Source organism: Bartonella grahamii subsp. shimonis (genome assembly GCF_036327415.1).
Taxonomy (GTDB): domain Bacteria; phylum Pseudomonadota; class Alphaproteobacteria; order Rhizobiales; family Rhizobiaceae; genus Bartonella; species Bartonella shimonis.
This window is the reverse complement of sequence record NZ_CP123961.1, coordinates 114469-345154: the sequence shown is the minus strand read 5'-3', so window position 1 is coordinate 345154 and position 230686 is coordinate 114469. Positions and strand designations below refer to the sequence as shown.

At 38.6% G+C, this 230686-nt stretch carries 188 protein-coding genes, 1 tRNA gene and 18 pseudogenes (1 of these 207 cut by a window edge); 121 read left to right on the top strand and 86 right to left on the bottom strand.

The window, feature by feature from the left end; genetic code table 11:
- Nucleotides 1-472 carry the 5' portion of a lysophospholipid acyltransferase family protein gene (locus QHG57_RS01725; protein WP_330169341.1) on the bottom strand. Its footprint begins 335 nt before the window's first position, so 472 of the gene's 807 nt are visible here — the first part of the coding sequence; the start codon lies at nt 470-472; its stop codon lies off the left edge, out of view.
- A 129-nt stretch (nt 473-601) separates the two neighbouring features.
- Between QHG57_RS01725 and thiD the strand changes: the two genes are divergently transcribed.
- Nucleotides 602-1456: a bifunctional hydroxymethylpyrimidine kinase/phosphomethylpyrimidine kinase gene (gene thiD / locus QHG57_RS01720; protein ID WP_330168371.1), complete on the top strand. Its 855-nt coding sequence runs from the start codon at nt 602-604 to the stop codon at nt 1454-1456.
- Nucleotides 1457-1741: 285 nt separating this feature from the next.
- On the top strand, nt 1742-1954 hold the full coding sequence (locus tag QHG57_RS01715) for a hypothetical protein (RefSeq protein ID WP_330169340.1): 213 nt from the start codon (nt 1742-1744) through the stop codon (nt 1952-1954).
- Between the two features lie 2121 nt (nt 1955-4075).
- Here the strand turns inward: QHG57_RS01715 and QHG57_RS01710 are convergent.
- The 3 genes from QHG57_RS01710 to QHG57_RS01700 form a co-directional block, all read right to left on the bottom strand.
- Entirely contained in the window at nt 4076-4585 is a 510-nt protein-coding gene (locus tag QHG57_RS01710; RefSeq protein ID WP_330168369.1) for a GNAT family N-acetyltransferase, read from the bottom strand.
- Nucleotides 4566-4802: a hypothetical protein gene (locus QHG57_RS01705; RefSeq protein WP_330169339.1), complete on the bottom strand. Its 237-nt coding sequence runs from the start codon at nt 4800-4802 to the stop codon at nt 4566-4568. Before QHG57_RS01705 ends, QHG57_RS01710 begins: the two co-directional genes overlap by 20 nt.
- Nucleotides 4803-5332: 530 nt before the next feature.
- Nucleotides 5333-5407: transfer RNA gene (locus tag QHG57_RS01700), tRNA-Gly, on the bottom strand.
- Nucleotides 5408-5592: 185 nt separating this feature from the next.
- Between QHG57_RS01700 and QHG57_RS01695 the strand changes: the two genes are divergently transcribed.
- From QHG57_RS01695 to QHG57_RS01665, 7 genes and pseudogenes are all read left to right on the top strand, one after another.
- On the top strand, nt 5593-6570 hold the full coding sequence (locus tag QHG57_RS01695; protein WP_330169338.1) for an ABC transporter substrate-binding protein: 978 nt from the start codon (nt 5593-5595) through the stop codon (nt 6568-6570).
- A 62-nt stretch (nt 6571-6632) separates the two neighbouring features.
- The gene (locus tag QHG57_RS01690; protein ID WP_330168367.1) at nt 6633-7529 is read left to right on the top strand and encodes an ABC transporter permease; all 897 of its coding nucleotides are present in this window, start codon (nt 6633-6635) and stop codon (nt 7527-7529) included.
- A complete protein-coding gene (locus QHG57_RS01685) occupies nt 7522-8316 on the top strand; it encodes an ABC transporter ATP-binding protein (protein ID WP_330168366.1) in 795 nt (264 codons plus the stop codon). Before QHG57_RS01690 ends, QHG57_RS01685 begins: the two co-directional genes overlap by 8 nt.
- Nucleotides 8317-8320: 4 nt before the next feature.
- Complete coding sequence (holA, locus tag QHG57_RS01680) at nt 8321-9361, top strand: DNA polymerase III subunit delta (protein ID WP_330168365.1); 1041 nt, start codon at nt 8321-8323, stop codon at nt 9359-9361.
- 1947 nt (nt 9362-11308) lie between these two features.
- Entirely contained in the window at nt 11309-12241 is a 933-nt protein-coding gene (locus tag QHG57_RS01675; RefSeq protein ID WP_330169337.1) for a prephenate/arogenate dehydrogenase family protein, read from the top strand.
- Nucleotides 12242-12647: 406 nt separating this feature from the next.
- Nucleotides 12648-13502, top strand: a complete 855-nt coding sequence (locus QHG57_RS01670) for a YihY/virulence factor BrkB family protein (RefSeq protein ID WP_330168363.1) — start codon at nt 12648-12650, stop codon at nt 13500-13502.
- 31 nt (nt 13503-13533) lie between these two features.
- A pseudogene (locus QHG57_RS01665) lies at nt 13534-13984 on the top strand (YaiI/YqxD family protein).
- A 41-nt stretch (nt 13985-14025) separates the two neighbouring features.
- Here QHG57_RS01665 and QHG57_RS01660 read toward each other — a convergent pair.
- A complete protein-coding gene (locus tag QHG57_RS01660) occupies nt 14026-14721 on the bottom strand; it encodes a TlpA disulfide reductase family protein (RefSeq protein ID WP_330168362.1) in 696 nt (231 codons plus the stop codon).
- A gap of 32 nt (nt 14722-14753) precedes the next feature.
- Between QHG57_RS01660 and argH the strand changes: the two genes are divergently transcribed.
- From argH to QHG57_RS01635, 5 genes are all read left to right on the top strand, one after another.
- Nucleotides 14754-16154 (top strand): argininosuccinate lyase, encoded by a 1401-nt coding sequence (gene argH / locus QHG57_RS01655; protein ID WP_330168361.1) that lies wholly within the window; start codon nt 14754-14756, stop codon nt 16152-16154.
- Nucleotides 16155-16213: 59 nt separating this feature from the next.
- Nucleotides 16214-16393, top strand: a complete 180-nt coding sequence (lptM, locus tag QHG57_RS01650; protein WP_330168360.1) for an LPS translocon maturation chaperone LptM — start codon at nt 16214-16216, stop codon at nt 16391-16393.
- A gap of 8 nt (nt 16394-16401) precedes the next feature.
- Nucleotides 16402-17682, top strand: coding sequence for a diaminopimelate decarboxylase (lysA, locus tag QHG57_RS01645; RefSeq protein ID WP_330168359.1), 1281 nt, complete (start codon nt 16402-16404; stop codon nt 17680-17682).
- Nucleotides 17683-18090: 408 nt separating this feature from the next.
- A complete protein-coding gene (locus tag QHG57_RS01640; protein WP_330168358.1) occupies nt 18091-20523 on the top strand; it encodes a TIGR02302 family protein in 2433 nt (810 codons plus the stop codon).
- 224 nt (nt 20524-20747) lie between these two features.
- A complete protein-coding gene (locus tag QHG57_RS01635; protein ID WP_330168357.1) occupies nt 20748-21518 on the top strand; it encodes a class I SAM-dependent methyltransferase in 771 nt (256 codons plus the stop codon).
- Nucleotides 21519-21657: 139 nt separating this feature from the next.
- On the opposite strand, the gene QHG57_RS01630 is transcribed toward QHG57_RS01635, so the two are convergent.
- The 3 genes from QHG57_RS01630 to tsaD form a co-directional block, all read right to left on the bottom strand.
- Nucleotides 21658-22338, bottom strand: coding sequence for a response regulator transcription factor (locus QHG57_RS01630; RefSeq protein WP_330168356.1), 681 nt, complete (start codon nt 22336-22338; stop codon nt 21658-21660).
- A 907-nt stretch (nt 22339-23245) separates the two neighbouring features.
- The gene (locus tag QHG57_RS01625; protein WP_330169600.1) at nt 23246-23680 is read right to left on the bottom strand and encodes an EVE domain-containing protein; all 435 of its coding nucleotides are present in this window, start codon (nt 23678-23680) and stop codon (nt 23246-23248) included.
- Between the two features lie 614 nt (nt 23681-24294).
- A complete protein-coding gene (gene tsaD / locus QHG57_RS01620; RefSeq protein WP_330168355.1) occupies nt 24295-25389 on the bottom strand; it encodes a tRNA (adenosine(37)-N6)-threonylcarbamoyltransferase complex transferase subunit TsaD in 1095 nt (364 codons plus the stop codon).
- 383 nt (nt 25390-25772) lie between these two features.
- On the opposite strand from tsaD, the gene QHG57_RS01615 reads away from it, so the two are divergent.
- The 4 genes from QHG57_RS01615 (at nt 25773) to QHG57_RS01600 (ending at nt 30898) form a co-directional block, all read left to right on the top strand.
- Nucleotides 25773-26957 carry a COG4223 family protein gene (locus QHG57_RS01615; protein WP_330168354.1) on the top strand — a complete coding sequence of 395 codons (1185 nt, stop codon included), beginning with the start codon at nt 25773-25775 and terminating at the stop codon, nt 26955-26957.
- Nucleotides 26958-26968: 11 nt separating this feature from the next.
- A complete protein-coding gene (locus tag QHG57_RS01610) occupies nt 26969-28528 on the top strand; it encodes a heme biosynthesis protein HemY (RefSeq protein ID WP_330168353.1) in 1560 nt (519 codons plus the stop codon).
- Between the two features lie 144 nt (nt 28529-28672).
- Nucleotides 28673-29419 (top strand): glutamine amidotransferase, encoded by a 747-nt coding sequence (locus QHG57_RS01605; RefSeq protein WP_330168352.1) that lies wholly within the window; start codon nt 28673-28675, stop codon nt 29417-29419.
- 315 nt (nt 29420-29734) lie between these two features.
- Nucleotides 29735-30898 carry a DUF2125 domain-containing protein gene (locus QHG57_RS01600; protein WP_330169336.1) on the top strand — a complete coding sequence of 388 codons (1164 nt, stop codon included), beginning with the start codon at nt 29735-29737 and terminating at the stop codon, nt 30896-30898.
- Between the two features lie 1614 nt (nt 30899-32512).
- Here QHG57_RS01600 and QHG57_RS01595 read toward each other — a convergent pair.
- Entirely contained in the window at nt 32513-37222 is a 4710-nt protein-coding gene (locus tag QHG57_RS01595; RefSeq protein WP_330169335.1) for an NAD-glutamate dehydrogenase, read from the bottom strand.
- 278 nt (nt 37223-37500) lie between these two features.
- On the opposite strand from QHG57_RS01595, the gene QHG57_RS01590 reads away from it, so the two are divergent.
- The 4 genes and pseudogenes from QHG57_RS01590 (at nt 37501) to rpsP (ending at nt 40700) form a co-directional block, all read left to right on the top strand.
- Complete coding sequence (locus tag QHG57_RS01590) at nt 37501-38157, top strand: carbonic anhydrase (protein WP_330168776.1); 657 nt, start codon at nt 37501-37503, stop codon at nt 38155-38157.
- 230 nt (nt 38158-38387) lie between these two features.
- On the top strand, nt 38388-39956 hold the full coding sequence (gene ffh, locus QHG57_RS01585) for a signal recognition particle protein (protein ID WP_330168775.1): 1569 nt from the start codon (nt 38388-38390) through the stop codon (nt 39954-39956).
- Between the two features lie 24 nt (nt 39957-39980).
- Nucleotides 39981-40309: pseudogene (locus tag QHG57_RS01580) on the top strand (chorismate mutase).
- A gap of 16 nt (nt 40310-40325) precedes the next feature.
- Complete coding sequence (gene rpsP, locus QHG57_RS01575) at nt 40326-40700, top strand: 30S ribosomal protein S16 (RefSeq protein ID WP_330168349.1); 375 nt, start codon at nt 40326-40328, stop codon at nt 40698-40700.
- 135 nt (nt 40701-40835) lie between these two features.
- On the opposite strand, the gene QHG57_RS01570 is transcribed toward rpsP, so the two are convergent.
- On the bottom strand, nt 40836-41051 hold the full coding sequence (locus QHG57_RS01570; protein ID WP_330168348.1) for a DUF1674 domain-containing protein: 216 nt from the start codon (nt 41049-41051) through the stop codon (nt 40836-40838).
- Between the two features lie 83 nt (nt 41052-41134).
- Between QHG57_RS01570 and htpX the strand changes: the two genes are divergently transcribed.
- The 3 genes from htpX to QHG57_RS01555 all read left to right on the top strand — a co-directional run bounded on the left by htpX (nt 41135) and on the right by QHG57_RS01555 (nt 45403).
- Nucleotides 41135-42181, top strand: a complete 1047-nt coding sequence (htpX, locus tag QHG57_RS01565) for a zinc metalloprotease HtpX (RefSeq protein WP_330168347.1) — start codon at nt 41135-41137, stop codon at nt 42179-42181.
- A gap of 47 nt (nt 42182-42228) precedes the next feature.
- Nucleotides 42229-43593, top strand: coding sequence for an RsmB/NOP family class I SAM-dependent RNA methyltransferase (locus QHG57_RS01560; RefSeq protein ID WP_330168346.1), 1365 nt, complete (start codon nt 42229-42231; stop codon nt 43591-43593).
- Nucleotides 43594-43657: 64 nt separating this feature from the next.
- Nucleotides 43658-45403 carry a heparinase II/III family protein gene (locus tag QHG57_RS01555; protein ID WP_330168345.1) on the top strand — a complete coding sequence of 582 codons (1746 nt, stop codon included), beginning with the start codon at nt 43658-43660 and terminating at the stop codon, nt 45401-45403.
- An 874-nt stretch (nt 45404-46277) separates the two neighbouring features.
- Here QHG57_RS01555 and QHG57_RS01550 read toward each other — a convergent pair.
- From QHG57_RS01550 to QHG57_RS01540, 3 genes are all read right to left on the bottom strand, one after another.
- A complete protein-coding gene (locus tag QHG57_RS01550; protein WP_330168344.1) occupies nt 46278-46430 on the bottom strand; it encodes a DUF1127 domain-containing protein in 153 nt (50 codons plus the stop codon).
- A 343-nt stretch (nt 46431-46773) separates the two neighbouring features.
- A complete protein-coding gene (purH, locus tag QHG57_RS01545) occupies nt 46774-48393 on the bottom strand; it encodes a bifunctional phosphoribosylaminoimidazolecarboxamide formyltransferase/IMP cyclohydrolase (RefSeq protein ID WP_330168343.1) in 1620 nt (539 codons plus the stop codon).
- Nucleotides 48394-49103: 710 nt separating this feature from the next.
- Nucleotides 49104-49886, bottom strand: a complete 783-nt coding sequence (locus QHG57_RS01540; protein ID WP_330168342.1) for an SURF1 family protein — start codon at nt 49884-49886, stop codon at nt 49104-49106.
- Nucleotides 49887-50183: 297 nt separating this feature from the next.
- On the opposite strand from QHG57_RS01540, the gene rpmB reads away from it, so the two are divergent.
- The 6 genes from rpmB (at nt 50184) to QHG57_RS01515 (ending at nt 53599) form a co-directional block, all read left to right on the top strand.
- A complete protein-coding gene (gene rpmB / locus QHG57_RS01535) occupies nt 50184-50501 on the top strand; it encodes a 50S ribosomal protein L28 (RefSeq protein ID WP_273787609.1) in 318 nt (105 codons plus the stop codon).
- Between the two features lie 118 nt (nt 50502-50619).
- Nucleotides 50620-51303: a VUT family protein gene (locus tag QHG57_RS01530; RefSeq protein WP_330168341.1), complete on the top strand. Its 684-nt coding sequence runs from the start codon at nt 50620-50622 to the stop codon at nt 51301-51303.
- Nucleotides 51304-52076: 773 nt separating this feature from the next.
- Nucleotides 52077-52268 (top strand): hypothetical protein, encoded by a 192-nt coding sequence (locus tag QHG57_RS09735; RefSeq protein ID WP_419196700.1) that lies wholly within the window; start codon nt 52077-52079, stop codon nt 52266-52268.
- Nucleotides 52253-52648: a DNA adenine methylase gene (locus QHG57_RS01520; protein WP_330169599.1), complete on the top strand. Its 396-nt coding sequence runs from the start codon at nt 52253-52255 to the stop codon at nt 52646-52648. The genes QHG57_RS09735 and QHG57_RS01520 overlap by 16 nt, the downstream gene beginning before the upstream one ends.
- A 145-nt stretch (nt 52649-52793) precedes the next feature.
- Nucleotides 52794-53108: a HaeIII family restriction endonuclease gene (locus tag QHG57_RS09730; RefSeq protein WP_419196699.1), complete on the top strand. Its 315-nt coding sequence runs from the start codon at nt 52794-52796 to the stop codon at nt 53106-53108.
- The gene (locus tag QHG57_RS01515) at nt 53105-53599 is read left to right on the top strand and encodes a HaeIII family restriction endonuclease (protein ID WP_330169334.1); all 495 of its coding nucleotides are present in this window, start codon (nt 53105-53107) and stop codon (nt 53597-53599) included. The genes QHG57_RS09730 and QHG57_RS01515 overlap by 4 nt, the downstream gene beginning before the upstream one ends.
- 65 nt (nt 53600-53664) lie before the next feature.
- Here QHG57_RS01515 and cobT read toward each other — a convergent pair.
- From cobT to QHG57_RS01500, 3 genes and pseudogenes are all read right to left on the bottom strand, one after another.
- Nucleotides 53665-55559: pseudogene (cobT, locus tag QHG57_RS01510) on the bottom strand (cobaltochelatase subunit CobT).
- Nucleotides 55560-55573: 14 nt separating this feature from the next.
- A complete protein-coding gene (cobS, locus tag QHG57_RS01505) occupies nt 55574-56554 on the bottom strand; it encodes a cobaltochelatase subunit CobS (RefSeq protein ID WP_330168338.1) in 981 nt (326 codons plus the stop codon).
- Between the two features lie 198 nt (nt 56555-56752).
- Nucleotides 56753-57373, bottom strand: a complete 621-nt coding sequence (locus QHG57_RS01500) for a J domain-containing protein (protein ID WP_330168337.1) — start codon at nt 57371-57373, stop codon at nt 56753-56755.
- 126 nt (nt 57374-57499) lie between these two features.
- Between QHG57_RS01500 and QHG57_RS01495 the strand changes: the two genes are divergently transcribed.
- The gene (locus QHG57_RS01495) at nt 57500-57772 is read left to right on the top strand and encodes a BolA family protein (protein ID WP_330168336.1); all 273 of its coding nucleotides are present in this window, start codon (nt 57500-57502) and stop codon (nt 57770-57772) included.
- Nucleotides 57773-58322: 550 nt separating this feature from the next.
- Here QHG57_RS01495 and QHG57_RS01490 read toward each other — a convergent pair.
- Complete coding sequence (locus QHG57_RS01490) at nt 58323-59291, bottom strand: tyrosine recombinase XerC (protein WP_330168335.1); 969 nt, start codon at nt 59289-59291, stop codon at nt 58323-58325.
- A 3-nt stretch (nt 59292-59294) separates the two neighbouring features.
- Entirely contained in the window at nt 59295-60116 is an 822-nt protein-coding gene (locus QHG57_RS01485) for a SapC family protein (RefSeq protein WP_330168334.1), read from the bottom strand.
- Nucleotides 60117-60259: 143 nt separating this feature from the next.
- On the opposite strand from QHG57_RS01485, the gene rimM reads away from it, so the two are divergent.
- The 7 genes from rimM (at nt 60260) to QHG57_RS01450 (ending at nt 66398) form a co-directional block, all read left to right on the top strand.
- Nucleotides 60260-60817: a ribosome maturation factor RimM gene (gene rimM, locus QHG57_RS01480; protein ID WP_330168333.1), complete on the top strand. Its 558-nt coding sequence runs from the start codon at nt 60260-60262 to the stop codon at nt 60815-60817.
- A gap of 285 nt (nt 60818-61102) precedes the next feature.
- The gene (gene trmD / locus QHG57_RS01475; RefSeq protein ID WP_330168773.1) at nt 61103-61801 is read left to right on the top strand and encodes a tRNA (guanosine(37)-N1)-methyltransferase TrmD; all 699 of its coding nucleotides are present in this window, start codon (nt 61103-61105) and stop codon (nt 61799-61801) included.
- A gap of 209 nt (nt 61802-62010) precedes the next feature.
- Complete coding sequence (rplS, locus tag QHG57_RS01470; RefSeq protein ID WP_330168332.1) at nt 62011-62451, top strand: 50S ribosomal protein L19; 441 nt, start codon at nt 62011-62013, stop codon at nt 62449-62451.
- 494 nt (nt 62452-62945) lie between these two features.
- On the top strand, nt 62946-63347 hold the full coding sequence (gene sdhC / locus QHG57_RS01465; protein WP_330168331.1) for a succinate dehydrogenase, cytochrome b556 subunit: 402 nt from the start codon (nt 62946-62948) through the stop codon (nt 63345-63347).
- A gap of 18 nt (nt 63348-63365) precedes the next feature.
- Entirely contained in the window at nt 63366-63752 is a 387-nt protein-coding gene (sdhD, locus tag QHG57_RS01460) for a succinate dehydrogenase, hydrophobic membrane anchor protein (protein WP_330168330.1), read from the top strand.
- 6 nt (nt 63753-63758) lie between these two features.
- Nucleotides 63759-65603, top strand: coding sequence for a succinate dehydrogenase flavoprotein subunit (gene sdhA / locus QHG57_RS01455; RefSeq protein WP_330168329.1), 1845 nt, complete (start codon nt 63759-63761; stop codon nt 65601-65603).
- A 15-nt stretch (nt 65604-65618) separates the two neighbouring features.
- Entirely contained in the window at nt 65619-66398 is a 780-nt protein-coding gene (locus QHG57_RS01450; RefSeq protein ID WP_330169333.1) for a succinate dehydrogenase iron-sulfur subunit, read from the top strand.
- 3272 nt (nt 66399-69670) lie between these two features.
- Here the strand turns inward: QHG57_RS01450 and virB11 (QHG57_RS01440) are convergent.
- The 23 genes and pseudogenes from virB11 (QHG57_RS01440) to QHG57_RS01330 all read right to left on the bottom strand — a co-directional run bounded on the left by virB11 (QHG57_RS01440) (nt 69671) and on the right by QHG57_RS01330 (nt 86176).
- The gene (virB11, locus tag QHG57_RS01440; protein ID WP_330169332.1) at nt 69671-70732 is read right to left on the bottom strand and encodes a P-type DNA transfer ATPase VirB11; all 1062 of its coding nucleotides are present in this window, start codon (nt 70730-70732) and stop codon (nt 69671-69673) included.
- The gene (gene virB10 / locus QHG57_RS01435) at nt 70707-71861 is read right to left on the bottom strand and encodes a type IV secretion system protein VirB10 (protein WP_330169598.1); all 1155 of its coding nucleotides are present in this window, start codon (nt 71859-71861) and stop codon (nt 70707-70709) included. Before virB10 (QHG57_RS01435) ends, virB11 (QHG57_RS01440) begins: the two co-directional genes overlap by 26 nt.
- Entirely contained in the window at nt 71861-72667 is an 807-nt protein-coding gene (gene virB9 / locus QHG57_RS01430; RefSeq protein WP_330168326.1) for a P-type conjugative transfer protein VirB9, read from the bottom strand. Before virB9 (QHG57_RS01430) ends, virB10 (QHG57_RS01435) begins: the two co-directional genes overlap by 1 nt.
- Before the next feature lie 13 nt (nt 72668-72680).
- Nucleotides 72681-73382, bottom strand: a complete 702-nt coding sequence (locus QHG57_RS01425; protein ID WP_330168325.1) for a VirB8 family type IV secretion system protein — start codon at nt 73380-73382, stop codon at nt 72681-72683.
- Nucleotides 73379-73522 (bottom strand): membrane lipoprotein lipid attachment site-containing protein, encoded by a 144-nt coding sequence (locus QHG57_RS01420; RefSeq protein WP_330168321.1) that lies wholly within the window; start codon nt 73520-73522, stop codon nt 73379-73381. The genes QHG57_RS01425 and QHG57_RS01420 overlap by 4 nt, the downstream gene beginning before the upstream one ends.
- A gap of 224 nt (nt 73523-73746) precedes the next feature.
- Nucleotides 73747-74589, bottom strand: coding sequence for a TrbL/VirB6 family protein (locus QHG57_RS01415; protein WP_330168320.1), 843 nt, complete (start codon nt 74587-74589; stop codon nt 73747-73749).
- Between the two features lie 218 nt (nt 74590-74807).
- The gene (locus QHG57_RS01410) at nt 74808-75572 is read right to left on the bottom strand and encodes a TrbJ/VirB5 family protein (RefSeq protein WP_330169331.1); all 765 of its coding nucleotides are present in this window, start codon (nt 75570-75572) and stop codon (nt 74808-74810) included.
- Nucleotides 75569-75712, bottom strand: coding sequence for a membrane lipoprotein lipid attachment site-containing protein (locus QHG57_RS01405; RefSeq protein WP_330168323.1), 144 nt, complete (start codon nt 75710-75712; stop codon nt 75569-75571). The genes QHG57_RS01410 and QHG57_RS01405 overlap by 4 nt, the downstream gene beginning before the upstream one ends.
- A gap of 224 nt (nt 75713-75936) precedes the next feature.
- Nucleotides 75937-76779 carry a TrbL/VirB6 family protein gene (locus QHG57_RS01400; protein WP_330169330.1) on the bottom strand — a complete coding sequence of 281 codons (843 nt, stop codon included), beginning with the start codon at nt 76777-76779 and terminating at the stop codon, nt 75937-75939.
- Between the two features lie 218 nt (nt 76780-76997).
- The gene (locus tag QHG57_RS01395) at nt 76998-77732 is read right to left on the bottom strand and encodes a TrbJ/VirB5 family protein (protein ID WP_330169329.1); all 735 of its coding nucleotides are present in this window, start codon (nt 77730-77732) and stop codon (nt 76998-77000) included.
- Nucleotides 77729-77872 carry a membrane lipoprotein lipid attachment site-containing protein gene (locus tag QHG57_RS01390; protein ID WP_330168321.1) on the bottom strand — a complete coding sequence of 48 codons (144 nt, stop codon included), beginning with the start codon at nt 77870-77872 and terminating at the stop codon, nt 77729-77731. The genes QHG57_RS01395 and QHG57_RS01390 overlap by 4 nt, the downstream gene beginning before the upstream one ends.
- Before the next feature lie 224 nt (nt 77873-78096).
- Nucleotides 78097-78939 (bottom strand): TrbL/VirB6 family protein, encoded by an 843-nt coding sequence (locus tag QHG57_RS01385; protein ID WP_330168320.1) that lies wholly within the window; start codon nt 78937-78939, stop codon nt 78097-78099.
- Between the two features lie 189 nt (nt 78940-79128).
- Nucleotides 79129-79884 (bottom strand): TrbJ/VirB5 family protein, encoded by a 756-nt coding sequence (locus tag QHG57_RS01380; RefSeq protein WP_330169328.1) that lies wholly within the window; start codon nt 79882-79884, stop codon nt 79129-79131.
- A complete protein-coding gene (locus tag QHG57_RS01375) occupies nt 79881-82352 on the bottom strand; it encodes a VirB4 family type IV secretion/conjugal transfer ATPase (RefSeq protein ID WP_330169327.1) in 2472 nt (823 codons plus the stop codon). Before QHG57_RS01375 ends, QHG57_RS01380 begins: the two co-directional genes overlap by 4 nt.
- A 2-nt stretch (nt 82353-82354) precedes the next feature.
- Nucleotides 82355-82663 carry a VirB3 family type IV secretion system protein gene (locus tag QHG57_RS01370; protein WP_330168317.1) on the bottom strand — a complete coding sequence of 103 codons (309 nt, stop codon included), beginning with the start codon at nt 82661-82663 and terminating at the stop codon, nt 82355-82357.
- 12 nt (nt 82664-82675) lie between these two features.
- The gene (locus QHG57_RS01365) at nt 82676-82984 is read right to left on the bottom strand and encodes a conjugal transfer protein (protein ID WP_330169326.1); all 309 of its coding nucleotides are present in this window, start codon (nt 82982-82984) and stop codon (nt 82676-82678) included.
- 122 nt (nt 82985-83106) lie between these two features.
- A complete protein-coding gene (gene trwL, locus QHG57_RS01360) occupies nt 83107-83427 on the bottom strand; it encodes a VirB2 family type IV secretion system major pilin TrwL (protein WP_330169325.1) in 321 nt (106 codons plus the stop codon).
- A 113-nt stretch (nt 83428-83540) separates the two neighbouring features.
- Nucleotides 83541-83860: pseudogene (gene trwL, locus QHG57_RS01355) on the bottom strand (VirB2 family type IV secretion system major pilin TrwL).
- 121 nt (nt 83861-83981) lie between these two features.
- A complete protein-coding gene (trwL, locus tag QHG57_RS01350; RefSeq protein WP_330169324.1) occupies nt 83982-84299 on the bottom strand; it encodes a VirB2 family type IV secretion system major pilin TrwL in 318 nt (105 codons plus the stop codon).
- A 73-nt stretch (nt 84300-84372) separates the two neighbouring features.
- On the bottom strand, nt 84373-84684 hold the full coding sequence (trwL, locus tag QHG57_RS01345) for a VirB2 family type IV secretion system major pilin TrwL (protein ID WP_330169323.1): 312 nt from the start codon (nt 84682-84684) through the stop codon (nt 84373-84375).
- A 155-nt stretch (nt 84685-84839) separates the two neighbouring features.
- A complete protein-coding gene (gene trwL, locus QHG57_RS01340) occupies nt 84840-85157 on the bottom strand; it encodes a VirB2 family type IV secretion system major pilin TrwL (protein WP_330169322.1) in 318 nt (105 codons plus the stop codon).
- Nucleotides 85120-85419, bottom strand: coding sequence for a KorA family transcriptional regulator (korA, locus tag QHG57_RS01335; RefSeq protein ID WP_330168310.1), 300 nt, complete (start codon nt 85417-85419; stop codon nt 85120-85122). Before korA ends, trwL (QHG57_RS01340) begins: the two co-directional genes overlap by 38 nt.
- Nucleotides 85420-85543: 124 nt before the next feature.
- Nucleotides 85544-86176, bottom strand: a complete 633-nt coding sequence (locus QHG57_RS01330) for a lysozyme family protein (RefSeq protein ID WP_330169321.1) — start codon at nt 86174-86176, stop codon at nt 85544-85546.
- A gap of 742 nt (nt 86177-86918) precedes the next feature.
- On the opposite strand from QHG57_RS01330, the gene QHG57_RS01325 reads away from it, so the two are divergent.
- Nucleotides 86919-87206, top strand: a complete 288-nt coding sequence (locus QHG57_RS01325; RefSeq protein ID WP_330168308.1) for an H-NS histone family protein — start codon at nt 86919-86921, stop codon at nt 87204-87206.
- Nucleotides 87207-88754: 1548 nt separating this feature from the next.
- Here QHG57_RS01325 and QHG57_RS01320 read toward each other — a convergent pair.
- Nucleotides 88755-90032 (bottom strand): ubiquinone biosynthesis hydroxylase, encoded by a 1278-nt coding sequence (locus tag QHG57_RS01320; protein WP_330169320.1) that lies wholly within the window; start codon nt 90030-90032, stop codon nt 88755-88757.
- A gap of 725 nt (nt 90033-90757) precedes the next feature.
- Here QHG57_RS01320 and QHG57_RS01315 point away from each other — a divergent pair.
- From QHG57_RS01315 to QHG57_RS01280, 8 genes and pseudogenes are all read left to right on the top strand, one after another.
- On the top strand, nt 90758-93199 hold the full coding sequence (locus QHG57_RS01315; RefSeq protein WP_330168306.1) for an FtsK/SpoIIIE family DNA translocase: 2442 nt from the start codon (nt 90758-90760) through the stop codon (nt 93197-93199).
- A 765-nt stretch (nt 93200-93964) separates the two neighbouring features.
- A pseudogene (locus tag QHG57_RS01310) lies at nt 93965-94178 on the top strand (DNA translocase FtsK); the annotation flags it as partial.
- A gap of 121 nt (nt 94179-94299) precedes the next feature.
- Nucleotides 94300-94908, top strand: a complete 609-nt coding sequence (locus QHG57_RS01305; RefSeq protein ID WP_330168305.1) for a LolA family protein — start codon at nt 94300-94302, stop codon at nt 94906-94908.
- Nucleotides 94909-94938: 30 nt separating this feature from the next.
- A complete protein-coding gene (locus tag QHG57_RS01300; protein WP_330168304.1) occupies nt 94939-95754 on the top strand; it encodes an exodeoxyribonuclease III in 816 nt (271 codons plus the stop codon).
- Between the two features lie 61 nt (nt 95755-95815).
- Nucleotides 95816-97297 (top strand): efflux transporter outer membrane subunit, encoded by a 1482-nt coding sequence (locus tag QHG57_RS01295; protein WP_330168303.1) that lies wholly within the window; start codon nt 95816-95818, stop codon nt 97295-97297.
- Nucleotides 97294-98520 (top strand): efflux RND transporter periplasmic adaptor subunit, encoded by a 1227-nt coding sequence (locus QHG57_RS01290; RefSeq protein WP_330168302.1) that lies wholly within the window; start codon nt 97294-97296, stop codon nt 98518-98520. Before QHG57_RS01295 ends, QHG57_RS01290 begins: the two co-directional genes overlap by 4 nt.
- A gap of 3 nt (nt 98521-98523) precedes the next feature.
- The gene (locus QHG57_RS01285) at nt 98524-100533 is read left to right on the top strand and encodes a MacB family efflux pump subunit (protein WP_330169319.1); all 2010 of its coding nucleotides are present in this window, start codon (nt 98524-98526) and stop codon (nt 100531-100533) included.
- A 973-nt stretch (nt 100534-101506) separates the two neighbouring features.
- Nucleotides 101507-106465: a DEAD/DEAH box helicase gene (locus QHG57_RS01280; RefSeq protein ID WP_330169318.1), complete on the top strand. Its 4959-nt coding sequence runs from the start codon at nt 101507-101509 to the stop codon at nt 106463-106465.
- A 1364-nt stretch (nt 106466-107829) separates the two neighbouring features.
- Here the strand turns inward: QHG57_RS01280 and QHG57_RS01275 are convergent.
- From QHG57_RS01275 to QHG57_RS01255, 5 genes are all read right to left on the bottom strand, one after another.
- Nucleotides 107830-108501 carry a YdcF family protein gene (locus QHG57_RS01275; protein WP_330169317.1) on the bottom strand — a complete coding sequence of 224 codons (672 nt, stop codon included), beginning with the start codon at nt 108499-108501 and terminating at the stop codon, nt 107830-107832.
- Between the two features lie 4 nt (nt 108502-108505).
- The gene (locus QHG57_RS01270; protein ID WP_330168298.1) at nt 108506-109459 is read right to left on the bottom strand and encodes a cell division protein FtsX; all 954 of its coding nucleotides are present in this window, start codon (nt 109457-109459) and stop codon (nt 108506-108508) included.
- The gene (ftsE, locus tag QHG57_RS01265; protein ID WP_330168297.1) at nt 109452-110111 is read right to left on the bottom strand and encodes a cell division ATP-binding protein FtsE; all 660 of its coding nucleotides are present in this window, start codon (nt 110109-110111) and stop codon (nt 109452-109454) included. Before ftsE ends, QHG57_RS01270 begins: the two co-directional genes overlap by 8 nt.
- Nucleotides 110112-110662: 551 nt before the next feature.
- On the bottom strand, nt 110663-112606 hold the full coding sequence (gene acs / locus QHG57_RS01260; RefSeq protein WP_330169316.1) for an acetate--CoA ligase: 1944 nt from the start codon (nt 112604-112606) through the stop codon (nt 110663-110665).
- Nucleotides 112607-114761: 2155 nt separating this feature from the next.
- Nucleotides 114762-115451, bottom strand: coding sequence for a YggS family pyridoxal phosphate-dependent enzyme (locus tag QHG57_RS01255; protein ID WP_330169315.1), 690 nt, complete (start codon nt 115449-115451; stop codon nt 114762-114764).
- A gap of 164 nt (nt 115452-115615) precedes the next feature.
- On the opposite strand from QHG57_RS01255, the gene leuS reads away from it, so the two are divergent.
- The gene (gene leuS / locus QHG57_RS01250) at nt 115616-118276 is read left to right on the top strand and encodes a leucine--tRNA ligase (protein ID WP_330169597.1); all 2661 of its coding nucleotides are present in this window, start codon (nt 115616-115618) and stop codon (nt 118274-118276) included.
- Entirely contained in the window at nt 118263-118871 is a 609-nt protein-coding gene (locus tag QHG57_RS01245; RefSeq protein ID WP_330168293.1) for an LPS assembly lipoprotein LptE, read from the top strand. Before leuS ends, QHG57_RS01245 begins: the two co-directional genes overlap by 14 nt.
- Here QHG57_RS01245 and fsa read toward each other — a convergent pair.
- Complete coding sequence (gene fsa / locus QHG57_RS01240; protein WP_330169314.1) at nt 118868-119521, bottom strand: fructose-6-phosphate aldolase; 654 nt, start codon at nt 119519-119521, stop codon at nt 118868-118870. The two genes, QHG57_RS01245 and fsa, sit on opposite strands and share 4 nt — an antisense overlap.
- A gap of 1156 nt (nt 119522-120677) precedes the next feature.
- On the opposite strand from fsa, the gene QHG57_RS01235 reads away from it, so the two are divergent.
- On the top strand, nt 120678-122885 hold the full coding sequence (locus QHG57_RS01235) for a primosomal protein N' (protein WP_330169313.1): 2208 nt from the start codon (nt 120678-120680) through the stop codon (nt 122883-122885).
- A 29-nt stretch (nt 122886-122914) separates the two neighbouring features.
- Nucleotides 122915-123163, top strand: coding sequence for a hypothetical protein (locus QHG57_RS01230; RefSeq protein ID WP_330169312.1), 249 nt, complete (start codon nt 122915-122917; stop codon nt 123161-123163).
- Nucleotides 123164-123630: 467 nt separating this feature from the next.
- Here the strand turns inward: QHG57_RS01230 and QHG57_RS01225 are convergent, their stop codons facing one another.
- A complete protein-coding gene (locus QHG57_RS01225; protein WP_330169311.1) occupies nt 123631-123777 on the bottom strand; it encodes a hypothetical protein in 147 nt (48 codons plus the stop codon).
- A gap of 954 nt (nt 123778-124731) precedes the next feature.
- Here QHG57_RS01225 and atpH point away from each other — a divergent pair.
- The 7 genes from atpH to QHG57_RS01190 all read left to right on the top strand — a co-directional run bounded on the left by atpH (nt 124732) and on the right by QHG57_RS01190 (nt 132663).
- Nucleotides 124732-125316, top strand: a complete 585-nt coding sequence (gene atpH, locus QHG57_RS01220) for an ATP synthase F1 subunit delta (protein WP_330169310.1) — start codon at nt 124732-124734, stop codon at nt 125314-125316.
- Nucleotides 125316-126851 carry a F0F1 ATP synthase subunit alpha gene (atpA, locus tag QHG57_RS01215; protein ID WP_330168288.1) on the top strand — a complete coding sequence of 512 codons (1536 nt, stop codon included), beginning with the start codon at nt 125316-125318 and terminating at the stop codon, nt 126849-126851. The genes atpH and atpA overlap by 1 nt, the downstream gene beginning before the upstream one ends.
- Nucleotides 126852-126871: 20 nt before the next feature.
- Nucleotides 126872-127783 (top strand): F0F1 ATP synthase subunit gamma, encoded by a 912-nt coding sequence (locus tag QHG57_RS01210; RefSeq protein WP_330169309.1) that lies wholly within the window; start codon nt 126872-126874, stop codon nt 127781-127783.
- A 19-nt stretch (nt 127784-127802) separates the two neighbouring features.
- Complete coding sequence (gene atpD, locus QHG57_RS01205; protein ID WP_330168286.1) at nt 127803-129428, top strand: F0F1 ATP synthase subunit beta; 1626 nt, start codon at nt 127803-127805, stop codon at nt 129426-129428.
- 128 nt (nt 129429-129556) lie between these two features.
- Nucleotides 129557-129973 (top strand): ATP synthase F1 subunit epsilon, encoded by a 417-nt coding sequence (atpC, locus tag QHG57_RS01200; protein WP_330169308.1) that lies wholly within the window; start codon nt 129557-129559, stop codon nt 129971-129973.
- 24 nt (nt 129974-129997) lie between these two features.
- Nucleotides 129998-131626, top strand: a complete 1629-nt coding sequence (locus tag QHG57_RS01195; protein ID WP_330169307.1) for an MFS transporter — start codon at nt 129998-130000, stop codon at nt 131624-131626.
- A gap of 29 nt (nt 131627-131655) precedes the next feature.
- On the top strand, nt 131656-132663 hold the full coding sequence (locus QHG57_RS01190; protein ID WP_330168284.1) for an HlyD family secretion protein: 1008 nt from the start codon (nt 131656-131658) through the stop codon (nt 132661-132663).
- Nucleotides 132664-133135: 472 nt separating this feature from the next.
- On the opposite strand, the gene QHG57_RS01185 is transcribed toward QHG57_RS01190, so the two are convergent.
- Entirely contained in the window at nt 133136-133420 is a 285-nt protein-coding gene (locus tag QHG57_RS01185; RefSeq protein WP_330168283.1) for a hypothetical protein, read from the bottom strand.
- An 891-nt stretch (nt 133421-134311) separates the two neighbouring features.
- On the opposite strand from QHG57_RS01185, the gene ispG reads away from it, so the two are divergent.
- Nucleotides 134312-135547: a flavodoxin-dependent (E)-4-hydroxy-3-methylbut-2-enyl-diphosphate synthase gene (gene ispG, locus QHG57_RS01180; protein ID WP_330169306.1), complete on the top strand. Its 1236-nt coding sequence runs from the start codon at nt 134312-134314 to the stop codon at nt 135545-135547.
- Between the two features lie 1079 nt (nt 135548-136626).
- On the opposite strand, the gene QHG57_RS01175 is transcribed toward ispG, so the two are convergent.
- Complete coding sequence (locus QHG57_RS01175; protein ID WP_330169305.1) at nt 136627-136824, bottom strand: hypothetical protein; 198 nt, start codon at nt 136822-136824, stop codon at nt 136627-136629.
- 630 nt (nt 136825-137454) lie between these two features.
- On the opposite strand from QHG57_RS01175, the gene QHG57_RS01170 reads away from it, so the two are divergent.
- The 3 genes and pseudogenes from QHG57_RS01170 to QHG57_RS01160 all read left to right on the top strand — a co-directional run bounded on the left by QHG57_RS01170 (nt 137455) and on the right by QHG57_RS01160 (nt 140378).
- The gene (locus QHG57_RS01170) at nt 137455-137940 is read left to right on the top strand and encodes an AAA family ATPase (RefSeq protein WP_330169304.1); all 486 of its coding nucleotides are present in this window, start codon (nt 137455-137457) and stop codon (nt 137938-137940) included.
- Nucleotides 137941-138299: 359 nt separating this feature from the next.
- Nucleotides 138300-138985: pseudogene (locus QHG57_RS09725) on the top strand (HesA/MoeB/ThiF family protein).
- Nucleotides 138986-139214: 229 nt separating this feature from the next.
- A complete protein-coding gene (locus QHG57_RS01160) occupies nt 139215-140378 on the top strand; it encodes an MFS transporter (protein WP_330169302.1) in 1164 nt (387 codons plus the stop codon).
- A 3032-nt stretch (nt 140379-143410) separates the two neighbouring features.
- Here the strand turns inward: QHG57_RS01160 and QHG57_RS01155 are convergent.
- The gene (locus QHG57_RS01155) at nt 143411-144313 is read right to left on the bottom strand and encodes a polyprenyl synthetase family protein (protein WP_330168276.1); all 903 of its coding nucleotides are present in this window, start codon (nt 144311-144313) and stop codon (nt 143411-143413) included.
- 425 nt (nt 144314-144738) lie between these two features.
- Between QHG57_RS01155 and rpmF the strand changes: the two genes are divergently transcribed.
- A complete protein-coding gene (rpmF, locus tag QHG57_RS01150; RefSeq protein WP_005774555.1) occupies nt 144739-144918 on the top strand; it encodes a 50S ribosomal protein L32 in 180 nt (59 codons plus the stop codon).
- Nucleotides 144919-147779: 2861 nt separating this feature from the next.
- On the opposite strand, the gene QHG57_RS01145 is transcribed toward rpmF, so the two are convergent.
- The 3 genes from QHG57_RS01145 to QHG57_RS01135 form a co-directional block, all read right to left on the bottom strand.
- Nucleotides 147780-148364, bottom strand: a complete 585-nt coding sequence (locus QHG57_RS01145) for a CarD family transcriptional regulator (protein ID WP_330168275.1) — start codon at nt 148362-148364, stop codon at nt 147780-147782.
- Between the two features lie 302 nt (nt 148365-148666).
- Nucleotides 148667-149008 carry a ferredoxin FdxA gene (gene fdxA / locus QHG57_RS01140; protein ID WP_330168274.1) on the bottom strand — a complete coding sequence of 114 codons (342 nt, stop codon included), beginning with the start codon at nt 149006-149008 and terminating at the stop codon, nt 148667-148669.
- A 21-nt stretch (nt 149009-149029) separates the two neighbouring features.
- The gene (locus tag QHG57_RS01135) at nt 149030-150610 is read right to left on the bottom strand and encodes a hypothetical protein (RefSeq protein ID WP_330169301.1); all 1581 of its coding nucleotides are present in this window, start codon (nt 150608-150610) and stop codon (nt 149030-149032) included.
- Between the two features lie 566 nt (nt 150611-151176).
- Here QHG57_RS01135 and QHG57_RS01130 point away from each other — a divergent pair.
- The gene (locus QHG57_RS01130; protein WP_330168272.1) at nt 151177-152088 is read left to right on the top strand and encodes an RNA polymerase factor sigma-32; all 912 of its coding nucleotides are present in this window, start codon (nt 151177-151179) and stop codon (nt 152086-152088) included.
- A gap of 307 nt (nt 152089-152395) precedes the next feature.
- On the opposite strand, the gene QHG57_RS01125 is transcribed toward QHG57_RS01130, so the two are convergent.
- Entirely contained in the window at nt 152396-153973 is a 1578-nt protein-coding gene (locus tag QHG57_RS01125) for a M48 family metalloprotease (RefSeq protein WP_330168271.1), read from the bottom strand.
- A 147-nt stretch (nt 153974-154120) separates the two neighbouring features.
- Between QHG57_RS01125 and QHG57_RS01120 the strand changes: the two genes are divergently transcribed.
- The 6 genes and pseudogenes from QHG57_RS01120 to rimJ all read left to right on the top strand — a co-directional run bounded on the left by QHG57_RS01120 (nt 154121) and on the right by rimJ (nt 159390).
- The gene (locus QHG57_RS01120; protein ID WP_330168270.1) at nt 154121-154756 is read left to right on the top strand and encodes a thiamine diphosphokinase; all 636 of its coding nucleotides are present in this window, start codon (nt 154121-154123) and stop codon (nt 154754-154756) included.
- A gap of 115 nt (nt 154757-154871) precedes the next feature.
- Nucleotides 154872-155258 carry a YMGG-like glycine zipper-containing protein gene (locus QHG57_RS01115; protein WP_330169300.1) on the top strand — a complete coding sequence of 129 codons (387 nt, stop codon included), beginning with the start codon at nt 154872-154874 and terminating at the stop codon, nt 155256-155258.
- Nucleotides 155258-157114 carry an ABC-F family ATP-binding cassette domain-containing protein gene (locus QHG57_RS01110; RefSeq protein ID WP_330169596.1) on the top strand — a complete coding sequence of 619 codons (1857 nt, stop codon included), beginning with the start codon at nt 155258-155260 and terminating at the stop codon, nt 157112-157114. The genes QHG57_RS01115 and QHG57_RS01110 overlap by 1 nt, the downstream gene beginning before the upstream one ends.
- A 603-nt stretch (nt 157115-157717) precedes the next feature.
- A pseudogene (locus QHG57_RS01105) lies at nt 157718-157978 on the top strand (ABC transporter C-terminal domain-containing protein); the annotation flags it as partial.
- Nucleotides 157979-158025: 47 nt separating this feature from the next.
- Nucleotides 158026-158221: pseudogene (locus QHG57_RS01100) on the top strand (ABC transporter ATP-binding protein); the annotation flags it as partial.
- A gap of 605 nt (nt 158222-158826) precedes the next feature.
- Nucleotides 158827-159390, top strand: coding sequence for a ribosomal protein S5-alanine N-acetyltransferase (gene rimJ, locus QHG57_RS01095; RefSeq protein WP_330168769.1), 564 nt, complete (start codon nt 158827-158829; stop codon nt 159388-159390).
- A gap of 535 nt (nt 159391-159925) precedes the next feature.
- Here the strand turns inward: rimJ and QHG57_RS01090 are convergent.
- Nucleotides 159926-160186, bottom strand: a complete 261-nt coding sequence (locus QHG57_RS01090) for a DUF2312 domain-containing protein (protein ID WP_005774567.1) — start codon at nt 160184-160186, stop codon at nt 159926-159928.
- Nucleotides 160187-160450: 264 nt separating this feature from the next.
- Here QHG57_RS01090 and QHG57_RS01085 point away from each other — a divergent pair, with 264 nt between their 5' ends.
- From QHG57_RS01085 to QHG57_RS01075, 3 genes and pseudogenes are all read left to right on the top strand, one after another.
- On the top strand, nt 160451-160939 hold the full coding sequence (locus QHG57_RS01085; protein WP_330169299.1) for a DUF1036 domain-containing protein: 489 nt from the start codon (nt 160451-160453) through the stop codon (nt 160937-160939).
- Complete coding sequence (gene pyk, locus QHG57_RS01080) at nt 160936-162372, top strand: pyruvate kinase (RefSeq protein WP_330169298.1); 1437 nt, start codon at nt 160936-160938, stop codon at nt 162370-162372. The genes QHG57_RS01085 and pyk overlap by 4 nt, the downstream gene beginning before the upstream one ends.
- Before the next feature lie 43 nt (nt 162373-162415).
- Nucleotides 162416-162778: pseudogene (locus tag QHG57_RS01075) on the top strand (pyruvate kinase alpha/beta domain-containing protein); the annotation flags it as partial.
- 1358 nt (nt 162779-164136) lie between these two features.
- Here the strand turns inward: QHG57_RS01075 and QHG57_RS01070 are convergent.
- Nucleotides 164137-164520 carry a cell division protein ZapA gene (locus QHG57_RS01070; RefSeq protein ID WP_330168265.1) on the bottom strand — a complete coding sequence of 128 codons (384 nt, stop codon included), beginning with the start codon at nt 164518-164520 and terminating at the stop codon, nt 164137-164139.
- 12 nt (nt 164521-164532) lie between these two features.
- On the bottom strand, nt 164533-164808 hold the full coding sequence (locus QHG57_RS01065) for a DUF4164 domain-containing protein (RefSeq protein WP_330168264.1): 276 nt from the start codon (nt 164806-164808) through the stop codon (nt 164533-164535).
- A 325-nt stretch (nt 164809-165133) separates the two neighbouring features.
- Between QHG57_RS01065 and tkt the strand changes: the two genes are divergently transcribed.
- The 11 genes and pseudogenes from tkt (at nt 165134) to QHG57_RS01010 (ending at nt 176189) form a co-directional block, all read left to right on the top strand.
- The gene (tkt, locus tag QHG57_RS01060; protein ID WP_330169297.1) at nt 165134-167140 is read left to right on the top strand and encodes a transketolase; all 2007 of its coding nucleotides are present in this window, start codon (nt 165134-165136) and stop codon (nt 167138-167140) included.
- Between the two features lie 199 nt (nt 167141-167339).
- The gene (gap, locus tag QHG57_RS01055) at nt 167340-168347 is read left to right on the top strand and encodes a type I glyceraldehyde-3-phosphate dehydrogenase (RefSeq protein ID WP_330168262.1); all 1008 of its coding nucleotides are present in this window, start codon (nt 167340-167342) and stop codon (nt 168345-168347) included.
- 509 nt (nt 168348-168856) lie between these two features.
- A complete protein-coding gene (locus QHG57_RS01050) occupies nt 168857-170050 on the top strand; it encodes a phosphoglycerate kinase (RefSeq protein ID WP_330169595.1) in 1194 nt (397 codons plus the stop codon).
- Between the two features lie 108 nt (nt 170051-170158).
- Nucleotides 170159-171190: a class I fructose-bisphosphate aldolase gene (locus tag QHG57_RS01045; RefSeq protein ID WP_330168261.1), complete on the top strand. Its 1032-nt coding sequence runs from the start codon at nt 170159-170161 to the stop codon at nt 171188-171190.
- A gap of 16 nt (nt 171191-171206) precedes the next feature.
- Nucleotides 171207-171821: pseudogene (locus tag QHG57_RS01040) on the top strand (class I fructose-bisphosphate aldolase); the annotation flags it as partial.
- A 16-nt stretch (nt 171822-171837) separates the two neighbouring features.
- Nucleotides 171838-172452, top strand: a pseudogene (locus QHG57_RS01035) (class I fructose-bisphosphate aldolase); the annotation flags it as partial.
- A 913-nt stretch (nt 172453-173365) separates the two neighbouring features.
- Complete coding sequence (locus tag QHG57_RS01030; protein WP_330169296.1) at nt 173366-173569, top strand: hypothetical protein; 204 nt, start codon at nt 173366-173368, stop codon at nt 173567-173569.
- Nucleotides 173570-174144: 575 nt separating this feature from the next.
- A pseudogene (locus tag QHG57_RS01025) lies at nt 174145-174795 on the top strand (IS607 family transposase).
- A complete protein-coding gene (locus QHG57_RS01020; RefSeq protein WP_330169295.1) occupies nt 174792-175094 on the top strand; it encodes a helix-turn-helix domain-containing protein in 303 nt (100 codons plus the stop codon). The pseudogene QHG57_RS01025 and the gene QHG57_RS01020 overlap by 4 nt, the downstream one beginning before the upstream one ends.
- 24 nt (nt 175095-175118) lie before the next feature.
- Nucleotides 175119-175892 (top strand): RNA-guided endonuclease InsQ/TnpB family protein, encoded by a 774-nt coding sequence (locus tag QHG57_RS01015; protein WP_330169294.1) that lies wholly within the window; start codon nt 175119-175121, stop codon nt 175890-175892.
- A 165-nt stretch (nt 175893-176057) separates the two neighbouring features.
- Complete coding sequence (locus tag QHG57_RS01010) at nt 176058-176189, top strand: helix-turn-helix domain-containing protein (RefSeq protein WP_330168257.1); 132 nt, start codon at nt 176058-176060, stop codon at nt 176187-176189.
- A gap of 1224 nt (nt 176190-177413) precedes the next feature.
- Here the strand turns inward: QHG57_RS01010 and QHG57_RS01005 are convergent.
- Nucleotides 177414-177848 (bottom strand): annotated as a pseudogene (locus QHG57_RS01005) (ATP-binding cassette domain-containing protein); the annotation flags it as partial.
- Nucleotides 177849-178110: 262 nt separating this feature from the next.
- Nucleotides 178111-178332, bottom strand: coding sequence for a 50S ribosomal protein L31 (gene rpmE, locus QHG57_RS01000; protein ID WP_330168255.1), 222 nt, complete (start codon nt 178330-178332; stop codon nt 178111-178113).
- A 188-nt stretch (nt 178333-178520) separates the two neighbouring features.
- Here rpmE and QHG57_RS00995 point away from each other — a divergent pair, with 188 nt between their 5' ends.
- The 4 genes from QHG57_RS00995 (at nt 178521) to QHG57_RS00980 (ending at nt 182566) form a co-directional block, all read left to right on the top strand.
- The gene (locus QHG57_RS00995) at nt 178521-180311 is read left to right on the top strand and encodes an ABC transporter transmembrane domain-containing protein (RefSeq protein WP_330169293.1); all 1791 of its coding nucleotides are present in this window, start codon (nt 178521-178523) and stop codon (nt 180309-180311) included.
- Between the two features lie 1081 nt (nt 180312-181392).
- Nucleotides 181393-181632, top strand: coding sequence for a hypothetical protein (locus QHG57_RS00990; protein WP_330169292.1), 240 nt, complete (start codon nt 181393-181395; stop codon nt 181630-181632).
- Nucleotides 181633-181799: 167 nt separating this feature from the next.
- The gene (locus QHG57_RS00985) at nt 181800-182180 is read left to right on the top strand and encodes a hypothetical protein (protein WP_330169291.1); all 381 of its coding nucleotides are present in this window, start codon (nt 181800-181802) and stop codon (nt 182178-182180) included.
- Complete coding sequence (locus QHG57_RS00980; RefSeq protein WP_330168252.1) at nt 182177-182566, top strand: hypothetical protein; 390 nt, start codon at nt 182177-182179, stop codon at nt 182564-182566. Before QHG57_RS00985 ends, QHG57_RS00980 begins: the two co-directional genes overlap by 4 nt.
- A 427-nt stretch (nt 182567-182993) precedes the next feature.
- Here QHG57_RS00980 and QHG57_RS00975 read toward each other — a convergent pair.
- The 13 genes and pseudogenes from QHG57_RS00975 to QHG57_RS00915 all read right to left on the bottom strand — a co-directional run.
- Nucleotides 182994-183344 (bottom strand): annotated as a pseudogene (locus QHG57_RS00975) (inositol monophosphatase family protein); the annotation flags it as partial.
- Between the two features lie 69 nt (nt 183345-183413).
- Nucleotides 183414-184205 (bottom strand): inositol monophosphatase family protein, encoded by a 792-nt coding sequence (locus QHG57_RS00970; RefSeq protein WP_330168251.1) that lies wholly within the window; start codon nt 184203-184205, stop codon nt 183414-183416.
- A gap of 11 nt (nt 184206-184216) precedes the next feature.
- Nucleotides 184217-184792, bottom strand: coding sequence for an elongation factor P (efp, locus tag QHG57_RS00965; protein ID WP_330168250.1), 576 nt, complete (start codon nt 184790-184792; stop codon nt 184217-184219).
- A 488-nt stretch (nt 184793-185280) separates the two neighbouring features.
- The gene (locus QHG57_RS00960) at nt 185281-185646 is read right to left on the bottom strand and encodes a helix-turn-helix domain-containing protein (RefSeq protein ID WP_330169290.1); all 366 of its coding nucleotides are present in this window, start codon (nt 185644-185646) and stop codon (nt 185281-185283) included.
- 385 nt (nt 185647-186031) lie between these two features.
- On the bottom strand, nt 186032-186406 hold the full coding sequence (locus QHG57_RS00955) for a helix-turn-helix domain-containing protein (RefSeq protein ID WP_419196698.1): 375 nt from the start codon (nt 186404-186406) through the stop codon (nt 186032-186034).
- Nucleotides 186407-186721: 315 nt separating this feature from the next.
- Entirely contained in the window at nt 186722-187120 is a 399-nt protein-coding gene (locus tag QHG57_RS00950) for a conjugal transfer lipoprotein TrbH (protein WP_273787684.1), read from the bottom strand.
- Between the two features lie 178 nt (nt 187121-187298).
- Nucleotides 187299-187436, bottom strand: coding sequence for a hypothetical protein (locus QHG57_RS00945; RefSeq protein WP_330169289.1), 138 nt, complete (start codon nt 187434-187436; stop codon nt 187299-187301).
- A 315-nt stretch (nt 187437-187751) separates the two neighbouring features.
- Nucleotides 187752-188120, bottom strand: coding sequence for a helix-turn-helix domain-containing protein (locus QHG57_RS00940; RefSeq protein WP_330169593.1), 369 nt, complete (start codon nt 188118-188120; stop codon nt 187752-187754).
- A 393-nt stretch (nt 188121-188513) separates the two neighbouring features.
- Entirely contained in the window at nt 188514-188879 is a 366-nt protein-coding gene (locus QHG57_RS00935) for a helix-turn-helix domain-containing protein (RefSeq protein WP_419196697.1), read from the bottom strand.
- Between the two features lie 398 nt (nt 188880-189277).
- The gene (locus QHG57_RS00930) at nt 189278-189643 is read right to left on the bottom strand and encodes a helix-turn-helix domain-containing protein (protein WP_330169287.1); all 366 of its coding nucleotides are present in this window, start codon (nt 189641-189643) and stop codon (nt 189278-189280) included.
- 607 nt (nt 189644-190250) lie between these two features.
- On the bottom strand, nt 190251-191294 hold the full coding sequence (locus tag QHG57_RS00925) for a tetratricopeptide repeat protein (protein WP_330168247.1): 1044 nt from the start codon (nt 191292-191294) through the stop codon (nt 190251-190253).
- A 345-nt stretch (nt 191295-191639) separates the two neighbouring features.
- Nucleotides 191640-192017 (bottom strand): helix-turn-helix domain-containing protein, encoded by a 378-nt coding sequence (locus QHG57_RS00920; protein WP_330169286.1) that lies wholly within the window; start codon nt 192015-192017, stop codon nt 191640-191642.
- A gap of 384 nt (nt 192018-192401) precedes the next feature.
- Nucleotides 192402-192767, bottom strand: coding sequence for a helix-turn-helix domain-containing protein (locus tag QHG57_RS00915; protein ID WP_330169285.1), 366 nt, complete (start codon nt 192765-192767; stop codon nt 192402-192404).
- Between the two features lie 563 nt (nt 192768-193330).
- Between QHG57_RS00915 and QHG57_RS00910 the strand changes: the two genes are divergently transcribed.
- Nucleotides 193331-193447 (top strand): antitoxin PaaA2 family protein, encoded by a 117-nt coding sequence (locus QHG57_RS00910; protein ID WP_330168245.1) that lies wholly within the window; start codon nt 193331-193333, stop codon nt 193445-193447.
- Between the two features lie 118 nt (nt 193448-193565).
- On the top strand, nt 193566-193748 hold the full coding sequence (locus QHG57_RS09720) for a hypothetical protein (protein ID WP_419196692.1): 183 nt from the start codon (nt 193566-193568) through the stop codon (nt 193746-193748).
- A 303-nt stretch (nt 193749-194051) separates the two neighbouring features.
- Here the strand turns inward: QHG57_RS09720 and QHG57_RS00905 are convergent, their stop codons facing one another.
- Together QHG57_RS00905 and QHG57_RS00900 are read right to left on the bottom strand one after the other, a co-directional pair.
- Nucleotides 194052-194792, bottom strand: a complete 741-nt coding sequence (locus QHG57_RS00905) for a TIR domain-containing protein (RefSeq protein ID WP_330168244.1) — start codon at nt 194790-194792, stop codon at nt 194052-194054.
- Nucleotides 194793-195153: 361 nt separating this feature from the next.
- Entirely contained in the window at nt 195154-195816 is a 663-nt protein-coding gene (locus QHG57_RS00900; protein WP_330169284.1) for a thiamine phosphate synthase, read from the bottom strand.
- Nucleotides 195817-196179: 363 nt separating this feature from the next.
- Here QHG57_RS00900 and QHG57_RS00895 point away from each other — a divergent pair, with 363 nt between their 5' ends.
- The 12 genes and pseudogenes from QHG57_RS00895 (at nt 196180) to tolB (ending at nt 207501) form a co-directional block, all read left to right on the top strand.
- Nucleotides 196180-197322 (top strand): OpgC family protein, encoded by a 1143-nt coding sequence (locus QHG57_RS00895; protein WP_330168242.1) that lies wholly within the window; start codon nt 196180-196182, stop codon nt 197320-197322.
- A 183-nt stretch (nt 197323-197505) separates the two neighbouring features.
- Nucleotides 197506-198024 carry a DUF1465 family protein gene (locus QHG57_RS00890; RefSeq protein ID WP_330168241.1) on the top strand — a complete coding sequence of 173 codons (519 nt, stop codon included), beginning with the start codon at nt 197506-197508 and terminating at the stop codon, nt 198022-198024.
- Between the two features lie 30 nt (nt 198025-198054).
- A complete protein-coding gene (locus tag QHG57_RS09715; RefSeq protein WP_419196334.1) occupies nt 198055-198228 on the top strand; it encodes a hypothetical protein in 174 nt (57 codons plus the stop codon).
- Nucleotides 198229-198379: 151 nt separating this feature from the next.
- Nucleotides 198380-198637 (top strand): annotated as a pseudogene (locus tag QHG57_RS00880) (DUF1465 family protein); the annotation flags it as partial.
- A 1250-nt stretch (nt 198638-199887) separates the two neighbouring features.
- Nucleotides 199888-200403: a crossover junction endodeoxyribonuclease RuvC gene (gene ruvC, locus QHG57_RS00875; RefSeq protein ID WP_330169283.1), complete on the top strand. Its 516-nt coding sequence runs from the start codon at nt 199888-199890 to the stop codon at nt 200401-200403.
- Nucleotides 200400-201014 (top strand): Holliday junction branch migration protein RuvA, encoded by a 615-nt coding sequence (ruvA, locus tag QHG57_RS00870; protein ID WP_330168239.1) that lies wholly within the window; start codon nt 200400-200402, stop codon nt 201012-201014. The genes ruvC and ruvA overlap by 4 nt, the downstream gene beginning before the upstream one ends.
- Nucleotides 201015-201027: 13 nt before the next feature.
- Nucleotides 201028-202119: a Holliday junction branch migration DNA helicase RuvB gene (gene ruvB / locus QHG57_RS00865; RefSeq protein WP_330168238.1), complete on the top strand. Its 1092-nt coding sequence runs from the start codon at nt 201028-201030 to the stop codon at nt 202117-202119.
- A gap of 211 nt (nt 202120-202330) precedes the next feature.
- Nucleotides 202331-202771: a tol-pal system-associated acyl-CoA thioesterase gene (gene ybgC / locus QHG57_RS00860; protein ID WP_330168767.1), complete on the top strand. Its 441-nt coding sequence runs from the start codon at nt 202331-202333 to the stop codon at nt 202769-202771.
- A gap of 575 nt (nt 202772-203346) precedes the next feature.
- On the top strand, nt 203347-204060 hold the full coding sequence (gene tolQ / locus QHG57_RS00855) for a protein TolQ (protein WP_330168237.1): 714 nt from the start codon (nt 203347-203349) through the stop codon (nt 204058-204060).
- A gap of 15 nt (nt 204061-204075) precedes the next feature.
- Nucleotides 204076-204528, top strand: coding sequence for a protein TolR (gene tolR / locus QHG57_RS00850; protein ID WP_330168236.1), 453 nt, complete (start codon nt 204076-204078; stop codon nt 204526-204528).
- A 107-nt stretch (nt 204529-204635) separates the two neighbouring features.
- Nucleotides 204636-206132, top strand: a complete 1497-nt coding sequence (locus tag QHG57_RS00845; RefSeq protein ID WP_330169282.1) for a cell envelope integrity protein TolA — start codon at nt 204636-204638, stop codon at nt 206130-206132.
- Nucleotides 206133-206175: 43 nt separating this feature from the next.
- Nucleotides 206176-207501: a Tol-Pal system beta propeller repeat protein TolB gene (tolB, locus tag QHG57_RS00840; RefSeq protein WP_419196333.1), complete on the top strand. Its 1326-nt coding sequence runs from the start codon at nt 206176-206178 to the stop codon at nt 207499-207501.
- A gap of 1070 nt (nt 207502-208571) precedes the next feature.
- Here tolB and QHG57_RS00835 read toward each other — a convergent pair.
- Nucleotides 208572-209318, bottom strand: coding sequence for a YebC/PmpR family DNA-binding transcriptional regulator (locus tag QHG57_RS00835; RefSeq protein ID WP_005774608.1), 747 nt, complete (start codon nt 209316-209318; stop codon nt 208572-208574).
- Between the two features lie 366 nt (nt 209319-209684).
- Between QHG57_RS00835 and QHG57_RS00830 the strand changes: the two genes are divergently transcribed.
- From QHG57_RS00830 to QHG57_RS00745, 18 genes and pseudogenes are all read left to right on the top strand, one after another.
- Nucleotides 209685-210380, top strand: a complete 696-nt coding sequence (locus QHG57_RS00830; RefSeq protein ID WP_330168234.1) for a DUF1013 domain-containing protein — start codon at nt 209685-209687, stop codon at nt 210378-210380.
- A gap of 196 nt (nt 210381-210576) precedes the next feature.
- Nucleotides 210577-211098, top strand: a complete 522-nt coding sequence (gene pal, locus QHG57_RS00825; RefSeq protein WP_330168233.1) for a peptidoglycan-associated lipoprotein Pal — start codon at nt 210577-210579, stop codon at nt 211096-211098.
- Between the two features lie 52 nt (nt 211099-211150).
- Nucleotides 211151-213358 (top strand): tol-pal system protein, encoded by a 2208-nt coding sequence (locus QHG57_RS00820; RefSeq protein ID WP_330169281.1) that lies wholly within the window; start codon nt 211151-211153, stop codon nt 213356-213358.
- Nucleotides 213359-213376: 18 nt separating this feature from the next.
- Nucleotides 213377-213892, top strand: a pseudogene (tilS, locus tag QHG57_RS00815) (tRNA lysidine(34) synthetase TilS); the annotation flags it as partial.
- A gap of 336 nt (nt 213893-214228) precedes the next feature.
- Nucleotides 214229-215284: pseudogene (locus tag QHG57_RS00810) on the top strand (PP-loop family protein); the annotation flags it as partial.
- A 114-nt stretch (nt 215285-215398) separates the two neighbouring features.
- Nucleotides 215399-217555 (top strand): ATP-dependent zinc metalloprotease FtsH, encoded by a 2157-nt coding sequence (gene ftsH / locus QHG57_RS00805; RefSeq protein WP_330169280.1) that lies wholly within the window; start codon nt 215399-215401, stop codon nt 217553-217555.
- Between the two features lie 546 nt (nt 217556-218101).
- Nucleotides 218102-219475: a phosphoglucosamine mutase gene (gene glmM / locus QHG57_RS00800; protein ID WP_330168230.1), complete on the top strand. Its 1374-nt coding sequence runs from the start codon at nt 218102-218104 to the stop codon at nt 219473-219475.
- 317 nt (nt 219476-219792) lie between these two features.
- Nucleotides 219793-219969, top strand: coding sequence for a hypothetical protein (locus QHG57_RS00795; protein ID WP_330169279.1), 177 nt, complete (start codon nt 219793-219795; stop codon nt 219967-219969).
- Between the two features lie 275 nt (nt 219970-220244).
- Entirely contained in the window at nt 220245-220406 is a 162-nt protein-coding gene (locus QHG57_RS00790; RefSeq protein WP_330169278.1) for a type II toxin-antitoxin system RelE/ParE family toxin, read from the top strand.
- A pseudogene (locus QHG57_RS00785) lies at nt 220378-220624 on the top strand (HigA family addiction module antitoxin). Before QHG57_RS00790 ends, QHG57_RS00785 begins: the two are co-directional and overlap by 29 nt.
- Nucleotides 220625-220796: 172 nt before the next feature.
- The gene (locus tag QHG57_RS00780) at nt 220797-221147 is read left to right on the top strand and encodes a type II toxin-antitoxin system RelE/ParE family toxin (protein ID WP_330169277.1); all 351 of its coding nucleotides are present in this window, start codon (nt 220797-220799) and stop codon (nt 221145-221147) included.
- Complete coding sequence (locus QHG57_RS00775; protein WP_330169276.1) at nt 221144-221461, top strand: helix-turn-helix domain-containing protein; 318 nt, start codon at nt 221144-221146, stop codon at nt 221459-221461. Before QHG57_RS00780 ends, QHG57_RS00775 begins: the two co-directional genes overlap by 4 nt.
- 13 nt (nt 221462-221474) lie before the next feature.
- Nucleotides 221475-221663 carry an antitoxin VbhA family protein gene (locus QHG57_RS00770; protein ID WP_330168228.1) on the top strand — a complete coding sequence of 63 codons (189 nt, stop codon included), beginning with the start codon at nt 221475-221477 and terminating at the stop codon, nt 221661-221663.
- Entirely contained in the window at nt 221653-222237 is a 585-nt protein-coding gene (locus QHG57_RS00765) for a Fic/DOC family protein (RefSeq protein ID WP_330169275.1), read from the top strand. Before QHG57_RS00770 ends, QHG57_RS00765 begins: the two co-directional genes overlap by 11 nt.
- 81 nt (nt 222238-222318) lie before the next feature.
- A complete protein-coding gene (locus tag QHG57_RS00760) occupies nt 222319-223122 on the top strand; it encodes a hypothetical protein (RefSeq protein WP_330169274.1) in 804 nt (267 codons plus the stop codon).
- A gap of 129 nt (nt 223123-223251) precedes the next feature.
- The gene (locus QHG57_RS00755; protein ID WP_330169273.1) at nt 223252-223542 is read left to right on the top strand and encodes a type II toxin-antitoxin system RelB/DinJ family antitoxin; all 291 of its coding nucleotides are present in this window, start codon (nt 223252-223254) and stop codon (nt 223540-223542) included.
- A 52-nt stretch (nt 223543-223594) separates the two neighbouring features.
- Nucleotides 223595-223936 (top strand): type II toxin-antitoxin system RelE/ParE family toxin, encoded by a 342-nt coding sequence (locus tag QHG57_RS00750; RefSeq protein WP_330169272.1) that lies wholly within the window; start codon nt 223595-223597, stop codon nt 223934-223936.
- A complete protein-coding gene (locus tag QHG57_RS00745; RefSeq protein WP_254492457.1) occupies nt 223936-224250 on the top strand; it encodes a helix-turn-helix domain-containing protein in 315 nt (104 codons plus the stop codon). The genes QHG57_RS00750 and QHG57_RS00745 overlap by 1 nt, the downstream gene beginning before the upstream one ends.
- Before the next feature lie 18 nt (nt 224251-224268).
- Here QHG57_RS00745 and virB11 (QHG57_RS00740) read toward each other — a convergent pair whose 3' ends face one another.
- The 9 genes from virB11 (QHG57_RS00740) to QHG57_RS00700 all read right to left on the bottom strand — a co-directional run bounded on the left by virB11 (QHG57_RS00740) (nt 224269) and on the right by QHG57_RS00700 (nt 230672).
- Complete coding sequence (gene virB11, locus QHG57_RS00740; RefSeq protein WP_330168224.1) at nt 224269-225321, bottom strand: P-type DNA transfer ATPase VirB11; 1053 nt, start codon at nt 225319-225321, stop codon at nt 224269-224271.
- 17 nt (nt 225322-225338) lie between these two features.
- On the bottom strand, nt 225339-226511 hold the full coding sequence (gene virB10 / locus QHG57_RS00735; protein WP_330168223.1) for a type IV secretion system protein VirB10: 1173 nt from the start codon (nt 226509-226511) through the stop codon (nt 225339-225341).
- A gap of 27 nt (nt 226512-226538) precedes the next feature.
- Complete coding sequence (gene virB9, locus QHG57_RS00730) at nt 226539-227390, bottom strand: P-type conjugative transfer protein VirB9 (RefSeq protein WP_330168222.1); 852 nt, start codon at nt 227388-227390, stop codon at nt 226539-226541.
- Between the two features lie 2 nt (nt 227391-227392).
- On the bottom strand, nt 227393-228064 hold the full coding sequence (locus QHG57_RS00725; RefSeq protein WP_015856929.1) for a VirB8 family type IV secretion system protein: 672 nt from the start codon (nt 228062-228064) through the stop codon (nt 227393-227395).
- The gene (locus QHG57_RS00720; protein WP_330168221.1) at nt 228061-228348 is read right to left on the bottom strand and encodes a type IV secretion protein VblB7; all 288 of its coding nucleotides are present in this window, start codon (nt 228346-228348) and stop codon (nt 228061-228063) included. Before QHG57_RS00720 ends, QHG57_RS00725 begins: the two co-directional genes overlap by 4 nt.
- Nucleotide 228349: 1 nt before the next feature.
- The gene (locus tag QHG57_RS00715) at nt 228350-229279 is read right to left on the bottom strand and encodes a TrbL/VirB6 family protein (protein WP_330169271.1); all 930 of its coding nucleotides are present in this window, start codon (nt 229277-229279) and stop codon (nt 228350-228352) included.
- 26 nt (nt 229280-229305) lie between these two features.
- Nucleotides 229306-229710 carry an EexN family lipoprotein gene (locus QHG57_RS00710; protein ID WP_330168219.1) on the bottom strand — a complete coding sequence of 135 codons (405 nt, stop codon included), beginning with the start codon at nt 229708-229710 and terminating at the stop codon, nt 229306-229308.
- Nucleotides 229711-230003: 293 nt separating this feature from the next.
- Nucleotides 230004-230405, bottom strand: a complete 402-nt coding sequence (locus QHG57_RS00705) for an EexN family lipoprotein (RefSeq protein ID WP_330169270.1) — start codon at nt 230403-230405, stop codon at nt 230004-230006.
- 54 nt (nt 230406-230459) lie between these two features.
- A complete protein-coding gene (locus QHG57_RS00700; RefSeq protein WP_330169269.1) occupies nt 230460-230672 on the bottom strand; it encodes a hypothetical protein in 213 nt (70 codons plus the stop codon).
- Nucleotides 230673-230686: the final 14 nt, after the last annotated feature.

Sequence of the window (230686 nt, the reverse complement as noted above, 5' to 3'; positions counted from 1 at the left end):
GCGTTCCTTCAGGAAAAATAAGAATTTGACGCCCTTGTTTTGCCTTTTCTTTTGCTTTTTGTATGATGGTTTTTAAAGCTTTAATGGGGGTTGTGCGGTTAATTGGGATAATTTGTGTTTTTGCCATATACCAGCCAAAGAATGGAATCCATGTCAGTTCACGTTTTAGGATGAGAGCAGGGTCATCAAGATAAGGCACAAGGCCAAAAGTTTCCCATGCGGATTGATGTTTTGGAGCAATTATGTAGGCTCCTTTGGGAAGATTTTCTAATCCTTCAATTTCATAGTTTGTACCTGCAATGTATTTTTGCAAAAAGAGCGTAACACGCGCCCATGTTTTTGGAACAATCCACGCTTTTTTGCGTGGCATTAAAAAATAAAAGGGTGCATAAAGAATCATTTGCACAAAAGTCGTGGTATAAAAAGCGAACGTAAAAAGAAGAGAACGAAGGGTAAGCACTATATTTTCCATTTTATATCTGCAAAGAGACTGTGTATATAACGCACTTTACACGAGAAAACATCTTTCTTTAGTTTTTTCAAGCATCTATTTTTTCGGTAACTCATTTTCTGATATTTAAAAACAGAAGGAAAGAGGTTGATGGAATTACAAAAAGATAAACTTTTTATTCCACGGATTTTATCTATTGCAGGAACAGATCCTTCTGGTGGTGCTGGAATGCAGGCGGATTTGAAGGTTTTTTCAGCTATGAAAACTTATGGTATGAGTGTGGTTACAGCTGTTGTTGCACAAAATACTCAGGGTGTACGTTCTTTTCAGGCATTAGATGCTTCTTTTGTTGCAGATCAAATTGATTCTGTTTTTGAGGATATCCATGTTGATGCCGTTAAAATTGGTATGGTTGCAAATGCTCAGATTGCACAGGTTATTGCAGAACGACTTGCTTATCATAAAGCCCGTTTTATTGTTTTTGATCCGGTTATGGTCGCCAAAAGTGGTGATGTTCTTTTAAAGCCTGATGCAATTGAAATTATGCGTGATGTTCTTGTGCCCATGTCAACTTTGATTACGCCAAATTTGCCTGAAGCAGCACTGCTATTGGGAGGTGAAGTGCAATGGTCTTTAGAGGCTATGCATCAATATGCTCCACGACTTTTAGCGCTAGGGTGTCATGCAGTTTTGTTAAAAGGAGGACATTTGAATACGCTTACTAAGAATAGTACAGAAAATTACGATTGTTCTAGTCCAGATCTTTATTGTGATTGTGAAAACCTTATTATACTTGAAGCTTCTCGTCTTTCAACCACTCATGATCACGGGACAGGGTGTACCATTTCTGCCGCCATTGCTGCTCTGTTACCTACCCAATCTCTAGAATACGCGGTTAAACAAGCAAAAGATTATTTGCATGACGCTTTATCTGCCTCAAATGCTTTAGAAGTAGGGAAGGGGCGAGGGCCGCTTCATCATTTTTATGCATTATGGAAAGATTAATACAACAATTGATTGTGAAAAATCTTCACTCTATGAATTTGTTTCGTCTTTATATGCTGTTTTGGACTTATGACTGATAAGTGTTAGCGCATTGTAGTCTAACAGTTATTTTGTATTAAAAAGGATGAGAAAAATAATGTTATAATCTGTTTCTTTTATATGTTTTTTACGATTGATATATCCTGTTTCAGAGGCAATTTTGAGTATAAAAAAGAGAGCAAGGAATTGTAAAATCGGAATTTGATAGCAAAAAGGGTAGAAGGAAAGATCTTTTATAAGGCGATATTGAAGCTGGCTGATCTCACTATATTTGCTGTTTCTTATATTGGTGGTGAAGCAGGATGGGTAGGGTTTTCTAAATGGCAATTGATACGTCCTGATGGAATTATCAATGATCTTTCAGGTGATGTGGTGAGTTTTTTCAGATATTACAACGTCATTATCCTTTTTATGGAACTGCTTTATGGAATTGCTAGCGTTTCAGATGAGCAGCCGTGAGGAGTTTTAATAGACCTGTAGCGTGTGGTTTAATCTTTTCAAACTTGAATTTCTATTCTGTTATTTCGAGATTTTTTTGATATTGTCTCTAAATTCGGATTACCAAGTCAAAATGACGGTTTAATTTTATCTATTAATCTTAAAAAAACTCGTAATAGTAATAGATCATATTACGTGATGAAAATTCACGGAGTAGGTAATGAGAGTTAATGTAAAAATAGATATTAATGCTCTTTTTTTAACCCAGAGGCATAAAGAAATTTATAAATTTACTGATCTCGATATTTTAAACAAATGTTTTAATACTGAAAAGTTCATTAACATATTAAAAGAAAAAATAGGAGATATAGGAACAATTGTAACCTTATCATAAAAAACAACCCCTCTGTTGTAGCAGAGGGCTTAAATAGCGGTAAAAAAATTTTAACATTGGGGTTAACAATGTCAAAGAAACTGATCTACAAAATTTAAAACGACGTATAAATTATGCAAATTCACATCTTAGTACTCTCTTAGGTACTGAAATAATTCAAACCTTCAGAGTCCGTTACCACTAAGAATATAAGGAAAATTAGCAGAGAATTAAAGAAATGGCAAGCACAAAAAAAATTAAAACAGAAAAAAGAAATTTTTCTATAAGACTTTATAACTTTAATGAGAAAATGACTAATAATGCTTTTAATTTTAATACACTTCCACAAAATGAAAATCAATTAAAACATTTCGATAAATACTTAAAAAACTAAAAAAACATTAAATTCAATGAAAATGAGACAAGAGTAATTTTAAGTAAAAATTTCCTAAAAGCGAGAGATAAAATTGTTAGTGATATGTTAAAAAGACATTTCATTAAAAAAAGGATATGATGGTAAAATACGATACTTTATCTGAACCTGTTATGAAAAGTTTATCTGAACTCACAAAAGCTAATTTTTACATATAATGGATTTCATCATTAAGTATTTAAACTGATCTGATTTTATTTTGCGCTATGACTGTTCAACACCTTATTTTCTTTGTCTTGATTGAAGTTATGCTCCTCATGTAAAATAGTATGCTTCAAATAGAATTCACTTATATTGTTAATTCACATGTTTATTTTAAAGAGATTTCCCTAAAGGTGTGTCACATCCATTTTATAATAACGTCCGTGAATGGTTTAAAGCCTCTATGAAGTGTATAAAGCTATTATGCTTCCCATTTTTATGTTTTTAAGGTGAAAGAGGTACCTCCTATACTATTTTTAGCTCCCAATGTTGCGATAAGCTTTGGTATTTTAGAGCGTTCATGAGAAGAGTTTTTATTCCTTTCTGCAAGTGAATTTTATAGATACATCAATTCCGCTTGTGATGTGTAAGCAGATGATTGTGAGTGATTTAATATATAGAGATTTGAAATGAGAAATCCTATGATATTTGAGACGCTGGCTCAATATGAATAATGATAAATTATTTTTATGAATCAAATTATTGATTTATTTTTTTGTTGAAAATTATTTCGGATAAGAATTTGTTTAAGCAAGAGGATTATCAAATGATGTGCCAGAAATCCCAAAAATTTAATTTACTCTAGATAATAGGTGAAAACAGTTTATTTCGTGTAAAAATAATACAATTAGCGTGAGGGATTTCTCATCATCAACAGTGATATAAAAAAAGAGATAATACATATAAAGGAGCTTTAAATGATCTTTGAAAGGGTTTTGAAGCTCCTTTTGTTATTATATAAAGCGAAGATTTTTTCTATTAATTGACTAACAGACTAACCATCTAACAAAATATGATGCAACTGTAGTTTTAAATATTTGCTTTCGAGTTTTTCATAAATATCAGTGATAAACAGTAAATTATTGACCATATCAAATAAAAAATTTTCACTTGTTTAGCTTAGATCTATGATAGATATCTTTTTTGAGACAATTATCCTGAAAATCATAAAAGTAAGAAAATCTTAGCGAGTCACTTGAAACAATTATATTTGTAATAACTGATTTTAGCTTTTTACTATCAGTATTAAAGGGAATTGGCTAAAATTTCTTGGTTGTATAGATTGGTTTTCTATATTTGAGTTATGCTGAAAATAACAAATTCTCTTGTAGATTAGCAAAAAAAGAGTTCATAACTAAACCGCTATGTGTTTATTGGAATAAACTTTGAATTCACCAAACTTTATAAAACCCAATTTTTTATAAATGCCAATTCCCTCGTGAGAGGCTTGCATACCAATAACATGACATTTCTTTCTTTTTAAATGCTCAATAGCAATTTTTGTCATTAATGTCCCGACACTTCTTTTCTGAAAATCTGGATTGGTGACAATATCATACACTCCACCAACTCCATCTGCTTTAATACAAAAACATATTGCTACAGGACTATTGTTTATATAACCAACGAACATCTCTACATCAGAGTCTTTTTTATAACAACGGCCTATTGTTTCATAAAATATAACCGCTTCTTCATCAAAAGGCTCGAATACTGATGCCATAACATTTCCGTAATCTCTAAAATCTTGAAATGTTTCAACTTCTCTAATTTTGAAGTTATCCGGCATAGAAGTAACATGTGAGTCTATATTTTGTGCTAAAGCTGCTATTTCTACCTCTGTTTCAACATGCTCTAAACCCATAGATTAAGAGAACTCTATCAACTTTATAATGAGATGAATGAGGACCAATCCACCAAGCTAAAGGCAGTTTTTGTGCATTAAAGGAATCGATAATAGATTTTGCTTGGTCTACAGGTATCGTTTCTTGTAAATTTTTAGCAGAGACAATATTGAATGTGTCTGAAGCAAATGTTGAATTAACAGAAGATACTCCATTTGGAAAATCAACAACCTTCATTTTAGGGCATAATTTTGGTAAAAAACGTACCTTTGAAAAAAGTTATTCTCTAATGATAAGTCAATTTTTGATTTGTTTAACATTTGCTCTCTTTGTAATTGTTTATCATTTCTAATTAATCTTTTAATACTGGGGCTGTTACATAAGCTTCTATAACCTGCAAGGTCGTTGTAGTTTGACACTAGGTTTTGTACTAAGTGGGAAGAGGTGGGATTAGGTAGGAATACGTGATAATTTATTGTTTTTATGTATAAAATTTAGCATTAAATGCGTGTTTTGTCAAATTGGATTTTGACACCGGAAATTGCAAAAAATGGTAAAAAAGAGCGAAAATCGGAAAAAAGTGCGTTTTCATGGTAAAAATGAGAGAAGGCTTTGAAAGGTCTTTGAAAATCCTTTGAAGATTTTTAAAAAGTCTGTGAAAGCCCAGAAAACCGCCTTTGAAAAGCCTTTGAGAAAAAATAAATTGGTACAAAACCTAGTGTCAAAATATACAAAACCCGCTGGCAAGCTACAAATACAAAATCCAATGGAGCGGGCGATGGGATTCGAACCCACGACCCCAACCTTGGCAAGGTTGTGCTCTACCCCTGAGCTACACCCGCTGACCGATTCGATATATATCTTGCCTGTATGGCGTAGGCTTTGACGAATTGCAACAAAAAAATATCATTTTAGTTTGATTTATTTTGTCCATGTTTTAATAAAATGAAATAAAGATTGATTTTAGAAGATTCTTCAGTAATAAATTATTCCTTTTTTAATTTTGCATAGAGAGGGGTGGAGTATAATGTTGAAGAGAATAAATATATTAGGGATTATCATTGCAGCTGTTTTTATGATGAACAGTGTAGCAAAAGCGGATGACAAAGTTAAACACGTTAAAGTTGCACTAACACAAATTATGGTCCATCCTGCTGCGGATGCCGTTCGTAAAGGTGTGGAAGATGTTCTTGCAGAAAATGGTTATAAGCAAGGTGAAAATTTTCAACTCACCTTTTTATCAGCGCAAGGCAATATTTCAACAGCAACGCAAATTGCACGTAAATTTGTTGGTGATAAACCTGATGTTATTGTAGCGATTACCACGCCTTCAGCACAAACAATGCTTGCGGCAACAAAGACAATTCCTATCGTCTTTGCTGCGATTTCTGATCCTATCGGAGCTAAAATCGTTTCTTCGCTTACCAAACCAGGCGGTAATATGACGGGGAGTTCCGATCGTATAGATGTTGCAGAAAGTGTTAGACTTTTACAAGAAGTAAAACCAGATTTGAAAAAAATTGGTTATCTTTATAATGCTTCTGAAGCAAATTCTGTTTCAACACTTAAGGTGTTAAAGGATGTGGCAAAAAAAATTGGAATTGAAATTATTCCTTCATCGGCACCAGAACCTTCAGATGTTCAGGCAGCAACACGGGCTTTAATCGGTAAGGTAGATATCATTTTTATTCCTGCTGATAATACGGTTCTTTCTGTTTTAGAAGGTGCAGTAAAGGTCACACAGGAAGCAAATATTCCTGTTTTTACTGTGGATTCTAATTCTATTGGACGCGGTCCTTTTATGACGCAAGGTGTGAATTTCTATGATGTAGGAGTTGATGCTGGGAAGTTGGTTGTGCGTATTCTAAAGGGTGAAAAGCCTGGTGATATTGATGTTGTGCAGGCGGCTAGTAATGACATTCGAATTGATATGAAAGCAGCAGAAAAAGCGGGGATTGTTATTCCGCAGGCAGTTATTAATCGTGCGACAAAAGTGATCCAATGACTTTCATTGATAGGATGTTGATACAATAAAATACGTTAAGTTTTCATGGGGATTGTCTTTACATGAATATATTTGCGTTTTCTGGCGCTGTGGAATTAGGTCTTATTTATGCGTTTGTGGCTATAGGGGTTTATCTCTCTTTTCGCGTTTTGGACTTTCCTGATTTAACAGTTGATGGCTCATTTCTTCTTGGGTCTTGTGTCTGCGGCGTCTTGATTCTTTTAGGTTTTAATGCTTGGACAGCTATGGCATGTGCTTTTTGTGCAGGCATGATAGCTGGTTTATTAACAGCTATGTTGAATTTGCATTTTGGTATTTTGAATCTTTTGGCTTCTATTTTAACAATGTCAGCGCTCTATACGGTTAATCTTCGGATTATGGGAATTATGGGGGGATCTAATGTTAATTTAGCGCTTGCTGATACAGCGCTAACGCCCTTTTATAATCTGTTTGGTTTGTCTGATATTTTTGTGCGTCCTCTTTTCATTGCTACTGTATTGCTGGTTGTGGCGTTTTTGATTTGGCGTTTTTTGGAAAGTGAAATAGGTCTTGCTATGCGTGCAATGGGAGCTAATCCACGGATGGCTACAGCTCAAGGGGTTCATACGTCGGCGTTAATTTATTTTGGTATGGGGCTTTCTAATGCCTGCGTTGCACTTGGTGGTTCTCTTTATATTCAAACTGCGATCGCAACGGATATTACAGGCGGAATTGGAACAATTGTTTTTGGGTTGGCAGCTGTGATTATCGGTGAAACTCTCTTTCGTACGCGTAATATTTTTTGGATTATAATTAGCTGTATTGTGGGGTCTGTGCTTTATCGTGTGGCGGTGCAATTTGCATTTGAGGCAAATGGAATTGGTATTGATACGTCGACAGATCTTCAGTTGATTACTTCACTGTTGGTTATTTTAACCCTTATTGTGCCACGCTATTGGAGGAGGCGTAAACGTGATTGAGTTTTTTCATGTTGGGGTTACATTTAAACCGCAAACACCTCTGGAAAAACAGGCTTTAATTGATATTAACCTTAAAATTGATCAGGGTAGTTTTGTTACGATTATCGGTTCAAATGGCGCTGGTAAATCAACCTTGCTCAGTGTTTTAGCGGGTGCAACGCTTCCCTCAACAGGGAAAGTGGTTATCAATGGGCAAAATGTTTCTAGGCAATCAATCAGTGAACGCGCTGGAAAGGTTGCTTGTGTTTTTCAAGATTCTTTAGAGGGAAGTTGTGGTTCTTTAACAATTGAAGAAAATTTAGCTCTTGCTGCTCTTCGAGGAAGTCGTCGTGGTTTGCGTTCGGCTTTAAACCGTGAGAAACGGCAATTTTTTCGAGAGAAAATTGCTCAATTAGGCATTGGTCTTGAAGCATATATTCATAATCCTATGGATAGTTTATCAGGTGGGCAACGCCAAGCTGTTTGTCTTGTGATGGCAACATTAGCCCATGCGGATGTTTTATTGCTTGATGAACATACCTCAGCGCTTGATCCTGGAATGGCTGATTTTGTGATGCGGTTGACTGAAAAAATCGTTGAAGAGAAAAAATTAACGACTATCATGGTGACTCATTCTATGCGTCAGGCTCTTGATTATGGTGATCGCACCTTAATGTTGCATGGTGGAAAAGTGATTTTGGATGTCTGTCATGAAGAACGTAAGGGCTTGGATGTCAATGATTTAATTGGCATGTTTCAGAAAGTTCGCGGGGAAGTTCTTGATGATGATGAACTGTTAATGGATTAATAATGTGGCTCAGAAAAAAGCACATGAAGTTGATCAGTTTTTAACGCGTCTTTCACGTGCTTTTCCTATTGTTCTCATTTATGGGCCAGATCGTGGTCTTATTTGTGAGCGTGCACAATGTTTTGCAAAACTTACACAAGTAGCAATAGAAGATCCATTTTCGACAATTCGTTTGGATGCAGCTGAAATTGATAAAGATCCTGCACGTTTGGAAAATGAAGCGCGTACGTTATCGCTTTTTGGGGGAGATCGTTTGATATGGATCTCTAATGCTGCTAACCAAAAAGGTTTTCTTGCTGCCTTGAAACTTTTAATTGAGAAGCCACCAGAAGCCTGTTTTATTCTCATTGAATCAGGGGATTTAAAAAAAGGAACAGGGTTGCGCAATGCTGTTGAAACGGCGTCAAAAGCAATGGCTTTGCCCTGTTTTGCAGATGATATGCGTTCTCTTGACGGCTTGATTGATGAGGTTTTAGGGCAGTTTAAGAAGACTCTTTCTTTGGATGCACGTAGATGGTTGCATGAAAGTTTAGGGGCGGATCGCCTTGTATCACGAGGTGAATTAGAAAAGCTTTGTCTTTACGCTGCAAATGTTCATATTACTCTTGAAGATGTGAAAGCTGTTGTAAGCGATGTCAGTGCTCTTTCTCAAGATGAAGTCATTGATGCTCTTTTATTGGGCGATATATCAGGCTTTGAAGTGCATTTTAACCAACATGCAGCATTGCATGGGGCGCTTTTTTTTATTTTGAGTACAGCACAAAGGCATTTTCAGCAATTACAGCTATTGCGTTACCAAGTAGAGGTTGAAGGAAAATCGCCTTTTACGGTGATTTCTCAAGCACGCCCTCCCATTTTTTTTCAACGGAAAAAAACAGTTGAACAAGCTTTAAAATATTGGAAGTTAGAACAGATTTCCTATGCAATGGAAAGAATTCAGAGTGCTGTTTTAGACAGTCGTAAAAATCCACTTTTGGGTGAAGCTATCATTCGTCAAGTTTTGTTAGGGCTTACAATTATTGCACGACGCCAGATAGTAGCTTAACAGTTTAGAAATATGATGATTTTTTATTTTTAGTACGGCAAATTTTCAGTAATTAAAACTGTTGTGTTATCAAGTAGAGGTTAATTATAGTTTTGAAGATGTGTTTGAAGAGTTTGAAAGTTTTATAGAAACTTTTCTTCAAAAAAATATTTATCTTCGAAAGACAGTTTTTACACGGTTTTATTATCTTGTTGTGTCGTAAAACACTGTTGGTTCGTGATATAGGGCTCAGGTAAAATTTTACGCATTCGGTATTTTTTGTGTGAGTGTGTGGTGAATATTAGGCTGGTTCATAGAGTTTTAATGGGGTAACACCTCTCATGCAAAACAGAGTATCTCACACAACAGAAGACACTTGTATGGTAAATTCATGCGCTTTCTTAGAAATATTTTTCAATGCGCGTCATATCTATTTCGCGACGGCGTTTGTGAATGGTATAATGGTAAAGTTCTCTGTGAAGAATATAAAATCCAAAGAGCATCACTATCTTTACGCTTAATAAAAGTGCAAGCCAGAGCACCATCATATATTTGTCTAGTCTCTAATGTACTAAAGTTTTTAGTATTAGAGAACGTTTTTCATCATTTTTTACTCACATGTCTTTTTGTGACGTGCAGATAAGGGGTTTTAATTGATTCAATATTAAGAGGGGTTGTGATGGAAGAATTTTACAGTATTCGAAGTTATGATTCAAATTGAAAAACAATTATTATATTTATAAATCAATATATTATATATTAATTGAATCACTTAAAATAGTGAGCCAGCGGAATTTTTTAGACAAGAAAATTAATTGTTTGCAGATCGGTATAAATTAAGAATCTTCGTGGGATGAGGAGAAAGTCAAAATAGATTATGATGAAAACGACAATACCTATGGGGAGACTTTTATGTTTAATACAGAGATGGTTATCTTAGCAATGAATGTGTCTCATAAACAGAGCAAGCCATTGTTTATTATTTAATAATTCATTATTTTTCATATTGAATCAATCAAAACAATGTCTTTTGCACGTCATAAGTGAAGAAGAGGCGTGTGGATAAAAACTGTATAAGAAAGCACTAAAAATGCCTCTTATGAATGCTCGCAAATTTCAAGAGCTTTCGCAACATTAGGGGTAGGCAAATATAATGATAGTGTTTTATTAAGTGTAAAGAGGGGGCGTGCTTAATGGATTTATTGTTATAATATTTACAAACAGTGTTGTGAGATAGGCTAGGGAGCGAGATGTCTTTTTAAAACAAACACATGAATTTGTAATCCAAATCTATTCTGTTTAGGGCGTTCTATTTTACGTGAGGGTTGTGACTCCATTAAAAGGATGTTCGGTGTTTTTGTTATCAAATATTTTCTTTATTGAGAGGGCGTGTTTTGCTCATATTTGTTTGATTTATGGTATCAGGAATCGAGAGAGGAAAATATTTTTAATAATATCTTTTTGTATGCGTTGTTTTACGGTGTTTTTAATATCCGAAAAACTTATGTTAATATTGTAGGTGGAGGCGTAATACTCTCTTATATAGGTCTAATGTACAAATTAATAAGCGTATCGGGATAATTAGGAAAGAGTTGGTGTCTGCTTACGCTTTTGATGTGTTTTTTTGTGAGTAAATTAGTGAGATAAAGTAAACTGATGAGATTTTATGTAGAGTCGTTATTATCTTAATTGAGAGTGCATTTATATTTTGTTTCAGTGATGTGCTTTGATCAGTAATTAAGTGGGAATTTTAGAGCGTAATGTTAGATTTCTCGTCATTTATTTTTTATGTGTTTTCTAGGTTACATGATCTGTTGTCAGTTTGTGCAGGTGATGATTGATAACTGCGTTATTCTTTAGTTGCCGTTTTTTAATGTTTTACGCATAACTCTTGAACAAGTAGACAGGAAAATTATGATTTTACAATTGTCTTTATTGCCATTTGCAAAGAATCTTTGAAGGTGAAAGATGCCCCATATTCAGTTTGAAAAAATAGCACTCATTGGAATCGGTCTGATTGGGTCTTCTTTAGCAAGAGTTATTAAAAAGAAGAATCTTGCGATTCAGATTTCTATTGCAACACGTCGTTCAGAAACCCTGAAAAGAGCGCGCGAATTGGAGCTTGGGGACTTTTATACGACAGATAATGCAAAAGCTGTTGAAGGAGCAGATTTGGTTATTATTTCTGTGCCTGTTGGGGCTAGTGCAGAAGTAGCAAAAAACATTCGTGATCATTTAAAACCTGGAGCGATTGTGAGTGATGTTGGTTCTACGAAAGCGTTGGTTATTGCAGAAATGGCACCTTTATTACCAAAAACGGTTCATTTTATTCCAGGGCATCCAATTGCCGGAACGGAATATTCAGGTCCAGATGCTGGTTTTGCTGATTTGTTTATGAATCGTTGGTGTATTTTAACGCCTTTTACTGAGAGTGATGCTGCTGCTGTCGCACAATTAACAGCGTTTTGGGAAGCTTGTGGTGCGCGTGTCGAAAAGATGGATTCTAAACATCATGATCTCGTTTTGGCTATTGTTTCACATTTGCCGCATTTAATTGCTTATAATACTGTCGGGACGGCTAGTGACTTAGAAAAGGTGACAAATTCAGAAGTCATTGCTTATTCTGCTTCAGGTTTTCGTGATTTTACCCGTTTGGCATCTTCTGATCCCGTTATGTGGCGTGATATTTGTTTGCATAATAAGGATGCTATTTTAGAAATGTTGAGCCGTTTTAGTGAGGGGCTTGCTTTTTTAGAACGGGCAATTCATTTAGGAGATGGTGAGACACTGTTTAACTTTTTTACACGCACGCGTGCTGTACGTCGCAATATTATTGATGCTGGACAGGAAATTGATGCTCCTGATTTTGGGCGTCAGAGTGTTTCTAAAGAACTCACGTAAAAACTGAAGAGTTTTGTTGAATTTCATTGGTTTTTTCTAGAAATCGATAAGAAGTTTTTTCTCTATTCAGTCATAGATTGCAATAAAAAAGAGTGGCGATTGCTTCGATACAGATAACCATGACTTCAAAAGGTTTTATGTGTGTAAGATTATAGTGCTTAGCTCTCTATAGGGCATATGATGTACAGAAGAGGTTGTTGATCTATAGAAGAAACAAAAAAATGAAATCGTTGTAGAACTTCATATAGTGGGTTGTTGTTTTTGTTTTGGTATAAAGTCAGGCTTGACCGTATTAATTATTGCCCTTTATATTGCAACATCGGAAAATGTTTGTTTGCAGAGTTTTGATGATTTTTATAAAGCTTGAAATAGACTGAGGAAGAATTTTACCAGAAAGTATTGAGATTTGTTAAGAAATATCTTTTGGTATAGCTATCGTATCCTTGTTGATGCAGTGAGCCATTATTGGCGTGATAACGGGAGTGCTTTTGCAAGTCATGTCGCGCTCTCTGGGCTTTTAGCATTTTTCCCTTTTTTTATTTTTGGAACTTCTCTTGCTAGTTTTCTCGGCGCTTTTACATATACACCGCAAAAAATAAAAGCTTTGGTGCAGTTATTACCAGATGTCATTGCAGAGCCTTTATCTCAGGAAATTATCAATGTTTTAACCATACAGCGGGGAGGAGTGTTGACAGTTTCTGTCATTGGAGCGGCTTATTTTGCCTCTAATGGGATAGAGGCGTTACGTACAGCTTTAAATAGAGCTTATCGTGTTGTTGATCGGCGTAGCTTGTTGTTTTGTCGTTTTCAAAGTTTGTTTTTTGTGATTCTTGGAGCTGTTGGCCTTATTGTGATCAGCGTTTTGTTGATTTTAACACCTCTGCTGATCAAGATTATGCAAAATCATTCTTTTTTCATTACAGAGTATATCGGTGTCATTCGTCTATGGCGTTACATAATCGCAGCGGTTGTTCTCTTTGTAAGTCTTTTGATTGTTCATAAGTGGCTACCAGCAGAGCGTCGGAAGTTTATAGATATTTTACCAGGAATTGTACTGACAATGTTTGTATGGTTTATGGCTTCAATTGCTTTTGCTCAATATTTAACAATGTTTGATTATATTTCTACCTATGCAGGGTTAGCATCTATTATGGTTGCTATTATTTTTCTTTACATATTGAGTGCAATTTTTATTTTGGGAGGAGAAATAAACGCGGCGATAATGTTTTATCGCAAGCATTTGCAACATTCAGATGAATGAAAGAACTTAATTATTGCGTGAAAGCTAAGGCATGAATATCCCAATAAAGCCTGCTATCACTTTGTTGATTGGTGCGGATGCTTGTTCTGTAAAAGATGAAGTTTATCGTATAATGCATCGTTATCAGCTTAAGACATTTGTTGTGGCAAATTGTTGTGGCAAATCGTTTTTTGTCCCTTCCAGATGAAGCACTCATTGAAGGAGTGGTCGTTGCTGGTGAATTCAATTATGCTGATGATTGGATCGTAGAACATGTGCATGAGGCAAGTATCGTTATTACCAGTGATATTCCTTTAGCAGCGCGGGTTTTGCAAGTTAGGGGTTTTTATCTTTCGCCAACGGGGCGTATTTTTGGTGTAACTTCTATTGGTCAGGTTTGGGCGATGCGCAATTTGATGGAAGATTTGCGTGGACAGGGCAGTATAACAGGTGGTTCCCGTCCTTTTTGTCGTAAAGATCGTTCTGCTTTTTTGTCAGCATAGGATCTCGTTATACAACATTTAAAAAGGCACGGTTATTAAAGTTATAATGCTTCTTTAATGACTGCTTTTATAAGTGCTTTAGCATCGTCATTGGCCCATGGAGCTGCGCCATTGAAGGAAGCAATGAGATATCCCTCTTTATCGATGAGAAATGTAATGGGGAGTCCTAAAGCGAGTCCCTGTTTTCTAACATTGTTGAAAATATCCATTGTTTCATCGCGATAGTAAAGCAAATTATCTGCATGAATATTCTGTAAAAATTGCTGAATTTTTTCAGAAGAAGCAGTTTTATCGATATTAATAGCTATGACATCAAAGTTTTCCCCACGTAATTCACGTTTTAATTGCGCAAGTTCGGGCATTTCTGTGCGGCAAGGTGCACACCAAATAGCCCATAGATTGACCAGCATCGGTTTTCCAGTAAATTCGCTAAGTGTGTGCTCTTTTCCTTGAATATCCTTGAAAGAGAGTTTATTCATATTTGAGGGCGTATCAGCAAATCGTATGTGGCTAAAAAAGCCTTTTGCTGCTTTTCTGATCGCCATCGTTTTTTCTGCTCGTGCTTTATCAGTGTTTATTTTTTGTGCTTTTGCTGCTGAAATGAAATTGAAAAGGAAAGACCCTTTTTTGTTATCGTAGTTTATGGTTGCGTATAAACTCAATGCAATGATAAAGAATGCAAGGGAAAATTGCCTTTTTTTATTGTTTTTTTCGCTGATGAAAATTTGAGAAATCATAATTTTGTCCTTTGTATGGGTGTTTTCAGAATATGACAGATGAGAAGTTAAAGAACCAAATGTGGGGTGGTCGGTTTGCGGCAGGTCCTTCTGCAATTATGGAAGAAATTAATGCCTCAATTGATTTTGATCAAAAACTTTATCGACAAGATATAGAAGGTTCCCTTTCTCATGCGGCTATGTTAGCGCAAACGAAAATCATTTCACAATCAGATTATGAAAAAATTGTTCATGGTTTGAAACTTATTCGCCAAGAAATTGAAGACGGTAAATTTGTTTTTTCACGAAAGCTTGAAGATATTCATATGAATATTGAAGCGCGGCTGAGCGAATTGATTGGTCCTGTAGCAGGGCGTTTGCATACGGCTCGCTCCCGCAACGATCAAGTTGCCGTTGATTTTCGCTTATGGGTGCGTGAAGCAACGCAAAAGATAGCACAAGCTTTAAAAGGATTGATAGAGCAATTGCTTATTCGAGCAGAACAACATGTTGATACCTTTATGCCAGGCTTTACGCATTTACAATCAGCACAACCAGTAACATTTGGTCATTATATGATGGCTTATGTTGAAATGTTTGGTCGCGATTTATCGCGGATGCGTGATGCGGTTGAGCGCATGAATGAATCGCCTTTAGGATCGGCTGCTTTAGCGGGGACAGGCTTTCCAATTGACCGTTTTATGACAGCAAAAGCGCTAGGCTTTCGAGAACCAACACGCAATTCGATCGATAGTGTTTCGGATCGTGATTTTGCCTTAGAATTTTTAAGTGCTGGTGCTCTTTGTGCAACGCATCTTTCACGTTTAGCAGAAGAAATCGTCCTTTGGTCAAGTGCACAATTTCATTTTATTCGTTTATCAGATGCTTTTTCAACAGGGTCCTCTATTATGCCGCAAAAGCGAAATCCTGATGCTGCAGAACTTGTGCGGGCTAAAGTGGGACGGTTGAATGGCGCATTAATGGGGCTGTTAACGGTGATGAAAGGGTTACCCCTTGCTTATTCGAAGGATATGCAAGAAGATAAGGAATATGTCTTTGATGGGGCTATGAGTTTAGAATTATCCTTAGCGGCAATGACAGAGATTATTGGTGATTTGCAAGTTAATAAAGAAGCTATGAAACAAGCCGCTGATTCTGGCTATGCAACCGCAACCGATTTTGCCGATTGGCTTGTGCGGGAATTAGAGCTTCCTTTTCGTGAAGCGCATCATATTACAGGGCGTGCTGTGGCATTAGCAGAAAAAAAACAGTGTCGCCTTCAGGATTTATCATTAGATGAACTTCAAGCAATTTGTCCAGATATCAATGCGACACTTTTTGATGTTTTGACGGTTGAAAAATCTGTTGAAAGTCGCAAAAGTTTTGGGGGCACTGCGCCTTCAGGAGTGCTCCACCAAATTGCTTATTGGAAAAAACGTCTTATAACCGCCTGAGTGATTTTATTTTAAGCGCAAGCATAAAGAAGAGATATTAGTAGGAAAGAAAAGGGCGTATGAAGATTATTTTAAAGAGTTTAACAATTGTTCTTTTGGGGAGCGTTATTATCGTTGGATGTGGGCGTAAGGGAGCATTAGAATTGCCTCCTTCAGCAGTGGTGGATTCTTCACAAGGAACATTTGTTTCTCAAGGTAAAACAGATGAACCTTTTATTCTTGATCGGTTGATACAATAGGGATTTTTATGCGTTTTTTTTCTTATCATCAGGGTGTGCTCCACGCTGAAGGTCTTTCGCTTTTAGAACCTGTGCGGGAAGTTGGAACACCTTTTTATTGTTATTCAGCTAGCGCAATTGTTGCACATTTTAAAGATTATCAGAATGCATTTCGCGATATGCCGAGTTTAATTGCTTATGCGGTTAAAGCGAATTCCAACCAAGCGGTGTTACAACTTTTAGCGAACAGTGGTGCGGGAGTTGATGTGGTCTCAGAAGGGGAATTACGGCGCGTACTTGCTGTTGGTATTCCTGCGCAGCGTATTATTTATTCTGGTGTTGGTAAAACAGTGAGAGAAATAGATTTTGCTCTTGCAAAGGATATTTATTGTTTTAACGTTGAATCAGAGTCAGAACTTGAACAATTATCGGCACGGGCTATTGCGCTTTCAAAAACAGCTCGTATTGCTTTGCGCATTAATCCTGATGTTGATGCTAAGACTCACAAGAAAATTACAACAGGAAAATCTGAGAATAAATTTGGTATTCCGCTATCGTTGGCGGGTGATGCCTATAAAAAAGCAGCCCAATTGCCCGGTCTTCATGTGTGTGGTGTTGATCTCCATATTGGTAGTCAAATTTGTGATTTAAAACCGTTTGAAGATGCATTTATTATTGCTGCAGATTTTGTGCGTCAATTATGGAATAATGGTTATGCGATAACCCATATTGATATTGGGGGCGGGCTTGGTATTTCTTATGGTCATGAGCAATATCCTGTACCCTCTCCTTTTGAGTATGCAGCGCTGGTAAAGAAGCATATTGCGCCTTTAGGGATCGATATTATTTTAGAGCCTGGGCGTAGTATTGTTGGTGAAGCTGGTGTTTTGGTGACATCGGTTGTGTATTTAAAAAAGGGGGAAGGGCGGAATTTTGTTATTGTTGATGCGGCAATGAATGATTTCATGCGTCCGACGCTTTATGACGCGTGGCAAAATGTGATACCAGTGAAAAAAGCACCAGTAGATGCCCCACTGATTAGTGCCGATATTGTTGGTCCTGTTTGTGAGACCGGTGATTATTTAGGCTTGGAACGCTCTTTGCCGGTATTGCAGGCAGGTGATGTTTTGGCAATAACAGGAGCGGGGGCTTATGGTGCGGTAATGGCAAGCACTTATAATAGCCGGCTTTTGGTGCCGGAGGTTCTTATTCAGGATACACGTTTTGCGATTATTCGTCCACGTCTTGATTATGCGCAATTGATAGACTGCGATCATATTCCAGATTGGATTAAACCTGAATTGAATTGAGCATTGTTAAATATTTTTGGTCTTATTTTTACTAAACTTTGATGAAATAATTTATCTTTTGGGAATTGTTTTGTGTAGGATTTCTTTATAGTGCTATAAAATATTTCCCTTTAATATGCTAATATAAGGTACATTTATGCATATTAAAAGTACAATGTCATTTTTAGCTGATTTCAGTTTTCTTTTGTATCAACCAAGTGTAGAAGTATAAAGTCAAATGGGATATCTAGGATAGAACTTACCCGTCGGGACTATTAGGTGAATCACATAGGTGATCAGCAAGTGGTGCTTATCTCAAGAAAACCAGTCTGATTACAGATTGGGGGTGGTTAAGAATCTTAATCCTTTAGGGTGGAGAGAAAATCAAGATCTCAATTAACCGTTGTAAAAGGGGACAAATACTTGTCTATGGGAAATGAAAACATCAAAAGTTTTGCAAAAATAAAGCTTTTGTGTGTGCGCATTTTGATGTGGGGAATCCTTTCATTTGAACGGATGTGGGTACGGTTGTTGCCATTTTTCCTTGTTCTTACTCTCTTTTGTTCGTTTAGCTGGTTGGGACTTTTTGGCATTTTGGGCTATTGGTCACATTTGCTCTTACTTGGGGTTATGCTTGTTTGTGCTGGGGCAAGTTTATTTTTTCTTATTCGTTTTCGGTTTCCCACAATACGGGAAGTGAATTGCCGTCTTGAACGCGTCAATGATCTTAGACATCAGCCTTTGAATATTCAGACAGATCGTGTATGTTCTGAAAATGATGAAAATTTTAGTGCTGTTATTTGGCGTGAACATCAACGCCGAATGGCAGAGAAATTGTGCCACTTAAAAACTGGATTTATCTCTCTTAATAGTGCGGATTATGATCCTTTGGCTTTGAGGGCTTTGTGTATTCTTCTTTTTGTGTGTGCTTTTAGTTTTTCTTTTGGTTCACGAGGGGGGCGTTTGGTTGATGCCTTTGATTTTCGTCCTGTTATTGATGAAAAACTCATGCGGATTGATGCTTGGGTAACACCACCTGCTTACACCGGTGTGGCACCAATTTATTTGACAAAAGATGAGAAAACACAACTAGAAATTCCTGAAGGGAGTGATGTTGTTGTGCGTGTTGTCAATGGGGCTGGCGTTACAGTAAAAGCAAAGTCTGTAGAAGATGGGAGGGAAGTTTCGTTTTCAGAGAAAACGGAACAAACAGCTTTGAATGATCAAATCGTTCATTTTGAAACACATTTAAAGCATTCAATGAATTTATTTGTATCATCACGTCGTAAAAAACAGCAGTGGCATTTGCAGATGGTTAAGGACATGCTTCCGACAATTCATTGGCTGGAAAAACCAGGGCGGATTTTAACGGGATCGTTAGAGTTACGATATGTGGTGGATGATGATTATGGTGTGACAAAGGCTTTTGTTGAAATAGAGCCTTTTCTTCCTCAGAATAAAAGTGCTTCTTCTCTTTATAATGCTCCGGAAATAGAGCTTCTTCTTCCGCGTGGTGGAAAGGGGAAAATGCGGATGGTGCAAAATATATCAGCGCATCCATGGGCGGGTTCGCAAGTCAAAATTACTTTGGTGGCAGAAGATGGTGCGGGGCAGAAAGGGCGTAGCAAAACTTTTGTTATGACATTACCGCAACAAGTTTTTTCAAATCCTGTTGCGCGTGCGGTGAGTGAATTGCGTCGTTTATTAGCGCTTGATGCTTCTGCGAGAGAGCGTTTATTGGATATGCTTTCTGCTTTGCTTGTGCGTCCAGAAAAGGGTCTGCAAAATGTAATGCATTTTCTTGTTCTACAAAGTGCGTGGACCAGACTTTCTTTGGCACAAACAGAAGAGGATTTACGCGGTGTGGTGGATTATTTATGGCAAATTGCTCTGGGTATTGAAGATAATCAGTTTGAACCCGTGCAAAAAAAGTTAAAACAAGCACAAGCTGCTTTACGTGATGCATTACGTTACGGTGCGCCAGCGGCAGAAATTGAACGGCTTATGGCAGATTTACGCCAAGCTATGGATGAGTATATTCATGCTTTGGCTGAAAAAGCGCCAGATAGTCAAGTTTCTAAAAATTTTAAAAACTCAAAAAGTTCCAATCTTTCTGAAGCTACATTACAAGAAAAGCTAAATTTAATTGAGGAAATGGCTAAAACAGGCTCTTCTTTAGCAGCTGAACAACTCTTGGCGGAAGTTGAACAGACGCTTGATCATTTGCATGTGCAAAAAGGCAATCAAAATGAGGGGGAAAAAAGCCAATCTGCACAAATGAAAGAAAAGATGGATCAGCTTGGAGATTTAATGCGTCGTCAGCAAGAAATTCTCAATGAAACACATCAGTTCGAGATGAAACAAAAACGCGGAGAAAATGTTCCAGAGACACAAAAAAAATCTTTAAAAAAACGTCAAACTGAATTGCAGTCTGAATTATCAACATTAGAAAAAGAATTATCAGAACAAGGATTTGAATCAGGGGGTGCATTGAAAAGGGCAGAAGAAAAAATGAATTCTGCGGAAAATGCTCTTGATAATGGAAATCATCAGGTATCTATACAAAATCAGTCTGATGCTTTGGAATCTTTGCGGCAAGGTGCACAAAATGTTTTGAAAAAAATGCGCGAAACACTCAAAGAAACAGGAAATGAACAAAATGCTGATTCTGATCCTAAAGATCCGTTAGGACGCCCACTTTCTTCAAAAACAGATGAAGGACAGGAAGGTGAGGCACTACCACAAGAAAGTGATCAAATGCGTACGCGGCAGATTTTGGATGAAATTCGCAAACGTCTTGGTAAAGAGCATATTCCAGAAGAAGAAAAAAACTATCTTGAAAGATTGCTTCATTTTAATTAACCAGTGTTGGCTTTTTTCTTAATTGATGTCAGAAACAGTGTATGAAGAACCTCTATGGGGTTCGTTTCCACAGAAAATGATTAAAGCGCTTGTAACGCAGTAAGCATCCTGCTGTACTGATTTTTTTGATCATTTAAGTTTAAAATATGAAATATTGAAATGTTCGCTATTGCGGAGAAAGAGCAGAAATCCATATAAGTTGGGTATATGAAAGTCTGTAATGTTTGAAATTTGTTTCTACATGGTATGTTGAGTTGGATATCGTTACGCTGAAAGATTTTTATGCTTCTACACTTGGACTGCGTGTACAAAAGACGCTGTGTGACCAATTGAATTTATGGTGGCCTGATCTTACGGATAAACGGATTATGGGGTTGGGTTATGCACTTCCTTATCTTTCTACATTACGTGAACGTACCCAACAATGTTTTGCTTTTATGCCAGCTGCTCAGGGTGCTTCGCCTTGGCCTTGTGCTGAGAAAGTTGCTACAGCGCTTGTTTTTGAAGAAGATTTGCCGCTTCCGGATGCGTCAGTTGATTGTATTTTATTGGTACATGCATTAGAATATACAGAAAATTCATTTGAAACGTTGAATGAAATATGGCGTGTTTTAGCACCCAATGGTCATTTGATCGTTATTGTACCTAATCGCTCTGGCTTTTGGGCGCGCAATATTACTACGCCCTTTGGTTATGGCGAACCCTATAGTCGGCAACAAATTACCCGTTTGTTCGAAAAAACAAATTTTGTTTCTGGGCCAATACAAGAAATTGTATATTATATGCCTTCTACGGGTTATGTTTCGCGGTTGTTCTCATTTTTTTATGAGCCATTTGCACGCTATCTTTTGCCTTATTTTGGTGGACTCTTAATGTGTCAGGCACAAAAACGTGTTTATCAAGGCTTGCTGGTACAGCGTCGTCAATCGCGACGTGTTTTTGTTCCTTCTTTATCACCACAAGTGCGAAATATTTTAATTTATAAAGATAATTAATTATTTTGCCATTGGCATGAGAACCGCAAATATAGAAGGATTCTCTTATTTCAATTTTTTGCACATTATATGTGAAGGTTTTTTCGTTTTTGTTTTCATTTAGAATATTAAAATTGTTTTTGAAACAGTAAATCTCAAATTAAAGATTTAAACGATAACCATTTTGATCTGTCATGAGAATTTGTGCATTGGAGGGATCTTTTTCGATTTTTTGTCGCAAACGATAGATATGGGTTTCTAAAGTATGGGTGACAATATTTTCATTATAACCCCAAACTTGTTCTAACAATGTTTCACGGCTGACAACTTTATCATTGGCATAATAGAGACATTTAAGAATCGCTGCTTCTTTTTCTGTGAGACAGATTTTATTGTTGTATTGATCAAGAAGAAGTTTTTGTCTTAGTTTAAAAGTATAGAGGCCAATATGAAAGGTTGCGTCTTCATTTTGTTCATATTGGCGCAACAGTGCTCGAATTCTCGCTAATAACACCGCAAAGCGAAAAGGCTTTGTCACATAATCATTGGCGCCTGTTTCAAGATCTAAAATATTATCGCAGTCTGTATCATAATTTGTTATCATGATAATGGGGGCACGAAATCCTTTGGTGCGTAATTGTGTAACGGCTTTGCAACCATCAAGATCAGGAAGTTCAAGTCCCAAAATAGCGAGATCAATATTTTTTTCTTGGATTATTTTTATTCCCGCTTCTGCTGTTTTTTCTTGGAAAATTTCAAACTCTTGATGCATTTGCAATTGTTCTACTAAAATGGGGCGTAGATCATCGTCTTCAACAATTAAAAGAGTATAGTGGTTCATGTTTTTCCTTATAGGCAGGTTGATGCGCTAGTTGGTAAAGAGTAGTTTCATGAAAAATGAGATTTCATGCAAGAAAAATTAAAAGAGGAAAATTAAAAAAGAGCAACTCTAAAAAATAAACTTTTATAATTTCTATGATTGCTTGCCGAAAAGAAGGTATTTCCGTCTGCAGAGTATTTTACGTATTGGTTGGAAGTGTTTTTTATGCTCTAGAACGTGTTTTAGCCATTGAGTGTTATCATCTTTATGCTTATGGAGAAATAAGCCGGCACTATCATACACTTTGCCAGCTCGTGGGTGTTGCGGACAGTCCTTGGCACTTGAGACGATTCATAAAAGGAATTTTTAGTTCTTTCTTTCACGTTTTTTATTCCATACGGGATTTTCTCCGTTTGTGATGTGCACGAAAATAGCTTTTGATTGATTCAATATAAATAGGCTGGGAATGAGAGAATCCTGCGGTATGAGAGACTCTCATCCAACATGCAAAACAAAACAATGAACACTCAATATGATGCGTTTTTTAAGCGTGAAGAGAACTGTGCAACATCTAGCATATGCGCATTTCATGGTCATTTTTATTGTTTTTTATCCACATTCAGTTTTGTTTTTCGTTGCATTTGTGTGCGAAGGGGGCTGTGTGTGATTTCATGGTGTTGCCTATTATAATTGTTGAGTAAGCCTTATCTTTAGCAATGCCGAAAAGATGCGTTATATTATGAAGAGCTTTTTTGTGCAATTTGGGAGGAGACTGTATTGAGAAAGAGTGCAGGATAAAAAATGACAAAGAAAAATATCATATTTATGCATTTAGCATGAGAATATCTCAACAGAGAGATGTGTTGTGCTTGTTCTTTTGCGCTATGAAGCATCTTTTTATATGAGTTAATAAATAAAAATTATTGTTTTAAGATAAAAGCATTTCACTTTTAAGGTTGCCCATCAAACAAACTTCTTTCCATTCATCTTCTGTCACGGGTTGCACTGATAAGCGGCTGGCATTAACCAGCACCATATTTGCTAGTTTGGGATTGGCTTTAATTTGTTTTAATGAAACAGGTGTTGGCATGTCACAAAGTGCGCGGATATCCACACATTCCCAGCGTGGATCAGAGCTTGTCGGATCAGGGTGTGCTTCAGCACATATTTCTACAATGCCTACAATTTCTAAACCTTTATTTGAGTGATAAAAAAAACCTTTATCACCATATTTCATGGCACGCATATTATTACGGGCTTGATAATTGCGTACACCATCCCATTGTTCGCCATCAATTCCTTTTTTCTTTTGCATCTCCCATGACCATTTATGGGGTTCAGATTTAAAAAGCCAATAAGCCATGAGTTCTCCTTTTTCATAGACTGCTATGCATTCATCATGTGCATTTTTATAAGCATCTTTGTAACACCATAAACGATGATTTTTAAAATGGGGTAAAGAACAGGCATTATCTGCTTTTTCTTGTTTCAAAATAACGTATAGTAGAGAAACGCAATCTATTGATATTTCATGTTGTATAAAGGTATTTTGTTCTTTGCTTATCTTTTAAGCTATGGTTTGAAATGCAGTCACTATAAGAGTTTGTTAGAGAAAATTAAGAAAATTGATTCTAAAAAGCTTTAAGATCACAATGGCAATGAAACGAACAGAGAGTCAAAGATGATGAGGTCAAAGAATGGCATTCATATCTATGCTTCGTGGGAGAGGGTAGATCTTATTATGCCATAAAATACCGTCATTTGAAGTGTAATGATGTAAGGCAGTTTTTTGAAATATGAAGTTTTTTAGAATGTGTGGTGAATATTTAGGTTTGCGTATCGAGCTTTGGGTTAAGTGAATTGCGTGAGTGAGAAGCAGGCGGAATCCGCTCGATAGAGAATTCGGGCTATCCACAGACCGGATTGAGTAGGAATCTTCGTTCTTTAAGATGTGTGTGTGGGGGGGCGTCAATTTTATTATGCTTTTGTTCCACGGCGTCCCATTCCGATCAAGGGTGTGGCTTTTTCATCTAATGGCCAACGTGAGCGGGGTGCAATGTCAAGAGAGCTTGTTTCTCCTCGTGCGAGTTTTTGTGCACCGGCAAAAGCAATCATTGCAGCATTATCGGTACACAAGGAAAGAGGAGGGGCTATAAATTCAAAACCATGTTGATGGGCAAGTTCTTGTAACGTAGAGCGAATGGCTTGGTTTGCGGCAACGCCACCTGCTACAACCAAAGCAGGAGAACGCTTTCCTTGATCATGAGAGAGAGGATATTGGTGGATAAAGTGTTGTAGGGCTAGGTGAATACGATCATGTATTGTATCGGTCACGGCGGCTTGAAAACTTGCTGCAATGTCAGCAATATCATTTTCTGTAAGAGGAGCTATGGCTGTTGCGGCTTGTCGAACAGCAGTTTTGAGTCCTGAAAAAGAAAAATCTAACCGTTTTTCACCTTTTAAAGGTCGTGGAAGAGGGATGCGATTTTTATCACCAAATAAAGCTGCTTTTTCAAGTGCTGGTCCACCAGGATAAGGAAGACCTAAAAGTTTTGCTGTTTTATCAAAAGCTTCTCCTAAGGCATCATCAATGGTGGTTCCTAAACGTTGGTAGTTGCCTACTCCATGAACAAGGATTGTTTGTGTATGCCCTCCTGAAACTAAAAGTAATAAATAAGGAAAGCTGACGTTGTGCGTTAACACAGCTGTTAAAGCATGTCCCTCTAAGTGATTTACCGCAATAAATGGTTTGCCAGTGGCAAGAGAGAGTGCTTTTGCACTCATGACGCCTACCAACAGTCCTCCTATCAAACCAGGTCCACTGGTGGCTGCGATGCCATCAATATCTTTTAATTTTGTGTTTGCTTCTGTTAGTGCTTGCAGAATTAAATGATCAAGAACTTCAACATGGGCACGAGCTGCAATTTCAGGAACAACACCGCCGTAAGGTGCATGGTGATCAATTTGGCTCCAAACAACATTGGAAAGAATTCGGCTGTTTGATTTATTGTTATATTCAATGACAGCCGCTGCCGTTTCATCACAACTTGTTTCTATTCCCAGCAGACGCATTTTAAACAAAACCTTATATTGAAGCTTCTTTCCTGCGTGCGTACCATGAACAGAAAAAGATGCAAAGTATTTCTCTTAGAATTAAGTTTTCTATGAAAAATATGTGTTTTAGCATTTGCTTTGAATTTCATGATATTGTTGATTAAAAAATAAAGCTGTATTTTGAGTATAAAATGCAAATATGTTTTTAAAAACTTGTCTATTAAAGCCTATAATTGTAAATATTGTTGAGAAAAATAAGATTTGAAAAATTTCTATAAAGTTATACTCTTTATAAAAATAATGTAAATCAAACGAAGATATTTTAGAAAAGCTTCATTTTTAAAACTTTTTTCATTTTATTATTTTATCATTAAAAAGAGTGTGCACAAAAAGTGACAGAGATGGTCGATTCTTCAAAACCAAAAGTTAAACCACATTATACTGGTACGCGCCGTAAGAAACCAGTTATAGAACATGAAGCTGTTTCCCATGATTCAGAGGAAGAAATCTACAATTCTGTAGAATCTCATGCGCGAGAAAAACAGAATATACAAAGTCAGGATAAAAGTACCTCTAGTACAACTTGGCTTTTCTTGTCCCTTTCTGGGATTTTAGGGGGATTCATTGCTTTGGGAATTTTTATGGGGCTTCAGTGGGCTGGTTTTTTTCCTTCTCCTTTTGTGGAAAATTCTACTGGGGGGGAAAAAGCTTTGCAAATTGCTGAAGCCGCAAAAAGTCAAGGTGAAGACACAAAGGAACAATTGAGGTGGGTCCTTCAAGAAATCGATGCGTTAAAAAAAGAGTTTTCTTCTTTTTCATCACAACAGTTTAAAACAACGGAAAACGATGAACTATCGAAAGAAGAAAGCAAAAAATCTTTTGTGATTTTAGAGGAAAAAGTAAAAGCTCTTGAAGCAATTGTACAAACTTTTGTTAGAGAGTCGAAAGAGATAGAGACGGCTTTGTCTGTCGGGCAGAGCAATGCAAATGATCTTGCTGCGTTAAAACAACAGTTAGAAGCACTACAGGAAGAAACTGCTGTTAAAAATATTGAGAAAAGAGAAATAGATACCGCGCTCTTTACAGCGATTAGTTCATTAAAAAATGCTGTAGAGCGTGGTGGATCTTATAATAATGAATTAAAGCTGTTACAGCAATTATCGCCTTCGATTGATGGACTTGATGTGTTGCAAAAAACAGCTACTGTGGGTCTTCCAAGTTCAGCACAACTTTCGGTTGATTTTGCTCATGTTGCCGATGCAATTGTTGGTACGCAAAATATTGTTGCGTCAGATGCTGGTTTTTTTGACCGAATTTTAGCGTGGATAAAAGGGCTCATTGTTTCGCGACCAATTGGAAATGTTAAAGGGACAACGCTGGGAGCTGTTGCGGCACGCATGGAAGTTGCCATTCAAGCTGGTGATTACGAAAAGGCTTTGAGCGAATGGCAATCATTGCCCCAAAGTGCAAAAGATATTTCAATGGATTTTGTTAAGCAGCTTGAAAGACATATTGCTATTCAGCAGTTGTTGCAGCAATTGTTATTGTCTGTGCAACAAGGATCTTTTAAGGCAACAAAGATGTAAATAGGCCCAAGATGATACGTGTTTTTATTTATACTTTTGTTGTTTGTATCCTCGGTTTAGCTTTCGCGTGGGTTGCTAATCACAATGGTATTTTTGTTCTCACATTTTTGCATTTCAGATTTTCTGCTTCATTGCTTACAGTGTTAAGTGTGCTTATTTTATTTTTTGTAACGCTGGTGCTTTTATGGTGGCTATTGTCTTTCTTTTTTTCCATACCGAGTGCTCTTTCCAATTATTTTTATAAACGCCATCAAAAGCGTGGTTATGAAGCTCTTTCAAAGGGGATTCTTGCGACTTTTGCTGGTGATAGTATGGTTGCACAAAAAATGGAAGCACGGGTTGCTAAATATCTTGCAGAAAAACAAGAGCCATTGGTAAAACTCTTACAAGCGCAAACCTTGTCTTTACAAAATAACTCTGTTCGCGCCATCGGCCTTTATGAGGAGATGAGAAAGGAAGATCCGACAAAATTGGCTGGACTTTATGGTTTATTTTGTGAAGCGATGAAGAGTAAAGCTTATGAGGCAGCGCAACAATATGCCGAAGAGGCGCTGATTTTATCGCCAGCACTTTTATGGGCGCATCAGGCGGTGCTTGATCGGTTAAGTGCTGAAGGTAAATGGGATAAGGCACTTACTATTTTTGAAAGAGCGCAAAAAGCTCTTCCGCATTCTGTTCGCGCGACTCCAGAGCGGCAACATATACAGGTTTTATTATTAAGTGGGCAGGCACTTTCTTTGTTTGATACACATCCTGTACAAGCACGTGAAGTCATTTTGAAAGCCCATAAATTGGCACCTGATTTTGTTCCAGTAATAGTTATTGCTGGTGATATTCTTTATAAGTTAAATGAAACGCGTAAAGCAGATAAAATGATTATAGCGGCTTGGCAAAAGAATCCTCATCCTGATTTGGGGACGCTTTATCTTGAAAGAGAAGAAGGAGCCGTTGGGCGATTGAAAAGGGCTAAGACACTTGCTTCTTATAATAAAGATGCATTTGAATCGGCTTTCCTTATTGCTAAAGCAGCTTTGGATGCTGGTGAAACAGCATTAGCAAGAGAGAAGGCACAAAAAGCATTAGAGTATCATCCACGGGAAAGTGTTTATTTATTGCTGGCAGATATTGAAGAGGCACAGGGAAACAATCAAGGTGTTGTGCGTCAATGGCTTTCTTTAGCACTTCGTGCTGAACGTGATCCAGTATGGATGTGTGATGGGTCCATTTTTTCTTCTTGGTCAGCGGTTTCTCCAATCAGTGGACGTTTGGGCTGTTTTGAATGGAAGGCGCCTCCTTGTATGCCTTCTCTCACATTAGAGGCGGACAATATTATGCCGAAAAAGCAACACAAAGAGTATATTATGGAAAAAAGTGATGGTGTTGAAGATAAGAAGCTTGAAAAATTAACACCTATAGACGATTCTTTTTTGCATAATGCGCAGGTGGAGAAACAAGATATAAAAGAACAAGATATAAAAATGTTCAGTCAAACACACTTAAATGTTGATAATCCAGGGGTTAAAACAGAAGAAGAAACATCTTTATCGAGGAAAAAGTTTCGTTTATTTTAAATTGCACCAATGTGATAATACGAGTGTTTTCTCAGAAGAAACAATTAACCTAGAAAAAAACATCGTTAGTCTTGTCCAATAAAATTATTCTCTTATGCTTTAAAAATGAAGTTTTGCTTGGTTGCAGAGGTGATTGGTTAAAAAATGTTTTTAAATCAGAGATGTCTTGATAAAAAACAAAAAAATAACAAACCAAGGATTGCTGTTGTTATTCATCGGCGGTCTACCTATACTGGTCGTTTGGGAAAATTTTTACAACAAAATGGTTTTGTTCTTGATATTTATCGTCCTATTTTTGGACAAAAACTCCCTGATACATTAGAGCATTATGCCGGTGTTGTTATTTTGGGGGGACCGATGAGTGTGAATGACAGCGAAGCCTATATTGGTGAGGAAATTGATTGGATTTCGTTATCACTAAAGGAAAATAAGCCTTTTTTGGGTATTTGTCTTGGAGCACAAATGTTAGCGCGAAATCTAGGGGGGCGCGTTGGTACAAGAAGTGATGGGACTGTTGAAGTCGGCTGGTATCCACTAGAAGCAACTCCTCATGGGAAGGAATTAATGAATTGGCCAGAAATGGTCTATCATTTCCATGATGAAGGTATTTATGATTTACCGAAAGAGGCAATGCTTTTGGCAACAGGGCATACATATCCTACACAAGCTTTTCGTTATGGAAACAATGCATGGGGTTTGCAATTTCATGCTGAGTTTACACGTGCTATGATGCGGCGGTTGGTCGTGCGTTCGGCACATAAATTGACTGAAAAAGGTGCTCAACCTGCTTGTGCACATTTGAAAGGTCGTTTAATTTATGATCAAGCTTTAAGCCAATGGTTTGAAGGTGCATTACGACAGATTTTTTGTGTACCGACCGCATTTGTGTGAGTGTTGGAAACACTATTCATTATCGTTCTTGTTGTGCTGTAAAACAGTATCGTTTAAGGTGGAGATAGAAAACTCATGTAAAACTTTACACACGAGGTATTTTTTGTTAGAGAGTGTAACGGATTTTCTTAAAAAGATCTTGGTGGGTAGACTTATGAGATACTGTACTTTAGAACGATGTATAGGGACTCCTTGAAGTGATCAGTAGATAAAATCCGGTCGATTAAGAAGTTGGATTGTTTATAAACTGACTGTGGTTAAGAATCTTTGTCCTTTTTAGGGTGGGGAGGAAGTTAAGAGATAAAGAAAGTTTTAATGTTGTCTAAATCCTTTCAAATATCGTCATCACAAAAAAGTTTTTCTTTGAGCTATTTAATTTGTGGGCTCGTTTGTCTTGCTCTGATATTTATTTATAGCGCACTCTGGGTTTTTTTTTCACGTAAAATAGAAGACCAAGTTTCTGATATATTTGCAAAAGCGTCTTCCTATAATATGGCGGCGGTATGTGGTAATGTGCGTAAAGATGGTTATCCTTTACGTATCGGTGTTGTTTGCGACAATTTCCAATTTTCTTGGCCTTTACATGGGGTTTCCTTATCGACAGGGCGTTTGACAGCTGGTGCACCAATTTATGCACCTCATTTGGTTGAGTTTAATGTTCATTCTCCTGCATCAATTGTTTTTTCCGGACAAACTTCCATAGTATCGCGTTGGCGCAATTTGGTTATTGAAACAGAACCTTATTGGAAAACGGGTAAAACATTGAAGTTTATAGCTGAAGGGCTTGAAATTTCACCTCTTTCCTCTTCCCTTGAAGATCAAAAGCCCCAAGAAGCATTAGGAGCACAAAGAACAGATAAAAAAACGACACAGGAAAATGTAGAAGATCAAGCATCTTTGCAAAATACGCATGACATGATTACTCAGCCGTTAGAGACAAAAGATACGCCTCAAAAAATAACGGCAGAATTTTTGCGCTTTGATCTGAAACATGAAAAGAATGATTTATTGGGAAATATAACTTTTGACGGTTTTGATGTTTCTCTAATTTTTACATCTTCTTTTGTTGATGTCCCAAAAATTGATGGTAACTTGAAAGTGATTTTAAATGACATCTCTTTTTTGTCTGAAGATGAAGGAAAAAATTGGCAACAGCGACTGTATGGAAAAAGTGGGCTTTTAAAGCAAGGTGAATTGACTTTTCATACAGGTGGTGGGTTACGTATTAGTGGACCTTTTTCTTTTGATGAAGAAGGATATTTGACAGCAGAATTCGAACTTGTCCATATTCAGCCCATGAAGTTTCTTAACACTTTGCAGCGTTTATTTCCCGCGCAGGACAATAATCTTCAAGCGTTATTTTTTATTTTGGGTGCACTGCCTAAAAATGCCGATGGCGCTCCCGTTCTCCCCTTGCTCATTAACAATGGGTGGGTAAAATTAGGTTTTTTAAAACTTGGTCGTCTTGCTCCGCTTTAGGTTTTGTACCAATTCACTTTTTTCAAAGGATTTTTCAAGCGTCTTCAAAGACCTTTCAAGGACTTTTTTCATTTTTACCACCAAATTGCGATTTTTTCAGATTTTCACACTTTTTTCGTAATTTTAGGTATCAAAATCTATTTTGACAAAACACGTATTTAATGGTAAAAAAAATAGCTATAAAAATAAAAAATTACCACCTGCTCCTCACTACGCCTTCCTTTTTAACTTAGTGCAAAATTTTATGTCAAACTACATATAGCAACAGTGTTTGTGGAAAAAGTGACATTTTAAAGTATGCTGAATTGCCTTTTTATACAGGTGGTGTAGCGCCGTGTTAGGAACCTTTTTTCTTTATGTATGGAATTTGAGTATATTGCATGTGTCTGTTTAGGGTAACCTCTGAAATAAATAAAACAGGCTAGCTGGAGGAGAATATGAAGTTCTAAAGGAGAAAATGGACATCCATCTTTACTGTCATTTTTTATTCGATTTTACGCTTTTCAAAAGTAGTTACAGTCACATCTTTTAAAATAATGATTAAGCATATTTTTTGTTTCTTATGTTTTTTAATGAAGCCATATGTTTTCCACGTAAAATAGAATATATTTGTATTGCATATTTACGCATTTGTTAAAAGATATTTCTCAGTACTTCCTATTTCACGATATTGCCTATGAATGGTATAGTGATTGTAGTTTGACAGTAGGTTTTATACTAAGTGGGAAAAGGTGGGATTAGGTAAGAAGATGTGGTAATTTGTTGTTTTTATGGTTATTTTTTACCATTAAATGCGCGTTTTGTAAAAAATAGATTTTGACACCTAAAATTACGAAAATCAGAAAAAAGAGCGTTTTTATCGTAAAAATGAGAGAAGGCTTTGAAAGGTCTTTGAAAAAAATAAATTGGTATAAAACCTGCTGTCAAATTATACAAAACCCGCCGACAAGCTACAGCGATAAAGCCATTAAGCAACACCATCTTTTTGCTTATGGAGTAAGAAGCCGGGGGCGCAACTATTTATATTTGCTTGCTCTCAATCTTGCTACAGCTCTTGGCACTTGAGGAGGTCTATGAGAGGCATTTTTAGTTCTTTCTTTAATGTTTTTTATCTATACAGCTTTCCCATTTGCAAGATGCGAGGGACAATGAGTTTAATTGATTGAATATAAACAGATTTGAAATAAGACAAACTTAGGATATCAGATTCTCCTTCAACATAAAAATGATGAAATTATTATTGTAAATCAATATATTATATTTTTATGTTAAAGGAAATTTGACAGTAAAATTTGAATTTATTTTTGAATGTTCTGTCTAAAAATGAGGGATAGTGCTCTCATTCTTTCTTCTCTTGCTGATTAGTCATGGATGGATAGTATGGGAGCAAAAGCTTAGCTGTTTTGTACTGCTTTTAAGTCTGAAAGTTTATGTTTTTAAATTGAAAAATCAATCCTATGGTCGTTTTGAAATTGTTGCAAACAATTCTATTGTGATAAATAGCGAGATTCTCATTTTAGGTGCTATGTCTAAAATGCAAACTTCCACTCCATCTTGGCTGGTTTGCTGTGCTAGGATAGAACGGGAGATTGAATGGGACGTTGTGTATTTGCTTTAGGTTTCAAAGCCAGTATTTTGAAGTTGAGAAATCAATCCTGCTGCAAAAGTAAAACGAGAAATATTGAGATCATTTTCAATAAGGGCACTAATGCGGTTTGTAATGTTATGAATATGATCTTCTTCTGTTTTTTTCCAAGTATCAAAAGGATCTTTTTTCTTTCCGTAATTTTTGAGGATTTTCATAACGATTTGCCGTAAGCTTTCAGAAACATTTTCTTTGGCTTGGTTTAAAGCCATACTATCATAATAATCTACTACAGGAATTATACGACTTGCTTCGTTAATTCGGTTTATACGAATGATTTGCGCAAGTGAAAAATAGATTTCTGCGGTTTTAATAAGATCACTGTTGCTTTTTTTTGCAATTAAAGAAATATCACAAATTGTTGAAGCAGCTTCCAAGAGAGCTAATTGTTTCGCTAATGCTTTTGATGCTCCTTCTTCGCTATAGTGTAGTGCTTTTTCTTCAATCTTTTGCTTAATGTCGTTGTCATGAGAATGCATAAGCTCTTTTTCAATAACGCTACGGGCTTGCTTTATTGTTTTTACAATTTCTGCTAATGGACGTGAGAGATCTATGTTGTGCAAACCCCAATTGGTTGTTTCAAAGAGCATTGGGGTCATTGCTGCGTAGAATTTGTTTTGGACAAGACCGGGTATTTTATTATCAAGCTTATCAATTTGCTCAGACAATTGAGGAATTTCAAAACCATCGCGGATGGCAATGAAAACGCGAATAATATTTTCAGCCTTTTGTTCTGTTGCATCGTGTAGTCTATTAACGAAAGTAGGGCCTCCACGATTTACAATATCGTTGGCAATCAGCGTTGCGATAATATTACGGCGCAATTGATGATTAATGACTTCCTTCTTAAAATTTTCTTGAATTTGGGTTGGAAAATAGTTCAGCAAGGTTGTATTGAAATAGTGATCATCAACAATGGAGCTATTAGCAATTTCTTCTTTTAAGGTCAATTTAGCATATGCAAAAATAACGGCGAGTTCTGGACGGAGAAGACCTTTGCCTTGGGTTGTTCTTTGTCGTAAAATTTGTTCATCAGGGAGTATTTCAACTCTGCGATCTAGAAGCTTTTTTTGTTCCAAATCGTGCATAAAGCGTATTTGATAAGGCAAATCAGTAGCGCTTTGGTTTTCCGCCAAAGAAAGAGCAAGGGGTTGTAGATAATTGTTGCGTAAGACGAGTTGCTCGACTTGAGGCGTCATTTTCTTTAAGAGTTTATTGCGTTCTTCGTGGGTTAACGTTTTGGCACGTAGTGCTGATGCAAGAACAATTTTGAGATTGACCTCAATATCAGAACAATTTACACCAGCAGAATTGTCAATGGCATCCGTATTACATCGACCACCATGTGAGACATATTCAATCCGTCCACGTTGTGTAACACCAAGATTAGCCCCTTCGCCAATAATTTTTGCACGCACTTGCTCTCCGGTAATGCGTATTGCATCATTTGCACGATCACCTACTTGGGCATCATTTTCTGTTGCAGCACGGATATAAGTACCAATGCCGCCGAACCATAAAAGATCAACAGGGGCTTTGAGAAGAGCAGAGATAATTTCAAAGGGTGTTCCTGTTTGTTTTTCAAAACCAATAGCTTGTGCTGCTTCAGGTGAGAGAGTAATCGTTTTTTCTTTTCGTGAGAAGATACCACCGCCCTTTGATAATTTGCTTTGATCGTAATCTTGCCAGCTGGAGCGAGGAAGTTTAAAAAGGCGCATACGCTCTGCATAGCTTTCGTCTATGTTTGGATCTGGATCAATAAAGATATCGCGGTGATCAAAAGCGGCAATCAATTTTGTTTGTTTGGAAAGCAGCATTCCATTGCCAAAAACATCACCAGACATATCGCCAACACCGACACAGGTGAAGGGCGTTGTTTGAATATCGTGATTAAATAATTCTCTAAAATGTCTCTTGACGGCTTCCCATGCACCTTTAGCTGTAATACCAATGGCTTTGTGGTCGTAACCTGCTGAGCCTCCAGAGGCAAAAGCATCATCGAGCCAAAAGTGATTTGCTTGGCTGATAGCGTTGGCTGTGTCAGAAAAGGTTGCTGTCCCTTTGTCTGCTGCGACAACAAAATAAGGATCAGAGTCATCGTGACAGATGACATTGTGGGGAGAACTTATTTTGCCATTAATCAGATTGTCTGTGATGGAAAGCAAAGCCGTGATAAAGTCTGTATAAGCTTGTCGTGCTGCTTCTATGATGACAGCACGATCATTTGTTTGGGGAAGCCGATGGGGATAGAATCCACCTTTTGCACCCGCAGGAACAATAACCGCATTTTTAACTTGTTGGGCTTTGACTAAGCTGAGGACTTCGGTGCGATAATCTAATGCGCGGTCAGACCAACGAATTCCGCCACGAGCGATAGGTCCAAAACGCAAATGGACTCCTTCAACTTCTGGTCCATAAACAAAAATTTCTCGGTAAGGGCGTGGTTCAGGCAAACCCTCAATTTGGCGCGGATTTAATTTAGTGGCTAAAATACGCCGTGGACTTCCATCGTCAAGAGGCGTAAAGGCATTTGTTCGTAAACTCGCATCGATAAGGTTGAAATAACGGCGTAAGATCAGATCATCATCTAAACCAGATACTTTCTGTAATTTTTCTCCAATACGCTTTTGAATAATCTGTTGGCTTTTTTCCCGTTCTTTTTCTGTATGGCTTTGATGAAATTTTAAATGAAATAAAGCATAGAGATCTTGGGTAATGTCAGGATAAGCATTTAAAGTTTGGGCAACGCGATCTTGCGAATAAGGAATACCAGCTTGCTGGAGATAGCGCCCATAATGGCGCAAAATAACAATTTCATACCAATCAAGTTCAGCTGTTTGGGTGAGAGCATTAAAGGCGTCATTATCAGCATTTTGTGCCCAAATGGCCTCAAAGGTTTCGGCGTGTTTTTGACCATTTTTTTCAAAATCGATACAGAGCTGGAAAGTGCTTTCTAGCTGCATATCATGAAGATACACAGAGTGCCCATAGCCATCTGGTAATTCAAGGGTTTGTTCAGCAATAACGCGAAACCCCATATTTTCAAGGAGTGGTACACGTTTGGAAAGGGCAAGAACTTCATGGCGGTGAAAAAGCCGAAGAGAAATGGTACGTTTTTCTTTGTTTTGTGCGTGATAAAAGTTCACGAAAAGGGGTTTCTTATCATGAAGATTTAAAATATGTCCGGCATCGTTAATAGCGTTTTCAGCTGAAAATAAATCACGATAGCTGTTGGGAAATTCACTGGCTAGACGTGTTTGTTGCTCTGTTGTTTTCTGGGCAAGAGCGATGGCTTGAACGCTGTCTTCCCAACTTTGGGCAATCGAACGTACATGTTGTTCAAGTGTAGAGCGCTCGTGAAGGGGAACAGTTTTGTTTCCTTTGCGATGGATAATATAATAGACACGTATTAGAGTGCTTTCCAAAAATAGCGGATAAGATTCAAAAAAGTCGCCTTTATAGAGCTCGACAAAATGTTCGCCAACTTTTTCACGTAGGCTGCCACTATATTGGTCACGCGGTACGTAGACAAGGATAGAAACAAAGCGCCCAAAAGAATCAGTGTGGGCAAGAACCCGTAAACGTGGGCGCTCATCTAATTGTAGAATAAGTTTAGTATTTTCTGTCAATGTATCAACATCAGAGCGAAACATCTCATCTCTTGGATAGGTTTCTAAAGCACTGATGAGTGCTTTTCCTGAATAATCGGCGTGATTGTGTCCAAGACGTTGAATAATAGCTTGAGCTTTTTCTTTTAAAAAAGGAATTTGTAAAATAGAACGTGTATAAGCTGAGGAGGTAAAAAGCCCTACAATGCGTAATTCTCCACAGAGTTGGTTTTCTTTATCAAAGATTTTAAGGCCAATATAATCGAGCCAAACAGAACGGTGAATTTTGGAGCGGCTATTAGCTTTTGTCACGATAAACAGATTATCACTTTCCATGAAGGATAAAACTTCTTGAGGAGGTTCTTTCATACTTTCATTGTCAACAATATGAATAGAAGCATCCGTGAGTATACCAAGTTCAATATTACTCGCTGTAAAGGATTTTAGGGGTTTTTGGTCTTTGATGAAGTTGTAGGTGCGCATACCAAGGAAAATGAAATTATTGTCCATTAGCCAGTGAAGAAATTCAATAGCTTTTTCGCCTTCTTGTTTGTAGTGCGGGGGAAGACTTGTTTGGTAGGCATGAATATGCTTTTTAACTTCTTCAAGCATAGGTTTCCAGTCTTGTACAGCAGCATTAACCTGTTCAAGAACTAAGGTGAGTTCATTTTCCAGTTTTTGTATTTGCTGTTTGTTTAATGACTCGATGTGAATTTGCATCAGACTGATGCGTTGTCCAGAAGCACAATCAAGAATAGGGTGTGCAATCAAATAGATATGGTTTTTATGTTGATTGAAAACATTTAAAATAGAATCGAGAAGGAAGGGTTTGTTATCATTGACAAGCGTGATAGCGGTTATAGGCTTGTTATTACGGGTCAAATTTTGTTCAAAGTAGATAGTATTTTTTCCCGTTTGATGGAGATTAAAAGCTTTTACTGCGACGGCTGCGGCTTTTTGAAGTTCTTTATTTTCGTAATAAACAATATCTTCTTCATCGGTTTGAGCAAAAAGGATTTGTTCTATTTTATCTTGGGTGTTTTTTGTTTCTGTTTTTTTTTGTTGTAACACACTCACTCTCCCTCTTTGCTCTTAGAGGCCTTTTCTTCTTTTCTTAAAGGCAGGCTATTATATTTTTTATACTGTAACACTTTCTTCCTAAAGAAAATAGTTCTTTATTTGGAAAGAATGATTTTGTTTTTGCTATTTTTAGCAATAGTTTGTACTTTAAAGAAATATTTTGCGTCAAGGAAAGGGCATTTTTAGTATTTTTGTATATTAATAGTTTGTTTTTTAAAATATACAAAATGAAAGTAAAAAAAGAAGCAGAAGTAAGAAGTAAAGAGAGAATGGCGCGCTTACCAGAAAGACTTTTAAGTGGTTACCAAAATTTTATAAACAATCATTTTTCATATAAAATAGCACATTATCAGCAATTGGCGATTGAAGGGCAAAAACCTGAAGTTTTGGTTATTGCTTGTTGTGATTCGCGTGCAGTACCAGAAATGATTTTTGATGCTAAGCCAGGGGAAATTTTCACCTTGCGCAATGTGGCGAATGTGGTTCCTCCTTTTTCTCCTGATGACCAATATCATGCAACATCAGCAGCTCTTGAATATGCTGTGCAATTGCTTGAGGTGAAACACATTGTTGTTTTTGGTCATGCCCATTGTGGAGGCGTTCGTACTGCTCTTAAGGAGACATGTAAATCTTTATCGTCAAATGATTTTATTGGTCAGTGGATAAGTCTTTTAGCACCAGCAGCAGAAATTGTTTTGAATAATAAGTCGCTTTCTTGTCCAGAAAAACAGACGGCATTAGAGCAGCTTTCTATTCGTCATTCGTTGAAAAATTTAGAGACGTTTCCGTGGATAAAGCTTCGCAAAGATCAAGGTTTTTTGACATTGCATGGGGTTTGGTTTGATATCTCTAGCGGAAAATTATGGAGTATGGAACAGGAAACAGGTTGTTTTATGCGTGTTGAAGTTGATAGTTTTGAAGTATAGTATTTGCTGTTTTTATTTCTTCGTATAAAAAGACATTTTATGATAAAACTTGACAAAGATGGGGTTTTATTGTTTGAAGGAGCAAGCTTTCAGTGACAAAATTAACTTGGAGCCACCGACTGAGACCCCAGTTTAAGGGTATAAAGAGATCTCAGAGGTCAACATTCGACGGCGCGATGCGTTCTCGGATGCTATTTTGGTTTGTTTGTGATGCAACAATGAGGTAAATGATGTTTGAATCCTTGCAAGAGCGACTTGGTTCTATCCTGTCTCATTTGACGGGACGTGGTGCTTTGTCGGATCAGGATGTTGCAGAGGCGCTGCGTGAAATTCGTCGCGCTTTATTGGAAGCTGATGTTGCTCTTGATGTTGTACGCTCTTTTACCGATAGAGTTCGGGAAAAAGCTGTTGGAGCCGAAATCGTTAAATCAATTAAACCAGGCCAAATGGTGGTTAAAATTGTTCATGATGAATTGGTTCATATCCTTGGAAATGAAAGCGTTCTGAGTGATTTAAATGCACCAGCTCCAGTTGTGATCATGATGATTGGTTTGCAAGGTTCCGGAAAAACAACCACAACAGCAAAGCTTGCGAAACGTTTCACTGATAAGCATAATAAAAAAGTTCTCATGGCGTCATTAGATACACGTCGTCCCGCTGCACAGGAGCAATTGCGCCAATTGGGAGAACAGGCAAAACTTGCAAACTTGCCTATTATTGCGGGACAGCTGCCCGTTGATATTGCATCACGTGCCGTGCAGGCTGCTAAATTGGGTGGTTATGACGTACTTCTTCTTGACACAGCAGGACGTAATCATATTGATGAAGCTTTGATGCTTGAATTGACTGAAATTAAAGCTTGTTCTCTTCCTCATGAGATTATGTTGGTGGCTGATAGTTTGACGGGGCAAGATGCTGTTCATCTTGCTCGTTCTTTTGATGAACGTGTAGGGATTACAGGGATTATTTTAACACGGATGGATAGCGATGGGCGTGGTGGCGCTGCTCTTTCTATGCGTGCTGTTACAGGGAAACCAATTAAAGCAATTGGAACTGGTGAAAAAATAGATGCTTTAGAAGAATTTCATCCTAGTCGTATTGCTGATCGTATTCTCGGAATGGGAGATATTGTTTCTTTGGTTGAAAAAGCTGCTGAAACAATGGATCATGAGAAAGCTGCTGCTTTTGCAAAAAAAATGCAAGCCGGAAAATTTGATCTGAATGATCTCGCAGAACAGTTGCAGAAAATGAAAAAACTGGGTGGAATGGGTGGTATTATGGGCATGTTGCCAGGAATGGGGAAGGTCAAAGAGCAGATTGCGGCTGCGGGGCTTGATGATCGTTTGTTTGATTGTCAATTGGCCATTATTTCATCTATGACACCGCAAGAGCGGGCAAATCCAGAGCTTTTAAAACATAGCCGCAAACAACGAATTGCTAAGGGATCTGGTACAACGGCAGCTGATATTAATAAACTTTTGAAGATGTATCGCCAAATGGCTGATATGATGAAAGCCATGGGTGGTAAAGGAAAAAGTGGTTTGATGGGAAAAATGTTGGGAGGACTTGGTTCCAAAATGGGTTTTGGTGGTATGGGAAATTTGGGTGGAAATTCTCCAGCTATGCCTGATTTGTCGGGATTGGATCCAAAGCAATTCTCAACGCTTCAAAAGCAAATTGAAAATGGTAATGGAGGGAAGCTCTTGCCCGGACTCCCCAAGCGTGGACCTACATTTCCTGGTCTTTCCAATGGCATTGCCGATAGGGAAAAATTTCCTCAGCATCCTAAGAAAAAATAAGATGTAAAGAGGGAAAGGAATATGATGCAGGAAACAGTATTAAACGAATTGGCACATTTACGAGCATCTATTGATAATTTTGATGCAACTTTGATTCATATCTTAGCAGAGCGTTTTCGTTGTACGAAAGCTGTTGGGCGCTTAAAAGCGCGTTATGATTTGCCTAAAGTAGATCCTCTGCGTGAGCAATATCAGGTAGCGCGTTTGCGGCAATTGGCTATGGATAGTCATCTTGATCCTGATTTTGCTGAAAGATTTTTAAAATTTATTATTAAAGAAGTTGTGCGTCATCATGAAGTTATTGCTGAAGAACAAAAAACAAAAAAGTCAATTTAAACGAAAGTCAGAGCTGACAATAGGAGATAAAATATGGCATTGAAAATTCGTTTGTCCCGTGGAGGTTCAAAAAAACGTCCTTACTATCATATCGTCGTTGCAGATGTTCGTAGTCCGCGCGATGGGCGGTTTCTTGAACGTGTTGGTGCATGGGATCCAATGTTGCCTAAAGATGGACCGAGGGTAAAACTTAATGAAGAACGTATCCAATATTGGCTTGGGCAAGGGGCTCAACCAACAGATCGCGTTTTACGGTTTTTAGATGCAGCTGGCTTGAAAAAGCGTCCAACCCGTAATAATCCACATAAAGGTGAACCGGGTAAAAAAGCACAAGAACGTATAGCAGCAGCAAAGCAAGCGGCAGAAGAAGCAGCGGCAGCAGCTGAAGCAGATTCTGCTTCAGCATAAGAAGCATGATTGTTTAATCAATGTGTTTTTAAAAGCTTTAGAAAAATAAATATTATCCGTTTCTGTCTATCAAAAACGAATTTTCTTTAAAAGCTGCTTGTTTAAACAGCGCTGGTTTTTTTTAAATCAATGGTTTTAAAAATCAATGGCGCGGCCTTTAATTTCCCAATCTCCATAGCGGGAAGGGTCTTTGCCGCCGCGTCCGCCGTTTTCTAAAGGTTGTTCTTTTTTTTCTGCGCTTTTTCGCCTTTCTTCAGCTTCTTTAAGGGCGCGTTGTGCTGCGGGAGAAAGAGATTGCTGTTTAACGACGGTTGTATTTTTTTTGCTTGTTTTCTCTTCTTTTTTATTCATTTTACACCTATTCCATTGAAGAAGCAGAAAGAAAACACCATCATATAGTATTGATTGACTTTTATCATGGAGTTTTTTGAGTAATGAATATAATGCGTACAGCCATGCTTTTGGCTTTTTTAACGGCTCTCTTTATGGGGGTTGGTTATCTTGTTGGAGGGGGCAATGGCATGGTTATTGCTCTTTTGATGGCAAGTGGTTTAAACTTTTTTTCTTATTGGAATTCAGATAAAATCGTTTTACGCATGTACGGGGCGCGTGAAGTTGATCAGCATTCAGCACCGGTTTACTATAAGATTGTAAGCGATTTAGCACAAAGAGCTTCTCTTCCTCAACCAAAAGTTTATGTGATTGAGAGCGCACAGCCGAATGCTTTTGCGACGGGACGTAATCCGCAAAATGCCGCTGTTGCTGCAAGTCGCGGCTTGTTAGAGCGGTTGAGTTCAGAGGAAATTGCCGGCGTTATGGCACACGAGCTCGCACACATTGAGCATCGTGATACCTTAACCATGACTCTAACCGCAACGATTGCAGGAGCAATTTCAATGCTTGGTAATTTTGCTTTCTTTATGGGAGGACAGCGCAGCTCTTCAGAAGATTCTCATGGCGCTGGAGCAATTGGAGGATTTATTGCATTGCTCGTGGCACCTTTTGCGGCGATGCTGGTGCAAATGGCGATTAGTCGTACGCGGGAATATGCTGCGGATCGGAGAGGGGCTGAAATATGTGGTAATCCTTTATGGTTGGCTTCGGCATTGCGTAAGATTGCTGATGGGGGACATGGGGTGTATAATGAAGAAGCAGAGCATAATCCGGCAACCGCGCATCTGTTTATTATTAATCCTTTGAGCGGTGAGGGAGCAGATAGTCTTTTTTCTACACATCCAGCAACTGCAAATCGTATTGCTGCTCTTTATCAGCAAGCAGAAGAGATGAAAGGGGCTCTTGTTAAAAGTGTGGGATGGAATAAAGAAGACAGTATACATGAAAAAAGCAGGGGGATGAACTATGGAGATTTTCATAGTGGCCAGGCTCATGCATTAGGTGAGCAAGAAAACAGTCCTTTTCAACGTGTTACAAAACGTCCTTCTTGGCTTCGTTATGAAAATTCAAAAAGATCTCGTTTATAAAGTTATTGAGGGAGTTTTTAAGGAAACAGTGATATAAAGGTGGTGTTTTGAAACACAAAAAAGCGGGGCATGTGTCTGAAAAAAATGTTCCAGGATTAGCTGTTCGACAGGTATGTGTGCGTCTTTTAGGGGCGGTCGTTGATAAGCACACGCCTTTGTCTGGTTTGACGGATAATGAACACGGACATCCACAGTATTTAAGACTTTCACAACGAGATCGTTTGTTGTGCCGGGCTATTTTAACAGCTTCATTGCGTCATCGAGGGCAGATTACGGCAGCTCTCTCACGCCTTTTGGCGCGTCCTTTACCTTCACAAGCATTTTCACTCCAGCATCTTTTGCATATCAGTGTTGCACAAATTCTTTATCTTGATATTCCTGATCATGCTGCTATTGATTTAGCAGTGCGTGTGGCGAAACTTGACCCTCGAATGCGTCGTTTTTCAGGGGTGGTGAATGCTCTTTTGCGCAATATTGCACGTGAAGCGATGTCTTTACGCCAACAAGTTCCTACCATTGAAGGTGTGCCAGCGTGGTTCGGACAGCTTTTAATGTCAGCCTATGGAACAGAAAAGGCACTTCAGATTATAGCAATTCAAAGTGTGGAACCCCCTTTCGATTTGACAGTGAAATCTGACAGTGTTGGATGGGCTAAAAGGCTTGGCGGTGTGGTGTTGCCCAATGGTTCTGTTCGATTGAATCGTCTGGAGTGTTCTGTTTCTGATTTAGAAGGCTATAGTGAAGGAACTTGGTGGGTTCAAGATTTCGCTGCAGCGTTGCCTGCTTGTTTACTAGGAGAACTTCGGGGTAAACGAGTTGTTGACCTTTGTGCGAGCCCTGGGGGAAAAACAGCACAATTGGCTTTGCAAGGGGCGCAGGTGACAGCAATTGAGCTTTCTGCTAACCGCGTGAAGCGTTTAAAAGAAAATATGGAACGGCTTCATTTTTCAGTTAACATTTGGCAGGGCGATGTGAGAAATTTCCATCCCACACAGCTTTTTGATGCGGTTCTTCTTGACGCTCCTTGTTCTTCTACAGGAACGATCCGTCGTCATCCAGATGTTTTATGGACTAAATCGAGGGATGATATCGTCAAGTTAGCGGCGTTACAACATGATTTGCTTGTCGCAGCCATTGCTTTGGTAAAGGTGGGGGGGCGGATTGTTTTTTCTAATTGTTCATTGGCAAGAGAAGAAGGTGAAGATCTTATTGAGAAAATTTTATCGACATGCAATGACATTGTTTTAGAACCTATTTATCCAGAAGAAATGGGAGCACTGGCACATTTGCTTTGTGGAGGGATGTTACGTACAACGCCTGCGGATTTTTGTCATAAAAATTTTGATGCTGAGAACACCGCATTTTTAGGAATGGATGGTTTTTTCGCTGCACGCTTACGAAAAATTGCTTAATTAACGCTTCATTTACAAAAATGGTCGAAATTGTATTTGATTCAGCATAAATGGAGATGAAATTTTGGCGGTTGCGGTAAAAGCTCCTCAGGTAAAAGTGGCAACATGTATTGATACGATACAGAATGTTATGCGGCGTTTATGGGTTGGACCATTGTTTCGTTGGCGGTTTTCAGGGTTTCGTCCTCATAAAATTTTAGCGCATCCCATGGATTTGCATGTAGCTGACCCTATGATGGCGCATGAGTTTTATCATGGTCGTTTTGCTTTTGCTGGTCACATTGTTCATTCTGGTGCTGTTTCGCCGTTTTCATTGGTTCCACCAACGCTAGAATGGGAAGCGGCTCTACATGATTTTCATTGGTTACGCCATATGGAGGCAGCAGGAAGTGATTTAGCTTCTGCACACGCACGCTCTCTTTTAGAAGATTGGTTTGACCATGTTGGCAAGAAGGTAAAAGGCCTTGCTTGGAGTGGTCCTGTTGTGGCACGGCGCTTGATTTCGTGGATTTGTCATTCGAAAATGTTGTTAGAAGGAGCAAGTGAGCGGTTTGAAAAACGCTTTTTACGTGCGCTTGGTTTGCAATTTCGTTATTTGCGCGTAACAATTTGTAGTATGGAGCACAATGATCAACGTTTACAAGCAGCAGTGGCTTTGACGTTCGCATCTCTTGCTTTGCCTGTTTCTGCGGCAGTGAAAAAAAAGGTACAAACCACACTTATAGAGGAGCTTTCACGTCAAATCCTTGTTGATGGTGGGCATATTTCCCGTAGTCCTGTTATTTTGCTGAATTTGTTATCGGATTTATTGTCGTTACGGCATCTTTTTATGTGTAGCAATGAAACGGCACCACGTATTTTGATTGATTCTGTTGAGCGTATGCTGCCAGCTTTACGATTCTTTATTCATGAGGATCAAACATTGGCGCATTTTAATGGGGTTGGTCCTCTTGTGTCGGAACGGTTATCGACACTTTTGGAGCTTGATGAAACAGGAGGGCACCCTTTTAGTTGTGCTCGTTATTCAGGATTTCAGCGCTTAAAAGCCAATCAAACAACAGTGCTTGCAGATACAGGAAAGTTTCCACCCCGCTCTGTAGCACAGCAGGCTTGTTCGGGGTGTTTGTCTTTTGAAATGTCTTCACAAGGGCACCGTTTTATTATCAATACTGGTGTTAATCCTGATGGGCGCGAAGACTGTCGACATTTAGGGCGTGTTACTGCAGCACATTCAACAGCTACGCTTAATGATTGTTCAGTGGGTGCTTTTTATCAGAAAAAGAAAAATGGCGCACCATTTTTGTTTGATGGACCAACAGATGTTCAAGTGCGCCGTATAGAGGATGCAGAGAAGACGGGTTTTATTGCGAGTCATAATGGTTATGTACGCCCCTTTAATTTTATTCATGAGCGTGGTCTTATTTTGGCGACAAATGGAGATATGATCGAAGGTTTTGATCGCTTTTTTATGCCAAAGAAAGGGGGAAAGAGACACAAGAGTGTGCAAAATGAACAAGATCATGTTGCTGTTCGGTTTCATCTTCATCCACAAGTTGAAGTTAACTATGATGGCAAACGTGTGTGTTTAGCTGTAAAGAACGAGAATGTGAAGAGCGAACAAGTATGGTATTTTATATCGCCTGATGCAGATATTTGTCTTGAAGATTCAATTGATTTTGCAGAATTAACAGGTCCACAACGGACACAACAGATTGTTTTATATTTTCGCCCTGCATTTCAGGAAAAAGTTCGTTGGCGTTTTATCCGCAAAGCGTTTGATAAAAAATTAGAACATTGTTCCAACCCATGATATATTGCGTTTTATCTTGCGTGTCGCAAAACATCATCGTTTATTGTGGTAATATTCTCAAAATTTGAAGGTCATATAAATTTTATACATGAAGCATTTTGTTAGAGTATAGGTTGGATGTTTTAGGCAGGTTGGCTCATAGAATCTCATGAGGTGATGCTAAGAGGAATTGGCTCCAGAAAAAAAGTTTTTTGACAGGCCATTGTTGACAGATGAGTGCTGGTTAAGGATCTTCATCTTTTAAAGATGCGAAGAGAAAATTAAGCTATTGCTTATATTCGAAAGTTCTTAAGTATGCTGTTGGGATCAATATTTATTTCTGAGGGAGTTGCATTAATAGGGGTACGCTTCTCATGAAAAACAGAGCACTCTTGTATTGCATATTCATAGGCTTATTTTAAAGAAAAATTTCTTAACGCTTCCAAGTCTATTTCGCGACGATGCCCGTGATGGGAATAATGGTAAATCTATTAAGCACCCCCAAATCTTTACGCTTATGAAGGAGCAAGCTGGCACCATCACGCTATTTATCAGCGCCCAATATTTGCAACAGCTCTTGCTATTCGAAATGGTTCATAAGAGGCATTTTTTTAGCTCTTTCTTAATAGCTCGTTTCACACGAAAACTTCGTTTTGATGTGAAGCAAATGATTATTGATTTAAGCGGAAAACAACCAATACCCTTTATCGACTGAAAGTTACCCATCATAAAAACATTGAGAATTCAAGAAGGAATACATAGCAGTAGCCACGGAAAAAATTAAATATACCTTTTGCTTTTTATTATTATACTAAAATGAAGTTATAATAATCAGCCACAAAACAGCTCATTTTCCCATACCAAAGTATTCTCTCAAATATTCTTCAAACAACTTTTAGGAAGATTTACGCGAATAGCGCCGCGCAACTGAATCAATATTCCCTCGACAAATGCCAAGATCATTGAGTTCATATACTGAAAGACGACTCAATGCATTAACGGTTCGACGATAACGGCGCCAATTACTATAAGAACGTAGAATATTCATATCTGTACTCAAATTTTATTACACTCTCTAATTTAAGAATAGAGCATATTACTAAAAAGAGTTGTGTTATAATCTCATAACAGGTATGCATATACATACAAAAAAACCCCCTTTTAACATTTCTTTCATGTAAAAAGGTAACCATTAAACTTATAACAATGGTATTTTATCCTTAAACAAGGGCTAAATTATGTGCATTTTCTGCAGTGATAAACTTCTTCATCACATGTAGATTCTTTGGATTGAATAACTGCTTCCATTTCAACAGTTATCAATAGCCGTATGATAATTATAAAATTCCTTGAAACATTTGTCTCATATGAAAAGACAATCAGCAAAATTATTAATGTCGGAAGTGTCGTGTTCCTGTAAAAACCATTGCTAAACCCTGCGCATCAGCAGCAGTGATAACTTCTTCATCACGCATGGAGCCTCCTGGTTGAATGACTGCTGTTGCCCCTGCTTCAGCTACTGCTAATAAACCATCTGCAAAAGGAAAAAATGCATCTGATGCAACAACTGATCCTTTTGTGAGAGTTTCTGTTAAACCCGCTCTTTGTGCACTTTCTGCTGCCTTACTTGCAGCAATTTTTGCTGAATCGATGCGACTCATTTGTCCGGCTCCAATTCCAACTGTTGCGCTATTTTTCGCGTACACAATAGCATTTGATTTAACGTGTTTTGCTACACGAAAAGCAAATTGAAGATCACGCATTTCATCTTGAGTTGGTGCTCGCTTTGTCACTACTTGTAATTTAAGATCATCAACCACCACATTATCACGTGATTGCACTAAAATGCCTCCTGCAAGTGTTTTCGCAAGAAGTCCTCCACAGCGTGGATTAGGAACTCCACCCGTAATGAGCAAACGAAGATTTTTTTTCTTGGCAATAATTTCACGTGCCGCCATTGTGGCATCAGGAGCAATAATCACTTCTGTGAAAATTTTAATAATCTCTTCAGCACATTCCTCATCAAGGGTTTGATTTAGAGCAACAATTCCACCAAATGCCGATACATTATCACACATAAGAGCTTTCAAATAAGCTTCTTTCAAATTTTTTCCTTCTGCAACACCACAAGGATTGGCATGTTTAATAAGAGCGACAGCAGCGGTTTTTTGCGGATCAAATTCTGCCACAAGCTCAAAGGCTGCATCTGTATCATTCAGATTGTTATAAGAAAGCGCTTTGCCTTGTAAAAGTTTTGCTGTTGCAATACCAAAACGTTTTTCATTATTGCGATAAAATGCCGCCTGTTGATGTGGATTTTCTCCATAGCGCATAACACTTTCAAGATGACCAGAAAAACTCTGCCATGATGGTGTTTCAATTTTTAAATCCTGTGCAAACCACGACGCTATTGCCGTGTCATAAGCTGCGGTGTGTGCATAAGCACGCATTGCTAACTGATGACGCATGGATAAGCTTAAACATCCATTATGCTGCTTTAATTCAGCTAGAATCAAATCATAGTCGTTTATCGCTGTGACAACACCGGTATAAGCATAATTTTTTGCTGCGGCGCGAATCATTGCTGGTCCACCGATATCAATATTTTCAAGAATCGTTTGATTATCAGCTCTCGATTGGAGAGTCTCTTCAAAAGGATAAAGATTCACTACTAAAAGATCAATTCCATGAATATTGTTCTTTTCCATAGCTTCCCTATGGCTAGGATCTTCTCTTACCCCTAACAAAGCACCATGAATCAAAGGATGGAGTGTTTTTACACGCCCATCCATTATCTCAGGAAATCCGGTAATTTCAGCAACATCTTTTACGGGTAAACCAGCAGCTATGAGGGTTTTGGCTGTTCCTCCTGTTGAAAGCAATTCAACATTGTAAGTAGCATGAAGGGCTTGTGCAAAAGCAACCACACCCGTTTTATCAGACACAGAAAAGAGAACACGACGTACCCGATGAAGATCAGGTATGGGAAAATTTTTGGCAACAACACCCATAACAGAAGCCTTAAAAATGAAAGAGTTAAAATTCTAGCAAAACAAGCTTATACGTTTATAGCATAAGCCTTTAGCAAAATACACTGAAAGGATAAACTGTCTTTTTAGAATATAGGATGATTCACCTTTTTCTATTATCCTGTAAAAACACTCTCAATTGAGGGGTGGTGATAGGTATAAAGGTCTCATTGAGACATTAAATGTTTTTTTTGTTGCTTATAACTTAACATCTCATCTTCATAGCAGTTTTAAAACAAAAAATGCATTCGTATGTTCTCTGCTATATTAGCTTTTATAATAGATGAAGGCGAAAATATTGCGTATATCAATTGGAGTAATCTCTGAAATGGGAAACAACCTAATGAAGCAAAAATATAAAATTATAAAGGCAAAAATGAGTACCTATCTTTCCTATCATTTTTAAATTTGACTTTATGTTTTTCAAAAGCGTTTATGACAATGTTGTTTAAGAGTGAATTTTTTATAAGAATGGAGATAATGCATTGATTCACATTTTTGGGCGTTACATTTTTAATGAATCACCCTTATTTTATGATGGTTTTTTGAAGAATGTCGCGTAAATCCTTTGTGAATGGTATAAAAGATCTATGATCTTTACTTAACAAAGGTGTAGGTTGGTGCTTTTATTCTCTTTATCAGTTTTCAAGATTTTAAAAATTTTTGTCACTTGAGATGGAAAAGGTCTTTATTTAGTTTTTTTGCCGTCGCAGAAAAAGAAAAGCTCCTAACACACCAGCAGCTAAAATAAACCACGTAATTGCATAAACAAGATGATTATTTCGAAAATGGATAATTGTAAGACCAACGACGGGAAGGTTTGCTTGTGGAGATGTTTTTTTAGCATCAATGAAATAAGGGGCAACAGTGGATAGACCAAGTTTTTGGGCCATAGCGGGGAGATCGCGCGTATACCATAAATTTTTGTCAGGATTATTTTTACGCGGGAAAAATCCATTTTTTTCACTCATGCGTAATAAACCTATAATCGTTGTTTGTTCTGTGTCCGTGGTAGAATTTTGTTGAGATGAGGCATTTGTATGCGATTGCTCTGAGTTTTGAAAATTGTTACGTTCATCCATGGGAATAAAGCCACGATTGATAAAGATCAGTGTATTATCAGCAGTTTGTAAAGGAGTCAAAACCCAATAGCCTGTAGTATCTTGAGCAGCAGCAGTGACTAAAATATTTTTATCTGTTAAAAATTTTCCTGTGATAACAACAGGTTGATATTCATATTTTTCAAAAGTAACATCTGCCCATTGATTTTTTGGGGGGGCTTTTATGGGGGGCAAATGAATGCGCTGATTGGCACTTGTGATGAGATTTGTTTTCCAGTTTAACCGTTGTACTTGCCATATACCTAATGCGCTGAAGAGAAGAAAAAAACAAATACATAAAGTTCCAAACAAAAGAGAAGAAAAACAGCAAGAATTTCCCTGAAGCTTTGTCATGGGGGGCTCTTTTTTGCTCATGATTTATACTTCCTTTCGGGACAATAGGTTTTTATTCTAACATGGTATGTATTTAAAAAAAACATTTTGTATGCTTTTTAGTGGAATTTGCACGCCTTATTGAGGAAAAAGATGAAGAATGAGCTCGTAAGAGATGAAAAAGGTTTTATAAAAGACTTGACCTTTTGTTGTCGACCCCCTATTAGAAAGAAACTTCCCGATGATGCCCGTTCAAGGTTGCGTTGTGCGTGTTTTACGTTCATTGTGTCTTTTGGGTATGGGGATTTGAAAGTTTCTTAGAGTTTAAGGGTGAAGTTTATGTCTCGTGCATGTGAATTGACAGGGAAGACGGTTCTGTATGGTAATAATGTTAGCCATGCAAATAATAAGACTCGGCGTCGTTTTTTACCAAATCTTTGCAATGTGACATTGATTTCAGAAGTGTTACAGCAAAGTTATCGCTTGCGCATTTCAGCAAGTGCGTTGCGCTCTGTTGAGCATCGTGGTGGCCTTGATGGTTTTTTGGTCAAAGCAGACGATAAAGAGTTGTCTCAACGTGCGCGTTTGCTAAAACGACAAATCATTAAGAAAAAAGCTGAGCAAGAAGGTGAGCAAAAGGCTGAACAAGCAGCGTAATTGTTAGCGCCATTCTTTTTGATTTATGGACGTTTTTATTCCGGTTTTCTGTTCTAGAAATTAAGTTTTTTGCAGGTTGATCGTTTTATTTTATTGGTTCCATACCCCAGGTTAAAAAATGCCTTCAAGCAGCCCTTTACGAGAACAGAAAAAGAAAAGGTATATTGTTTTTTCTATTTTAGCAATGTGCCTTGCTGTCACGGCTTCTAATATTTTGGTTCAATATCCTGTCTACTGGTTTGATTTGAATGAGCTGTTGACTTATGGGGCTTTTACCTATCCATTTGCTTTTCTGATCAATGATTTGACCAATCGTTTTTATGGTCCATCTGCTGCGCGGCGTGTGGTTTATGCTGGTTTTTTTGCGGGTGTCTTTGTTTCTTGGATATTGGCGACACCACGGCTTGCACTTGCTTCTAGTTTTGCATTTTTATTTGGGCAACTCCTTGATATTGTTGTTTTTACTCCTTTGCGACGTAAAACATGGTGGAAAGCACCTTTAGCAGCAGCATTGGTTGGTTCGGCTTTGGATACAGTACTGTTTTTTTCTCTTGCTTTTTCTAGCTCTTTTGCTGTTCTTGATAAGATAACAGGCTATGCTGATAGTTCACTGGTAGAGAGTACTGTTTTAGGGGGGATAGGTATTCCAGTTTGGCTATCGCTTGCTTTTGGCGATTTTTCGGTAAAAATTGTTATGAGCCTGTTTATGTTGATTCCTTATGGAACAATTCTTAACATTGTAAAGCTTCCTATTTATCAAAGTCATTCAAAGGATGATTCCTCTTTTGTTTGTAACAAATAATGATCTTTGTCCTTTTGTTTTGCTAAAGATAGAGAAGGTTGTGTGTTATGTCTTCTAAGGGAAGAATTTGAGTGGATTCATAAGAGATATTTTGATTCTTTTCTCAAGTGGGGTTTATCCATACATCATCTATGCTTATATGTGTAAGGAAGTGGTTTTGACTGATGCAATATGAGATAAAAGCATCTTATCAGTATTAAAAACAGATAATAAAGCTCTTATAAAGGGTCCAAAATGTCTTGTTAAGAATTATGATTTCTTCCTTATGATTATTTGAGTTACAAGAAGCTTGGTTCTTATAAAGGAAAAAACATTTCAATATACATTTGGATAGTATATAAATAGTAAAATAAATACCAATGGTATCAAGTCCTTTTGATAGTTTTAAAATTTGGTTATAGCGGTATTTATCATTATTTTAGTAAAAAATGTTTGTGCAGATATGTTAATGAATTTACAATTCGTTATAGTGTGGTCTCTGTAGAATTTGGCAAATGCTTCGAGTGTTTATTTTAGATAATTGTAGGTTAGAAAATGCGATACTTCGAGCTGATAGTATGAACAAAATGATAAATCAAAGCGATCATACAGAGGCTTTATTTGATAATTTGGTATTAACTTCCTTGAAAAAACAAAGAGAGACTAGGGAGTTGCCTATTGTAAAATCACCTCTTCGTTATCCGGGAGGGAAAAGTCGTGCTGTTCCTATGATTATTAATAACTACATAAGGAAATAAAAAACTTTATGTTCTCCTTTTGTAGGAGAAGGTTCAATTGAATTAACCTTAGCAAAAAGAGGAACAGAGGTTTATGCTTATGATGCTTTTAAGCCGCTTGTTATTTTTTGGCAGATGCTTTTGAAAGATGCTTCAGCTCTTGCAGAAAAAGTGAGAGAATATGAAGATATGACTCCCGTAATGTTTTATAATCTCCAAAAACTTTTAGGAATATTAAAAATCAATTAGAGATTGCTGCCGTTTTTTTTGCTCTTAATCGCTCTTCTTTTTCCGGAATAACACTTTCTGGCGGTATGTCTCCAGGACATCCCCGATTCAATTATCGTTCTATTGAACTGCTTAAAGATTTTAAAATTGAAAATTTCACAGTGGAACATAGAGATTTTACAGACAGTATTCCTAAACACTTTAACGATTTTCTTTATTGTGATCCTCCGTATCTTATTAATCAAAAACTTTACGGTCACAAAGGCGATAAACATCGTTCTTTTGATCATCAAGCTCTTGCTGAACTTTTGAGAAAGCATCACAGATGGATTTTATCTTATAATGATTGTGTGGAAGTTAGAGAACTTTATAAAGGATATATAATACTTAATCCTGAATAGACTTACGGTATGGGAAACAATAAAAAATCAAATGAACGCGTAATTTTGAGTAAGGATCTTTAGGAAATTGCATGAATCAGGTAGAAAATGGAAAAGCCTTTGATATGCTTTGGTCATGGGTTTTTAAAAAGCAAAAAAGGCTTCTATAGGATTTAACACGTTCTTTCAAATAGCGGAGTCTTTTTATAATTTATTTAATGATACTGAAAAAAGGCTTTTAAATCTTGCTTCTATTGAAGCAGCTGTTTTCTTACAGTTACATGATAAAAATATTAGAAACACGAAAACTATTATTCTTCAGGAAGATTCTGTTGGGATCAAAGGAGATGTCCGTGATATTATTTTAAAAGTTCCTGAAAATCCTATTGGTATTTCTGCAAAACATAATCATAGCGCTATCAAACATCCTCGCCTTTCCGGTAAAATAGATTTTGGTAAAGAATGGACAGGTTATTCTTGAGCAGCGTTTATTTTAATGAAATTAGACCTATTTTTGATTATTTAGCAGAGCTTAGAGATAAGAAAATGTTCTTTAGAGATATAGAGGATAAAGACAGCAGAGTTTATCTTCCAATCCTAGAAGCTTTGTCTAAAGAACTTCAAAGGCTTTGTTTAGATTATCAAGATAAATTTGTGAAGCTATTGCTTCAGTATGTTATAGGTTCTTATGATTTTTATAAGATTATGATAGATACAAGATCTAAACAAAAACGGGTTATTATTCAGTCTTTTAATTTGAATGGTACTTTGGGATATGGTCGTAAATGGAAAATTCCAAGTAAAATTTTATCAGTTGCAATAAAACCAGAAAGTAAAAACAAACTCATTATAATTTTTGAAGATGGTTGGAGCATTTCTTTTAGGATTCATAATGCATCCAGTAAAGTAGAGGCTTCCTTAAAGTTTGATATTCAATTTGTGGGATTATTTTCTCAGGTTGTTAGTCATTAAATTCGGATGGTTTAATGATGAAGATAATTTTTTAAAATGTAACTGTTGATTGTTTCAAGGTAGGTTTATTTCTTATGAATATGAGGTATTTTATCACTAAAAAGTATTTCTAATTGTTTTGTTATGGCGTCGGCTAGTTCTTCAGCATTCATAATTGTTACAGCACGCTGATAATAACGTGTGACGTCATGACCAATTCCAATGGCAATGAGTTCGATGGGGGAATGTGTTTGGATTTCTTGAATCACTGCGCGTAAATGTTTTTCTAGATAATTGCTGGAGTTGACCGATAATGTCGAATCATCAACAGGAGCACCATCAGAAATGACCATGAGGATGCGACGTTGTTCACGCCGCGATAAAAGGCGTTGATGAGCCCAAATTAAAGCTTCTCCGTCGATATTTTCTTTTAATAATCCTTCTTGCATCATCAAACCTAAATTGCGTCGTGCGCGACGCCATGGGGTGTCAGCACTTTTATAGATGATATGGCATAAATCATTGAGGCGTCCAGGATTATGGAGTTTGTTTTGGGTAAGCCATTGTTCGCGCGATTTTCCTCCTTTCCAAGTTTTAGTGGTAAAACCTAAAATTTCAACTTTGACACCACAACGTTCAAGAGTTTGTGCCAAAATATCAGCACAACTTGCGGCAACGCTAATGGGGCGTCCGCGCATTGAGCCAGAATTATCAATGAGGAGTGAAACAACTGTGTCTCGAAATTGGGTGTTGCTTTCCATTTTAAAAGAAAGGGGTTGCATGGGGTCAATAATTAGACGTGGAAGCCGTGCTGTATCAAGATATCCTTCTTCAAGGTCAAAGTTCCAGTTGCGATTTTGTTGCGCCATCAAGCGGCGCTGGAGACGGTTTGCTAAACGTCCAACAATATTTTGAAGATGATTGATTTGCTTATCAAGATAACGGCGTAAGTGATCTAACTCGTTTTCAGAACAAAAATCTGTTGCTTCCAAAATTTCATCAAATTGACGGGTGAAGATTTTATAATTGCCAAGTCTTTCCATTTGTTCCGAATCGGAAAAAAGGCGTTCGGGGCTGCTCGGCTTTTTTTGCCAAGGTCCATTTTTTTGCTCGCCGTCGGTTTGATCATTGTTGTTTGATTGTGTCGCTTGCGTTTTCCGTCGTCTTGTACATCACTTTCTTGTTCAGTGCTGGTTTGTTCTTTACTTTGAGCGTGTTTTTTGTTTTTACTCTCTTCTTCTGCTTGGTCTCGAGGTTCACATTCGTTTTTTAATTTTTTATTGTTTTCACTGTTAGAAGCTTTAGCTTGTTGCACTGTCATTTTGAGTGTAGCGAGCATTTGGCGAACAATCTGTGCAAAAGCTTGTTGGTTGTAAATATGATGTGTGAGTTCATTGAGCTCTGCTGCTGCTTTTTGTTCGAGTTCTTGACGCCACAATTCTAAGACAGGACCCGCTTCTCTTGGAGCTGTGCGCTTTGTTATTTTTTCACGCAATAAAAGTGCAATCGCTTCTTGGATGGGGGCTTCACTTTGGTTGCTAATTTTATGATAATGAGCTCTTTTGTATTTATCAGCGAGCATGATATCAAGATTTTTTGCAAGCCCCTCCATGGCTAAAGTGCCAATTGCTTCAACACGTGTTTGTTCGAGGGCATCAAAGACAGCACGTGCTTCTGATTCTAGTGGAGCAAATTGCATGTGAATGCGGTTATCATGCCATGCTTTGCGCAGAGCCATGGAATCACCTAATCCGCGGGTAATGGCGATGTCTTTATTCGTTGCGTGTTGAGGTAATTCTGGTAAACGCGCACAACTTTCGCTTAAAGATGGTTGGTTATGACTAAAGGAAATTTCAAGGTTGCTTGTGCCTGCAATTGCACGCATACAGGTGGAAAGTGCTTTTTTAAAAGCTTCAGCATTAAGAGTGTTGTTAGAAGAGTCCTTTACCGGATTTTTGTTGTCGCCAATATCGGTGGCCATGAGTGACAGATTCCTTAAGGCGAAACACCATGAATGAGTGATTCGGGAAGCTCTTGTCCAAAGGCGCGTTGATAAAATTCTGCAACAGTGGCACGTTCGAGTTCATCACATTTATTGAGAAAGGTTAATCGGAAGGCAAAGCCGACATCTTGAAAAATTGTTGTATTTTCTGCCCAAGTAATGACGGTACGTGGACTCATGACAGTTGAAAGATCTCCATTGATAAAAGATTGACGTACCATATCAGCAACATGAACCATTTGTGAAATTGTCTTTTTTCCTTCAGCCGTTTGAAAAGATTTGACCTTTGAACAAATGATATTAACCTCTTTATCATGGGGTAAATAATTGAGTATCGTAACAATAGACCAGCGGTCCATTTGAGCTTGATTGATTTGTTGGGTACCATGATAGAGACCGGTTGTATCACCAAGACCAATGGTGTTTGCTGTTGCAAAAAGACGAAAGGCTGGATGTGGAGAGATGACACGGCTTTGATCAAGTAAGCTTAGTTTTCCAGAGGTTTCAAGAACGCGTTGGATGACAAACATAACATCCGGACGCCCTGCGTCATATTCGTCGAAAACAAGAGCAATATTATTTTGATAAGCCCATGGCAAAATGCCTTCTTTAAATTCAGTGATTTGTAAGCCATCTTTTAAAACGATAGCGTCTTTTCCTACAAGATCGATACGACTTACATGACTATCGAGATTAATGCGAAGACAAGGCCAGTTGAGACGCGCAGCAACTTGTTCAATATGCGTTGATTTCCCTGTACCGTGATAGCCAGAAACCATTACACGACGGTTAAAGGTAAAGCCTGCGAGAATCGCTAAAGTTGTTTGCTGATCAAAAAGATAATCAGGATCTATATCAGGAACATGGGAACTTTTTGTGCTAAAAGCAGGGATTTCCATATCTGTTTCAATATGAAACAAATCGCGAGCACAAAGTGTAATATCGGGCAAATTTTCAACGGTAAGATTTGTCATTGTGTTTTTGGAAGGGAGGGGACGCTATTTATTCATTAAAAAATGATACAAGAGTTAGAGCATTTATGCAATGCTCTACAATGAGAGCCTTAGATATGAAGGAAGATTTTTACGTATTCTATAATGTTTTGCAAAAAAGATACCTTGCGCAAATAATGATGGTTTAAATGAAAATGGGCTCATAATAAACGCGTGTTTTTAGCACAAACCAGATTTTTTTAGCAAATTGTAAGCATGTAAAACATCACGAAAGCGCTCTTCTGAAGCACGATTACCACCATTGGAATCAGGATGATGCTTTTTTACCAACTCTTTATATTTCATTTTTATATCTTCTACTGAAGCGTTTGCTTGTAGACCCAATGTATCAAAAGCTTTTGCTTCTAAGGGTTTTAATTTGCGTGAGAAATTATTGCTTGAATGCCGCTCAGTAAAAAGTGTGAAGGGATCGCGCATACGATTTTGATAGGCAGCTGTTCCAGAGCGAATCTTTGCATAATTAGCAGCTGTTTTTTTCGATGTACCATTGCTCAGATCTGTAGTCCATGTCGGACGATGTCCTGTGAGAGCATCCTTTTGAAATTTTGCTATATCTTGATTGCTAAGACCGGAGAAGTAATTAAAATTTTTATTATAGGCGCGTACGTGTTCAATACAAAAATATAAATATTGTCCTTCGTGATTTCGACCTGCCGGTGCTTTATGGGACCCTGTTTTTTCACAACCTTCCCACTGACACTGTCGCGCTTCTGGCTCAGCCTTTTGTTTTTTATTTGAGCTTATGCGAATTGAATCGAATAATTTAGATGTTATTGTCATACTCTTAAGTTTATGCAAAATTGATTAATTTTACAAGAATTGACTTTTGAAAAATTTGTTTTCACACTTAATTTTATTATGAAAAAAGCATATTTTTGCACGTTCATTTTGTTTGGGGAAGGAAAAATGTTTATAGAAACAATAATCAAGAGAAAGCTTCAGGACGCTTTTCATCCGCAAAAGCTTGAAGTGATTAACGAAAGTCATCTTCATGAGGGGCATCCTCATAATGAACATGCTTTTGATGGTAAAGGAGAAACACATTTTCGAGTGAAAATTTTATCTTCTTCTTTTTCCAATATGACACGCGTAGAAATACATCGAGCGATTTATAAAGTTTTAAAAGAAGAATTAGCTACTTGTGTCCATGCTTTGGCACTTGAGATTGAAGCCCTTTAATTTTTTCTTAAAAAGTTTTTTAAGAGCGGGTTTTGTTTTTAAAGAAACATCTCTCAACGCTCCAAAGTCCATTTCGTGATGGTGTTCGTGAATGATATAATGATAAAGCTCCCATGAAGTGTATAAAATCATTGAGCAGCATCATCTTTATGCTTAATAAAAGAGCAAGTCGCTTATTATACACTTTGCTAGCTCCCAATGTTGTGCAGTCCTTAGTACCTAAAACTTTTTATAAGAGGCATGTCTTTCTTGTACAGTTTTCTATTCACGTGTAAGTTCCGTTTATGACGCGCAAGCAAGATTTTGATTGATTCAACATGAGAAAGATTTGAAATAAGAGAATCTTATGGTACTCAAGGTTCTTATTCAATATCAAGAACGATTAGTAAGCTAAACTATCATTATAAATTAATGTATTATAATTTTTCAGACATGATGCGCGTAGAAATATATCGAGCAATTGTGTTTTCGTTTGGCAAAAAAATTGGCTACTCGTATCATGCTTTGGCATTTGAGGTTGAAACACTCTAATTTTTTTGATGAGACGTTTTTAGGAACGGGGATGGGCCTTTTGATAAATTTTTAATAAATGGTCTGTATCGACATGGGTATAGATTTGTGTTGTGGAAAGACTAGCATGCCCAAGAAGTTCTTGAATCGTGCGCAAATCTCCCCCCCGTGATAAAAGATGGGTGGCAAAAGAATGGCGTAGTGTATGGGGGGTGGCCGTTTCTGGTAAACCAAGGCTTGCTCGTAAGTTGCGTACAGTTTTCTGAATAATGGCGGGTTGTAGGGGACCGCCTCGTGCCCCGCGAAATATGGGTTGGTTATCCACTAAAGGATATGGGCAACATTTGAGATAATTTTGTACAGCTTCGTAAACAATTTTGATGAGAGGAACAAGGCGTGTTTTGCCGCCTTTCCCTGTGATAAATAAACTTGTTTTTTCAGGATCAGAAAATTGTTCTGGTGTGAGGCTTAAGGCTTCTGATATTCGCATTCCACAGCCATAGAGAAGTATGAGGACAGCCGCATTACGAGCGCTAATCCAAGGTTCATTTTCTAGCTGGTTTTCTTGTTTGACTATGTGAAGTGCTGATTTGATCGCTAAAGGTTTTGGGAGCGATTTTGGGTGTTTGGGGCTTCGGATAAGTTGAGCCGCGGGAACATTGACGATTCCTTCGCGTGATAGGTACTTGAAAAAAGAGCGTATGCCTGCCACTCCGCGGCTTAAAGAGCGAGCACTGACATTGTTTGTACGCCGATAAGCAAGATAAGCACGCAAGTCACTGATGCGTAAATGAGCAAGATCTGTAAGGATTGGTGTATGGCTTAAGTGTTGACAGAGAAAAGACAAAAATTGCCGCGTATCACGTTCATAGGCTTGCACTGTTTGTGCCGACATACGACGTGTTTGGGTGAGACACTCTAACCAATTTTTCCTTGCGTTTAAGATTGCATGATCTGCTGGAATGAGAGGAATATTTTTATCTTTTCTCTTGTCGTTTTTGATAGGCATTATCTAGTTGAGGGTTTCTTTCTTTTTAAATTTTTCATCGTTAGAATGACCATTCTTGTTTTGGGGTTGCTCTTCACGATTGATAAGTTGCTTTTCACCTTTGAGAGAGAGTATTTTTAAGAGATTGTGCGTTGACATCAAATGCGCAAAAATTAATCCTAAAAAGCCATTTTTATGAAGTTTGGCGAGTTGGCTTGCTGATAATTTATTCAATTTTTCTTCATCAACAACCCAAAAATGTTCCAATTGTGCTGAGAGACCTTTATCGTTTTTCACATTGATGGATTTTTGGCTTAGAAGATCTATTTCTACAAGAGCATCAATAAACTCAGAGGTTTTTTCCATAGCAATTTTAAAACTTTCAAGAAAACGAATACGTTCTTCCATAAAAGGAGAAATAGAGCCGTCGGAATTAAAAAGTTCTGTTCCTGCAACTTCATTAAACATACCTGACTGTTGATCAAAGCAAACAGAAAGTTCTTTTTCATTGCTAATTTGTGCCAGAACAAAAGGATAGCGACGGACAAAAGCAGGGACATAAGTATTGGTTTTCCAACTTTTATCAGAGGCGATATAGTCATTTTCGTCGTTAGAAAGACCGACAAGAGCAGCGGATGTGTAATGCCGTTTTTTTTGTTCATCTTCCGCGCACATAAACAAAATAGGATAGTCTAGTGCTGCTTGAAAATATTCAGTACTTGCTAAAGGAACCCAGTGAGTATCTTTAGCAAAAGACATATCACTTGGAGGAGCAAATTTCAGATTTTTATGGGAAACTTTGTTGATTGGCGTGATGTCTTTGTAAAATAGCATAATATTTGCCATAAGACTTTCTCCTTTATTAATTTGTTGTTGTTACCAAGAAAGGTCTTTTAAAAGGTCTTTTAGAAGATAGTCTCATATGGCAACAAGATTGAATAGAAAACTATAAGATTGAAGGGTTCATTTTTGAGAGATAATATTTTTGCATGAAATATAATAAAGAAAAGCTTAAAAATAAAGTCTATCTTGCCATTATTGGTATGCCTCATGGTATAAAAGGAGATGTTTTTGTTAAAATTCTAAGTGCTGAGCCACAACGTTTCAAGTCTTACAGCACTCTTTATGATGATATGGGGCGTTCTTATGAAATTGTAACTCTTCGCATACAAAAAAATAAGGCGATTGTACGTTTTAAAGGGGTAGAAAATCGTAATGTTGCTGAGTCTTTAAAAGGTATTCGCCTTTATGTGATGCGTGATCAATTAATTGATGATTTAAGGGAGGATGAGTTTTATCAAGTTGATTTAATAGGCTTGCGTGTTCAAGATTGCGGGGGAAAAGTTTTGGGTAAAGTGTGTGGTTTCTTTAATTTTGGAGCTGGTGATTTGCTTGAAATACGTTTGAATACGGGTAAAAGAGTTCTTATTCCCTTTAGTAAAGCGGCGGTACCAGAAATTTGTATGGATTCTGGTTTTCTTGTTGTTAATCCCATGGCCGCTGGTTTAAGTGATGGGAGAGACAATGATAAAAAGGAAATAGCTTGAATCTAAAAATAAAGATGAAGGTAAAAATAACCGATGAATTTCGTCAATAAAAAGTGGAAAGTGTGGAAATATTAAAAATGCACTTTTGAGCAGATATTGTAAGCACTTTATCTCGAGACAGTTCTGAGTTTTTAAAGTCTTTTTTTAGTGCAAGTATTTAGAAGGATCGTATTGAATATGGCGCAGATCAAGGAGACTTAGATTAACGCTATAGCGTTAAATATCTTGTTTGTGCTATTTTCGCTATCTAAGAGTCTGTTTAAGAAAATAAGGATGAGAAATAAAATGAAGTTTCAGGCGCGCGTTTTAACCCTTTATCCTGAAATGTTTCCTGGTTTTTTAGGGTATTCTTTAGCAGGGCAAGCTTTAGAGCGCGGAATTTGGTCATTGGAGACGGTACAGATTAGGGATTTTGCTTTGGATAAACACCATAGCGTTGATGATACACCTGCTGGTGGGGGGGCTGGTATGGTAATGCGGGCGGATGTATTGGCAGCTGCTCTTGATTGTTGTCCACAGGATTCGCCAAGATTGTTGATGAGTCCACGTGGGCGCCCTTTTGACCAAGCTTACGCGCATAGCTTGGCTCGTGATACGGGTGTAACGTTAATTTGTGGACGTTTTGAAGGGGTTGATGAGCGAGTCATAGAAGCACGAGAATTAGAAGAAGTCTCTATTGGTGATTATATTCTTTCAGGGGGTGAAACGGCCGCATTGGTTATCTTAGATGCTATTATACGTCTTTTGCCTGGAGTGATGGGGAATGCGGTTTCTGCAAAGTGTGAAAGTTTTGAAAATGGCTTGCTGGAACATCCACAATACACGCGCCCTTCTCTTTTCGAAGGACGGGGTATTCCGCCCGTGTTGCTCTCAGGTCATCACAAAGCGATCGCAGATTGGCGTCAAAGCCAAGCCGAATTGTTAACACGTCAACGTCGCCCTGATCTTTATGCGCGTTATGATAAAAATCATCAGAAAACTTGATTCATATGATAAGGTGGTGTATTGCATGGCTCTCTTTTTGGAGAGTTTTTTATAAAAGGTTTTCTGTAGTTCCAAAATTAAAATGAAGGAATGGTGTATTCGCTCCTGTGTAAGGCATAGCCTAAAGAGCTTCTTATTTTTAATAAAGGCTTTTTTGGTAAGAGTTGAGCGCTCTGACTGCTCGATAAAGAACATGAAGGATAAAAGAAATGAATATTATCGCACAACTTGAAGCTGAACAATGTGCAAGAATTGAAGAAAAACGCCAATTTCCAGCTTTTCAGCCAGGAGACACAGTTCGTGTCATGGTGCGAGTGACGGAAGGTACGCGGACGCGTGTCCAGGCTTATGAAGGTGTTTGTATTGCGCGTTCAGGCGGTGGGTTGAATGAGACCTTTACAGTACGCAAGATTTCTTATGGTGAAGGAGTGGAGCGGGTGTTTCCTGTTTATTCTCCGTTGATTGAAGGTGTTGAGCTGGTGCGTCGTGGTAAAGTGCGTCGTGCAAAACTCTATTATCTTCGTGGTTTGAGAGGTAAGGCTGCGCGTATTACTGAAAAAAGAGATTATAGGAAAAAAGCTGAAAAGGTTGTTGAGAAAGTAGAGACAGCAGCTGTAAGCACAGATGTTGAAAAGCAAGTTGCTGAGTAAAGATTATATCGGCTAAGCTTTATGCAAAAGCAGCTTTTATGCCGCTTATGTGTGCCTTTCGTGATTCGTTTTGTCTTTTAAAAGGCTTGAAGGGGACATAAAAATGTTTAATCTATCAATTTTTGTCTCTTTTTATTCTTAATTATGGGTGAAATTAGATATTATTGCATATATCGTTGATACTCAAAAGGATGAGTTTAATCTGAAAAATGCCTGTTTATATTTGATAAAAGATGTTAGAATATTTGATAAAAGATGTTAGACCTTTGACGTGAAGATAAAATTGTATTAGATTAAAGCAAGTTTTGCGGATTATATCCGTGGAGTAATCGGTTTTTTTATGCGTGACCTTTAATCCGTTATTTGAGACAACCGACCTGTAATATTGGTATGTTGAGATGCCAAACAAGTAAAAACGAGATAATATATGTGGTCGTTTTATACGAACTTTCTCGTTCATTACGGTTGCAGTAAAAACCAGGTCAGGATATTTTATGACAGAGACAACTAGGATAAAAGAGCGCCCTCGTTCCCCTCATATAAGTATTTATCGTTGGACAATTACTATGGCTATGTCCATTGCGCATCGCGTTACGGGTATGGCACTTTATGTTGGAATGGTTTTTTTTGCCGTTTGGTTAATTGCTATTGCGTGTGGGGAGGAGGCATTCAGAACAGTTCACGAGGTTTATAGTTCTTGGTTTGGATTGGGTATCTTATTTCTTTATACTTTGGCAGGGGTTCATCACATGGTTGGTGGACTTCGCCACATTGTTTGGGATATGATGCCTTGTCTTTTAGCAAAAAAAAAGGCAACAGTCACTGCTTGGGCGACAGTGTTTATTTCTCTTATTGTTACTTTTGTAATTTGGATTATTGGATATAGCGTTGTTTAGCTGGGGGTGAAAAAAGATATGAAAAAAGACTTTCGAACGGAACTTGGAAAAGTACGGGGGCACGGGAGTGCTCATGAAGGAACAGAGCATTTTTGGCTACAGCGTTTGACAGGGCTTGTTAATCTGCCGCTTTTGATATTTTTTATTGTTCTTATTCTTTCGCTTGTGGGCAAGGATTATAGTATTGTGCGTGCACGGCTTGCACATCCTGTTGTGGCTATTTTGATGGGATTAATGTCTTTTTCAGTCCTTTATCATATGAAACTTGGTATGCAGGTGGTGATTGAAGATTATATTCCACGTGAAGGTTTCCGGATATTCTTTTTGACGTTAAATATTTCATTTTGTTTTCTCATAGGTGGCGTCATTATTTTTTCTCTTTTGAAAATTGCATTAGGGGGTTAAACAAATATGGCGGGTACAGGATCATCTCTGGGCGCTAAAGCAGGTAACGCCCCTTATCGCACTGTAGATCATAAATTTGATGTTGTCGTTGTTGGGGCAGGTGGTGCAGGATTACGTGCAACACTTGGTATGGCGGAACAAGGATTAAAGACTGCTTGTATCACGAAGGTTTTTCCAACTCGCTCACACACGGTTGCAGCGCAAGGGGGGATTGCTGCATCGCTTTCAAATATGGGGCCTGACAATTGGCAGTGGCATTTATATGATACTGTGAAAGGTTCTGATTGGTTAGGTGATACCGATGCAATGGAGTATTTGGTGCGTAATGCACCTGCTGCTGTTTACGAATTAGAACATTATGGCGTTCCTTTTTCGCGGACGCAAGAAGGCAAAATTTATCAACGTCCCTTTGGCGGACATACGACACAGTTTGGTGAAGGTCCACCTGTTCAACGTACTTGTGCAGCAGCTGATCGTACAGGTCATGCCATTTTGCATACGCTTTATGGACAAAGCTTAAAGCATAATGCGCAATTTTTTATTGAATATTTTGCACTGGATCTCATCATGACGGATGGGGTTTGTACAGGGGTTGTGGCGTGGAATCTCGATGATGGTACAATACATCGTTTTTCGGCTAAAATGGTTGTTCTTGCAACCGGTGGTTATGGACGGGCTTATTTTTCCGCGACATCGGCGCATACCTGTACTGGTGATGGTGGTGGAATGATCGCACGTGCTGGATTGCCACTTCAGGATATGGAGTTTGTGCAATTCCATCCTACAGGGATTTACGGTTCTGGCTGCTTAATTACAGAAGGAGCTCGTGGTGAAGGAGGCTATTTAATCAATTCTGAAGGTGAACGCTTTATGGAGCGCTATGCACCTTCCTTTAAGGATTTGGCTTCACGTGACTTGGTTTCGCGTTGTATCACACTTGAAATTCGTGAAGGACGTGGCGTTGGACCTAAGAAGGACCATATTCATTTGGTTCTCAACCATATTGATCCTGCAATCTTGCACGAGCGTTTACCGGGAATTTCGGAATCAGCACGGATTTTTGCAGGTGTGGATGTAACAAAAGAGCCTATCCCCATCTTGCCAACGGTTCATTATAATATGGGTGGGATTCCTACCAATTACTATGGGGAAGTTCTCAACCCAACGCCTGATTCGCCTGATCGTATTCAACCTGGGTTGATGGCGGTAGGAGAAGCGGGATGTGCTTCTGTTCATGGGGCTAATCGCTTGGGGTCAAATTCATTAATTGATCTTGTGGTATTTGGTCGTGCTGCTGCCATTCGCGCAGGTGAAGTTATTGATCGGAATGCAGAAATTCCACCCCTCAATGAAGAAGCTGTTGATGAAATTATAGCGCGTTTTGATCGTTTACGTTTTGCACAAGGGGCGATACCGACAGCTCTATTGCGTGAAAAAATGCAACGCACGATGCAAGAAGATGCGGCAGTATTCCGTACAGAGGATTCTTTGCAACAAGGATGTCAACGGATGAATAAAATCTGGGGGGAATTGTCTGACCTCAAAGTTACAGATCGTTCATTGATATGGAATTCTGATTTGGTTGAAACGTTAGAGCTTGAAAATCTCATGGTGAATGCAATCATGACTGTTCATTCTGCACTAGCCCGTTTAGAAAGCCGTGGCGCTCATGCTCGTGAAGATTATCCAGAGCGTGATGATAAAAACTGGCGTAAACATACGCTTTCACATTTGTCAAAAGAGGGTAAGGTGACATTATCATATCGACCTGTCCATGTGGACCCGTTAACATCTGAAGCTGATGGTGGGATCGATTTAAAGCGCATTGCACCTAAAAAACGGGTTTATTAAGGGGAGACACGAATTATGGTACAAATTAAGCTTCCCAAAAACTCTCAAGTAAAACCGGGGAAGGTTTGGCCTAAACCTGAAGGTGCGATAAAGCTGACAGAATTTCATGTTTACCGTTGGTCGCCTGATGATGAGAATAATCCTCATCTAGATACTTATTACGTAGATCGTTCTGCTTGTGGTCCAATGATTCTTGATGGGCTTTTGTTTATTAAAAACCACATTGATCCAACTTTGACACTTCGTCGATCTTGTCGTGAAGGCATCTGTGGTTCATGTGCGATGAATATTGATGGAACCAATACATTGGCTTGTACCAAAGGGATGGATGATGTAAAACACCCCATTAAAGTCTATCCTTTGCCTTCCATGCCGGTTGTTAAAGATTTGGTTCCTGACTTGAAGCGCTTTTATGCGCAACACCGAGTCATTGAGCCTTGGTTGCAAACAGTTTCTCCTGAACCTGCAAAAGAATGGTTACAAAGTCACTCCGATCGCCAAAAAATCGATGGCCTTTATGAGTGTATTTTGTGTGCGTGTTGTCAGACTTCATGTCCAAGTTATTGGTGGAACGGTGATCGTTATTTGGGTCCCGCTGTTTTGCTCCAAGCTTATCGCTGGATTGCGGATTCACGTGATGAGATGTGTGGTGAACGTCTTGATAATTTAGAAGATCCTTTCCGCCTTTATCGTTGCCATACGATTATGAATTGTGCGCAAACTTGTCCAAAGGGATTAAATCCAGCAAAAGCGATTGCTGAAATTAAAAAACTCATGGTTGAACGCCGCCTTTGAAAATTTACTGATTGATGAAAATAAAGCGCAAGGTAGAAAATTGTATCTTCTTTTAGCAATTAAATCTCTAAAAGAGGATCGGCTGCTTATAAGGGCGCAATAGCTATAATCATTCTAAAGGCGAAGTAATCCCTAAAAATTAAGCAATTCTTGTAGAAGCGATTCTTGCAATGGCTGAGCAGAAAACTCATAGTTGAATACTATCTTTGAAAATTGACCGATTAACGAACAGTAGAAGAAAAAAAGAAAATTGTACGCGTTTTTTGGGCCTCTTGAGGTTTAATCTCTAAAATTTATTGGCTTTTATGAGGCGGTTACCATAGTTATTATTGCCTTTAAAAAGGCATTAGTCTTTCGGGTAAACTACACTTTAAATAGCGTTCTGTGTAAAAACAATAAAATTAATATGCTATGTGTTTTTATTTTTATTAAATTCGTATCAGAATTTCCATTTTAATGCAGATTCAATTAATCATTTTTTATAAAAAGATAACTCTGTATAAATATAGCACAAAAATAAATGTTGATACAAATATTATAACGTATGTAAATTATTCAAATGAAATACAAAGGAGTGGCCATTATAACAGTTCGTCATTTTACGATACGTTTATTATAATATCAAAAACATTGCTAATATTCAGGGATTAGGAATTTTTGATAAAATCATGATATATATTTAAAGATTATATTTTTTATTTTAAAGATTGAATTATTAAGCGCATTAAAAAACAAAAGGTGTAGTTCTCAAAAATGGAGAACGTAAAGTTGCTATCTATTGTAGAGATAGATCATACAGTCAAGGCGGTCGTAATTTAAAACTATTGTAACGTTATAGGTTTAAATTCATTAAAGAGCAGATAAGACGTTTGAAAAAATATCAAATTTATAGGTTTTTCTAGAAATTTAGAAAACGGTAGTAAAAATTCTAAGAACATGCGTTGCGAATGTGGAATGGGGAATGTTATAGGTTCGTTTGAGTTGAATGAATTCAATCATCAAAGAAAACATGTTGTATTTTGGTGAGTTTCGTGGGTTTTGATTTTATATGTTTTTATCTATAAAAAATAGAGATTTCTAGGTTTAGATCTTATTTATTATATTAGGGTATTTCATTTTTTCTTGTATATATGCTTAAGAAAGTTGTTTAAGCAGTATAAAGTATTTTTTATTTTTCAGCATACAAGATATTTTTAACATGAAAGAGAGGTTTCCAAGTATTAACGGTATAATCAGTCATTGTTTTGTTATTTATTCTGTTGTGCCGTAAAACACTATCGTATTTAGGATGTGGTAATTAAAGTGGTTAGAAGGTGAAGCTAAGCGAGGAAGCGGATTGTTTGCAGATCAGTGCGTTTTAAGAGGCTTCGTCCTTTGAGGTGTGATAGGTGGAGTCTGTTAGCCAGTTACGTAAACTAGAGCGAAATCTAGGTGGACAGCTTTTTAGTTTAATCTCTCTTAATATATTGTGATAGGAAATACACCTTAATAAGAACCACGACCGGTTGCAGAAAAAAATCATTGCGAAAAACAAGCGTGCTTGTTTTAAAATTTTTAATGCCTCTAATCATAAGGGCACGTGAAAATCTCCTGTAGTATCACGCAGACTTTTCATATTCTTGAGTCAAGAATTGTCTATATATTCCCCTCAATCTGATCTTCACGAATTGATGCAAGAGATGGGTACAAATACCTGTAAGAATAAGCAGACGCAAAGCCAGTTGTATCGTTATTGTTGCTTTGCAGAGTATTTAATAAAAATCTAGAACATTTCTCCAATTCATTGCCGGTTATTAATGATTTTATGGCGTTGTTTTTCTAAAAGAGCTTTTGCTGTTGCAGCTTTTACCTACCGGGAGTTAAGAGTATTACGTATCATCTGTTGGCGTAATCTCTGAAATCGGTATACAGCCTCTTAATTTTGGGGGGAATATGAAGCTGTAAAGGTGTAAACCAGTTTCCATTTTTGCCGTTATTTTTTAGTTCAGTTTTATGACTTTCAAAAGCGTCTAGAGTAATGTCTTTTAAATAATAGAGATTACGCATTGCTTCACGCTTTTGTTTCTCTCGTTCTTTAATAAGATCACAAATAAGATTACAACCCTTATGCAAAAACAGAACGCTCCAAACAAAATACACTTGGCTTGTCAATTTACGCGCTTGTTTTTAAGAAACCTTTCTTTAAGGTGCCCAAGCTCATTTCGCGATAGAGCTCGTGGATGGTATAATGGTAAAGCCCTGATGAATAATATAAAAATTTATAGAGCATCTCCATTTTACACTTCATAAAAGAGCAAGCTGGGTGCCATTAGATACTTTGTTAACTCCCAATGTTGCGACAATTTTTGGCATTTGGGATGGTTTATAAGAGGCATTTTTAGTGCTTTTTTGTACAGTTTTATTCTACATGGCTTTATTCGCTTGTAATGTGCAAGAAATATGGTTTTGGTTAATAAACAGCCTTGGAATGAGGGAATCCTACGGTACTAAGATCTTTTATCCAACACGCAAATTATAAATCAATGTGACGCATCTTAAGAAGTGGGATTTTAGATCTGTGCTTTTAGGAATTTTCGCTTTTTGAGGTTCAGAGAAGAGAGCAGGAATATTCAGAGTAGGGCTTACCTGTGTAGTCTACGGATATTGTTTTTAGGGTGGGGACATAAGCTACGTGATAGGTTAGCAAAGTTTGCTTAAGAGAAATTTGGTTGTTTACGAACAGCCGGAGGTTAAGAATCTTTCTTCGTCCGAAGAAGACGTCGATATGCCACTATACTTTTTATTACCAAATAGAATGTGGTTTATAGATGCTAAATCGAAATGATAGTTTATTTCATATGAGGTTTTCCGTATCTGGAGATTGTTTGGTTAAAAAACATATTTATTAATCACTTGAAAATAGCACTTAGAATTTTTAAACGATAAGTTTTGGTTTTGATGATTATAATTATTTGTGATGATCGAAAGTACCTATTTTACGAAGCTTTTTTATTGAAATATTTATTTTGTAGCTATTTTTTTTGCATCAAACATACCTTTTCAAAAGATAAATGGAAAGAATGATCAAAGGCAAGAGAATAGAGAGAGCCTTATGTATAATTTGGTTTTCTCGTACAGTTGTTGCCTATTAACTTTTTTCTTCTTTTATCCATGAAGAGTGTAGAAAATGCATTGGAGAAGCAAAGAGAATAGAAAAATTTAAATAAATAGCCGTAACAATTAGTTACGGCTATTTTTTGTTTGCATCATATTACCGAGAGAGGAAGCTCCCCTTAAACGATTTTTGATTTAGCAAAAATCGGGTCGTAAAAGACTTCAGAGAGTTTTCTATCTTTAAAGAACAACACTACGTCAACTGTCGTATAGAGAACGATTTTTATCATTTCTAACTCGAGTTGTCGGCCAACTTCTGATCTTTTAATCAAGGTGGCACATCGTTCAAATGTATGCAAAGCGCTGTTGGCATGCGTTGTTGTAATCGATCCGGGATGGCCAGTGTTGAGTGAATTGAGATATTCCCACGCTTCATTACCTCGCAATTCAGCGAGAAAAATTCGGTCGGGCGACTGACGCATACACGCATCTAGGCATTCTTCAGCTGAAACACGGCCTACATTGTTACCATAAATCATATGTACATGATTGGGATGATTGGGTAGAAAAAGCTCATGAACATCTTCAATTGTGATAATACGCTCCTCTGCAGAGACCTTTTCAATTAAAGAGCGAGCAAATGTTGTTTTACCAGATCCTGTCTTGCCTGCAATAATAATGTTGCGTTTGTAGAAGACGCATTCTTGTAAAAATTCAAGAATTTTTCCATCACGTTTATGTTGCAAAAGTTGAACTTCAAATGGCTCCAACCGTGTGAAGTCCTGCTTCAATAACAAGTTATTTGCTTCTTCTTCCGAAGGTTTGTTAAAACTTACGTCGGAGAAATCATCAAATGCACCTTCTTCTTTGAGTTCTTCTAACGTCTTAACTATAAGAGAATGTTTACGAATTACAAAGGAAAGAGCACCATCGATGACAGCTGGTGTTTGTACAATTGTACCACGTTGTCCACCAGGCAATAGCACATAATTAATACTTTTGGGAGCCATACCGTTATAAACGATAAGCGCTGTAATGAGCGTTTGCAAAAAAGTGGTTGTTAACTCTGGTACGCTATGTACTTGCCAACCCTTCAAGCTTTTCGTCCATACTTCACAGGGGCGGCAAATCGATAATTCAGTGATCGTGGGATCTTCTAAGAAACAATCAAGCGGTTGTAAAAGCTGAAAAACTGCTTGATCTTTCTGTATCGGGTTAACGTGTGACGAGACTGTAGACATCGCTGAAATCCAGATCACGAGCAACAAAAATATTTACTCGTTCGCCTTGGTTTTTGTAAAGTGTTGGTGTGATATTGATGGAATTTTGAATAACATCGGTTAGTATCGATTCGGCATCCTGAGTATCTTTATTTTGTGAGCTCTCTTTATTTTCTTTATTGCTTTTATTAACTTTTCCTCTTACCCATTCTCCTAAATCACCGATTATGCTTACCATAATTGCACTACCAAGTCTCTCCCAAAAGTGTCTGTCAACCCAGCCACCAATACCAGCTTCACCCAGAGGACCTGTGCCAGGTGAGTCAAGATTGACGACAACACCAGAAGGCGTTTCAATACGCGACCATTGCACAAACACACGTGTTTGTCCTTGTTGTATGCCACTTTGGTAAAAACCAACGACTTTAGAACCACGGTCAAGCAGAACAACACGACCACTTGTGGAATAAATATCGCGTGTTAAATGACACGTTGTCATTCCGGGTTGTGATGTAATGATCTTTGTTTCTAACGTGCAATCTATTTGCGTTCCTTGCGTAATCAAAAAGTCACGATTACGAAATTGCATCGCACGTGATTGACCTAAACGTACGGGCTGAAGGTTATCAAATAATACACCATTGTTTCCATCATCATTAGATGCCGTTTTTGTCTCTGTAGATCCTTCGCTACCGCCATTGTTAAGGCCAGAACTAAGCATACGTTTGCGTGCTAATTCTTCAGAATCTCGGAGCAAATGTGGAGGAATGGTTGTTTGAAGAAGCTTACTCAAAGCCGGTGAAATATCTAGGTTTGAATCTTCTGTTTGTATTGATTTTTCCGCATCTTCTACAATCGTTGGCTCCTCTATAACTCGAGGGACATAGTTTGGTATAATTTGCTGTACTGTTTGTTGTTCTTTTTCTTCTTCAACTTTCACGGTATTGCGCATTTTAAAAGCTTTCAAAGTCAAGGCAATTGGTATCGCTATTATGACAATAAGTCCTACCATTAGCAATGCACGGGTGCCTGGAATTGTCGGACGACGTTCAGAACCTAATTCAGAACTACCATAGGCACCTTCAATATATTTTTGCTCGACGTTGTCTAATTTTGTACCTTTCCCCTCTCCTTCCTTATTGTCAAACATCATTTTCCTCCTTTATTGATACGATAAACTACCGAAGATACTGTCCCTGTTGTGTTTGGTACGCCATTGGGGTCGTAGGCTTCATTAAAAACAGCTAGCGCGCGTTTACCAAGCCGTATGAGCCATTTAGGATTGACCTTATGAACGGCGATAATATCATTAGAACTGCCGATAACAGTGCGTGGTATTAAGCTTTCATTTCCTTCAGCATCTACAATATAAATCGATGGCATATCCATGTTAGCGGGAAATTTGAAGTAAGTAATACGCCCATTGTCCCAAGCATTTATCGGAGCAATATCTTGGTGACCGCTCATGGTATAACTGAGATTATAGCCTTTGACGCTTTGGTGAAAACCACGTTCAATCGCAAGGCGTTGGTTGTTTTCTTCTGACTTTCCATCATTTGAATGGGGATAATGGAAAGCCAATTCATATGTTGATCCCGCACGGTCATTTCGAAATTGTAGTCGGAATTTGTAACTCCGCTTGTCAGTTACAACGATAAGATTTGTATTGGCAAATTCTGCTTTTGGTTTAATAAAAATATGCCGCCCTTTATGAGCAAAGGCATAGGCTTCTGAATCGCCAAAGGCATGAGTGATATACTGTTCACCTTCTTCAAGAATAATATGTGTTGCCACACCAAGAACTGTTTCAATTTGAACCACATCGGCTTCGTTATACGTTATATAACGAATGCGGTGATCATATTGTGAATTTGATGGACTTTTGAGCGCCTGCACAGGTACCGTATAAAGAGAAGAAAATGAAGACAATAGAACAACGAAAGCAAGTTTTTTCATAATAATCAATTCCTTAATCATTCAACAGTATTTCTGGGTCAGAACGGTAACTTGTTACTTGAAAACCAAGTGGGTTAAGCAATCGATCAGATGATTTCATGGGTGCACCGACATAGGTGTAACCAATTGTTGCAATCTGGTGCTGTTTTGGTCCAGTAGCAGCACCGCTGCTGTCAAGTTGTTGAGTTGTAAAACGCACAGTTGCTTGACCGAGTCCATTAGGCTGGATTGATCGTATTTTAACTGTGATACGTGCTCTGTTGGAAAGCACTTTATCCCGTGCATTTTCCCCATTGTAGATTTTATAATATTCTTGTTGAACAGCTGCCGCACTTAAAAGTGCTGTTGTGTCATAGTTCAGTTGAATGGTATCATAGTCGTAATTTTCGCGGTTAAGGACATATTGGTTTAGCCAATATTTATCTACAACTTCACCATAGCTTTCTTCATGTTCGCGCATAATTGAGATAACATCAACTGCACCCGTCGTATTATCAACGCGCAACACTAAGGGAATTGGAGCTGGTTGAGAAAATCCAACGACTCCACATATCATACCGAATAAGCCAAAAAGACCAACAGCACTCGCTACACGCCATGCCGTTCTGCGCGATCTTATAAATTCATTGATAAGATCACGTTCTAAGCCCCGGCTTTCTTCATAATAACTGTTAAGCTGTTGTGCTTTTACTGGTTTAGCTTGTTGTTTTCTCATATGGTTCCTCGCTTGATTTCGGCAGGGATTGTTTTATTAATAGGCACGCGGTTCCTATCATTTGGTTGCTTTGGCTTTGGCGCTAACGCGCAAGCCGATAAGATATTTGCAATTAAAATTGCAAAAATGATTTTCTTCATTTTAACACTCCTGTTTTATAACCGCAATATATGCCTCTAACATTTTTTTATCATTATTTCAATTTTGATTGAGAAATATATTGATTATCTATTGTTTTAATTTTTTTCATTTAGTGATCTCATTTTTGTTTAGGGAGATGTTCATCGGCAATGCAGATATTTTTACGGGCTGTTGGTTTCGGCATTTTCCTGTATTGCTATTATGAAGAGTCGTACTATCTGTTTTACCTAATTTTCCATAGATGCCCAAATGTAACGCCTTTTGCGAGAGCATTGGCAATGCTTGCCAGTTTAAGCAACAGCATAATGGATATAATGGACAGGATAAGAACTCCCCCAAACATGTATCCCATATTCTGTCCGTAATCGAATTTCATATCGCCCAAATAGTTTGCAAAGATATTCATCATTAGATTAAATATGGTTGCTAAGAGTACAAAGAGGATTGTATAGCTTAAGACTTGTGCTATCCATTGCTCAAAGAAGCGATAGGTTGGTTGCCAGAGTAGAGCAATAATGAAGATTGGTCCCCATCCTACGAGGAGTGCAATAGCGATTTTTGTTAGTAAGACGAGACCACCGCCGATTGCAACTACGAGGCTTGTTGCTAGCAAGATGAGGATACCTAAGAGACTGTAAAGCAGACCGTTGGCATCGAAGAAGATAGTTTCTTCGAAAAGGCGGCTTGCATATAGAAATCCTTTGCCTGCTGCATTGTCAAGTAAGCCCATTAATTGCTTATCATTGAGTGGATTTGTTATGAGTGCTTTTGATAAATCATGAGGCATTTGAGTTATCATATTTGTGATTTCTGGCTGATACAGTCCTGCGGTAAGAGCTATTGAAGTAATAATGCTTATCCGTATGAAACGGTTTACAAATCCGGAGAGAGGCATATCTATAGCACCGCGAATGATGAGCCATCCATAGATGATAAAAGCGATGGTGATCCCGATTGAGATGAAGGGTGTAATTGTAGCAATTGCTTTTGAGGAAATATCTGTGACATATGTCTTTGTTATCTGATCAATTTTATCGAAAAGTTGCGTGAATATCGTGAAGTTCATGGCATACCTCTTTGACGAATTTTCAATTTTTCATCCTCTCAAAACACAGATACATGCTATGCGCTTCATTTGGATTTACACAATTCATTAAGTTCATTAAGTATTTTCATCGGGATTGTTTTGGAATTTGATGAAACTTTTGTGTTCTTCAAGATTGTTGAGACATTTACAATAGGATCATTTTCATAAAAGAGAGAAAATAAATGTTATAAAGAGCTTTATTGAAATCTTATGGCAGGCATTGTTTGGTTTGATTTAAGAGCTGGTAGATAGATCCTAACTCTTTGTGTGTCGATAATAGCTTTTTCACTATTGATTAAATTTTTGACCATTTGAATCTTTATAGATTCATTTTGAATCATGGCTAACATGTATTTTAGCTCTGCTTGCAACTTAGCAGCTTCTTTCAAATCCTGCGTTTTGTTTGTAGTATTTAATAAATTAGTGATTCTTTCAAAACGCTTCTCTGCATGCTGAAGAGCTTGCAAACTTATAGCTTTAGCGATAGCCCCTCTATATTTGAGACGTGTATTAATTTCTGTATTCATCTGCTTTAGTGGTGTAGGAATATGGTACTTCTCATTCACAAGAATGCTGTAAATATAATGTTTATAGAAGAGTGGCATAGAGCTGCTATGCATCCCGTAGGTGAGAACGTTGTAGATAGGTTGTGGTTTTGGGTAGATTGACTGCGGATTTTGAAGAAAATATAGTATGTCATCTTTTGGCAATATTTTCTTAGTTACTCTATTACCCGTTATAGAATCATATATCTTTAGCGTTTCATCGAGTTGCTTTTTACTCAATTCAGTTTTTTTTTCTAACAATTTAAAAAGTTGTAGATATTCTTCTTTTAAAACAGATACAGGAATTTGAACAGTTGAATCTTGAGTCCCAGAACCCCAACTAAAGTTAGACGTTAGAGTTAAATTTATCATTCCCAAAAGGGTAATCATTCCTGTTATAATAAGAATCTTTCTCATATATCTGCTCGCTTGATTTCGGCAGGGATTGTTTTATTAATAGGCACGCGGTTCCTATCATTTGGTTGCTTTGGCTTTGGCGCTAACGCGCAAGCCGATAAGATATTTGCAATTAAAATTGCAAAAATGATTTTCTTCATTTTAACACTCCTGTTTTATAACCGCAATATATGCCTCTAACATTTTTTTATCATTATTTCAATTTTGATTGAGAAATATATTGATTATCTATTGTTTTAATTTTTTTCATTTAGTGATCTCATTTTTGTTTAGGGAGATGTTCATCGGCAATGCAGATATTTTTACGGGCTGTTGGTTTCGGCATTTTCCTGTATTGCTATTATGAAGAGTCGTACTATCTGTTTTACCTAATTTTCCATAGATGCCCAAATGTAACGCCTTTTGCGAGAGCATTGGCAATGCTTGCCAGTTTAAGTAACAGCATAATGGATATAATGGACAGGATAAGAACTCCCCCAAACATGTATCCCATATTCTGTCCGTAATCGAATTTCATATCGCCCAAATAGTTTGCAAAGATATTCATCATTAGATTAAATATGGTTGCTAAGAGTACAAAGAGGATTGTATAGCTTAAGACTTGTGCTATCCATTGCTCAAAGAAGCGATAGGTTGGTTGCCAGAGTAGAGCAATAATGAAGATTGGTCCCCATCCTACGAGGAGTGCAATAGCGATTTTTGTTAGTAAGACGAGACCACCGCCGATTGCAACTACGAGGCTTGTTGCTAGCAAGATGAGGATACCTAAGAGACTGTAAAGCAGACCGTTGGCATCGAAGAAGATAGTTTCTTCGAAAAGGCGGCTTGCATATAGAAATCCTTTGCCTGCTGCATTGTCAAGTAAGCCCATTAATTGCTTATCATTGAGTGGATTTGTTATGAGTGCTTTTGATAAATCATGAGGCATTTGAGTTATCATATTTGTGATTTCTGGCTGATACAGTCCTGCGGTAAGAGCTATTGAAGTAATAATGCTTATCCGTGTGAAACGGTTTACAAATCCGGAGAGAGGCATATCTATAGCACCGCGAATGATGAGCCATCCATAGATGATAAAAGCGATGGTGATCCCGATTGAGATGAAGGGTGTAATTGTAGCAATTGCTTTTGAGGAAATATCTGTGACATATGTCTTTGTTATCTGATCAATTTTATCGAAAAGTTGCGTGAATATCGTGAAGTTCATGGCATACCTCTTTGACGAATTTTCAATTTTTCATCCTCTCAAAACACAGATACATGCTATGCGCTTCATTTGGATTTACACAATTCATTAAGTTCATTAAGTATTTTCATCGGGATTGTTTTGGAATTTGATGAAACTTTTGTGTTCTTCAAGATTGTTGAGACATTTACAATAGGATCATTTTCATAAAAGAGAGAAAATAAATGTTATAAAGAGCTTTATTGAAATCTTATGGCAGGCATTGTTTGGTTTGTACTGTTAAAAACCTTTAGATCAAGTTCGCGTCTTTTTGTTTTGATAAGCGCGTACTCAGCATCACGTAACTGCGCAACCATTTGCAGCTTTATAGATTCATTTTCGATCATAGCTAATATACCGTCTACATTTGCTTGAAAATCGACAATATCTTTTAGATTTTTTGCTTTCTTAAATTCGTCTAACAGGGATAAGATATGCTCAAGGCGTTTTTCTGATGCTTTCAAAGCTTGTAGAGCTATAGCTTTATCCATAACTGACGTAAACTGTACACGTCCCAAAAAATTCCTATTCACGTGATCCGAAGGCTCAGAAACATTTTTTTGTTCCTCCAGAATCTGTTGATATGATGCATCTGAACGTCTATCTTTATTATAGATCGAACTGGAATTTTTTAAAAAAAGACTGTCATATGTTTCCTTCTTAGTTTTAACCTCCTGATCCTCAATTATAGAATCATAAGTTATAGCGTTATAAGCTTCTTCTGTTGCTGAAAGTTGTTTTTCTTTCAAATCAATCTGTTTTTTTAATAACTCAATAATTGTCAGATATTCTTCTGGTAGACGAAATTGTGGAGGTGTTTTCTTTTTTAATACTTTTGGGTTTGGAGACCAACCCCAACTAAACTCAAATCCCTTAGCTAAATTTGGCATTCCAAAGAACATAGCCATTCCTGTTATAATAAGAATCTTTCTCATATGGTTCCTCGCTTGATTTCGGCAGGGATTGTTTTATTAATAGGCACGCGGTTCCTATCATTTGGTTGCTTTGGCTTTGGCGCTAACGCGCAAGCCGATAAGATATTTGCAATTAAAATTGCAAAAATGATTTTCTTCATTTTAACACTCCTGTTTTATAACCGCAATATATGCCTCTAACATTTTTTTATCATTATTTCAATTTTGATTGAGAAATATATTGATTATCTATTGTTTTAATTTTTTTCATTTAGTGATCTCATTTTTGTTTAGGGAGATGTTCATCGGCAATGCAGATATTTTTACGGGCTGTTGGTTTCGGCATTTTCCTGTATTGCTATTATGAAGAGTCGTACTATCTGTTTTACCTAATTTTCCATAGATGCCCAAATGTAACGCCTTTTGCGAGAGCATTGGCAATGCTTGCCAGTTTAAGTAACAGCATAATGGATATAATGGACAGGATAAGAACTCCCCCAAACATGTATCCCATATTCTGTCCGTAATCGAATTTCATATCGCCCAAATAGTTTGCAAAGATATTCATCATTAGATTAAATATGGTTGCTAAGAGTACAAAGAGGATTGTATAGCTTAAGACTTGTGCTATCCATTGCTCAAAGAAGCGATAGGTTGGTTGCCAGAGTAGAGCAATAATGAAGATTGGTCCCCATCCTACGAGGAGTGCAATAGCGATTTTTGTTAGTAAGACGAGACCACCGCCGATTGCAACTACGAGGCTTGTTGCTAGCAAGATGAGGATACCTAAGAGACTGTAAAGCAGACCGTTGGCATCGAAGAAGATAGTTTCTTCGAAAAGGCGGCTTGCATATAGAAATCCTTTGCCTGCTGCATTGTCAAGTAAGCCCATTAATTGCTTATCATTGAGTGGATTTGTTATGAGTGCTTTTGATAAATCATGAGGCATTTGAGTTATCATATTTGTGATTTCTGGCTGATACAGTCCTGCGGTAAGAGCTATTGAAGTAATAATGCTTATCCGTATGAAACGGTTTACAAATCCGGAGAGAGGCATATCTATAGCACCGCGAATGATGAGCCATCCATAGATGATAAAAGCGATGGTGATCCCGATTGAGATGAAGGGTGTAATTGTAGCAATTGCTTTTGAGGAAATATCTGTGACATATGTCTTTGTTATCTGATCAATTTTATCGAAAAGTTGCGTGAATATCGTGAAGTTCATGGCATACCTCTTTGACGAATTTTCAACTTTTTATATGATTTTTAAGCATTTTTCGTTGAGTTTTTTAGGATAAAATTAAACTTTGTAGACCTTTTCAGTCTATGAGAGAGAACTGAATATTATGCATTAACTTTTGCTTTTTACGAGCGTACAGGAAAAATAATACACGAAATATTGTTATAAAAAGCCCTATCTAATAAATTTTATGGTAGGCATTTGCGTGTTTTTACTATTCAAAATTTTTATGTTATGTTTGTCCTTCTGCTGTTTGATAAGTGCATATTCAGCGTTGCGTAAATGTGTGACCATTTGTAATTTTGCTGTTTCATTTTGTAGCATAGCAAGCATTCCAATTATATGTGCTTGTAACTCAGCAATACTTTTTAGATCTTTTGTTGTTTTGATTTCGTTTAATAGTTCTTCAATTTGCCGATAACGATTGTCTGCTTCTTCAAAAGTCTTTAGACTTACAGCTTTATCAGTGATGGCTGCATATTGGATACGATTGTTGATAAAACGGCTAGATTCATTGATAGAGATAGGAATTTCTTCTTCTTTTAAAATATTTGCAAGTGATGCAGATAGAGCAGAAGATTTATTTTTATTGTAGAGTGTCTCTGGATTTTTGAGAAAAAAACTGCTGTGATCTGTTTGTGCATTTTTAAGTTTTTTAGTGTCGAATTTTTGGCTTCCCGTTATAGATTCATGTATTTTTTTTGTCTCCTCAAGTTGTTTTTTTAAGAGGTCGAGGAGAGGCATAGTAGGTGGCGTTTTCTTTTGTTGTGGAGGTTTTTTAGATGAAGGGAAAATCCATTTTAAACCGGGAAACTTCTTTGGAACTGATGCTGACAAATCCGCCGCTCCAGCACCAAAAACCCAAGCCTTTGCTGGATTTGAAATCCCTAAAGTTATTGCTACTGCCATTAAAATGGTCTGCTTTTTCATGTTTCCCTCCTGTCATTTTTTGCGTGCTGTAAGAAAATTGGTAACCATATTGCTGGATCTTCACCAACTTCCGCGATAATGCTTTCGACTAATTCTGCATTATCAGGTGTACCTGATAAAACTAAGAGCTCGTCATTAAAGTTGTGTTCAGTAGTTTTTCCATCGATTGTCATATGGAATTTGCCAAGATTTAACTCTGCGAGAGCAGATTGGTCGCCTTGCTTGATGAGAAACTGGCGACTAAACTCACCAAGTCCTTTAATTAATTTAAACTCAGTATCTGTTAGCTTAAAGCCTTGGGTATAATCTTCATAGCTTGCTTTAGGATTGGCTAAGAAAATGTAGGTTGCACATTGTTGAATAAGCGTTTTGGCTATATTGCTTTCTAAAGCATCGCTAGGTTCTTGTGTTGCGTAAACAAAAATACCATTTTGTTTACGGATAGTTTTTTGTTTATTTTTTGCTAAATCTTCAAAATATGGATCTTGTAATGGTTTCCAAAACTCATCAAAGATATACATAAACCGTTGTCCGCTAATCATCCCTTCTGTACGGTAAAGCAAATACATCATCACTGGAGTCCGCGTTTCTGGGTTATCTAAGAATTCAGTGATATCAAAGCCGTAAATTTGATGTGTTGAGAGATCAAGAGCATCATTGGGATTATCAAATAACCATCCATAATCACCACCTTCGCACCATTTTATCAAGCGAGCATGAACAGATGGGCGAGCATTATAATCACTTACATGCGGATTTGGTAAGAATTGCACAAGAAAAGACAAACGACGAAGTGATGGATCAATGTTGCTACTCATAACAGACATAACAGCTTGATTAATTTCCTTTTCATCGTGATGTGTGATTTCACCACCAGCTTCTGCCAATTTTTTAACAAATTGTTTCAGAAAAATCAGATTTTCTTGTGTGGGTGGGAGTTGGAAAGGATTGAAACCACTTTTCCTGCCTGGCTTGAATGTTAAATATTTTCCACCCATCGCTCGAATAGCAATTTCCATGCCACGATCTTTATCAAAAACAACAGTTGTAGGCTTAAATTTTTGTGCTTGTGCTAACAAAAAGCTGAGTAACACAGTTTTACCGGAACCAGATTGTCCGATAAGTGCGGTATTACCAAGCAAACGTTTATCTGTCGAGTCCTCTTCAAGTTTGGAGGCATGAAAATTGAAATAAAGCGGTGTTTTACTGGTTGTTTTAAGAATTGTGACGGCCGGTCCCCATGGGTTGCCAGTAGGTTTTCCTGACATAAAATTATGAAAAGATGAAAATGATAAAAAGTTCAATGATGTAATCGGAGCAGGACGTGGTCTCCATTTCCAATTGCCAGGAAGTTGTGCCCAATAGCCAGCCTCTATCGCTAAGTCTACAGGTTTGGGCAATACCGCAACGTCTAGTAATGCTGCACTTGCTTTGGCCATATGGTCGCGAACTTGTTGAACTGTATCACCATAGATAGTCAATGTGCAGTGATGTTCTCCCATGACAAAATGCCCACTGATAAGCTGGTTTAGTGCTTCGTCAATTTGTTCAATTTGGCTCGTTGCCACATCTCGTGCATCAATAAGATTACGCTGATGCCGTTGTAAATAGTCTTTAGCGGCATGTCTGGAGAGCACCGAAAAGCTCTGTGTCAATATGAACTCGAAGTCACTTTCCAACAAAACATTTAATTGTCCTGGTTTGGTTGTTGCATCGTATTCTTTAATTTCCAGCATTCCAAATCGACGCATTCCACTGGTTGTCCGCAGTTCACCGAGAGCGCCCCATTTTGAGAAAAAAGGTCGATTGATAGACATGTAGTCAGAAAAACGGTCCTGGCAAATTGGCATGGGGCGATATTCACCATTGACAAGCATTCCAAGGAATTCAAGTGCAGAAGAATAAGCGTGTCCATTTTTTTCATAAGCACCAAGAAGTTCTGCACCGTAACGGTTTAAAGATTGGCCTAAAGTACGATTGATGTCACTGAGTTCTTTGATACATGAGTCTTGTCGCATCTTTTTTTGATCAAGCGTTTCACGTTCATGTTGAGAAAAGAACGACATAATTTTATCCGCTATCGGTTGAAAAATAACAGTCAAATATAAATCATTGACCATCAAATTATAACCAGTAAAGCTTTGCTGATATTTTTCATCAAGTTGATAGCAAAACATTTGATCAAATGTTGAATCAGGATATTCATAAACACGGCGGCGCACGATATGTGTCCAAAATGATAAGTTGGCTGATGCAATACCTCGTAGAGTATTATTAAGCTCTTTTATCCATTGAAAAATATCTTCTTCTGAAGCACTTTGATGCGAGCGTCCGTCAATCTTCCAAATCGACAAATACTCCGCATTTTTAGTAGAAATAATCGTATCTGTAATGTGATGTGAATAAGGCAGGAATAGACTTACAGGTGTCTCTGATATAAGACGCTTGCTGCTTTCAACAGCTGTCATGCTTATCTCCTTTTATTATAATTAGAGGGACTATAACTTGATGCACCCCAAAAACCTTTATTGCGATTACGAAATTTGGTATCGATCCATAACCACCAGATACGAAATGCTTTATCATCGTTTTTGGTAATTTGCACCATAATAAACCATAATGGCGGTGCTATAACCCACAAAAAGATATTTATTGTCATAGCAATAACAGCAACCACCATAAGCATAACAATAAACGGCATCATGGGGACACCCCATATAGTTGGAACACGTGTTGCTCCCTTGAATAAGGGGAATTCTTTTTTTTCGTATGATTTCATGGGATATTCTCGTCACTGGAGGTGAAATAATATGTGGCTAATATAGAAAGCTGCACCAGCGATAATGACACTGACTGCCCATCGCATAAATGTAGCTCTTGCGATGATGCGAAATATATAAATAAGCAAAAGTAATAAAAGAATGATAGCAGCAACGGCAGGAATAATTATACTTAATCCATATTGCATCCCTATGAAAACATCTAAACTCTTTGTTTCCATCTGAGCATATGCAGATTGAGTTATTAATAACATAACTGAAGTGATAACAATAGCACTAATCTTACATATTTTTGATTGAAGCGTATTTAATTGTTTCATATCTTTTATCCCTTTTTAATTAAGTTTCTATAGAGAATATTCCTTTTTTCTAGTATTAGCGATATTATTACCAGTATATGTCTATAATTGAAAATGTTTAAACCATTATGTATTATACCAACTTATGAATTACCTGTAAACAACAGTTTAGCAAGTTGGGTTGCAGAGCCCGCGATGACAACGCCGATTGCCCAGCGTATAAATGTGTCTCTTTCTATGTAGCGTCCTGCGTAACCAATTGCTAAGCACAAAAGTATAACAGCAGCAGCAACAGGGATAATGTGATCAACAAGATCGCTTTTCAGAGCTTTTAGAGCATTTTCAGCAGGAGCTAATTTTGCATTTGCATATGCAGGATGCCTCATAAAAAAGGTGCTTATGGCTGCAGAAATTACGATAATTTTGTTATTATTTTTTAATTGGAAATTAAGTAATTTTTTCATATTTTACTCTTTAATACTTTGTATTATATCACTATAAAGCATATAAGATTCTTATATATTTATAATGACTAGATATAAAACCTTATGATAAAAACATTATGTATTATACAAACTTATGAATTACCTGTAAACAACAGTGTAGCAAGTTGGGTTGCAGAGCCCGCGATGACAACGCCGATTGCCCAGCGTATAAATGTGTCTCTTTCTATGTAGCGTCCTGCGTAACCAATTGCTAAGCACAAAAGTATAACAGCAGCAGCAACAGGGATAATGTGATCAACAAGATCGCTTTTCAGAGCTTTTAGAGCATTTTTGCAGTTATTAATTTTGGTTGAGCATATACAGAATTGTTCATAAAAAATACTGTTATAGCTACGAAAACTGCTGCGACTTTGTTTTTATTTTTTGATTGGAGATTAATTAACTTTCTCATATTGTTATTCCAATTTAGATTACAATTAGTATAAATAATAGTTTTATTGTATTAAATAAAAACACAGAAACATAAGCTTCCTATTTTCATAAAATAGACATTTTGTATTTAAATAGGTTTATCAGTTAGGTTTAAACAACAGTGTAGCAAGTTGGGTTGCTGAGCCAGCGATAACGACACCGATTGCCCACCGTATAAATGTGTCTTTTTCTATGTAGCGCCCTGCATAACCAATTGCTAAGCACAATAGTATAACGGCAGCAGCGATAGGGATAAGCGTTTTTAAGTCTGTTTGGAGAGCATTTAAAGCTTTGTTTGCAGGATCCAAAACTACCGCTTGTGCTAACACAGGATTGGCCATAAAAAATACAGTTAAAGCTGCAGAGATTTCAGTAGTTTTATTCCGAATTATTTTTTGAAGAATTTTTGATTGTTTCATATTGCTTATCTCAATTTAGATTTCTCTTTAGAATAAAATATTTTATACTGCATGACTTTAATAGTTATTCTCATTACGGGTTTTTGAATAACATATTTGCAAGTTCAGCTGCTGAACCAGCGATGACAACACCAATTGCCCAGCGTACGAATGTATCTTTTCCAATGTAGCGCCCTGCGTAACCAATTGCTAAACATAGAAGTATGACGGCAGCAGCAATAGGAATAAGCGTTTTTAAGTCTGTCTGTAACTCTGTTAGAGCATTTTTTGCATTTGTTAATTTTTGAGCATACACAGAATTGCTCATAAAAAATATAGTTAGAGCTGCAGAAATTTTAGTAGTTTTATTTCTAATTATTTTTTGAAGTGTATTTAATTGTTTCATATTGTTTATTCCAATTTAGATTATAGTTTGTTTATTCTTTAGATTACAGTTGGTATAAATAACCCCTTTTTCGATATAGTTTTTTATACTAAATAAAAACAGAAATTTAAGTTTATTATTTGTCGAAAGAAACATTTTGTGTTTAAATAGATTTATCAGCTAGGTTTAAAAAATAAAGCAGCAAGTTCGGCTGCTGAACCAGCGATGACAACGCCGATCGCCCACCGTATAAATGTATCTTTTTCTATGTAGCGTCCTGCATAACCAATTGCTAAGCACAAAAGTATCACAGCAGCAGCGATAGGAATAATCTCCTTTAAGTCCTTTTGAAGTGCTTTTAAAGCTGTATCTGCGTTTTTCAATTTTTGTGCTTGGGCGCATACAGAATTGGTCATAAAAAACACAGTTAAAGCTGCGGAAAATGCAGCAATTTTATTACGAGCTGTTGTGTGAAGAATATTTAATTGTTTCATGTTCTTTATCCTGATTAAGATTAAAACTCCCACAAATGACTCCTCTTTCGTGAAGAAACTTAAAAAGATATTTTGGATCAGCCCAAGTTCTTAGTTTTCCTCTTTGTGTAAGTAATGTATATTTATTTGGCTTTCCAGTGATTGGATCATCGGAAATAAACGTAAAATACCACTCTCTTTCTGAAAGCATCACGACTGTAATGTCACGTGCTGCTTTTTGACTAAATGCTATATCAACGCTGTTTTGTTCTATCATTTTCATTATCTTTGCCCTCAATTAGAAGAGATTTTGTCCAATCTTACTAATTAGAGCTTTAACATTTTCTTATCTACCTTTCATTATAACATCCTATCAAAATTCTAGGGTTTCATGAAAATATCAGTCATCACTCTAGCGATTCTCTCGATGAAGAAGAATCTTCAACTGAAAAAGCATCGCAGGCACTACTTTCTTTATGTGTAAATGCGTCTTCCTCTCCTTTTGAAGAGAGAGAAAGAGAATCTACGTTAGTTATCTGTTCTGGTTCTTCTTTTTTAAGCTTTACAGGCCCCTGCAAATCCTCATTTTCTCGCACAGCAGCCTTTGCTCCAATATATGAAGCAACCTTCTGTATAGAGGTGTTGCTTGAGTTTTCTGTATTGTAAAAATTCAACACAGACTGCAAAGTCGCTTTTTCGAAGATGCACTTTGATGCTGTTTGTTCATAGCGGTAAGTTAAAGCGCTTTGTACAGCTGTAAGATCTCTACAAAAATCAAATGCATCAAAAAGAGAAAACAATTTCACATCTCTAACACCAATTTGCCCTAAAATTATGTTAAAATTGCGTTCGCTCTGTTTAAACTGTTCAGTTGTTGCGATTTTTTCTTCAAGCTGAGATGATTGATAGAACAAGTTATCTTTATTATCTGTTACATAAACATTGCTCTGCGCTTCTTGCTCGGCGATAACTGAAAATGTTATGGGGGGTGTATTGGATATGTATGTAGCAACAAACATTGTGAAATCTGGAACAATCATTAGCAATACACCTTATTATGAAGAATTTTATTAATACAAATGCTAATTCTTTGCGGTGCTTTTTCTCGTTGTCTTTTGATTTTATAAATTTGCAGAACGAGATTGTTTAGCTTAGAATATTCCTTGCAATTATTACGTTGTTCTCTTCTAAGAATATTTCTAATATATGCGAATATCCAACCAAAAAGATAAAAGTGTGGAATAAAATAGAGCACATTACGCCAACCAATATTATTGGAATCACGAAAAAAGACGCTGCGTTTAAAAAATAATAATCTTTGATACCGTATTGAAGTTGCTTGTTTTATATAATTCTCTAGTTGCAAAAATCTTTTCAAAAAAAATTTACACGAAGTAAAAAGCCGTTGTGTGTGAGGGGAGGTTTTATTGTTATAATAAACTACGCTATCATTATACAGAGAGGGCTTGTTCTTTGTTGCATATTGCCATAATTTATAGAGTGATGATTTATATTTACTTTTGACTACTGATTCATGAGAGTCAGAGAGGTGTGATGGTGTTTGAGCACTGCATTTAAGAGTTCCAGCGATTGAACTGAAAAAAGACGCAGTGGTGGTAATTGATATACCAATAAACAGTTCTTTTGGGTTCAAAGCACATCTCCGTCAAAGTGATATATGTATCGTAATTTTAATTTCGATAATAAATAGGCAAAAATCGTCTATAATTATGTTTAAAATATGGCAAGAAAAAATTCTTTTTTGCAAGGGGAGTAATTAAGGTGAACGATCTAAAGAATTTGAATTTTGATGAACTACAAGAGATGCGTACACAAATCGATGTGGAATTAAAAAAACGGCAAGCAAAAGAAAAGCAAAATGCGCGACGAAAAATTCTTGAAATTGCTAATGCCCATGGAATTGATATCGCTGATCTTGTGAGCAAAGAGCGCTATTATAGAAATCCCAATAACCAATGGGAATTATGGAATGGGCGTGGACGTAGACCTAAGTGGATTAAAGAGTGGTTGGAGAATGGGTATACACTTGATGAGCTTGAAGTAACATAACACGTGTACGATATTTACAAGATAAGAGAATACCAAGGAATGTAAATGCAAGAAGTATGCTTTTTGGGTAATTTGATTGTATAAGCATACTGAACGAATATATTAAAGTATTGAGTGATCAAATAAAATGATAGGGAACATGAACAAATGTATTTAAATGCAAAAGATCTTGTTGTTATAATCTGGCAAGCATAATGATGATGCCATATTAAAATATTGTAATTGCTTTTGGCATTTGAGAGAGGGGGATACTTTACTTCTTTTTATAGTTTTATTGATTCTTTACAAAAATGGTTGAAGTGAGAATAATTTATTACCTAGAAGTTCTAACTCAATATGTAAAATGATAATTTTATTAATTAATATGTTAATAAATTAGCATACTTATATTTTTGAAATACTGTTCTATAGAACAAGCCTGATGTTATAGATTTTGTTTGGTCTTTTTTCAGTAAGATTATATATGAGGCATTTACTTTATTTATCGTTCGTTTAGTTGAGATGAGTGAGTGTGTAGAATGTGTAGAAAATGAAAAATTTCTATGGTTGTTATGGATTTTATAGAATTTATGGCATATTTCTGAGCGCTTGTGATTAAAATTCATTTATGAGTATTTATGAATAATGAATAAAGAGCGTATTTGAAAATAAAAGGATTGGGTCATTTCTATTGCGGTTTATCTTCTTTTATGGTGTGAAATAGGGGGGGTGATATGCAAGCTTACAATTGTGTGTGATGATATAAAGTGCGGAACACTTTGTTATATATCAGAATAGTTATATATCAGAATATTTTTTTCTAAAACCGTGTGGTATTTCACAATAAGTTAAAGGGTTTTCCTGAGAAACGGAATGCATTTGTGTTGCCAATTTACGCGTTTTTTTTAAGAAAAATTTTTCAATGCAACTAAGTTTATTTTATGGCACTTCTCGTAAATAGTATAATGTAAAAGTCCCTATGATCACATAAAATCCATTGTACACCACCATTTTTACTTCAATAAAAAGTGTAAGCCGACGCCATTATACACTTTACTCGCCTCCAATGTTGCTAAAGCCCCCTTAGTACTTGAGAGGGTGAGGCTTTTAATTGCTTTGTTTAATTGCTTTTATTTATACGACAGTCTCGCTTGTGATATGCAAGCGAACAATTTTGATTGCTTCAACATGAGAAAGATTTGAAATAGGAGTATTTTATAATCTTTAGATTTCTCATTCAGTATGAGAACAATGATTATAAATAAAAATGTTGTGTGCTAAAAAAGTCTTGTTTATTTTGTTATGCTGTGAAACGGCTTCTTTTAAGGTTTATGATATAAGGCAATCTCTTTGAGGCATTAAATGTTTTTTTTCAGTGTGTGGCGAATATTCTTAGAATGTAGCTTGTTTGTCGAGTCTTATGTTAAGTGAAATATGAGAGGAGGAAGACAAGAGAAAATTACTCTACAGGAATCCGGTTTGTAAGCAAATTGGATGAGATAGGGATTTTTTGTTCTTTGGAGAAGGGAGGCAAAGGTTGTAACAAAGTGAAATAGTATGAATTTTTGCTTAAAGTGGGAAGCCGTGTAGAAGACGTGGGGCATTTGGAGTGAGTCCGGCAGCTTCTTGAATGAAGTATTTTTTTATTTTTGGCGCTTGATTAACGATTCCAAGGCCGGTATCGCGGAGCATCCGTAAAAGAAGGCTATCATTAGAAAAGAGTTTATTAAGCCAATCATTGCTTAAAGCCATACGGACAATTTCAAAACGTCTCCAGCTTTGATAGCGCTCTAAAGCAGTGAGGGAGCCAATGTCAAGACCTAGTCGTGCTGTTTCAATAATCACTTCAGCGAGGGCAGCGCTATCGCGTAATCCTAAATTGAGTCCTTGTCCTGCAATGGGGTGGATGGTATGGGCGGCATCGCCAACGAGAGCAAAACGTGGTTTAACGCATTGACGTGTTAAAGAAAGACTTAAAGGAAAAGCTTGACGTTCGCCATTCCAAGAGAGTTTGCCTAATCGATGACCAATGCGTCTTTCGAGTTCTGTTTCAAACACAAGTGTATCAGCTTTGAGATAATATTGCGCAGTTTTATGATCTTCATTCCACACAATGGCGGATCGGTTGCCTTTGAGAGGGAGAAGAGCAAAAGGACCGGCAGGTAAAAAATGTTGAATTGCTTGACCATTATGGGGTTTTTCATGTTCAACTGTGCAGATGATTGCTGTTTGTTTATAGGGATGAGAAAAGTTTTTAAGACCTGCTTTTTGTCGTAATTTTGAATGGGCTCCGTCAGCTGCAATAAGCAATTTTGTTTGCCAAACCTCTTCATTATTTAAAGCGATGGTTGTATGTTGGCCTTCTTGATGAAAATCAATGACACGCGTGTTTGCAATAACAGGGATATTGAGATCTTTGATACGTTTTTTTAAAGTGTTGATGAGTTCTCTATGTTCTACCATAGCAGCAAAGGGCTCACCGGGGTTAATATCGCCTTCAAAGGTTAAAAGGGTGGGTTTGACAGGGTCACTTGTGCTTGTATCTGTGATGATCATTGAATGGATGGGTTGCGCACAGGGTTTTATAGGTTCCCAACATTGTAATTGTTTTAACATACGAATAGAAGCAGCAGCAAGGGCAATGGTTCGTATGTTAGAAGCAGGAGTATCTCCTTGTGGAGCAGCATCAACGATTTCTATTTTCAGATTAGGAGCGGTTTGTTTGAGTGCTATCGCTAGGGTTAAACCGACAGCTGCTCCCCCTGCAATGAGCAGATCACATTGTTTAGTTTTATGAGATTTTATTTTTTTATTGGGTTGTACGTCTTTATTGCGATTAGAACACACAATACTTCTTCCATTGTTTATAGTTTGCTTTCTTTTAAAAAGAATATCTTTTTAAATTGCCTAAAATATCTTAACTTCTACTTTTCTCTCTGCTTTACAAAAACGAGGTTGCTTTTTGGCACCAATCTGATAACAGATTGGTTTTTAAGAGTTCTTCTGCTTAATCATTTATGTGATTCATTTTACAAATTTATCGGATAAGCTTTTTTTGAATGTCTTCTTTAATTCTTTTTACACTTGGTTGATAAAAAAGAAAACTAAAAATAAATAAAGATGGTTGTGTATTTTTTAAGTTGTATGAGTTATTTTAGTATGTCTGTCCTGAAGGGGGGCATTTAGTTGGTATGATAGATAAAAAACTGTGTTCATTCGTGATGGTTAAAACAGTATTCATATTTTGCCGTTATCGTGATGTAGCGTAAAAAACATCATCTGTTTAGGAAGGTGTATAGGACCCATGTAAAACTTTACACATGAGGTGTTTTTGGGTTGATCGTGTGATAAATATTCAGGGAGAGCTTTTTGTGCGTCTTATGAAGGACTGTCTCTTAGGGTGGTGATATATGAATGATATGAAGTGGTTAGAAGGTAGAACGCGCTAGATAAGAAGTCGGATTATTTACAGGCTATTTGTTTACAGATCGGCATAGAGTTTAAGCTTCATCCTTTTTAAGAGAGAGTTGTAACTCTTTAAAATATGAAAGTTTTGTATTTGGAATTGATAGATGCACCGAAGTTCTTCTCCTTATGATTCATTAGAAGTGCGAAATTCTCAAGGTTCGCGTCTTATTGAGATGTTTTTACGTCAGATAGGGGTATTTATTGGGCTTGGGCTTTTGGGCTTTATTATTTTTTGTGTGTTTGCTTTGGCGACGTGGAATGTTGCGGACCCATCTTTAACCCATGCAAGTACAAATGAGGTTACAAACCTTATGGGGTGGATGGGGGCAATTTTTTCAGATTTTATTATGCAGTTTTTTGGTTTGGCAAGTCTTGCTGTTTTGTTGCCGCCATTATTTTGGTCTTTTCTCTTGTTGGCGCAAAAGAATATCTACAATTTGACTTTGCGCTTTTTTTTATGGGCGCTATCAACGATTTGTTTTTTAATTGCTTTTGCCCTTATGTCACCTGTTGCTTCTTTTACTTATTGGCCATTACCAATGGGATTGGGAGGGGTTTTAGGAGATAAAGCTTTAAGTGTTACTTCTTCAGTTTTTCCTTTTTTTCTTTCTCCTCTTTACACGGTGTTTTTTAGTGTTGTTTTTATTCTTTTAGGTTTTTTCACTGCTGCTTTTGCTGGCAATGTGATATGGCGGCGTCGAACAAAGAAAAGAAAAGAAAAAAGCATTCCAAAAAACGAAATCGTTAACCCAGTTTTTGAGTTGGAAGAAGATACGGAATATGCCGCAGAGGATGATCGTGAAAATCATGGTTTTTTTGCGACAACTTGCGGCGCTCTTTTGCATCTTGTTTATTTTTTACAAGCGCGTTTTTTTCGTTTATTCTGTTTCAAAAGGCGTTTTCAGAGTAAAGGGCAGGGAAAGTCATTTAATCGGATTGAGCCAACTTTTTTGGGTGAAAAAGTAAAGTGTGAGGAAAATCAGAATAAAGCCTATGTTTCTCCTGTTAAAAATCGAAAGTCTTTAACAGCTTCTTCAAATGGCGGTTTTGTTCTTCCTCTCGTAGATTATCTTTCGGTTCCACCACCGTCTGTTCGGGATGCAAAACTTTCTCCTGCTGTTTTAAGAACAAATTCTCAGGAACTTGAGGGGGTTTTGTTAGATTTTGGGGTCAAAGGAAAAATTATAGATGCTTGCCCTGGACCCGTGGTCACTTTGTATGAATTTGAACCGGCTGCTGGCATTAAGTCTTCTCGTATCATTAGTTTGGCAGATGATATTGCTCGTTCGATGCGGGCGATTTCAGCGCGTGTTGCAGTGGTTCCAGGACGTAATGTTATTGGAATAGAATTGCCTAATGCAAAGCGTGAGATGGTTTATTTACGAGAAATGTTGCAGGCGCAAGAATTTATTGACAGCAAAGCAAAGCTAGGACTTGCTTTGGGTAAGACAATCGGGGGGGACGCAGTTATTGCAGATTTAGCAAAAATGCCTCATCTTTTGGTTGCTGGTACAACAGGGTCGGGAAAGTCTGTTGCTATCAATACAATGATTTTATCATTGCTTTATCGTATGACACCAGAGCAATGCCGTCTCATTATGGTGGACCCAAAAATGCTTGAGCTTTCGGTTTATGATGGCATTCCTCATTTATTAACACCTGTGGTGACAGATCCTAAAAAAGCTGTGATTGCTTTAAAGTGGGCTGTTCGTGAAATGGAAGAGCGCTATAGTAAAATGTCAAAACTAGGCGTTCGTAATATTGATGGGTTTAATGCACGTCTCAAGGAGTCAGAAAGTCAAGGAGAGACAATGGTGCGTACAATACAAGTGGGCTTTGATCATGAAACTGGCGAGCCTCTTTATGAAACGGAAACACTTGATTTTAGTCCTATGTCTTATATTGTTGTCATTATTGATGAAATGGCTGATTTGATGATGGTTGCTGGTAAAGACATTGAAGGAGCGGTTCAACGTTTAGCACAAATGGCACGTGCTGCCGGTATCCATGTAATTATGGCGACACAGCGTCCTTCTGTCGATGTTATTACTGGGACGATCAAAGCCAATTTTCCCACACGTATTTCTTTTTCTGTGAGTTCAAAAATCGATAGCCGAACAATTTTAGGCGAACAGGGAGCCGAACAATTATTGGGACAAGGAGATATGCTCTTTATGATGGGAGGAGGGCGTATTCAGCGTGTGCATGGGCCTTTTGTGGCGGATGATGAAGTGGAGCAGGTTGTTGCGCATCTCAAAGCGCAAGCACGACCTGATTATTTGGAAACAATTACACAAGAAGTTGAAGAGGATGGTGCTGATGTTTCTTTGGCTTCTCCTTCAGAAGATGATCCCTATAGCCAAGCTGTTGCTATTGTGCTTCGTGATCGTAAGGCTTCGACTTCTTATATTCAACGCCGTTTAGGTATTGGTTATAACCGTGCTGCGACATTAATTGAGAGGATGGAAGAAGAAGGTATCATTAGTCCAGCAAATCATGCAGGGAAACGAGAAATTTTAGTGCCTGCCGAAGAAGAACGCTTTTGAAAAATCTTTATAGTTGCTTTTTATAATATCTTATAAAACAAGTGTTTATTCTACTGTATCGTAGAAAGTCTGCATTTTCATATACCAGTTCTCGATTTGCGATAGCTCCTTGACACTTGAGACTCTTTGTAAGGGGATTTTTTATCTTATATAATTTTTTCCACACCACAACCTTGCTTGTAATATGCAAGCAAATGATTCGAATTGATTCAATATGAGAGAGTAGGTGATGAGAGAATCTTACTGTATTGGGCGTTATTATTTAAGTTAAAAAGATAATTTATTATAAATCAATATCTTGGTATAAAATAATGTCGTTGCATGTGTAGGGGTATAAAAGCATGTAAGGCTTGATATTTAAGTGTCTTTTAAAGTGCGTTCTAAATATTTAAGACAAGGCTTATCTGTCGAGCCTTATATAAATGAACCATATGGGGCGGGAAGCTAAGTGAAATCTGCTAAACTTCAAACTGTTTACAGACTGGTTCGGGCGAAAATTTTTATTCTTTTGGATTGGAAGGAAGTAAAAAAAGCATTTTTGCCACTTAAAAGAGTTTTCAGGTGCGTGAGCAATATGTTTAGTACTTAATCCGTTATGTATTGACTATAATCTATGTTGCTTCACAGATTAGGGGAAAAATAATATATTATGCGTTTAGGAAATCAGCAGACAAGCAGGAAATTTGGATGCTTTCGGAAACTTAAACACAGACTGATTATTTGGAAACGGTATTGCAAGAAATAAAGAAGCATGTTTCTTTGGCTTTTTCTTTATCAGACGATCCCTATAGTTAAGCTGTTGCTATTGTGCTTCGTGATGGTAAGGCTTCAGCTTCTTATATTCAATGTCGTTTAGGTATTGGTTATAACCGTGCTGCACCTATTGATTGAAAGGATGGAAGAAGAAGGCATTATTAGTTCAGCAAATAATATGGGTAAGCGGAAAGTTTTGGGAACTGTCGAAGAAGAATACTTTTAAAAATCTTTTGATAGTTTTTTCAAACAATATCTTTATCTTATAAAGAAGGGTATTTATTCATTGTTGATCACTTAAGTTATAAATTATAAAGTCAATTAAGCATTGCTTGGGAGCATTTTTTATGAAAACGTCTTTTTTACCGCAAAGAAGAGTCTTTGGGTTGGTGGGAATTATTATCTTTTGGTGTTTAACTTTTCCTGTTGTTTCGCAAGCATCTAATAAAGTGATAAAGGCGCAAAATGTTGTAAATCACTTTGCGGCAATCAAAACAATGACAGGTGATTTTATTCAGTTTAGTCCAAAGGGGAAAATGTCTCAGGGGACATTTTACCTAGAGCGTCCAGGGAAAATTCGTTTTATTTATAAGAAAATGCCTTTACAGATTATTGCAGATGGTCAATTTGTAGGTATTAACAATCGGGCTTTGAATACTTGGAACTTTTCACAACTTTCGCAAACGCCAATGAAGTTTCTGTTGGGTGATAAAATTGATGTATCTTCTGGGCGGTTATTGGCATTTCGCGAAGATCCAGGGGCTGTGACGATTGTTCTGCGTGATAAAACGATTGGGGCAGGGCAAATAAGGATGGTTTTTGATTCTAAAGGCTCTGCTTTGCGCCAGTGGACAATTGTTGATCAACAAAATTTGGAAACTACTGTGCAGATTATGAATGTGCGGACGGACGTCCGGTTCGCTAATGGAATGTTTACACTTCCTTCGAAGAAATAGTGCGGCGTTGTTTCATTGGGATTGAAATGGATGTTCTTTCGTATTGCAACTTGGAATATTAATTCTATTCGTTTGCGTCTTGCGCAGGTTTTTCAGTATTTGAAACTCTTTTCTGCAGATGTTTTGTGTCTACAGGAAACAAAATGTCCAGATGCTTTATTCCCAGTGGAGGCTTTTGAAGCAGCAGGATATAAGCATATCGCATTGAGTGGACAAAAATCTTACAACGGGGTCGCTATTGTTTCTCGTTTGCCTTTTAAAAAGGTAGAAAAGCGTTTCTTTTGCCAAAACCAAGATTGCCGTTATATCTCAGTTATTGTGGAAGCCCATGGGAGAAGCTTGCGGATTCATAATTTTTATGTTCCTGCTGGGGGAGATATTCCTGATGCTCATGTGAATGAAAAATTTCGTCATAAGCTTGATTTTTTAGAAGAAATGTCCTCCATTCGTGCGGATCAAGGAGATGGTCTTTCTTCTCTTTTGGTGGGAGATTTAAATATTGCTCCTTTGGCAGAGGATGTTTGGTCTCATCAGCAATTGTTGAAGGTTGTAAGCCATACTCCCATTGAAACTGAACGTTTACAGGATTTGTGTTATCAAGGTGGATGGGTTGATCTGATGCGTTTGCATATTCCTGTTCCTACCAAGCTTTACACATGGTGGAGTTATCGTGCACGCGATTGGGCATTTACCGATTATGGGCGGCGGCTTGATCATGTTTGGTCTTCTCAAGATTTAGCACCTTTTGTTGTAGATCTTTCGATTTTTCGTGATGCGCGCGGATGGGAACGTCCTTCAGATCATATTCCTGTGCAAACTGTATTTGATTTTTCACGTCAAGTTTGAAATAAGAGGTAAATAAAGTATTAATATTAAATAATGATTCTGAAAGAATGCGGGAGACTAGATGTATATCAGAAATCTCAAATGGGGCGCTTCTTGTGGATTACTTTCTAGTGTCTTGTTGTGTTTGCTTTTGTCAGGATGTATGGTTGGTCCTAATTACCAGAAAACATCTTTTCGTGTTCCTGCAGTTTGGGGGGAAAAATCTGAACAGACTGCAGGGAGGCCAGTTGCGCTTGCCGGATGGTGGCGGCGTTTGAATGATCCTATTCTAGATGCATTAATGGATTATGCGATTTCTGGAAATAATAATGTTGCTGTTGCTAAAGCCCGGGTACGTGAAGCGCGTGCGGGTTTAGGACAGGTTGTGGGAACTCTTTTGCCAAATGTGTCCAATTCAGTTTCAGGAACCCGTAGTCGTTCTGGACAGTCTGATGCATTGTTAAACCAATATCATAGTGGTTTTGATGCAAGCTGGGAGCTTGATTTTTTTGGTGGGCATAAACGAGCGGTTGAAGCAGCGCGTTATGGTCTTGATGCGGCTGTGGAAGATATGCGCGCTACCATGGTGACATTGCTAGGAGATGTGGCAACAAATTATGTGCAAATGCGTGGTTGGCAACAGAAATTGTTGATTGTGCGGCAAATTGCTGTATCACAACGTAAAACCTATGAACTGATGCGTGCTAGATTAACAGCTGGTGATGTTTCTGAGCTTGATGTTTCAAATGCGCAAGCACAAATGGCAAATACAGAAGCGGATATATCACAGATGGAAGCGAATTTGGCAATGAGCATTCATCGCCTTTCTGTCTTAACTGGTTGTGTGCCTACGGCATTGAAGGATCTTTTACAAAAAAATGCTAAGCATGCAAAGATTCCACAACCACACTGGCCGATACCAGCAGGAATTCCAGCCGATATTTTGTTAACACGTCCGGATTTGCGACGGGCAGAGCGTCAATACGCGCAAGCGACAGCGCGGATTGGTCAACGTGAAGCAGATCGCTATCCATCACTTACTTTAACAGGTAATATTTCGACAGCAGCAACGGCAATTGATCAGTTATGGAAAAATTCAACGATTGGCTGGTCTTTTGGACCTGGTTTGCGTTTTCCTTTTTTTAATGGAGGTCAGGTCGAGGCTTCTATTGCGGTAGCGCGTGCACAGCGTGATCAAGCTTTTATTACTTATCGGGCTGCTGTGTTGGGAGCTTTAGAAGATGTAGAAAATGCGCTTGTAAGATTAACTAAAGAACATCAACGTTTAGAAAAGCTAATCGTTGCGAATAAAGCTTCTCTTCATTCCTTAAAACTTTCACGGAGCCTTTTTGAGAATGGAAATACTAGTTTTCTTGAATTGTTAAATGCTGATCGCTCTTATTATTCTGCACAAATGGCACTTAAAGATAGCCGTGTTTCTTTGGTTACGCAATATATCACGTTGATGAAAGCATTGGGGGGGGGCTGGGATGGCGTTGTTGATGTATCACGTCCGGAAGTCGTTGATGGTGCACCTCATTCGCGTGCAAAGGTAGGGAAATGAAAAAAAGTTTACTCAAAAATTTCATTACAAAACACAAAAAACTTTCCTTCTTTTTAACTGCTATATTCCTTCTTCTCTTGTTTTTATGGTTGCGTTCTGTTGTTTTTGGAACATCTAGCCCAACTTATATAACAGCGGTGGTAAAGCGTGGGGATATTGAGGAAAGTGTTTTAGCTTCTGGTCTTGTACGTCCTTATCGGTTGGTGGCTGTTGGTGCGCGTGCAACAGGGCGTGTGGTGTCAATGCGCGTTTCTCCTGGGAGTGTTGTGAAAGAAGGCGATCTTTTGGCAGAAATTGATCCTACAGATCAGGAAAATGATTTAAAAAGAAAAAAAGCAGCATTGTCGCATTATTATGCCAGTCTAGTAGAACAAGAAGCCTATCTTTCTCTTGCACAGAAAAATTTAGCACGTCAGAAAAAAATGATCGAGTCACGTGCGGTTTCACGAGCTAATCTCGATGATGCTGCGACACAAGTAAAAATACGTGAGGCGCAAATTGCTCAACTTCAACAGCAGATTGTGCAAGCACAAATTGATGTGGACAGTGCAGAGGTCAATTTAGGTTATACACGCATCACTGCCCCTTCAGCGGGAACGGTTTTGGCAACAGTTGTGGAAGAAGGGCAAAATGTGAATGCGGTTCAGTCGGCGCCAACAATTGTTATTTTGGGCGATTTGTCAAAGATGACGATCAAGGCGCAAATCTCAGAAGCTGATGTTCTTAAAGTTCAGGCTGGACAACCACTTTATTTTACAGTTTTAGGGAATTCGCAGCGTCGTTATGAGGGCGTTTTAGAAAAGGTAGAGCCTGCTCCTGAAGAAATTCGTGCTGATGTGAGTATTAATCCTGGGGTGGTGGGTGGTTCTAGTGCTTTAATCTCATCAGCTATTTATTATAATGGAATTCTACATGTTGATAATGCGGACAATTTTTTGCGAACCTATATGACTGCTCAAGTTCATATTATCTTAGGGCGTGCTCAAAATGTCTTGTTGGTTCCAAGTGATGCTTTACGCGATGAGACAAAAGAGCATAAAGCATGGGTTTCTGTTTTGGAGGGGGGGAACAAGGTGGTTACTAAACAGGTGAGCGTTGGGTTGAATAACAAGGTGATGGCAGAGATTGTTTCAGGGCTTAATGAGGGCGATGTCGTTATTACCGGCTCGCCTGATGGGGTGATGCCAGAACCTTCTGAAGTGCATAGTGAAGATGAGATTTAAACCATGAACACAAACCAAGCAGATGCTGTCCTTGTGTTGGAAAATATTGTACGTAAATTTCCTGCGGGCGAAACATTTGTTACTGTTTTAAAGGACATCAATCTTACCATTAAGCGCGGTGAAATGGTAGCGATTGTGGGAGCTTCTGGTTCAGGAAAATCCACATTGATGAATATCTTAGGCTGTCTTGATCGGGCAACTTCTGGTCGTTATTGGATTGCAGGGAAAGAAACAGCCTCCCTTTCAGCTGATGAATTGTCGGCTTTGCGGCGCAATCATTTTGGTTTTATTTTCCAGCGCTATCATTTGTTGAATGAATTGACCGCTCTTGGGAATGTTGAAATTCCGGCTATTTATGCAGGATGTGCCGTGGAAGCAAGGAAAAAGCGTGCACAAGATCTTTTAACGCGCTTGGGTATGGGCGATCGGGTGAATCATCGTCCAAATCAACTCTCAGGCGGTCAGCAACAACGGGTGTCTATTGCTCGTGCTCTCATGAATAATGCGGAGGTTATTCTTGCTGATGAACCAACCGGTGCATTAGATAAACACAGTGGACAAGAAGTGTTGCGTATTTTAGATGAGCTTCATAAAGAAGGGCGTACTATTATCATTGTAACCCACGATATGCAGGTGGCTAAAAGAGCTGAGCGTATTATTGAAATCAGTGATGGAGAAATTGTTGCTGACAGTATGACAAAGGTTGCAAAGAAAAAGGCAGCGGGGGCAAAAATAAAAACGGATAGTCAATCTTTTTATGAAAAACAGAAACTAAAGGTTAAACAACAGCTTGGCTCTTTTCGGTCTTTTGTTGAGCGGTTTCGTGAGGCATTTGTTATGGCGTTGTTGGCAATGAATGCACACCGGATGCGGACTTTTTTAACAATGCTTGGGGTGATTATCGGTATTGGAGCAATTATTGCCATGGTCGCTTTGGGAAATGGTACACGAGAGAAAATTTTGGAAAATTTTAAAAGCTTGGGTGCTAATACATTAACAATTTTACCTGGCAAAAGTTTTTCTGATCCACAAGCAGAGAAAATAACAAGTCTTGTTGAAGCTGATGCAGAAGCCTTGTCTGGGTTACCTTACGTTTCTGGTGTAACACCTCAGATTTCAGCAAGCTCGAAAGTGCGTTTTGGCGCAGTTGAAGTCAATGCCGTCATTGTGGGGGTGGGAGAGCAATTCTTTCAGACACAGGGGCTTAAAGTTTTCAAAGGACAGTTTTTTGATCAAAAAAGTGTGCGTGATCGGGCAGTTGATCTCGTGATTGAGAAAGAAGCATTGTCTGTTCTGTTTCCCCATAGCCATGAAAGTCCCCTTGGCAAAGTGGTGCATGTGGGTAATGTTCCAGCGCGTATTATTGGTGTTGTTGATTCGCAAAATCAGGCAAATGGAAACACATCAAATACATTACGGCTTTATTTGCCCTATACAACAGTGCAAACGCGTTTTCTTGGCACAACAGAAGTTCGTGCGATTACCGTTAGGATTGCTGATAATGTCGATTCACATTTAGCGGAAAACATGGTGAAACGTTTTCTCATTATGCGGCATGGTGGAGAAGATTTTTTCATTAGAAATTCAGAATTTTTTCGTGAACGTATCATGGAGAGTACACATATCTTAACACTTTTAATTTCTTCAATTGCAGCTATTTCGTTGATTGTGGGGGGTATTGGTGTGATGAATATTATGCTAGTCACCGTTTCTGAGCGGATCAATGAAATTGGTGTGCGTATGGCAGTTGGTGCGCGTCAGAGTGATATTTTGCAGCAATTTTTAATTGAAGCGATTTTGGTTTGTGTCATTGGTGGTGGTTTGGGGATTCTGTTTGGACTTTCTATCGGTGGTTTGTTTCTTTTGTTTAAAGCGCCTATCCACTTGGTTTATACGATTGAGTCGATGATCCTTTCTCTTACTTTTTCCACTCTCATTGGAATATGTTTTGGCTTTTCACCAGCACGGCAAGCTTCACGGCTTGATCCTGTTGTTGCTCTCTCACGCGATTAGGCTTCAACCATTGTAGTGGGCATGTTTGTTGTGATGCTTTCCACTTGTATGAAGTATTTATGAAGCGAAATATGGATGGGAAAAGTTTAGTATTATTTGCTGTTCTATTTTAGAAAACGCTTCGTTCATTAAGTGGAGCGTGCTTTATATAACGTTAAAGGATGAAGTTTTATAGCACAACGTATCATGAATAAATTTCCCTTGTATTGTTATAGCTATACAAAATACCAGGCGCGATAATTTTAGGATTTTTAATCTAAAAATAGGAGGGGTAGGGGCGTGTAATATCTGTTAATAAACAAGGTAACAAAGAAGAGAGTTTAAACGAAAAGCAGCTTATATCCAAAAAACGAACGGGTATACGAGGCATGTTGGTCTATACACTTTTTCCTTTTTCTTTTTTTATTCGTGCACCTGTTTGTTTCTCACAAGTTGTATGGCAAAAGGAGGAGCGTTGGTATTGGTAACGTTTTGTTTTGGATTGCTTATAGCTTGATGCGACGGAGATATAGGCTTTCATGAAGCTCCAGTTTTGTAGGGAGAACGAGATGAACACACTTATGGGCTCATGCTGCTGGGAATGTTAATTGCTGTATTTATTATTACGTGTATCCATATAGCTGGTTATTGGTTTTAAGATATGCTTTTATTGCGTTGAGTACCTCCTGAGTATGAGCTTATACTCTTTCAATAGATAAATATCAAAAAGAAGCTGATCAAAATAGTGAGACAAATCTCCACATTCTTGTGAGTGATTACATGATGTTTATTAGGGATGAGGAGGAAGAAGATTCTACACTTTTGCTGATAAGTAAAACTTTATCAGTTTATTTTGCTGCGTGTAATATTCTATTGTAAATAGTCAGTTCATTCAGTAAAGCGAGGCATCTAAAACCTTTTGAGTGGAACAAGAGGCATTGACGAATTGGTCTAGATTCGATAGTTGAAGGTATTTTTCATTGGGGGGAAAAGCATGACGCTGCAATCGCTTTTACAGACATATCGTGACGAAGCGCGTACTGAACGGGACAAAGGTACATATTTTGAGCGTTTTGCTCTTGCTTATCTGACACATGATCCTCTTCAGTTTGGGTGTTATGAAAAGGTTCAAACCTTTAAAGATTGGGCGCATGAAAATGATTGGGATGGTCGTGATACCGGTATTGATCTGGTTGCAAAGCTTCGTGATGAAGAGGGTTTTGCGGCAATCCAATGTAAATTTTATGATGCAGCCTACCGGATTAGAAAAGCAGATATTGATAGTTTTATTTCGGCATCAGGAAAAGCTCCGTTCAAGCGGCGTGTGATTATAGATAGTACTCAAAGTGCTTGGAGTGATAACGCTGAAACAATGATACGGGGGCAGGATATTCCCGTTATACGGATTGGTCTTTCTGATCTACAAAAAAGTCCGATCCGTTGGGAAACTTTTGCAGCCAATGGTAAAGTTGTGTTGGAGGATAAAAAGAAAATCCGTCCACATCAATTGGAGGCATTGCGTTTTGTGCGTTCGGGGCTTGCTGAGGCTGATCGGGGTAAGCTTATTATGGCTTGTGGTACTGGTAAGACATTTACCAGTCTTAAGATTGCTGAGGATTTGGCTGGTGAAGGCAAGTTTGTTTTGTTTCTTGTGCCCTCCTTGGCTTTGATGTCACAGACGGTCCGTGAATGGACAACGGATGCAGAAATCGGATTGCGCTCCTTTGCTGTCTGTTCCGATACACAAGTGGGAAAGCGTCGTAAAAATAGTGATGATGTTGCTGAAATTGATGTGTTTGATCTTGCTTTTCCGGCGACAACCGATGCTGCTAAACTTGCAGAATGTGCGAGCGATCATGTTGCAGATAGGATGAGCGTTGTGTTTGCAACCTATCACTCGATTCAGGTTGTTGCGGATGCACAGAAAAATCATGGTTTGCCAATATTTGATCTTATCATTTGTGATGAAGCGCACCGTACAACAGGGGCAACGCTGGTTGGAGAGGATGAATCCAATTTTGTCAAGGTGCATTCTAATGATGTTATTCGTGCTAAGAAGCGCCTTTATATGACAGCGACACCACGTATTTTTGGTGATAACGCAAAAAGTCGCGCGAATGAAGCCAATGCTGTTCTTGCTTCGATGGATGATGAAAAGCTTTTTGGTAAAACACTTTTTTATCGGGGCTTTTCATGGGCAGTACAGAATGATCTTTTAACAGATTATAAGGTTATTGTCTTAGCAGTGGATGAAAAATTGATCAGTTCAGCTGTTCAAAAGCGTCTTAGTGATGACCAGTCTGAGCTTGTTCTTGATGATGCAACAAAGATTATTGGGTGTTATAAGGCGCTCACAAAACAAGATTTGAAGGCTGATGTTGGTGCGGATCCACACCCCATGCGTCGTGCTTTAGCGTTTTGTAAGACTATTAAAAGTTCTGAATTGGTGCGTGATGAATTTTCTGCCGTTGTTAGAGAATATCTTGATTATACGAAAGGGAATACCGAAAACGCGCCATTTCTGAAGTGTGAAATTGAGCATGTTGATGGCACTTTCAATGCGAAGGATCGTGGTGCATTACTTGACTGGCTGAAAGCTGAGAGTGGTGAGGATGTTTGTCGTATTTTGACTAATGCACGGTGTTTGTCTGAGGGGGTGGATGTTCCGGCTCTTGATGCGATCATGTTTTTAAATCCACGCAAGAGCCAGGTTGATGTTGTGCAAGCGGTTGGGCGGGTAATGCGGCGGTCTGAGGGCAAAAAGATGGGGTATGTCATTTTGCCAATCGGTATTCCCTTTGGGATTCCAGTGGAACAGGCTTTGAACAACAATGATAAATATCGGGTTGTTTGGCAAATTTTAAATGCTTTGCGTGCGCATGATGATCGTTTTGATGCGACGATTAATAAGGCATCATTAGGGCAAAATATCAGTAATGTGGTTGAAATTATTGGTGTCACACAGAGCACGGAGTTACAAGCTGTTACTACGATTATAGACAATCTTCCGGTTCGCTCACAACCCGCAAGATCGGGCATTGGAACGCTGGAGCGTGATTTCCTTTTTACAGATCAGATAAACGAGGAGCTTTCTTTCTCGGTGGATGAACTTTCTCGTGCGATTTTGGCAAAGATCGTTAAGAAATGTGGGACACGTGATTATTGGGAAGATTGGGCGAGCAACATTGCTGAAATTGCTAAGAATCATATCACGCGCTTAACCGGTATTCTGGTAGAGCCAGAGACTAAAGCGCGTCAAGCCTTTGACAGGTTTGTGGCAGAATTGCGTGATGATTTAAATAATGCGGTTACAGAGGCTGATGCGATTGAGATGTTGGCACAACATATTATCACGCGTCCTGTTTTTCAGGTGTTGTTTGAGGGATATCAGTTTACACGTGAGAATCCGGTATCGCGTGCTATGCAGCGTATGCTTGATGTGCTTGATGAGGCGAACCTTGATAAAGAATCCAAAGATCTTGAGAAATTTTACGCTAGCGTAAAATTACGCGCCAGTGGCATTACGGATCCAAAAGCAAAGCAGAGGTTGATTATAGAGCTTTACGATAAGTTTTTTCGCTATGCTTTTCCACGCACTGTAGAAAAACTAGGTATTGTTTATACTCCCGTTGAGGTTGTGGATTTTATCATTCACTCTGTTAATGATGTCTTAGAGCAAGAATTTGGGCAAACGCTTGGCTCATCTGGTATACACATCTTGGATCCGTTTACAGGAACGGGGACCTTTATCACGCGGCTTTTACAATCGGGTTTGATAAAACCAGAGGAGATGAAACACAAATTTTGTCATGAAATTCATGCCAATGAAATCGTACTTTTAGCCTATTATATTGCAGCCATTAATATTGAGACAACCTATCATGGTCTGATGGGGGGCGATTATGTTCCGTTTGAGGGAATTTGTTTAACCGATACATTCCAGCGTTATGAGCAAGAAAAAGACTTGATCAGTGATTTGCTGGTGGATAACAGCACACGTCGGGTGCACCAGAAGGAACAGGATATTCGCGTTATTGTTGGCAATCCTCCTTATTCTTTTGGGCAAAAAAGTGAAAACGATAATGCGAAGAATATTGGTTATCCTAAATTGGACGTTCGCATTCGTGAAACTTATGCTTCTCAATCTAATGCGAGCAATTTTAATAGACTTTATGACAGTTATATTCGTGCTATTCGCTGGGCAAGTGATCGCATAAAAGACTGTGGTGTTATTGGTTTTGTGACTGGTTCTGGTTATGTTGAAAAATTATCAATGGATGGTCTCAGAAAAAATTTGAATGAAGAATTCTCGAGCATTTATGTTCTCAATTTGCGGGGTGATATTCGCAAAAATATGTTGAGCAAAGGGCGTGCTCAAGAAGGGCAAAATGTTTTCGGCAGTGGAAGCATGACAGGAATTGCTGTGACATTGTTTATCAAAAATCCCAATGTCACGGAGCATTGCAAAATTCACTATTACGATATTGGTGATAATCTCACGACAAAAGAGAAACTCCGTGAACTTCAGCAGTTGGGTAGTGTTGGTGGTATCAAGCGTGAACATGGTTGGCAGATGATTACACCAGATGAGCATGGCGATTGGCTGGATCAGCGCAACAGTGATTTTGAAAAGTTTCTAGCCTTAGGAGACAAGAAGAGCTGTGATAAAAAGCTCTTTAAAAACTTTTCTTGTGGTGTAAAAACTAGTCGTGACGCTTGGGCATATAATTCAAGCCGTGAAGCTTTAGAAAAGAGTATGAGCAATATGATTGCTTTTTATAATAGTGAAATCCAGCGTTTTAATAATACTTATGCACATTCTGATCGCAAGGCACGTGCGAATGCCGTGAACGATTTTATTAACGCAGATTCTAAAAAGATCAGTTGGAATTATTCTCTCAAACAAGATTTCGTAAGAGGAAGGTCTTTTAACTTTAAGGGAGATTGCCTTACGCAAAGTCTTTATCGCCCTTTTACACGACAATGGCTCTATTATAATCGAGCTCTTAATGATAGCGTTTACCAAATGCCGCGTATCTTTCCGATGGGGAAAGCGGTTGAAAATAAAGTGATACAAGTTACAGGAACTGGAGCAAGAAGTGGTTTTTCTGTTTTGATGACTAAAAGCCTACCAGATTACTGTACAATAGATAATGGGCAATTTTTTCCACGATATGTTTATGAGGATGCATCATCCTTAGGAGGTAAAGAGGAAGATCAGGTTCATTTATTTGCAAATTTTGCAGGGGAAAGCAAAGAAATTGGTTTGCAGCGGCGTGATGCACTCACGGATGAAGGGTTGGCCTATTTTAAGGCAGCATATCCTGGTGAAATGATAACAAAGGATGATTTGTTTTATTATGTTTATGGGATTTTGCATTCTGAGGATTATCGTGCGCGGTATGTCCATAATCTGTCTAAAGAATTGCCACGTATTCCGACAGTTAAAAAGGTAGAGGATTTTTGGGCTTTTGTGACAGCGGGGCGAAAGCTTGGTGACTTGCATATGAATTATGAAGAAGTTGAACCATATCCTGTTACCTATAAACAGGGTGATCCAAGAACTTGGATGATTTCTGATGAGAAAAGTTTCTATCGTATTGAAGCAATGAAATTTGCTGGTAAGCGCGGTGCTATTGATAAAAGCACAGTGATTTATAATGCGCATATCACGATACAGAATATTCCTCTTGAAGCTTATGAGTATGTGGTCAATGGTAGGCCTGCTCTTGAATGGGTTATGGAGCGCCAGATTGTCAAAACCGATAAAGCGAGTGGGATTGTGAATGATGCTAATCGCTATGCTGTTGAGACGGTGGGTAATCCTGCCTATCCTTTGGAATTGTTTCAACGGGTTATTACGGTAAGCTTAGAAACAATGAAAATTGTGCGCAATCTTCCAAAATTGGAAGTGCGAGAAACTGAAAAGGTTAAGTTATCCATTGTGACGTAAAAAAGTATCGAATCGTCACAAGTTGGCACTATCATACACTTTGCCAGCTCGTGGGTATTGTGACAACTCTTGTCACTTGAGACAAGTCCATAAGAGGCATGCCTTTTTTGTACAGTTTTAAGCCACGCAGGCTCTCTCCCCTTGTGATGTGCAAGTCCTTTATTATGTGCAAGAAGATGGTTTTGATTGATTCAACATGAGAGAGATTTAAAATGAGAGAATCTGATGATATTGAGAGCTCTCATTCAAGTTGTAGTGTATAAACTTTCCTTATAAATTAATATGTTGCATGCGATAAAACATCCTAGGTAGTAGACGGGTAAAATGATGATGTATGCGCTTTAGCGACAGGGGTGAATATTTTCAGGTGGGGCTTGTTTGTCGAGCATTATGGGAGTGAACTCTATAAATGGGGAAGCTGAGATGAACCTGCCCAGAGAAGTAGGATTGTTTACAAACCGTTGCTGATAGAAATCATCGTCCTTTGAGGTGTTGTGAGGAAATCACAGCTCTCATGAAATCTGTCTTTTGAGCGCGGGTGATCGGAAGTGAGTAGGGAGAACGCGTTAGACAAGAAGCTGGATTTTTATTGTTTACAGATTGATAGAGTTTAAAAAATTTCGTTCTTTTTTGGGGAGGCTGCCAAACAAAAAGTGTTTTTAGAGGGAAATGATTTCAAAAAAGATTGCGATAAAGAACGTGGGATGTTTGTGGCGGTGTGCATTTCGAGCTTATTCCTATCTGTGATCTAAAATGCTCTTATGAAGATGTTTTGTAGAATGAAGAGCTTGTTATTAATCTATTGATTTATAATGATCGTTTAACGTTCTCTCTGTTAAATGAGAAATCTAAGGATCATAAATTTTCTCATTTTAAATTTATTAAAATTACTTCTTTGCATGTCATACGAGGTTGGTATGTTCGTGTTGAAGAAAAGCGTAAAGCATGCCTCTTACCAATCATCCCAAGTGCTTAAGAGTTATCGTAATATTGGGGGGCGGCAAAATATAGGATGAGGCGGTTTGCATTTTTTATGAAGCGTAAAGACGGTGGTATACATAGATCTCTATAACAAGTCTGGAGATTTTATAGTTGTCTGGGCGGCTTTATTTACAAGAGCTTAATATAGAGCTTAATATATTGGGATGGTATGTACAAATCCGTGTTGTGAGATATGTTTTGGCTGTAAAAGATGTTTTGGGTGAATGTGCAATACAGTGAGACGTGTATTGTGGGGGCTGCTTTGTGTGAGGGTAAGCTCTGTCGAGCTTTTATAGAGGCAACTTATGTGAAAGGGTATGGAAAAAACGGTATGAAGTGGTCAGAAAATAGCAAGGTTGTTAAAAAAGTCAGAAGGAGAAGGATCAGAAGGTGGTTCTGATATAGACTTGGAGCGTTTTAATATATTGGAATAGAAGAATGCGGATTTGATTGATCTGTTGTATTGCGCTTTCAGCATCGCTCTTTTTAACAGGATAAGCAATGAAATGGATATCAGGCATTAAATATTTAAGTTCTCGCATCGAGCGCCACATATGGTAATCATGGGTGACGATATAAAGGGTTTTATAGTGGTGTTTTTTGATCCAAGCAGCACTTTCTTTGGCATTCCCTCTGGTGTTAATTGCTTGATGCCCGATATCAATGCAACAGGAGATAAGATGTGGGGTAATATGCATGTTATGCATGAAACCTTTCAGATTGGTTGTGGTGTTTACGCCACTGATAAGGAGTCGTGAACCAAGCCCCCTTTGTAAGAGATTAAGTCCTGTCTCTATTCGGTTTTCTCCGCCTGTCAGCACAATGATGGCATCAGCTTTGGGGAGAGGCTTTGGGGGAGAAAGTCTTTCAGTTTTTTCAGAAAAAACAATAAAACCGCCCCAGAAAATGAAAACAATGATTGCAAGAGTAAGTGTTGTCGGCGGAAAATAGCGAAATAAAAAGGACACGGACCAACTATAGTGGGGCCGTTTTAGAAGAGGACGTTCTAAATTGTTTTGCGTTAATGAGTTGGAATGGCAGGAGTGGTGAGTCATAAAATTAAAATAAACCGTTTTCACATTGATCGATTTTTTTCAGTTGCGCTAAAATAGTCATGCGGTTTGTAAGGGTGGTGAGAAAAGAAACAAAAATAATAAGAAGAATGATTTTTCCGTAAGGGATAGAACTTATCGAAATATGCCCAAATAAAGCGGTTACTTGGCTGGCTTCTGCTCTTCCTAAGTTATAATTTGTCCAGAGGCAAAAGGCTGAAAACAAAAATATGCTTGCGAGACCACCATATAAAGCACCACGCAGTGCAGTTTTAAAAAAATGCCAATCAAATTGACGCGCAATAAAAAGAGTTTCTGTGCCAAGGAAATATAACACATTGATAATATGAGCATTTTCTGCCAATGCATTGCGGGTGGCAAAAATGATGGTAAGAATAAGAGAGCCTAGAACCAATGCTAAAATTGAAAAACCAATGAAAACAGTGGTGTGTGCCATGGTCACAAAACGATGGACCCAAACACGGTGATCATCAAATTGACCTCCTGGAATTTGGGTTTTAATGGCGTGATTAATGGCTGCAAAATTGATTTTTTTATCTCCATTCAGGGTTACAATGATAAGGCGGGGAAGAGGCAGTTCATTGAAATTGAAGCCTGTTCCAAGCCATGGCTCCAGTAACTTTTCGGTAGCTTTTTGGTCAACAATTTTTGCATCTTGTACACCAGAAAATGTTTTAACCAATTGTACGGCATCATGGAGTGCTTTGTTGATATCAACATTGTCAATGGGGCGTATTTGTATTGTTGCTTCATAGCTAATCTGATTACTCCAATTTTGGGCGGCACGTTGGACTAAATCAACACCGATTAAGGTGAGGCTTGAAAGGAATGTCATAATAGCAATCACGGCAACCAATGCTTTTCCAGAAATATTATCACTGGGAATAATCGCTGTTGTATTTTTTTTATTGCTTATAAAAATGGGGAAAGACTTATTCATGAATTGTCATCCGTCCGTTATGGAGAAGCATACGTCGTGCTGCAACTTGTTCCATTAAGGCAATATCATGGGTAGCAATGATAACAGCTGTTCCAAAACGATTTAATTCAATAAACAAACGGAGTAGGCGTTTTGCCAAGGGCGGATCGACATTTCCAGTGGGTTCATCGGCAAGTAGAATTTCAGGTTGATCAATGAGCGCGCGTGCAATGGCTACCCTTTGTTTTTCTCCGCCGGAAAGAACTGGTGGTAAAACATGAATATGATCTCCCAGGCCTACCCAACAGAGAAGATCTTCTACTTCACTGCGATAGGTTGCTTCTTCTTGTCCTTTAATGCGTAAAGGTAAGGAGACATTTTCATAAGTGGTCATGTGGTCGAGTAAACGAAAATCTTGAAAAACCACACCGATACGTTGTCGCAGCGCAGGGAGCTCTTGACGTTTGAGTAATGCTGTGTCTGTTCCAAAGAGATCAATATGACCGCGGGTGGGTCTGAGTGCCAAAAACATAAGACGCATCAACGACGTTTTCCCTGCTCCAGAGGCGCCAGTGAGAAATTGAAATGATCCAGGAGGAATATGAAAGCTAATATCACGAAGGACCTCAGGTCCCATTCCATAGCGTAGACCGACATTTTCAAAATGAATCACTTTTTATTATTACTCCTGATTTTATATTGCATCATCTATTCTAAAAATTTTTGCTTTCTCATCGCGTTAGGCTTTTGTTGTAAGCTTGTTTATTTTAGATTTCATGGTTTTCAATATTTGTTATATACCCTTGTTATAGATAAATATTTTTGCTCAAGAATATTATCACTTATACTTTCTCTTTTTAACTTTATTTATGATTTTAGCAGGAATTTCAAAGTGATTCTAGCATAAACATCGGAACTATTTTTCCTTCTTTCTCAAAGGCTTTTTTGTATTGAGTGGGTATTGGGCGATTTTAAAAAGCTATGTTGCTCTTTTTATCTTACTTTCTTATTTTTATCCGCATTCATATTCCAATCTTGGCATATTTCAATCGTGAAGTTTTTTCTTCAATTATTTCTTATTTGTTATGAAGAAAAGCGTTTGTTGTTAGGGAGAGCATATGCGTTGTTTAGTTTTTTATTCTCATGGGTGGTTTTCGTAACAATGCTAGAATAATTTTAGCAAAAACACAAAAACCACCGTATGTTGTATTTCGTCGTGTTTTTTTAGCTTTGTCGGTTGGCAATCAGATCTTCAACAACTTGTGGTTCGGCAAGGGTTGAAATATCTCCAAGAGTATCAAAATCGTTTTCGGCTATTTTTCGTAAAATACGTCTCATAATTTTTCCTGATCGCGTTTTGGGAAGCTGTGGAGCAAACTGAATTTTATCCAATATGGCAATAGAACCTATTTCTTGTCTTACATGTTTAATAAGGCCTTTTTGCAATTCTTCACTTGGCGCTGTCCCTTCCATGAGGGTCACAAAACTATAAATTCCTTGTCCTTTAATGGGATGCGGATAACCCACAATAGCTGCTTCTGATACAGCGGGATGAGAAACAAGGGCTGATTCAATTTCAGCAGTTCCTAACCTGTGCCCCGAGACATTGAGAATGTCATCAACTCGCCCTGTAATCCAATAATAGCCGTCACTATCGCGCCTACAGCCATCACCTGAAAAATATTTTCCGTTATAAGTAGAAAAATACGTTTGAATAAAGCGCTCATGATCTTTATAAAGCGTGCGCATTTGTCCGGGCCATGAATCACTGATACAAAGATTGCCTTCTGCTTCACCTTCTAAAACATTGCCTTGGGCATCAACAATTTGGGGTTGAATACCAAAAAAAGGACGTGTGGCTGACCCTGCTTTGAGAGGTATTGCACCAGGCAAAGGCGTGATCATATGTCCTCCTGTTTCAGTTTGCCACCATGTATCGAGAATCGGACAACGGTCATTTCCAACTGTATGATAAAACCATTCCCATGCTTCGGGGTTAATCGGTTCTCCTACCGTGCCTAAAAGACGCAACGATGTTCTTTTTGAGTGTTCAACAAACGAATTACCTGCTCCCATTAAGGCGCGGATAGCTGTTGGTGCGGTATAGAGTGTATTGACTTGATGCTTGTCAACAATTTCCCAAAATCTTCCTTTGTCAGGAAAGGTTGGTGTGCCTTCAAACATTAAAGTGGTCGCACCATTGCATAAAGGTCCATAAACCAAGTAAGAATGACCGGTAATCCAACCAATATCAGCTGTACACCAGTAAATTTCATCAGGGTGGTAATCAAAAACATATTGATGTGTCATCGCGGCATAAACAAGATAGCCCGCTGTGGTATGTAAAACACCTTTGGGTTTGCCGGTGGAGCCGGAAGTATAAAGTATAAAAAGCGGATCTTCAGCATTCATTGGTTCTGGTGGGCAGTCTATTTTGGCATGAGCGATCTCTTTGTGGTACCAAAAATCACGCCCCTCTATCCATTGAATGGGTCCACAAGTCCGCCGTATAACCATGACTTGGTCTACATGCACGTTTTGGCGCGCTGCTATCTCAATAGCATGGTCAACATTGTCTTTTAAGTTGATTCGTTTGCCGCCACGCAAGCCGTGATCAGCGGTAATGATGAAGGTTGATTCGCAGTCAACAAGGCGCCCTGCTATTGCCTCAGCAGAAAAGCCTGCAAAAATAACCGAATGAACAGCACCAATGCGGGCACACGCGAGCATAGCATAGGCTGCTTCGGGAATCATGGGGAGATAAATGGTTACTTTATCGCCTTTCTTAATGCCACGACTTTTCAAAAGATTGGCAAAACGACAAACATGTTCATAAAGCTCATTATAGGTTATTTTTTTATCATGATAAGGATTATCTCCCTCCCAAATGAGCGCAATGTGATTTCCATGGGCTTTCAGGTGGCGATCAATACAATTATAGGCAACATTTGTTATCCCATCTTCGTACCATTTAATTGATACATCTCCGTTAAAAGAAGTGTTTTTTACTTTTGTAAAAGGTTTAAACCATTCAATGCGTTGACCATGCTTGGCCCAGAAGCTTTCTGGATCATTGATGCTTTCTCGATACCACTGTTGATAAGTTTTCTCATCGAGTAAAGTATTTTTTTTGATCTCTTCTGATATTGGATAGATTTTTTCAGTCATGCTTCCCTCTTTTTATTTTTTAGAAAAATCAGCCATTGTATTTTTATATTTGTGGCAGAGTTTTCCCAAAAGCTTTTCATTGTGAGGTTAGACTAAATGACAAAGATTGGTATAGTCAATTTTTAAATCTGATGTGATGATATTTAAGAGAGTATTCTATGCTTTTAGGATACTCAAATGTGGCAAAACCTATTGCGATATAGAGCTTTTTGTAAACGCATAAAGACATTAAAAAATGTCTATTATAAAAGATATAAACCAATATAGTTAAATAAAAGACTAACAAGAAAGAATATTGAGCTTATTAATAATGATTTTTAGAGAATCTTTCCAACTATAAGAAATAAAATTATAATAAAAAATATATATTAAACCAAAAAAAAATGTTGCTATAAGCGATTCAATAATTTTAGAGATAAAATCTGTCATTATAAATCATGATCACTCATTAATAGTATCGTTGCTACTTTATTCAGCGTGCTCGCAACTCATCCAATAAAGATTAATATAAACCAAAATATCTACATAAACTATCAGAAATAAAAAATAGAATTCCCACAAATAATCCTGTTATTATAGATAGTTTCTAACTCCAACCACCGAATGTTTTAACAAAAGTAGCATATATAGGGATAAATACAACAAGTATTAAGAACAATCTTGTAACTTTATAAAGAATATCCATTATAGAAAAAATAATATTTTATATAGTAGATATCTCTGAAAATTATTTTGTCCATAGATATTTGGTATATTCTTTCGAATATATTTACAAAAATACTAATTTCAGAGATATCTTTGTCGCTATTCTCTATAAATTAGAACCAACACTCCCAAGCTTTTTCTCCAAAAGCCCAAAGACCACCTGCTAAGAATCCACCTGCGGCGCCTAAGAGGTCACCTGAAAGCGCCTCCGCTGGTCCTCCAGACATACCACCAAATGTGCTCCGCCTACTCCTCCATCAAAAGCTCCATGCAACCCCCTTGCACCTATGTGAGACATAAAAGCATTAGGACTACATGCATTTCCATAAATGATAGGTGTTGAATCATTTATCGTATAAGTTAAACCTGAAGCAAAATTTCTCATTTTAATCTTCCTTGAATTATCTATACTAAAATATTATCACAATGATACATTTCAAATGGCTATCACGTATTTTAGATCAGTATCAAAGGTAAACTTTAAAAATAACAATAAAAATACTGTATAAATAATATATACATTGTGTATATATGAAATTTTCTTAAAAAATAATAGTATTATTTTTTAATTAGTTTAAAATTAGAAAAATGTGCATCTGAAAAATTGGTATTTTTCTCTTTGTTTACGAGAAAGACAAAGGAATAACGATAAAGGAATATCGTTATTGAGATCAGTTTCATTGCCATTGTTTTGTATGCATATACTATGCGTATATACATGGGATTCATTTTTTTATTTTTCAGGCGAATATTGACCGTATGTTACGCTTTGTAGAGCATGGAAAGCCTCTATGCTATCGTTGTGATCTTATAGATTTCTGTCATGTTGGTTAGCGTGGCTCTTGGTGCTCTAGTGGGCATTTGAGATGTTTATTTTGCTCAAGTGACTTACATGAAAGAGTTTTGTTACTGTATTATACAGCCATAAGCCTTTTTTGCCTGCTTTACACCATTGGCATGCGGGGAAATTGTTTACGCGTGTTGGAGAAGTTTAAGAGAATTCGTGGTTTTTAATAAGGGCCTTTGTGAAGCTGAGGCTAAATATTCTTTTGCTATTAGTGATTTTGCAATAGTTTTTTCATGAATGCGCAACGCCTCTCTTATCATTTTGCCTTTGTATAAGGATTTATTTTTATGTTGCTTTTGGTGGAGAGGCGGTCAGAGGGGAGGGGAAGTAGAGCCAATATGCGAGAATATGAGAGCCTAAGTAGGGCTGTTTTGAAGCTATTGTACGTGTTGTGGATGTGCTGGTGAGAAATTTGAGAAGACCAGCTTTTTTGCTTATTTTGCTAACAGGATGAAAGAGGGACGGGAATTTTTTTGCTAGAGTTGCTCTTTTATTGAGCTTTAGGGGGATATTTTTTTCATTTCTGTTGTTTTTGGCTTATTCGTAGGGGGCTCAATGGAAATTTATATGGAGAGGAATGAATTTATATTAGGGAAAATTGCTTTACACAGGGCGGTTTCCAAATAAAGCAGAGCCAATGCGAAGGACGTTAGAGCCAAACTGTAGAGCGGTTTTGAAGTCACTGGACATGCCCATGGAAAGCTTTGGAAGACCGGCTTGTTTTGCTAATTTTGCTAATAGCGCGAAATAGGGGCCGGGGTTTTCGTCGACAGGGGGAATGCCCATAAGACCGATGATATCAAGTCCATAGTTGTTTTTGCATTGGTCGACAAAAGATGTCGCTTCTTGTGGTGCTACCCCACTTTTTTGCGGTTCTAAGCCAATGTTGACCTGAACATAGCAGGGGAGATGCCTTTTTTGTTTTTGCATTTCTTTCGCCAAAATTTTGGCTATTTTTTCGCGATCAACCGTTTGAATGACATCAAAAAGTTTCACTGCTTCAGCGGCTTTATTTGATTGTAGAGGACCGATAAGATGAAGTTTAATATTTTCAAATTGTCGACGTAACTCGAGCCATTTTTGTGCTGCTTCTTGCACGCGGTTTTCTGCAAATTGAGAGTGACCGGCTTGCAAAAGGGGACGTATATCAGCGGCAGAAACAGTTTTTGAAACAGCAATAAGTTCAATTTCTTCTACGGAGCGTTGTAGCTCTTGACATGTTTCAGCAATGTCTTTTTGAAGGTTTTGCCATGCTTCAATGGAAGGGGCATCGGGGGACGTTTGTGTATTCATATTTTTGTACTTTACCGTTTTTGTTCAAGAGTTGGTCGTTTTTTAAAAGTTTTATAAAATACTTAGGGAAATATTTCACGAAAATGTTGACGATGAGGTTAATCCATGGTCAAGCATAATAAAACAAGTTTTTGGTTCTGTCTTATTAGAAGAGTATAATGGGAATGACGATTGAACATTATAATATAGGTGAACGCTATAATCCACGTGCCCGCGAGAAAAAATGGCAAGAAATTTGGGATGAAAAGAAAATTTTTCAGACTTCTCAAGAAGATGCTCGTGAAAAATATTATGTTTTAGAGATGTTTCCTTATCCGTCAGGCCGTATTCACATGGGACATGTGCGCAATTATGCCATGGGGGATGTGGTGGCACGCTATAAAAGGGCAAAGGGTTTTAATGTGCTTCATCCTATGGGCTGGGATGCTTTTGGTATGCCGGCTGAAAACGCTGCTCTGCAAAGTAAAGTGCATCCTAAAACTTGGACCTATCAAAATATTGCTGTGATGCGCGGGCAATTAAAGCAATTAGGGCTTTCACTCGATTGGTCACGTGAATTTGCAACGTGTGATGTAGAATATTACCACCGCCAACAAATGCTGTTCCTTGATTTTTATCAAAAGGGGTTGGTGGCGCGTAAAGTGGCTAAGGTGAATTGGGACCCCGTTGATCATACTGTTTTGGCAAATGAACAGGTTGTTGATGGGCAGGGATGGCGTTCTGGTGCGTTGGTGGAACAGCGTGAATTGACGCAGTGGTTTTTTAAAATTAGCGACTTTAGTGAAGATCTCTTGGCTGGGCTTGAAGAGCTGAAGCAGTGGCCGGAAAAAGTTCGCACGATGCAAAAAAATTGGATTGGAAAATCACAAGGTTTGCTGATTCGTTGGGCTTTAAAGTCGAGCGGGGATGCTGATGATGCAAGTGGTGTTGATAATGTTTGTGAGACATTTGATGAGGTTGTTTGTTATTCAACACGTCCTGATACTCTTTTTGGCGCCTCCTTTTTGGCTCTGTCTGTTGACCATCCCATTACACAAGCTTTGGCAAAAAAAGACAAAGAGTTGAGTGCTTTTATCGAAAGTTGTCGGTGTGGTGGAACGACAATGGCAGCACTTGAAACAGCTGAAAAACAAGGGTTTCTTACGCCCCTTTTGGCAGTTCATCCTTTTGATTCAACAGTGTATATTCCTGTTTATATCGCGAATTTTGTGCTTATGGATTATGGAACAGGGGTTGTTTTTGGTTGTCCTGCTCATGATCAGAGAGATTTCGATTTTGCGCGTAAATATGATCTTCCAATAAAACCGGTGGTTTTACCAAAAGGAAAGCAGGCAGAAGATTTTGTTATTGCTGAAACCGCTTATACGGGTGATGGGGTGATGATCAACTCCAGCTTTTTGGATGGTTTGACACCTCAACAAGCTTTTGAAGAAGCAGCCAAAAGGCTTGAAGAACAAATGCTCAATGGGAAACCTCAGGGGCAAAAAACAGTGCAATTTCGTTTGCGTGATTGGGGGATTTCACGTCAACGTTATTGGGGATGTCCCATTCCGATGATCCATTGTACATCTTGCGGAGTGGTTCCAGTACCGCGCGCCGATTTACCGGTTGTGTTGCCTGATGATGTTACTTTTGATCAACCGGGCAATCCTCTTGCGCGGCATGAAACATGGCAGAATGTTACTTGTCCTTCCTGTGGACAATCTGCCAAACGTGAAACCGATACCATGGATACATTTGTGGACTCTTCTTGGTATTATGCACGCTTTACGGCTCCTTTTGCGCAAGAACCTGTTGACAAACAAGCAACAGCTGAATGGTTGCCTGTGCAACAATATATTGGTGGAATTGAGCATGCCATTTTGCATCTTCTTTATGCGCGCTTTTTTATGCGTGCTATGAAATTGGTTGGTCATGTGACAGTAGATGAGCCTTTTAAGGGGCTTTTTACCCAAGGGATGGTGGTGCATGAAACCTATCGGGATGATCAAGGGTGGGTTTCTCCAGCAGAAATTTCGATTGTTGAAAAAGATGGAAAGCGACAGGCTTATAAATTAACTGATCAAAGTGAAGTGACGATTGGTTTGATTGAGAAAATGTCAAAATCAAAAAAGAATGTCGTTGATCCTGATGATATTATTGCATCCTATGGCGCTGATACTGTGCGCTGGTTTGTGTTGTCAGATTCCCCCCCAGAGCGGGATGTCATCTGGACAGAATCAGGTGTTGAAGGAGCCCATCGCTTTGTTCAGCGTGTTTGGCGCCATGTGGCCTTAAGTGCTTCTGTTTTAAAGGATGTGGCGCCTTGTGCAGGGCATCAGGGGGTGGCTTTGGAACTCTCAAAGGTCGCACATCGCACGCTTTGCGCTGTGGAAGATGATTTGGAAAAATTTGCTTTTAATCGGGCTATTGCACGCCTTTATGAATTCTTGAATGTTATGGCACCTTTGTTAAATAAGGTGGCAGATGTTGACGATGAAATGAAAGCTTCTTTACGTCAAGCCATGGATTTTTTTCTTGCTATGATTGCACCGATGATGCCCCATTTAGCGGAAGAATGTCATGCTGCTTTAGGGGGAAAAACTTTAATATCTGCGTTTGCTTGGCCTGTTTATGATCGCGCGTTAACTGTTGAAGAAAGCTATACTTTGCCAGTACAAATTAATGGCAAAAAACGCGGTGAGGTGACCGTTGCAGCAACAGCGAATGAAACGATGATTAAAGAAGCGGTTTTGGCTTTAGATTTTGTAAAGGCACAGCTGGTTGAAAAGCCTGTGAAAAAAATCATTATTGTTCCACAAAGGATTGTGAATGTCGTTTTTTAAAAGTTTTATTCTTGTCGTTTTAGCTGGTGTATTCACACTGTTGTGTGGATGCAAAGTTGAACCGCTTTATCGTCAAGAGTTGCAGAGTGCAATGACAATGAATTCTGCTTCTTATGGGGATCCTGTTTCTGGGGATCCTTCTGGGCAAGCTTCTTTGGGGCTTGCGCAAAAGCTCGCCTCTATTGTTGTGGAAGAGCCTTCGGATCGTTTTGGTCAAATGGTGCGCAATCATCTGCTGTTTCTTTTGTATGGAAAGGGTGGTAAACCTTCTCTCCCTGCTTATCGATTGGCATTGCAGATATCCGTCTTTACAAGAGAATCAATGCAGATAGAGGTTGATTTCGAGAAAAAACGAAAAGGACGACCTTCTGTTGGAACTGTTATGAGCAGAGCTTCTTACACTTTGCAGGATATGAAAAATACTCTTGTTGCAAAAGGAACAGCAATGATGAACGCATCTTTTGACCGACTTCGCCAAGAATATGCAACAATGCAAGCAGAAGAAGATGCAAAAAAACGTGTTGCCGAAGAGTTGGCTGAACAGATTTTTTTGTTACTTTCAAAAGATCTTTCCAATAAAAATTCTAGATATTAAGCAATATTTTGTCCTGTTTTTTTCCAGTCGTTGAGAAATATTTGCAACCCTTTCTCAGTGAGAGGATGTTTGACTAGTGCTTTTAAGATTGTTGGTGGAATTGTTGCAACGTCAGCACCACTTAGAGCTGCTTCTTTGACATGATTAACGGTGCGGATTGAAGCTGCCAAGATTTGTGTTTCAAAGTTATAGTTATCATAGATTGTGCGAATTTCATGAAGCAGTTCACTTCCATCATTTCCACAATCATCAAGTCTACCAATAAAAGGCGAAATAAATGTCGCGCCTGCTTTGGCTGCTAATAAGGCTTGATTGGCAGAAAAGCAAAGTGTGAGATTTGTTTTTAAGCCTTCTGTTGTAAGGGCTTTACAGGCTTTTAATCCATCGAGTGTTAAAGGAAGCTTGATACAAATATTGTCGGCAATCTTTGCTAAAACAGCCGCTTCTTTCATCATGCTTTCAAATTCTGTTGCTGCAACTTCAGCAGAAACAGGTCCGCTAATGAGAGCACAAATTTCTTTTGTAACATCAAGAATATTGCGCCCTGATTTTAAGATAAGAGAGGGATTGGTGGTAACACCATCAACAAGGTTTAAATTCTGTAACTCTTGGATTTCTTCAATATTGGCGCTATCCACAAAAAACTTCATATCTAACCTCTTTTTTAGCTTTTATCCTATTTTTTGTTATGCGCTATTGTTGACTGCAAAAGCAAGAGAAAGAATTATATCTGTGTAAAGAACAAGAATGCTATGATGTTAATCATGGACCTATTTTTAGTAAAGAAATATGACTTATTGTTTCCATACCCATTTTATATCGTTGCTCATGATAAGGTATAGGACTCATTGTGTACCAATATTTTTGCGTATTGGCATCTTTGCGTAGCGGTATTTTTTATACTTATGGAAATAAGCTAGCATTATTATACACTTTGCTTATTTCTTATTTGCGATTGTTTTTGATATTTGAGAGTGCATCATAAGATATTTTCCTTTTTCAGAGGGTAGGTTTAACCTCATCTTATGGAAACGAATGGATTGATTTATTTTGTCGTAAAGTACCATTAAAGAAGGCATGTGAAATTTTACACATGAAGTGTTTTTTATGGTCAATACATTGATTTATTCTGTGTTACCCATTCTTCAACAATACGCTTTTGTGCTGCTTATATTGTTGTTTGATTCCCAATCAAGCTGAAAGATGTACGCATGTATTTCCACGTTTTGGCATAAAGCCAAGGTGAATATTGTAACGGTTTCATTTGTAATATTATTCTCCCTGTAATTAAAATCATGGGATACTCTTTTATCAATAAGAACTTACAAATGTTCCTTGATGGGTTTGAAATGAGAGATGGGTTTGAAATGAGAAAAATTCATCGTATTGAGGGTTTTTATTACAATAGGTAAAATGATAATTATATCTTTATAAATCAGTTTGTTGAAGATAAATTGAGATATGAGGCGGTAAAAAATAAAAGTGTGTGTTTTGAGAAGAAGTCACACTATGGGATAGCTTTGTTGAAGAGCGCACTGACGATATCATGTTGAATGCTTAATAGTGATGAGCTTTATTTGCACAGAAGAATGGCACTGGTTTTTTTGCTGTAGAGTTTTTTGCTATAGAGGATGAGATTGGTTCTTTTTTGACATTTTGGTGATGGAATGAGTGTTAAAAAGAATTTTTGTGAGAAAAGTGTTGGGATAGCGGGAGAGATTGAATCCCGCAATAAATTTTATAAGAGTGTTTAAAGATAAGGTGTAGGCTTGTTGGTGTTCAAGAGGTCTTAGATTGGTTTAAAAGATGAATTCAAACGTGATAGAGGAAAAGATTGTGTCTGTATTGGTTCCTCTTCCTGTTGCTCATGCTTATAGTTATAAAGTTCCTTCTTCTATGGAGGTGAACGTTGGTTCTTTTGTTCGGGTTCCGGTGATGGGGCGTGAACTTTGCGGTTTTGTTGTGGATGGTGGAGAGAAGACAGTAGATGGGCAAAGGTCTGCTTCGGTGGCACGTGAAAAATTACGCTCTCTGCTTCATGTTTTTGAATGTCCCCCATTAAAGGCAGAAATGATCACATTTTTGCGTTTTGTTAGTCGCTATACAATGGCGCCTTTTGGTCTTGTAGCACGATTGGTTTTGTCTGTACCGGCTGCTTTAGAGCCGGAAGCGCAGATGATGGGTTTGCGATATTGTGGTGGAAATGTAGAACGTCTCACACCTGCGCGATCACGGGTTTTGGAATTGGTGCGTAATGAGAAGATATGGACACGTTCTGGTCTTGCGCATGCGGCTGGAACTTCGGTTTCTGTTGTTGAAGGTTTAAAAGCGCTAGGGGTTTTTGAAGATGTTATCGTTCCTGCTCCTGATCTTGTGGCAATGCCTGATCCTGACTTTTGTCCTCCTCAGTTGCAGGGAGCGCAAAATGAAGCAGCAACAGTATTGCGGGAAGGTGTTTTATCTTCTCAGTTTCAAGTTTTTTTGCTTGATGGTGTTACGGGGTCAGGAAAGACAGAGGTTTACTTTGAAGCGGTTGCTCAAGCTTTCAGAGGGGGCAAGCAGGTTTTAATTTTATTGCCGGAAATTGCTTTAACACAACAGTTTTTAGATCGTTTTTATGCACGCTTTGGAGCAGCAGCAGCAGAATGGCATTCTGATTTGACGCCACGCCGTAGAGAACGCGTTTGGCGGCAAGTTGCAGAAGGGCGGGTGCGTGTCGTTGCGGGGGCTCGTTCAGCACTTTTTCTTCCCTTTCATGAGCTTGGCTTGATCGTTGTTGATGAAGAGCATGATAGCGCTTATAAACAAGAAGAGCGCATTTTTTATCATGCGCGTGATATGGCTGTTGCACGAGGCTCTTTTGAGCATTTTTCTGTTATTTTATCTTCAGCAACACCGTCAATTGAAAGCCAAGCTAATGTTTTAAAAGGGCGTTATCAAAAGGTGCATTTACCTTCCCGTTTTAAAGAAGTTGCACTTCCACAGTTGCGGGTGGTTGATATGCGCCAAGGAGGGGTGCAAAAGGGGCGCTTTATTTCCTTTGCTCTTGAAAGGGCTTTAAAACATACTCTTGATAAGGGCGAACAGGCTCTTCTTTTTCTTAATCGTCGTGGTTATGCACCTTTAACTTTATGCCGAATTTGCGGACATCGTTTTCATTGTACTGATTGTTCAAGTTGGTTAGTCGAACATCGTGCGCAAGGGCAACTGAAATGTCATCATTGTGGATATCATCAACCACTTCCTCAAGCCTGTCCTGAATGTGGGACATTAGATCATCTCGTGGCTTGTGGTCCGGGTGTGGAAAGAATTGCAGAAGAAACACAAGTGCTTTTTCCTCAAGCGCGATCATTGATTCTTTCAACAGATCTTAAAGGGGGGATTGGGCAATTGCGAAGCGAATTGCAAGCCATTGTCAATGGCGATGTGGATATTATTATTGGAACACAGTTGGTCACTAAAGGACATCATTTTCCAAAGCTCTCTTTGGTTGGTGTTATTGATGCTGATCTTGGTCTTGCCAATGGCGATTTACGCGCAAGTGAACGTACCTACCAGCTGCTTTCTCAAGTTACCGGAAGAGCAGGGCGTGTGGGATTGGAAAGTTTAGGATTATTGCAAACTTATCAACCAGATCATCCGGTCATCAAAGCCTTACTTTCATGCCAGCCAGAAGATTTTTACACGCGTGAGATTGCAGTGCGTCAGCATTATCATTTGCCTCCCTATGGGCGGCTTGCCTCTTTGATTGTGTCTGCACAACAGCGCCAAGCAGCAGAACATTATGCGCGCGCATTGCGTCAAGCAGCGCCACGGGAAAAAAATATCTCGGTTATGGGACCAGCAGAAGCACCTTTGGCTTTGGTTCGGGGGCGTTATCGTTTTCGGCTTTTGCTGCAAGGACAGCGCTCTTTTGATATACAAGGGTTTATACGTGCAATGCTTGGCGGTACACCCAAAATGCCCAGATCTGTTCGAGTTCAAATTGATATTGATCCGCAAAGTTTTTTCTAAAACCAGTATCACATAAAGTGAAGGTCTCTTTGCTTAAGGTGCTTTACTTTAACTATTATCTTTTCAGAATAAGCATCCAAACAGCCAAATATGATACATGTGCATTGCGTCAAGCAGCGCCACGGGAAAAAAATATCTCGGTTATGGGACCAGCAGAAGCACCTTTGGCTTTGGTTCGGGGGCGTTATCGTTTTCGGCTTTTGCTACTTTTTTGTTTTAGGGACAGTATCCTTTCTGATAGAGGAATTCTTTTTATAAGGGCTGGTTATAGAGGCTGAAAATGCTTGCAAATATATCTAAAATGCTTCGTTCCGTTCGAGTTCAAATCGATATTAATCTACGTTTTTCTAAAATCAGTGCAATATTAAAGTGAAGCTATGTGAGCTTAATGAAGATGGTGTTATGTTAAATTGGGGTGAGAATATTATATATTTTATTTATCTTTAACGGGCATATATATTTGTTTTGGAGTGTAAAGATAGAAATGAGCATCTATCATTATCTTTCTTATTTATTCGGCTCTAGAGTTTTTAAAAGCGTCCGTAATAATAATTTTTATAAATAATAACATATTGATTTATAGTGATAATATGCTGTTATTCATATTAGAATCTCAACTATTGTAGGATTCTCTTATTTCAAATCTGTTTATATTGATTAATCAAAACTATTTGTTTGCCGTTACAAACAGGGAGAGCCGTGTGGAGTGAAGCTGTATAAGAAAGGATTAAAATACCTAATCATCTCAAGTATTAAGGGCTGTTGCAACATTGGGAGCTGGAAAAGTGTGGGATGGTGTTGGCTTTCTAATCAAGCGTAATGATGAGGTTCCCTGTATAGCATTTATGGGCGCTGTCGTGAAATAGAGATTATCCATTATTTCATATTTCACGCTTTTTTCTTTTCGTTCTCTAAAGGGGGCGCATTTTTCATGTAAAGTAGAACGCCCAAAACAGAATATTGCAGAACATCTATTGTATTACTAGATTTATGTACTTGTTTAAGCAAATGTTTCTCAGCATGCTCGAATTCATTTTACGATGTTTCTCGAGTGTAGAATGTAAAAGCTTTCATGAATGAAAAAACCGCGTTAAGGCTCTCCATCTTTATTTCATAAGGATATAAAATGGCGCCATTTATTATTCAGCTTTTAATATTACGAAAGCTCTTGGTACTTGAGAGCGTTTATACGAGGTATTTTTTCTTTAATCATTTCCTTTTTTGTTTGTGATGGAGCAAGGGAGTGATTTTGATAGAAAGATTTGAAATAAGAGAATCTTTCGATGTTTGGGGCTCATCTGGTATGAAAAATGATATATTATCATTATAAATCAAGGCGTTGTATGCTTAAAGAGTGTGTTTACAAAAAAATATACTTGGTGAAATTTTTTAAAAGGAGTGGGTATTTGAAGAAAAAAGATCAATGTTTCCTTTAATTTTTAGGAGGATATTCATTATTTTTCTTTCTTGTCGGTTTGAAATAATAGACTTTTTCAGTCGCATTCGCATCTTGTTAAAGGTCTTGTGGTGATAAAGGGAGTGTTTTAAGCGAAGCAAAATCAAAGAGAGTGAAAAAATCACTCAGAGAATGTCAAAAAGAGGCATAAAAAAACTGTGATGCCATCCTGTATATCTAAAAAAAATTCTTTTCAAAAATATTTTGAATATTTTATTAAAATTTTTAAAAAGCAGCGATTTGTGGTGTTGCGAGTCGGCTATGTCTATGCTAGAAACCAAGAGGTTTTTGTTCTAGGTTTTAAGAAGAAGATTCTTAAGATTGAGAATGTCTATTTCATTTCATCTGATAACTATCAGAGAGTCGCTCAAGGAAAAGAGGCGGTATTTCGTGTCGGATTCATTTTCTCTTATACCGCTGCCGTTGGTAGATCAACGCTATGCGCAAGCGCTTTTTGATTGCGTTCAAGAAGCCGGAAACGTTGAAAAGGTTGAAAAGGCAGTGGAGAATCTTTTGCTTGTTTTGGAGCAAAATAAAGATTTAAAACGCTTCGTGCTTAGTCCGTTCTTTTCAGTCAAAGAGCAAATTAAGGTGATGCAATCTGTGTGTGAAAACATCAAATTTGCTGATAAAAACGCAGGACAGGTTATTGGTGATTTTTTACGCGTTATTGCAATAAACCGTAGGCTTAGTGCCGTATTTGGTATTTTACATGCTTTTCAGCGGTGTGTTGCACGCGCTCGTAGGCAGGTTACTGCGCAAATTGTTTCTGCGCGTCCCTTAAGTTCTCAACAAAGGCAAGAGTTGTGTGAGGCTTTGGAAGGTGTCGTTGGAGGAAAAGTTTTGCTACACATCATTGTGAATCCAGCAATTCTTGGTGGATTAATCGTTCGTGTGGGGTCGTTTCAAATTGATACGTCTCTTCTCACAAAATTGTCTTCGCTTAAGCTTGCATTGAAAAAAGAGGTCAGCTGATGGATATTAGACCATCTGAAATTTCAAAAATTCTAAAAGAGCAAATCAAAAACTTTGACCAAAAGGCTGAGGTTTCAGAAATTGGTTGGGTTCTCTCTGTAGGGGATGGTATCGCTCGCGTTTATGGTTTGGATAATGTCCAAGCAGGAGAAATGGTCACTTTTCCAAACGGTGTGCGCGGTATGGCCCTCAATTTGGAAGTTGATAATGTCGGTGTGGTCATTTTTGGCTCAGATCGCGATATTCGTGAAGGGGATTGTGTAAAGCGATTGGGCGCTATTGTGGATGTTCCTGTGGGGCCCGCTTTGCTCGGGCGTGTGGTTGATGCGTTGGGAAACCCTATAGATGGTAAGGGTCCCATTAAAGCAACGGAGCGTCGTCGTGTTGATGTTAAGGCGCCAGGGATTATTCCGCGTCAGTCAGTGCATGAACCGATGTCGACCGGATTAAAAGCGATTGACGCACTCATCCCCATTGGACGGGGGCAGCGTGAATTGGTGATTGGTGATCGCCAAACAGGAAAAACAGCAATTTTGCTCGATACATTTTTAAACCAAAAGCCTTTTCATGAAAAAGGGGCTGGGCGAGAACAGGACAAAGTTTATTGTATTTATGTGGCTATCGGTCAAAAACGTTCGACGGTGGCACAATTCGTTAAAGTTTTAGAAGAACGTGGAGCACTGGAATATTCTATTATTGTTGCAGCAACCGCTTCTGATCCAGCACCGCTGCAGTTTATTGCGCCTCTTGCTGGATGTGCTATGGGTGAGTATTTCCGTGATAATGGACAGCATGCTTTGATTGGTTATGATGACTTGTCAAAGCAGGCGGTGGCGTATCGTCAAATGTCTCTTTTGTTGCGTCGTCCTCCAGGTCGTGAAGCTTATCCGGGAGACGTTTTCTATCTACATTCGCGTCTTTTAGAGCGGGCTGCGAAGTTAAATGCGGAAAATGGATCTGGGTCGTTGACAGCTTTGCCGGTTATTGAAACGCAAGCAAATGATGTTTCTGCCTATATTCCTACAAATGTGATTTCGATTACGGATGGGCAAATTTTTCTAGAGACTAATTTGTTTTATCAAGGAATTCGTCCTGCTGTAAACGTTGGTCTTTCTGTGTCACGTGTTGGTTCTGCCGCACAAATTAAGGCGATGAAGCAAGTTGCTGGCTCGATTAAAGGTGAATTGGCGCAATATCGTGAAATGGCAGCTTTTGCGCAGTTTGGCTCTGATTTGGATGCCTCAACTCAGCGTCTGTTGAATCGGGGTGCGCGCTTGACAGAGCTGTTGAAGCAGCCGCAATTTTCCCCACTCAAAACAGAAGAACAAGTGGTGGTTATTTTCGCGGGTGTGAATGGCTATCTTGATTCTCTAGCGGTTTCTGATGTTGCGCGATTTGAGCAAGGTCTTTTAGTGCTTTTGCGGAGTGATTATCAAGATCTCTTAAAGGCAATTGCTGAGCAAAAGCAAATAACAGACGAGCTGAAAGATAAGTTGATAACTGTTCTTAACACTTATGCGAAAAATTTCTCGTGATGAATTGATGGAATGCTTGAATGGCTTCACTAAAAGATCTTAGAGACCGTATTGCTTCGGTTAAAGCAACACAAAAGATTACCAAAGCTATGCAGATGGTTGCAGCAGCAAGGTTGCACCGTGCGCAAGAGGCGGCACAGTCTGCGCGTCCTTATGCAAAAAAGATGGCTGATATTTTGACCAGTGTTGCTGCTGATGTAGATGGTGTTGATGCGCCTGCTCTTATGCGTGGTACGGGGCGAGATGATGTGCATCTCTTGGTAGTGTGTACAGCTGAGCGTGGTTTGTGTGGTGCTTTTAATGTGCAAATCGCTCGTCGTGCACGTGAGCAGATTAAGGCATTGTTGGCGGTTGGTAAAATAGTGAAAATTATCACTGTGGGTAAAAAAGGTGCAGATATTTTATCGCGTGATTACAAGGGTTTGATAATTGATCATATCGATTTGCATGCTGTAAAGCGCATTGGTTTTGCAGAAGCGGTGATGATTAGTCAACGGATTGTTGATTTGTTTAATGAAGGCGCTTTCGATGTCTGTACGCTATTTTATTCTGAATTTATTTCCGTGATTAATCAGCGTCCAACAGCTTTTGGCTTGATCCCCATGATTGCTCCAAAAGCAGCTGTTGAAGCAGTAGATGTTGTGGAGCAAACCAATCATAGCAAAGATTCACAATCAATTGTTTATGAATATGAACCTGATGCTGCTTCTCTTTTAGAGGCGCTTGTGCCACGCAATCTTTCGGTGCAAATTTTTCGGGCTTTGCTAGAAAATGTTGCTGGTGAGATGGGGGCCAAGATGACAGCTATGGATAATGCATCGCGCAATGCAGGTGAAATGATTAATAAATTGACGGTAGCTTATAATCGTCAACGTCAGGCACAGATTACGACAGAATTGATCGAAATTATTGCGGGCGCTGAAGCGCTTTAAATGGAAAAGGTAAGGATTGATGGTAAAAGCAGTAACCTCAAGCAAAGGAACAGAAAAAGGTGAAAAAAAGAAACCAGCTACTCGTTCCGGCGTGAAAAAAACCGCTTCGAAATCTCAAGCGGATGTAAAGGCTTCCTCTGTAATTACACGTAGTGCGGCTAAAGATACACCTGTAAAAAAAGATACATCGGCAAAAAAAGAAGAGCGTTCAAAAGGCGCTGTTGGTGAGATCAAGCAGGTTATTGGTGCTGTCGTTGATGTGCAATTTGAAGGTGAATTGCCAAATATTCTTAACGCTTTGGAAACAGAGAATTTAGGCAATCGCTTGGTGTTGGAAGTTGCGCAGCATTTGGGTGAAAATACCGTGCGTACAATTGCTATGGATACCACTGATGGTTTGATGCGGGGACAAAAGGTTGTGGATACGGGAACGCAAATTAGCGTTCCTGTAGGAGAAGCGACGTTGGGACGTATTATGAATGTGATTGGAGAACCAGTGGATAATGTGGGACCAATTCCAGCAACCAAAACGCGTTCTATTCACCAGGAGGCACCTGAATATGTTGAACAATCAACCGTTTCAGAAATTCTCGTTACTGGTATTAAAGTCGTGGATTTGTTAGCTCCTTATTCTAAAGGAGGTAAAATTGGCCTGTTTGGTGGTGCTGGTGTTGGAAAAACCGTTCTCATTATGGAGCTTATAAATAATATTGCAAAAGCACATGGTGGATATTCCGTATTTGCTGGTGTGGGAGAACGTACACGTGAGGGAAATGATCTTTATTATGAAATGATCGAAAGCCGCGTGAATGTGAATCCAAAAGAGAATAATGGTTCAACGGAAGGGTCAAAATGTGCCCTTGTTTACGGGCAAATGAATGAACCACCGGGAGCACGTGCGCGTGTGGCTCTTTCAGGATTGACCATTGCAGAAAGTTTTCGTGATGAAGGACAAGATGTTCTCTTCTTTGTGGATAATATTTTCCGTTTCACGCAAGCAGGGGCCGAAGTATCCGCTCTTTTAGGGCGTATTCCTTCTGCTGTGGGGTATCAGCCTACCTTGGCAACAGATATGGGAGCTTTGCAAGAACGTATTACCAGTACAAAAACAGGCTCTATTACTTCCGTTCAGGCAATTTATGTTCCTGCTGATGACTTAACAGATCCTGCGCCGGCAACATCTTTTGCTCATTTGGATGCGACAACTGTTCTTTCGCGCTCTATTGCGGAAAAGGGAATTTATCCGGCGGTTGATCCGCTTGACTCTTTCTCGCGTATGTTAGATCCATTGATTGTGGGGGAAGAGCATTACACTGTTGCTTGTCAAGTGCAAACCATTTTACAACGTTATAGAGCGCTTCAGGACATTATTGCTATTCTGGGAATGGATGAACTTTCTGAAGATGATAAATTATTGGTGGGACGGGCACGTAAAATTGAACGTTTCCTTTCGCAACCTTTCCATGTGGCGGAAGCCTTTACTGGTTCGCCGGGAAAGCTCGTTCCTTTAGAAGAGACAATCAAAGGCTTTAAAGGTCTTTGTGCGGGCGATTATGATGATTTGCCAGAAGCTGCTTTTTATATGGTTGGTTCGATTGATGAAGCTCTTGAAAAAGGAAAGCGTCTCATGGCAGAGGCTTCTTAATTTAGAAGCTTCTTACTTGAGGAGAAATTTTTCATGAATATTTTTCGTTCAATAAGGACAAGTTGTTGAAAAAGATAAGTTGTTAAAGAGGGCGCAGAGTCCTTCTATCGGATATTGTGGAGACTTTTGTGGAAAACAATAGAGAAAAGCATTTTTTATTTGAGCTTGTATCGCCTGAAAAAATTGTGTTTTCAGAGCAGGTAGTGTCTGTTGTTCTTCCTTCAGCCTCAGGTTCTTTGACAGTTATGGCGCATCATGCGCCATTGGTGGCAAGCATTGTGTTGGGTAGTGTTCGTGTTCGTACCTCTTTGGGTGAGAAATTATTTGCTGTGTGCGGGGGTGTTGCAAATATTACCTTTTCGGGCTGCTCTTTATTGGTAGAGCACGTTGTGGCTGTAGAGCATCTTTCTTTTGATGTATTAGAACAGCAGATTTTGCAGGTTCAAGCGACGTTAGAAGGAGGGGTAAGCGATGAGGACAGTCATAAAATAGAGGCTTTTTTCCAGCAATTGTCAGCTGATGGTGCTGTGTTGATAGAGGCGTAGCAGAGTATACAGGAAAAAGATGACATGAGCGGAAAAAAGAGTACGGTTGTGTCTGCTAAAAGGGGCGGAAAACCTTTTCCTCATCCTGGCCGTGTTTTTGCGGGACCTTTGCCAAAATGTTTTGTTTATATTTTTGCTTCTCTCATTTTGCAATGGGCTTATGGTTTAGGGGCGAATATTGTTCAGTCTAACATTGTCCATCTTACGGGTGATTTTCACGCAACTTTGGCCGAGACAACATGGTTGGTAGCGGCCTATATGGCGCCAAATGTGAGTGTAGCGATTATGTTGATCAAAATCCGCTATCAATTTGGGTTGCGTGCTTTTGCTGAATTATCAATCCTTGGTTTCGTTTTGGTTTGTGTGTTGCAACTCTTTGTGACCGATTTGCGTTCTGCGTTGATTATTCGTTTTTTTGCTGGGATTGCTGCTGCTCCTTTGGCTTCGCTTGCACTGCTTTATATGATGGAGGCTTTTGCTCCAGCAAAGAAGTTTACTGTTGGTCTTAGTTTGAATTACATGAATGCAGCTTTAGCGGCACCTTTATCACGTTTGATTTCTCCTGATTTGCTGGAAAATGGTGGTTTTTCCAGTCTTTCTGCTCTGGAAATGGGGTTGGTTCTCATCAGCTTGGTCTGCATCTATACTTTGCCTCTAACGCCTGTTGTCCGCAGTAAGGTTATTCAAAAGTTAGATTGGATCAGTTATGGTTTGATTGCTCTTGGTCTTGGATTAAATGCCGTGATTATGTCTGTTGGCATATTGTATTGGTGGTATGAGGCGCCATGGATTGGTTGGGGGCTTGCACTTGCTATTTTCTCGTTGGCTATTGCTATTATTATTGAGCTTAATAGAGAAAAACCGTTGATTGATTTACGTTGGATTTTCAGTAAAGAAATGGTTCAATCTGTTTTTATTTTATTGATCTTTCATGTTTTTTTGTTAGAGCGGTCAAATTTGCCCGTAGGTTTTTTTAATCTTTTTGGTTTGCTTAATCGTGAAATGGCGCCCATGTATATTGCGGTGACATTGGGTACTCTGTTAGGGGGGGCTGTTTGTGTCTTTTTTTTACGGGCGGGGCGTGAAGATTATTTTTATTTGTTATCTTTAGGTTGTTTGGCGCTGGGAGCTTATTTAGACAGTCGTGTAAACTATTTAACCCGTCCGAAAGATATGATGTTGAGCCAAGGGTTGGTGAGTTTTAGTTATGCACTTTTTTTGCCTCCTGCTCTTTTCAAGGGGTTTGTGATCGCTGGTGCGCGAGGACCGCGTTATGTTTTGAGTTTTATTGCGGTTTTTTTGCTAACGCAAGTGACAGGAGGATTGATAGGGTCAGCTTTTTTTGGCAGTCTGCAGCTTTATTTTGCCCATAAGAACTTTGAGTCTTTAACACAAAATATTGTTGTTACTGATCCGCTTATTTCTGGTGAGATGAATACTTTGTTTTCGCCTTCTTATGGTGCTCCTGTTCCTCATGGCTTGGGGAGTGAACAGGGTACTTCTCTGTTGATAGAGAAATTTAAGTTAACAGCAAATATTTTTGCTTATGATGACGTTTTTCGGCTTTATTTTTATATTTCAATGATTGTATTCATTATCTTTCTTGTCACAATGGTTATTAAGTCATGCTCTTTGCGTGCGTTAGAAAAGTAGAGTGATGTTATAGAAGAGGGGTGCAAAAAATGATAAAAGCATTACGGTCAAAAGCTACGATTGTTGCATTCCTGTCAGGTATTACGGGTGTTTTGCTGATTTTGTGGGCTTGGAGGCTTCCTCCTTTTGTAAATAACATTCAAATAACGGATAATGCTTCCATTAAGGGCAATGTTACTCTGGTTAGTTCACAGATCTCTGGGGTGATTGCACGGATTTATGTGCAAGATTATCAACGTGTTGAAAAAGGAATGCTGCTCTTTGAGCTTGATGATTCTCTTTTTCGGCAGCAGCTTGCACGGGCACAGGCTGTTCTCGATTCAAAAAATGCAAAACTGGCCAGTATTGAATTGCAAGCTCAGATTTTGCAGGGAGAAGTTAATGCTGCAGAAGCAGAATTAGCGCGTTCACGAGCATTCTCTAATGTTGTTCCTGATAGTAAAAAGTTAGGCTTTGGTGATGCGGCAATTTCTGTTTCTCGCCCTCTTTCACAACTCTTGGCAGCCCTAGAAACAAAACGACAATTGCAAAAACAATTAAATCTTGAAAAACAAAGTTTACAGTCAGAAGTTTCCGGAGCAAAGGTGAGTGTTGAGTTGGCAAAACTTAATCTCGATCATACAAAGATTTTATCTCCTAGAACAGGCTATATTGGATTGGTTGGCGCTAGGGTAGGGCAATATGTTATGCCAGGTACGCAATTGGTTTCTGTTATTTCTGATGATATTTGGATTATTGCTAATTATAAGGAAACGCAACTTTCTCAGATGCGTGTGGGACAACCGGTTGTTTTTTCTGTTGATGCATTGAACAATAAAAAGTTAACAGGGCGTGTGGTTCGTTTTGCTCCAGCGACAGGTTCGGAGTTTTCATTGTTAAAAACAGATACGACAATTGGTAATTTTATCAAAATTGCGCAACGTATCTCAGTACGGATTTCTTTAGATCCTGGGCAGGAGGGGATTGAAAAGCTCATTCCTGGGATGTCCGTGGTTACGTATGTGGATACTTCGCAGCGGGTCAATTCTGGAGGATAAAATTTTGGGTTTTTTCAGTTTAATTTTTGTGCCTTTTACTTATAGCAAATGGCTATTCACATTGGAAGATTTCGTTTGGTTTGTTATGATACATCTTTTAAAGCTCTTAAAATACTTATATGTCATGATGTAAAATAATATTCCTTAGAATATTAAAGCGCATGCATCTTTACTCACTTCCATTTCTTTTAAAATAACCCAGTAAAAGGGAGATGGATGCAATGTTGAAAACTTTTTTGTAGTTTCTTGCAACATTGTTCTTTGAGATGTGGTGTTATTGTATATTTAGAAGATGGGGGTAGGGGGATGTTAGATAAAAAATTTCATGATAGATTGGCGGGATGGATGGAAAACTTATCTTTTGGGGGAGAGTGTAAAGTTAGGGGGGAAGACGTAAAGTTTATATTTTGTAAACTATAAAAAATGCCCGCTTTGAGTCGGGCATTAAAAGGGAAGGTTGTTGGTTGTATTGTTAATTTTTACGAACCAGCAAGAAGCTTGCTAAAACGACACCCGCTGCTAATGCGAAGGTTTTTTTAGGGTTTTCTTTCGCTTTTTTCTTTAATTCTGTTGCATGTTTGTTGAGGTGGTAAAGCGCGTGACGGCCTTTTTGTTTCCATGTGTTAAACAGCTCAGAAATGTTTTCAAAGCGATCATTTTGAGCACTCCAATGGTTTACGGGGACCAGCTCTCTTTTTAATTGTGCTATACGTTTTTTAATTTTAGCATTTTTGGCGTTGGTTGAAAATAGACACATTATTGACTCCTTCATGTGTTAGACTATTGTGTGACAGTTGGAATTGTGTTTGGGGTTTTGCTATAACGGCTTGAAAATTGAAAGGTTGCATTGATAATGCCGCGTGTGGGTGAGATGAGAATTAAGAGTTTGAGTTTAATGAAGGATTTCCTAGCGGGCTCGAGTTCATTTCATGATGGTGTTTGTTAAGGATGTAAGGTAAAGATTTTTACAAAATGGTGTAAGATTCATTCCACTATCTTTATTTCATAAAGATGTAAGCTGATGTCTTCATTTTTTTGTTTGTTTAAAGTATTGGGATAGCTTTTAGCACTTGAAATAGTTTATAAGGAATTCTTATTCCCTATCTGTAGTTTTTATCTACATGTTCTCTTGTGGCTGTAGGAGAGCGGTACTGATTGATTCAATTAAGAAGAGTTGAAATGAGAAAATCTTACGATATTTGGGTTTGCCATTCAAATTTGTAAAAAATAGATTATTATAAATCAACATGTTGGATTAATTGGGCAGTGTCTTTCATGCATTTTTAAAAATTGTGCTTTGATAGGCATTATCTGTTGTGTTGTAAAACACTGTTTTGCGATGACATTGATGTTGAGGTATAGGCATGCAGCTTAAAAATACAGTATTGTCTCTGTTTGATTTCAGTTTCTTTTTGAATCAACCATGTGTAGAAGTTATAAACTTGAACAAGAGTAGTAGAACTTATCCGGTGCGTCTATAGAATGAATCGCACCGATGAATTGAATTGCATCAGTGGTTAGTAGGTGGAACCTTTTGAGAGCACTCTGTTAAGATTGGTGGGCGGTGTAATTTTCCTCCTTTGAAGCGCCGGAGGAAGTCAATGTAAATGATGATTGATAGCGCAGGTTTTAAAAAATTGAGGACTTTATGAGTACGACCTATTTTTTATCTAAACCATTTGAGCGTCGTCGGTCTGTTGGTGTTGCTGTTGGTGATGTGATCGTTGGGGGGCAGAGCCCAATAGTTGTACAGTCAATGACCAATACAGATACAGCTGATGTCGATGCGACTGTTTCTCAAGTGGCTGCTCTTTGGCAAGCTGGTTCACAATTGGTTCGAATTACTGTGGATCGTGATGAAGCGGCGGCAGCTGTGCCAAAAATACGGGAGCGATTGGAGAAGTTAGGATTTTTTGTCCCATTGGTTGGGGATTTTCATTATATTGGTCATAAGCTTTTATCTGAGCATCCTGCGTGTGCTGAGGCGCTTGCAAAATATCGCATCAATCCTGGAAATGTCGGTTTTGGCGCAAAAAAAGATCGTCAATTTGCAGAAATTATTGAGATTGCTTGCCGGTATCATAAAGCTATTCGTATTGGTGTGAATTGGGGGTCTCTTGATAATGCATTGTTGACACGGCTTATGGATGAAAATGCACAGCAAGAAAATCCTTTGTCTGTTTCTGAAGTCATGCGAGAAACTATTGTTCAGTCAGCTTTGCTTTCGGCTCTTTGCGCTGAAGAGATGGGATTGGGACGTGATAAAATTATTCTTTCTGCTAAAGTGAGTGATGTCCAAGATCTTATTGCTGTTTATACCACCTTGGCGGCACGTTGTGACTATGCTCTTCATTTGGGATTAACGGAAGCTGGGATGGGAACAAAGGGGATTGTTGCTTCTTCGGTGGCTTTGGGTATTTTATTACAGCAAGGGATTGGCGATACGATACGAATTTCCTTAACGCCTGAACCGGGTGGTGATCGGACACGAGAGGTGAAGGTGGGGCAAGAACTTTTACAAGTGATGGGGTTTCGGCAGTTTTTGCCTGTGGTTGCGGCTTGTCCTGGATGTGGGCGTACGACCTCAACGGTTTTTCAGCAATTGGCGCAAAAAATTGAAGCAGATTTATACAAAAATATGCCTGTTTGGCGTGAAAAATACCCTGGCGTTGAAAGTTTGAAGGTTGCTGTGATGGGATGTATCGTCAATGGACCAGGGGAGTCAAAACATGCGGATATTGGAATCTCTTTGCCTGGAGTGGGGGAAAGTCCTGCGGCACCTGTTTTTATTGATGGACAAAAGGTGAAAACTTTGCGGGGTGATCACATTGCTGAAGAATTTGAAGGGCTTTTGAGTGATTATATTCATAAACGCTTTGGGTAGGGGGGAAATAAATTCTTGGAGTGCATTTTTTCTTCATTAAAGGTTGTGTTTTTGCTTGTAAATCAATATTCAGTCCTCATTGTGGTTGCATGTTGAGAACAAGATGATTGTTCATAAATTGAGGCGCTTCTTCACTGTTTTCAAGCATTTCTCCTTGATAATACTGTCTTCAAACAGATCCAATAGAAAACTAAACGTGACATTATTTCCATTAATTTTATGGGTTGCCATGAAAAGCTGGATAGTGCTGTTAGAATTTTTCTCAATTAATAGGATAATTTGAACTCTTTTCAAAATTTTATTGTTTAATTTTTTTACAAAAGCTTTATTGCTTGCCGATCGTGGGGTCCTGTACTTTTTTTCAAATACTTCAATACCTCAAAAAAGCTTTGTATTGCTATAACAGCCTTCTATGCAAGTTCATAAAAGTACAAAAAATCATAAACTGCGCAGATGGTTGGAAGTACTTATCTTCGAAAAATAAAAATCCATTTCGAACAAATATTACAGATTTGAGACACTATAAAAATATGGCTTGAGCAATTTTGTAATTAAATAAGCTACCAAAGTTATTAGTCGATGTAATTTAATATGAATGCCAGCTTAAAATTGGGAGAGATTATTCTTCCGAATATTATTTTAAACGAGGAGGTTAAAATGAAAGTAGAATTAAACAGTAAAGTGGTATTAGGGACGAAGATCAAGTCTTATTCTTCTACATCTGCTAAAGTAAAATCTTTGATTTGCGATTCTGTATTGTCATAATTTAAAATATTGGAAGGGGGGAGTTCCTATTATTTTTAAAAGCAATCAAGATATTGGTTTTATAACTCGTAGCCCAGGATGTGTTAGTAAACTTCTTTCAGGTTTGTATGCTTGTGGGTTGATTGTAATATGGGATTTTGGATATTTTGGTTGCCAACGTATAGATAAAGATGATCGATATACTCCCTCAACAAGGGGCATTGATTTGCGTATTTTTATCATTCGGTACTATGAACTTAAGGAAAAAGTAGATAAAAAATTGAAAAGTGTTGTGTCCTAATATGGCATATTTTCAGTGTACGATACTGATATTGTTAGTTTGAAATTACCTGTCCAATATCACGAAGATAATTGTACAAATCACTTCGCACATCATGTAATTTTTTCGCCTCCAATGTATTATTAAATTCTTGCACACATTTACGTTGTTGGTCGAAAAAATATTCTAATTTAGTTTGATATTTTTCATGTTTACTATCATTTGTATAGATTTTTGCCACTTCTTCTTCCATAGAGAAATCTTTCTTAATGAGATGTCTTCCTATGCTAACTTGGAAAATGAATCCGGATAATAGGCAAAAACTACTTGGTTTTAAAATTTACATAAAGAATAATTTATATACGAAATAAATATTTTAATTATTTATCTTAAGTACCATTAATCTTTATTTTTTAAGGCGTAAAGAAGGTCAAAAATAGTAAAAATTTTTTATTTTGAAAAAGGAAAAAGAGATAAAATGATCAACTTATCCTAGCGGGGATAATTTTCTAGAACCTCTTCTTCTAAAAAAAGATATATACAAGATATTTTTATTTAGCAATTATTTTATTAGATCCTTTATACTTTTTTAATGAGAGGCTAAAAATGTTAAATATTTTCAATTAATTATTATTTTAAAATGAGAGGCTGTCTGCCTCTCAAACTCTCCGGAACGCTCACCAAAATCATGACATCAGATCCGCGTTTAATGAGGGGTTGTATGACCCCTTCTATTTACGGTTGGGGGTGATATGTATTTACAAAATGAAGAGGCGCTCTTATTGGCTCGCGATATGAGAGCATGTAGAGTCAATTTGAATGTCCTTGGTTTAGGAAAGAGATCTTCCCTTATATTGGTCGCGAAGAAATGATAAGAACAGCGATGGTTTCTTTGTTTTGCGCTTATAAGAAAAGTATTGTTATTTCTGGTCCTGCTGGATGTGGGAAGACTTCTTTTGTGCGTGAGTTAGCTTTTAGGCTTAATCAGTTTAAGCCTATGTTGAATGGATATGTCATACTAGAGGTTAATTTAGGAAGCGTGATATCTGATACGGGATTACGGGGGGAGTTTGAACGAAAAATCGGAACTTTAATAGAAACTGTGTCTCCATATGAGAATGTCGCCCTTTTTATTGATGAAGGGCATTCAATCGCTCATACCAGAAGTGATGGAGGTATCGGTGCCATGGATTTATTCAAACCTTTTATGCTAGAACAGAATTTAAAGTTAATTATAGCGACAACTTCTGCAGAATTAGCACATATTCAAGGGGATGCAGCATTTTTTCGTAGATTTCATCATGTAAGCTTGAGTGAGCTCTCAATAGATGAAAAAATGAATGCTATAAGGCTACATATAAAATCTTGAAGAGTATCATGGGCGTAAATTTTGTTTCGATAATTTTAATTTTGATAACACAAGTGATTTGCACGATTTGTTGAGTCATGTAGATCTTCAGCTTGCTAGGGGGAGATTTGAAAATGAATTTGCTCTATAAAAACAAGTATGTTTACTCATATACCATATTAGCGAGGCAAGAAGGTGATGAGGTTTTGATAGGGGCGGATCTACAAAATGTTATAGCTCTTGATATGAGTGGTACGTCACCGAATGTTATAAAGGCTTTGGCGTGTTTTGATGTAGAGAATACTATAGGTGATATATATTGAAATGTAACCTAGATACTGCAGAAAGCGAAGATTTTTTGTATTTAGCAAAATATATGCTTGATAATAGAACCACCCTTTTCGAAGGAGGATTCTATTAGAAAAGCTGGGCTTAGTGAGAGCGAGTATAATAGATTTGATAGGCAAATTAACTTATTCAAGCCTGTATCAGGTAGTTTTGACAATGCCCTTTTAGCTAACTCCAAATTGAAAGAGGCTAAGATAACTATAGTTGGTTTGGGTGGATGTGGAAGTTATGTTTTTTATACATTATCTGCTATGGGGGCAGGACATATTAAAAGCTATGATTTTGATATTGTCGAAGAATCAAATTTATCTAGACAGATACTCTATAATTATAGTGGCTTAGGTAAAAAAAGGTTGATGTTGCTAGAGATAAAGCTCCATATATTAGTCCTTCGACTCAATATGAGTTCTATGATGAAAAAATAGATAATATAGAAAAGGCATGCCGTCTATTCGAAAGAGCTGATCTTGTTATATGCGCAGCAGATAATCCAAGGCCAGCTTTTTTCCATTTAATGAACGAAGCTGCTTTTAATATGGGTGGTGCGCTGTTATATGCTGCTTCGGCCACGGTAAATGCTATTGTTGGCCCATTGATTATTCCAGGTAAAACCAGATGTTATGCATGTGTGAATCAGAATCATATGAAGGATGTTAATGAGTTTGAGTTTGTTAAGACTATTAAGCAAAACTATATGAATACTTTGATAGATCCGTAAATGTTGTTGCTGGTTCTTTGGCTGCTCTTGAGGCAATAAAATATTTAACGGATTTTGACATTTGTCAAATTATAGAAAAGACATTATTTATTAATTTTTCCAGCTATAAAATTGATAGGACTGAAGATCCTTATAGCGGTTATTGCCTCATTTGTCGTAAAATGTAAGCTTTTATCTTTATATAAAATGATGTATAGGATGCCCTTTTTTGACATTATTGGGGGGATGGATGACAAGTATATTAGCATTTGGATTTTTATTTAACGGTATAAGAATTTTAACAGGCGCCTTTATTGTATTTTATATGCTTGAAAAAGGACTAACTCTTATCGACATAGGGATCATTAAGTCGTTTCAGGCTTTTATTATGATGGTTACAGATATTCCTCTGGGATATTTTGCCGATAGAAAAAGTTATAAAATATCGATCGTTTTGGCAGCGGCTTTTGCTGCTACATGGCTCTTTCTCATGGGAATTTCTACAAGCTTTTACGGTTTTCTTTTAGCAGAATCTTTTAATGCCTTATCGCTGACATTGATTGCTGGGGCTTACAATGCTTTACTTGTTCAATATGCAAAAGCAAAAGTGACATCGACTAAAAAAGTGCTGGGAGCGAGCTCTCAATATAATTACATCGGCATGTTTATCTTTAGTTTGATTGGTGCTTATTTTGCTGATTATTCGAGCCAATATATATGGTATATCGCGGCGTTTTTAATGTTGATGACAACACTCTTTGGTTTGTTTTTTCTTGATGACCTTAAAGGAGAGAAAAAAACAAATAAAGCAAACTCTCTTCAGGCGAATTCTCTTATTTGTGATACTAAAGAGATGTTGTCTATTTTTATTAAAGTTCCTTATATCTCTTTATGCTTTTATTTTTCACTGATCTTTTTCAATATCTTTTCGCAATATTGGCAGTGGATCTTTAAAGATCATCATATTAATGTTACTTATTTTGATCTTGGTGTGACATTTTCACTGGTATTGCTCTCTCAGCTCTTGGCTAGTTTTCTCTTTACAAAACTCAGTGAAAGAGTGAATTTTGTTTTATTGCTGTTTCTTTCAGTATCCCTGATTTTTACAGTGGCTTTCTTTGAACCAAAAAAAGAAATTGCTGTTATTATAGTCTGTATGATTTTTTATCTCATTAAGTATACCTATCTGCGTGTGGAAGTTGTCTTGCATGATTGTATTAGTGATCATTTCAGGGCTACATATGAATCTTTCTTGTCAACCGTTGGGAGATTTAGCCTCTTGGTATTTTTTTACATGAGTGCGTATATGGTCAATATATTTGGCTTTTTTTCACTCGTTTATATTTTTGGTATCTATTTATTGATTTACTTGTTGGCAGTGGTTTTTTTAGAAGGAACTCTCAAAAAAGCTTAGTGAAAATAGTAACGTATTATCACATGTGTTTCATGCAGTGTTATAGTGGGGCTAGGCTTTTATTTATTAAGGCGCATTGTTTTTTGCATGTTGAATGGGAAAGCGGAATGTTATTCGTTATTCTTATTTCAAATCTATGTATGTTGAAGCAATCAAAGTCATCTGCTTGTACGTTATAAGTAGTGGGCGTGGCATAACAATCATTAAAAAAGAAGTTGCTTCTGATAAACACTGTGCCAAGAGTTGCTGACAAGATTGGAAAAAGCAAAGAAAATGATTGTGCTGAATTATATGCTTATTAAGGAATGGTGATGGAGCAGTTTTCCCATTTTCATTGGTTACTTGCTGGTAATACTTTATCTCATTAGAGCTAATTTAAGCAGTCGGACAATTTATAGCCTGTTCAAATAGGCTTTTCTCATGACCTATTTTATTGTTGGTATATCTAACGCGTTTTATTCCTGTTTCTTTAAAGTATGAACCATCTTGTTAAGATAACGACATTTTCCATTCCCATTTTTGAGTATTTTCTCTTTGGTTGTGGCGTTAGCTCTGTATTTTCTTATGTCATAAAATATTCTGATCCAGATAATAAACTTATTTATGGAAACTTTGAATGGCTCCCCCCTTCTTTGAGAGGGAATAAAATCAAATACAGCAATATTGTTGAGTACAATTTGCTACAAGTAAGCTACAAGAAAACAACACATATTGATATATTTGATGGAAATCTGTCGAGCTATACAAATTATGGTTATTAAAAAGTAAAGTGGTTAAATTGTTATCCGTAAGGCATGTTGTAACATTTATAACTCTTTTTTCTGTATTGGTATTGCTGAGATGTGCTCGTGTGGATAGTCTAGAGCAGGACAATAAACTTTACGAAGAATACATAAATGAAAAATACGAGACTTTAGAACATTTTCAAAAACAAGAGCAAGCAAGAAACTTCGTATATAGCCGTGATTATCAGAATATGGCCCAAAATTTGATATTATATAGCATCTCATATACTTATTGTTTTATGTGGATGCTTTGTTAATTTATTGCGCGGCGATTATAATGAGGAGATGTCATGGGCAATGTTATCTAATATTATAAGAAGTTGCGTTATGACTATAATTGGAGAAAAAACAATTTTATTTGGGCATATAATATGTCTGTGAACTCTATGGATCCCATAATTGATTATGCAAAAAAATTTCTTAATTCTTCAAGTGGAAATGGTATTAGCTCAACAACACAAATTATTGACCTTGTGTCTAGTATAAGCGCTGGTTCATAATGAAAAAACTGAACAAATAGCGTGTTTTTTCATAGAGCTCAAGACGATATATGACATGATGAAACCAAGAAGAATTTACAAATGACATTAAATGGGTAATGGGCAAAATTCTTTTGAAAGATATTAAACGGTTATGATACTCTATTGATAATCGCGATATTTTATTATTCATGTTGCATATTTTTTTATTATGGCTTCAAAAGATGGACATATTTTCCAGCTTTGGCAATAGGCATAGGTTCACTTACAATGATGCTCTTCATCTTAATAAGAAAATTTCACTTGAAGGAGGAAATTTGCACTTGGCTTGAAAAAACTACTTATCATAAATGAAATTGCACTATTATATATAATAATAAGGACTTTTTTATCTTTCTGTTGCAATGATCATTCTCTGTTTAATCTTATCAATTCTCTTTTTATGCAATGAATTGAATAAACGAGATAAAGAATGTGACGAATTAAAGTTGTATAGTGATCGTGATTATTATTAAATTGAAGTTATTATACACTTTTGTAAAAATGTTTCTACTTTTGAAGAGGCACGCCGACGCTATTACTTTGCTAGCCTCCAATATTGCTACAGCCCTTGGCTCTTGAGAAAGAGATATTTTTAGCCTTTCTTTGATGTTTTTCCCCATGCGGCTTTCCCCGTTTGTGAGGTGAAAGCAAATGATTTTGATTGATTCAACATACACAGATTGAAAGAAAGAATCTTACGGTATTCAGAGTTTTAATTCAATATGTATAACGCTAATTATCATTATAGATAAATTATTTGTAGCTTTCTTGCAAAGAAAAGAGAGATCGGTAATAATACTGCTTTGGTCTTTCGTTCTATTGAAATTGATGACTTTATTTATCCTGTTATGCCGTAACACACTGTCATTTGAGGAATGGTGAAGATAGCCTGTTTGATACATTAAGTATTTTAAAAAGTGCATGGTGAATATTCTTAAGTCTTATTTATCGAGTCTTTAGTTTAAGTGAATCACATGCGTGGAAAGCTAGAGAAACCTACTCGGTTAAGAATCTAGACTGTTTACAGAGTAGATTGGGTTAAAAAACTTTGTTCTTTGAGGGGGGTATAAAAATCAAAATAGCCATTATGTTCATTTTTTCTGATATTTTAAAGATGGGCTTCAAAAAATGATGCTTGAATTAAACAACGAGCACTTTTGTAAAAGTGTTTTTAGAGAGCAAGCAATACACGAGTGAATTTACAGAATATAATCATATTTGATCTTCTACAACAAGATAGCATGGAAAGGCATAAAAATTACGACTCTCTACTTGAGTGCATTTACTGGGGGCATTGTACTTCTTTTATTGTTTTTTGCAGGTTTATAAAATGCTTTGTTTTATACTTATTCTGTTTATTTTTTGCCTTATTGTTAGAAGATTAAAGACAATGAAGGAGAAAACGAGTTTTCCTCTTTCCGGTCGTTTTTTATTCTGCTTTAAAGCATCAACGGTAATATCTTTTAAAGCATGGTGATTACGCATTGTTTCACATGTTATTTCTCATTCTTTAATGGAAGGCATTTTTCATGTAAAATAGGATACCCAGAATGCACTTGGGTTATAAATTCACGCGTTTGTTTTAATAAAATTTCTCTCAAGATTTGTCGCACCTATTTCATGATAAGGACTATAATGGAGATTAATGGTAACATTTCTTTAAAAAGTCTATTATGCATTTAACAAAGATGATGGTGTATACTATGTGCAATAGGGCGGATGAAGTTTAATTTTTGCGTATTGCACTAAAGTGTGCTGCTTGTTGGAGGGGGAGTGCTTTAGCGCCAAAAGGATGTAAGAATGCTTCTGCTTTACTGATGAGTGTATCTCGCTTTTTTTGGGTTTCTTCAATGCCATAAAGATGAATAAAAGTTGCTTTTTGTGCCGTTTCATCTTTCCCAGCAGTTTTTCCTAGGGTTTGCGTGTTGGCGGTGACATCAAGAAGGTCATCGGTTAATTGAAAGGCTAAACCAAGATAGGTACCAAAATCAGTAAGCTTTTCAGTTAATTCTTTAGATGCATTGCCAATGATGGCGCCTGCTTGGCAAGCAAAGCTTATCAGGGCTGCTGTTTTCATGTGTTGTAGAGTGATGATGTCAGTACTTTCTTGCGGTCTTTTTTCAGCTTCAAGGTCCAGCATTTGTCCACCTAACATACCGCCAAGTCCTGCCGATTGCGCAAGAGACGTGATCAGTTTGATTTTAATGTCTGTCGATAGAGTACTGGCTTTATGGGCAATGATTTCAAAGGCAAATGTTAAGAGGGCATTGCCTGCTAGAATTGCTGTTGCTTCATCAAATGCTATATGGACGGTGGGTTTTCCACGCCGGAGTATATCGTTATCCATAGCGGGAAGATCATCATGAATGAGCGAATAACAATGGATACATTCTAAGGCACATGCAACATCAAGAGAGTGTTCTACAGGGATATCAAAAAGCGCAGCACTTTGAATCACAAGAAAAGGACGCAGACGTTTTCCACCATTCAGTACACCATAGCGCATGGCTTTGATTAAGTTTTTAGGGCGTGAAATTTCACCATTTTGAATTTGATCACTTAACAGGGCATCGAGCCGCTTTTCAACGGTGCGTCCATGTTTTGCAAGAAGGGTGGTAAATTCGTGCATTCTTGCTTCCTTTATTTTTACAAAAATAAAATTACGAAGTTTAAAAAGAAAGGTTGTTGCTTTTTCTTGTTTTCATAAATTGATGTCGTTTTTTATTAAAAATCAATTTCTCTTTTTATTTGTATCTCTACTGTATGCGTAAATCCCTTTTTAAGCCAAATAAAAATTGAATGAAGGTCTTATAAACATGCTTTCATTGGTGTATAAAATTTTCAAATTTTTCGGTATTTTTGATATTCATTTGATCATTGTGATACCATTTTTGATAAAAAGAAGGTCATTTTTGGTAAGAAGAGGATCATTTTGACATTGCCTCTTCTTTTTTATCAGTGTATAATATCCTCAAATTTTATGGTGTTTTTAAATGAAGCATTGTCATTTTTGACATTGCTTTTTCTGTTTTAATGGATTTGGAGTGTCTTTTTATGGCTGTACCTAAACGAAAAACCTCTCCAGCGAAGAGGGGCATGCGCCGCTCGGCTGATGCTCTGAAGGCGCCGACTTATATCGAAGATAAAAATTCTGGTGAATTACGTCGTCCTCATCACATTGATTTGAAAACGGGAATGTATCGTGGGCGTTCCGTGTTAGTGGTTAAAGACTGAGCGTTTTATCTCTTTTCCAGTAATAAGCTTCCTTTGATTCACTCGTGAATGCACGTTTGTGGCGTGCATTTTCGCTTTAATGTGGGTGTTGAAGTGAATGTGGTTGAAGTGCCCTTGTGTCATCCTCTATTGATTTGAAAACGGGAATGTATCGTGGGCGTTCCGTGTTAGTGGTTAAAACTTTAGCGTTTTATTTCTTTTCCAGTAATAAGCTTCCTTTGATTCATGAGTGAATGCATGTTTGTGGCGTGCATTTTCGCTTTAATGTGGGTGTTGAAGTGAATGTGGTTGAAGTGCCCTTGTGTCATCCTCTATTGATTTGAAAACGGGAATGTATCGTGGGCGTTCCGTGTTAGTGGTTAAAACTTTAGCGTTTTATTTCTTTTCCAGTAATAAGCTTCCTTTGATTCATGAGTGAATGCATGTTTGTGGCGTGCATTTTCGCTTTAATGTGGGTGTTGAAGTGAATGTGGTTGAAGTGCCCTTGTGTCATCCTCTATTGATTTGAAAACGGGAATGTATCGTGGGCGTTCCGTGTTAGTGGTTAAAACTTTAGCGTTTTATTTCTTTTCCAGTAATAAGCTTCCTTTGATTCATGAGTGAATGCACGTTTGGGGCGTGCATTTTCGCTTTAATGTGGGTGTTGAAGTGAATGTGGTTGAAGTGCCCTTGTGTCATCCTCTATTGATTTGAAAACGGGAATGTATCGTGGGCGTTCCGTGTTAGTGGTTAAAACTTTAGCGTTTTATTTCTTTTCCAGTAGTAAGCCTCCTTTGATTCACTCGTGAATGCACGTTTGGGGCGTGCATTTTCGCTTTAATGTGGGTGTTGAAGTGAATGTGGTTGAGGTGCTCTTGTGTCATCCTCTATTGATGTGGGAAAGGGAATATATCGCGGGCGTTCCGTGTTAGTGGTTAAAACTTTAGCGTTTTATCTCTTTTCCAGTAGTAAGCTTCCTTTGATTCACTCGTGAATGCACGTTTGGGGCGTGCATTTTCGCTTTTTCTTGAGAATATGTGTGGGATAAGGTTTTGTCGTAGAAAAATGATTCTATTGTGGGGGATGATTTTCTTGTTTTCTTGAGAGGCTATAAAGGATACTTGTGTCAGTGTCTTTTATGGTAACTTCGTTAAGAGCTGGGGTATTGATATAAGTTAGGTCAGTAATGGAATCATTTTGTATCACACTTAATTTTTATTGACTGTAGAGGGAATCCTATTAGACCGTAAAATATCGTCGTTTAAGGTGGTTAACCCATGTAAGGCTTTAAGCATACCGGTGTTTTTTATGAGAATATTTAAGGCGATAGTTTGTCTATAGGCTTATATTGTGACATATGATTTTCGATAAAAATAGAGATCTACATCATATTGATTTATAAAGATCATTTGTTGTTTTGCGTCTTGAATGAAAGGTCTATCGTAGGATTTTCTCATTTTAAATTTCTCTCATGTTGAATCAATGATAATCACTTGCTTGTCAGTCACAAGTGGGGTTGGCATGTGGGTAAAAACTCTATAAGAAAGGAAAAATGTCTATAATGAATACGTTCAAATGTAAGGATTGTTGCAACATTGGGGGTAAGTGTATGATGATGCCAGCGTACTTTCTTATGAGCAGAAAAGAGAAAATCGTTACAAAACAGAAGGTGTACATATTCAATAATCTTTAATGCTTGTGATGATAAAGGCATATGAGATTTTTTTATGAACATCACACTTTCTTTTCATATTTTTGAACTAAGAATTGTTCATATATTTTTCTTATCTTTATGAATATAAGGGATTTGTTATGAACAGCTTGTAAAAATAAGTAAACGTAAAACTAGATGTGTTACGTATGGGGTTGGGCAAAGTATTTTATCAAAGTCAGTATGACTTTCCAGTTTATGGCTGGTTTATGAATGGTTTTATGGTGTCGCTTAACGAAGTTTGTGATTTTTTTTGTTATCTGTTCATCAATATCCAATCTTCATAGATCTGTTTAAAACAGAGATTGAGACTTTTAGAGATCTATGAATCGTTCTAGATTTTGTGTATCCGATTGGAGTAAGAATATTGCGTATATCTCGTAATCTCTGAAATGAGAATATAGCCTCATTTTGGAAAAGTATGAAGTTGCAAGAGGTAATGCCGACGTTCATTTTTATTGTTATTTTTTAAGTTAGCCTTACAGTTTTCAAAAGTATTTGGAATGTCTTTTACAGAATGGAGATGATGGTTTATTTTATGCTTTTTTCTTGTTCATTTAATGGGGGAGCACTTTTCATGCAAAATAGAATGCCCAAGACAAAATATGCTTATGTTGTATCGTCATGTGTTTTTTTAAAGAAATATTTCTCAATATTTACTGCATCCATTTTATGACAACTTGAATGTTATAATGGTTTTGTAGAACGGTAAAGTTTCGGTGTAGTGTTATAAATGGCACTATGATCTTTACGCTTAATAAAAGAGAAAGCCCGCTTCTTACACATCTTGCTAGATTCCAATGTTGGTATATCCTTTAGTACTTGAGACGGTTCTAGCTCTTTTTGTACAGTTTTTACCCACAGATCAGCCCCGCTTGTGACCGAAAAGCAAGAGATTTTGATTAATTCAACATGAGAGAAATTTGAAATGAGAAATCTTACGATATTCAAGATTCTAATTTAATATGAATAACGCTAGATTATGATGATTAATCAATTTGTTATCTATGAAGCAAGCAAATGAGGAGGAGGAATTTATCGAAAAGTTAGATTGTTTATAGATTGGTGCTGGTTAAGAAACTTTGTCCTTAAGGGCAGAGAGGATGTTAAAAAAATAAAACCAGCAAAAAGCTGGTTTTATCAAAATATCTCGTTATGATGAAAGAGTGTATTATGCAGCGTAGACAGCTTTACTGTTTTCATCTGTTTCTTCTCTCTCAGTTTTAAATTCGCGTTTCGGCTTATTGGAGAGATGCATCTCTATGAGATTGATAGCTTCTGTTTCAGAAAAACTATTAATAACCGCAATTTCACGGGCCATTCTTTCAAGAGCAGCTGTATAAAGTTGGCGCTCAGAGTAAGATTGTTCAGGCTGTAGATTAGAGCGGAAAAGATCACGGACCACTTCGGCGATACAAATAAGATCTCCTGAGTTGATTTTAGCATCATATTCTTGTGCACGACGTGACCACATGGTTCGTTTAACGCGTGCTTTTCCACGTAAAACTTTTAAGGCGCGTTCAACAGAATCACTAGCAGATAATTTACGCATTCCAACGGAAAGGGCTTTTGCAATGGGGACTTTGACATCCATCTTATCTTTCGCGAAATGAATGACAAAAAGTTTTAATTTATGTCCTGCAACTTCTTGATCTTCAATCGCTATAATTTGCCCTACTCCATGCGTAGGGTAGACGATATATTCAGAGGTTGCAAATTCTTTAGTCTTGGAGGACGTTCCATGTTGGGATGCCATATTTTAGTTTACTCCCTTATGATCAACAAATGTATCGGAAAACAGGTTATAAACCTGAGGGTTGAGTTTTCTTTAACCAAGTATATTGTACCAATTAAGTGAGCATAAAAGTCGAGTACTTTTAAATCCAAAAAAATACATCGCTTTACTATAAAAAGCAAAGAAAATACTTAGAAAGATGATCATGCTAAAATAACATTAACATCAAACTTCCAAAGAATCAATCATTTCGCTTAAGGATTTTTTTATTTTTACAAGAGAAGTCTTTCAATTGTTGAAGGAAGAGGAGATACACTGTATCATTACTCTTCGCTGCTTCCTGGATTTTCTGAAAAATACTTTTCTAATTTATTTGGAACGCCATCCATTTCTTTTGCTTGAGGAAGAGGATCTTTTTGGGTGGTTAGATTAGGCCATTTGTTTGCATAATGAAGATTAAGTTCTAACCACTTTTCTAATCCTGGTTCTGTATCAGGTACAATCGCTTCTGCCGGACATTCTGGCACACAAACACCACAATCGATGCATTCATCGGGGTGAATAACAAGCATGTTTTCTCCTTCATAAAAACAATCAACAGGACAAACTTCAACGCAATCCGTATATTTGCAGTGAATGCAGTTGTCGGTTACTACGTGGGTCAAGATCAAACTCCATTTATTACTTTAATTCTCTTTAGAGGAAAGTGTGTGCGTGTTTTTATGATTGGTGAGTTGATCGCGTAGTACAGCTAGTTTCGCAAAAGGTGAATCAGGATTAAGGCGCTTTTCTTTTTGAAAAGGCTTATAATTTGCACGCTTGCTCTGGGTTTTGTGGAATTTATGAGAGCGTTTTGTTTGTGACGGCACTTCTTGAGGAGAACTTCCATTCGTGTTTTCCTCTTTTTTTACAGCGCTCTTCGGCTTATTTTGCCACTTATTTCCAAATTTATCACGTTTTTTTTGTGTGTGGTGGTGAAATTGATGCCTATAATGCCATAATAAAACAACTTTATCTTCTTCTGTAGGGAGAGAGAATTTGGCAAAATTTCCAACAAGTTCAGCTGCTGGTAAACGATTGGTTTTATCAGGATGTTTTCCAATACCAGAGGATAAAGTGTTTTGGGATGAGGTGTTTTTTTCTTCTTGTGTTGTTTCTGAAGCACTTATTGTTTGCCATTGACTGCCAACGCATTCTGCCGCAGGAACATCTTGCATTGTCCTATTGATAGGGGAAGAGGTTTGGTGTGCAAGGAGATTTTGTTCAAAAACAGTATTGCTTATGCTGTACGATTGATAACCAAGCCCTTTGAGGATTTCTTGCATATCGTTTCCATTGGCTCCAAGAATAGACATCATGGCTGGGGTCACAAAAAAACTTTTGCCATCATAGGCGCCATCGGGTTTGGGATAACTTCCTTGTTTCCAATGAAGGGCGGGGCGGATGAGATTGGCAAGACGTTCTAAAATATCAATCCTTACGGCACGTTGCCCTAAGATTCGATAACCGGCTAATTGATAAAATTGGCGGTTATAAGTAGGGTCAACAATCAAAGAGGTTCGACCAGCAGATAATGCTGCAAAAATTTCACCCAAACCCGTTTGGTCTTGTCCCGCATTTTGAAGATTCCACAGGAGAGTAATGGCTTGAACTGGAGCAGGTTTAAGCATTCCGGCAACATAGATATGGAAAGCGCCAAAACGTACACCTAGACGCCGAAGCACGGCACGTGATTCTTGCGCAAGGTTTTTGACAATGTCTAAGACTGCGCGGCGTGGTAAAACTCCTAAAGAGTTAAAAAGTTGTAAGGCAAGACCGTTGCTTGAATCTGTTAAATTATCAGCATTGCGCAAATCAAACAGGGGTTTTAAAGTCGTTTCAAAATTAAAAGTTACAAAGCGCTCTAATCGTTTCACGACGTTATCACGGGATGCTCCGGTGAGTTGTGAATCTGCTAGAACAATTAGTTTTGGTTTGAAAAAATCTTCTGTCGCAACAAGTTGTCCCACAGGTTGACCAATCCAGCGCACAATACCATCAGAACTGAGGGTGAAATCGCTGTTTGCACAAGCACAAAAACGTGTTGCGCGTTTGGAAAAAGCAAGAATCAAATTTTCATTCTCTGGTAAGATTTGCTTCTCAGCTGTTTGATCGGTACTGTTTTTGTTCGCATAAAAACGAAAACCTTCAAATTTACCCCTTCCGTGTTTTTCAATGAGAATATCATCCTGAAGAATCTCATTCTGTTGAACAATCTTGCTATCCATGATCATTTTCTTTCTCAGTGCGACACTGGTAAAAAGCCTTTTGCGACAACTTTATAATGCTACTCTTTCTTTAACACGTTTGTTGCGCCTGCTTCAATCACTCTTGTCATTTTTTGATGTTTCTTTTTGCGTCTTTAAAACTTGAATGTTTCTTTTTTCATTCAGTTTTGGTGCTTTATATTTGTAAATTACACTTATTAGTTGTATTGTGAAGTTGAAAGCATAAATAAATTCTTCAATTTAAAAGGAAACGGAACCGGTTATCAAAAAAACAGAATTTGTTTTGCATGATCATTTTATTTTTTTGCTGTTTGTCATGAAAAGTGAAGAGAAAGTTTTTTCAAATATTTCATAGGCTAAAGGGCATATTGTAAAGGCATTTTGCGGGTGAAATTGTGTCTTATGACAAAAAGTTTTACCATGATAATAAAAAAAACAATTGCGATTATAAAATTACACGCTAAAGTAGTGGAAGCATAATCAGACAACTTTTGCGTTCTTTTTAAGAAAGAACAATGATGTGGTTGCCAAATCAATTTTGATAATTTTAATCGCAAGGGGTTATTATGGGTAATCTTTCAAATGCTGTTTATAAAAGCAGCAAAAATTATAGCGATGCAGATAAAAGCTTAGGACGTAATATGATGCGTTCTGCTATGCAAGCACCTTATCTTGAACGGCAAAAAGAGCATGATTTGGCTCTGCGGTGGAAAGACAAACGTGATGATGATGCCATGCATCAAATTGCAGCGGCTCATATGCGTTTGGTGATTGCTATTGCTAACCGCTTTAAACGTTTCAAAATGCCATTGGGGGATTTGGTACAAGAAGGGTATGTCGGATTATTGGAAGCAGCTGCACGTTTTGAACCTGATCGGGAAGTGCGTTTTTCAACGTATGCAACGTGGTGGATACGTGCTTCTATTCAAGATTATATTTTGCGAAATTGGTCAATTGTTCGAGGGGGAACGAGTTCTTCACAAAAAGCACTTTTCTTTAATCTTCGGCGTTTGCGTGCAAAATTGATACAAGATGATAGTGCTTTGTCAAAACAGGATATTTTTCGCGCAATCGCTGAAAAGCTTGGTGTTTCCGTGCGCGATGTTGAAACAATGGATTTTCGTTTTTCCAGTTCTGATAACTCCTTGAGTGTTTCTGTTTCTGAGAACAGTGATAATCCCATTGCTAAGATGGATGTTTTGGTGGATGATAGTCCTCTTCCTGATGCTTTAATTGAGCAAGTAATTGATGGTCAACGGCGTACACAATGGCTTTACGATGCGTTGCAAATTCTCAATGAACGGGAGTTGGAAATTATTCGCTTTCGTCGCTTAAATGAAGAGGGGGCGACTCTCGAAGTTTTGGGTGAAAAGTTAGGAATCTCGAAAGAGCGTGTGCGTCAAATTGAAGCTCGGGCTTTGCAAAAATTACGTTCTGCTCTCCTTACCGTTCATTCAGAAGATGCTTACGATATATAAGCCGTGAAAGGCTTTGTGGGGGGGGAGACGTATAAGTAGGGGGATATGGGAGTATGATGAAGTTGGGTTTAAGGGATTGCCAGGTTTGTCTAGGAATATGCCTCCTGGGGGATGTGTTCGGGGCTATTGATGAACAGAGGAAGATTGGGGGGGATATTAGTTCGAGGAAGTATGTATCAAACGGAGTTGTATGAAGATATGATGAAATTGGTTTTAAAGTGCCCTTTTCATTTGCAAATATGCTTTAAGGAGGAGGGCGTGATACAGATAGAAAATAATCAAAACTGTAGCAGATGAGAAAAAAGGCTTATTCTGTAATAATTTTCACTTTTGTACCTGCGTGTAAAGTTTGCGTTGGTGAGAGGGCGTTGAGGATGCGAAAGAGTTTTTCTTTCTCTGGTACGTGTTGCATTGTATTGGCTAGGCTTGCAACGTTTTCTCCTTGTTTAACACGAACAACACGAATTTTTAAGGGCTTTAGTTTTTTTAACTGTGAAGGTGAAAGAGAATGAAAGCTTTGTAGCGTTTTTTGGGCAACCTCTGCAAAATTTTGAGAATTATGTGGGGCGGCCGTCAGAAAACGAAAGATGTGGTTGTTGAATGGAATGACAACTACATCAAATTGCCATTGCTCATTGGTAGCATGGGCTCGTGCTCCAAGTAAATTTTGGCTTTGGAATCCTTGACGCGTAAATTCTTGATTGGGGAGCTCCTGAATTGTGATGGGGCGGATAGATGATTGGTCTAGCCCGATAATCCAGCCGCTTTTCAAATAGTCACTCGCAGATATTCCAGCAGGATGCGGAATAGCATCAAAACGAATCGCAATTTCATCTGGTCCACTGGCCCAAACAGTGTGTGCTGAATGTTCTATTGTAAAATTGTTTGGAACAGAAAAAGCTATGCGTAATTGCGGGTGAATAAATTGGTTGCCTCGTACAAAACCTGTATAAAAGCCTCCTCCAAAAATCATGCCATCAATGCTTTTAAGAAAAAAATCGCGATCAGTTGTTTTACTATTCCCTTTACTGATTTTGCGTGCTTTTTCTATCGCAAGCCGAATGCGTTGAGGGGTGGTTGGGTGAGAGGCTAGAAAATCTAGAGAGGCATTTTGGGCGCCGGAGATATTACGCAAAGCACTATAGGCTTCCATTGTTTGAAGAAAGCGCGGCGAAGCAAATGGATCATATCCTGCTTGTTGGAGCATTTCGAGTGCAAGGGAATCGGCTTCCAGCTCTTGATTCCGGGAAAATTGTGCGAGTTGTTGCTTGTTTTGCATAGGAGTATGAAGTTTTTTGCCAATAGAAGAAAGAAGACGTGAAGATATGTGATTTGTCATCTTTAATTGGGCTTCTTTTTGCAGGCGTAAAATGCCATGATTGGCTCTGATATGTGCTATCTCATGGGCTAAAATGGCTGCAACTTCTGAAGAATCATTGGCTAATGCCAGCATACCACGAGTGATGTAGATCGCGCCATTGGGGAGTGCAAATGCGTTAACACTTTCTGAGTTTAAAATTGTTACAGAATAGCTTTGATGAGCACTATGTGATGCAACTGTCAGTTTACGGACAATCTTTGTTAAAAAGTGTTCAAGTTTTGCATTATAATAAGCACCGCCATACATTTGCAAAATACGTGGGTGTTGCAGAGCGCTTAATGTGACATAGATATTGTGATTGTTGGTACGTTTGATCGTTTTAGAAGAAGTAGAAGGAAGCCTATCATTTTGAGAGAGAGGCGTATGACAAGCCGAAAGGAGAAACGTTAAACTTATGAAAGTTGCTTTATATAGGCGCGAGCGAAAAAGAAAATTGCGTTGAAAAATGGGGTGCATTAGACTATGGTGCACATTGTTTCTGCGGAGTAATTTGGCAAATTGCATTTGTATCTTTGTATTGTGTGTTTCTTCAAGAAAGGCATTAGGGATAAGGATTCGTTTGGCTATATCACGCTTTTTGTTTATAAAAAATGACTCTCACTTATAAAAGGATGCGCTATAAAGGAAATTTTGTGAAAGGCAAAGTATGGCATGACAACATTTACGATATTGTTAAATGGAGGTATTTGTATCACTGATCGCTTGCTTAATCAAATTCAAAACAGTCGGGTGATTGCTGCCGATGGTGGTATGCGTCATGCGGCAGCGCTTAATGTGTCGCCTGAGTTGTGGTTAGGCGATTTTGATTCATCGGATGAGAATTTAATACGCAAATATAGTTATGTTCCGCGTGAGGTTTTTCCCTCTGATAAAGATATGACAGATAGTGCTCTGGCTTGTGAAAGAGCGTTGCAAAATGGTGCTAAAAAGCTTATTTTGTGTGGTGCTTTGGGAGGTGAAAGAAGTGATCATAGCCTTTCTCATATGACGCAAGCATTGGTGATGGCTGAAAGGGGCATTTCAGTGTTGTTGACAAGCGGTTTGGAAGAAGGTTGGCCGGTTTTGTCAAAACCTTGTTCGTATGATTTGCCGGAGGGATGTTTGTTTAGTATTATCGGTTTTTCTGATTTAAAAGGCTTAACTCTTGCAGGGGTAAAATGGCCAATTTGTGATAAAAATGTGTCATTTGGCTCTTCTTTAACACTTTCTAACCGTATTTGTGGAACCTTTTCTTGCCATTTAGGTTCTGGAAAAGCTATATTGTTAGCGTCTGTGCCTATTCTATAAAGCTCTTCCAATATATTTTTGAATAAGGCAGGGGGGGGCTCTAGTGATTAAGTGCTGACATAAACGATATATAACGATATATTATGTATTGATCTTGAGAAGGAAATGTTTTGATATGTTAAAATCAATTTTTAAAGTGGCAGTTGTTTCAGCCATTGGTTTCAGTTCAGTTGCTTGTACTACAAACGATGAACGCGTTGCACGTTACGGCGTAGGAGGAGCAGCAATCGGTGCTTTGGCTGGAACTGCTATTGCTGGAAGTACTTCTGGAGCAGCACTTACCGGTGCAGCATTTGGTGCTTTGGCTGGAACAGTAACAGGTGCGGCTGCAAATCAAAGAAAACAACAAAGACAAGCATCACAATTGTGCACGTATCGTAGTCGTAGAGGGTATGTTTATCAAGCACCTTGTGCACAAAGAGTTCCTGTACGACAATTGTGTGCTTACCGTGATGCAAGAGGGGTGATGTATAAAGCACCTTGTCCGCGCCGCGTTCGTTAATGGCGGTGCCGCTCTTGCGGCTTGACCGCATTTTCTTAAATTTTGGAAAAACGCCTTTGCTCAATCAAGCTTGTTTATCGGTTGAGCAGGGCGCGCGTATTGCGCTGGTTGGCCGTAATGGTTGTGGAAAATCAACCCTGTTAAAAATTGCCGCAGGAATATTAGAGCCTCATGGAGGCGAAATTTTTCGCCACCCGCGAGTAACGCTCCGTTATGTCTCACAAAATCCGGATTGTTCAGGATTTGAAGATATTAACGCTTATATGGAAGCGGGGCTGGACGATACATCTGATGTCCAGTGGATCAATACGCTTCGCACAAATTTAGGGTTTTCGGGGGCGGAAAAATTGGAAACGCTTTCGGGAGGCGAAAAGCGGCGTGTTTCATTGTTACGGGCCATTGCTGCAAAACCCGATATTTTGTTCTTAGATGAACCAACTAATCATCTTGATTTACCAACCATTGAATGGCTGGAAGCTGTTTTGGCTTCTTTGCGTTCAGCGATTGTGGTGATTTCCCACGATCGGCGATTTTTAGAAAATGTTACGCGGTCAACGGTATGGCTTGATCGTGGCACAACCAAAAGACTGGAAAAGCGTTTTTCAGAATTTGAAAGTTGGCGTGATAAGGCGTTGCAAGAAGAAGCCATCGAGCAGCATAAATTGGGGCGCCAAATTGCCCGGGAAGAGCAATGGTTGCGTTATGGCGTGAGCGCACGGCGTAAGCGTAACGTACGGCGCTTGGGCGAATTAAAAAACTTAAGACAGCGTCATCAAACCTATAAAGGGCAGCCGGGAAATGCACTTTTGACAGTAGCGAAAAGTCATGATTCTGGGCAATTGGTGCTTGAAGCAAAGAAAATTTCAAAATCCTATGGTGATCGCATTATCGTGAAAGATTTCTCTTTACGCATTCAGCGTGGTGATCGAATTGGTTTGGTAGGACCTAATGGTATTGGAAAGACAACGCTCCTTTCCGCATTAATTGGGCAAGAAGCCGTGGATAGTGGAATGGTAAGGCATGGCTATAACCTCTCTATGGCATTGCTTGATCAGCAACGTATTTTAAATGAAGAAGAAACTTTAGCGCATTATTTAACGGGGGGAAGAGGTGATACTCTTGTGATCAATGGACAAGAGCGGCATGTCGTTTCTTATATGAAAGACTTTTTATTTTCGCCTGAACAAGCACGCACTCCTCTTAAAGAATTTTCAGGGGGGGAAAGAGCGCGCCTCATGCTTGCACGACTTCTTTCACGTCCTGCAAACTTTTTGATTCTTGATGAACCGACCAATGATTTGGATATGGAAACTTTGGATTTATTGCAAGAATTTATTGCTGATTTTTCAGGAACAGTATTGTTGGTTAGCCATGACAGAGACTTTTTGGATCGTACTGTAACGCATATGTTGGCACCTCAAGGTGATGGTCATTGGGTTTTGTATGCGGGCGGCTATAGTGATATGATGGCACAAAACCAGCATGCTTTGAGTTTACAACGCAAAAAAACAGAATTATCGCAGCGTAAAGCACCTTCAAAATCTCATGCGGGAGAGCTTTCAAAGCAGGACTCATCAACAGATCATAGCTTGATAGTGCGGGAGAAAAAAGCACGAGGCAAGTTGTCTTATAAGCAGGTTTATGCATTGGAAAGATTGCCTGAAGAAATTGCTGTTTTGCAAAATGAAATCAAAAAAATTGAACAAGAGCTCTCTGATCCAGCCCTTTATCGCAGTGATAAAGAGCGTTTCGAGCATTTATCAACAGCGTTGGAAAAAAAGAAAAATACTTGCACACAAAAAGAAGAAGAATGGTTAGAACTTGAAATTTTACGCGAAGAAATGGAAGCGTGCTAACATTAATGTTTAAGATATTTTGAGAGATTCGTATTGCCTTACATTCTTGTTCGTGTTCTTGATGATCTCATGTTCTTCCTGTACAGTAGAACGCCTTAAACAGAATATATGAGTGTTGCACATTTACGGATTTGTTTTTAAGAGACATTTTGCAATGTATCAAAGGCCATTTCACGATGGGGAGACCAATAGTGTCAATAGTATGATGTAGTAGATTTTATGGAGCGTATAAAATTCCTCATGAAGAAGTGAATCCATGATACTGTCACTTATGGATTGCTGAACGAAAAAACAAAAGCTCTTAATTTTTCAGTTTCAATGTTGTGACAACCCTTACATTTAACAGAATTCATCTAAGACATTTCTATACCTTTTTAGTTTTTATTTATACGCTGTCCATACCTTGTAAGCCAATCAAACTTATCTAGTTTGTAAGGGGCAAGAGATGTGCTTTGTGATTCAATACGGAATTGATTTAAGACAAGGCAACCCTACGATATTCGAGATTCTTATTCAATAAAATTAACAATAGATTATCGTTATAAATCAAAATATTATCATGTGTACATGATTCATCAGTTGACTATAACACCGATGGAACAGGAGAAAAAAGCACGAGGCAAGTTGTCTTATAAGCAGGTTTATGCATTGGAAAGATTGCCTGAAGAAATTACTGTTTTGCAAAATGAAATCAAAAAAATTGAACAAGAGCTCTCTGATCCATCCCTTTATCGCAGTGATAAAGAGCGTTTCGAGCATTTATCAACAGCGTTGGAAAAAAAGAAAAATACTTGCACACAAAAAGAAGAAGAATGGTTAGAACTTGAAATTTTACGCGAAGAAATGGAAGCGTGCTCACATTAATGTTTAAGATATTTTGAGAGATTCGTATTCATTATCACGGTTTCTGGGATTTGTTACAAGATCTTATGGCTGATTTTGTGGAAACAGTGTTGTTGATGAGTCATGGCAGAAACTTTTTAGATCGCGCTGTAACATATAGCACCTCAAGGTGATAGTCATTGGGTTTTGTATATGGGCGGCTATAGTGATGTGATAGCGCAAAACCAGCATGCTGTGAACTTACAACGCAAAGAAACAAAACTATCTTTGCTGTGAGTTTTTTAATTTCGTATATGGAAGTACGCCAGTTTCATCACACACTTTGCTCGTCCTCAATGTTGCTACAGACTCCTTGGCACTTGAGAGCATTTATAAGAAACATTCCCTTGTCTTTACCTTATATCATTGAGCGCTCCCATCTTTACGTTTGTGAAGTAGCAAGCCGGCGCCATCATTATATTTGCTAGCTCTCAATGTTGCGCAGCCCTTGGCACTTAAGACGGTTCATAAGAGCCATTTTTAGTCTTTTCTTATACAATTTTATCTACATGCCAGCCCCGCTTGTGATGTGCAAGCAAGTGATTTTGATTGATTCAAGATAAACAGATTTGAAATGAGAGAATCTTGCGATATTCGGAGCTCCAATTCAATATGAATAACGATAAATAGTCATTATAAATCAATGGATTGTTCCATAAATATACCAGCCACGCTTATGATGGAAAAGCAAATGATTCTGATTGATTCTAATGCGAGAAGTGTTGTGATGAGAAAAGCTTATTGTATTCGACGTTATGATTTAAGTTTAAAATGATGATTTGTTAGGATAAATCAACGTGTTATTGTAATATTTCTAGGAGGAGAAAATGATGGCAATTAAAACAAAGCGCACAATTTCCACATTGATCGGTTTAGAAGATGCAGCTGAACTGTCTTCTTATTACCTCCGTAACGCGAATCATCTGCGTCCTTTTGAACCGTTAAGATCTGATGGTTACCATAGCCTAACAGCTTGGGAAACACGCGCCAATGCATTTGCTTATGAAAGCGCACAAGGACAAGCATACCGATATGCCGTACGATTAAAAAATGAAAACACAATTATCGGTGTTGTAAATTTTACAAATGTGGTTCGGGGTGTTTTTCAAGCTTGTCATCTTGGTTTTTCTCTTGATGAAAAACAACAAGGCAAAGGTCTCATGTTTGAGAGTTTATCGGCTCTAATACGGCATATCTTTCATGTTTATCATCTGCATAGAGTGATGGCAAATTATAGACCTGAGAACATAAAAAGCGGACTTTTATTAAAGCGTCTTCATTTTGAAAAAGAAGGCTATGCCAAGGGCTATTTGATGATTTCTGGAAAATGGAGAGATCACATTCTAACCTCTCGAATCAATGATCTGTATGAGTCCGTTAATAGGTTCGAATAAAGTTTTGTTAAAAGTTCTATTAAGGGGGTTTTATCAAATATGTAAATATGCCGAATTTCTGCCTATCCTAAAAGATAAAGATCCTTAACCAGCTCTTCTTTTGTAAACAGTTCAGACTCTCATTTAGCGGATTTCAACTGCTGACCACTTTCATATGTTTCTTTTCGTAGATAATAAATTGATTTATCATCATTATTCATTCCTTCAATTTGAAGAAAGAGAGTCCTCAATATCGTAAGACTTTCTTATTTCAAATCTATAGATGTTTAATCATAAAAATTACCTCTCTTGCACATCACAAACTGGATTGGCGTACAAGTGAGGGTTTGTGTGGATAAAAATGATTGGAGGACAAGGATAAAAATGCTCTATAAATCCTTTTAAATGTGAGGGCTATTGCAATATTGTGTATTCTGTGACCGATAGTCTCGTTACAAGTTATACAAATTGCTTATTGTTGGGTGAAATTTTTATACATTCATTTGTTTTTTTGCATTTTCTTTTCTTAAGAAAATTTTCAATGTTATCAATGGTTTTAGTTCATACCAAGCGCATTTTTATAAAGCTCAATGATTGCTTCTTCTTCCATTCGTTCATGCTCTTCTTTTTTACGCAATCGTATAATGCTTCGAACAGCTTTACTATCAAAACCAGAGCCTTTAAGTTCAGTGTAAACGTCTTTAATATCATCAGAAATGGTTTTTTTCTCTTCTTCTAGTCGTTCAATACGTTCGATAAAAGAGCGTAATTGGTTTACGGATATAGCGTGTGTTTGATCGGTTACTGTATCGTTCATTGTATTTTTCTCCAAGTTATATATTTTAAGTTGTTTTTCAACGATGAATTTATGTTGAAAAAGCTTGAAAAACAAAAAGTAAATCGAGCTACACTGTTTTTTTACAAATTGACTTTAAATATTTTGTAAAATTTTTAAGATATATGCATTGATAAAAGGGCTATAAAAAGAAAAATATAAAAATATACGTTTTAGATTTGAAAAGCTTTTGAAAAACGAAATGTGTAATTTGTTTTGAGAATTTGACATTATAGAGGAAGTTTTGTGATTTTAAAAAAACGATATTGGGTGTTTCAGAAAGGATTAAAGGTTTTTCTCTTGAGCATTTTGCTCTTGTTTCCCCTTGTTATTTTTGCAAAAGCTGATTTTAGGGTTTGTAATACAACCCAACAGTCTGTAGGGGTTGCTCTTGGATATCGCACATTTTCAGGGTGGGTGAGCGAAGGCTGGTGGACGGTACCAGTGACGGAGTGTAAAACCTTAATTGAGGGGCCTCTTGCTTCACGGTTTTATTATTTTTATGCAGAAGGGGCACAAAAAAAAGGGAGCTGGGCAGGCTCTGTAACCATGTGTGTACAAGATAGCCAATTTACCATTCAAGGGGTTCATGATTGTTTCCCTCGAGGATATCAAAAGGCTGAATTTAAAGAAATTGATACCGGAAATCAAACCAGTTGGATGGTACAGTTGACGGATGAGTCTTTGTTAAATAATTCAGTTGTCCCTTCTCTTGCAGGAAATTCTCCACCGTGAAACGTGCACGTAAAGTGAAAATTATTGCGACTCTTGGTCCTTCTTCTTTTTCTCGTTTGATGATTGAGAAGCTTTTTAGGGCAGGAGCAGACGTTTTTCGTCTTAATATGAGCCATACTGATCGTGATATGATGGGTGATTTGGTCAAGTCTATACGAGAAGTTGAAAAAACAGTTCGGCGCCCCATTGGTATTTTAGTGGATCTTCAGGGGCCAAAACTGCGTGTGGGTCGTTTTACTAAGGGGCAAGAAGATTTGCGTGTTGGGCAAAGCTTTACGTTAGATAATCGCGATGTCCTTGGTGATGCACAGCGTGTTTTTTTTCCTCATGAGGATGTATTTTCAGCTGTTAAACCAGGGGATCGGTTATTGATTGATGATGGAAAACTGGAACTGTGCGCGCAAGTTTGTGATGGTCATTCTTTGCAGTGTCGCGTGGTTGCTGGAACCCGTATTTCTGATCGAAAGGGTGTCAGTTTTCCCGATACAATTTTGCCTTTTGATTCGATGACGTCAAAAGATAAGGAGGATCTTCAGGCTCTTTTACAACAGCCTGTTGATTGGGTTGCTCTTTCTTTTATTCAACGTCCAGAAGATATTATGGCGGTGCGTCGGTTGACGAAAAGCAAAGTGTCTTTGATGGCTAAAATCGAAAAGCCTCAAGCCTTAGAGCATATAGAGAAAATTATTGATGTATCTGATGGTATTATGATTGCACGGGGTGATCTCGGAGTGGAAATGCCTCTAGAAAGGGTTCCTGCGCTTCAGATGGAGCTCATAAAAGCTTGTCGTTTAGCAGGAAAACCTGTTGTGGTGGCAACACAAATGCTCGAATCAATGATCACATCTCCTGTTCCGACACGCGCAGAAGTGTCGGATGTTGCTACAGCAGTTTATGCTGGAACAGATGCGGTGATGTTGTCTGCTGAGTCTGCTTCTGGTCGTTATCCTGAAGAAGCCGTGCTTATGATGGATCGAATCGCGCGGCAAATCGAACAAGATCACACTTATGCAGCTCAGGTTGGGGCACAACATCCAGCACCAGAATCAACAGGAACAGATGCGATTTCTCTTGCTGCGCGTCAGATAGCTGAAACACTTGCGCTATCAGCTATCGTTGCCTATACGGCTTCAGGAACAACGGGGGTGCGCGCTTCTCGTGAACGTCCCAATAAACCGATTATTGCTTTATCTCCCATTGTGGAAACAGCACGGCGTTTGGCTTTAGTTTGGGGGCTTCATTGTGTGGTCACGCAAGATGCACGGAGTTTAGAGGATATGGTTGATCGTGCAGCAGCCATTGCATTTCAGGAAGGCTTTTGCAAAGGGGGAGATCGCTTCCTTGTGACAGCTGGGGTTCCTCTTGGAACGCCTGGTGCGACAAATCTCTTGCGTATTGCTTCTGTCTCCCAAGATGGAACGAAAGGGATTTGAGTCGTTTACGTATGGTGTTTTTTCATGCGCCTTTGAACAGGTTTTTACGGCTTCAGGAACAACGGGGGTGCGCGCCTCTCGTGAACGTCCCAATAGATCAATTATTGCTTTATCTCCCATTGTGGAAACAGCACGGCGTTTGGCTTTAGTTTGGGGGCTTCATTGTGTGGTCACGCAAGATGCACGGAGTTTAGAGGATATGGTTGATCGTGCAGCAGCCATTGCATTTCAGGAAGGCTTTTGCAAAGGGGGAGATCGCTTCCTTGTGACAGCTGGGGTTCCTCTTGGAACGCCTGGTGCGACAAATCTCATGCGTACTTTTACGGCTTCAGGAACAACGGGGGTACGCGCTTCTCGTGAACGTCCCAATAGACCAATTATTGCTTTATCTCCTGTCGTAAGATAACAAGGTGTTGCCTTAGGTCGTTAGGTTTGGGGATGGAAGCAGATGCGGTGATGTTGTTTGTCGATTTTGTTTTAGTTTTGAGGAAGCTGATTTTACGGTAGGGCATTTAATGGGAGCCCCCTTTGATTTCATTGAGGTATATTGGGGATTGCTTTATTGAAGTTTATACGAGTGAGATGTTTATTGATAGTGAGAGTTCATTCTTTTGCTTTTTGAATGAGAACTTTGAAATTTTTCTCATTTTAAACTTTTGCAAACAGAATTGAATAAGATTAAAATTATGTGCTTTAAAAATCATGCTGGTATGTCATGAAAAAAGTGATGGGTGTGTTTTTAAAAATATGCCTTGTCTGCGCTTTTGCAACATATTGATTTATAATGATAATACAGCGTTTTTTTATATTAAATTAGAACTCTAAATATTGCAAAATTTTCTCAGTTTAAATTAAATTTGTTCATGTTTTGTCAATCATAGCTATTCGCTTGTACGTTACAAGCAAGTGGACCATATGGTTGAAAATTATACAAGAAAGGCACGCTTCTTATGAACCGTTTCTAAAGTTTAAGGGCTGTCCAATATTGGGCGTTGACAAAGTGAGTAATGGCGTCGGTTTACTCTTTTATAAAGCGCGGAGTTTTGAGAGCTGAGGAGAGGATGGATTGTTGTGTTACCAGAATATAAAGATGGCGGTAGGGAATGTTTTTAAGAGCTATTATTGTTGTTTATGATGTTTGAAGTTGTCTCAGATAAATATAATCTTCGGGTTTGGCTTTTTTCCTTCTCTAAAGGGGGAAAATACTTAATTCACAGTGGCTTATAAACGATACGGTTTTTCTTGGTTGGTTCCCGCTGATGGATATTCTAGGTGCAAAGATTCCATGGTGCTTATATTATCAAATGGCGGTGTTTTACGGTATAATAGATAAGGTTATTTTTAAATATATATTGAATCTGCTTGATATTATCTAGGGGCAAGGACTTTCGCTATGCATTCATAGGAAACATGAATATAGTCCTTTTTCTTGGATGATGCGTTATTTGTTTGTTTTTATTGTCATTTATATGTTTTTTATAATGATATTGGTTTTGTTATTTTATTGCGCAGTTAAAAGACATGTCATTTGAAATGTGGTAATATAAGATGCCTCCTTGATATATGAAGTGTTTGTGCAGGGGTGAAATATTCAGGGGCGGGCTTTCTTGTTGAGTTTTCAGTTAATCTCATAAGAGGTGAGTAGCTGGAATCCTCTCTATAAAAAACCGGACCATTTACAGACTGGTATGGGTTTAAGAATTTTTATCCTGTTAGGTGTGGCGGACAAGTCAAATCACTGGTTTATTACGCGTTGATGTACTTTTAGAAATCTTCCTGTTCTTGTTCTTGAATGTTTGGGCTGTTTTGATCATCTTTGAGCAATTGGTTGGTGAGATTTTCAATGCGTTGTGTGGTGTCACGCATAATTTTCCCCATGGTGCGGTCTCTTTCGTTGTGGAGTCGTAAAAGAGCATCGTAGTCTTCTTGTAATTTTTTATTTTCTCGTTTTATTTCTTCCATTTCATCGATAATCATTATGCCAGCCATAACCGATAAACGATGGTCGCCAATTTCACCAAAATTGTTCTTTAAATGTGTGATATATTGATCCAACTGAGCAGCAAGCGCAATAAGACGACGTTCTTGTCCTTTATCACAAGCCATGCGATAAATTTTACCATCAATGGTAACGGAAACAGTTTCCATACATTCAAACCTTTATCTATCAATGACGACACGAATTGTTTCCATTGCTTTAATAAGACGTTTGGAAACTTCTTTGTTTACAGACTCTAAGCGTTCAATTTGGGCCTCAGCTTTGTCAAGTGCTTGGGCAAGATGGCTGCGGTCAGCATTCATTCGTTGAATTTCTTCTTCCCATTCGTTATTTTTATCAATAACGGCATTGCGGTTTATTATGGTGATCTCTAAAGTTCTAAGTGCTTTTTCTAGGTGTTCTAGAGCATCTTTTAGAACTGTAGTCTCTTGGTTCATTGCTTTTATCCTTTGGGTAATTGTATCCCTTATCAATGTGTTATGCAAAAACGAATCACTTTCACTCTTGTATTGTGTGCATTTTATTTTTAAGTATGTAGGATATTTTAGCAAGCAAAGCAGGGGTGAGATATAAATTAAGAGCTGGATTTTTTGCGCGTATTGGCATAAATGACATGGATATACAGGATGCGTGAGGGGAATGTTATTGAAATGGTGGCAAAAAGTCTCACGCTAATGGTTAAAAAATAGTATTTCTTGAGAATTTTAAGAGAATACGGAAAAAGCAACAGAATAACGTATTTAACGAAATGGTCGATTATTCATGACAAACACCCACCAACAGAATCAGATGGCCAATGCTATCCGTTTTCTTGCTATTGATGCGATTGAAAAAGCAAATTCTGGTCATCCGGGCTTGCCAATGGGGGCAGCCGATATTGCTACGGTTCTTTATACACAATTCCTTGCTCATGATCCTAAAAATCCTCGCTGGCCTAACCGTGATCGTTTTGTGTTATCAGCAGGGCATGGGTCTATGTTGCTTTATGCTCTTTTGTATCTTTCTGGTTATGAAGATCTCTCTCTTGAAGATCTCAAAAATTTTCGCCAATTAGGGGCAAAGCTTGCTGGACATCCAGAATATGGGCATGTGGCGGGAATCGAAACAACCACTGGACCACTTGGACAAGGGTTGGCTAATGCCGTGGGGATGGCGCTTGGTGAGCGCTTACAAAATGCCCGTTTTGGTGATCTTATCAACCATTACACTTATGCGTTGGTGGGCGATGGATGCCTTATGGAAGGAATTTCTCAAGAAGCACTTTCCCTTGCTGGTCATTTAAAACTCAATAAGCTTATTGTATTGTGGGACGATAATAATATTTCTATCGATGGAGAAATTTCACTTGCTGACAGTACAGATCAGATTGCGCGTTTTAAAGCATCAGGTTGGGAGACCCATAAAGTCAATGGGCATGATCAAGCAGCAATTGCACGGGCTATTGAGGCAGCACAAAATTCCGATAAACCAACTTTGATCGCTTGTAAAACAACGATTGGTTTTGGAGCACCAAATAAAGCGGGGACCAATAAAGTTCATGGGTCCCCTTTGGGCGCACGAGAAATCGCTGAAACCCGTATCGCTTTAGGGTGGGATGCTGAGCCTTTCGTTATTCCAGCCGATATTCTCGATAGTTGGCGCTTGGCTAGTCTCAACGCTGCAAAAAAACGCCAAAAATGGGAAGCAAAATTTGCTAATCTTCCTATGTCAGAACGGGTGGAGTTTGAAAGGTTGATGCGGGGCGATCTCGTGGGCGGATTTGATGGCGTTATTGATACTTATAAACAGAAATTGGTTGAAGAGCGCCCTGTTGTTGCTACGCGTAAAGCTTCGGAAATGGCTCTTGAAGTGATCAATGAAGTCGTTACTGAGACCGTTGGTGGTTCGGCAGATCTAACCGGATCTAATAATACAAAAAGCAGCCAGATGAAAAGTATCTCTGCGAATGATTTTTTAGGGCGCTATCTCCATTATGGTATTCGCGAACACGCAATGGGAGCCGTGATGAATGGTCTTGCCCTTTATGGCGGCTTTATTCCTTATGGGGGAACGTTCTTATGCTTTTCTGACTATATGCGTCCTGCTATGCGTTTGTCTTCTCTCATGGGGTTACGGGTGGTTTATGTCATGACTCATGATTCTATTGGTCTTGGTGAGGATGGTCCGACCCATCAACCCGTGGAGCATTTGGCTGGTCTGCGCGCAATGCCTAATCATCTTGTGTTTCGTCCTGCTGATGCTATGGAGACAGTCGAGTGTTGGCAATTGGCTTTGAAAGCACGCAAAACGCCTTCTACTTTGGCTTTGAGCCGACAAAATCTACCGCTTTTGCGTCAAGAATATGAAGAAGAAAATCTCTGTATGCTTGGTGCTTATGAATTACTCACGGCAAGTGATGAGGCACTAGTGACTTTGTTTGCTTCCGGTTCAGAATTGCAAATTGCAGTAAAAGCACATGAAGTCTTAGAAGAAAAAGGCATCCCAACGCGTGTGGTTTCTGTGCCTTGTTTTGAACTCTTTTCTCAACAGTCTTGCTCCTATCAGCGTGCTCTCATTGGAAATGCGCCGATTAAAATTGCCATTGAAGCTGCTGTTGCCCAAGGATGGGACCGTTTTATTGGCTGTGATGGTGTGTTTATTGGTATGGAGGGGTTTGGAGTAAGTGGAACAATTGATGCCCTTTATGCGCATTTCGGTATTACTTGGGAAAATGTCGTTGCTACTGTTGAAAAAGAGCTGGAAAAAATCAAAGAGGAAAGGACAAAATGACAGCCTGTGTTGTCATGAATGCGGTGGTTATAGTGTATCATATTCTGGGCAGTGTTGTGGATGATCTTGTGCATTATTGTGGATAAGTGAGTGACCAAAATATTGACATTGTGGGAGTTATTGATTTGGGATTGGTGAAATATCCATTTATTGTGTTTTAAATGTTGTGCTTAAAAAAATTGATGAGGAAACATGTGAAATGACAGTTCGTGTTGCAATTAATGGGTTTGGTCGTATTGGTCGCAATATTTTACGTGCACTTGTGGAAAGTGGACGACAAGATATCGAAGTGGTCGCAATTAATGATTTGGGATCGGTGGAAATAAATGCCCATTTATTGCGCTATGATTCAGTTCATGGGCGTTTCCCTGGGATTGTTAAGGTGGTAGGGGATGCCATTGACGTGGGAGGTGGTTTAATAAAGGTATGTGCAGAGCGCGATCCTGCTCAATTGCCTTGGAAAGATTTGGATATCGATATTGCTTTGGAATGTACGGGCATTTTTACTGCGCGTGATAAAGCAAGTGCTCATTTGGATGCGGGGGCAAAGCGTGTTCTTGTTTCTGCGCCTTCTGAAGGAGCAGATCTTACGGTTGTCTATGGGGTTAATCATCAATCTTTAAGCAGCGAGCATCGCGTTGTTTCAAATGCTTCTTGTACAACCAATTGTTTGGCGCCTGTTGCACAAGTCTTGCACAACACCGTGGGTATTGAAAAGGGCTTTATGACAACAATCCATTCTTATACGGGTGATCAACCTGTGTTGGATACAATGCATCGTGATCTTTATCGTGCACGTGCAGCAGCTCTTTCTATGATTCCTACCTCAACAGGAGCGGCAAAAGCTGTCGGATTGGTCTTGCCAGAATTAAAGGGATTGCTTGATGGTGTATCGATTCGTGTTCCGACCCCTAATGTTTCTGTGGTTGATTTGACATTTACCGCTAAGCGTTCCACAACAATCGAAGAAATTAATACAGCCATTGCTACTGCGGCACAAGGTCCTTTAAAGGGCGTTTTGGATTATACAGAAGAAAAACTCGTGAGTTGTGATTTTAATCATAATCCTCATTCAGCTATTTTCCACAATGATCAAACAAAAGTGATTGATGGTAAGCTCTGTCGCGTTCTGGTTTGGTATGATAATGAATGGGGCTTTTCTAACCGTATGAGTGATACGGCTGTGGCTTTTGCTAATACAATATAAGAGGACCTAAGGGTCCTCTTTTTATAACAAAAAGTCTCATTTTTGTACAATTTTGAGAAAAATAGATAGAGGCTGTTGTTCTCATGCGCTAGAGAGAAGAGACTATTGAAAAATTGATGATGTGTTTTGTTTTAATACTGGGGTAATACGTGCTTTTAAAAGCTGCATGCAAGAGTAAACTTTGAAAAAGTAAGATCTGAACGAGACGCTCTTTGAGAAAACGTCAGAAAACAGGAGATGTAAATTCTTTTGTCTAGAAGTAAAAGGAAGCTTTAATAGAGATCAAGTTGAGTCAATGTATTTGTTTGTCTCAATGGGATATGAAGATTAAGAGCAGGTGGGCTTTTGTACATTTGACGATGAAAGCTTTGGATTTTCAAGCAGAGGGTGAGAGATAGGCTGTCGTGGATTTTTTGTAAAAGCAAAGAGGGGATAAGTGGAAAGAAAAGTGGGCAGGGTTGTTGGATGCGTTTTTATTTGAAACAATGGAAAGTGAAAAGGAAGCAGTGATGGGGTTTCGTACACTTGATGATGTTGATGTCACTGGGAAGCGTGTTCTTGTGCGGGTGGATTTTAATGTGCCAATGGCGCAGGGCAAGGTCTGTGATACGACGCGCTTAGAGCGACATAAAGAGACACTCGTTGAGTTACAAAAGCGTGGTGCTAAACTTATTCTGCTTTCTCATTGTGGTCGCCCTAAAGGAAAGGTAGAGCCAGAGTTTTCACTCCGTCCTGTGGTGCAAGTGCTGGAAAAGATCATTAATCAGCCTATTTCTTTTGCTCCTGACTGTATCGGTTCGGCGGTGCAGGTTGCGGTCGAGTCATTACAAAATGGTAGTGTTTTATTGCTTGAAAATGTTCGTTTTTATGCTGGTGAAGAAAAGAATGATTGTTCTTTTGCAGAAGCTTTGGCTCATAATGGGGATCTCTATGTCAATGATGCTTTTTCAGTTTCTCATCGTGCCCATGCTTCGGTGGAGGGAATAACGCATTTGTTGCCTTCTTATGCAGGGCGCTCTTTGCAAGGTGAGATGCAGGCGTTAGAAAAAGGACTTGGCAATCCAACACATCCTGTGGTTGCCCTTGTGGGAGGAGCGAAAGTCTCCAGCAAGCTTTTTGTGCTTAATCATTTGGTGGAAAAAGTTGACTCCTTGATTATTGGTGGGGGGATGGCTAACAGTTTTTTAGCAGCGCAAGGTATCCATGTAGGGAAATCTCTGTGTGAATATGCATTAATGGAAACGGTAAAAAAAATCATTAAAAAAGCGCAAGAGTGTCAATGTACGCTTCTGCTCCCTGTGGATGCTGTCGTTGGATTTCGCTTTGAAAAAGATGCACCGCATCGTCTTTATGACATTGAAGATATTCCACAAGATGGCATGATATTGGATATTGGGACGCGCTCTATTGCGCATATCAATGCCGTGATAGATAAAGCTGCTACTCTTGTGTGGAATGGACCTCTTGGTGTTTTTGAGATGACTCCTTTTGATAAGGGAACCATTGCAGTTGCACGCCATGCAGCAGAACGTAGTTTGACGGGAAAGTTGGTTTCAATTGCGGGAGGAGGCGATACAGTTTTTGCCCTTAATCATGCCGGTGTTGCCAATGATTTTACTTATCTCTCGACTGCTGGAGGGGCTTTTTTGGAATGGATGGAAGGTAAGGCTCTGCCTGGCATTCTTGCCCTTATGCAGGCTTAAGGGGGGGGCTTTGAAGAGAAGGTTAAAGAAAAACTATACGGTCGTGTAGGGTGTTTTGATAGTGTTGCGCATTTTTGGAAATTAAAACGGAACAAAGAGGAATTTTTTATGAATGAACGGCTTGAAGATATTGCACTTGCTTTGGTGCACGCGGGTAAAGGTATTTTGGCGGCAGATGAAAGTACGGCGACCATTGGAAAGCGTTTTGAAAGCATTGGTGTTGAATCCAATGAAGATAGGCGCCGTGCTTATCGTGAAATGCTTTTTAGTACAAAAGAAGCAATGGAAAATGCCATCTCTGGGGTTATTTTATTTGATGAAACCATTCGGCAAAAAGCATCAACTGGGAAAATGTTGACGGATCTTATTCGGGATGCAGGTGCTTTGCCAGGGATTAAAGTTGATACCGGTGCAAAACCCTTGGCCGCTTTCCCCCAAGAGACAATTACCGAAGGGTTGGATGGTCTTCGTGAGCGGCTAAAAGACTATTATGCTTTGGGAGCACGTTTTGCTAAATGGCGTGCGGTAATTGCTATTGATGAACACACTTTGCCAACAAGAGGCGCTATCAATCAAAATGCACAAGCTCTTGCACGCTATGCTGCCTTGTGTCAGGAACTCAATATTGTACCCATTGTTGAGCCGGAAGTGTTGATGGATGGACCATCGTGTGGGCATTCCATTACACGTTGCTTTGAGGTGACACGCACCGTTTTGACAACCGTCTTTAAAGAATTGTTTGAAGCCCGTGTTCTTTTGGAGGGGATGATTTTAAAGCCCAATATGGTGATTGATGGCAAGGAAGCGCGCAAGGCTGGTGTTGAAGAAGTTGCTGAAAAGACCGTCCAGGTGCTTAAACAGACTGTTCCTGCCGCTGTTCCAGGGATTGCTTTTCTTTCTGGAGGGCAGTCTGATCAGGAAGCAACGGCGCATTTATCTGCCATGAATTCTTTGGGCGCATTGCCTTGGAAATTGACCTTTTCTTATGGGCGAGCATTGCAAGCAGCTGCCTTAAAAGCATGGGCTGGAAAAGATGAGAATATTGCTGTTGCACAGAAGGCATTTCGTCATCGCGCTCGGATGAATCATCTTGCGGCTTTAGGACAATGGACAACAGAACAAGAAAAAGTGAGCGCTTGAATTGCCATAAGGGTGTGCGCTGATTGTTCTTGATGCAAATGCTTTGCTTAGCAGGAAGGGCAATCAGAATTCACAAGTTCTCCCACGCTATGCTGCCTTGTGTCAGGAACTCAATATTGTACCCATTGTTGAGCCGGAAGTGTTGATGGATGGACCATCGTGTGGGCATTCCATTACACGTTGCTTTGAGGTGACACACACTGTTTTGACAACCGTCTTTAAAGAATTGTTTGAAGCTCGTGTTCTTTTGGAGGGGATGATTTTAAAGCCCAATATGGTGATTGATGGCAAGGAAGCGCGCAAGGCTGGTGTTGAAGAAGTTGCTGAAAAGACCGTCCAGGTGCTTAAACAGACTGTTCCTGCTGCTGTTCCAGGGATTGCTTTTCTTTCTGGAGGGCAGTCTGATCAGGAAGCAACGGCGCATTTATCTGCCATGAATTCTTTGGGCGCATTGCCTTGGAAATTGACCTTTTCTTATGGGCGAGCATTGCAAGCAGCTGCCTTAAAAGCATGGGCTGGAAAAGATGAGAATATTGCTGTTGCACAGAAGGCATTTAGTCATCGGGCTCGGATGAATCATCTTGCGGCTTTAGGACAATGGACAACAGAACAAGAAAAAGTGAGCGCTTGAATTGCCATAAGGGTGTGCGCTGATTGTTCTTGATGCAAATGCTTTGCTTAGCAGGAAGGGCAATCAGAATTCACAAGTTCTCCCACGCCATGCTGCCTTGTGTCAGGAACTCAATATTGTACCCATTGTTGAGCCGGAAGTGTTGATGGATGGACCATCGTGTGGGCATTCCATTACACGTTGCTTTGAGGTGACACACACTGTTTTGACAACCGTCTTTAAAGAATTGTTTGAAGCCCGTGTTCTTTTGGAGGGGATGATTTTAAAGCCCAATATGGTGATTGATGGCAAGGAAGCGTGCAAGGCTGGTGTTGAAGAAGTTGCTGAAAAGACCGTCCAGGTGCTTAAACAGACTGTTCCTGCCGCTGTTCCAGGGATTGCTTTTCTTTCTGGAGGGCAGTCTGATCAGGAAGCAACGGCGCATTTATCTGCCATGAATTCTTTGGGCGCATTGCCTTGGAAATTGACCTTTTCTTATGGGCGAGCATTGCAAGCAGCTGCCTTAAAAGCATGGGCTGGAAAAGATGAGAATATTGCTGTTGCACAGAAGGCATTTAGTCATCGGGCTCGGATGAATCATCTTGCGGCTTTGGGACAATGGACAACAGAACAAGAAAAAGTGAGCGCTTGAAGCACAAGCCCTATACCTAAATGCGGAGAGATTTTTCATATTTCTGCGTAATGTGAGGTGCCCTTATCTTGATAAAAATGGCGGGGGCGTTTTAGGATTGAAAGCTTTCTCAGAGAGTTTTCTCCGTGGATATTTTAAAAGTCTTTATGGAGGCTATCGAGAGATAAGATTGCGGGAGAGGTGTGCGATTTCGGGAAGGAGAGATGATGTGCTTTAAAGGAAATTTGTGAATGCGCAGCATCTTAGTATGTTGTCGTTTATGAGGTGGGCACTTACTTTTTGCGTGAAAATCATAAAGCTAGTACTGTATTGAAGAGCTTGATGAAGAGTTTGATATTGTGATATTTTTTCTTTTTCATGTTATCATTGCTTGTCATTAGCAGAATCCATTTGATTGCAGTTTGGTGGATAAGCGGGTAGATTGGAGAGTTGCGATGTCTGAGTGGATTAGATAAACAGCTTATGAAGTTTTTGTGCGTCAGGATAGCTTCTTTTTCAATGGGGGGAGTTTTTCTATTGACGAACGGATTGAATAACTCTTGCTAACAAAAATAGATTTGCACCTCAATAAACCACCTATTTTTTCGTTAAAATGGATAAATTTTTCTTGTATTTTGTGATGATATAATTACAAATAGCTAACTTCATAGCATTTTGTCTTAAAATATGGGGGGGAGTTGTGGACAGCATATCTTCTAAGAATAACAGTATATCTTCTAAGAATGTAAACACCAAAGAAAAAAATCGATACGCAGAACAGAGCTTTTCTGTAATTATGATGCGAAATTTGTGCCATATGGTGCGTAGAGTATTCGCTGGAATATTTGGAGTGTTTACTTTCATAATTTTTCTTATCCTGTTCCGCATACGTGGACCGGTTCATGCCGTGTTAAATTTCTTTGGGGGAGCGAGTATGTTAGCGTGCTTTTTGTTTTTTTTCGGATACCTCTTAGAACGCCGTGACGCAACAGCAGATGAAGCCGCTATATCGTCCGCATTATTCTTAACAATTGGTGAAGGCGTTTTTTCTGTTGTATGCATGTCTGCTGCGTGGGGTTACGATGCTCTCTTATTCCGTTTAGCACCTCCTGGGTATGTTCTTATTCTCCCTGAATAAATCCTGAATAAATAGAGTGCACTTCATTTGCATACAAATCAAAATGAGAGGCTGTCTGCCTCTCAAATTCTTAATAATCGCTCTACAAAATCATGACATCAGATCCGCGTTTAATGAAGGGACTAACAAGCTTTGATCCTTAAGCTTAAGGGAAACCTTTAAAGGAGCACTTAACGGCATCCTTGACCTAAGACACCTAAACGGCTTATTTTATCCTTCTCATGCGGCTTCTGAAATCATGATATAAGGGGAAAGCTTCTCATGGTGCCTAAATGGTACCTTATCGTGTGTTAAATGGAAAAATGAGAAAAAGCATCTTTATGCAATATAATCCAATTATGATTTTTTGATTTGAACATAAAGGGTTTAAAGTTCTACAAGACTGATACGGTATAAAGGTGGAAGGTTGCCTATACTTAGCAACTAAGGCGTATTTTAGGTGCTCTTGATATAGCTATATCACCAAGTGATTTTTGAATGACTCATCCTTTTAGCTCCATTCACTAAAAGGTCATTTTGTGGGCTTTAACAGCTTACTTGTAATCTATTTATATCTGTGTAAAATAATCTACATTCTGGATAGATTTTTTGGGATCGGTAAGGACGCTCAAACTTTGGGTGTTTTGATCAGCACTCTACTCCGTTGGGAATGTGAAGGCAAAATTATTTCTGAGCATACTGAAGGAGGTCATTGCCGTTGTGACCTCTCCAAGTTGAGACATGATTTTTTCGTTCGAGAGAACTTTCTCAAAGAAAAACCGTTGCGTATGCTCGTGTATCGAGCCATGATCAACAAAACGATTTAGAGCGACAAAAACAGGTTCTCGAGCTTTATTGTGCAAGCCAAGACTGGATTTATGAACTCATCTCTGATTGAGGATCAGGGATGAATTATCGTAAAAAAGGTCTTAAACGTTTATTGGATGCTCTCATTGAAAATGAAATAGGGAAAATGAAATAGGGAAAATGGAATAGGTCGTTTGGTGATTACGCATAAAAATCATTTATTGCGCTTTAGTGTGGAATTGGTCTTCGCCATTTGTGAAGCCAAACAAGGTGGGGGTGTTATTCTCAATCAAGGAGAAAAAAGCAGTTTTGAAGAAGATTTAGCCAAAGATGTTTTAGAAATTATTACTGTCTTCAGTGCTCGTCTTTATGGAAGTCGTTCGAGAAAAAATCAAAGGTTATTAGAGAATGTTCGTCAAGCTGTAGAGGCATTGCAATGATTGTTGCTCACAAAATCGCTCTAGACTTAAACAATAAACAGCGAAGCTATATGACTCGAGCCAGTGGTTGCGCGCGCTTTGCTTATAATTGGGCACTGAAGGAATGGCGGCAGCAATATGAAGTATGGAAGAAAGATAATAATTTACCAAAGCCTAATGACTATGCGCTCCGTAGACAATTCAATTCTCTAAAACGAGAACAATTTCCATGGATGATGGAAGTTACAAAAAATGCTCTCCAAATGGCAATTATTCAATTGGGTGCGGCTTTTAAGAATTTCTTTTCAGGAAGAAGCTGATATCCCACTTTTAAAAAGAAAGGAATGCACGATCGTTTTACTTTGACCAATGATCAAATACAGTTTCAAGGTTCCAAGATAAGAATTCCCAAACTTGGTTGGGTTCGTCTGCGAGAACAATTGCAATTTCAAGGAAAGATCTTGTCAGCAACCATTAGCCGTAAAGCGGATCGGTGGTTTGTAAGTCTTAGCGTTGAAACAGATAATCAAGAGTCACTAAGCGAGAACCAAGCGATTGTTAATCTTGATTTGGGCATCAATGCACTTGTAACGCTTTCCACAGGAAAAACCATAGGAAGCGTTAAACTTTATAAGGCTTTGCTAAATCGTTTACGGCGCTTATCACGGCGTTTAAGTCGTAAGCAAAAAGGCTGGAGCCACCGCCATAAGGAGAAACAAAAACGCGCTAAGCTTCATGCACGGATAAGAAATATCAGAACGGATAATTTGCATAAGGTTACAACAGATTTAATTCAGCGTTTTGGTACATTTTGTCTCGAAGTTCTTCATGTAAAAGGCTTACTGAAAAATCAGCATTTATCGCGTGTCCTTGCAAATCGTTGGTATGCGAGCCGTAAGATCTGCCATCATTGCGGATGTAAAATTGAACAATTGCCTCTTAACATACGTGAGTGGAGATGTTCTCATTGTAGTACACACCATGATCGAGACATTAATGCCGCGATTAATTTCAAAAACTTGGCGGTGAGTTCCACCGTGTCAGCCTGTGGAGAGGAAGGCTCTGGGCCAATGTCCTGTGACTTTGGTGAAACCAGCCTCGAAGAAACAGTAAATTAACAGTAAGTATATTGAATCAGAAATGATCATATTTACATAAGTTTAATAGAACGGTTCTTGGTTAATGACTGTAAAGGAAAATTAGCACGTAATATTTCGCTTTGCTGGTATAGATGCTGAATTAGTTGATTATCTAGAGGATCACTAAAGAGGGAGCGCTGAAAAATGATGGAAAATCCTCTACACCTCGGTGAACTTGTGGTTAAAGATATAATCGTAGAACTTGGCTTATCTGTTACTAAAACAGCTGAACGGTTTGAAATGATTCGGGTGTCAGTTTTGCATGTGCTTGGCTAACTATGCAAAAAATTATGATTTAGTGCAAGCTTTAAAACATAAACACCCTAAAGATATATCCTTTTTGTACACGTTCCTATCATCGTTAAAATGCCTTCTTAAAGTACGACAGGTGGTGCTATAAAGTTGAGGGCTATAAATATAAATGATGGGGTTGGGGCTTGGCGGATGAGAAGATGGTGTTCAGTCGAAGCACTCTATCCTTATTTTATAGGCTATGACTGGAAGAGAGGGCTGGAAAGATGATTTGTGAGTAAAGAGAAAGTGTTTTGAGGTTGCGTGTCTGCAAGAGAAGAACAGTGGTCATGGTGATATTTACAAAAAATAAATTTGATAAATTTGATAAAATTTTACGATTTTGCCAACAGCTGGTTTATTATAAAAGCTGTTGCTCATACGCGCTCACACAAAGTTATAAGAAGTCCAAAAGCGTTAAAAGAGTCTTTTCTCTTTTTCAAGAATATGGATCTGCAAACAATGTTAAAAAAGTGTTCGTTTTTTTGAAAGAGAATAAAAGGATACTCGTGCAGATGAGAGAAGCGTATTTGTGAATTACAAATTACAATTTGTCATGATTTTCGGTAAACATTATTGTTTAGGGCGGTGATAGAGGACATGAAAAATTTTTCATATTCAGTTTCTTAAAGAGTGTGGTAAGTTTTTAGGGTAGAGCTTGTGCCCGTAGAGCCTATCAAGTAAGCCGCATAAGGGATTCAGCAAGCTGGCACCATTATACTCTTCGCCAGCGCCCCAATGTTGTGATAGCTCTTGGTACTTAAAGGGGCAAGAGAGGCTTTTATTCCTTTCTTGTACAGTTTCACCCCACACGCCAACACCGCTTGTGATGTGCAAGCAAGAAAGTTTGTTCGCTTCACTATAAGGGTTTTACATGAGAAAATCCCATGGTATTCATGATCTCTCATGAAAAACAATGAATTATCTTTATAAATCAACGTGACGGTGCTGTTATGAAGAGAACCCCTTGCACACCTTAATAGTCCATAGAGATTAACTAGGTATTGTTTTTATATTCTGTATACAGATGAAGTATTTTTATAAAAATGCTCGATTTCATAAAGAAAAAAGAACAGCCTGTTAAGACATCAAAAAGAAAAACACCTCAATGCTTGCCCCTCTTTTTTCCATGAGAGATTTAAATTGATAAGCCCGTCTGAAAAGAGTGCTGTTTATGCCCCTGAAAATACTGCTCTTTATAATGATTACTTACTCAGGTGAAAATTGGAGTTTTGCCAAGTAGGCATAAACGCCATTTTTTGCCACAAGTTCTGCATGGGTTCCTTTTTCCACAAGAGCGCCTTTATCCATCACGAGAATACGATCAGCTTTTAAAATTGTTGCCAAACGGTGTGCAATCACCAATGTTGTACGATTTTGCATCAATCCTTCTAAGGCATCCTGCACCAACTTTTCACTGTTTGCATCTAAAGCGGATGTTGCTTCATCAAGCAGCAAGAGGGGTGCATTTCTTAGAATTGCTCGTGCAATACCAATGCGTTGTTTTTGCCCCCCAGAAAGCATGGTACCACGTTCTCCTACTTGTGTATTCAAGCCATCTGGTAAAGCTTGGATAAATTCAAGTGCATTAGCCGCTTTAGCGGCAGCAAGGATGTCCTCTTCATGGGTATTTTCAGTTCCAAAAAAGAAGGACAGTTTGCAATTATTTCATTTCAAATCTTTATACTCTACGAGAAAGGATTTATGCTCGTATTTCAAAATGATTTTTAAATTTTAAAAACGCAGCCACCAAGATTCATTAGTGCTTAAGACCCCATCTATTTATGTTGGATGCGTTTTGGAATTAATATTTAAAGTGCATCTTTTACAGCATAACAAAACCAATCACTTAACAATAGGGCAATCATGTTTTTAACTTATGCTCTTTATAATCAGTAATAAGCTTTTACATGCCAATATTACCAAAACGATTTTTGAATTTAGAAAGGCGACCGCCACGATCTACAAGTGTTTGGGAGCCACCTGTCCATGCTGGATGCGTTCTTGGGTCAATATCTAGATTAAGAGTATCGCCTTCTTTTCCCCAAGTAGAGCGCGTTGTATATTGGGTTCCATCCGTCATAACAACGGTAATTGTGTGATAGTTGGGATGAATGTTCGCTTTCATGCGTAAAAACCTTTTGCGTTTATAGAATGAAACAGCACTTGCTTGATTTTTTTAAGTGCGCTTCCTTTGTCTTTTTGATACATTGATTAAAGTATTTATTCCTATAGCTGAGCACGCATCAAAAAACAAGTGTTCAAGATGCATCGTTGCATCAAGTGTTACAAATCCAATATAGTGAGCGAAACCTTATGAATCTCTTCAATCATTCAGAAAAATCTACAAAGTCTTCTCTTAAGAAATCTTCATTCTCTTCGCTTGCAATTTTTTTTCCTTATCTTTTACGCTATCGTTGGTTGTTTATCTTTGCCTTTCTAGCGTTATCTGTTGCTGCTCTTGTCACATTAGCTTTGCCTGTGGCTATCCGCCAAATGTTTGATCATGGGTTTTCTACTTCAAGCCATGGACATATCAATTTTTACTTCGGAATTTTGTTTATCTTAGCCTTGCTTCTCGCATTTTCTTCTGCTGGACGTTATTATTGTGTTATCACATTGGGAGAACGGATTGTTGCCGATTTACGGCGTGATGTGTTTATCCATATTATGAAACTTTCTCCTGCTTTTTTTGATCGGTCGCATTCAGGAGAGATTGTTTCAAGGCTTCTAACAGATACCACACAGATAAAATTAGCTGTAGGTTCTACTGCCTCTACTGCTTTGCGTCAGTTGATTATAGTGATTGGAGCCGTCGTGATGATGGTGATTACCAATGCTAAATTGTCTTTGCTGGTTCTGGCTGCTATTCCTGTTGTGGCCATTCCTTTGGTGGTTTTTGGGCGTAAAGTTCGCGCACGTACGCGTGCGGCGCAAGATCGTCTCGCAGATGCCAATGCTGTTGCTACAGAACAGGTAAGTGCTATTCGCACTGTGCAAGCTTTTACCGCAGAAAAACTCGTTGCAACACGTTTTTCACAATTGATAGAACGTGCTTTTCAAACAGCACGTGCTTCTGTAATTCTGCGCTCCTTTTTTACGGGTTTTGCAATTTTTTTGGTTTTTAGCAGTGTGGTTGCTGTTTTATGGATTGGGTCGCGCGATGTTTTGAATGGAACGATGACAGGCGGGACATTAGGGCAATTTGTTCTTTATGCGGTTTTTGGAGCTTCTACTTTTGCGCAATTATCGGAACTGGGGGCAGAGTTAATCCAAGCAGCAGGCGCTGCTGAGCGGCTTTCCGAATTGTTACGAGAACAACCTACTATTGTCGCTCCTAAAAATCCTTTATCATTGGAGAAACCTGTTCGAGGTGAACTTGTTTTTGATCAAGTTGATTTTACTTATCCTTCTAGACCACAAGAGAAGATTTTACGCTCGCTTTCGTTTTCTGTGAAGGCAGGTGAAACGGTTGCTTTTGTTGGGGCATCAGGAGCAGGAAAAAGCACCATTTTTTCTTTGATCCTTCGTTTTTATGACCCGATAAGTGGAACAATTCGGCTGGATGGCATGGAAATTAATCGCCTTTCTTTGCAAGATTTACGCAGCGCAATTTCCTATGTTCCACAAGATGTCGCTATTTTTGATGGAACATTGCGTGATAATATTATTTTTGGAACTGAAAATACCCATGAAGAGGACATCCTTGCTGCCGCTAAAGCGGCTAATGCACTTGAATTTATCCAAGCTTTACCAGATGGCTTGAATACACAAGTAGGAGAACGTGGTACCATGCTTTCTGGGGGGCAAAAACAACGCATTGGTATTGCACGAGCAATTCTAAGAAATGCACCCCTCTTGCTGCTTGATGAAGCAACATCCGCTTTAGATGCAAACAGTGAAAAGTTGGTGCAGGATGCCTTAGAAGGATTGATGCAAAATCGTACAACATTGGTGATTGCACACCGTTTGGCAACAATTTTAAAAGCTGATCGTATTCTCGTGATGGATAAAGGCGCTCTTGTGGAAAAAGGAACCCATGCAGAACTTGTGGCAAAAAATGGCGTTTATGCCTACTTGGCAAAACTCCAATTTTCACCTGAGTAAGTAATCATTATAAAGAGCAGTATTTTCAGGGGCATAAACAGCACTCTTTTCAGACGGGCTTATCAATTTAAATCTCTCATGGAAAAAAGAGGGGCAAGCATTGAGGTGTTTTTCTTTTTGATGTCTTAACAGGCTGTTCTTTTTTCTTTATGAAATCGAGCATTTTTATAAAAATACTTCATCTGTATACAGAATATAAAAACAATACCTAGTTAATCTCTATGGACTATTAAGGTGTGCAAGGGGTTCTCTTCATAACAGCACCGCCACGTTGATTTATAAAGATAATTCATTGTTTTTCATGAGAGATCATGAATACCATGGGATTTTCTCATGTAAAACCCTTATAGTGAAGCGAACAAACTTTCTTGCTTGCACATCACAAGCGGTGTTGGCGTGTGGGGTGAAACTGTACAAGAAAGGAATAAAAGCCTCTCTTGCCCCTTTAAGTACCAAGAGCTATCACAAAACATTGGGGCGCTGGCGAAGAGTATAATGGTGCCAGGTTACTTAAAGAAGAGCTGATAAATAGGCAGAAAGACGCTTTTTATTCATATTAGAAACCGTGCTAACTAAGCACGCAGTTTGTTTTGCTGTTTGGCTAGGTTAAGGTTTTTATTACTTTGAAAACCAATATTTCATGGATCATGCCTTTTGAAGGCTTACAAGGCTTTTCTTTAAAGTACATAAAGCACGAGAGCAGTATAATTAAATACAAATTGTTATTTTTACCAATGTAAACATCTATATTTTATATATTGTTTTCATAAAAATATAATATGTAGTTATTTTAAAATCATATGTACACACAATAATACAATATCGAGAAATCGATGAGAGAGTTATATTAATAATTGGCTAGCAAAACAAGAGAGCAAAAATGGAAGAAGACATAAAATGGGCAATAGCTATTCATAATAGCTATAATTAAGGTCATTTGGAAATGGGGGAAAAATGTGGGAGTATAAGATACGGCTTTATGATTTTATATATCATATTGATGGGGTGGTTGTGGTGTTTGGGATATTCAGTGGACATTTTGTTCGGTTTTGTAATGATAGTGTGTTGTGGGGGAATCTTAATGTTTGCATTGGCAAGTTATCAGAACACGCATTTGACTGAACAACTTGAGCAAAAAGAGCAAGAGTGCGCTGGACATAAAGAGATTATTGTACAAGGGGAACAAAGACTTTTTGCAAAAACTCAAAAAGTATTGCAAGAATGGTTGAAACAATGGGATGAGGGAGCGAAACAGTGGGAAAGAGACGTACTGGGGATAAAAAATCCTGGACATTGGCCACCTTCTAAATTCAGCGGATAATGGCCCTTGATGCTAGAAGATATTTGTATGCAAAGATATGGAGAAGCGTGTTTTTTTGTATGAAACGGCGCTGACAAAAGAACTCACTGCTGAGCATATCAAAAAAATATGTAGTTATCTTGGATAACTCGTATTTTAAGAAATTTTGTGTAAAAGCAGTGTGATTAATGAGAAAGAATGGAATAATTCTGCAAAAGTGCGTAGATCCTCTTACGAGCAAAAAACGGATTCAACCTACGATGCTGTTGTTTCATTGGTGGTTATATGTTCTTGATGATATGATTAAAGCTGAATGCAAACAGCACCAAAAGGAAAACTCTAAAGGGGAGGATGAAAAGAAAAAATTTACAGATACTTTGTGGTACAACATACCTATAAGTACAGAACATCAAGAGATAGAGGAAATGCCAAAGCTTTCGAAATCTTGGCCTGGTGAGTGTACTTTATTATTATATTATAAAATGTGTTGTTGTTGTGTGATGTTCCCAGTCATTATGAAGCAGCGAGAAAAACTTTTCTTTACTATAAGAAGCTTATTAAAACAGTGAAAAAGGGCTATGTTGTCTTTGATAAAGGTTGCCATTATTTCACAGTTAGAGATGTAATCAATACTTGTAAAGAGAATGACACAAATAGAGCAAAAGATCTTTCCATTGCTGAAGGGAATCCAACATTTGAAAAAGTGTACAAATTAGGAGTCAGAGAATGGATTCAAGCAGCAAATAAGAAATGTGATAACCGGTTGATCTTTTTGGGGAAGCTTACCACACAAACAAAATTACAAGTTATCTTCGGTAATGAGAAGATAAAGGTGCTGGAAGAGGCTGTTGAAAAAGATAAAGAACAGGTTGCAAGTGAAATGCAGAAAGAAATTTCGGAAAACAGAGATTTTCATTATTATAAATGCCGTCGGTATTTGATAAACTATTTGTAAAACAATTGAATAAAAGGGTAGGGAACAGCTCTATAAATCAGTGGATTTTGTGAGATCTCTGCTATTATGCAGTGGTGGAAAGAGTGAAAACTCGGGGGGCATATGCGGCAGCTTGTATGAGAGAGGAGAGGTTTTTTAGATCAATGGATAGCGCACTGTAAAGAGCATATATTGAGGAAGGAATGGACTGTGTGTTTTTGCTTTGGGTGCGATAAATGCTTCTTGGAGCGTTTTGTTATGATGTTTTTTTGTTTATTGCCTTTTGCAGCTTGTTTGGAGGGAAATTTGAATAACAGAAACGTCAATAAGGTAAGCTGTTTAGGAATGCTTTTGTGGGGGATAGCGAGTACGTTTTTTGTCACTATTTAATCAGTTATTTCCTATCGTCATTTGAAAGAAAATTTAAAATTCTCTCTTCACGTGTTTTTTAAGGTTCTAAGGGTTTTGTAAAAAACTGTAAGAAAATGCCTTTTTTGAGGGCTCTTTCTAACTTGATGCGAATGTGTTCATTACCGGCGATGATGTTCTTTTTGCGGAATATATCGTTGTCACCTTCTTTATCGGTGACAAAACCCCCGGCTTTGCGAACCATCAATATTCCAGCAGCCATATCCCAAATCTGCAGATTATCTTCCCAAAAGCCATCGATTCTTCCTGCGGCGACATAAGCTAGCTCAAGAGCAGCAGCGCCAAGACGGCGAAGTCCGGCAACTTCCGCCATCACATTGCGTAATTCAATAAGAGATAAGGTTGTGTGATGAGGGATATCTAGATGGGGATGTTGTAAAGTTTGATCTTTAGCATTGCCTTTAAAAAAGATACTATTTTTGAAGTCTAAGTGTGAGACCTAAATGCCTTTTTTGAGGGCTCTTTCTAACTTGATGCGAATGTGTTCATTACCGGCGATGATGTTTTTTTTGCGGAATATATCGTTGTCACCTTCTTTATCGGTGACAAAACCTCCGGCTTCGCGAACCATCAATATTCCAGCAGCCATATCCCAAATCTGCAGATTATCTTCCCAAAAGCCATCGATTCTTCCTGCGGCGACATAAGCTAGCTCAAGAGCAGCAGCGCCAAGACGGCGAAGTCCGGCAACTTCCGCCATCACATTGCGTAATTCAATTAGATAGGTTCCATGATTTGGGCGACCAAAATGAGGCATGCCTGTGGCAATGACACAGTCTTCTAGTCTGCGCCGAGCAGAAACGCGACAGCGTCGGTCGTTGAAAAAAGCACCACTGCCGCGTTCTGCGGTAAAGAGTTCATCACTCACGGGATTGTAAATGACACCAGCAACGATTTTTCCTTGGCTTTCTAAGGCAATGGAAATAGCAAAAAAAGGAATACCATGGAGAAAATTTGTGGTGCCATCTAAAGGGTCAACAATGAAACGATGTTGGGAATCTTCGCCAATGATTTCTTCAGATTCTTTCATTAGAAAACTAAATTTGGGGCGTGCTTTGCTTAATTCATTGAAAATAATTTTCTCTGCTTTGCGATCTGCTTGGCTAACGTAATCTGCTGGTCCTTTCAAAGACACTTGCAAATTTTGCACTTCACCGTAATCACGCACGAGCGAGCGTCCTGCTTTCATTGCAGCTTGCACCATGACATTCATGACTGCAGAATGGGCCATGTTTTATTCCTTTATTTATCCTTTTCATTTGCACGGCGCAAATAAATCAATTCGTTGGTGTCGACAATGACACGTTCACCAGCATTCATAAAGGGTGGTACAAGAATACGAATTCCGTTTTCAAGAATGGCGGGTTTGTAAGAGGAGGTAACCGTTTGTCCTTTGATGGCAGGATCGGCTTCCACAATCGTGACAGCAACTTGATCAGGAAGTGAGATGCCGATAGGTTTTTCTTGATAAAGTTCAACTGTGACAGTCATCCCATCTTGGAGAAAAGCAGCACGTTCACCAACAAAATCTTTTTGAAGTTCAAGTTGTTCATAAGATTCTGAATCCATAAAGACTAAAGCATCCCCTTGTTGATAAAGAAATGTGAAATCCTTTTGTTCAAGACGGACCCTTTCAACCGTTTCAGCAGCACGAAAGCGTTCATTAAGTTTTGTACCATCAATTAAATTTTTCATTTCAACTTGGTTAAATGCGCCACCTTTTCCTGGTTTTACAGCGTTGCATTTAACAGCAACCCATAAGCTTCCTTGATGTTCAATCACATTACCAGGGCGAATTTCATTGCCATTAATTTTCATCGTTTCTATCCAATTCTATTCTTATAAAAAGAACTCTCTTGTTGTCTTTATGGCGCTTTTCTTTGCTGCCTTTAAACAGTGAGCTCTTTATGTTATTTTCGGGCTCAAATCCCTTTGATTAGCCTTGCGGCTCTCTCATGGTCCTGTGTGCTCTTCATGGGCTTTCTCATGTTTTTTGCAAAGAGAAAAGCTTAAGTAAAAAAGGACCTTTATGTATTTTTGCTTTTCAATTCTTTGCAAGACCATAAAAAGTGCTCGGACGCAAGCTTTTTAAAAATTTGCACAAAAATTTTTTAGAATTTTTGGGGGAATTTATCCCGTTGTGTCGTAAAATATCATCATTGATGGCAATGATATAATTGATGGCAATGATATAAGTTCCGTAAAATCACGAGCTGTTCTTATGAGAATGTGTGATGAATATTTGAATACGGAGTTTATTATAGTGTCTCATGGGATAGAGCGTGGTGTGTGCTATCCATGTGGTGTTAGCTTGCATTCTCATCAGAGATGAGCTGTAAAATGGCTTTCTTTTTAACCGTGGTGAGCGTTCTAAACCGTTTGAGCAGCAGATATTCCTCTGTGCTTGATGCGATTTCATCATGGTGGTACGGAGGCTGCTGTTTTGTAATGATATCAGCATAAAAAAAGGAAATGGGAACATTTAAGATATCAGAAATTTCCATTAAACGCCCCGCGCTTACACGATTTAAGCCGTTTTCATATTTCTGGATTTGTTGGAAAGTGACACCTAAATGTTGACCTAATGTTTTTTGAGACATTTTCAACATTTTTCGTCTAAAACGAATTTTTTTGCCTACAAAAAGATCAATATTAAGATTTTGAGATTGCATTTTTCCCCGCCGGTTGCGAGCGCCCTCGCATGAGTATTCCGGGAGTTAAAAGCACTGAACTCAAATCAGCATTTTGCTTTTAGTGCTTGAGAGCACTTGGACATAGCAAAATCTCCCGGAATTCCGGGATACCCACAGGAGTGGGATAAATTCATGTTTGAGTTTTTCAGGCTTTTAATCCCTATTGATCGTTGCGTATGCGACCAAAACACCTTTTAATTCATAAAGTAATTTCAGAAGATTGGCAATAAAAATTAAAATAGTGTCTCTTAACGTGTCGTTTCTTAAAACAGAGGGTTGGCGTGTTTTGCATTCAAGCAATAAAGCATTTACGAGGGGGAAGGGAGGCTTTGAATAAAGCGTGGTGTGTTCTATCCATGTGGTGTTAGCTTGCATTCTCATCAGAGATGAGCTGTAAAATGGCTTTCTTTTTAACCGTGGTGAGCGTTCTAAACCGTTTGAGCAGCAGATATTCCTCTGTGCTTGAGATCACTTCATCGTGATGATATGGAGGCTGCTGTTTTGTAATGATATCAGCATAAAAAAAGGAAATGGGAACATTTAAGATATCAGAAATTTCCATTAAACGCCCCGCGCTTACACGATTTAAGCCGTTTTCATATTTTTGAATTTGTTGGAAGGTGACACCTAAATGTTGACCTAATGTTTTTTGAGACATTTTCAACATTTTTCGTCTAAAGCGAATTTTTTTGCCAATGAATTTCCCACTGAAAATGTCGTTATAAGGATTTTTACCGATACCCTAGAAAATGCTACACGGGATATAGAAAGCTATTCAGCTGCTTCAATCACAGATAAGCCAAGTTTTGCATTTACATCTTCGCGTAATAATTTGCTAGGGTATGGGGCATTTTCATTATTTTTAATATTCTTCTTTCCTTAAATCTTAAAGCTATAACTTACACTATTTTGTATTGTTACAATCTATAATAAAATTTATCCACTCTGGCTAAAAATGAGGTTTTTTATTAAGCTGCAAATCTCTTTGCCTTTCGCAAGAGCTTTTAAGTCTTTACGTTTAAAATATAGAGAATGTTTACATTAAATAGCGGGTTCATCTGGGATGAGTATTTATATAAGAACGCGGCTCTCCGTTCACGTTATACTGAAAAAGAGACACTATAGTGCTACTATTTAATCTTATTCTATAACTCAAATTCACACCCATGTTTTGTTGTTTTTGGGGTTGATCTGTATAAATCACATTATATCCATTCTGTCGCAACAGATTGATAAATACAGGAGTAAAGTTGTCTGCTGTATTATTTTTCTTTATAAGAAGTGTGGTTGTAGCGGGTGGTAAAAACCCTTTGTTACCGCTAATAAATTTGTTAGCGACTAATTGTGCCTGACGCTTTGTAAGACTTTGATCAACATAATTTGATGAATAATTGCCTACAGATGCGCAACCTGCCACCAACACAACCGGTGACAGCAATAAATATTTTAACATCGTTAATTCCCCTTACTTATTGTTGCTCTTTTTTGCGAAGCTCCTATTCCAGAAATTAAGAGCAACTTTACCTATAGCTACTTAACAACATATCGGTATCTAATCAATCGGTTAATTAATCAATGAATAATGGTTTCAGCTGTAAAGGTTGCTTGAAGTGCTTCTTGTGGCGTATATTTTAATAAACAGCTGCTTTTGGTGATTGTGATAAAAAAGCAATTTTTTGCGTTTGCATGTTAAGATCACGTCCTCTGTCACCATTATAAAATGATGCGTTAGGTGCTGTTCCAGATTGACCAAAAAAATTTTCAAGCATTGCTTTTTGAGGGCTATCTTTTTTAAAATACGCATGAATGCTTATTCTGTTTGCTGTAAAATACTATCGTTTGAGGTGTGGTGCTGTAAGGCATCAAACTTTGCACATGTGATATTTTTATGAGAATATGTGGTGAATATATGAGGGGGGCTTGTCCGGATAATCTTGTGAAATGAACCACATGAAATGGGAAGCTAAAAGCGTTCTGTTTTGAGAAGACGGATTGTTTACCAACTGGATAGGGAAGGGACTTCTGTCCTTTGAGGTGTGGGAGGCAAGTTAAGAACAGAGAGTGTAGCGCCCTATATCATAATGTTAAAAGTTTTCATTTTGATCAGCGATGAGCTGTAAAATGGCTTTCTTTTTTACCGTTGGTAAAACTCTAAATCTTTTTAAAAGCAGGTATTCTTCTGTGCTGGAGATGATTTCATCATGGTGGTATGGGGACTGTTGTTTTGTGATGATATCCGCATAAAAAAAGGAAATCGAAACATTGAGGATATCGGAAATTTGCATTAAACGCCCCGCGCTTACACGATTTAAGCCGTTTTCATATTTTTGAATTTGTTGGAAGGTGACACCTAAATGTTGACCTAATGTTTTTTGAGACATTTTCAACATTTTTCGTCTAAAACGAATTTTTTTGCCTACAAAAAGATCAATATGAGGATTTTTACTTTGCATTTTAAAGCCCCCCACCGGGTGCGAGCGCCCTCGCGTTGGTATTCCGGGAGCTTGAAAATACTGAATCCGAATCAGCCTTTTTGCTTTTAGCGCTGAGAAGCACCTGGACATAGCAAAATCTCCCGGAATTCCGGGATACCCACAGGGGTGGGTTTATTTTCGCGTTCGGATTATAGGGTTTTCAAGGCCCTATTGGTCGTTGCGTATGCGACCAAAACACCTTTTAATTCATAAAGTAATTTCAGAAGATTGGCAATAAAAATTAAAATAGTGTCTCTTAACGTGTCGTTTCTTAAAACAGAGGGTTGGCGTGTTTTGCATTCAAGCAATAAAGCATTTACGAGGGGGAAGGGAGGTTTTGAATAGAGCGTGGTGTGTGCTATCCATGTGGTGTTAGCTTGTATTCTCATCCGAGATGAGCTGTAAAATGGCTCTTTGTTTAATCGAGGTAAGCGTTCTAAATCTTTTGAGCAGCAGATATTCTTCTGTGCTGGAGATGATTTCATCATGATGATATGGAAGCTGTTGTTTTGTTAAGATATCGGCATAGAAAAAGGCAATCGGAACATTGAGGATATCGGAAATTTCTTTTAAACGCCCTGCGCTGACACGATTTAAGCCGTTTTCATATTTCTGGATTTGTTGGAAAGTGACACCTAAATGTTGACCTAATGTTTTTTGAGACATTTTCAACATTTTTCGTCTAAAACGAATTTTTTTGCCTACAAAAAGATCAATATGAGGATTTTTACTTTGCATTTTAAAGCCCCCCGCCGGTTGCGAGCGCCCTCGCGTTGGTATTCCGGGAGCTTGAAAATACTGAATCCGAATCAGCCTTTTTGCTTTTAGCGCTGAGAAGCACCTGGACATAGCAAAATCTCCCGGAATTCCGGGATACCCACAAAGTGGGGTAAATTCATGTTTGAGTTTTCGGGTTTTCGGGTTTTAGAGCCCTATTGGTCGTTGCGTATGCGACCAAAACATCTTTTAATTCATAAAGTAATTTCAGAAGATTGGCAATAAAAATTAAAATAGTGTCTCTTAACGTGTCGTTTCTTAAAACAGAGGGTTGGCGTGTTTTGCATTCAAGCAATAAAGCATTTACGAGGGGGAAGGGAGGCTTTGAATAAAGCGTGGTGTGTGCTATCCATGTGGTGTTAGCTTGCATTTTCATCAGAGATGAGCTGTAAAATGGCTTTCTTTTTTACTGTTGGTAAAACTCTAAATCTTTTTAAAAGCAGGTATTCTTCTGTGCTTGATGCGATTTCATCATGATGATATGGGGGCTGTTGTTTTGTTAAGATATCGGCATAGAAAAAGGCAATCGGAACATTGAGGATATCGGAAATTTGCATTAAACGCCCCGCGCTTACACGATTTAAGCCGTTTTCATATTTCTGGATTTGTTGGAAAGTGACACCTAAATGTTGACCTAATGTTTTTTGAGACATTTTTAGCATTTTTCGTCTAAAACGAATTTTTTTGCCTACAAAAAGATCAATATGAGGATTTTTACTTTGCATTTTAAAGCCCCCCACCGGGTGCGAGCGCCCTCGCGTTGGTATTCCGGGAGTCTAAAAACACTGACCTCGAATCAGCTTTTTGCTTTTAGTGCTGAGAAGCACCTGGACATAGCAAAATCTCCCGGAATTCCGGGATATCCGCAAAGCGGGATAAATTATGTACGAGGTTTCGGGTTTTTAGATCCCTATTGGTCGTTGCGTATACGACCAAAACACCTTTCAATTCATAAAGCAATTTCAGAAGATTGGCAATAAAAAATAGTTTTTTAATGAGAGTTGGCGTGTTTTTCATCCAAGCAAAAAGAATGAAAAAATAGAGCTTTTGGAATTTGCGCGATAGCCTAGTTCTTTTGCTTATTGGATATTGTTTGCTTAAGCAAATGATACAAGTGTGCTTTCTTTGCCAATGGCAATGTCGTTATAAAGATCTTTGGTTTGCATTCCCCTCCCCCCGCCGGGTGCGAGCGCCCTCGCGTAGGTATTCCGGGAGCTTGAAAATACTGAACTCAAATCAGCCTTTTTGCTTTTAGGGCTTATCGCCCCTGGACAGTGCAAAAACTCCCGGAATTTCTATAAATTTTATCTCTTTGAAGCAGAGGGTAGTATTTTAAAAAACAGGAAGGAGCTTTATTGCTTCTTTGTGGGCTTTTTCCAGTTGTGTCTTGTCCATGCCTTGGAGCATTATTTCAAGATCAGGGGCTTGCATTTTTGCTTCCTTTGCGAGTATATACCATGCTGCTGCCATTATCATATCGCCTTTTGTTCCTGTGCCATCTCGATAAAGCCTTGCAAGGGAAATCTGTGCTGGTGCGACCATTTTAATGGCATTTCTTTGAAGTAAATGAAAAGCACGGTGAAAATCTGTTTCTCCTCCACGCCCCTGTATAAGCCATTGTGCTAAATGAAGTTGAGCTTTTAAGTGGTTGTTTTGAGCCGCTACCTCCATGAGCTTGCGGGCATTGCGATCATCCTTTGGTCGTTTTAACGTGCCTAAGGAAAGAATTTTTGCAGCAGAAAAAGCAGCTTCAGCATCTCCAAGAGCAGCCCCTTTTAAGTACAATTTTAAGGCTTGCTCGATGGCTTCATTTTCACGACTTTGGGAAGAAACACCAGGGAGAGCTTGTTTTTCCTGTGCGGCTTTATAAAGAAGCAGTTGTCCGTAATAAAAATAGGCTTCCTTGACGCCTGCATTGACAGCTTTTTGAATAAACTGTTCACCAAGTTTTTGATTTTGTTTTATAAAGTGACCATCAAACAACATAAGTCCATAGCGTAGTTGTGCTTGGGGTTCCCCCTGTTTTGCGGCGCGTTCAAACCATAAAGCAGCACGCGCACCGTCAATAGGAACAGCACATCCTTCCATATAAATTCGGGCAAGAAGAGTTTGTGCAAAAGGGTCATTTTTTTCAGCACGTCGGAGTGCTTCACGAAAAGCTTTTAAATAATAACCTTGGATGTAATAGTCATAGGCTTTGTCATAGTCTCCAGCTTTTAAGGGCTGAAAAGGTTCTTGTGTGTTTGAAGCGTCTTGAATCGTATTGAGAGAGCTTTCAAAATTTGAGAATTCTTCAGTGTTTCCAGCTGAATTGATAGCAGAACTTGCAAGCCCAATCACGCTTAAGATAAGCAGCTTAATGCTTCTCTTGATCATGGTATTTCCTCCTCATTACCGATCAGAATTTTCACATTTTTCTTTCATCATTACAAGCTGTAGTATAAGAATCTCATTTCTATATTATTTTTATCTTTCAGTTTTTTGTCTTAGTTAAGGTAGGTTTGGCTAAGTTCACACAAATAGCATATACGTTGACAAGAGCCAGACTATTTAAAACAGTCCTGTTAAAAATAATAATGATGAAGGGTTATCGTGTGTCAAGATGCTTATTTTTTATTATATGAAGGGCTTCTTCTCCCTAAAATGAAAAAATGCTTGCAATGGAGGTTGCTTTTTAAAATACGTATGAATGCTTATGAATAGCGCGCTATCCATGTGGTGTTAGCTTGCATTTTCATCAGAGATGAGCTGTAAAATGGCGTTCTTTTTTACTGTTGTGAGCGTTCTAAATCTTTTGAGCAGCAGATATTCCTCTGTGCTTGATGCGATTTCATCATGATGATATGGGGGCTGTTGTTTTGTTAAGATATCGGCATAGAAAAAGGCAATCGGAACATTGAGGATATCGGAAATTTGCATTAAACGCCCCGCGCTTACACGATTTAAGCCGTTTTCATATTTCTGGATTTGTTGGAAAGTGACACCTAAATGTTGACCTAATGTTTTTTGAGACATTTTCAACATTTTTCGTTTCAAACGAATTTTTTTGCCAATAATTTTGCCAATAAAAAGATCAATATTAAGATTTTGAGATTGCATTTTTCCCCGCCGGTTGCGAGCGCCCTCGCATGAGTATTCCGGGAGTCTGAAAACACTGAATCCGAGTCAGCATTTTGCTTTTAGTGCTGAGAAGCACCTGGACATAGCAAAATCTCCCGGAATTCCGGGATACCCACAAAGTGGGCTTATTTTACGCTCGGATCTAGGGTTTTCAGTTCCCTTTTGGTCGTTGCGTATGCGACCAAAACATCTTTTAATTCATAAAGTAATTTCAGGAAATTTACAATAAAAATTAAAATAGTGTCTCTTAACGTGTCGTTTCTCAAAATGGAGGGGTGGCGTGTTTTGCATTCAAGTAATAAAGCATTTACGAGGGGGAAGGGAGGTTTTGAATAGAGCGTGGTGTGTGCTATCCATGTGGTGTTAGCTTGCATTTTCATCAGAGATGAGCTGTAAAATGGCGTTCTTTTTTACCGTGGTGAGCGTTCTAAACCTTTTGAGCAGCAGATATTCCTCTGTGTTTGATGCGATTTCATCATGGTGGTACGGAGGCTGCTGTTTTGTGATGATATCCGCATAAAAAAAGGAAATGGGAATATTTAAGATATCAGAAATTTCCATTAAACGCCCCGCGCTTACACGATTTAAGCCGTTTTCATATTTTTGAATTTGTTGGAAGGTGACACCTAAATGTTGACCTAAAGTTGTTTGAGACATTTTTAGCATTTTTCGTCTAAAACGAATTTTTTTGCCAATAAAAAGATCAATATTAAGATTTTGAGATTGCATTTTTCCCCGCCGGTTGCGAGCGCCCTCGCATGAGTATTCCGGGAGTCTAAAACTGAACTCAAATCAGCATTTTGCTTTTAGTGCTGAGAAGCACCTGGACATAGCAAAATCTCCCGGAATTCCGGGATACCCACAGGAGTGGGATAAATTCATGTTTGAGTTTTCGGGTTTTAGAGCCCTATTGGTCGTTGCGTATGCGACCAAAACATCTTTTAATTCATAAAGTAATTTCAGGAAATTTACAATAAAAATAGTTTTTACTTACAAAATTTGTTTTTTAATGAGAGGCTATCCGCCTTTCAACCTCTCTGGAATGATTACCAAAATCATGACAACAGCCCCCGTGTTTTTTGAGAGGGTTAAAAAGCCTTAAGTTTTAAGATTAAAAGAACTTTGGACGCTTAAAAGTTAAACATTTTCAATTCGCTAATATTGACAACATAGCCAAGAGTAATTATCTTCAATATTTAGGAATAGAAAGGACATACATGATGAAGACCCCCCTTTCTCCGCTCATTTCAGAGTTTGAAACCGTTGAACAGGAGAGCAGCTACACTGCATGATTGCGCGATAAGGTAGCGGGAAGTTTTGTAAATCCGTATCCTCCTATTCCGCATGATGAGGTTATGGCTGAAATGGAAGTTATGATCAGTCAGCTTGAAGCTGAACAGAAAAAGTGATGCTTCCGATTGTTTGGTTGTCTTCGGCGCGCGATGATTTGCGTCAGATTTTAACTTACATTTTTTAACTTACATTGCTGGCGAAAATCCATCTGCTACACGCCGAATAAAAAAGTTTTTGGAAGCATCTGTACTGCCATTGGTTGAACATCCATATCTATACAGACAGAGTGAGAAGGTGTTAGGATTACGAGAAATTGTAGCACATCCAAATTACCTTATATTGTATCGAGTAGCTGTAAATATATTGTATCGAGTAGCTATAAATCAAAACGAAATTGTAGCTGTCGTATATGTCTGACGTGAGTTTCCTATTTTTCTTTAATCTAATCAGAGGCTATCTGCTTCTTAAATCTTTCTGGAACGATTACCAAAATCATGACATCAGCCTCCCCCGTTTATCAAAGGGACTAAAATGATTTCTTCTACGGTAATGAATTGCGGTTTCTTCATTAAAATTTGCACAATCGCTTGCTGTTTGAGGAAGGGGGGGGGATGAGCCGTTTCTTTGAGCCTATAGGGTGTGTGTATCTGTGGCATGTGGTGGGATGCCATGTGGTTTTGGGCGTGCGCTTTAAAAACTAAACATAAGCATTATTCAAATTTAATTTAATGCACGAGTAATTTCATTTGTATTAAAAGAGAAATCAGCTTCTTGTAAGCGCTCTATAAGTTTGGGAAATGTTTCTTTTACCTGTTCTTTAAAAGAAAGGTAGTAAACTCCACCAACATCTGAAGGCATTTCAATGCCTTCTTTTTGTAGGAGAGCAATCCTCTCAAGAGGAAGTGCGGCAGCTAACATGCCCATTTCGAAAATAACATTTTGTCGCGCACGAAATCGAGCTTTTGTTTCACAATCAGATCTAGCATAACCCATGTCATCATGCGTTAAGAGTACAATACCAAAATCTATAGAACTGTCACAAATTTCTTTTTTCAAAGTTTGAATGATGGGTAAACCATTGCCGCTTGTATTTTGTAAGATGTATGGTTCCAGACCAAGCTTGAGAAGAGCATTTTCAAGCTCCTTTAAAGCATAACAATCATGACCATGAACGATAAAGATTTTTTTATTTGAAGGATTGGAAGCAGTTTTTGAAGAAGGAATCGTTGATGTTTCTTCTAGATGCTTTGCTAAATCTTCTATTAAATTTTGTTTTATGTTTTCTTTGCCTTGAACTTGAAGTTTTCCTGTGCTTTTATACCAATTAATAGTGCCTCCTTTGGAGGTTTTGATCTGATATATTCCAGGGGATTGATGTGGTAGAAGTTTAGCATCTGTAATTTGATATCCACACTTGCAAACTATGTTTTTTAGATCTTCAGATGTTCCGCTGTATTGCATTTTTATGTCCCCTGCATATCTCTATCATTCATTGTTGGTATTTGTGATCAACATTAACGTATTTGTGATCAACATTAACAATGATAAATTCCCCCGCAATCATAATGTCTTCTTTTTATAAGATTTTGAACTAGAAAATTTTTTATGATCCTTTTTTCTATATTTTTCATATAATATATAGAAAATATATTATATGAAAAAAAAGACGCTAGCTTTTTCATCTCATTTGATTGAATTATTAAGCAATTTTATTGAGTTCCGAGGTATCTTCTTTATCTGTTATTGTGTGTTCTATATAAGTAATATAGTGGTGAGTGTTTGGATTTTTATTAACGTTTTATTTATAAATTCTCCTCCCATATTACAAGGGGGTGTTTTCACATTTTTCTTGCATTGTTTTAAGCAGTATTAAGGGGTTGTCGTTCCCAAAAATCACTTCTTCTACAGCAATGAATTCACATCCAGTCTTTAAGGCTTCATCAAAGGTTGAAAAATCGCTGCCTGCTTGGATAATGGCAGGGGTTTCCATAATTTCTGCCCACCATGTTGCTAACTGGAGATTGCGGGGGTGTGCATGGGGTTTTTTATCAGCCCCTAATTTGCCAAACAGAAGATAATCAATGCCTGTTTCCGCTGCAAGCATAGCACTATGGCGATTGCGTAGATTGCCAAAGCCTATGATTTTTTGTTCCTTTTGCTCACTTTTAAAGCTTTCAAGAGCGTTAAGATCATCTTCTATGTGCAATCCATCAGCCTTTATGCGCCCAGCAATGCGGCTGTCATCAGTGATGAGAAGGGCTGCGTCATGATGTTGAATATCTTTTGCGTAAGTTTGCGCTTGTTGTTGTAAAAAAGAGCCATCGTCTTTCAACTTTTCAGAATCATAGAGGATGACGCATGCAAAAGACTTTGTTTGCAAAATTTGCTGCAAAAATGTGTGTGGAGTGTTGCGCCGAACATCAAGTGTTAAAATCAACTGAGGGAAAAGAGGTGAATCAATTGGTTTATTTTTTTGTTGTGTCATGTCAAATCCCTGTTTCTTAGAGAAAAATAATGCTTAAAATTAAAGTTTCATTCTATTATGCTTATTTGCGATGAAAGTGACCACCATTTTCACGTAATTTAAATGATTTGTGGGTGTGTGGGAGCCTGCTTATGAGAAAGGAGAGTGTTTTTAAGCATAATTTGTCGCCTTTTTGCTGTGATACACGTATGGATTCTTTTCGTTCTTTTGCTTTTAAAAAACTTTTGCCTTTTAAAAAATAAATGCTTAAAAAGAAACTTGACTCTTAAAAATTAAAATTTCATCCTGTTCGTGTTTTTTGCGATGAGGGTAACCGCCATTTTATGGGACTTCAAAGGGTGTGTGGCGTGTGGGAGTCCACTGATGAAATACCAAGGTGTTCTTGAGCATAATATGCAACCTTTTTTTCGTGATACACGTATTGACGTTTTTCGTTCTTTAGCCTTGTTGACAATTTTCATCAACCATATTCCCGGAACGCTCTATGAGTCTTTTACCCATAGAAATTTCGGTTTTTCTGATTCAGCAGAAGCGTTTGTTTTGCTTTCAGGGATTGCTCTTGGGTTAAGCTTTCATGGGCGGTTACAGCAAAAATCCTTTGCTTTTATTATCCGAAAACTTTGGTACAGAGCTTTGCAGCTCTATGGCGCATATCTTTTTACTACTTTTGTCACGTTAAGTCTCTTTTTTGCTGCCTTTTTATTATGGCGAACAGAAAAACTTTTATCGATGAATAATGTGAGACTCTTTTTTACAGAGCCTGTTACCGCATTTTTGAGTACCTTAAGTTTTGGGCATCAATTAGGCTATAATAATATTCTTCCACTTTATATCGTTTTGATGTTTTTTGCACCTTTTATCCTTTATTTGAGTTGTAAACAGACAAAGTGGCTGCTTTTGGGCTCGTTTACGCTGTATCTTATCTGCGGATTTTATAAAATTGCGCCTCCTTCTTATCCTTTAGAAGGAAAGTGGTTTTTAAATCCTTTGTCTTGGCAATTCTTATTTATTATAGGATTGACCAGTACTTTAGCGCTTAAACAAGGAAAAACAATCGCTTTTCAGTCTTTTTGGGCTGTTTGTGCGGCAGGGTATCTCTTGTTGGCGCTGTTATGGGTTCGCTTAAACTGGTGGGGCATTTTGGGATGGTTTGGCTGGTCTTCTGCATTGTTGAACTTTAATAAAACTTTTTTAAGCTTGCCACGTTTACTCCATGTTCTTGCATTAGCCTTTCTCATTCTTTCTTTGCCGCGCGCCAATAAATGGTTTTATGTCTCTCAGAAACATCCTTTAGCAATCTTAGGAAAACATAGTTTACCGGTCTTTGTAACGGGAACCATTTTTGCGATGTTTGGACAAATTATAAAAACAGTGATGACAGGAACGTTTTTTTCCGATACCTTCTTAATAATAACGGGTATTGCTCTGCAATTTGGAGTCGCCTATTATTGTGAAAAACGGCGATCTTGGCAGTGGTCTTTTTCAAGGAAACTGATCCGTTTATAAGAAAAACGGTCCTATAGTGTTTGTTGGATGCGTTAACCTTAGTATAAAAAGCGCGTTGCGCAAAAAAATTAAAAGAGGTACCAGTTTTTAAAAAAAAGCGTTCTATACAGTAACAAAAGAAACTTTTTAAGACTCTGTTCGTTGAGTGGTGTAATTTTGTGCTGATACTTGGAGTATAAAAGCGTGAGTGTACATAAACGTCCCTATGATGAACCTATTATCATGATTGAGCATAATGCTTTTGAAAATGCTTTTAATCGTCTCTATGAAGAGACAATGGCGCTGATTGAAAAAACCGCAGCGTATATTGATTCAGAAGGGAAATTGGTAGCACGTTCCCTTTCGGCAGAGGTTTCTGCAATCTATGCGAAAGAGGCTATGTATTTAAGTACACGACTTATGCAAATCGCTTCTCAACTCCTTCTTCTTCGTGCAGAACGCGAAGGGGAAATGTCATCAGAACAAATAAAAAAAGAAATTGTAAAAATGTCACTTCATACACCGACATTGGAACTTGAAACCCCTCATTGGCATGAATTGCCAGAAATTTTCCGCCAATTTGTTTCTCATTCATTACGTTTAGAAGCGCGGATAAAGTATATGCGTGCTGGGTGGGAAACTGCAGCCTCCTGTGCTTTAGAAGATGATAATCCAGTAGGAAAACAAATCGAATTGCTCAAAACAGCTTTTGGGCGTTCTTAGAGGTATTCCCTTGCTTTACGCGAAGGGGAAATGTCATCAGAACAAATAAAAAAAGAAATTGTAAAAATGTCACTTCATACACCGACATTGGAACTTGAAACCCCTCATTGGCATGAATTGCCAGAAATTTTCCGCCAATTTGTTTCTCATTCATTACGTTTAGAAGCGCATATTTTTTCATTTAGATATGCGGTTGTAGTTTAAGCGCTCTGGTAAAGAAGGGGCAGCTGTATTTTGAGCGCTCTGGTAAAGAAGGGGCAGCTGTATTTTGAGCGCTGATAATTCAGTGGGAAAACAAATCGAATTGCTTAAAACCGCCTTTGGGCGTTCTTAGAAGTATTCCCTTGCTTTGTGCGAAGGGGAAATGTCATCAGAACAAATAAAAGAAATTGTAAAAATGTCACTTCATACACCGACATTGGAACTTGAAACCCCTCATTGGCATGAATTGCCAGAAATTTTCCGCCAATTTGTTTCTCATTCATTACGTTTAGAAGCGCGGATAAAGTATATGCGTGCTGGGTGGGAAACTGCAGCCTCCTGTGCTTTAGAAGATGATAATCCAGTAGGAAAACAAATCGAATTGCTCAAAACAGCTTTTGGGCGTTCTTAGAAGAATAGCTTCTTGCTTCTTTCTTGCGATATTTAGAGCAGTAAACCCGTTTTTACAACCAGAATTTCACAACTAAAACCAATCTAGAGTGCTTTTTTCTGCCTAATTCCTATTTGAGTGTGGGAAAATATCTTGAGTTTATGGAAGAGAGGGGGAGGTATAGGCATTGATTTCGAATTATGGTGTGGCATATGGGCCGTGGCTGATCTCGTGGGGATCGGCTTTGGTTGATTGCAGCTGGAACGCTTTTTTAATGATCGTGTGATTTTGTTTTGGCTATGATAATGATCAGGTGCTAGATAGAGCAGGGGCTTGTACATCAATTTATTTATGCTCTATAATTTATGCCTATAAAGTTTCGGTAAAGCGTTGGTTAATGAGGATGATACACATTGTTTTAATTTTTGGGTTTCTCTTGTTTTGAATAGACGTTATGTCCTTTGCGTAAAATATCCAAAATAAAATGCCATATAATGAATGCCCTATGGGGCTCCTGTCCCCCCATGCGATGGTCCCCCCATGCAATGTTGTTGTGTGGTAATGAGCATATTCAAAAACACCTCTCAGTTTTTATTCACATCCCTTGAGTACCGCGCATTTTTACCCTTGCAAAGGAGAAAGCCGGCACAATCATCATGTTTTCTAGTCCCCAATGTTGCGACAGCTCTTGGTATTTGAGACGGTTCATTAGAGGCATTTTTAGTCCTTTTTTGTACAATTTCACTCCACACGGAAATCCCACGTGTGATGTGCAGACAAAAGATTTTGATTGATTCAATATAAAGAGGTTTGCATTGAGAAATTCGATAATTCTTATTCAACATACAAATTAAATGAATTATATTTATAAATCAACAGGTTGACTTATTATGGTCGCGTCGTGGTATAACGTAAAAAGTTTCTATAAAGTGTATACAATCCATTGCATAGCCTCTTTACACTTATGAAAGTACAATCCAGCACTATCTATTTGCTCGCTTGCAATGTTTAATCGTTATGACATTGGAAATGATACAGAAAGGGAATTTTTATGTTTGATAGGGCACTTGCTTGTGATGTGTGAATGATTTTGATTGATTTCAGTTATGTTCTATAAAGTATGTTCCATAAAGTGCTGTTCGTTGCGTGTTGTAATTGTATAAATTGGGGAGGGGGACATAACCATTTTTTACTGGTTGTGTCTTGTGCTGCTGTTTTCTTTGTTGTCTTGTCTTTATTCACAAGGGGGAAAAGTGTATAGACTGTAGTTTATGGCAAAGACGATTCGTATTATAGGCATTGATCCCGGATTACGGCGTACAGGGTGGGGTGTTATCGATGTTGCGGGTAATCGTCTTCAGTTTATTGCAGCAGGGACGGTTTCTTCTGATGTACAGTGTGAGCTGGCTTCCAGACTATGTCAGATCCACAAAGGTCTTTCAGAGGTTGCGCATCAATTTATGCCTCATGAAGCTGCTGTAGAACATGTGTTTGTCAACAAAGATGCTACAGCAACTTTAAAACTTGGGCAAGCACGTGCAATTGCACTGCTGGTTCCTGCGCAAGCAAATCTTCCTGTTTTTGAATATGCGCCCAACAAAGTGAAAAAATCAGTTATTGGTGTTGGACATGGTGCTAAAGAACAAATCCATATGATGGTAAAAGTTCTCCTCCCACGGGCTGAATTTGATAGCAGTGATGCCGCTGATGCTCTTGCTCTTGCTCTTTGTCATAGTATGCATCGTAACAGTATTGACCGATCTTATCAGGCAAGGATGGCGATATGATTGGCAAATTAAAGGGCACTCTTGAACATATCTTTGATGATCATATCCTTCTTGATGTTCACGGTGTGGGTTATGTGGTTTTTGTGTCAAATCGGCTCCGTCCTTCTTTACCCTCTGTTGGGGAGGCGTTAAGCCTTTTTATTGAAACGCATGTTCGGGAAGACGCAATCCGCCTTTTTGGTTTTGCTACAAGAGCTGAACAGGAGTGGTTTTGTCTTTTACAAAATGTTCCTGGAGTAGGGGCAAAGGTTGCTTTGGCAATCTTGGGTACTTTATCGCCAGATGAACTTGCACAGGCTATTGCCTTAAACGATGTTGCGATGATTAGTCGAGCGCCGGGCGTTGGTAAAAAAGTCAGTGAAAGAATTGTGGGTGAACTGAAAAGTAAAACACTTCCCTTTGAACAAGCGGTCAAGACTGTTTCTGTTCCTCAGCGTGAGATGACCAATCAACCTGCACATGATGCGCTTGCCGCGTTGATGAAGCTAGGGTTTGAACGGGAGCAAGCATCCCGTGCTCTTGCTCTTGCGATGAACGCTCTTGAGGGGGAAACTATTTCTTCTGCTCTGCTGATCCGCCATAGCCTCAAATTGCTTTCTTCTCCTACTTAAAATCAAGGTAACAATGCATAAAGATGAAGATCAACGCCTTCTGGGTTCCGCCCCCCTTCCTAACGATCCAGATCGTTCCTTAAGACCACAAGTTCTCGATGATTTTATTGGTCAAGAAGCGGCACGGGCTAATTTAAAAATATTTATTGAAGCGGCAAAAACGCGGCAAGAAGCGCTGGATCACGTTTTGTTTGTAGGGCCACCGGGGTTAGGAAAAACAACGCTTTCACAGATTATGGCAAAAGAATTAGGCGTTAATTTTCGCTCTACTTCAGGGCCGGTCATTGCTAAAGCAGGAGATTTAGCCGCTCTCTTGACCAATCTCGAAGAACGTGATGTCTTATTTATTGATGAAATTCATCGCTTAAATCCAGCGATTGAAGAAATTCTTTATCCAGCCATGGAAGATTATCAACTTGATTTGATCATTGGGGAGGGGCCGGCGGCACGCTCGGTGAAAATTGATCTGGCTAAATTTACTTTGGTAGCGGCAACCACACGTTTGGGGCTTTTGACCACACCGCTGAGAGACCGTTTTGGCATTCCAATTCGTCTCAATTTTTATACTATAGAAGAATTAGAATATATTGTGCAGCGTAATGCGCGGCTTTTTGCCGTCAAGATCAGTGATGATGGTGCTCATGAAATTGCACGCCGAGCACGGGGGACTCCTCGTATTGCCGGACGGCTTTTACGGCGCGTTTGTGATTTTGCTTTGGTTAAACAGGCAAAACAAATTGACCAAAAAATCGCCGATGAAGCGCTTTCGCGTCTTGAGGTCGATCACCTTGGGCTTGATCCACTTGACCGTCGCTACTTGCTCCTGATTGCGGAAACTTTTTTAGGGGGACCGGTGGGGATTGAAACGATTGCGGCTGCTTTATCAGAACCACGCGATGCTATTGAAGATATTGTTGAACCATATTTGCTCCAACAAGGTTTTATTCAAAGAACCGCTCGTGGACGCATTTTGACTGAAAAGGCTTGGAGCCATTTAGGGCTTTCTGCTCCTGCTTCAACGTCTATACAAAAGCGTACTCAACTTTCTGATGCTCAAGATGATGTATCACTTCAGACGTCTTTATGGGATGGAGAAGATGACTAAGTCATTCTTTTTTAAAAGAAACTACGTGAATATTTTATAGCAAGGACATAAAATACAAGAGACGTGCTTTTTTTAGCATATTCTGATCGAAAAGATTTGGCACTATTGATGAGGAGGCTTTGCTTTTCACAACTTAAACACAAAAATGTGTTCAATTTTTTGATTGATAAATAATTTGCTATATTAGATGATTTTATGGGACATGAAGCCGATGACAGAAATAACGCCTTTTAAGAGCAATCATACAAATGCTTTTCATAATTTTCAGGTCCGCGTTTATGTTGCTGATACAGATTTTTCCGGTGTGGTTTATCATGCGCGTTATCTTGAGTTTTTTGAACGAGGACGTTCAGAGTTTTTACGGGATACCGGTTTTAATAATAAAATGTTGGCAGCAGGGGTTGAGGGGGAAAAACTGTTTTTTGTTGTTCGTCATATGGAAATTAATTTTTCAAGACCAGCTAAAATTGATAATCTTTTAGTCGTTAAAACACGTGTTAATCATATCCAAGGGGCACGCTTTTTTATGGAGCAATCTATTTTGCATGAGGCAACTACGTTGGTAACAGCGAAAGTTGAAATTGCTCTGATTAATGAGGAGGCAAAACCGCGACGTTTACCCAAAGAACTTTTTGCAAAAATCCTTGGTTAAAAGTGTTGTACATTGAATATACAAAATGTTGATTTATAATGATAATTCATTGCGTTGTCACTTTCGGATAATTCTGAAACTTGTAAGATTTTTTCTTTCCAAGCTCTATTGCTGGGAATTAATCAAAAACATTTTTTTGTATATCACAAGCGGGGTTGGTGAGTGGCTACAAAAACACTTAAGAAAGGAATAAACATGCCTCTTATGAATTTTTTCAAGTATTAAGACCTATCGCAGCATTTAAAGCTGGAACGCGTATGATGGTTTAGCTTTCTTTTTATGAGCGTAAAGATGATGGTGCATAATAGATTTCATGTATTTTCATATCTTTCATTTTATAGCGTTTATGGGGAAGGCTTTGTGGTTATATTTTTCATAAATGCCGTTTTGAAATAAGGGGGGGCGTTGAGAGATGTCTCGAGTCATCACTTTTTAAAGAAATTTAAGAAATAAGTGTTGTTTTAGCGTACGTATTTATGTGAGACTAAAGTTTTTTACTTAAATTTAGAAACTATAAAATAATCTGTTTTATAGAATTTTAAAAAATACACCTTTTATTTAGAGGGACAAAAATTATGCCGCATGGTGAACTAATGAATCCGGAAACAATTGGAATGTTGCATTTGTTTATGCAAGCGAGTTGGATCGTGAAAGGTGTTATGATTGGATTGCTGCTCGCTTCCGTTTGGAGTTGGGCAATTATTTTTGATAAAATTTTTACGTATCGGAGAATGCGGCGTGAAATAAAGCAGTTTGAACGTACATTTTGGTCAGGCAAAGCGCTAGAAGATCTTTATGCATCATGTAAAAGTCAACGCACCAATAGTATATCCGCAGTTTTTATGGCGGCAATGGTTGAATGGAAAAAATCTCTTGAAAAAGGGACTCATACATCGACAAGTTTGCAGAGCAGAATTGATAAAGCTATGGATTTGACGCTGGGACGTGAAAGTGAAAAGATAGAATCAAAATTAAGTTTTCTTGCGACACTGGGATCTGCGGGACCCTTTATCGGACTTTTTGGAACAGTTATTGGTATTATGGAGTCTTTTCTTTCTATTTCAGCTTCTCAAAATACATCACTTGCCATTGTCGCGCCAGGTATTGCAGAAGCACTTTTGGCAACCGCCATTGGTTTGTTTGCAGCAATTCCAGCCGTTATTGCTTATAACAAGTTGACTCATGAAAGTGCGCGCATCATTGCACAAATAGAAAATTTTGCCGATGAATTTTCAACAATTGTATCGCGGCGTATTGATGAAACTCGCACAGCACCTTCCTCTTTATAAAAAGGAGCTTATCCCATGGGAATTTCTGTTGCTTCTTCTTCTCGAAAAAATACACGTAGGCGCTATCATTCACGAAGCCAACTGATGAGTGAGATCAATGTCACTCCTTTTGTGGATGTCATGCTGGTCTTGTTGATTATTTTTATGGTCTCTGCTCCCCTTTTAGTGAACGGTGTTCCTCTAGATTTGCCTCGTAGTCAAGCGGGTCCTGTACGAGCGCAAAAAACGCCCCTTACGGTTTCACTTGACGCGCAAGGGCGTTTTGCCATTAATCAAGATTATTATGAAACGTCACAAGTACTGATTGCACACCTTAAAACTCTTCTGGAAGCAGATGCTACACAAAAAGATCAACGGGTTTTTGTGCGGGTTGCTAAAACTGTTGAATATCAGCAAGTATTAAAACTGCTGGCGGATATTCAAAAAGCGGGGTTTTCTCAAGTTGCGTTAGCAAGTCTAGCACAATAAATGATAAGTAATAAAGTTGCACATAAATGGTTGTTTTTAAAATGTTTTCAAAAGAGCATAGAGTGATTAAAAATGAAAAAATATAAGGCATAAATAAGGCATAAAGAATGAACAAAGACTCCTATCATAGCATGAAACGAGGCTTGGCTTTATCTCTTGTGGTCCATGTCATCTTTCTCAGTTGGGGAGCTGTTCAGTTTACAAGCTCTGTTTCTTTACCGCAACCATTGGAGGCAATTCCCATCACTCTTGCTCCTTTAGTGGAAGAGTTTTCCTCTCAACAAGGAGCCGTGAAGGCTCCTATCCGTGCAATCCCTGCCGTTAAACCAACTATGCAACCACAAGAGAAAGAAGATGCACGCCATATTGGAGATGGAGAAATAGATAGTCGAACACCTTTTCAACCAAAGGAAAAACTACGTCCTGTTGAAACAGCATCGTCACCACCAAGCGAGAACACGTCAGAAACATTTGCACCCGAACTTACAAAACCAGAATTATTAGAAGCAAAAACAGAGGATGTGCCTGAGATGCCTTTGAAAGCGCCAGAGGATGTGCACAAGGATGTGCCTGAGATGCCTTTGAAAGCACCAGAGGATGTGCACAAGGATGTGCCTGAGATGCCTTTGAAAGCGCCAGAGGATGTGCACAAGGATGTGCCTGAGATGCCTTTGAAAGCACCAAAGGATGTGCACAAGGATGTGCCTGAGATGCCTTTGAAAGCACCAAAGGATGTGCACAAGGATGTGCCTGAGATGCCTTTGAAAGCGCCAGAGGATGCGCACAAGGATGTGCCTGAGATGCCTTTGAAAGCACCGGAGGATGCGCACAAGGATGTGCCTGAGATGCCTTTGAAAGCACCAAAGGATGCGCCCAAGGATGTGCCTGAGATGCCTTTGAAAGCACCAAAGGATGTGCTCAAGGATGTGCTCAAGCTTGCGCACAAAAATGAAGAGATGATATCGCCAAAAGAATTGGCTCAAACGGTACAGAAGGTTCCAGCAGAGCAGATTTTTCATCAAGCGCCAAAAATTGCGCTTCCAGAAAAACCTCTTCTTCCGCAGTTTAAACCAAAATTTGACGAAGAATTTCCAAGAAAAAATAGGGACGCATTGAATCAAAAGATGCCAAAGCTTAATAAGAAAAACCAAGAGAAACAGACCATTGAAGATATTTTAGCTATGGAGGAAAATAATTTGCTCAATCGCGCGCGGTCACAAGGAGGGGGAGCAAAACGTTCTCATACACCAGAAGCTTTGGGCGCAAGAAAAAACGTTAATGATACCACAAAAATGGCACAAACATTGGTCAATATTGTAGGGGGATGTATTCAACAGAAGCTTAAACTTGTGGCGCTTGGTGGCGATTTAAAAAATCGCCCGGTCGTGCGGTTGCGATTTTACTTAGATCGTGAAGGGATGATTGTGGGCGATCCTATCATTGATTCCGTGAGCGGTCTTGAGAGTCAACAAGCGATTATGATAAGGCAGGTGTACGCCGCTGTCTTTTCATGCCAACCTTATGCAGATCTCCCACGTGATCAATATGATTTGTGGGGGCAAGGTTTTGACTTTAATGTTGATCCCCTCCAAGAAATAAGATGATAAATGAGAAAAAATAAATTGGCTTAATGAAAGGATACATTCCATGATGACTATAACGAGACATAAAGTTTTTGCTTGGTTTATTGTCACTTGTGGGTTGTGCTTTTCAAGCATTTCATCGGTTTATGCACAATTGAAAGGGACTATTTCGAGCGCTGATTTTAATCCCATTCCCATTGTAATTACAGACTTTATTTCCAATGATTCGATTGGGTTGAAAATATCTGCTGTGGTGACAGCCGATCTTGAACGGTCGGGGCTTTTTTTACCGCTTGATAAAGCAAATTTTCTTGAAAACATTTCTAATCCTAATAAACAACCGCATTTTGCGTCGTGGCAGAAAATAAGAGCGCAAGGTTTAGTGACAGGGCAAGTCATGAGAGAAATCGATGGACGTTTGAGGGTCGATTTTCGTTTATGGGATGTTTTTGGACAAAGACAATTGAAAGGACGGCGTTTTTATACCGCGACAGAACGTTGGCGGCGTGTTGCACATATGATCGCAGATGAGATTTATAGTGAGATGACAGGAGAAAGTGGTTATTTTGATACAAGAATTGTTTTTATAGATGAAACAGGCCCTCAAAATGCACGCATTAAACGCTTAGCAATGATGGATCAAGATGGCGCAAATTTGATTTATATGTCTGATGGAAGTGAATTGGTGCTTACACCGCGTTTTTCCCCAAAAAGACAAGAAATGACTTATATGGCTTATGAGGACAATCAAGTGCCTCATGTTTATCTCCAACAAATTGAAATGGGACAAAGAGAGTTGATCGGAACATTTAATAACATGACAATTGCTCCGCGTTTTTCTTCTGATGGACAAAAAGTCATCATGAGTTTGTTACAAAATGATGGGAGTGCAAATCTTTACACCATGGATTTACGAACCCGCACGATGACGCGCCTGACAACAACTTCTGCTATCGATACTTCTGCTTCTTATTCACCGGATGGAAAACAAATCGTTTTTTCCTCAGATCGTAGCGGAAAGCCGCAAATCTATAAAATGAATGCGGATGGGAGTGATATTCAGCGTATTTCTTCGAATGAAGGGAGTTATTCAACGCCCATTTGGTCACCACGGGGTGATTATATCGCCTTTACAAAACAATTAAACGGACAATTTTCTATTGGTGTTATGCGCCCTGATGGACAAGGAGAACGAATTTTAACAACGGGTTTTCACAATGAAGGACCAACTTGGGCACCCAATGGCCGTGTGTTGATGTTCTTTCGCAAAAATCCTGGTATGGGACCAAAAATTTATACGATTGATATTACGGGACGCAATGAACGACAACTCCCTACACCCAATGATGCTTCGGATCCAGCATGGTCGCCACTGCTCAATATACAGTAAAATAAAATGCTTAAAAATACAAAATATAGAGGGAATACAGTCCCAAGTTTACACAATCTCAGTTATCTTTAATTATTAAAAAAAGAAATTGATTATAGTGGGCATGGGGAGTTATGTAGATTTCATCCATCATCTACGGTTGTTTATCGATAATAGAATTTCCTTGGGGAAAATGCTTAAAAAGTCAAAAACAATACCTTGAAAAAATATAATCGAAAATTCTGAGGTCTCTAGATTTCAACCTTTTATTCACAGTGTCGCTATATATATTTTTTGGGCTTCCTCTTCGATTTGGTTTGCGAAGAGTCCGGACTCTTGCCAAGGGTGCTTTTTCTGCTGCTCTGATCTGTTTTATTCAAGTACGCTGTTGTTTTAGGTCTGAATATTGATTGTTCGGTAATAGCAAAAGGACAGATTTTTAAGATAAATGACGTTATTTTATGAAACATACGATGTTATAAAGTTAATGCCATAAAGTCAAAAATTTATCCGAAACGGATTAGAGAGATGTACCGGCTTTTTGTACAATATTTTGCTAAACAATCAGCTCGGGCTTTCCATTTACTTATTTTTATTCTGTGATGTCGTCAAAACACTGTCATTTGAGGTGTGGGGATATAAGGCATATAAACCTCCTTGATATATTTTAAGTGTTTTTTAGTGTGTGGCGAATATTTAGGGGAGTGTTTTTTTGGGGACTTAAATTTCAAGTGAATTCCATAAGTGATTCGTTATAGGCATACGTCAAGAAAATCCTAATCGTTTACAGACCAGATTATCTTCATTACTTTAGGGTAGGGAGGTTAATCTTAAAGAACAAAAAACTCAAATAGAGAGGGGCTATAGGGATAATCTTTGGAGCATGTAAGAAAGGCGTGAGGCTACAGAGTTTTGTATGCTTTCTTTTTTTAGGGTTATGTTTTCTGGAATTAATTGTGGTTTTCTTGTCGCACCAATGGTTAGTCCCCGCTATTGACGCGGGGCTTTTATATGTGCGGATAAAGAGGAGAGGTGACAGATGCTTTTGAAGCCCTCATGAATAAAGAGAGGGCTTGTGCAAATGATGGAAATTATACGGATAATTTTGCTAAAATCTCATCGCTGACATCAAAATTGGCATAAACATTTTGCACATCATCATCTTCTTCTAATGTTGAAATTAGTCGTAAGACGGATAAAGCTTTTTCTTCATCTATTGGTGCAAGTGTGGTCGCTTTCCAAATTGTTTTAATCGATTCTGCTTCACCAAGTTTTGCTTCAAGTGTTTTGGAAACTTCACCAATATCTTCAAATGCGCAGGTAATATGATGTCCGGTTTCTTCTGATTGCACATCTTCGGCACCGGCTTCAATTGCTGCATCCATGATGTTATCGGCTGTCCCTGCTTCTGGCTTATAAATTATTTCACCAATCCGGTTAAACATGAAACTTACAGAACCTGTTTCTCCTAGGGCTCCTCCTGATTTTGTGAAGGCGGCGCGCACATTTGAAGCGGTGCGGTTGCGGTTATCGGTTAAAGCTTCAACAATGACGGCAACGCCGCCTGGTCCATAGCCTTCATAGCGCACTTCATCATAATTCTCGACATCGGTGCCTGAAGCTTTTTTAATCGCGCGTTCAATATTATCTTTCGGCATCGATTGTGCTTTGGCATTTTGAACAGCCAACCTTAAACGTGGATTCATGGCTGGATCAGGAGCACCTTGTTTTGCTGCTACGGTAATTTCGCGTGCAAGCTTGGAAAATATTTTCGAGCGCATTGCATCCTGACGCCCTTTACGGTGCATAATATTTTTAAATTGTGAATGGCCTGCCATAGTTTTCTTTCCTGTTTGAGAGCTTTCTTTCCAGTTGGATACTCTTTAGAATTTAAGGCGATAAAACACGCATCCCACCAGAATAAATGTGTCACAACATGAGGTAAAATAATCGAATAAACTCTTTATAAGAAAATTCATCTTAAAGGTAAAGAGATCTTAGTTGAGGATCATTACAAGAGAGATCTCTTGTCGTTGAGCAAAAATAACGCTATAACAGAATGTAATCTCATGGCAAAATGGTTTATTCCGTGCCTCGCTTTGTTTTAGGAGTGGTTGGAGAGACCTAACATATAAAAAGTTCTAGTGCTCTTGAGTGGGCGGTAACCGGCCTCATAGAAGAGGCGCAGAAGAGGATTTATAAAAATGGCAACGCAACTTTTGATGCCCAAAGCAACAGCTGTTTGGTTGGTTGATAATACAGCTCTTTCTTTTGATCAGATTGCAGAATTTTGTAAATTACATGTCTTGGAAGTAAAAGCTATTGCCGATGGTGATGCGGCTTATGGTATTAAAGGTTTAGATCCGATTAGTTCTGGGCAATTGACGCGCAGTGAAATTGCACGGGTGGAGGCTGATCAAAACGCACGCTTGAAAATTTCTCAATCTAGGGTGCATATTCCTGAAAAAAAACGTAAAGGGGCGCGCTATATCCCTCTTTCTCGACGCCAAGATCGTCCCAATGGTATCCTATGGTTGGTTATGAACCATCCTGAGTTGAAAGATGCACAAATTGCACGGTTGATTGGGACAACAAAAGCAACGATTGAACAAATTCGCCTTAGAACCCACTGGAATAGTGCAAATCTGGTCCCTCTTGATCCTGTAGGACTTGGTTTGTGTTCGCAAATCGATTTAGATTTTGAGCTCCAGCGTGCGGCGAAAAATCGTCCTGTTGTTTTGGAAGAAGATAGGTCGTTGCTTCCCGCTTCTGTGACGGAAAACGCTGTTCTAGAGGAAAATGAGAGTGAAGAAAATCTACATAAGACTTTTGATGCTGATAAAGTTTTTGCAAAGCTGAACGCGCTGCAAAAAAATCGTCAAGATCAAGATGATGCATAAATAGCCATGACGTATTAAGAGAAACATTTCTTATGAAAAAGTTAGAGAAATGGCTGGAGAGAAGAAAAATTGGCAGAAAATAAAAATGATGACCAAAAAACAGAAAAAATTTCGTCTTCATTAGGAATTAACGGTTATTCTTAAAAATATTTTTAAGAATTTATCCTTCTTTACGAAACCCAAGGAGAAACGGCTTATGCGCTCTACCAAAAAAACCTTCTCTCATTCTTTAGTTATCCTCTTTTTTTTCTCACTATGCTTGGGTGGGTGTGGCAAAAAAAATGTCGGTGCGCTTAACGGTATGAATGGCGCTTATATGAATGATGCTGGTTTGAATCAGCTGTCACCAGGCTCAGGACAAGAATTTACGGTTAATGTAGGTGATCGCGTGTTTTTTAGTCTTGATTCTTCTTCACTTGATGCTGATGCTGAACGTATTTTAACGCGTCAAGCAGAATGGTTGCTTCATTATCCTTATTATTCTATTATGATCGAAGGTCATGCTGATGAGAGGGGAACACGTGAATATAATTTGGCACTTGGACAGCGCCGTGCTGTTGCTGTGCGAAACTATTTGGTATCTCTAGGTGTGTCTGCACAACGGATTCAAACAATTTCTTACGGAAAAGAAAGACCTGTGGCAGTATGTGATGATATTTCCTGTTGGAATCAAAATCGACGTGCTGTGACAACGTTGAGTGGCATGAATAGTCATTAAAAAGAGGATTGTTTGTTTCAATTATTCAATAAGCTCTTAAGGGGAAAAAAGAATGTATCGTAAAATCAATTGGAAAACACTCCTTTATATGGCGGTTTTCATAGCTTATTCTACTTCACTTGTTCAAAGTGCGGCACGAAAGGCTTCCGAATATCCTGCACATGATACGGATAAAGTTGATGCAGTTGATGATGCAGTTGATAAGGCTGTTGATGCTGTGAAGAGCGCACCTGAAGCAGCCGATAAAGCAGCATCTAGCGTGGAGGAAAAAGCCACTGATGCAATTGATAAGGCGGCTGATGCTGTGAAGAAAGCACCTGAAGCAGCTGATAAAGCAGCATCTAGCGTGGAGGAAAAAGCCACTGATGCAGTTGATAAGGCTGTCGATGCTGTGAAGAGCGCACCTGAAGCAGCCGATAAAGCAGCATCTAGCGCGGTGGAAAAAGCTACTGATGCAGTTGATAAGGCTGTTGATGCTGTGAAGAGCGCACCTGAAGCAGCCGATAAAGCAGCATCTAGCGTGGAGGAAAAAGCCACTGATGCAATTGATAAGGCTGTTGATGCTGTGAAGAGCGTACCTGAAGCAGCTGATAAGGCGTCTGATGCAGTGAAGAGCGCACCTGAAGCAGCTGATAAAGCAGCATCTAGCGTGGAGGAAAAAGCTACTGATGCAATTGATAAGGCTGTTGATGCTGTGAAGAGCGCACCTGAAGCAGCTGATAAAGCAGCATCTAGCGCGGTGGAAAAAGCCACTGATGCAATTGATAAGGCGTCTGATGCCGTGAAGAGCGCACCTGAAGCAGCTGATAAAGCAGCATCTAGCGTGGAGGAAAAAGTCACTGATGCAGTTGATAAGGCTGTTGATGCTGTGAAGAGCGCACCTGAAGCAGCCGATAAAGCAGCATCTAGCGTGGAGGAAAAAGCCACTGATGCAGTTGATAAGGCTGTTGATGCTGTGAAGAGCGCACCTGAAGCGGCCGATAAAGCAGCATCTAGCGTGGAGGAAAAAGCCACTGATGCAGTTGATAAGGCTGTTGATGCTGTAAAGAGCGCACCTGAAGCAGCCGATAAAGCAGCATCTAGCGTGGAGGAAAAAGCCACTGATGCAGTTGATAAGGCTGTTGATGCTGTGAAGAGCGCACCTGAAGCGGCCGATAAAGCAGCATCTAGCGCGGTGGAAAAAGCCACTGATGCAGTTGATAAGGCGGCTGATGCTGTGAAGAGCGCACCTGAAGCAGCCGATAAAGCAGCATCTAGCGTGGAGGAAAAAGCCACTGATGCAGTTGATAAGGCGGCTGATGCTGTGAAGAGCGCACCTGAAGCGGCCGATAAAGCAGCATCTAGCGTGGAGGAAAAAGCCACTGATGCAGTTGATAAGGCGGCTGATGCTGTGAAGAGCGCACCAGAAGCAGCCGATAAAGCAGCATCTAGCGCGGTGGAAAAAGCCACTGATGCAGTTGATAAGGCGTCTGATGCTGTGAAGAGCGCACCTGAAGCAGCAGATAAAGCAGCATCTAGCGCGGTAGAAAAAGCCTCTCGTGTTGCAGAGCACCAAGGGATTATTTTAGAGAATCAACAGGCTTTATTTAAAGATTATGATTTAGATAAGCTTTTGCATAAGATACGAATGGTGCTTGAGCATAACAATCTGAAAAATGTTAACAAGCAGTTTCACGGGCTTTTTGATAAAAAAGACCTTTCTGTTTATTCTTGCTCCTTTGAAAAGTCCGCTGTGGATGAAAAATCTCAGACTGTAAAAGAAGAGATGGAGCAGGTGTATAGTACAGGTGATCAGACAAAGGTTGCTGCTGTAGAAGCTGAGGTGGAGAGCCATGATCATGAAAACAGTAAAGCGCATGAAGTAAGTGCTCCAATTGAAGTGCATCAGAGTGACAATCTTTCTTCTTCTAAAGCTTTGTATAAGGAAGGGTATGATTTTATTCGTTCTGCCAACTATGTTGATGCTGAAAAAAGCTTTTGCGCTTTTCGAAATCGTTACAAGAAGGATTCTTTGAGTGATGATGCTTTATTTTGGTTGGCTGAATCTTTGTTGGGACAAAAACGCTATCATGAAGCAGCACAAGTTTATCTTACCGCATGGTATGCCGATAAAAAGAAGCTCTATACCTCCGAAATTTTGCTGAAATTGGCAAGAAGTATGGTCGCTCTTGAGCCAAATAAAGATGATTGTGCTCATTTTGTGAGAAAGTCAAAACATCAAAAAACATTAGAGTCTATATTTTGTAAATCTGCAAAATAAACAGAGAGGTTGTTTTCGGTGTGCGTTAAATTGGCAAGAAATCTCTTTAGAACATCGGATTTTATTCAGTGTCAGAAGTTGATTCTTGCCGTCTCAGGGGGGAGCGATTCTTTGGCTTTGATGTTTTTGGTCAAAGAGCATTTGGAAACTCTCTCAGTTCCTCCAGAAATGATTGTTGTTACGGTTGATCATCAATTGCGTCAAGAATCAACGCGTGAAGCAGAAACTGTTGCGAGAATTTGTCGTGTCCATCACATTAAACATATCACTGTGCGGTGGGAAGGCGAAAAACCAAAGACGCATATTGCTTCCAGCGCTCGTGTTGCACGCTATGATCTCTTGGTTAAAGAAGCACAAAAACAAGGCGCATCAGTTATTATGACTGGCCATACACTCAATGATCAGGTTGAAACCTATCAAATGCGGTATCAACGTCTCCAAAAGAATAGAGATGCATTACACGGTGAAGCTGGTGCCATGCGTGATGGAGTTTCTGTAGGCGGTTTTGCTGGTGCATTGAACGGTGAAGCTGGTGCCATGCGTGATGGAGTTTCTGTAGGCGGTTTTGCTGGTGCATTGAACGGTGAAGCTGGTGCCATGCGTGATGGAGTTTCTGCGGGCGGTTTTGCTGGTGCATTGAACGGTGAAGCTGGTGCCATGCGTGATGGAGTTTCTGTGGGCGGTTTTGCTGGTGCATTGAACGGTGAAGCTGGTGCCATGCGTGATGGAGTTTCTGCGGGCGGTTTTGCTGGTGCATTGAACGGTGAAGCTGGTGTCATGCGTGATGGAGTTTCTGCGGGCGGTTTTGCTGGTGCGTTGCACGGTGAAGCTGGTGCCATGCGTGATGGAGTTTCTGTAGGCGGTTTTGCTGGTGCATTGAACGGTGAAGCTGGTGCCATGCGTGATGGAGTTTCTGCGGGCGGTTTTGCTGGTGCATTACACGGTGAAGCCGAGGGTATATATCATGAGGAGCATGCCAGAGAAATGAGAAAAAATATTGCAGAAAAAAACCATGGCCTCCTATATGAGCGTGGTTTATCCTGTATTCCGCGTGAGGCGTTGTTGCATAGAAAAGTGCGTTTGATTCGGCCACTCCTTGGTGTAAAACGCCAAACATTACGGAATTATTTACGCTTACAAGGACAAACATGGATTGATGATCCAACCAATGAAGATTGCAATTTTGAACGTGTGCGCGTGCGTCAATCTCTTTCTCCGCAAAAACTGGCTGATATTGCTAAAAAAATAAATGAAGCCGCATTGCAGCGTCGTCAACAAGCCAAAAATATTGCTGATTTAATCTTAGCGCTGGATATTACAGTTCAACATGGGCGTTGTTTCATAGCAAAGCCTGAGCTATTTTTACAGAGGCATTCCAGTTTTCCTTTCGTAGTGGGGCTTTTTGCGGTGCTGATGGGAGGGGGATTTTATTTGCTTCCAAATCAAAAATTAAGCATGTTTGTTCAAAAACTCTGTCTCGATTCTCCAGAAAAGAAACGTTTTACTTATGCGGGCTCTGTTATTGAATATAACAAGAACGGAATTGCTTTATGGCGTGAAAGACGAAATATGAAAGAGGTTATCGTTGAGCCAAATAAAACTCTCATATGGGATGGGCGCTATCAGATCACAAATCATGAATCTGAAGCTATAAAGATTGGAGCCGCTAATTTAGAACAGCTGAAATTTTTATTGAAAAATAGTGATTCTGAGCTTGCAAAGCCTCATTTCCCCTCTTTACAATCGCTGTTGATGATCTCAAATCACAAAGGGTTTGATATTCCAGAGTTGATTTCTCAAGCAGTTGTTCATAAACATGTTATAATCAAGCGGATTATGGCACCTTTCGATTGGCTTTCCTCACGAGAAGATGCTGCCTTGGTGAATGTTGTGGAACCTTTTTTTAATATTGAGGTGAAAAGATAAAGGAAAATTACTCTAAAAGAAAATAAACAGCCTCCCATCTCTTGGCAAGGGGCTGACAAGGTTATATGTTAGAGGGAACTGTTTAAAATCTATATTTGATTAAGTAGGCTGAATATGAATTCCAATTACCGCTCTCTCCTTATTTGGGGAGTTATTGCCTTGATTTTGATTGTGTCGTTTTCTCTCTTTAATGGAGAGAGTCAGCGTTCTGGTGGTGGAGAGGTTTCCTATTCTGAATTTTTGCAAAAAGTTGAGAATAATGAGTTGAAATCTGTGACCATTCAAGGTCAAAAATTAACAGGACAAACCATTGAACATAGAGTTATTTCAACCTATGCTCCTCGCGATCCAGGTTTGATACAAAAATTGGAAAGCAAAAACGTTAATGTTAAAGCTATTCCTGAAAGCTCTGGAAATAGCATTTTCCTCAATCTCCTCTTTTCCTTGTTACCTGTTATTATTATCGTGGGGGCATGGGTCTTTTTTATGCGACAAATGCAAAATGGATCACGCGGTGCAATGGGGTTTGGGAAATCAAAAGCAAGATTGCTTAATGAAGCACAAGGACGCGTTACCTTTAAAGATGTTGCTGGCGTTGAAGAAGCAAAGCAAGATCTTCAAGAAATTGTTGAATTTTTACGCGAACCACAAAAATTTCAACGCTTAGGGGGGCGTATTCCACGTGGTGTTTTGCTTGTTGGCCCTCCAGGAACTGGTAAGACTTTGCTAGCACGTTCTGTGGCGGGTGAAGCCAATGTACCATTCTTTACCATTTCAGGGTCTGATTTTGTTGAAATGTTTGTTGGCGTTGGGGCGAGCCGTGTGCGCGATATGTTCGAACAGGCTAAAAAAAATGCGCCGTGTATTATCTTTATTGATGAAATTGATGCTGTTGGACGCCATCGGGGTGCGGGACTTGGTGGTGGCAATGACGAGCGTGAACAAACATTAAATCAGTTGCTTGTCGAAATGGATGGTTTTGAACCCAATGAAAGTATTATTCTTATTGCTGCAACAAACCGTCCTGATGTGCTTGATCCCGCTTTGTTAAGACCAGGGCGTTTCGATCGACAAGTTGTTGTGCCAAACCCTGATGTTTCTGGGCGTGAACAAATCTTGAAAGTGCATGTGCGCAACGTGCCTTTAGCGCCTAACGTTGACTTAAAAATTTTAGCAAGGGGAACTCCAGGATTTTCCGGTGCGGATCTTATGAATCTGGTAAATGAAGCTGCTCTTATGGCTGCGAGCCGTAATAAAAGAGTTGTGACTATGCAAGAATTCGAAGATGCAAAAGATAAGGTAATGATGGGGGCTGAACGTCGTTCAACCGCTATGACACAAGAGGAAAAAGAACTCACTGCTTATCACGAAGCAGGACATGCTATTGTTGCTCTTAATGTGCCGGTTGCTGATCCTGTCCACAAAGCAACAATTGTTCCAAGAGGAAGAGCATTGGGAATGGTGATGCAATTGCCGGAAGGTGATCGCTATTCCATGAGTTATCGGTGGATGATTTCGCGTTTAGCCATTATGATGGGTGGACGCGTGGCTGAAGAATTAAAGTTTGGAAAGGAAAATATCACTTCTGGTGCTTCTTCTGATATTGAGCAAGCAACTAAATTAGCACGCGCAATGATCACACGGTGGGGATTTTCTGATCTGCTTGGAAATGTAGCTTATGGCGATAACCAAGATGAAGTCTTTTTAGGTCATTCTGTTGCGCGAACACAAAATGTCTCTGAAGAAACAGCGCGCATGATTGATATGGAAGTGCGTAAGCTTATTGATGATGCCTATAAAAGTGCGACAGAAATTTTAAAAACAAAAAGAAAAGAATGGTTTGCTTTAGCACAAGGTTTATTGGAATATGAGACTTTAACGGGAGCTGAAATTAATGAAGTTATTGCAGGAAAGCCTCCTTCACGCACACAGAAAGATGAGAGTGCTGCGCCACGGGGGGCTTCTGTCCCAAAAACTGGAAAAATGAAGATAGAGACAACAGTGGTAGATGAAAAAGATGCTGAAGCAGCGCCTCATAAAGCAGAAACTGATAAAGGCGAAGTAGACAAAGCAGAGGCAGCTGTTGGGAAAAAAGCAGCAAAATCTGGTAATGTTGAGCTTAAGGAAGCTCAGTCTAAAAAAGGACAGATGGATGAGACTGAGAAAAAAGCGCAAGGCACAAAAGATACCACAAAATCGGTCAACCGCTCTAAAAGTAAAAGCAATGCTGAAAAGAAGTCCAATACTGCGGGAGATGATAAAGAAAAATAAGTACTGTTTAGTAACGCTTGAGTAATGATGTTTTAGGAAAGCTTCTAAATTTTTTGAGAAAGGCGCAAGCAAAGCTTGCGCCTTTAATGTAATATTTGCAAAAATATGGAAGCAAAAAATTAAGCAAAGCCGTTGTATAATGACAGCTTTAGCAGGCTACAAGGTGAGGTGGTATTTTCCTTTATGGATTTGGCAAGTGTATGAGATTGGCATGGATTTCCTTTACATATTTGGTAGGGTGTGAGGTTAGGTGCTGGGCCTTTACGGATTTGGTAAGTGTTGAGAGATTATGCTTTTGCTGTGTTCAAAGGATGTGTAAAGCCTTTTAAGGAGATAATATTGCTTTTATGTGTGAGGGTGTAAACATAACTGCTTGAGAGTGGTTTAGATGTGTAGATGGTGAATAGGGGGCTTGATTGTCTAGATGCATGAAGGTTTAGATCAGTGATCTGATTTTATACGGGGAGAGGGGGCTATTGTACCAAGGGGGCTGTTAGAGTTTTAAAGAAAAGCCAAGGGAAGAATTATATATTAAAGGAAAGAGGCATGGTGCAAAAATATTTTGGTACAGATGGAATTCGGGGGAAAGCCAATTCATTTCCTATGACACCCGATTTTGCCATGAAGGTGGGGATGGCTGTAGGGGTTTTATTCCGCTCACAACATCAATCACGTCGTGTGGTGATTGGCAAGGATACACGATTATCTGGCTATATGTTGGAAAACGCTTTGGTTTCAGGATTGACTGCTGCGGGGATGGAAGCTTTTTTATTGGGTCCAGTGCCAACACCTGCTGTTGCAATGCTTTGCCGCTCTTTGCGTGCGGATCTTGGGGTGATGATTTCTGCTTCTCATAACCCTTTCTATGATAATGGAATTAAACTTTTTGGTCCTGATGGTTTTAAACTTTCAGATGATATGGAAGCAAAAATTGAGCAATTGATCGATACAGATCTTTCAAAGTCTTTAGCAAGTTCTGCCGAAATTGGTTATGCAAAACGGGTTGAGGGGGATATTTATCGTTATATTGAATATGCCAAACGAACTTTGCCGCGTGATGTTCGCTTAGATGCTTTGCGTATTGTTGTGGATTGTGCCAATGGGGCTGCTTATAAAGCTGCGCCCCGTGCCTTATGGGAATTGGGGGCTGAGGTTTTTGCTATTCATGATGAGCCCAATGGAACCAATATTAATCAAAAATGTGGATCAACCGATTTAAGCTCTTTAAAACGAAAAGTGCATGAAGTGCGTGCTGATGTGGGAATCGCTCTTGATGGAGATGGGGATCGTGTTCTCATTGTTGATGAAAAAGCACAAACGGTTGATGGAGATCAGTTGATTGCTGTAATTGCTGAAAATTGGCATAAAATGGGACGATTACGGCGCAATGGTGTTGTCACAACGATTATGTCAAATCTTGGACTGGAGCGTTTTTTGAACAGCAAAGGGTTGCACCTTGTAAGGACAAATGTTGGAGATCGTTATGTTGTCGATGCCATGCGCCAAAAGGGATATAATGTTGGTGGTGAGGCTTCAGGACATATTGTGCTTAGTGATTTTGGTACTACGGGTGATGGTTTGGTGGCTGCATTGCAGATTTTAGCCTGTATGAAGGAAAGCCAAAGCCCTATGAGCCAATTGTGTAAACGGTTTGAACCTGTACCGCAAATTTTAAAAAATGTAACGATTAAAAATAAAAATGTCCTGAAAAAAAATCCCGTCAAAACGGCCATTGATCAAGCAGAGAAGCGGTTGGGAAAAGAGGCACGGCTGGTGATCCGCGCTTCTGGAACTGAACCAGTTATCCGCCTCATGGCTGAAGGTGATGCACGAGAAGCATTGGACACGGTCGTGACAGAGTTGATGGATGTTATTATCCATCATGATGTACGCATGGGGACTGCGCTTGAGAAATCTTGAATTTTTTGAGAAAATTATCAGATCATCTTTTGGTAAAGGTCTGATTGTAATGCGGGATTTTAGCAATTACAAAAGGTGTGATTATTAACTATGTGAGTGATGTAATAACGGTAATGGATACTCTATCGATTAACAAATTAAATAAAAAAGAGAAAAATTCAATTTTAATAACTATAATGCGTAGAGTGTTCTCTATAGTTCGTAAGATATTACATAAGATATTAAAAATATGTCTTTTTTTGATTTTCCTTTTTCTTTTACTTATTCGTAAACCGGTTATTATTTTAACAGAGTTTATAGCAGGGGGGAGTTTATTAGTGTTATTCATTCTTTTTGCTGGATATACAGCGGGGGCAGATCCTTATGAACATCAAACAGCAATGGTCATTGGTTATATCGTCGTTATGTTTCTAAGTGCAGCTGTCAATTGGGGATATGATGCGCTCCTATTACGTTTAGCTCCCCCTAATTATGAACTTATACTTTTCCGATAATGAGTAGAATAATGAGAAAGAGATGAGAATGAGCAATTTTTTCACGACAGTTCTAATGTTTATAAAGTAAAAAAGCCGTGTGGTATAAAAATAATGAATGTTTTTTGTATCTTATGATTTTAGGATTTAAACCTAAAAGGATTGAAGCCTTTTATAATACTGTTACGACTAAAGGGGTTAGAACTACCCATGCTGGAAAATTAAAGCCTATTCTAGGTGCTCTTGAAATAGCTGTATCGCCAAGTGATTTAAGTTGTGTGTCCTTTTGATTACATTTGCTTAAGGGTGATTTCAAGGATTATTGGTCAATTACTGTAAATGAAAATTGTCGCGTAATAGTTCGCTTTGAGGGCATAGATGTCGAAATGATCGATTATCTAGATTATCATGAAAAAGGAGATCTAAACAATGATGAAGAATCCTTTACATCCCGGTGAATTATTGCGTGAAGATGTTATCAAAGAGCTTGGTTTATCCATTAATGAAGCAGCAGAGTGGCTTGGTATATCTCATGTAGCACTTTCTAGAGTTTTAAATGGAAAAGCCGCTATGAGTGCTAATTTTGCTATTAGGCTTGAAATGGCTGGTGTAAGCACAGCACGTGCTTGGCTCGCTATGCAAAAAATATGATTTATCAAAAGCAATTCCTCAATAACAGTCTCATGATAAAGATCGCATAAAAGAGCTTCAAACAGCAGTTAAATTCTTGCAACAGAGACAACAGGAGCAAATCAATGCGATAGCGCGTGCAAGATCAAAAGATGTGATACGATAAAGTAAGAGTGATCTATATTTTTGCTTGACAATAATACGGGCATCCCGTATATATGAAATATATGCAAACAGTCATTGAAACAACAGCTTATCTCATTTCTGCAAAAGAGGAAGGTGTATCGCCTGAGGAATTATTTGATATAGTTTCTTTTATTGCAGCTAATCCAAATGCCGGAGATCTTATGCAAGGTACGGGTGGCGCTAGAAAAGTTCGGTTTCCAACAAAACATAAAGGTAAAAGTGGCGGATATAGGATTATTACTTTTTTTGGTGGTAAAGATATTCCGGTTTTTCTTTTAGATGTTTATAGCAAATCGTCTCAAGGAAATTTAACCAAGGCAGAAAGAAATGAACTTAAGTGGATTTTAACCGCACTCTTAGACGAATATAGAAAGGAGAAATGATGGATAAGACAAATAAAGCAGGATCACGTATATTACAAGGTGCACGTGAGGCTCTTTCCTATGCTAAAGGTGAAGCTGATATCGCAAAGTTTGGTATTCATATTCCTGCAAACGTTGATGTAAAAAAAATTAGAAAAAATATTGGTTTAACGCAGACACAATTTGCAGCACGGTTTGGCTTTTCTGTCGGTCGTATTCGTGATTGGGAACAAGGACGATATTCTATCGATACATCTTCTAAGATATTGCTTTCTGTCATTGAAAACGAGCCAGAAGCTGTAAATCGTGCTCTTAAAAAGGCTTTAACAGCATAAAGGAGGATTTTATATGTTGAGTGAGGACGAAATTAAGCAACGTCGCTTTGCTGCTAAAAATGCATTAGCAAGCCAACGTTTAGAGGGATTGGAACCAGATCCAAAAGTCGTTGAGCAAATGGAGCGTGTTATTATTGGAGAACTTGAAACAAGTGATGTAATCAAGGATCTTATGGAACGGATAAAACGTGGTGAAGTATAAAGGGGGCGTTGATCCTTATACTGATGCTGAAACTGGTGTGATGTATAATCGGTTTGGTATTAAAGACAAAGGCACACTGCAGCGCGTAGAATCTACGATTTCTTATGTAAAATCTTTCGAATTTGTACATACTCCTATTAGGGGTAGGTTTGATCTTAATCATATGAAAGATATTCACAAGAAGCTATTTGGTGACGTCTATGAATGGGCAGGAGAGATCCGTTCAATAGATATTACCAAAGGTGGTTGTTTATTTGCTTATCATCATCAGATTGAAAGCTATGCACCGAAGATTACACAGAAGCTTGCCAAAGAACAGTATCTGCGTGGTCTTGGCGCTTATGACTTTAGCCAGAGGGCTGGATATTACATGGGTGAAATAAATGCGTTGCATCCGTTTCGAGAGGGAAATGGACGTACTCAGCGTGAATTTATGGGTCAACTTGCTCGTGAAGCTGGTTATAATATCAACTGGGGCGGTATCACACGAGAGGAAATGACAAAGGCATCAATTGAGGCACTTTATGGTACTTCTGAATTACTGTCTGAGCTTATTCGTAAGAACCTTACCTAATTTACAAAGAATAGAGAGATTAATGTTTCTCAAGGTTTAGGGGAAAAAATAGCCTCTTACGTTGATCTTAATAAAGAGTGCTTGGAACAACAAAAAGAAAAGATTGAAACCCTTTGGGGGAGAGCAAAGACAGTTTTTAGCAAACTTGAAAAACAAGAGCACAAGGTTGAACAATCACAAAAAGATTTGAATGTTTCTTCAAAAGCAACAGAACGAGCGCCATACCTTGCTGCTTATATAGATAATTCTAATCTAGAACAGAAGGTGCTAAGCACTCTTAGAAATAAAAAATCTTACGTTGATATGTTTAAGGAATTAAACAGTCGTTTAGCATCTATCTATAAAGATCCGCAAGAGGCTGCGTTTAGGATTGAGCAAACAATTTTAGCGGGTAAAGGCGATAAACTTCCTGATATTTTGGATAGGGAACTTGATAGAGCTGGTGAGCTGCGTGGATCAGATCGTTTAATCGATAAACTCAAATCTACAGGAAAAGAACGAAAAGAAGCGCTTTATCATGTTCTTCTTGCTGTTTCTACTATGAGAGAGCTTCAATCTTTTTATAAGAATTCTTATGAGATACATATGGATAGTGTTACACGGGAGCGTGAACAGTTAAAAGTAGAGGTTCCGTCACTTTCACAAGAAGCCGTGACTTTTATGAAAAATGTTGAAGCTGGACGTGATAATTATTCGAAGATACCAGAGCAGGTCAATCAAGAGTTTTTAAAGCTACAAAGTGCTTTAGATAAGCGTTTTGGACAGGATGCCATTCATAAACAAGACTTTGACTTGTCAAAAGCAATACCCCAAAATCAACCTCAAGATAAAAAGCTTGTGAACGAGCTTCAAATGGCTGTTAAATTTTTGCAACAGAGACAATAGGAGCAAAATAATGCGATAGCGCGTGCAAGATCAAAAGATGTTACGCGATAAAGAAGTTTAGAACATTAGAAACTTGTTATTATAACTCATTTAAGCCATACATAAGAAGGTAACTAAGGGAGATTTACTATGAGTGGAGTCGTAGATTCAAAAGATGTTGTACGTGCACGCATAGATAAGACGTTAAAAAAGCAAGCCCATGAAATATTAGCAAGTCTAGGACTTACGGTGTCTGATTTTATCCGGATTGCTTTGACAAAAGTTGTCAATGAAAGAGGCTTGCCGTTTGAGATGTATATTTCTAATGAGGAACAGCTTGAAACTTTCAAGAAAAGGGACAAGGGCGAGATATATACAGGGCTAAAGATATGGAAGATTTGTTTCGTCATTTGGATATTTAATCTTCCTGATCATAAATGAGCTTTTAATTTACATCATTATCGTTACGGGTATTCCGTATATTGAATAATGTATGCAAACAGTGATTGAAACGACAGCTTATTTAATTTCTGCGAAAGAAGAAGGTATATTACCTGAAGAATTGTTTAATATTGTTTCTTTTATTACTGCTCATCCAAATGCTGGTGATCTTATACAAGGTATAGGTGGAGCAAGGAAAGTTAGATTTCCAACAAAGCATAAGGGTAAAAGTGGGGGATATAGGGTTATTACCTTTTTTGGTGGTCAAAATATTCCGGTGTTTCTCTTAGATATTTACAGTAAATCATCTCAAGGAAATTTGACAAAATCAGATAGGAATGAGCTAAAGAAAATTTTAACTGCGCTTCTTAATGAATATCGAAAGGAAAAATAATGGATAAGACAAGTAGAGCTGGTTCTCGTATATTACAGGGTGCTCGTGAAGCTCTTGCCTATGCTAAAGGTGAAGCGGATGTCACCAAATTTGGTATCCATATTCCTGCAAATGTTGATGTCAAAAAAATCAGAAAAAATATTGGGTTGACACAGGCTCAATTTGCGGAACGTTTTGGTTTTTCTGTAGGTCGTATTCGTGATTGGGAACAGGGACGATATTCTATAGATACTTCTTCTCGTTTGTTGCTTTCAATCATTGAAAATGAACCAGAAGCGATCAATCGTGCTCTTAAAAAATCTCTATTGGCATAAGAAGGGTGGTGTCGTTTTTTAAAAGGCATCTCGGCGTTTGAAGGGGTCGTAATAGATTTCTGTTACACGAAATTTTCCTTCGAGGCGTTTACATTGGATGATGACATCTATCATCGAGATTAATAAGCCGCGGATATCATCGCGTGCTAAATTACCACCACCGTCACTTTCTTTGACTAAAAGGGTCATTTGTTCGAAGGCTGCAAGTGCTGTTGAGGCGTGGACAGTGGTGATAGAGCCGGGGTGACCAGAATTGACATTACGGATGTAGTAAAAGGCTGTACCATCACGCAGCTCTTGTAGAAGGATTCTGTCGGGGCGCATGCGTAAGCCAGATTCAAGCAGTTCTTTTGCGCCTGCTTTTGCTAAGCCTTGGTTATCTTTTGAATAAAAAAGTTGGACTTTGTTTGAATGGGGAACGACAAGTTCTGGCGTGTCTTCAATGGTGAGAATTCGTTCATAGTCAGGGATTTTTGCAATTAAAGCTTTGGAGAGGGTTGTTTTCCCAGAACCGGTTTTTCCAGATATTAAGATATTTTGTTGTGTGATAACGGCTCTCTCTAAAAAGGTGCAAAAATCTTTGGCGATAAAGAGATCTGTTAGTTCTTTTTCTGTATCAGAGAGTTCGGATAACCGTTCAGTCATTTGTTGCGCGGGGGTGAAACTGGTGTTTTGGGCGACAGAAAACAGGTTGTTTTCATGTAAACTTTCAAGAGAAAAAGTGCGTGATGAAGGTTTACGAATGGTCATGCTGATGGTATTGGCTGCAACAGCTGGAGGCATAACAATTTGTATGCGTTCGTTATTGGGAAGTGTTGCGGAAAGAACGGGATTTTCTACACTGATTTTTTGTGTTGTGTAGGCAGCAACAACTTTCGCAATGCCTTCTAGTTCGCTGTAGGTTAGTTCTTTTATTGTGTGGGTTTGCCAACCATTGGGACCCTCAACGATTACTTCGCCGGGGCGATTGATAACAATTTCAAATAAATTCTCATTATTAAGGAAGTCATCTAAGATTTTTAATTTTGTTAAAACGATGGAGGCTCGTTCTGCATTTTTTGCTGATGGCATAATGTGACTTTATTGGCTTAATGAAAAAAGGAATAGCTGGGAGTAGAGCGGTTTCTTTTGCTCTTTACGACTAGTTTATAGACAGATGAAAAATCGAGATCTCTTGCTACAAAGATGTTGACGAGTTCGCCTTGAAATTTTTCTAGGGTAGGCGGGATGTTGATTTGATTTTCAAGAGCAACGGTGGCTGTATCTTTTCCAAGGCTGCTTGCGCCTTCAAAACCACCGCCCGCAGAGTTGTTTGCACCTGCGTTATTGGATTTTTTTTGCATTCTATTGGTGAGGGTGGTTGTGACACCATCAATAACGGTGAGTAAAAGGGAAGAGCCAAAGCGTTCCCACCAATGGGTGTTGATGTTGCCATCAAAACCAGCTCTGCCTAAAGTGTCGGTTGCTGGTGAGGCAAGGGGAATGATGACGCCGGTTGGGGTTTTGGCTCTTGTCCAGAGCACAAAGAGGCGAGATTGACCTTGTTTTATTCCACCGCGGTATTCTCCAACGACTTGGGTTCCTTTATCAAGCAAAACAACGCGTCCATTGTCAGAGAGGATATCACGGTTGATTATGCAGCTTGCAAAGCCTGGTTGGTCGCTGTTTAATGCCGTTTCTAAGATACAGGGGATAGAGGTTCCCATGGCGATGATAAAGTTTCTATTGCCGATGAGTTTTGCTTTTGTTTCTTCTGTTGTGGTGGGTTTTAAAAGGGTTGCAAAATTTTGTGTGTTTTGAAGGGCAGGAGAATTTTGCGCATTTGCGAGATTTTCAAGGGCATGGAATTTTTCAAGGGGGTTGAGAGTCGTGTTGACGATGTCTTTTAATTGAGATTTAGAGCCTCTGGCAAAAGCGAGAACAGGGGCACGTCTTGCGGCATCAAGTAGTGGGTCATCTTTTTTGGGTTCTGGTGCGAGTGGTTGTGGGGGTGGTAAGGTTATTGGCGCTATGTTGGCACGCGGGTCAGAGGGGGCGAGCTCTAAAGGCGCTAGGGTGTTGTGAAAGCTTTTTTCTTGTTTTTTATGAGCTTTTGCGGTGTCTTTTTGTTCTGTGGGAGTGGATAAGATGTTCCAGAGCACATAGCCGCAGATTCCTATACAGGCTATTGCGACAACTATTTTTTTGCCGGCGGTTTTGGCGCTATTGTTTTTGCCATCTCCAATAGATCCGCGATCTTCGATGATTGGTTTATCACTCATAAGTTGTCCCCTTCAATTCCCGCTTATTTAAAGATCTGATGCAATTTTACGTTCAACAGATGGTGAGGTTGTTCCGGTATTTGGATTTGTGCCTTTTGGTTGATAGGCTTCATTAAAAACGCATAGGACGTTTTTTCCCTTTCTTAGGGTGAAGTGCGCGCTAATGGCATGGACAATAACCATGTTGCCTCTTGTGGTTTTGGGAACCAGCGATTCTGTACCGTCATTGTTGACGATGTAAATGGCAGGGATTTCTTGGTTGTCTGGAAATGTAAATGTTGTAGTTTTGCCATTGTCATAAACGGAGGCGGGTTCGAGCACGCTTGAGCCTTGAGCGGTGTAAGCCCAATTGCGTGGTCCGTAGGTTTCATACGCGTTGAAGACATTATCAATACGCTGGGATTGTTTTTTTTCTTGTCGCATAAGGGCTGCGAGTCTTCTTTGTTCTGCTTCTTCTTGTGGGTAGCGAAATTTCACAAGGAAATATGTTTCTTGTCCAGAGGAAATTTCCCCATCTTTGATCATCAGTTCAAATTGATAGGAGCGCTTTGAGCCATCAAGCTTTGTGGTGACGACTTGGAGATTGGTAATGGGTTGGACTTCTCTTGCTTTGAGGAAAAGAATATTGCCAGCGGGGGCGACTTCCCATGCAACGCTGTTGCCAATTGCCACATGGGCAATTTCTTCATTGGGAGAAAATTCTATTTGTACCGATGAGCGTATGGAGCCAATAATTTTTGTCACATTATAGGCATCATAGTTGATAAAGCGAATGCGGCTATCGCTTGGCGCACGGGTGGGAAAAACACTGGCATGGCTAGGCGTTAAAGAAAAGGTAATAGCGATGTTAAGAATGAGAAAAAGAATTTTTTTTGTCATGATCAGTTGACCACTTCCGGATCGGTTCTATATTCACTAACAATAAACCCTAGAGGATTTATCAAACGGTTTTGGACAGAGATAGGGGCATTGATGTATTCAAAGGTAAGTGTTGCAACCCAGTGGGTGATGAAGTCTCTGTTGTTGTCGTTGTCATGGATGGTTCTGTAGTAACGCACTTGGGCAACATCGTCATTGATAAAGGAGATTGATTTTATTGTTATTGTAACGGCAGCGTGTTTATAGAGAATTTGAGGACTTTGGGGATTTCTTGCTCCATACCAGCTGGCAAATCTTTGCTGTTCTTCAGAAGAAGAGAGGAGGGAGACGGTTTGGAAATTGTGTTGTGTTTCTTCTGTGGTGAAGCCTTCACGGGAGCGGACATATTTTGCAGCAAAGTAGCGTGTGATTGCTTCGTCGACATTGGTGGGACCTTCTTTTAGGGCTTCCACAACTTCAACAATGCCGGTTGAATTGTCCACACGGATGACAAAAGGTTCCACGGTTTTAAGGGGCGTGAGGGTGATGACCGCGAGAGAAGACATTATTGCAACTGCAACGGCTATGCCGGCAATGGCAAGCGAGACGCGGGTGGTGCGGCGTGAGGCGAGCATGCGATCTTGATCGAACGAGCGTGCTTCAGCAATGTATTGTTCTATGTCTTTTTCTTTCATGCTTTTTGCCCGCAATTTTTGTAAGATTTGATTTCTTCATCCGTTAATTTTTGTGCCAGAAGCGTTTCCAGCTTACCTTCTTTCACGGGTGAAGGGGTGTTGTTACTGATAATGATTGGTGTGGGCGTGGGTTTTTTCCCTTCCCAATTCCACATTGATCTGTTGAGTGGACGTTTAGAATATCCATCACACTTTGGGAGTGACTTCAGTGTGTTTGGTGAAGACATACAGCCACTGAGAAAGAGAAATGGTAAAATAATCCCAATTTTTTTAAATTCCCGCATTTTAACTTAGACCTTTTTTTAATAGTGATGCTAGTTTTTTAATGCCCCTTGTTGCTGCATTAGCAGCTCGTCCACTTAGTTGAGCCGTTGTTTTAGCAACTGGTCCTGATCCTGTAAGAGAAGCCCCCCCAGAGGCTAAAGCTGATGCGATATCAGGGAGTCTGAGGAAAAGGTGAATACCACCAAGACCAACAACCAAGAACTGAATTAAAGTAGTGAAGATATTTTTAATATCTCCTGAAAAAACGTCCATTGAAATGTTAACATATAAGCCACCAAGCAGCACGACTAACACATATAAAATGATGAAGTTTGCAACTTGCCCTAACCATGCTTCTGTGAATTTTCTGGTTGAGGAAAACATATAGAGGCTTATGAAGAGTGGTCCTATTGATATGACAAGAAACAAACCCAATTTAGCAAATAATGAAACAACAAAACCGACTAGACAAAAAAAGATAGCAGCAACTAGGCAGATAAAACCAGCAATCCATGTCGCAATAAACTTCCCCATTTGAGTCAGACCTGTGTACTGGTTTGCTGCGTCCAAAACCTGTGCTCCAGCTTTGTTTATCATATTGTCCCATACATTTCGATCCACATGCGCTCCTTGTGTGACATTTGAAATGGCATTCGGCAGATCATGGAAAAATATACCACTGATCCACGCATTATAAAGAGCAGCGTTTGTGGCAAGTGAAACAACGATGCCGAGTTTGAAAGTTGTTACTATAAATTCCCATAAGGGCATGGAAGAGCGCCCATAGATGATATTGTACCCCATAAATATAATGTAAATTGTACAAGATAGCTTAAGCGGAGCACCTAAGCTTGATGAGAGGTTGTTAATGACTTTACCCATTGTATCTGTAATGGGCTCCATCAACATATTGTCGATATAAGAAAATATGCCTTTGCTTTCTACTGCCATTGAGATGCTCCGCTTTTCATTATGTCTTAATTATTATTCTGTTGTTCTTCTGCCGCCCGTTCTTTTGCTCTTCGTTCTTCTTCCGCGCGCTCTTTTGCTTTTTGTTCAGCAAGGAATTTTTGATTCTCTTCTCTCATTTTTTTAATTCTGGCTCTCATTTCAGCTTCGGAATCTCTAATCATTTTTTGAAACTTTTCATCATCTTCACGCTCTCTTTCTGCTGCTTTTGCTTCATATTCTTTTTGAAGTTCTAAAAATGCTAACCGCATGTTTTCACAATTTTTTGAAGTTCCTGCAAATCCACATTTTGCATCCCACTCTAGGCGTAATTTTTCATCTTTTTTAAATTCTGCGACGCTATAGGTTTTTTCACATCCAGCAGCGATAATTCCAGTGCAAAGCAGCAATGTTGTTATGAGAACTTTATTCATCGATATTTCCCCTTTTTCCTTTCAGTTTTACAAGTTTTGAGCACAATCTTTAAATTATGCTATGTTCTGGTTTTTATAACCAGTGATGATAAATCTAGGGCAGCGACATAATCTTGCCATAAATCTATTGTATAGTCTGTAAGGTTCTTTAAGTTGAGCAGCTAAAGCGCAATAGCGATGTGTAATGGCGCTATCCATTGTCTTTGTAATGGGATCCATCAACATATTGTCTATCTTAGTGAATATGCCTTTGGTTACTACTGCCATTGAGATGCTCCGCTCTTCATTATGTTTTAGTGGTTATTTTGTTTTTTTTCAGCGCGCTCTTTTGCTTCCTGTTCTTCCTCAGCACGTCGCTTTGCTCTTTGTTCTTCTAATTTTTTTTGAGTATTAGCTCTCATTTTTTCAAGATCAGCTTTTTGTTTCGCCATAAATTCTTCATATCTTTTGCGATTTTCTTCTTCAATTTTACGACTTCTTTCTGCTGCTTTTGCTTCATATTCTTTTTGAAGTTCTAAAAATGCTAACCGCATGTTTTCACAATTTTTTGAAGTTCCTGCAAATCCACATTTCGCATCCCACTCTAGGCGTAATTTTTCATCTTTTTTAAATTCTGCGACGCTATAGGTTTTTTCACATCCAGCAGCAATAATTCCAGTGCAAAGTAGCAATGTTGTTATGAGAACTTTATTCATCGATATTTCCCCTTCTTTCTTTCAGTTTTACAAGGTTTGAGCACAATCTTTAAATTATGCTATGTTCTGGTTTTTATAACCAGTGATGATAAATCTAGGGCAGCGACATAATCTTGCCATAAATCTATTGTATAGTCTGTAAGGTTCTTTAAGTTGAGCAGCTAAAGTGCAATAGCGATGTGTAATGGCGTTACCCATTGCCTCTGTAAGGGGCTCCATTAACATATTATCTACATCAGTAAAGATGCCTTTGGTTATTATTGCCATTTAGATGCTCCACT

Excerpts from the sequence above, each read along its gene's own strand:
- QHG57_RS01530 (WP_330168341.1), top strand. The coding sequence starts at position 50,620 with ATGCCTTCAAGCAGCCCTTTACGAGAACAGAAAAAGAAAAGGTATATT.
- QHG57_RS01070 (WP_330168265.1), bottom strand. The coding sequence starts at position 164,520 with ATGGAAACTGTTTCCGTTACCATTGATGGTAAAATTTATCGCATGGCT.
- QHG57_RS01590 (WP_330168776.1), top strand. The coding sequence starts at position 37,501 with ATGGCGCGCTTACCAGAAAGACTTTTAAGTGGTTACCAAAATTTTATA.
- tolR (WP_330168236.1), top strand. The coding sequence starts at position 204,076 with ATGGGAATTTCTGTTGCTTCTTCTTCTCGAAAAAATACACGTAGGCGC.
- QHG57_RS01315 (WP_330168306.1), top strand. The coding sequence starts at position 90,758 with ATGCACCGAAGTTCTTCTCCTTATGATTCATTAGAAGTGCGAAATTCT.
- QHG57_RS01110 (WP_330169596.1), top strand. The coding sequence starts at position 155,258 with ATGGCGGTGCCGCTCTTGCGGCTTGACCGCATTTTCTTAAATTTTGGA.
- trmD (WP_330168773.1), top strand. The coding sequence starts at position 61,103 with ATGAAGTTTCAGGCGCGCGTTTTAACCCTTTATCCTGAAATGTTTCCT.
- QHG57_RS00830 (WP_330168234.1), top strand. The coding sequence starts at position 209,685 with ATGGCAACGCAACTTTTGATGCCCAAAGCAACAGCTGTTTGGTTGGTT.
- sdhC (WP_330168331.1), top strand. The coding sequence starts at position 62,946 with ATGACAGAGACAACTAGGATAAAAGAGCGCCCTCGTTCCCCTCATATA.
- sdhA (WP_330168329.1), top strand. The coding sequence starts at position 63,759 with ATGGCGGGTACAGGATCATCTCTGGGCGCTAAAGCAGGTAACGCCCCT.
- QHG57_RS01280 (WP_330169318.1), top strand. The coding sequence starts at position 101,507 with ATGACGCTGCAATCGCTTTTACAGACATATCGTGACGAAGCGCGTACT.
- QHG57_RS00995 (WP_330169293.1), top strand. The coding sequence starts at position 178,521 with ATGAATCTCTTCAATCATTCAGAAAAATCTACAAAGTCTTCTCTTAAG.
- QHG57_RS01495 (WP_330168336.1), top strand. The coding sequence starts at position 57,500 with ATGTTTATAGAAACAATAATCAAGAGAAAGCTTCAGGACGCTTTTCAT.
- rpmF (WP_005774555.1), top strand. The coding sequence starts at position 144,739 with ATGGCTGTACCTAAACGAAAAACCTCTCCAGCGAAGAGGGGCATGCGC.
- atpD (WP_330168286.1), top strand. The coding sequence starts at position 127,803 with ATGGTAAAAGCAGTAACCTCAAGCAAAGGAACAGAAAAAGGTGAAAAA.
- tolB (WP_419196333.1), top strand. The coding sequence starts at position 206,176 with ATGATGACTATAACGAGACATAAAGTTTTTGCTTGGTTTATTGTCACT.
- QHG57_RS01690 (WP_330168367.1), top strand. The coding sequence starts at position 6,633 with ATGAATATATTTGCGTTTTCTGGCGCTGTGGAATTAGGTCTTATTTAT.
- QHG57_RS00935 (WP_419196697.1), bottom strand. The coding sequence starts at position 188,879 with ATGCAAAGTAAAAATCCTCATATTGATCTTTTTGTAGGCAAAAAAATT.
- ruvB (WP_330168238.1), top strand. The coding sequence starts at position 201,028 with ATGCATAAAGATGAAGATCAACGCCTTCTGGGTTCCGCCCCCCTTCCT.
- QHG57_RS01170 (WP_330169304.1), top strand. The coding sequence starts at position 137,455 with ATGGTTTCTTTGTTTTGCGCTTATAAGAAAAGTATTGTTATTTCTGGT.
- QHG57_RS01160 (WP_330169302.1), top strand. The coding sequence starts at position 139,215 with ATGACAAGTATATTAGCATTTGGATTTTTATTTAACGGTATAAGAATT.
- QHG57_RS01380 (WP_330169328.1), bottom strand. The coding sequence starts at position 79,884 with ATGAAAAAGCAGACCATTTTAATGGCAGTAGCAATAACTTTAGGGATT.
- virB10 (WP_330169598.1), bottom strand. The coding sequence starts at position 71,861 with ATGTTTGACAATAAGGAAGGAGAGGGGAAAGGTACAAAATTAGACAAC.
- QHG57_RS01660 (WP_330168362.1), bottom strand. The coding sequence starts at position 14,721 with ATGATTTCTCAAATTTTCATCAGCGAAAAAAACAATAAAAAAAGGCAA.
- virB9 (WP_330168326.1), bottom strand. The coding sequence starts at position 72,667 with ATGAAAAAACTTGCTTTCGTTGTTCTATTGTCTTCATTTTCTTCTCTT.
- trwL (WP_330169324.1), bottom strand. The coding sequence starts at position 84,299 with ATGAAACAATCAAAAATTCTTCAAAAAATAATTCGGAATAAAACTACT.
- QHG57_RS00970 (WP_330168251.1), bottom strand. The coding sequence starts at position 184,205 with ATGGCCCATTCTGCAGTCATGAATGTCATGGTGCAAGCTGCAATGAAA.
- QHG57_RS00905 (WP_330168244.1), bottom strand. The coding sequence starts at position 194,792 with ATGCAATACAGCGGAACATCTGAAGATCTAAAAAACATAGTTTGCAAG.
- QHG57_RS00715 (WP_330169271.1), bottom strand. The coding sequence starts at position 229,279 with ATGGCAGTAGAAAGCAAAGGCATATTTTCTTATATCGACAATATGTTG.
- lysA (WP_330168359.1), top strand. The coding sequence starts at position 16,402 with ATGCGTTTTTTTTCTTATCATCAGGGTGTGCTCCACGCTGAAGGTCTT.
- QHG57_RS00710 (WP_330168219.1), bottom strand. The coding sequence starts at position 229,710 with ATGAATAAAGTTCTCATAACAACATTGCTGCTTTGCACTGGAATTATC.
- QHG57_RS01710 (WP_330168369.1), bottom strand. The coding sequence starts at position 4,585 with ATGGGTTTAGAGCATGTTGAAACAGAGGTAGAAATAGCAGCTTTAGCA.
- QHG57_RS01050 (WP_330169595.1), top strand. The coding sequence starts at position 168,857 with ATGGGGTTTCGTACACTTGATGATGTTGATGTCACTGGGAAGCGTGTT.
- QHG57_RS00845 (WP_330169282.1), top strand. The coding sequence starts at position 204,636 with ATGAACAAAGACTCCTATCATAGCATGAAACGAGGCTTGGCTTTATCT.
- QHG57_RS01145 (WP_330168275.1), bottom strand. The coding sequence starts at position 148,364 with ATGGCATCCCAACATGGAACGTCCTCCAAGACTAAAGAATTTGCAACC.
- QHG57_RS01705 (WP_330169339.1), bottom strand. The coding sequence starts at position 4,802 with ATGAAGGTTGTTGATTTTCCAAATGGAGTATCTTCTGTTAATTCAACA.
- QHG57_RS01640 (WP_330168358.1), top strand. The coding sequence starts at position 18,091 with ATGGGAAATGAAAACATCAAAAGTTTTGCAAAAATAAAGCTTTTGTGT.
- QHG57_RS01410 (WP_330169331.1), bottom strand. The coding sequence starts at position 75,572 with ATGAGAAAGATTCTTATTATAACAGGAATGATTACCCTTTTGGGAATG.
- purH (WP_330168343.1), bottom strand. The coding sequence starts at position 48,393 with ATGGGTGTTGTTGCCAAAAATTTTCCCATACCTGATCTTCATCGGGTA.
- QHG57_RS00820 (WP_330169281.1), top strand. The coding sequence starts at position 211,151 with ATGTATCGTAAAATCAATTGGAAAACACTCCTTTATATGGCGGTTTTC.
- QHG57_RS01630 (WP_330168356.1), bottom strand. The coding sequence starts at position 22,338 with ATGAACCACTATACTCTTTTAATTGTTGAAGACGATGATCTACGCCCC.
- QHG57_RS01130 (WP_330168272.1), top strand. The coding sequence starts at position 151,177 with ATGGGTAATCTTTCAAATGCTGTTTATAAAAGCAGCAAAAATTATAGC.
- QHG57_RS01610 (WP_330168353.1), top strand. The coding sequence starts at position 26,969 with ATGATACGTGTTTTTATTTATACTTTTGTTGTTTGTATCCTCGGTTTA.
- QHG57_RS01245 (WP_330168293.1), top strand. The coding sequence starts at position 118,263 with ATGTCGTTTTTTAAAAGTTTTATTCTTGTCGTTTTAGCTGGTGTATTC.
- QHG57_RS00835 (WP_005774608.1), bottom strand. The coding sequence starts at position 209,318 with ATGGCAGGCCATTCACAATTTAAAAATATTATGCACCGTAAAGGGCGT.
- ruvA (WP_330168239.1), top strand. The coding sequence starts at position 200,400 with ATGATTGGCAAATTAAAGGGCACTCTTGAACATATCTTTGATGATCAT.
- trwL (WP_330169323.1), bottom strand. The coding sequence starts at position 84,684 with ATGAAACAATTAAATACACTTCAAAAAATAATTAGAAATAAAACTACT.
- rimM (WP_330168333.1), top strand. The coding sequence starts at position 60,260 with ATGAAATATAATAAAGAAAAGCTTAAAAATAAAGTCTATCTTGCCATT.
- QHG57_RS00745 (WP_254492457.1), top strand. The coding sequence starts at position 223,936 with ATGGATAAGACAAGTAGAGCTGGTTCTCGTATATTACAGGGTGCTCGT.
- QHG57_RS01185 (WP_330168283.1), bottom strand. The coding sequence starts at position 133,420 with ATGTGTCTATTTTCAACCAACGCCAAAAATGCTAAAATTAAAAAACGT.
- QHG57_RS00990 (WP_330169292.1), top strand. The coding sequence starts at position 181,393 with ATGTTTGCATTGGCAAGTTATCAGAACACGCATTTGACTGAACAACTT.
- QHG57_RS00770 (WP_330168228.1), top strand. The coding sequence starts at position 221,475 with ATGTTGAGTGAGGACGAAATTAAGCAACGTCGCTTTGCTGCTAAAAAT.
- thiD (WP_330168371.1), top strand. The coding sequence starts at position 602 with ATGGAATTACAAAAAGATAAACTTTTTATTCCACGGATTTTATCTATT.
- virB11 (WP_330169332.1), bottom strand. The coding sequence starts at position 70,732 with ATGTCTACAGTCTCGTCACACGTTAACCCGATACAGAAAGATCAAGCA.
- QHG57_RS01500 (WP_330168337.1), bottom strand. The coding sequence starts at position 57,373 with ATGACAATAACATCTAAATTATTCGATTCAATTCGCATAAGCTCAAAT.
- ybgC (WP_330168767.1), top strand. The coding sequence starts at position 202,331 with ATGACAGAAATAACGCCTTTTAAGAGCAATCATACAAATGCTTTTCAT.
- QHG57_RS01155 (WP_330168276.1), bottom strand. The coding sequence starts at position 144,313 with ATGCACGAATTTACCACCCTTCTTGCAAAACATGGACGCACCGTTGAA.
- QHG57_RS00985 (WP_330169291.1), top strand. The coding sequence starts at position 181,800 with ATGAGAAAGAATGGAATAATTCTGCAAAAGTGCGTAGATCCTCTTACG.
- rpmB (WP_273787609.1), top strand. The coding sequence starts at position 50,184 with ATGTCTCGTGCATGTGAATTGACAGGGAAGACGGTTCTGTATGGTAAT.
- rpmE (WP_330168255.1), bottom strand. The coding sequence starts at position 178,332 with ATGAAAGCGAACATTCATCCCAACTATCACACAATTACCGTTGTTATG.
- QHG57_RS01450 (WP_330169333.1), top strand. The coding sequence starts at position 65,619 with ATGGTACAAATTAAGCTTCCCAAAAACTCTCAAGTAAAACCGGGGAAG.
- QHG57_RS01255 (WP_330169315.1), bottom strand. The coding sequence starts at position 115,451 with ATGAATACACAAACGTCCCCCGATGCCCCTTCCATTGAAGCATGGCAA.
- QHG57_RS01015 (WP_330169294.1), top strand. The coding sequence starts at position 175,119 with ATGCACGATCGTTTTACTTTGACCAATGATCAAATACAGTTTCAAGGT.
- QHG57_RS01550 (WP_330168344.1), bottom strand. The coding sequence starts at position 46,430 with ATGAATATTCTACGTTCTTATAGTAATTGGCGCCGTTATCGTCGAACC.
- QHG57_RS01365 (WP_330169326.1), bottom strand. The coding sequence starts at position 82,984 with ATGAAACAATTAAATACGCTTCAATCAAAAATATGTAAGATTAGTGCT.
- QHG57_RS01485 (WP_330168334.1), bottom strand. The coding sequence starts at position 60,116 with ATGGCAAATATTATGCTATTTTACAAAGACATCACGCCAATCAACAAA.
- sdhD (WP_330168330.1), top strand. The coding sequence starts at position 63,366 with ATGAAAAAAGACTTTCGAACGGAACTTGGAAAAGTACGGGGGCACGGG.
- QHG57_RS01135 (WP_330169301.1), bottom strand. The coding sequence starts at position 150,610 with ATGGATAGCAAGATTGTTCAACAGAATGAGATTCTTCAGGATGATATT.
- QHG57_RS01425 (WP_330168325.1), bottom strand. The coding sequence starts at position 73,382 with ATGAGAAAACAACAAGCTAAACCAGTAAAAGCACAACAGCTTAACAGT.
- argH (WP_330168361.1), top strand. The coding sequence starts at position 14,754 with ATGACAGATGAGAAGTTAAAGAACCAAATGTGGGGTGGTCGGTTTGCG.
- QHG57_RS01390 (WP_330168321.1), bottom strand. The coding sequence starts at position 77,872 with ATGAAGAAAATCATTTTTGCAATTTTAATTGCAAATATCTTATCGGCT.
- QHG57_RS01120 (WP_330168270.1), top strand. The coding sequence starts at position 154,121 with ATGACAACATTTACGATATTGTTAAATGGAGGTATTTGTATCACTGAT.
- gap (WP_330168262.1), top strand. The coding sequence starts at position 167,340 with ATGACAGTTCGTGTTGCAATTAATGGGTTTGGTCGTATTGGTCGCAAT.
- QHG57_RS01190 (WP_330168284.1), top strand. The coding sequence starts at position 131,656 with ATGATAAAAGCATTACGGTCAAAAGCTACGATTGTTGCATTCCTGTCA.
- virB10 (WP_330168223.1), bottom strand. The coding sequence starts at position 226,511 with ATGAGTGATAAACCAATCATCGAAGATCGCGGATCTATTGGAGATGGC.
- htpX (WP_330168347.1), top strand. The coding sequence starts at position 41,135 with ATGAATATAATGCGTACAGCCATGCTTTTGGCTTTTTTAACGGCTCTC.
- trwL (WP_330169322.1), bottom strand. The coding sequence starts at position 85,157 with ATGAAACAATTAAATATTCTTCACACAACAGCTCGTAATAAAATTGCT.
- QHG57_RS01175 (WP_330169305.1), bottom strand. The coding sequence starts at position 136,824 with ATGGAAGAAGAAGTGGCAAAAATCTATACAAATGATAGTAAACATGAA.
- QHG57_RS00895 (WP_330168242.1), top strand. The coding sequence starts at position 196,180 with ATGAAATACCAAGGTGTTCTTGAGCATAATATGCAACCTTTTTTTCGT.
- QHG57_RS01290 (WP_330168302.1), top strand. The coding sequence starts at position 97,294 with ATGAAAAAAAGTTTACTCAAAAATTTCATTACAAAACACAAAAAACTT.
- QHG57_RS00725 (WP_015856929.1), bottom strand. The coding sequence starts at position 228,064 with ATGAAAGAAAAAGACATAGAACAATACATTGCTGAAGCACGCTCGTTC.
- QHG57_RS01375 (WP_330169327.1), bottom strand. The coding sequence starts at position 82,352 with ATGACAGCTGTTGAAAGCAGCAAGCGTCTTATATCAGAGACACCTGTA.
- QHG57_RS01270 (WP_330168298.1), bottom strand. The coding sequence starts at position 109,459 with ATGAATAAGTCTTTCCCCATTTTTATAAGCAATAAAAAAAATACAACA.
- QHG57_RS00755 (WP_330169273.1), top strand. The coding sequence starts at position 223,252 with ATGAGTGGAGTCGTAGATTCAAAAGATGTTGTACGTGCACGCATAGAT.
- tsaD (WP_330168355.1), bottom strand. The coding sequence starts at position 25,389 with ATGCGTCTGCTGGGAATAGAAACAAGTTGTGATGAAACGGCAGCGGCT.
- QHG57_RS01540 (WP_330168342.1), bottom strand. The coding sequence starts at position 49,886 with ATGAGCAAAAAAGAGCCCCCCATGACAAAGCTTCAGGGAAATTCTTGC.
- QHG57_RS01330 (WP_330169321.1), bottom strand. The coding sequence starts at position 86,176 with ATGATTGTTCCAGATTTCACAATGTTTGTTGCTACATACATATCCAAT.
- QHG57_RS01125 (WP_330168271.1), bottom strand. The coding sequence starts at position 153,973 with ATGCAATTTGCCAAATTACTCCGCAGAAACAATGTGCACCATAGTCTA.
- fsa (WP_330169314.1), bottom strand. The coding sequence starts at position 119,521 with ATGAAGTTTTTTGTGGATAGCGCCAATATTGAAGAAATCCAAGAGTTA.
- QHG57_RS01400 (WP_330169330.1), bottom strand. The coding sequence starts at position 76,779 with ATGAACTTCACGATATTCACGCAACTTTTCGATAAAATTGATCAGATA.
- ispG (WP_330169306.1), top strand. The coding sequence starts at position 134,312 with ATGAGTACGACCTATTTTTTATCTAAACCATTTGAGCGTCGTCGGTCT.
- QHG57_RS01570 (WP_330168348.1), bottom strand. The coding sequence starts at position 41,051 with ATGAATAAAAAAGAAGAGAAAACAAGCAAAAAAAATACAACCGTCGTT.
- QHG57_RS00960 (WP_330169290.1), bottom strand. The coding sequence starts at position 185,646 with ATGCAATCTCAAAATCTTAATATTGATCTTTTTGTAGGCAAAAAAATT.
- QHG57_RS01030 (WP_330169296.1), top strand. The coding sequence starts at position 173,366 with ATGTTAGCGTGCTTTTTGTTTTTTTTCGGATACCTCTTAGAACGCCGT.
- QHG57_RS00775 (WP_330169276.1), top strand. The coding sequence starts at position 221,144 with ATGATGGATAAGACAAATAAAGCAGGATCACGTATATTACAAGGTGCA.
- QHG57_RS01420 (WP_330168321.1), bottom strand. The coding sequence starts at position 73,522 with ATGAAGAAAATCATTTTTGCAATTTTAATTGCAAATATCTTATCGGCT.
- QHG57_RS01090 (WP_005774567.1), bottom strand. The coding sequence starts at position 160,186 with ATGAACGATACAGTAACCGATCAAACACACGCTATATCCGTAAACCAA.
- QHG57_RS01305 (WP_330168305.1), top strand. The coding sequence starts at position 94,300 with ATGAAAACGTCTTTTTTACCGCAAAGAAGAGTCTTTGGGTTGGTGGGA.
- QHG57_RS09715 (WP_419196334.1), top strand. The coding sequence starts at position 198,055 with ATGTCATCAGAACAAATAAAAAAAGAAATTGTAAAAATGTCACTTCAT.
- QHG57_RS01600 (WP_330169336.1), top strand. The coding sequence starts at position 29,735 with ATGTTGTCTAAATCCTTTCAAATATCGTCATCACAAAAAAGTTTTTCT.
- atpA (WP_330168288.1), top strand. The coding sequence starts at position 125,316 with ATGGATATTAGACCATCTGAAATTTCAAAAATTCTAAAAGAGCAAATC.
- QHG57_RS01300 (WP_330168304.1), top strand. The coding sequence starts at position 94,939 with ATGTTCTTTCGTATTGCAACTTGGAATATTAATTCTATTCGTTTGCGT.
- rpsP (WP_330168349.1), top strand. The coding sequence starts at position 40,326 with ATGGCATTGAAAATTCGTTTGTCCCGTGGAGGTTCAAAAAAACGTCCT.
- QHG57_RS00915 (WP_330169285.1), bottom strand. The coding sequence starts at position 192,767 with ATGCAATCTCAAAATCTTAATATTGATCTTTTTATTGGCAAAAAAATT.
- efp (WP_330168250.1), bottom strand. The coding sequence starts at position 184,792 with ATGAAAATTAATGGCAATGAAATTCGCCCTGGTAATGTGATTGAACAT.
- rplS (WP_330168332.1), top strand. The coding sequence starts at position 62,011 with ATGAATATTATCGCACAACTTGAAGCTGAACAATGTGCAAGAATTGAA.
- QHG57_RS01195 (WP_330169307.1), top strand. The coding sequence starts at position 129,998 with ATGAGCGGAAAAAAGAGTACGGTTGTGTCTGCTAAAAGGGGCGGAAAA.
- QHG57_RS01210 (WP_330169309.1), top strand. The coding sequence starts at position 126,872 with ATGGCTTCACTAAAAGATCTTAGAGACCGTATTGCTTCGGTTAAAGCA.
- QHG57_RS01020 (WP_330169295.1), top strand. The coding sequence starts at position 174,792 with ATGATTGTTGCTCACAAAATCGCTCTAGACTTAAACAATAAACAGCGA.
- QHG57_RS00720 (WP_330168221.1), bottom strand. The coding sequence starts at position 228,348 with ATGCGGGAATTTAAAAAAATTGGGATTATTTTACCATTTCTCTTTCTC.
- QHG57_RS00940 (WP_330169593.1), bottom strand. The coding sequence starts at position 188,120 with ATGCAAAGTAAAAATCCTCATATTGATCTTTTTGTAGGCAAAAAAATT.
- glmM (WP_330168230.1), top strand. The coding sequence starts at position 218,102 with ATGGTGCAAAAATATTTTGGTACAGATGGAATTCGGGGGAAAGCCAAT.
- QHG57_RS01625 (WP_330169600.1), bottom strand. The coding sequence starts at position 23,680 with ATGGCTTATTGGCTTTTTAAATCTGAACCCCATAAATGGTCATGGGAG.
- QHG57_RS00700 (WP_330169269.1), bottom strand. The coding sequence starts at position 230,672 with ATGGCAATAATAACCAAAGGCATCTTTACTGATGTAGATAATATGTTA.
- QHG57_RS00750 (WP_330169272.1), top strand. The coding sequence starts at position 223,595 with ATGCAAACAGTGATTGAAACGACAGCTTATTTAATTTCTGCGAAAGAA.
- QHG57_RS00705 (WP_330169270.1), bottom strand. The coding sequence starts at position 230,405 with ATGAATAAAGTTCTCATAACAACATTGCTACTTTGCACTGGAATTATT.
- rimJ (WP_330168769.1), top strand. The coding sequence starts at position 158,827 with ATGGCAATTAAAACAAAGCGCACAATTTCCACATTGATCGGTTTAGAA.
- ftsH (WP_330169280.1), top strand. The coding sequence starts at position 215,399 with ATGAATTCCAATTACCGCTCTCTCCTTATTTGGGGAGTTATTGCCTTG.
- leuS (WP_330169597.1), top strand. The coding sequence starts at position 115,616 with ATGACGATTGAACATTATAATATAGGTGAACGCTATAATCCACGTGCC.
- QHG57_RS00925 (WP_330168247.1), bottom strand. The coding sequence starts at position 191,294 with ATGATCAAGAGAAGCATTAAGCTGCTTATCTTAAGCGTGATTGGGCTT.
- QHG57_RS01490 (WP_330168335.1), bottom strand. The coding sequence starts at position 59,291 with ATGCCTATCAAAAACGACAAGAGAAAAGATAAAAATATTCCTCTCATT.
- QHG57_RS00945 (WP_330169289.1), bottom strand. The coding sequence starts at position 187,436 with ATGCTTGAAAATTTTTTTGGTCAATCTGGAACAGCACCTAACGCATCA.
- QHG57_RS01675 (WP_330169337.1), top strand. The coding sequence starts at position 11,309 with ATGCCCCATATTCAGTTTGAAAAAATAGCACTCATTGGAATCGGTCTG.
- QHG57_RS01695 (WP_330169338.1), top strand. The coding sequence starts at position 5,593 with ATGTTGAAGAGAATAAATATATTAGGGATTATCATTGCAGCTGTTTTT.
- QHG57_RS01385 (WP_330168320.1), bottom strand. The coding sequence starts at position 78,939 with ATGAACTTCACGATATTCACGCAACTTTTCGATAAAATTGATCAGATA.
- QHG57_RS01045 (WP_330168261.1), top strand. The coding sequence starts at position 170,159 with ATGAATGAACGGCTTGAAGATATTGCACTTGCTTTGGTGCACGCGGGT.
- QHG57_RS01605 (WP_330168352.1), top strand. The coding sequence starts at position 28,673 with ATGTTTTTAAATCAGAGATGTCTTGATAAAAAACAAAAAAATAACAAA.
- QHG57_RS01395 (WP_330169329.1), bottom strand. The coding sequence starts at position 77,732 with ATGAGAAAGATTCTTATTATAACAGGAATGGCTATGTTCTTTGGAATG.
- QHG57_RS01415 (WP_330168320.1), bottom strand. The coding sequence starts at position 74,589 with ATGAACTTCACGATATTCACGCAACTTTTCGATAAAATTGATCAGATA.
- ffh (WP_330168775.1), top strand. The coding sequence starts at position 38,388 with ATGTTTGAATCCTTGCAAGAGCGACTTGGTTCTATCCTGTCTCATTTG.
- acs (WP_330169316.1), bottom strand. The coding sequence starts at position 112,606 with ATGACTGAAAAAATCTATCCAATATCAGAAGAGATCAAAAAAAATACT.
- virB11 (WP_330168224.1), bottom strand. The coding sequence starts at position 225,321 with ATGCCATCAGCAAAAAATGCAGAACGAGCCTCCATCGTTTTAACAAAA.
- QHG57_RS01010 (WP_330168257.1), top strand. The coding sequence starts at position 176,058 with ATGATGGAAAATCCTCTACACCTCGGTGAACTTGTGGTTAAAGATATA.
- QHG57_RS01285 (WP_330169319.1), top strand. The coding sequence starts at position 98,524 with ATGAACACAAACCAAGCAGATGCTGTCCTTGTGTTGGAAAATATTGTA.
- tolQ (WP_330168237.1), top strand. The coding sequence starts at position 203,347 with ATGCCGCATGGTGAACTAATGAATCCGGAAACAATTGGAATGTTGCAT.
- QHG57_RS01295 (WP_330168303.1), top strand. The coding sequence starts at position 95,816 with ATGTATATCAGAAATCTCAAATGGGGCGCTTCTTGTGGATTACTTTCT.
- korA (WP_330168310.1), bottom strand. The coding sequence starts at position 85,419 with ATGAAAATGATAGAACAAAACAGCGTTGATATAGCATTTAGTCAAAAA.
- QHG57_RS01275 (WP_330169317.1), bottom strand. The coding sequence starts at position 108,501 with ATGACTCACCACTCCTGCCATTCCAACTCATTAACGCAAAACAATTTA.
- QHG57_RS01235 (WP_330169313.1), top strand. The coding sequence starts at position 120,678 with ATGAATTCAAACGTGATAGAGGAAAAGATTGTGTCTGTATTGGTTCCT.
- trwL (WP_330169325.1), bottom strand. The coding sequence starts at position 83,427 with ATGAAAAAATTACTTAATTTCCAATTAAAAAATAATAACAAAATTATC.
- tkt (WP_330169297.1), top strand. The coding sequence starts at position 165,134 with ATGACAAACACCCACCAACAGAATCAGATGGCCAATGCTATCCGTTTT.
- QHG57_RS00950 (WP_273787684.1), bottom strand. The coding sequence starts at position 187,120 with ATGTTAAAATATTTATTGCTGTCACCGGTTGTGTTGGTGGCAGGTTGC.
- ruvC (WP_330169283.1), top strand. The coding sequence starts at position 199,888 with ATGGCAAAGACGATTCGTATTATAGGCATTGATCCCGGATTACGGCGT.
- virB9 (WP_330168222.1), bottom strand. The coding sequence starts at position 227,390 with ATGACAAAAAAAATTCTTTTTCTCATTCTTAACATCGCTATTACCTTT.
- lptM (WP_330168360.1), top strand. The coding sequence starts at position 16,214 with ATGAAGATTATTTTAAAGAGTTTAACAATTGTTCTTTTGGGGAGCGTT.
- QHG57_RS01115 (WP_330169300.1), top strand. The coding sequence starts at position 154,872 with ATGTTAAAATCAATTTTTAAAGTGGCAGTTGTTTCAGCCATTGGTTTC.
- QHG57_RS01615 (WP_330168354.1), top strand. The coding sequence starts at position 25,773 with ATGGTCGATTCTTCAAAACCAAAAGTTAAACCACATTATACTGGTACG.
- QHG57_RS01405 (WP_330168323.1), bottom strand. The coding sequence starts at position 75,712 with ATGAAGAAAATCATTTTTGCAATTTTAATTGCAAATATCTTATCGGCT.
- QHG57_RS00920 (WP_330169286.1), bottom strand. The coding sequence starts at position 192,017 with ATGCAATCTCAAAATCTTAATATTGATCTTTTTATTGGCAAAATTATT.
- QHG57_RS00900 (WP_330169284.1), bottom strand. The coding sequence starts at position 195,816 with ATGACACAACAAAAAAATAAACCAATTGATTCACCTCTTTTCCCTCAG.
- pal (WP_330168233.1), top strand. The coding sequence starts at position 210,577 with ATGCGCTCTACCAAAAAAACCTTCTCTCATTCTTTAGTTATCCTCTTT.
- QHG57_RS01370 (WP_330168317.1), bottom strand. The coding sequence starts at position 82,663 with ATGAAATCATACGAAAAAAAAGAATTCCCCTTATTCAAGGGAGCAACA.
- cobS (WP_330168338.1), bottom strand. The coding sequence starts at position 56,554 with ATGACAAATCTTACCGTTGAAAATTTGCCCGATATTACACTTTGTGCT.
- QHG57_RS00780 (WP_330169277.1), top strand. The coding sequence starts at position 220,797 with ATGAAATATATGCAAACAGTCATTGAAACAACAGCTTATCTCATTTCT.
- QHG57_RS01065 (WP_330168264.1), bottom strand. The coding sequence starts at position 164,808 with ATGAACCAAGAGACTACAGTTCTAAAAGATGCTCTAGAACACCTAGAA.
- QHG57_RS00930 (WP_330169287.1), bottom strand. The coding sequence starts at position 189,643 with ATGCAAAGTAAAAATCCTCATATTGATCTTTTTGTAGGCAAAAAAATT.